Raw genomic sequence first — 224637 nt, 5'->3', positions numbered from 1 at the left:
CCCAGTTCCACGAGTTCGCGGCCCAGACCCTGCAGCACTCATCGCGTGCCGGACTGGCCGTGGTGCCCGTCATGAGAACCCAGCCCGTCGCGGCGCGGGAGGTGGCCGAGCGCCTGGTCGAGCTTGCGCTGGGGGCGCCGCGCGGTCACGTGCCCGATCTTTGTGGCCCGAGGGAGGAGAACCTCCTCGACATGGTGCGCGCCTACGTCAAGGCCAGCCGCGGCCGCACCCGCGTCGTCCAATTCCGGCTGCCAGGCCGGATGGGCGCGGCGATGCGGGACGGTTCCCTGCTGCCGTCGGTCAAGACCGAACGCGGTACCCAGTCCTTCGAACAGTGGCTCGACACGGACGTCCGGGCCACGCCCGCCGGCTGATGCGGCTGGTCCGCGACGGCGGTGCACTCCTTTTATCTGGAGGTCCTCCTGTCTAGAGGTCCTTGCCGAAGCACACGCTGAGCTCCTCGCCGACGTACTGGCCGAACTGCGGGATCTCGACGTAACCGTGCGCCCGGTAGAAGGCGAGGGCGGCCACGTGCAGCGGTCCGGTCTCCAGCACCAGACGACGGATGCCCCCGGCCGAGGCCGCCGACTCCGCCGCGTCGAGCAGCCGGCCTGCGACACCCTCGCCGCGGGCGTCCGGGTGCACGAACATCTGCTTGAGCTCGGCGGTAGCCGGGGCGGCATCGCCTGGGAAAAGCGGAACGACGGCCGCGGTCCCGACGGCTGCGCCGGCAGCCGTGCGTGCCACGAAGAACAGCACGCCGGGCGCCTCGAGCTCGTCAACGCTGAGCAGGAAGTTGCTCTCCGGCGGGTACAGGGCTGCGGCGAACTCGCCGCTTAGTGTGAGCAGGGCGTCGACCTCGCTCTGGCGGGGCGCTTCGAGGGTCACAGTCAGTGGCATGGATCGAGCCTAGGACACAGTGATCCGTGACTTTTGGGGCTCGATCAGGTAGCGTAGACAAGTCGGCTCTTGACACCGCGTGTTTTATTGTGTGCGCGGATGGGTTTGTAAGTCAGGATGGGCCGGTTTCCCAGTAATCCGCTGGTGAAAATCACTGTATGTGAACGGCCCCGGCCATAGACTGCCCGGGTTCTCAGGTTGCGTCGCTGTGCGACGCAGTACTGCCATGTACTCAACACAACCCAGAAATACTTCTATGCCTTCTAGCAAGAAGCCGGCCGTCGGCCGCGCAGCCAAGAACTTCGACCCGAGCTACTCCAAGGGCGGCCCCAAGGGCGCACCCAAGGGTGGCAGCAAGAGCCCCGGACACCGCGGATACCGCGCCGACGAGGGTGCCCCCAAGAAGCAGCGTTGGAACGCCGACGAGCGCGCCGCGCGCTCCGGTGAGCGCTCCTCCTCCTCCGACCGTCCCGCCTACGGCGACCGTCCGGCATACGGCAACCGCACCGAGCGTCCGGCCACCGGGCAGCGTTCAGAGCGTCCCGCCTACAACGACCGCGCCCCGCGCACGGATCGTCCGGCGTACAACAACGACCGTCCCGCCCGTGGCGGCGACCGTCCCTCCTACGGCGACCGTGCCCCGCGCACCGACCGTCCGGCGCACAACAACGACCGCAACGACCGTGGCGGCGACCGTCCCTCTTACGGCGACCGCGGCCAGCGGAACGAGCGTCCCTCCTACGGTGACCGTGCCCCGCGCACCGATCGTCCGGCCTACAACAACGACCGTCCGTCCTACGGTGACCGTGCCCCGCGCACCGATCGTCCGGCCTACAACAACGACCGTCCCGCCCGCGGCGGCGACCGCCCGTCCTACGGTGACCGTGCCCCGCGCACCGATCGTCCGGCGTACAACAACGACCGCCCGTCGTACGGTGACCGTGCCCCGCGCACCGACCGTCCGGCGTACAACAACGACCGTCCCGCCCGCACCGAGCGTCCGTCCTACGGCGACCGCCCGGCCCGCACCGAGCGTCCGTCCTACGGCGACCGCCCGGCCCGCACCGACCGTCCCGCGTACAACAACGACCGTCCGGCCCGCACCGACCGTCCCGCGTACAACAACGACCGTCCGGCCCGCGGCGAGCGTCCCGCGTACAGCAACGACCGAGCGGCCCGCAATGACCGTTCGAACGACGGTGGACACTCCAGCAACTTCTACCCCGACCGCGACTCCAAGCCCAAGTTCGCCGCCGGCGACGACGTGGTCCTCGAGCGCCTCGAGGCCATCGCCACGACCGCAGAGGATGTTGTCGGAGTGACGTTCGGCGACCTCGGCCTCGGTGGCAACATCGTGCGCGAGCTCGCCCTGCTGGGTGCCCCGTCCCCGTTCCCGATCCAGGCCGCGACCATCCCCGATGTACTCGCCGGCCGCGACGTGCTCGGCCGTGGCAAGACCGGTTCCGGCAAGACCATCGCGTTCGCCGCCCCCATGATCGAAAAGCTCATGGAGAACAACGGCGCCAAGGACCGCAAGATGGCCCGCAAGCCCCGCGCGCTGATCCTGGCCCCCACCCGCGAGCTGGCCCTGCAGATCGACCGCACAGTGCAGCCCATCGCCCGCAGCGTCGGCCTCTTCACCACCCAGATCTACGGCGGTGTTCCTCAGTACCGCCAGGTCAGCGCCCTCCAGCGCGGCGTGGACATCATCATCGGCACCGCCGGCCGTATCGAGGACCTCGTCGAGCAGGGTCGTCTCGACCTGTCCGAGGTCGTCATCACCGTCCTCGACGAGGCCGACTACATGTGCGACCTGGGCTTCCTCGAGCCCGTTCAGCGCATCCTGCGTCTCACCAAGAAGGGCGGCCAGCGTCTGCTGTTCTCGGCCACCCTCGACAAGGGTGTCGCCTCGCTGGTCAAGGAGTTCCTGACCAACCCGGCCGTGCACGAGGTCGCCGGTGAAGACCAGGCCTCCAGCACGATCGACCACAAGGTCCTCCTCATCGAGCACCGCGACAAGGCCTCCATCATCGGCCAGCTCGTCGACCGCCAAGGCAAGACGCTCATCTTCAGCCGCACCCGCGCCTACGCCGAGCAGCTCGCCGACCAGCTCGAAGACGCTGGCGTCAAGGCCACCAGCCTGCACGGCGACCTGAACCAGGCCCGTCGTACCCGCAACCTGCAGATGCTCACCAGCGGTCGCGTCAACGTCCTGGTCGCCACGGACGTCGCCGCCCGCGGCATCCACGTGGATGACATCGACCTGGTCATCCAGGCCGACATGCCCGACGAGTACAAGACCTACCTGCACCGCGCCGGCCGCACCGGCCGCGCCGGCAAGTCCGGTACCGTCGTCACGCTGATCCCCAAGCAGCGTCGTCGTCGCATGGAAGACCTGCTCGACCGGGCCGAGATCGAGTCCAGCTTCACCATGGCCACGCCGGGTGACGCGTCGATCAGCGCTCTGGCGAACCTGTAACACCCAGCACACCCAGCACACCCGGCAGGGCATCCGCTTAGGCGGGTGCCCTGCCGTGCGTTGACCAGCCCGCGAACCGTGAGAAAAGCACCTTAGACGGGCGCGTTTTGGGTGCAAAGCTCACAGTTCGCGTGATGCCCGGGCTAGTGGATGCTGCCGACGGCCTCGAGCACCCGGTCGGAGAACTCAGCCGACAGCGGAGCCGAACCGGCGCTCTCGGCGGCGGCCTGTCCGTCGGGACTGGCCAGATAGCCGAGGTAGGTCTCCATGGGTCCCCTTCAGCCCGACCCGGACTCCGTGTTCCCCGGGGCACAGCTGTATGCCTCGTCCTGATAGATTCGATGAACCGTAATAAAGGGAGAACCATGACCACACGCTGGGCGCGCTTTGCCCGTGGGTGGACCGTTGCGGCCTTCTCCACCTTCGTCGCTGCGCTCTCGCACACCGTCGGCGGCGGTGCCGTGCCCGGACTCCTGGCCGTGGTGGTCTCCCTGGCGTTCGCGGGCATCGTGTCGATAGCCCTTGCCGGTTGCAGCCTCTCCACCTGGCGACTCACGATTGCCGTGCTGGCCAGTCAGCTGATCTTCCACGGCCTGTTTTCCTTCGGCGGTTCGGGCGGCCGCCTGGCGGCCACCGATGCGACGATCACTCACGCGCACGCCGCCGGCCAATCCGTGCAGCTGATGCCGGCCGCCGGCTCGGCGGAAGCCATGAGCGCCGGCGACCACGGGCTGATGATGGCTCTCGCCCACATCCTCGCCGCAGTGGTGACCGTCGTCGCGCTGCGGTTCGGCGAGCGGGCGTTCTGGGGCCTGTTCACCACGGCGGCGGTTGCACTGACCGCACTCGTGAAGGTCATCGTTCTAACGCCGATCCCCAACATCCCCCGCAGCATCCCGGCGCTCTCCGCCTCCCTGCCGCCCCGTGATCTTCTCGTCCTGCTCAATCCCATGCGGCATCGTGGCCCGCCGGTGCAGCTCTTCGCCTGAGGTTTCCTCACGCCCGCCAGAAATGCACCCCCTATTTGTCGACCGCAGTGTCGAACCGGTTTCTGACTGCCGCGTTTCTGTGGGCGGCACCCGTTTCGGCCAGCCACGATCCCAAGGACTCACCATGAAGCTCTCCACACCCGTTTTCGCCGCCACCGCCCTTTTCGGTGCCAGCCTGCTCGCCCTGTCCGCACCGCTGGCCGCCAGCGCCCATGTCGACGTCGAACCGTCGTCGACCGCTGCCGGCTCCTACAGTCTGCTCACCTACTCCGTCGGCCACGGCTGCGACGGCTCCTCCACCACCGCCATCACCATCCACATTCCCGACACCATCACGAGCGTCAGCCCCACGGTCAACCCCGGCTGGGAGATCACCCCGTTGACCGACGGCCAGGTGACCTACACGGCCTCTACTCCGCTGCCCGACGGGCTGCGCACCACCTTCGTGCTCAGCCTGCAGATCCCCGCCGATGCCGCGGTCGGCGACACCCTGTCCTTCCCCGTGCTGCAAACCTGTGAGGTCGGCCAGACCGACTGGGCAGAGCCCGTCGTCGAGGGTGAGGCCGAACCGGACCACCCGGCACCGTCGCTCACCGTCACCGAGGCCAGCGCCGAATCCGGCCGCGACCACGGTGCCACGGAAGAGGATCACGTTGCCACGGAAGAGGTCGACGCCGACGCTGTCGCGGCCACTACGACCGCCGCGACCGATGACGTCCTCGCCCGGCTCCTCGGCATCGGCGGCCTCATCGTCGGCGCCGTCGGCCTCGTTGTGGCCGTCGCCGCCCGTCGCAAGAACGCGGCATAGGCATCCCGATGCCACACCTCAGCGACAGCCGCCGGACCGCCACGATACTGAGGCGTTCGGCGCTGGCCGGAGTCGCGCTTGTCGTCGCCACGCTGGGCGGGTCCGCCGTCCCGGCGTTCGCGCACAACTCCGTGGTGAGCACCTCGCCGGAGGCCGGTTCGGTCGTGACCGAACAGCCCGGGGTGGTCACCGTCACCACCAATGACAACCTGCTCGATCTCTCGGGAGAGGGCGCTGGCAGCGCCATGCAGGTCAGCGGGCCGACGGATGCGCCGCGCTATTACGGCGACGGCTGCGCGGCGGTGTCCGGACCGAACCTCCAGTCCGAGGTCGAGCTCGGCCGACCGGGGGAATACACGGTGGTGTGGCAGACGGTATCCACCGACGGGCACTCCATCTCCGACACCTTCACCTTCACCTGGCAGCCCGATGCCGCCCAGGTGCTCGACGAGGGGTCCGCGACGGCGCCGACGTGCGCAACAGCCGGCGCCGGCGACGCCCCGGCGCACACGGATGCGGCGTCCAACGCCGCTGACGCCGCCGGAACTGCCGTTAGTGGAACAGACCTGCTCTGGATCGGCGGCGCCCTCGTGGCGGTCCTCGCCGCGATCGGCGTCACCCTGCTCCTCCTGCGCAAACGCCCCACCGGCTGAAAGCACGCTACGACGGACCCCGTCGACAGTGGTTACTCCGCGAGTGCGGTGAAACGGTCACCTCAGCGCGCTGAGGCGGCCACAGCGCCGCTTTCGCGAGAGTTGCAGCCCGCGAAAGTGGCGCAACGGTTGCCTCGACGTAGCGAGGTGACCACAGAACCGCTTTCGCGGGACGGACGCTGCATCCATCCACAATGTCTGCTCAGCCCGACGGGGTCGGTGGGCGCGGGTAGAGTTGTCGGGTGAGTTGGAACGCCGAGATACCGTGGGATCCTGACGAGTTCGAGCCACCGGACGACTTCGATGCCCCACCGCCCCCGGACCCCTACGGTCAGGGCGGCTCCGCTCTGCCCGCCGCCCGGCAGGGCGCATCCGCCCCAGCCGGTGCCGGCCCGGTCGACTTCGGCGACTACGCCCCGCCCGCAGGCGGCGCCACGCTGCTCGCCCCGCCGCCGCCCAAGCGGGCGAGCGCCAAGTTCGACACCGCCGCCGAGGCCCTGCACACCGTCTTCGGATACGACTCCTTTCGCGGCGAGCAGGCGCAGATCATCGATCAGCTGGTCGGCGGCGGCGATGCCGTCGTGCTGATGCCCACCGGTGGCGGAAAGAGCCTCTGCTACCAGATCCCGTCGCTCGTGCGCGAGGGTACCGGCATCGTCATCTCCCCGCTGATCGCGCTCATGCAAGACCAGGTGGATGCGCTCACCCTCGTCGGCGTGCGCGCCGCGTTCCTCAACTCCAGCCAGGACTCCGCCGCCCGCAGCCAGGTCGAACGCGACTACCTCTCCGGCAACCTCGACCTGCTCTACGTCGCCCCGGAACGGCTGAGCAACGAGGCCACCAAACGGTTCCTCGACCGCGGCACCATCGCGCTGTTCGCCATCGACGAGGCGCACTGTGTGTCCCAGTGGGGGCACGACTTCCGCCCCGACTACCTCGCGCTGTCCGAGCTCGCCGACCGGTGGCCCGACGTGCCGCGCATCGCGCTCACCGCCACGGCCACCGACGCCACCCACAAGGAACTCACCGAGCGCCTGCAGATGGGGCAGGCGCAGCACTTCGTCGCCAGCTTCGACCGGCCCAACATCCAGTACCGCATCGTGGGCAAGAACGAACCGCGCAAGCAACTGCTCAGTTTCATCAAGGCCGAGCACCCCACCGACGCCGGCATCGTCTACGCGCTCAGTCGCAAGACCGTCGAGCAGACCGCGGAGTTCCTCCGCGCCAACGGCCTCAACGCCTACCCGTACCACGCGGGCCTCGACCAGGGTCTGCGCGCCCGCACCCAGTCCAGGTTCCTCCGCGAAGAGGGCGTCATCATCGTCGCCACCATCGCGTTCGGCATGGGCATCGACAAGCCGGATGTGCGCTTCGTCGCGCACATCGACCTGCCCAAGTCCGTCGAGGGCTACTACCAGGAGACCGGCCGCGCCGGCCGTGACGGGCTGCCGTCCACCGGATGGTTGGCCTACGGTCTGCAGGACGTCGTACAGCAGCGCCGCATGATCGACGAGTCTCCGGGCGACCTCGCCCATCGGCGCAAGATGAGCGCCCACCTGGACGCCATGCTCGCCCTCTGCGAGACCGTGCACTGCCGGCGGGTCAACCTGCTGCGCTACTTCGGCCAGCCCAGCGAACCGTGCGGCAACTGCGACACCTGCCTCACCCCGCCCGAGGCCTGGGACGGCACCGTGCCAGCCCAGAAACTGCTCTCCACGATCGTGCGCCTGCTGCGGGAGCGCAATCAGCGCTTCGGCGCCGGCCAGCTCATCGACATCCTGCGCGGCAAGACCACCCCGCGCACCACCCAGCACAACCACGACCAGCTGGCCACCTGGGGCATCGGCGCCGACCTCACCGACCAGCAGTGGCGCGGCGTCGTGCGGCAGCTGCTCGCCCAGGGCTTCATCGCCACCTCCGGGGAATACGGCACCCTGATCCTCACCGAGGCGGCCGCCGAGGTTCTCGCCGGCAACCGTGCCGTTCAGTTGCGCAGCGAACCCGACCGGCCGCTCAAGCGCACCCCGGCCACCCGCGCTGCCACCGCCAAGGCCGGACTCGCCGAGCTCAGCCCCGAGCAGGAGACCCTGTTCCAGGCCCTGCGCGCCTGGCGCAGCACCACCTCCCGAGAGCAAGGCGTTCCCGCCTATGTGGTCTTCGGCGATGCCACCCTGGTGGCCGTCGCGGCGGCGAAGCCGCGCTCGTTGGCCGACCTGGACGGTATCACCGGTGTCGGCGCCAAGAAGCTCGACGCCTACGGTGAGGCACTGCTCGAGGTCGTCGCCGCCAACGCCTGACGCGGCGTGCGTTTACGAGGAGATAGTGAGTTTTCTAGGACGCAATTCGCAAAATCGTCCTTGTAATCTCACTATTTCCTTTCTCGCAGCCTATCGACGTGAGGCCCCCGCGCGGGCTTTGGCCAAGCGGAGCGGTCTTTGTCGCCCCTCGTAGGTTCACGGGCCGCCTTCTTGTAGAAGAGCTACAGTCGCGAGGCACGCCGCCGCACCCGCCTTTGTAGCCCCGTCACGCACTATTTCCGCGCGGGAGCGGCTCGACCTAACGTGGTCGAACACTCCCCAGCCGCGCGTAGACGTAAGGACCAATGATGGTTGACACTGCCCAGCGCCCCACTCCCCGGCCCGCCGCGGTCGACACCGACACCGGGCCCGTCCGGGTCGCCGGCGATCCGGATGCCCCGCGCATCGACCTGCCCGCCCTCACCCGTACCCTGCTCGGCACTTGGGCCGACGTGCGCCTGAAGGCCCGCGAACTCACCGCCCGCCCCGACCTGCAGCGTATCGAGGGCCAGTCCATGGCCGACCACCGTCTGCGGGTCCTGGGGCAACTCAAGATCCTCGCCGACAACGGGCACGTGCACCGCGCCTTCCCGAGTTCGCTGGGCGGCTCCGACGACCACGGCGGCAACATCGCCGGCTTCGAGGAACTCGTCACGGCGGACCCGAGCCTGCAGATCAAGGCCGGTGTGCAGTGGGGCCTCTTCGGTGCCGCGGTGCTGCACCTGGGCACCACCGTGCACCACGAGAAGTGGCTGCCCGGCATCATGACGCTTGACGTGCCCGGTGTCTTCGCGATGACCGAGACCGGTCACGGGTCGGATGTCGCCGCCATCGGCACCACCGCGACCTACGACGTGGAGGCGGGCGACTTCGTCCTGCACACCCCGTTCCGGGCCGCCTGGAAGGACTACCTCGGCAACGCCGCCAACGATGGTATCGCCGCCGTGGTCTTCGCCCAGCTGATCAGCCTCGGCGTCAACCACGGCGTGCACGCCTTCTACGTGCCTCTTCGGGGCGAGACCGGCGCCTTCCTGCCCGGCATCGGCGGCGAGGACGACGGCCTCAAGGGCGGTCTGAACGGCATCGACAACGGTCGGCTGCACTTCGACCAGGTGCGCGTCCCGCGCACCAACCTCCTCAACCGGTACGGCGACGTCGCCGCTGACGGCAGCTACACCAGCCCGATCGGCAGCCCCGGCCGGCGCTTCTTCACCATGCTCGGCACCCTCGTGCAGGGCCGCGTCTCCCTCGACGGCGCCGCCACTCAGGCCTCCGCCCTGGCGCTGACCATCGCCATCCGTTACGGCAGCGAACGCCGCCAGTTCACGGCCGGCAGCGACACCGATGAAGAGGTCATCCTCGACTACCAGCGGCACCAGCGCCGCCTCATTCCCCGTTTGGCCACCGCCTACGCGCAGACCTTCGCGCACGACGAATTCCTGGTCAAGTTCGACCAGGTCTTCAGCGGCGCCGCGGCCACGGATGTCGACCGGCAAGACCTGGAGACCCTCGCAGCCGCCCTCAAACCGCTGTCCACCTGGAACGCCCTGGACACCCTCCAGGAGGCCAGAGAGGCCTGCGGCGGCGCCGGCTTCCTCGCCGAGAACCGGCTGGTCGGCCTCCGCGCCGACCTTGACGTGTACGCCACCTTCGAGGGCGACAACAACGTGCTGCTGCAACTCGTGGCCAAACGCCTGCTCACCGACTACAACCGCAAGTTCGCCGGCGCGGACGCGGGGGCGCTGGCGCGCTACGTCGTGCAGCAGACCGCCGGCCGGGCTTACCACGGCTCGGGCCTGCGACGCCTGGGCCAGTCGGTCGCCGACCTCGGCTCCACGGCGCGCAGCGTCGGAGCTCTGCGGGAGACCGGCACCCAGCGTGCCCTCCTGACCGACAGGGTCGAGACCATGATCGGCGGTATCGCCCAGTCGCTGCGGAACGCCCACAAGCTGCCCAAGAAGGAAGCGGCGGAGCTGTTCAACTCGCACCAGAACGAGTTGATCGAGGCGGCCCGCGCCCACGCCGAGCTGCTGCAGTGGGAGGCGTTCACCCGTGCGGTGGAAACCACCACTCACGTGGGCACCCGGCAGGTGCTCACTTGGCTGCGTGACCTGTTCGGGCTGCGGCTCATCGAGGAACACTCGGCCTGGTACCTGATCAACGGGCGGCTCTCCGGCAAACGGGCACTGGCGGTCACCGCGTACATCGACCGCATCATCGCCCGGCTGCGGCCGCACGCGCTCGACCTCGTCAACGCGTTCGGCTACGCCCCCGAACACCTGCGGGCGGCCATCGCCACCGGCGCCGAGCGCGAACGCCAGGTCGAGGCGCGCCAGTACTACCGCGACCAGCGAGCCGCCGGCACCACCCCCGTTCCCGAGAAGCCGGCCCGCCGCCCCTGACCCGTCCCGCCCCTGAGTGAGTGCACCCGCCCCCTTGGTTTTGGGGGCGGGTCGGGCGAGCGGATGAGGCCGGAAGCGGCAAGACCATCCGCTCGACGGATGCGGCGCCCAGCCGGTGCCCCTACTCTCGTCTGTGGGGGACGGTGCGGCATGCATCTTTTCCCGCAGACGATGGGAAGAGGAACCGGATGATTCAGGCACAGTCCCTGACCAAACGCTACGGAAGCAAGACCGCCGTCGACGCAGTCGACTTCACGGTGCAGCCCGGTCGGGTGACCGGGTTTCTGGGCCCGAACGGTGCAGGCAAGTCCACCACCATGCGCATGATCGTCGGCCTCGACCGGCCCAGCCACGGCTCGGTCACGGTCAATGGCAAGCAGTACCGCGAGCACAAGGCCCCCCTGCGTGAGGTCGGTGTGCTGCTCGACGCCAAGGCCATCCACACCGGCCGCAGCGCCTACAACCACCTGCTCGCCATGGCGGCCACCCACTCGATCCCGGCCAGCCGGGTGAAAGAGGTCATCGAGCTCACCGGGCTCGAATCCGTGGCCCGCAAACGCGTCGGCGGGTTCTCGCTCGGCATGGGCCAGCGCCTCGGCATCGCCGCGGCACTGCTCGGCGACCCGGCCACCCTGATCCTCGACGAACCCGTCAACGGACTCGACCCCGAGGGTGTGCAGTGGGTGCGCCAACTCGTGCGCCACCTGGCCTCGGAGGGCCGAACTGTCCTGCTCTCCTCGCACCTCATGAGCGAGATGGCCGTCACCGCTGACCACCTCATCGTGCTCGGCCGCGGCCGGGTCATCGCGGATGCCCCGGTCGCCGACCTCATCGGCGCCGCCACCCGCAAGGCCGTGCGGGTACGCACCCCGTACGCCCCGGAACTGGCCGCACTGTTCCCCGGCCCCGACGTCAGCGTGACCCGCTCCGAGAACGACCTGCTCGAGATTGTGGGCCTGTCCGCGGCCGAGATCGGCAATCAGGCAGCCCGCGCCGGCATCGCGTTGCACGAACTCACCCCCATCAGCGCTTCCCTCGAGGAGGCCTACATGGCCCTCACCCAGAACGACGTCGAATACCGCACAGGTGGTTCGGCCGATGACCCCGCCGCTGAGCACCGCACGGCCGACCTCCAGGAGAGTGTCCGATGACCACGACAGTGGCTCCAGCTGCACCATCCGCCGCCCCCACCTTCGTGGTGTCCGGCTCGCCCCTCAGCTTCGGCGGGCTGCTGCGCTCCGAATGGATAAAGCTGCGCACCGTGCGTTCGACAATCTGGTCGTACGCAACGGTCGTGGTCATCTCGCTGGGCCTGGCTTTGCTGATGTCGAGCACCCTCAACCTCGACGGCGTGCAGGTCTCCCCGTCCGAAGAGGCCAACTGGATCATCCAGGTGTCCACCTTCGGGATCCTCTTCGGCCAACTCGTGGTCGCCGTACTCGGTGTGCTCTCGATCAGCGGCGAGTACAGCACCGGCATGGTGCGGTCGAGCCTGACCGCTGTTCCCCGCCGGTTGCCCGTGCTGGCGGCCAAGGCCATCGTCCTGTTCGTCTGCACCTACGTCGTCGGACTCATCAGCGTCGTCGGCTCGTACCTGGTGGCGGCGCCGATCATGGCGGGCAAGGAAATTTCGGTCAGTCTGACCGATCCTGACCTGTTCCTGCCCCTGCTCAGCGCCGCGCTGTATCTCGCGCTGGTTGCGGTCTTCGCCCTCGGGCTCGGCACGATCCTGCGTAGCAGCGCGGGCGGTATCGCGGCGGCGCTCGGTGTGATCCTGCTCCTCCCCTCCGTGTTGACGCTCATCCCGGCGACCTGGGCGTTTGACCTGCTGCCCTACCTTCTGTCCAACGCCGGTACGGCGAGCTTCTCCCAGGGCGGCGAGCTGGAGCAGTGGCAGAGCATCCTCATCGTGCTCGGATGGGTGGCCGTCTCGCTGGCGGGTGCGGCGGTGCTCCTGAAGCGTCGGGACGCCTGAGTCCCTGCGGACGCTCGTGGCGTGCCCCGAGGGCGTGCGCCGCGAGCCTCCGACCTGCCTCCGGCCCGGGCCGTAGGCTCGACACATGAGAGAGTTCTACCCCGAGATCGAACCGTACGACACCGGCATGCTCGACGTCGGCGACGGCAACACCGTGTACTACGAGGTCTCCGGCAACCCCGACGGCAAGCCGGCGGTGTACCTGCACGGTGGCCCCGGCGGCGCGTCCAGCCCCACCCAGCGGAGGGTGTTCGACCCGGAGAAGTACCGCATCGTGCTCTTCGACCAGCGCGGCTGCGGCCGAAGCACCCCGCACGCCAGCGAAGTGGATGCCGACCTGTCGAGTAACACCACCTGGCACCTGGTCGCCGACATCGAGCGTCTCCGCGAACACCTCGGCATCGACCGCTGGCTGGTCTGCGGCGGCTCCTGGGGCAGCTCGCTGGGCCTGGCCTACGCCGAGACGCACCCCGAAAAGGTCACCGAACTCGTGCTGCGCGGCATCTTCACGCTGCGCCCCATCGAGCTGGACTGGTTCTACGAGGGCGGCGCCGCGGCGATCTATCCCGACCTCTGGGAGGGCTTCATCGCCCCCGTCCCGATTGACCAGCGAGGTCGCCTGATTGAGGCGTACAGCCGACTGCTGCATGACCCCGACCGGTCCGTGCGGGAACGCGCCGGCGTCGCCTGGTCCACCTGGGAATCCTCCACCGTCACGCTGCTACAACAGCCGGAGACCATTGAGAGGTTCACCGAGCCGTCCTTCGCCGTGGCGTTCGCTCGCATTGAGAACCACTACTTCATGAACAAGGGCTGGTTCGAGCCCGAACAGCTGATCCGGGATGCGTCTAAGCTCAAGGACATCCCCGGGGTCATCGTGCAGGGCCGCTACGACATGTGCACGCCGGCATTCACAGCTTGGGCGCTGCACCAGGCCTGGCCGGAGGCCGATTTCCAGATGGTTCCGGATGCAGGCCACTCGTTCGAGGAGCCCGGCATCCGCGCCGCGTTGCTCGACGCGACGGATCGCTTCGCCGGGTAGCCCGCCCGGACGTGGGCGGCCCGTGTGGGTCTGGCCGCCCTTGGCAGCAGGCCGGGACCGTGCCTAAATGGCAGGAGCAGCGCACCGACCGGTTCGCTGTTCCCGAAATGTCCCGAGCGGTAGGAACCCGTCTATGCCTCCAGCCGACGCCCGCGGGGCTGGCGTGCGCGCGCAGCAGCGGTGGCAGGAGATCGGTGTGCTGGGCGTCAGTGGAGTCGCCATCGTCCTCTTCGTCGCGTCGCTGTCGCTGACGGCAGGCGGCAGGTCCGCCGAGGCCGGTGCCACAGCCGTGACCAGGTTGGGCTCTCCGGCGCTCAGCGAGTCCGTTGCGGCAGACCCACCAGACACGCTCAGACCGGATGAGTCGGCCTCTGTGACGGCCGGTGCCGAGCCGGAGGCACTGGAGGCTTTCGCGGCGGAATCTCCGCTGGTGGAGCTCCCGTCGGTTCCGCTGACCGAGCAGGTCGCTCCCGTGCCCGGGCTGGTCTTCACGATCGGTGCAGTCCAGTCCGTCGACGTCATCAACCCTGCTGAGGGCGAGGGCGAGGGCGAGGGCGAGGGCGATGTCGTGGCGCCCGCGCTGCGTTTGTCCGTGACCCTGCGGAACGACACGAGCGCCAGGGTGTCCCTGGAGTCCACGGCTGTGAGCCTCTACGCGGGGACACCGCTACTGCCGACGACAGCCCTGCCCGAGTCGCAGATGCTGCCCGAGTGGGTCGCAGCAGGGGCCACGGTCACTGGCCTGTACCTGTTCGCCGTGCCGGCCGAGGACCGGTCGTCGGTAAGGGTCGTCGTTGACTACGCGGTCGGAGTGCCACGGGTAGTGTTCGCGGGTGCGGTGACCCGCTAGGCGCAGGCGCCACCCATCGCCTGTACAGATGATTGAGGGACCTGTCGCAGTGCCCCCCCAGGAAAGTGGCGCTATGTATAGGTACGCCGGCCGGCATCCACCGGTTCGGGCTCGTGGATGGGCGGTCCTGCGGGCCCTTTCACCAGGCGCAACGCGGTGGCGTAGGCGGCTCGATGTTTGGCGGCGATGAGCGGCCAGGCCCTGGCGGACAGGTCCGGCCTTTCGGCCCGGTGCGCCAGTTCTGCCCGACACTCGGTGAGAGCGCCGTCAAGTATCCGGGCGGTCAACGCCCCGGTGTAGGTGAACACCCAGCCTCGACCCACTTCGGCACGCAGCCCGCCGGTGGCGACGTTCGCCGGCACCAGGATCGGCCGGGCCAACGACAGAGCGAGCACCGCAGCCTCCGATCCGTAGAGGTCTTGGTAGGGGAGGATGACCAGTTCCGCCTGGGCGATCTCCGCGGCCAGCTCGGTATCACTGAGATGGCCCAGCGAGACGCTGACACGGTCGTCGGCCAGGGCGGCCAGCAGCACCTCCGCGCCGATATCGGTACTGATGGGCGTGCCGACCACGCGCAGGGAGAGTGGCCCGCCGTCGGGACCGACGGGAAGGGCTGTGAAAGCCTGGACCAGGTCCGGAACCCCCTTATTTGGCCGGATGAGCCCGGAGTAGAGCAGCCGGCCCGGCACGGAGGATCCGGTGCCGACACCGTCGAACCAGTGCCGGTAGTCGCCGTGCGCGATGGTGCGGGCCACCGCGCCGGCCGGAACCGGGGTCGCCGGGTTGAGGCGGATCCACAGGGCGGTGCGCCGGTCGAGCCGTGCCAGTAACGCACGGTCGATCCGGCTGCCGGCCCGGTGGCTGTGGACGTCGTGCAGGGTTCGCACCACCGCCGTCCGGTGCCGACGTGCCCAGAGCCTCAGCAGCAGGGCGCGGAACAGCATCCTCTTCAGGGCCGACGACGAACCGGGCAGCAACGACTCCGGCCAGTGCACGTGGAACACGTCGTAGGGAACGCCGAGGGCGCGGCGCCAGGTGAAGCCGAGCACCTCGGTCTCCGGGCCCAGCTGGGCACCGAGCTGCACCAGGTAGGGGTTGGTGGTGCCCTGGCCGGTCCGGAAGGACTGCAGAACGCGCATCAATGAACCGCTGATTTCGCCGCCGTCACGGGGGGACACGATCCGGTCGCGGTCAGCGGGATGGTGAGCGTCCGGATGGCCAACACGGCGCCCGCCCCGGTGCCGCGCACTGCCGCAGCCACGAGCCGCGCGTCGGATCGGGCCGGACCGCGGCCGGTCTCGCTTCGCAGGACCCCCATCGCGTAGACCGGACTGAGCAGAAGCCAACGGATGAGATGCCGACGGCTCAGGTGCCGCGCAGCGAACGCCAGCCGATTTCGGCAGGTGGAATAGACCTGCAACGGTGACCGCAGTGCGGGGGCCTGGCCGCCGCAGTCCTCGCGAATGACCCGGATATCCTCCCGCACGGCCAGGGATCCGCCGGCGGCCACGCACCGCCAAGACAGGTCAACGTCCTCCCACTGCAGGAAGTAGCTCTCGTCGAAGCCATCCAACCAGTCCCACAGGCCCGCGTGGATCATCAGACATGCGCCGCTCAACCAGCCGGCCGGTGCGGCACTGTCGGCCGCGCCGCCGGTCCGGGTCCGGCCCCGACGGATGTCCACGGTGCCGCCGCCGAACCACACCGTGCCGTTGGAGTGCAGAATGCGCGGGCTGACCAGTCGCTGGGGGTTCGCCGCGCAGTCCAAGGCCAGCGCGAGGAGCGCCGGCTCGTCGATGCGCACGGCCGGATCGAGTACCAGCAGGAGGCGGCACCCGCGCGAGCGTAGCAGGCGCACTCCGGCATTGACCGCGGCTGCGAAGCCGAGGTCGAGCCCCGGGGCGAGCAACGTCCAGCCTTCCCGCTCGCAGACCACCGTCGTCGCCTCCCGCTCTGCGAGACCGGAAAAATTGTCGACGATGACGACCCGCCGGGGCGGCACCTGCCGCCCGAGTTCAACGAGGTTGCGCTCGAGCAGTGCGGGGTGACCGTAGGCGACCACCACGATGCCCAGGTCAGGCGGCAGGGGCGTCACGGAGTGCCCCGCGCCGCAGCGCTCCGCCCGCGTGGGCCCTCGGTTTCCTTCCAGGTTGACCGAGCGGCTCGGCCCGGACTCAGCCCCTGGGTGCTGTACCCCGAGACCAGGCGCTGGGCGAGGTCTTCATAGCAGTCGGTGACATGGCCCCAGTTGTATCGGGATGCGGCCCGGCGCTGCAGAGCCTCGCTGACCTCCTGGGTGTGATGGGGGTTCAGCTCGGCATCCTCGATCAGCGCCGCGAGTGTCGCCGCGTCGTGAAAGTACGCTCCATAAACGCCGAGAACGTCGCGGTTGAAACTGACGTCCCAGGCGATCGCGGCGGTCCTGGCCCCCATAGCGCGCAGCAGCGACGGGTTCGTTCCCCCGACTGAGTGACCGTGCAGATAGCTGACCGAGTGTGCATACAGCTGGTCGAGTTGGTCCTGGTCCCACAGCTTGCCGAGCAATCGCACGCGCGGGTCCTGAGCGAGGGCAGCGATCCTCCGTGCGTGCACGCCCGGTTTCGGGGCGGAGCCCACCACCACCAGGGGCAGCGCGGCGCTGCTTCGCCGGTAGCCGTCGATGATGACGTCGACGTGGTTCTCCGGTTCGAAGCGGGCCACGACGAGATGGTACCCGTTGGGCCTCAGTCCAAGCTCGGCCAGGCGAGTCGCCGGTGGGTTCTGCAGGAGGTGGGTTCCATAGCCGATCAGTTCGGTGGGGATCGAGAACTCGGCGCGATAGTACTCGACGATTCCCGGCGCATCGGCGATGAGGGCGTCGGCGCAGCGCGCCGACAGTTGCTCTGCCCACCGGTAGTAGCGCCGTGCCGTGCCACCCCACTTGTCGCGCTTCCACTCCAGCCCGTCCACGTGCACACCGGTCGGGATGCCGCGTCTGCGCAGCAGCGGAACGAACGGTGCGTTCGCTGAGTTGAAGACGAACGCGGTGTCCGGGCGCGCCCCGGTGCTGGCGTGCAGCACCGAGAGCGCCGTGTGGCTGAGCGCTTCGAGGTGCCCCAGCCGCGGCGCCGGCAGGTGCACGAGCCGCATCCCCAGGTGCATAGAGTCCGGCGGAACCGGGCCTGGCGTTGACCGGCGGGAACGGCAGTAGACGGTCACGGCGTGTCCGCGATCAACCAGTCGCCGCCCCACCTCCTCAACAGCGGTCTCGAACCCGCCGAAACCGGCAGGCACACCGCGGGTGCCGATCATCACTATGCGCAACGCCTGCACACTCGAACGAGCATCCGGATCGGAGCTGTCCTGGGATCCCATCTCAGTACGCCCCCTCGGGCCGGATGACGATCTTCACGGTTCGCCAGATGATCATCAGGTCGCCGGCAAGCGACCAGTTCTCCACGTAATAGAGGTCGAGCCGGACGCTCTCCTCCCAGCTGAGGTTCGAGCGTCCGTTGACCTGCCACATACCGGTGAGACCGGGCTTGATGTAGAGCCGGCGGTGCATGTGCGTCTCGTAGTTCTCGACTTCGGCGGGCAACGGTGGGCGCGGCCCGACCAAGCTCATCTGGCCGACGACGATGTTCCACAACTGTGGCAATTCGTCCAGGGAGTACTTGCGCAGGACACGGCCGACCCGGGTGATGCGCGGGTCGCTGCGTATCTTGAAGAGCACCCCGGCGCCTTCGTTCTGATCCAGCAGCCCGGCCAGGTCGTCTTCGGCGGTCCGCACCATCGAGCGCACCTTGAGCATGGGAAAGGTCCGGCCGTTTCGGCCGACCCGTTCCTGCCGGAAGAGCACCGGCCCCGGGCTGTCCAGCTTGACCAGGATGGCGATCACGACGAGGAGCGGGCTGATCACGAGCAGGGCGGCGCCGCCAAGGGCGATATCGAGCGCGCGCTTGAGCACGTGCTTGGCGCCGTCGTACTGGGGGATCTCCACGTGGATGAGAGGTAAGCCCTCGACCGGGCGGAAGTGGATGCGGGGACCGGCGACATCGGTCAACCGGCTGGACAGGACGAGCTCGGCCGACGTCTTCTCGAGGTCCCAGCCCAGGTTGCGAATGAAGGTGCTTCCCAGGCTCGGATGCCCGGCGACGATGACGGCATCGACCCCCAGCGACTGCGCCGCGGCGGCGACATGGGCGAAGTCGGACACCACGGGAACCCGGTGGCCGGCCGAGGTCACACTCGTCGTGTTCTCGCCTTCCAGCGCCGCGCCGACCACCTGGTACGCGGCGCCGGATTTCTCGTTGATCTGCTGCACGACGTACTCGATGTCCTCCCGGCCGCCGACGACGATGGCGCGGGCGAGGTAGTGGCCGAACTTCCGCTGCCGGATCAGCCATTTACGCCAGAGCCAGCGCTCCAGGACCAACGCGGCAACCCCGAACGGCAGGGCGAAGACGAAGTAGGCGCGCGCCGTATCGACCTGCAGAAGCAGGAACGCGATGGCGAGCATGCCGAACGACAGCGCGCTGGCGTTGATCACAAGTTTGTATTCGGTGGCTCCCACCGCGACGACTCGGGGGTCCCTGGTGCGGAAGGTGGAAAGCGTGACGATCCAGATGCCGATGACCAGACCGATGATCGCCCAGGTGGAGAGTGGGATCGGAGTCGTGGTCGCGATCGGTGTCCCCAGGGCGAACCGGGCCAGGAAGGCGCCGGTGACGGCGGCGATGATCACCCCGGCATCCGTGAGCTGGAGCTTGGTGCGATAGCTCCGTGCCCACGCCGCGCCGGACAGTCCGACGGCGGCGTCGCGCACCACGGGGGCATGGGTGACCGGGGCGGTCCTGACCAGGTGCAGCTGGGCGCGGTAGGCCCCCGCAACAGCGCCCGCAGTGGCGGAATGCTGTCCCGGCGTGCTCATCGGAGGCCGGCGCTTCCGGCCGGAGGCCGGGCAGGCCGAGCACGGGTGACACCTGCCGTTGTCGGCATGGGCGTATTTCGGGGTCGACGAATAGGTCGACACGTCACAGACGTATTCACTGAGGGGTCCCCTGCATTTCGGGTTTACAGGTTCTAACGGGTGGTGGAGCTGGTGGAGCGGTGACACGGATGAGGATTGGTGAGCTTCACGTGAGGGATTCTCAGCACCTCACGACGTGACCATACCTGCTCAGCATTGTCCGCGCTGTGACCTGAACAGGGGGCAGGCCAGGGGATCTGCAGGTCACCCCCGGTTGGGGGCAGCGAATCACCGAACGCGGTGGCATTGTGACTGCTTGAGCGACCCTCAGCTTTAGGGCGCTCTTTGCTTGCGACTTCAGCCGTCAAGCCGTGGCCGTCAAGCCATGGCCATCTAGCCATAGGGGTTCACTGTGACCGATACGTTGCGGATCGCCGTCATCGGCGCCGGGTACTGGGGGCCGAATCTGGCCCGGAATTTCCGGGCGAGCCCGCACTGGGAACTCGCCGCGGTCTGTGACCTCGACGCCGACCGCGCGGCGCGCCTGGCGGGGCCCGGGAGCGGGGTGCGGGTGACGTCGTCCGTCGAATCCTTGCTCGCCGATGACAGCCTGGACGCCGTCGCCATCGCGACGCCGGCGGCGACCCATCACGACATCGCCTGCGCGGCGCTCGCCGCCGGGAAACACGTTCTGGTGGAAAAGCCGCTCGCTGACACCAGCGGGCGCGGTGCCGAGATGGCGCGGGTGGCCGCCGAGAATTCGTTGGTCCTGATGACCGACCACACCTACTGCTACACCCCGGCGGTGCTGAAGATCCGTGAGCTGATCGACGAGGGCGCCCTCGGCGACATCCTCTTCATCGACTCCGTCCGGATCAATCTCGGCCTGATCCAGCCGGACGTCGACGTGTTCTGGGACCTCGCCCCGCACGATTTGTCGATCATCGACTTCGTCCTGCCCGGTGGTCTGCGCCCGCTCAGCGTGTCGGCGCAGGGAGCTGACCCGCTCGGCGCCGGAAAAGCCTGTGTCGGATACCTCACCCTGCCGCTCCAACACGGAGCCATCGCGCACGTCCATGTCAACTGGCTGAGCCCCACGAAGATCCGCACCATGATCATCGGCGGAACCAAGCGCACCCTGGTCTGGGACGACCTCAACCCGCAGCAGCGGGTCAGCGTCTACGACCGCGGCGTGGACCTGGAGACCCAATCCCTGGACGGACTCGAACGACGGGCCGCCGCGATCTCCTACCGGCTGGGGGACACCTGGTCGCCCGCCCTGTCGGAGCGGGAGGCACTGGATTCCATGGTCACCGAGTTCGCCACGAGCATCAGGGAGCGGCGCGCCCCGCGCACCGACGCCGGGTCTGGGCTGCGGGTGCTCGAGGTGCTCGAGGCCGCCAGCCGCAGCCTGGCCGAGAACGCCGTGGTCACCTATCCGATCACGCCGCAGGCCACCGTGCTGCACGCCCAACTGGCTGGAGAGCGGGCATGACCGTGCTGCGGGGCGCCCGGGTGCTGGTCACCGGGGGAGCCGGCACCATCGGTTCCACGATCGTCGACCAGTTGCTCGACGCGGGGGTCGAGCACATCGATGTGCTGGACAACTTCGTGCGCGGGCGGATGGCCAACCTCGACCAGGCGATGGCCGACGGGCGGGTGTCGGTGATCGACGGTGACATCCGTGACGCAGCCCTGGTGCACAGGGTGACAGCGGGCAAGCGCCTGGTCTTCCACCAGGCGGCGATTCGCATCACCCAGTGCGCCGAAGAACCCCGCCTCGCCAACGAGGTGTTGGCCGACGGAACGTTCAATGTGCTGGAGGCCGCAGCTGCCCACGGTGTCGACAAGGTCGTCTCCGCGTCCAGCGCCTCGGTCTACGGCCTCGCCGAGGTCTTCCCCACGCCGGAGAGCCATCACGATCACAACAACGACACCTTCTACGGCGCGGCCAAGTCCTTCGGTGAGGGGATGCTGCGCAGCTTCCACGCCATGTACGGGCTGGACTACGTGGCCCTGCGTTACTTCAACGTTTACGGTCCGCGGATGGATGTGCACGGTCTCTACACCGAGGTCCTGGTGCGCTGGATGGAGCGTATCGCCGACGGCAAGCCGCCGCTGATCTACGGTGACGGGCTACAGACCATGGACTTCATCTTCACCACCGATATCGCCAGGGCGAACATCCTGGCCGCCGCCGGCGATCGCACCGAGGGCGTCTACAACGTGGCCAGCGGCACCGAGACCACCCTGCTGGGGCTGGCCGAGGCGCTGCTGGAGGTGATGGGCTCCGACCTGGCGGTGGAGCACGGGCCGGACCGTGCGGTCAATGGCGTGATCCGCCGCCTGGCCGACACCGGCGCGGCACGCCTGGACCTCGGCTTTGAGGCCCAGGTCGGACTGCACGAGGGCCTACGACGGCTCGTCGACTGGTGGCAGCCACAGCGCGAAGAGATCTCGGCCCGTCGAGTGAGCGCTGTCTCATGAGCCGCATCAACGTGATGAAGCCGTGGATGGGCGCCGAGGAGATCCTCGCCCTCAGTGAGGTGATCGAGTCCGGCTGGGTGGCCCAAGGGCCCAGGGTCGCTCAGTTCGAGCACGAGTTCGCAGCTTCGATGCAGGCCGAACACGCCATAGCGACCTCGAACTGCACCACCGCCCTGCACCTGGCGCTGATTGTGGCCGGTGTCGAAGCCGGCGATGAGGTGATCGTGCCGTCATTCTCCTTCGTCGCCACGGCGAACGCGCCCACCTACGTCGGCGCGCGACCGATCTTCATCGACGTCGACCCCGACACCGGATGCGTCACGGCGGACGGCGTCGCCGCCGCCATCACTGATCGCACACGTGCCGTCATCGTGGTCGACCAGGGCGGTGTTCCGGTCGACCTCGACCCGATCCGCGCCCTGTGCGACCCGCTGGGCATCGTGGTGATCGAAGACGCCGCCTGCGGCGCCGGGTCCACCTATAAGGGTCGCCCGGTCGGGGCGGGGGCCGTGCTCGCCGCGTGGTCCTTCCACCCGCGCAAGCTGTTGACCACCGGGGAGGGCGGCATGCTCACGACCTCGAACGCGGACTGGGCCGCCCGCGCCAGACGACTGCGGGAGCACGCCATGAGCGTGTCGGCGAACGACCGGCAGGCGAGCGTTCTCGCACCGGCCGAAGAATACCTGGAGATCGGGTTCAACTATCGGATGACCGACCTGCAGGCTGCCGTGGGCATCGTGCAGCTGGGGCGCCTGTCGCAGATTGTGCGCCGGCGACGTGAGATCGCCGACAGGTACACCGCGGCCCTGGCCGGCGTCGACGGGCTCCGTCCGGTGCGAGACCCCGAGTGGGGCACCTCGAACTACCAGTCCTACTGGGTCGAGGTCGGCGAGGAGTATCCGCTCGATCGGGAGACGTTGCTGCTGCACCTGGCCGAAGCCGGGATCTCGGCTCGCCGGGGCATCATGTCGTCGCACCTGCAGCCGGCCTATTCCGGCAGCCCGTCACAGCGCATCCCGCTGCCGGTGTCTGAGCGCCTCACCGGCACCACCCTGATCCTGCCGCTGTATCACCAGCTTGATGGCGCCCAACAGGCCACCGTCATCGACGCGATGCTCGCCCCGCTCACGGTGGTGGCCCATGGCTGATGTGCTGCTCGTCGCGGCGAGCGGCCTGGCCAGGGAGGCGCTGTCGGTGCTGCGCCGATCGGGTCAGCACACCGCGATCGGCTACCTCGACGACGACAGGGCACTGTGGGGCAAAAGCCTGGACGGGCTGCCGATCCTGGGCGGAACCGGGCAGGCCGCCGAGCACCCGCGGGCCCGGCTGGTCATCTGCGCCGGACGCGGCGCCGCGCGGGCCGCGATCGCGGCCCGCCTGGCCGGAACCGGCCGCAGCAACGACGACTACGTCAGCATCATCGACCCCAGCGTGGTGGTACCGAAGGATTGCACGGTGGGGGTGGGCAGCATCCTGCTCGCCGGCGTCGTCCTGACCACGAACGTGGAGCTCGGCCGGCACGTCGTTGTGATGCCGAACGTGACGCTGACCCATGACGACCTCATCGAGTCTTTCGCCACGCTCTGCGCGGGGGTCGCACTCGGCGGCCATGCCTGGATCGGTGAGGGCGCGTACCTGGGCATGAACGCCAGTGTGCGCGAGGGTCTGCGAGTCGGTAAATACGCGGTGCTGGGAATGGGCGCCGCGCTCACCCAGGACCTGCCATCCGAAGAAACCTGGTTGGGCGTACCGGCCCGCCCCAGAGAGGTAGCTACAGCATGAGGGTTCCCTTTCTCGATCTGGTCGCCCAGCAGGCGGAGATCGCCGACGAGGTGCTGCCCACCTGGCAGGCGCAGTTCATCTCAGCGGCGTTCGTCGGCGGCGCCGAGGTCGCCGCATTCGAGCGGGAGTACGCCGCGTACATCGGCACCAAGCACTGCGTCGGCGTGGCCAACGGTACCGACGCCGTCGAGCTCGCGCTCCGCGCCGTCGGCGTCCGCCCCGGCGACGAGGTCATCATCCCCGTCAACACGTTCATCGCGACCGCCGAGGCCGCGACGCGTCTCGGCGCTATCCCGGTCTTCGTCGACGTCGACGAGCAGTACCTCCTCATCGACCCCGCCGCCGTCGCTGCGGCGGTCACCACGCGCACCCGGGCGATCGTGCCCGTTCACCTGTACGGCCAGACCGCACCGATGGAGGCGCTCATCCCGATCGCGAACCGGCACGGGCTGGCGATGGTGGAGGACGCCGCCCAATCGCAGGGTGCCACCTCGACGCTCGGCCGAGCCGGCTCGCTCGGCCGGGTCGCCGCGACGAGCTTCTACCCCGGCAAGAATCTCGGTGCCGCCGGCGATGCCGGCGCTGTGCTCACCGACGACCCGGCCGTCGCGGAGTTCGTCCGGAACTTCGGCGCGCACGGCAGCTCGGTCAAGTACGTGCACGACCGGGCCGGCGTGAACTCGCGGCTGGACGCCGTGCAGGCCACGGTGCTGCGGGCAAAGCTGCGCCGGCTCGACCGATGGAACACCGCCCGCCGCGCGGCCGCCGTGCGGTACGCCGACCTGCTCGCCGACGTGCCCGGCGTGCGCGTGCCGGCCACCCGCCCCGGCAACGAGGACGTCTGGCATCTCTACGTCGTGCAGGTCAGCGAACGCGACCGGGTGCTCGCCGACCTCGGGGCCGCCGGCATCGGCGCGGCCATCCACTATCCGACGCCGTTGCATCTGACGGCCGCCTACGCGGGCCTCGGCTATCGGGACGGCCAGTTCCCGGTGGCTGAAGCTGCCGCCCGCCGGATCCTCTCCCTGCCGATGTACCCGCACCTCACCGCGATTCAGCAATCCGAGGTCGCCGACGCGCTCCAAGGCAGTGTGACATCGGCAACGACGGTCGAGTCGCGGCCGGTCCTGGCTGACCGGGCCGTCTCATGAGCGCCGAGCCCGACCGGGACCAGCCGGTGAGGACGAACTTCCACCACCTCCTCCAGCAGGCGGCGGTGCGCACACCGGACGCGCCGGCGCTGAGCTACCGGAATGCCACCATCGGTTACGGCGACACTTGGCGGATGGCGCGCGCCGCCGCCGGACAGCTGCAGGCCCTGGGCATGCGGCGTGGCGACCGGGTCGCGATCTACCTGGAGAAACGCGTTGAAACCGTCGCGGCGATCTTCGCCGTCTCCGCGGCCGGTGGCGTCTTCGTTCCGGTCAACCACGTGCTCAAGGCAGCCCAAGTGCAGCACATCCTGCAAGACAGCGGCGCGGCGGTGCTTGTCACCTCCGCCGACCGGCTCGGCCGGCTCGGGCCGGTGCTGCCGGTCACCCAGGTCGTGCACGTGATCGTCGTCGGCGCCGGAACGCCCAACCCGGAAGGATCCTGGGAGGTGCACGGCTGGGACGCCGGGCAGGCCGCGGCGGGCGACCTGTCCCCGTCACCGGCGATCGACCTCGACCCGGCCGCGATCCTGTACACCTCCGGCAGCACCGGAAAGCCCAAGGGGGTCGTGCTCAGCCACCGCAACCTGATCATGGGAGCCGAAAGCGTCAGTTCCTACCTGGGGAACTCCAGCGACGACGTCATCCTCAGCGTGCTGCCGCTGAGCTTCGATGCCGGGCTGAGCCAGGTGACGACGGCCTTCTCCGTCGGCGCGCACTGTGTGCTGATGAACTACCTGCTGCCGCAGGAGGTGCCCAAGCTGTGCGAGCAGTACGGTGTCACCGGCCTCACCTGCGTACCCCCGCTCTGGCTTCAACTGGCCGAGCTGGCCTGGCCGACGGCAGCGGCGGGCCGGCTGCGGTACTGGGCGAACACGGGCGGCCGGATGCCCAGGCTGACCCTTGACCGTCTGCGGGGCATCTTCGCAGCAGCCGACCCGTACCTCATGTACGGGCTCACGGAGGCGTTCCGGTCGACCTACCTCGATCCGGCCGAGATCGATCGACGTCCCGACTCGATCGGCCGCGCCATCCCGAATGCCGAGATCCTCGTCCTTCGCCCCGACGGCACGCCCTGCTCGCCGGGCGAGGAGGGGGAACTTGTGCACCGGGGCGCCCTGGTCGCGCTCGGCTACTGGAACGACCCGATCCGCACGGCAGAACGATACCGGCCGGTGCTCCACCCCCAGCAACCGTGGCGCGCCCCCGAGCGTGCGGTCTGGTCGGGAGACACCGTCGTGGCCGACCAGGAGGGCTTCCTGTATTTCGTCGGCCGTACCGACGACATGATCAAGACGTCGGGGTACCGGGTGAGCCCCAGCGAGATCGAGGAGGCCGCTTACAGCACCGGCCTCGTGCGCGATGCGATCGCCCTCGGTGAGGAGGACCCGGCGCTGGGCCAAAGGATTGTGCTTGTGGTCACGGCGACGTCGCCAGACCTCGACCTTGACATCGGCGCGCTCGCCGCCGCCCTCCGACAGCGCCTGCCGCTCTACATGGTGCCGGCTCGCATCGAGCCTCGCGAGTCGGTGCCCCGCTCGCCCAACGGTAAGTATGATCGGACCCGGCTTGTGGCCGAAGTCCTGGCGGAGGTCTCCGGATGAAGCCGCAGGAGCACGTCGACGTCTTCGGCACAGTGGACGGCGAACTCCGGGTCGGCGGGATGCCGCTGTCCAGGCTCGCCGCTCGTGTCGGTTCGACGCCGTTCTTCGCCTACGACCGGGCGCTGCTGGACCGACGGGTCGACGAGCTGCGTTCGGCGCTGCCCGCACGGGTCGAACTCAGCTTCGCGATGAAGGCGAATCCCATGCCCGCCGTCGTGCAACACCTGGCCGGCCGGCTCGACCGGATCGACGTGGCGTCCGGGCTGGAGCTGCAGACCGCACTGGACACCACCATCCCGGCCGGCCAAGTCAGCTTCGCCGGCCCCGGCAAGACACCCGCGGAGATCCGTCAGGCCGTCGCAGCCGGCATCCTCATCGAGGTGGAGTCCAGCACCGAATTCCGCCGGGTGCTCAGCGCGGCCGACCAACTCGGGATCGAACCGAACGTGGCCGTGCGGGTCAATCCCGACTTCGCAGTCAAAGGATCCGGCATGCGGATGGGCGGTGGGCCGCAGCAATTCGGCATCGACGCCGAACTGGTGCCCGGCGTGCTGCGCGACTACGCGACGGCGGGGGCCAACGTGCTCGGCTTCCACGTCTTCGCCGGTTCGCAGAACCTGAACGCGGTGACGATCGCCGAAGCGCAACGGCACACCGTCGACCTCGTGAGCAGCCTCGCGGAGCACCTGCCCACGCCCCTGCGCTACCTCAATCTGGGTGGCGGCTTCGGCATCCCGTATGTCGAAAAAGACCAGCCGCTCGACCTCGGCGCCGTCGCCGAGAACCTCCACGAGCTGGTGGACGGGCCGATCGCGAGTCGGATGCCCGAGGCCCGTCCCGTCATCGAACTCGGCCGGTACGTGGTGGGGGAGTGTGGGGTCTACGTCACCCGGGTGCTGGACCGCAAGGTGTCGCGGGGTACGACGTTCCTCGTGGTCGACGGCGGCATGCATCACCAGCTCGCCGCGTCGGGCAACTTCGGCCAGGCCATCCGCCGCAACTACCCCGTCACGGTCGGAAACCGGGTCGGGAGAGCCTCCACGGAGACCGTCACGGTCGTGGGGTGCCTGTGCACCCCGCTCGACCTGCTCGCCAAAGAAGTCGAGCTGCCCCAGGCCGACATCGACGACCTCATCGTGATCTTCCAGGCCGGAGCGTACGGCCTGACCGCCAGCCCGACCGCCTTCCTCGGACATCCCGCACCCGCGGAGGTCCTCGTTTGATCACATCTGAGCTGAACACATCTGAGCTGAATACACCCGAGCTGAACACACCCGAGTCCCACGAAGGAAGACCCATGACCGACACTCTGAACGCCGTCCGCACCGTGCTGATCGAAGCCCTCGAACTGCAGCAGCGCCCGGAAGACCTGAGGGAGGAGACCGCGTTGTTCGGGTCGATGCCTGAACTCGATTCGTTCGGGGTCGTGAGCCTCGTGGCATCCCTCGAAGATCGCTTCGACATCACCGTCGACGACGATGAGTTCGGTGCCGACATCTTCGACACCGTTGGCAGCCTCACCGGGTTCGTCGATGCGAAACTCGCCGCGGACTGAGGTCGAACACGAACGGACCCACGATGACCCACACCCCCGATGCTCCGGACGCAGGTCCGTCCGGCACGCCTGCACTCCGGCGAAGACGCTTCGTCGCGCTGACCCTGTTCCTAGTCCTGCTGGCCGTCACGGCGAGCCTGTGGATCGCAGACTCGCTGGGATCGCCGGGCCCCCAGGATTCCACGGGCCCGCTCTCCGGCTCGACAGAGCCGGCGAAGGGGAACGGCACGATTCCCGAGGATTTTCCCTCAGCCGAGACGACAGGGCTGCCGCAAGGCACCACCCTCTCGGACTACACCGGCCAGTGCCGGATCACGACGCCGGACACCGTCATCGACCGGAAGCGGGTGGACTGCTGGCCCCTGCAGATCGACGCACCTGGGGTCGTGATCACTCGTTCGCAGATCAACGGGTTCGTTTACAGCGCCGACGACGGCGCCGGTTCCTTCAGCATCACCGACAGCGAGGTCAACTCGGGTGACAACCCCGTGACCGGAATCGGCGACGTCAGCTTCACGGCGACCCGGGTGCACGTGACCGGCGGCAAACGGTCGGTCATGTGTTATCGGGACTGCACGGTTGAGGGGTCTTACGTGCACGGGCAGTTCACCGACACCACGGGTTATTACCACGAGTCCGGAATCCGGATGGGCTCGAACGCCGTCATCCGCGGCAACACCATCGCGTGCGATGCTCTCGACGTGCCGCCGGACGGTGGCTGCTCCGGAGCACTCACCGGCTATGGTGACTTCGCGGTCATCCAGAACAACATCATCGACGGCAATCTGTTCGTCGCCGGGTCAGGCGGCTACTGCACCTATGGAGGGTCAACGACGGGGAAACCGAATTCGGCCGGAACCCGGGACATCCGGTTCACCAACAATGTCTGGCAGCGCGGCACAACAAGCAAGTGCGGCGAGTGGGGGCCGATCACGTCGTTCGACTCCGACGCGCCCGGCAATGTGTGGAGCAACAACCGCTGGGAGGACGGTGCAGCCGTCGACCCGGCGAACTGAGGTGCCGGCTACCATTCCAGCAGGGCCAGCTCGCTGTAGAGGTAGTCGACAGCACCGGCCGGCACGGACGTGCTTCGGAACATTTTGGCTCGGGGGCTGCCCAGATCGATGCCGAAGGCCGGGACGAAACCAAGCACACGTCGCTCGCCGAGCGTCGCGAGTGCGCCGTGCCGCCGAAGCAGGTGCGAGCCGACCTGTGGCCACGCCGATCGGAGCAGTTCTCTGCTCCCACCGACGTACAACGGGGAGGCGAAGACCGGAAGTCGTTTGCGGCGGTCCTTGCGCACGACGAGATAGGCATACTCGCCTCGGGCGGTCACGACGATGTGTCGGGCGGCCGACGCGTTCCGGTGATCCTGGTACACCCGGGCATCCTGGCCGGTGAGGACGCCGGCGACGAGACGGGGGTCGTCCGAAACCGTGACGCCGCGGTGGGGCGGGTGGGGCAGGTTCGGCACCAACCGGGTTGCGGTGTCCAATGCGGCGAAACCGAGCCTCCTGTTGAGGGCGACAACGTTTCCGCTCGGCGAGAAGTCGGTGAACTCGTAGCCGCGTTGCGCCAGGATCGCGCGGATGAGGCGAATGCTATCTGCTCGGTAATCCTCGAGTACGCAGAACGCCGCGAGGTTGCAGAACCTCCGCTGTTCCCCGTCGACGTCACGTTCGGAGTACACCGCTGCATACGCGCCGACGACACTGCCGCCGGCGAGCAGCTGAAAACCGTGGTTGGGCGCCGTGACACTCCACGGCGGCGCAAGCAGCTTGACCCACGATGCCCGGCTGACCCGCTGGTTCAGCCGATCGTGCAGGAACCCGGCGACTGCCTGGACATCGTCGTCCGTTATGGGGCGTACATCAGCTCTCTCCCGAGTCATGGCGGAACCCACTACGAGGGCAGGAATGTGGAGTTGGCGCGAAGCTGCGGGGGTCGCAGCGGGGGCCGTAGCAGCGCATGCACCGTCGTCCAGGACGCGCGTTGTCCCAGGAGCGCCCGCCGGGTTTCGACCACGACAGTCAGGCCGAGATAGATCCACGCCCGCAGGTCGCCGGTGCGGCGGCGATACAGGCGCACCCGGTTCAGCATCTGCATGGTGTGCGTCGCCGCGCTTTCGCCCGAACCCCCACCGACATGCATCGCACCGGCCCGCGGGGTGTAGACCGTCGCCCATCCTGCGTCCCGGGCCCGAAGACTGAAATCGGTTTCCTCCGAGTAGAGGAAATAGGACTCGTCCAGGCCGTCAAGCGCATCGAAACACCGCCGGTCGACCAGCAGAATCGCGCCGACGGCCCAGTCGACCTCGTGCTCGGTCTCGTAGACGGCCGGGATCTCGATGCGTTCGGCGAACACCGCCAGGCGCGTGAAGCTCAGTCCGCCGACCCGGCCGAGCGTGGGTCCACGTCGCAAAGTGGGGGAAAGGCTGCCGTCTTCTTCGCGTACACGCGGCGCGACGATGCCGGTTTCGGGGCGCCGTCGAAGCACCTCGAGCAGTCGTGGCACTGCATCAGGGTCAAGCGTGGCGTCGGGATTGAGGATGAGGACCGTCGACGCGTCGGGCGAGGCGAGCACCGCCCGATTGATCCCGGCCGCGTAGCCATCGTTCGAGGCCCGCACGACCTCGCAGTCGGGTCGACGAGCCAGCAGGTCCGGTGTGCCGTCGGTCGAACCGTTGTCGACGACCACAACCGAATAGGTCAGGGCGCCGAACGCGGCCGGCAGGCTATCGAGGAGGGCGCCGACGTGGCGGGTGCTGTTATAGGTGACGACGACGGCAGCGACGTCCACCACAGCCTGCCGCCCGCGGCGGGGCGCTAAGTCAATCTCACGATCGGTCAACGGCAGCGTCCCCTTCTCGGATCAGTTTCAGCTTGCCGACCGTATCCGCATTCGTACCCGCCCGCTGTGGCCCCTTCGGGGGCCACCCGAGACCGATGCTTCACCAGCCGGAGAAATGGCACTCGATCGGGGGGTGCACGGGGGCTGGCTCGATCTGAACAATCCTCATATGTTCTGACTATCCGAGTTGCGAGCCGTGCGATCTCTTTCCCCGAGCCGTACGACCTCCTCCCCATGACCCGACATGAGCGGCAGGAATACCGATGGCGTCACTACCGATCACCGCTCCCCAGGGTCCCTTCGCGTGGCGCCGAAGCCGGCTCGCGGTTGCGGTGGCACTCACCGCAGCCCTGGCCGTCACCGGCCTCACCGCGTCGCCGCAAGCGGCGAACGCTGCGAGCGGATGCCGCGCAGCGGCGAACCCCGTTGCCTGCGAGAACGCGAAGCCGGGCACCGACCCGGCAGTCTGGAACATCAGTGGCGCCGGCAACCCGAGCATTCAGGGTTTCGGCACCGACATCTCGGTCGAGAACGGGGCCACGATCGGCTTCAAGATCGACACGAACGCCGCCGCTTACACGATCGATATCTACCGCACCGGCTGGTATCAGGGCCTCGGAGCCCGCAAGGTGGCCTCCGTCACCCCGTCAGCGGCCCTGCCGCAGAGGCAGCCCCAGTGCCTGTCCGACCTGAGCACCGAACTCTATGATTGCGGCAACTGGGGCGTATCCGCCAGTTGGCTGGTTCCGGATGACGCCGTCTCCGGCGTCTACGTCGCACTGCTGGACCGGCCGGACACTGGTGCCCAGAGCCATATCATCTTCATTGTGCGTGACCAGAGTTCCCGCTCTGACGTCCTGTTCCAAACCTCTGATCCCACCTGGCAGGCGTACAACTCGTACGGTGGCTCGGACTTCTACCAGGGCGCCGCCAACGGGCGGGCCTACAAGATCAGCTATAACCGCCCGATCATCACCAGGGAGAGCACGACAAGACGCGACTTCTATTTCAGTAGCGAATATGCCCAGGTGCGTTTCATGGAACGCAACGGGTATGACGTCAGCTACTTCAGCGGGGTCGACACCGACAGGTTCGGCTCGCTCCTGACCAACCATCGGGTGATGCTTTCCGTCGGACACGACGAGTACTGGTCCGGCGCCCAGCGGGCGAATCTCTTCGCCGCGCGCGACGCCGGGGTGAACATTCAGTTCCTGACCGGCAACACGGGGTATTGGCGCACCCGGTATGAGCCGTCGACGGCAAGCGGTACCTCAACCAACTACCGCACCCTGGTCTCGTACAAAGAGACCTGGGGCAATGCCAAGATCGACCCGTCGAGCCAGTGGACCGGGACGTGGCGGGATCCCCGGTTCGCGTCGCAACAAGCAGGCGGGGGTCTGCCCGAAAACGCTCTGACCGGCACCATGTTCCAGGCTAATCGCGCTGACCTTCCGGTCACGGTCTCCGCGCAGGAAGGGAAGCTCAGAACCTGGAAGAACACCGCGCTGACCAACCTGGCGGCCGGCACCTCGACCGAGTTGGCGCCGCACACCGTGGGTTACGAGTCTGATGAGGACATTGACAACGGTTACCGGCCGGCGGGGCTCATCCACCTCTCGACAACGGTCGGTCCGACCCAAGAGTACCTCGCGGACTACGGGAACACGATCGTTCCCGGCACCACCAGGCACAATACAACCCTGTACAGGGCGCCAAGCGGAGCGCTGGTCTTCTCGGCAGGAAGTGTGCAGTGGGCCTGGGGTCTGGACGCGACCCACGACGGCGAGGGAGCCCCGGCCAACGCCGCTATGCAGCAGGCGCAGGTGAATCTCCTCGCGGACATGGGGGCGCAGCCGGCGACGCTCATGTCCGGAGTCGCTGCGGCGCAGAAGAGCACCGACAGCACCCCTCCGGTCGCCACGGTGACGTCGCCGGTCACGAATTCGACCATAGCCGCGGGTGCGGCGGTCACGGTCACCGGAACGGCGTCGGACGTCGGCGGTGTCGTGGCGGGCGTCGAAGTCTCGGTTGACGGCGGCGCGACCTGGCGGTTGGCAACCGGAACGACGTCGTGGTCGTACACCTATTATCAGACCGGCCTGGGTTCGGCCGGTATCCGTGCCCGTGCGATCGATGACAGTGCGAACTACCCTTCGACGCCTGCCTCCGTCAGCCTGGTCGTGACCGGCCCGACTGGAGTGTTCGGCCAAGTAGTACCGGCCATCCAGGACTCCGCCGACGGGTCAGCCATCGAGGCCGGCATGCGATTCCGGCCCGAATCGAACGGGTTCGTCTCGGGCGTGCGCTTCTTCAAGAGCGCGGCGAACACGGGCACGCATAGCGGCTCACTCTGGAACAGCGCCGGCACGAAGCTCGCGTCGGTGACCTTCTCCGCGGAGACCACGACAGGATGGCAGTCCGCGAGCTTCGATACGCCGGTCGCCGTGACAGCCGGGCAGAACTATGTCGTGTCGTACACGGTCCCGCAGGGGCACTACTCGGTTGCACCGTACTACTGGCCGTACTCGGCGAGAAAGAGCTCGCCGGTCGCGGTGCCGAGCGGCTTCGGTGAACCCGATCCTGGCGTCTTCGGCGCTCCGGGGGCGTTCCCCACCCAGACCTATCAGGGCTCCAACTACTTCGTCGACGTCGTGTTCAACACGGTCAACACCACACCGCTCACCGCGACCGCACAGTGGCCGTCTCCCGACGCGACGTCGGTCCCGACGGGCACGACGATCAGCGCGCGCCTGTCGAACGACGTGACGTCATCGTCGGTCGCCTTTTCCGTGCGAACCGCGGCCGGTTCGGCCGTCGCGGGCACGACGAGCTACGACCAGAGCTCCCGCACGGCGCTGTTCACGCCGGCGGCCGCGCTTGCGCCGAACACCTCATACCGTGTGACCCTGGCGGCCACCGGAACGAATGGATCCGCCATCGTTTCCGGGTCGACGTGGGCTTTCACGACGGCAGCCAGCGATGCGGCGTGCCCGTGCTCGCTGTTCGGGCCGACCGTGACACCCGTCATCGCACAGGTGAACGACAGCCCGGTCACCCTCGGTGTGCAGTTCACGGCGCGCGCGACCGGCGCCATCGCCGGAGTCAAGTTCTACAAGGGACCCGGTAACACCGGAACGCACGTCGGCACGCTCTGGAGCAGCACCGGTCAAGCGCTGGCCTCCGCGACATTCCTGGCGGAATCCGCATCCGGGTGGCAGACCGTGTACTTCGCCCAGCCCGTTCCCGTCCAAGCCGGAGTGAGCTACACGGCTTCCTATCAGTCCACCACCGGCAAATACTCGGCGACGGTCGGTGCCTTCAACGCCGGGTTCACGAACGGCCCCCTCTCGGTGGCTGCGACTGCCGGTCGGTACACCTACGGGACCGGATCGCCGACCTCGACGTCGACCACGAACTACTTCGTTGATGTCGTCTTCGTGACCGACGGTGTGATCCCGCCGCAGCCGGTATCCGTCTCCCTGGTCAGCCCGGCGGCGAACCAGACCGCGGTACCACCGTCGAGCCTGGTCACGGCGGTGCTCTCCGCTGACGTGCCCACCGGTACGATCCCGCAACTCGGACTGACCACGTCGGCTGGGACTGTGGCCGGCACGTCGGCCTATGCTCCCGCCACGCGCACGATCACCTTCACGCCGGCCGCCACCCTGGCCTGGTCGACCGCATACTCGGCGACCGTGTCGATATCCGGAACCGTTCCCGCGGGCGGCAGCTGGTCGTTCACCACGGCTGCGAGTGCTCCCGTCGAGGGAACCTTCTCACTGCTGGGAGCGGAGACCCCCACGGTTCCGTCCACCGCAGACAACTCTGCCGTCGAGCTGGGCATGTCCTTCGCCGTCTCGCAGCCGGGGCAAGTCACCGCGATCCGGTTCTACAAGGGAACGGGCAACACGGGTACGCACACGGGTAGCCTCTGGTCCGCCACGGGCGCGAGGCTTGCGACCGTGACGTTCACCGGTGAAACCGCCAGTGGATGGCAGACGGCCACCCTCGCGGCGCCCTACACCCTGACGCCGGGGGAGCGCTATGTCGTTTCCTACCTGGCGCCCAACGGACGCTATTCGCACACTCCCGACTACTTCACGCTGCTTCGCAGTCAGGGCCCGCTGACCGCCGGCACCGGGGCGAACGGGCTGTTCCGATACGGAGCGGCCGGCGGCTTCCCCACGGAAAGCTGGCGGTCGACGAACTACTTCGTCGACGTGCAGTTCCGAACCACAGCCACAACGCCGCCGGCCCCTACCCCGGTGACGGTCACGTCCACAGCGCCCGCTGCGAACGCGACCGGGGTCAGTCCGGCCGGTGCGGTTTCGGCCGTGCTCTCGGCAGGCACCCTCTCCCAGAACCCCACCCTCGCGCTCAGCGGGCCCGCGGGTGATGTCGCGGGTACATCGGCCTTCGACGCGGTGTCTCGCACCGTCACGTTCACGCCGGCCGCCGTGCTCGACTGGGGCACGAAGTACACCGCGACTGTCGGGGTGGCGGGGGCCGTGCCGACCGGCGGAACGTGGTCGTTCACAACCGCCGCCGCGCCGGCGCCCAGCGGCGAGTTCACCCTGCTCGGCACCACAACGCCCACGATCGATTCGGTCAACGACGGCACAACGGGCATCGAGCTGGGCACCGCGTTCACCGTCTCCCAACCGGGTTCCGTGACCGGAATTCGCTTCTACAAGGGCAGCGGAAACACTGGCACCCACACGGGCTCACTGTGGTCGGCGACCGGCACCAGGCTGGCGACCGTGACGTTCACCGGTGAGTCCGCCAGCGGCTGGCAGACAGCATCCCTCACGGCCCCCGTGGCCCTCACTCCCGGCGAACGCTATGTCGTGTCGTACTACGCCCCCGTTGGCCGGTACTCCGCCACCGCAAACTACTTCACCACTCAGAGGACAAACGGCCCGATCACTGCGGACACTGTCACCAACGGGCGCTACCGCTACGGAGCGGGAGCGACGATGCCCGCCTCGAGTTACAACGCGACCAGCTACCTGGTTGATGTGGTCTTCGTGACGGGCAGCACGCCACCGCCCGCCGCGCGCATGATCCCGACGCCGACACCCGACTCGACTCCCACGCCAACGGAGAGCTCGACGCCCACGCCGACTCCCACGCCCACGGAGAGCTCGACGCCCACGCCGACTCCCACGCCTACGGAGACGTCGACTCCCACGCCCACACCCACGGAGACGCCGACGCCCTCCCCCGAACCCAGCTTGTCACCGAAGTCAGAGCCGGCACCCGCTTCGCCGAGCGCGGGCTCACAGGCCCCCGCCGCTGACGCTGACGGCATCAGTCCCACGATCGTTGTGGCCGCGACGATTTCCGGTGCGAAGACGGCGTCGATCGGCGTGACCGGACCGACCGGCGACATCGCTGGTGAGTCGCGGTACGAGCCGGACACGGGCGTCGTCGACTTCACGCCGGCGGAGCCCCTCGAGTGGGCGACGAGCTACACGGCCACGGTGACGGCAGGCGGCGAGAGCATTGCCGACTGGCGATTCACCACGGCCAAGGTGCCCGCCGTCGAGGACTCGGCCACGTTCCTGCCCGATAACCTCAGCCGCACTATCGACGATCCGGCTGTGCAGGTCGGCGCGCGTTTCAGCAGCTCCGTTGACGGCGCTGTGTCCGGCATCCGGGTCTTCGTGGGCGCCGATAATACGGACTCTCACACCGGGTATCTGTGGGGCCCCGACGGAACGCTGATCGCAACGGTGGCATTCTCGGGCGAACCGAAGAACGGCTGGCGGACGGGGGCGCTGAGCCCGCCCATCGATCTCACCGCCGGTGCGGAGTATCGCGTCACAGTCACCGGCTCGGGCGGACGATATGCGCGGGTGCCCGACGGTCTGGCGCTCCCGCTGGTGAATGGTTTCCTGTCGTCGCCGACGTCGGCCGGTGTCTACGGCTATGGGTCTCCCGATCAGGCGTCCAAGGACAGCTACCTGGTCGATGTGATCTTCAGCCGCAAGCGATGAACCGCCCCCGCCGAACGGTCGCAGAGGCCCCCGGTTGGGGGAACGCGAAATGCCCGGCTCGGTGGCATTGTGTGCCAGTGAGCGGCCCTCATCTTTCGGGTGGCCGTGATGACTGCCACCAACCAACCAATCCATAGGGGTTCACTGTGACAGACACGTTGCGGATCGCCGTCACCGGCGGGCGGTGTTCATGAACAGCGCGCCCCGATCGGATCACCGGGTGGAGCACCAGTCTCTCTCCGAGGGGGACGGGTTGCCGATCGTGTCAGTCGTGATCCCGTGTTACAACTACGGGCGATTCCTGACAGCGTGCGTGCGTAGTGTCGTGACTCAGCGCGGTGTGCGGACACGGGTGCTGATCATCGACGACGCCTCTACCGACGATTCAGCGGCCGTTGCCCAGGCGCTCGTCGCAGAGCACCCGGAGGTCGAGGTCATCATTCACGCGGTGAACCAGGGTCACATCAAAACCTACAATGAAGGACTGTTGGAGTGGGCGTCCGGGGACTACGTTACGTTGTTGTCGGCCGACGATGAACTGCCGCCGGGGTCGCTGGAGCGGTCGGTGCGCTTGATGGCACGGCATCCCACCATCGGCATGGTGTACGGCGGGATCGAGGAGTTCGGCGAGAACGCGATCGCACTCACCGCTCCGGCGCGACGAGCGACGGCGACCATGCACAGCGGTGGCAGATGGCTGCGAAAGCGGTGCCGGGAAACCGTCAACGTCGTTCCGACACCTGGCACAGTCCTGCGCACAAGCGTCCAGATGAAGGTCGGCGGGTACGACCCCGTTCTCACCCACGCCGGCGACTTCGACATGTGGCTCCGCGTCGCACTCGTTTCGGACATCGGGTACGTCGGTGGCCCGCCGCAGGGCCGCTACCGTGTGCATGGTTCCAGCATGAGCGACGGCGTCTATCAGGACTCGTTGGGTGACGTCCGGCAGCGCAAGCTGGTGTTCGACAGCCTCTTCTCGAACCACGCCGACGAACTCGACCGAGCCGGGATCTCCCCGGGCGCCACGTATGGGCGCCTCGCCGGCCACCCGTTGTGGTTGGCATGCCGGGCATACGAAAAGGGTGACCCCGACCCGATCCTCGTCGATGAGTGCGTGACGTTCGCCGAAGCGACGTTCCCGCTGGCTGCATCGTTGCGTCCATACCGTGCGCTGCGCCGGCGGCAGCGACTGGGCGCCGCGTACTGCCACCGCACCCAGATCTTCGTGGGCACGGCGATCGTTCGGCGACTGCTGAACAGGTACTGGTGGTTTCGATGGAAGCGATTCGGGGGCTGACCACATGAATTCGGCATCGGTATCAACGCTGAGGCGGCGGGTGCGGCACATCGAGTCCAGGTTTGCCAGGGTTGCCGGCATCCTTCGCCACGGTGGCCCGTACGCGCTTGCGCAGCGATTGGCGCGCATCGCCTACAGCCGGCTCGGTGCGGCGAGCCTGGAGGAACCCCTGCTCGACGATGACGTCGCAGACTCGACCCGACTCGAACTGGCAGTGCCGGAACGTCGCCCACCACAGGGGGAGCGGCTCACGATCGGGTGGGTGATGACGCCTCCCAGCGCGGGTTCGGGCGGCCACACGACCCTGTTCCGAATGGTCAGGGCCACGGAGGAAGCCGGGCACCGCTGTGTCCTGTTCCTGTACGACCGGCACGGAGGAGACATTCGGGCCCATGAGCGCGTGATCCGCGACTGGTGGCCCCACCTTCAGGCCGACGTCCGCGACGCTGCCGACGGGATCGACGGCGTCGATGCGTGCGTCGCGTCATCGTGGGAGAGCGCCCACGTTCTGGCTCGCCGGGGTGGCGCGCCAATGCAACGGCTCTACTTCATCCAAGACTACGAACCGTATTTTTATGCACGGGGCGCCTCCTACGCGTTGGCTGAGGACTCCTACCGCTTCGGGTTCCGATGCATCGCCCTGGGCGAGATGGTCGCCGGACTCCTGCGCAGCGAAGTGGGTGTCGACCCCGACGTGACTGAATTCGGGTGCGACACGACGGTGTACCGACCCATCCCAGTTCGCGCGCGTACCGGTGTGGTGTGCTTCGCCCGCCCTGACTTCCCGCGCCGGGGCTACTGGTTGGCGCGCCTTGCCCTCACGAAGTTCCACGACCTCCACCCGGAGATCGAAATCCACTTGTACGGTGCGATGGTCGAGGGACTCCCGTTTCCGGCGACGCAGCACGGCCGGCTGAGTCCCGTTGAGCTCAACGAGCTCTACAACACCTGCATCGCCGGGCTGGTGCTGTCGTTCACGAATATCTCGCTCGTACCGGAAGAGATGCTCGCGGCGGGCACGATCCCCGTCATGAACGACTCACCGCACTCGCGGATCGTGTTGCAGAACGACCACGCGGTGTGGGCGGCCGCGACGCCCCACGCGCTTGCGGCGGCACTCAGCGAGACGGTTATGCGCGCCCCCGTCGTCGACGGCGCCCGTCGTGCCTCCGAGTCGGTAGTGAGCGACGGCTGGACCAGGGCGCAAACGGACATCGTTCGGATCATTGAACACGAGGTGTACGTCGCCGCGCGACCGGTGCACGAGATCGGCGCGCTATGACCGAGCGACAGCCGCCGGTGAGCACGCAGGCTCCCGTGTCTATCGGACGACAGGCTGCCTCCGGGGTGCTGTGGCTGACCGTCCAAAAGTGGGCGATCCGCGTCACGGGATTTGTGACGATCGCCGTCCTCACCCGATTCCTGAGCCCGGAGGAGTTCGGCACGGTGGCTGCCGCCTCAACGGTGCTTCCGTTCTTCTACCTGCTCGCCGATCTCGGCTTCGCAGCGTACATAGTGCAGGCCGACAAGCCCGACCAGCGGATGCTCAGCACAGGATTCTGGTTCGCGGTGCTCGCCGGACTCCTGTTGACTGGCGCCTTGGTCCTCAGCGCCCCGCTCGTCGGAATGATTTTCCGTTCCGAACAGATCGTCCCCGTCATGCAGGTGCTCTCTCTCGCCGTGCTGTTCACCGCCGGGGCCTCCGTGCCCATGGCGTTGCTGCGGCGGGAGATGCGGTTCCGGGCCATCGCCGCGCAAGGGAGCGTCGCGGCCATCATCGCGCAAGTGGTGGCGATCACCATGACGCTCACGGGTTTCGGCGTGTGGGCCCTGGTCGGACAGACATTGACCTCGTTGTTGCTGGTCGCCGTGCTTGCCTGGTTCGTTGCCAAGTGGCGACCATCGTTTGCCTTTTCGGTCGGCGAGTTCCTCACCATGGCGCGCTTCGGCAGCAAGGTACTCGCCGTCGAGTTCGTCGCAATGGGCAGGGCGTGGGCCGAGGCCGCGATCATCTCGAGCACGCTCGGCCTGGGGGCTCTGGGCTATTTGAACATCGCCCAGCGGCTGGTGCTGATTGTGCAGGACCTCACCGGCGCCGCCCTCGTGCCGGTCTCCACCGTCGCATTCGCTCGAATCCGGGATTCCTCCGACCGTCTCCGGGGTGCCTACGTTCGCGCACTCCGGATGACCTATGCGGCCATGTCGCCGATCCTCACCCTGCTGGCTGTGGCCGCGCCCCTCATCATTCCCGTCGTCTTCGGTGCCGGCTGGGAGCAGAGCGCCAGTGTCGCCCAGATTCTCGCCATCGCCGGCCTTATGGTGGTCGGGGCGACCCTTGACCACGGCCTGTTCTACGGACTGGGCAAGCCCGGTCAGTGGTTTGTCTACGCACTCATCATCGACGTGTGCACCGTCGCCGCGACCGCGATCACCGCGCAATGGGGCCTCCAGGCCGTCGCATGCGGCTTCCTGCTGGTCGCGTTCCTCGCGACTGTGAGCCGATGGTTTCTGGTGTCGAAGGTGCTGCAGGCATCCCCGAAGACAATGGCCGGTCCGTTCGGCTTCCTCACGGCTGCGGCGCTCACCGCGGGTGGCGCCGGGTGGGCGGTACTCCTGGTCTCGACAGGCCTGCCTCCGCTCGTGAGGATAGCGCTCATCGGCCTCACGGTTCTCGTCGTGCATCTCGCGATGGTGCGTCTCTTCGCACGGCAGGTCCTAGACGACCTGGCCGGCTACCTGCCCCGATTCCGGCGTGCGACCCGCGTCCGAATTCCCTCAACACCGAAGGAACGCTCATGAACCGCAGGACGACGTCTATGCATGTGCTCATTGTCGTGGAGAACCTCCCGGTGCCGCTCGACCGGCGGGTGTGGCTGGAGTGCCAGGCCCTGATCCGGAGAGGCTACAGAGTCAGCGTGATCTGCCCGAAGGGGCCAGGCGATCCCTCGCGTCAACACCTCGACGGGGTGGACATCTACAAGTACCGGCCGGCACCTGAGGCGAAGGGTGCCCTGGGGTTCGTGTGGGAGTTCACCTACAGCTGGCTGCGCACCGCGTTGCTGTCCCTGGTGGTACGTGGTGTTCGCCCGTTCGACATCATGCAGGCGTGCAACCCGCCGGACACCTACTGGTTGTTGGCGCTCTTGTGGCGTCCGTTCGGCGTGAAGTTCGTCTTCGACCACCATGATCTGAACCCCGAGCTGTTCATCTCCCGGTTCGGCGCACCCCGCAGCGGGCTGAAATGGCTTGAATACCGCGGACTTCTCGGGCTGGAACGCGCCACCTTTCGGGCGGCGCACCGGGTCATCTCGACCAACGAATCCTACAAAGCGATCGCCGTCCGACGCGGAATGCGCAGCCCGGCCGAGGTGACGGTGGTGCGCAGCGGACCTGACACCGCACGGATGCGCCCGATCTATCCGGAACGACCCTGTGGTGCCGACGAGATCAACCTGGTGTATCTCGGGATCATGGGACCCCAGGACGGGGTCGACCAGGTTCTGCTCGTCGTGGACGAACTGGTGCATCGTCGGGGGCGTGCCAACGTGACCGCCACGCTCCTTGGCTTCGGCGACTGTTTCACCGCTCTCACAGCGCAAGCCCGGGCTCTGGGGCTCGAGGACCACGTGACCTTCACCGGCCGGGTGGACAAGGTCGCCATCGCCGAGCACCTCAGTCGGGCTGACATCGGTCTGTGCCCGGATCTAAAGACGCCGCTCAATGACCTCTCAACGATGAACAAGACCATGGAGTACATGGCCTACGCGCTGCCGGCGGTGTCCTTCGACCTGGTCGAAACCCGCGTCTCGGGAGGAGACACGCTGCTTTACGTCCCTTCGGGCGACATCTCGGCCTTCGCGGACGCCGTCGAGAGGTTGATCGACGACCCCCCGCTGCGGGCGGAGCTGGGCCGGAAGGCCAGGTCGCGAGTAGCCACGCTGATGGACTGGCGTCCCCAGGCTCAGGCTTACCTGTCCGTGTATGACGACCTGGCCGGGTCCGCTCGGCCGGCGGAGCCCCCGGCCGCAGAGGACGAGGCTGCCGCTGACGCCGATCCCCAGGGCAGGCGTTATGTCGATCTCGATGACGCCGAGGAATTCGACCGGTACCTGATGGAGCGCAGTGCCCCCGCCGAACGGAGCACCCGATGACACCTGCCACAACGCTCGAAGATCATTTCGATACCACCGCAGGCGGTGCCGTCGCCCAGGGGGAGTGCGGTGCCGGGAGTCCCGGGACGATGGCCGCACGCGCAGGGACCGTCGATGTCGGACTCGCTGAAGCCTGACCTGGAGGGGCCACTTGGCGCCCTTCCCGGCTTCATCGCGGTCGACCGTCACGACCGCGTGCTCGACGGAATCCTCGGGCGACACGCGGGAGTGACGACGTGCGGGACCGGTCCGGCCAGGCTGTCGTCATGGGGTCTTGACGCCGTCTGCTCAGCGAATGGGACCTTTGCCCTCTCCCGCGTCCTGAGGACAGAGCGTGGCTCGGTGACATCCGAAGAGATCGCCGAAGGTATGCGGCAGAATCCGGGAGGGCTGACGCGACTGCTCCCGCCGTTTGCCGCCGTCCGAGGCGACGAACGGGGAGTGACCATGGTCGCCGACTCGATGGGGTTCCGGCAGCTGTACCACAGCACTCCGGATGCCGTCGGCGCGCCGGTGCTGTCCACCTCCGCCCTCTTCGCGGGGTGGGTCCGCGGCGCTGAACTCGACCACACGGCTGTCGCCGTCCAGTCGCTGCTCGGCTGGCAACTAGGCCAGCGCACGCTGCTGCGCGGCGTCGACAAGCTCGCCCCCGGCGCGGTTGCCCGCCTCGGCGCCGACGGTGTGCACACGACCGCGACGGAACGGCCGAACGAGGCCGGCCTGGGGCTGGAGGAGGCCGTGTCCATCGCGGCCGTGCTGCTGCGCGCGTCGGTGCAGGCGCTCCTGGACGATCACCCCGACGCGGTGCTGCAACTCACCGGCGGACAGGACTCTCGACTGCTGCTCAGCGCCATCCCGGTGGCCAGACGGCGTGGGCTCCAGGCGATGACCCTGGGGGTGCCTGGCAATGGGGACGTCACCGTCGCCACGGCATTGGCGGAGCGTTACGGCATGCGGCACGCAGTACACGGCCTTCGGGCGCTCGACGGCTTGTCCGCCGCAGAAGCGTGGTCCCTCACGCTTGAGGCCGCGATGCGGCTGGACGGGATGTCGGACCCCGTCGCCCTCGCTGCCCTCACCGTCGCAGAAGGTAGTTTTGATCAGGGTGTGCGGATCTCCGGGCTCGGCGGGGAGGTCGCTCGTGGGTTCTATTATGTCGGCACCGTACGGGGTCGGACGTTCACGCCCAAGGACGCCCACCAGCTGGCCGGATGGCGGATGTTCGTGAACGAAGCCGTCGAACCGGGCCTGCTCGACCCGGAGTTCTCCGCATGGGCCCGCCGGACTGCTGACACAGAGGTGGCCTCAGTCCTGTCGGCGGCAGGCGACGAGTGGTTCCGTGCCACCGATGAGCTCTATCTGCGCCACCGGATGCAGAGATGGGCTGGGGTCACCGACACTGCAGTCGGATCTCAGCGGGTGGTCATCAACCCCATGCTCGGCGCGGAGTTCCTCAGCATCGCCACGCGATTGGCGCCGGAGGACAAGGCGCATTCACGGTTCCTCGCGCGGCTGCAGATGGAGCTCGACCCCGAACTGGGCAGGTTGCCCCTGGAAGGACGGGCTGCCCCGATCAGGGCCGCATACCCGAGCCCGTGGCGATCGGCGATCGGTGCGATGAGTACCGGCGCACGGTTGGCCCGGAAGGTGGTCCAACGCGTCCAGCATGGCAATAGGCCTCCGGCCGGGGGATTCGTGCTCGCCGGGAAGGTCGTCGAATACTGGCGTCAGCATCCGGAACTCCTCTCGGCGGGGGAGCTGGGCGCCTTGGTCCGGGCCGACTGGATCGATGACGTGATCGAAGGCCGGGTCCAGCCGCGACCCAGCTCGGTGGCGTTCCTGACGAACGTCATCGTGGCCAGCGGGGCGCACGTCACGACGGCGCGGTGACCCTCGGGAATATATATTGGAATGTGTGGAAAAGTACCAGTGGGCAGACGGCGCTCGGGTCGTCGCCGCTGATTGAACCACGGCAGCCGCGCGGTCCAGCCTGTCGCCACGGAAGGTGCCTCCGACCGGGGGATCCGTGCTCGCGGTTGAGGGCGCCGTCCAGTGTCATCAGTACCCGGAAGCACACCTCGGCGTAGGAACTTTCGGCCCTCGTTTGACCGTGCTGATTCGACGGCCGGGTCCGAAAGCAATTTGACGCATGAGTTTTCGTCAGGTCTAATGGGTTCCGCGTCCCCCAGACGGGGGTTGACACGAATCCAATTAAGGTCAGTCCGCCGGTCTTAATCCTCGCCCGGCGGCTCTTCGTGTTCGAAGACAGATTAGGACGCTCATGCACCACCATGGAAGTTCGGCGAGCCATTTCGCCACCACGATCAGCAATTCCTCACAGCGAAGCCGTATCGCAGTAGCCCTCGCGATATTGCTTGCCCTGCTTGCCACGGCGGGTCCATGGGCGCTGAGCCCCGCTTCCGCCGCAACCGCCAGCACCATCCTCGGGACGTCGACCCCGACTGGCCTCATCCAGCACAAGGACTCCAACGGGGTGGAAGTCGGTACGCGGTTCACCGCGCGCTCAGACGGCGAAGCCACCGGAATGCGCTTCTGGAAGGGTGAGAACGCTCCCGGATCCCACACCGGGACCCTGTGGAGCGCAAGCGGCACGAAGATCGCCGGCGCGACGTTCTCGGACGAATCCGGTTCGGGCTGGCAGGAAGCCGACTTTGACCAGAAGGTCGACCTGGCGGAGGGCACGACGTACGTCGTCTCGTACTACGCCTCGAAGGGGCGGTATGCGGCGACCCAGAACTTCACAGACAAGTCGCACTCGTCCGACCTGGCAACCGCGTCTGGAGCCGGCGTCTTCAAGTACGGCTCGACGACCCGATTCCCGACCGAGACCTACAAGAACAGCATGTACTGGGTGGATGTAGTGTTCACGGCGACAGCACCGGCGCCAACGCCGACTGAACCGCCGGCCGCGCCGGCGCCCACTGAACTGCCGGCCGCGCCGGCGCCCACCGCGCCTCCGGTAACGTCGACGCCCACCGCGCCGCCAGTAGCGCCGACGCCCACCGCGCCGCCGGTAGCGCCGACGCCGACCAGTCCGCCGACAACACCTCCCGCCGCGGGATTCCCGTCGGCTGCCAACACCGGTGTGCCCAGCGGCACCGCTCTCACCGACTACACCGGGCCCTGCCGAATCACAACGCCCGGCACGGTCATCGACGCGAAGCGGGTCAACTGCGGCACCCTTGAGATCGCTGCAAACGGAGTCCAGATCACCCGATCGGTCATCAACGGCGGTGTGTACAACGACGACAGCGGTTCCGGGTCGTTCGCGATCAGCGACAGCCAGATCGACGTGGGGAACAAGGCCGGAACCGGTATCGGCGATGTCAACTTCACGGCGACCCGTGTCCACATCACCGGCGGCAACCGATCCGTGAACTGCTACCGCGACTGCACCCTCGCCGCTTCGTACGTACATGGCCAGTTCCGCGACAGCACCGGGGTCTTCCACGAATCGGGTGTTCGGATGGGATCCGGATCGGTGATCCGTGGCAACACCATCGCCTGTGACGCTCCCGATGTGGCTCCCGACGCCGGCTGTTCAGCAGCGCTCACCGGCTACGGTGACTTCGCCGTCGTGCAGAACAACATCGTCGACGGCAACCTGTTCGCCGCTGGATCCGGCGGCTACTGCACCTACGGTGGATCGACGCCGGGGAAGCCGTACTCCAACGGAACCCGGGACATCCGGTTCACCAACAACGTCTGGGAACGCGGATCGAACGGTAAATGCGGCTCATACGGCCCGATCACCTCGTTCGATACCAATGCGCCCGGCAATGCCTGGAGCAACAACAAGTGGGATGACGGAACTACCGTCGCACCTGCAAACTAAAGGTAGATTGCGCCGCCAGTCGCGCGACTGAGGAACACTACAGCCTCCGGCATCGATATGGGTCAGCAGACTCGTGCCGATGCCGGAGGTCTTCCTGTTATGCGCCGTCGATCGCCCGCCCCGGTCAGTTCGCAGACGCCGTGGCGGTCTGCCGGCGCTCAGCGCAACCGCTTGACCGCGCTGGCCAGGACGTTGCGTGCATCCCGCACCCCCGGGCGCCCCGCCAGGATCGAGCGGATCGAGTCAACGGTGTCACTGGCGCTCACGCTGTACCGAGCCTGAATCCAGGAGTCGGACCGTGCCGGGAATCGATCACTCGTGTACACCGTTCGATACCCGGCCTGCTCGAGCCGCCCGAGGAGTCCCCGGTCGTACCGGCCGAGGGGGAGGGCGGCATCCTGGATGGCTCCGGCGCTGGCCTCGGCGAGAAGGCTGCGAGCATCGATCAGTTCCCGGTGGGCGTCGTCGTCGCCGAGTCCTCGCCACGGGACGTGCGTCCAGCCGTGGCTACCGATCGTCATGCCCGCGGTGCGGAGCTCCCGGAGATCAGGCGGTGAGAGGCTCGCGGCATCGTCCAGGCGCCCGGCGAGGGCGAAGAACGATGCGCACAAGCCCCGTTCCAGGAGCGCCGGAAGAGCAGCCACCACGTCAGACCGATTGCCGTCGTCGAAACTGAGCCGCGCGTGCGGGTGCTCAGTGACCTCGTCAAGGATTCGGAGAAAGTTGTCCTCGGTCACCCAGTAACGCGATTCACCGGGCTCCCGTTCGCGTTCGATGGTGCCGATGCCGTGGAAGCACAGGTTGATGATCATGCCGACGCCCCATTGTCTGCTGACCTGGGTGTGCCCCTTGTGCTCTCATCGCGACCCCATCCCTGTCCCTGCCTCACTCTGCGTCGAGCGAGAACGCCGGCAAGAAGCGTGATCAATAGATAGGGAAGCGCAGCGGGCAGCAATCGGGGGTGGGGCAGTACCACGTCACGCAACCAGCCCCACCGGTCGCCCGAGCGCACCTGCGCATCGACCCGTCCTTCCTCGGCCGCCGCACGCATCTCGGTGTTGCCGCGCCGCACCCGCACCAGGCGTCGAACCAGGGCGCGGGTCGTGAACGGCGCGGCGACCACGACCTCGACGCTGCTCACCTCGGTCTTCTCGGCGTCGGTGAACTGTGAATCGAGGAACAGGTCATCAGCGATCAAGGCAGGGAAGGCGTCGAACCGGGCTCGGCCCTCCTCCGAGAGAGCGATCAACCCCCGCCCGAACAATCCGTTCCGGAACACCGGCAACCTCTCGTTAATGGAAAAATACGCGCGCACAGGCCACGGGCGTCCCGCCGTGTCGATGCGCCGCCGAGGCACCACGGCGAGGGCAAGGGGGGTCTCCGCGAGGCGTGCGACCAGTGCGGCGATGCCGCCGGGAGGCACCATGATGTCGGCATCAAGATAGATCCGGGGAAATGCAGTTGCCACCCGGTCGGCTGCGTTCAGGGCGGCGGTCTTGCCTCGTTCCTGGCGATCAATCACGATGACGCCAGGACGTGTCGACAGTTCGACCGTGTGGTCGGTGCAGCCGTTGGCGCTGACGATGACCTCGCTGGGGTCACTCGCGCGCTCGGCGAGCAGCGCCTCGAGGTTCTGACCGATCACGTTCTCCTCATTGTGCGCGGCGATCACGATGCTCGGCATGGGTTTCCTTTCGCTTATCGGGGACGGCACGTCGTGTCCGTCCAGACGTCACCACCGGTGTCGAGGTCGGATCCGAATCGATGATGGTGCGGACGCTCCCGCAGAGCCCGGCAACGAGGAACAGCACGCCGCCGGCGATTGGGAACGAGAGCCCATCGAAGAAGGCGAAGAGAACGGCGATATTGAACAGCGACGCGGCCAGGGCATGACCGAGCAGCCGCATGTCGCGGGTTGCCGAAAGGCGTGCCCGACGGGCGCTCCAGATTCCGGCGCAGAAGAACGTGGCGAATGCCAGGACACCCAGCGCGCCAACCTCGATCGCGATAAGCACCCACTGGTTGTCGAAGATGTAGTACCTGGGCAGGAAGATGCCGAAGCCGGATCCGATCAGGGGAGAGGTGGACATGAACTCCGGGATGCGCTGCAGCCCCGTCGTCCGGGACTGCGTACTCGGATCCGATGCCATGCCGGAGAACAATGCGAGAGTGGTCGAGAGCAGACCAGGAAGGAACGCGAAGATCGCCGCAGAAAAAACGGCGCCGGCGGCGATGACAATGCCGCGGTACCGAATGGGAACGGCCGGAATCATCGAGATCACCGCCACCGCGAAGCCGATGATGGCCGACCGGGAGACGGCGACCAAGGACGAGACCGTGATAAGCCCGACCGGCAGCCACCACCAGAGCCCGCCATGGGACCGATCGGACCGGAATCCGCGCGTGATCGCCGCGGCGATGACCAGCGGAAGGGCTGTGTTGATTGCGGTCGCGTACTCGAGCGGATGGATCGCGGTTGCCGTCGACCGGATCACGCCGGCACGTTCTTGGATTCCTCCCGCCATGCTCAGGCCGGGAACGGTCCCGAAAAAGTCGACGAATGCTTGGCCAGTCAAGAATTGCAGGAGCCCGAGTGTCGCAAGCAATCCGGCGCCGATTCCAATGCGTCGCACCATGGTGGCCAGATCGGTCATCGTGCGGATGCCGTCGACAGCGACCAGCAGCACGCCCGCCCAGGACAGAACCCGGATCACCGCTACGAGGGCGGGGCTCACCTGGTCTTCCGGCTGGCCGCGCAGCATGGCGGCGGCGTAACTCACCAGGATGAGCATGAACAAAACTACGAAGGTGAATCGCACGGGTTGGGACACCGGCCCGGCGACCACGTTTCGTGCCTGTAGCCGCACGACAGCCCACCAGACCAGTAGGACGAGACCCCAGATCAGGGAGGGGCGGCCGAGTGCACCGAGCGCAGTGATGACGACCCCGGAGGGTATCGCCAGGAGCAACACCAGGTACACCGTGAGCATCGTGACAGCATCGCCACTTCGTCGCATGCCGTCGGCACCAGGTGCCAGCAGGTTTCGTGTCGACGCGTGCGCGCTGGACACGCTCACCGCGCGCTGTGGACGGGAGACGGTACCGAGGCTTCTGCGTCGTCGTCGTTTGCCTCGTCGAATGCCCGGGACGGCACGAAAGGCTTCGGCGCACGGCGCTTCGGCGTCACGGCATCGGCAGCGGGTGGAACCGGCGACAGATCGACAATCTCCTCGGAGTCCTCCGCAAGCTCGCCGCGCCGCTTGCGTTGCTGGCTGAGCCCATCGATGAGGCCGGCAAGGAGCAGTGTGAGCGCCAGGCCGGCGAGGCCTACGGCGCCGCTCACGATGAACCGACTGCGCTGTTGGAGGAAGCTCTGGCTGTCAATCGTGATGGGCAGGACGGAAACCTGATTCTTCACGGCGATGTTCTCGGTTTCCTGGAGATCGGTGAGTACCGTGTCAGTCCGTTCGACGAGGCGACCCAGTACCTCCTCGGCGGCGGCATCGCTAGCCGCAGTCACGACGATGACGATCACCGGGCCTGCCGTGCTCGTGTCACGGGTGATCTCAATCTCAACGCCCTCGTGACCGGCGGTGACTTCGTTCACGACGTTTTCTGCGCCGACCGCACGCACGAGTACGTCAGCCGCAGGCGCCAGCCCGCCGAGGAAGAGATAAGGGTTTGCCCCTTCCGGCATGCTGGCGGCGCCGGGTATGAGGAGTTGCGTCGAGGAGCGTTCGTAACCAGGGGGGATCAGGGTCCACGCACCAAAGGCGAGTGATGCCGCGATCAGGATCCCCGGAAGGACCACGTACCAACGTCTCCAGAGTCCGCGGAGGGTGTCGACGAAATTCATGAGGGCGTTCCTTCCAAGATGCGACGGGACGAAAATTCGACTCGCGTGTGGGGTGCTGCACGGTGGCGCGAAAGTCTGCGATCGAGCGTGACCGAACCCCAGGCGCTGACGATCAGGGCGACGGTGAGCATCGCGGCGACAGCGGCGGCTTGACCGCGTCGAGATGGTGAGACGTATTCGATCCGCATCGTGAGGGGATCGACGATCGCTCTGATCCTGTCTTCGGACGGGATGGCCAGCACGGCCTGCTTGGCGTCTGCGATGGCCAGGACCCTGTCGACCAGGTCTTCCTGCTGTGACTCGACCCACTCGGCCGAGCGCCCCACGATCCGCAACTCCACGTCGGACCTGCTGAAAGTCGACACCCACTGGCTGCCGGAGTTGGCCAACTCGACGAGGACACCTTGGCGGACCCCGGCACCGTAATACGGCGCGTCACTCGTCGAATATCGCGAGGGAGGTCGGCCATCGTTGATCTCCTGGACCACGGCCCCTGCGAAGGCGATGACGCTCGGATCGGTGTTGCCATTGCTCGGTGACAGGCCCGTGGTGGCGGGACGCACAAACGTCACCACGGTCTTGGTGGAGTAGGTGCCGCCATCGCTCGCCAACACCGCTGTGGCCAGGGCTGCGCAGGCGAGGACGACGACCGGGATGTACCAGCGCCGAAGCATTGCGAACAGGATTTCGCGGAAGGTCATTGACCGACATCCGAACCGATAACGCACGACAGTGCCCTGGCGGACGACGAAAGGCCACGCCGGGGGTGGTTACGGGCACGCGAGGACGCAGTCACAATCAATTCCCTGCTGTTCGGGTTACAGGTGCGAAAAGGGCAACACGACGGGAGGTGACGTATTGTCATCTCCTGGTCGCTGACGATATCCCCATTCGGTGACGGCCGCTGTCGCCCCTTAGGGGGGTGATCCGGCAGCGGTGCGGCGAAGGCTTGCCCGAGTCCCGAGTGTTATCGGACCACGGACGGAGACCACGCGTGGGCCAGGAACAGCTCGGGTTCGGCATCACCGTCAGCGGACACCGCCCAGACGTCGCTGTCACCGACCGTGTCGTCCCGGCCGAGCCCGTACAGGATGGTGTCGTCGTCCAGCCAGACCACCTGGTCGTCGACGTTGCGTTTCTCGGACAGCAGCGTCTCGGCGCCTGTCGCGAGGTCCAGTACGGCAATCGTCCACCGCGGCGTGACTGTGGCGGAGACCTCTTTCTTATAGGCGATCCGCCCGCCGTCGGGTGACAGCGACGGGCACTCGGCGCCGTCCCTGATGGCCGTGAGCGTGCGGGCGGTGAGATCACCGCGCACCAGCCAGGTCTGATTGTTGGAGGCGGCCGTCGCGTAGAACGTATTGCCGTCGTCACCGAACGTGATTCCCCAGACATTCCGGTCGGCAGCGGTGATCTGCACGTCGTCGACAAAGAGCGCGAAGTCCTCGAGGTTGCCGTAGTCCTGGCTGCCGTCGGTGTGGGAGATCGTCGTCATTGTGGAGAATTCGACGGTGCCGTACGACTCACCGGTTACGAATGAGGTGGCGGCGACCAGGGTGGAGTCGGCCGAGATACGAGTGCGGCTGGGTACCCCGGCCAGGGGCCAGGAGCGGGTTTCCCGGCCGGCGGCGTCGCTCAGGGTTCCAGTGAACGTTGTGACCACGCCCCGGTCGATGTGCAGGCACGATTGCAGGGCGGCGGTGGCGTAGACCCGGTCGCAGGCCAGATCGGTCACGATGCGGGCCGCTGTGGGGTCGGACAGGGGAACGGAGGCGACGAGGCCGTACCCGGCCCCGAGCGCGGTATTGCGGAAGACCACCCGTGCTCCGGCCGGCCGGGTGTCCGTGATCACGGACTCCACCTCACTCGGGGCGGACGCGCGGGACCGGTGCTCAGCCCACGCCACGACCCCGTACCCGGCGGCACCGGACAGCAGAACGATGCCGATGATGGCCACCAGCCAGACTCGGCGTCGGGTGGTCATAGTGCCGGCCGCCGGGAGACCACGCCGCGCACGAGGAGCGCCGCGACGGACTCCGACGAGATGTCGGTGAGCATGCGCACCACACCGAGGCTGACGACGACGGCCGACACCGTGGTCGCTGATTTCGGCGGCGACGTGACGCCACCGCGACGGGCAGAGAGGGAGAAATACATGGCTTCCTAGTCCGCTGCCGTCAACGTGCACAACGGCGGGTCGGTGGAACTGAGGAGGTTCTGACGAGGGGGATTCGGCTTTTCACGTGTCATCGCCTGCATTTTCGGATTACAGGTGTTGCATCGGACAGGAGCTCCGCAGGACATCCGCGGCGTTTCGTGACTCTAGCGCGGGCGGCCCGGAGTGCCTGACCCCAGATCGGGGGTGGTGTCGAGCGCGTTAACGGGTCAGCTTTCCGCGGAGAAGATGCCGAACACCGTGTACTCGGAGCCTGCGGCGACGGGGGTGGCGGTGAGCGTCACGGTGTTCACTCCGCGCCTGAAGACGAGCGCGGATGAACCCTCGGGCGCCGGGACCGGGGCGCCGACCAAACCGAGCTCCGCGAGAGTGGTGCTGTAGAAGTCCAACACCTCCTGGGCGGCGAGGGGCGTCTGGGCAGCCAGGGCGGCCTGCAGCCGGGAGCCCTCGGCCGCGACCGAGCTGGAGGCGATCGAGGACTGCGGCGCCGCGGGAAGAACTCGATCCGGGAACCCGTTCACCACCGAACCGACCGCGCTGGACGAGTCGGGCAGCGGCAGCGTCACCAGGGCCGGCACCGGCACCGGCGCCGCCGGCGCGGGGCCGGCCGGTGCGTCCGGCTCGGTCGCGCGCGCTTCGGTGGATTCTCCGGGCCGGGCCGTCGATGACGACCCGGGCAGGACGGTCGTCGGGCTGGGCGTGGGGGAGTCCGCGTCGGGGGTAGACGATGCAGGGGTTCCTCCGCCGGCCTCTGACGTGGCCGCAGGAACGGTCGAGGTGCTGGACTGCTGGATGACCAGTGCCCCGGTCATGACCAGGACGACGGCAGCGACCGAGATCGCGACGACGAGTCGGCGGCGCATGGTCAGCGCTCCGTGGGGACGATCGCGAGCGCGCCGTCCACTTCGCGATAGGTGTCCCCGGCTGCCGGGCAGGTGTACAGGTTCTCGCCGGCTGTGACCAGGGGGATTCCCGCGGGGCCGACCCAGCCGACCTGCCGGGCGGGCACGCCCACCACAATGGCGTGATCTGGGACATCCCTGGTCACCACCGCGCCGGCGGCGACCAGGGCCCACCGACCGATCCGAACCGGAGCAACGCAGACGGCGCGGGCGCCGATCGATGCGCCGTCTCCCACGGTCACCCCGACGGCTTCCCAGTCTGCGGCGCTCTTGCGGCTGCCGTCGACGTTCACGGCGCGGGGGAACACGTCGTTGGTGAAGACGACGGCCGGTCCGATGAATACGCCGTCGCCCAGCACGGCCGGCTCGTAGAGCAGCGCGTAGTTCTGCACCTTGCAGTTCGCGCCGAGAATCACACCGGGGCCGATGTAGGCACCACGGCCGAGTATCGACCCTGACCCCAGCTGCGCATCCTCCCGCACCTGAGCAAGGTGCCAGATGGTGACGTCCGTCCCGATGACGGCGCGCGGGTCCACGTCGGCGGTAGCTGCGATCTGGTCGGTCTTCTGGGTCATGAGTGCCGTCCCGAATGGTCTTTCAGACAGGGTCAATGCATCTGGTCGCCCTCAGTATGCCCGGATTGACGTCACTCGGCGAGATCCGCGGGCAAACGGCTAGGCGAGCCGGGCGAGCCGGCTGATGTCGTCGCGCGGAAGCTCATCGGCGACGGCCGTGACCCTGAGTACATGCAGCAGGACGGCGGCCCCCGCAGAGGAGAGGAAGGCGGTGTCGGCCGCGTCCCGGCCGGTGGCAATGCGCATCAGCGATTGCCGCGGAGCGAGGCCGGTCGCGTCCACCACGTGCCAGGCGCCCTCGAGATACGCCTCGGCCACGGCGTGGAAGTCCATCGGCGACAGCCCGGGAGCGTACACCGAGACCAGGCGGGCGGGCACATCGTGCGCCCGCAGGAACGCGATGACAAGGTGCGCGTAGTCACGGCAGACGCCCTGCCTGGACAGCAGCGTGCGCACCGCGCCATCCGTCGGCAGGCTGGCCCCGGGAACGTAGCTGAGGTGCCGGCCCACCCAGGTCGTGATCGCGTGGAGCAGGTCGGTGCCGGTGAGGCCGCGGAACTCCGCCTGGGCGGTGGGCCACAGGTGGTCGGATTCGCAGTAGCGGCTGGGCCTCAGGTACCGCACGATATCGATGTCGGACACCTCGGGCGGTTCGACTTCGCCCGACACCTCGACCGTGTAGTCGATGGTGACCCGGCCTGGCTGCACGGAGATCAGCTGCAGCCTGGTGCCGTGTTGGTCCAGGGTCTGACGGTAGGCCAGCTCGAGGCCGTCCTGAACGACGGAGAGCCGCTCTGTTGCGTTGGCATCCGCGGCGACGGCGACGGACAGAACCAACTCGGCGGACCCGAGGGCTTCAAGCTCGAGATGCGCGGAAGCGGAGCGTTTCATGCCCACATCGTCGCATACCTGCGCGAACTGTGAGAAAAGCACCACATTCGGCGATTTTTAGGTGCTTAGCTCACGGTTCGCGGGCACGGTGGAAGCTGGCGTCGATGCGGTGACCTTTCGAGTGCGTGTACGACACTGTCAGGGGTTTCCGCGGAGTGCCAGCCTGTTCGATCGTCCCTGAATCTGGTCGCTAGGCATTTTTCGGCGGGTCTGGCTTGGCTCCGCTCTGGACTTTCTCGGGGACACGGATCGGTTCTGGCCCGTCAGATGAGTCGCGAGGCTAAACGGCGGCGTCGTGTTGGCTCATTGTGGCCGGCAGTGCGTGGTACCTGTCTTCCTCGTCGGTCTCAGCGCCGATCGTCGCGACCGGTATCGCCGGCGTAGGCGGTGAGAAAAACCCGCGTGGCCTCCGCTGCGTGGGCCTTCATAGCGGCGATAGTCGGGATGGCATCGTCGCCCAGGAGCATGGCTTCATTGATCGGCGCGGCGAGTACCAGCCAATTCAGGGTCGTGGCTGCTGCCGTTGGGCTCGGTGCGGTCAGGAGTCCGCGCTGCACAAGCGTGGAGATGACGATGGCCAATGATTGGATCGATCGTTGGGGACCGTTTTCGAATAGGGCTTGCGCCAGTTCGGGGAAGCGGCTGACCTCTCCGATCACCAGGCGTCGCAGGCGGAGCAGCCTCGGTGTCATGACGATGCGCATCTCGTCCATGGCGTATTGCATGAAGTAGGGCGCGAGCTCGGCGGCGTCGTGCGGAACGCTGTCGAGTTCGCCGAGACTGTTGCTGGCCCCCGCTGTCATCGAGGTGACGAGCTCGACGAAGAGGACCTCTTTGCTTCCGAAGTGTTTGTACACGGTCTGCTTGGACACACCGGATCGCTCTGCAAGCTCATCCATGCTGGTGCCGAGATAGCCATCGCGGAGAAACAGCGCTTCAGCGGCCTCGAGAATGGCACGGTGCTTGCGCGCCGAACTCGATCCGAAAGATTGGCTCATGGCGTCCTCACATTTCGGGGTTTGAGTTTCTGGACTAATGAGTCTAGTTTTGAATGCAACGGAACTGATCAGTCCAGTCTAGTTTGACTCGAAATGAGGATGTCCATGTCCAGCTTTGTGACAACAGCCCTGCATGACCGTGTCGCCTACGATCTTCGCGGATCCGGTCCATCGGTGATCTTTGTCGCCGGCGCCGGTCCGTGGCGCGAGATCGACCCCGTCACCACTTCGACCGCGGAGCTCCTCGCCGACACGGGTTTGACGACCATCGTCTACGACCGACTGGGCCGTGGGGACAGCCGCGCACACGGGCCGATCACCCTCGACCGCGAATTGGCTGCCATCTCTGCCCTGGTAGACGCGGCCGGTGGCAGCGCTCTGCTCTGCGGGCACTCATCCGGATGTTCACTCGCGCTGTTGGCCGCGACGAAGGGAATCTCCGTGACCGGTCTCGCTCTCTGGGAGGCGCCTCTCGCCCCGCCGGACAGCGGTGCCAAGGAGCTGGCGAATGACCTTCGCGAACTGCTCGCCGCAGGAGAGCGGGAACGAGCCCTCGACCTCTACATGCGCGATATGCCGCCCGAGATCCTCGAGATCGTGAAATCGATCCCGGCAATGATTACTCAGGCCGACAGCCTGCAGCCTGACGCCGACTCGCTCGCCTGGGCGGAATCGGCACCGCACTCACAGTTGTTCGCAGGCATCCAGGTGCCGGTGCTGGCGATGGTGGGCACGAAGAGCTACGACGAGGTGATGGTGCCCGCTGCAGAGTCCATTGCCTCCGCCATTCCTGATGCGAAGTGGGGGCGGGTACCCGGCGCCGACCACGAGTGGGAGTCCCACGCCATGGCCGACACACTCGCCGAATTCAGCCGAGGAACAGCTCGATGACCGCCCAGCGACCTGAGCTCCACTTTTCCAGCCCGTTGGCCCATCCAGCGATGCCCGCCTCGTGGACAGTGGTGGCGGTTCCCAGCTCGAAAACCTTCTTCGGCACGGGGCGCGCGATCAAGGTGGACGGAACGATCGATGGTCATCCGTTCGCCGCGACACTGATGCCCGACGGGCAGGGCGGCCACTTCCTTTCCCTCAACGCGGCACTGCGAAATGCTGTCGGAAAGCGGATCGGTGACATTGTCGACGTGCATCTGGCCGAACGAACGAAATAGACAGCAAGAATCTGGGTCAGACCCCCTCGATCGCCTGCAGGCGGCCGGACCGCACCGCCGTGGTGAACGCCTCGTAGTCCCGGTCGTTCTGGTCGGCGTAGCGCCCGGAGAAGTCGGTGACCGCATCGTCGAACTTGTCGCTCTTGCCGAGGTAGGCGTTGATTGCGATGGGGTCACCAGAGCGGGCGTGTGCCCGGGCGAGGGTCCACCCGCAGACCCGGGCGTAGACGGACATCCCGAGCGGATGCATCGCCTCGACCACGGCCGACACAGACGTCGACGAGGTAGCGGCGTCGATGCAGCCTGGAAGTGTGGCCGTAGTGGTGATCTACGAGAATCGGTGGGTCCTGGGTCTGGTGAACACCTGGCGGCGCGACGGCGCGAGACTCGTCGCCAATGGTGGGATACCAGCCGGCGACCTCATCGCTGCCCTTGATGCGACTGACTCCTCCTGACGGACCTCGACATGATGTTGAGTGACCCTGCGACGAAGCCAACGACAAGGAGTGCATTGTGGGCCTGTTGAAGACCGCAGTAACAGTTGCTGTTGCAAGTTCCGTTCACGGCCGAGTGCAGCGGCGGCAGCAAGAAATCCCCGCAAGTAGAAGCCTCACGAGGATTTCAGTGGCCCCGACCGGCGTCGATCCGGTGACCTTTCGATTTTCAGTCGAACGCTCTACCAACTGAGCTACAGGGCCTCGACGGCAGCTGCAAGAGATGCCTTCGAAAGGACGAAAAGCCCCTTCTTCCGAAAGGGCCTGTCGCCTTGGCGACCCTGACCGGACTTGAACCGGCGACCTCCGCCGTGACAGGGCGGCGCGCTAACCAACTGCGCTACAGGGCCAAACTTTGATGCTGTGTTTCTTGATGCTGTGCTGCGATGTGTAGGTCTTGCTTTTCTACTTTTCTTGCCGAGTACAACCTACAGTATGCGTAGCCCCAACGGGATTCGAACCCGTGTTAACGCCGTGAAAGGGCGCCGTCCTAGGCCGCTAAACGATGGGGCCGAACTTCTAGCGGAAGCTGACAACTTCCGACGCATAATCATAAGTGTTTGACGATCGATAGTTCAAATCGACTGCAACCGCCCGTGCACGCGGAATCGCTCCGTGGGCCCATCTACCGCGTGATTCCGGGCCGGAACCCGAATCGGCTGGAATTGGCCGTCGGCGTGTCGCTTTACACCGCGCCCACGAATGGGCCGTGTTCCTGGCACCTGGAGGGCTAGGTTTTAGCCATACCCTGGCCACTCAGCGGGGTTTGTTATTGTGACGAGAGTTACCAAAGTGACGAATGTGACAAGCACCAAGCCCGATCGGGGAGTTATGAAGCACACTGCACGTGCGATCAGCCGCGGAATTCGCGCCGGCCTGCACAGGCTGCGGCCGGACCCAGAGCTTCGCACCCCTAAGCGTGTCAATGCCCGCCGGGTGGCGACGGGCGTGACCGGCTTCACCGCCGCGGTGACCCTCGCGGTGTCCCTCGCCAGCCCGATCAGCCCCGCCCTCGCCGTGGACTATCCCAGCTGGGAAGATGTGCAGGCCGCGAAGTCCAACACCGCCGCCGCCTCCGCCCAGGTCACCGAGATCCAGAACCTCATCGCCGGGCTGCAGACCGAAGTGGAACGCACCCAGGCCGAGGCCGAGGCTCGCGGAGCCGAACTCGAAACCGCCCAGGCAAAGTTCGACGATGCCTCTCGACGCGCAAACGACCTGCAGACCCAAGCCGACACCAGCAAAACAGATGCCGACGCCGCCACCACCCAGGCGGGCCAGCTCGCCGCCCAGCTCTATCGCACCGGCGGCACCGACCTGAGCGTCAACCTCTTCATCGATGGGCAGAAAAGCGGTGAAGGCGCCGACGAACTGCTCTCCAAACTCGGCAGCATGAGCAAGCTCGTCGAGCGCAGCACGGACGTGTACGAGCAGGCCCAGACCGCCAATAACACCGCCCAGGCCCTCGGAGACCAAGCGGCCGTCGCCCAGGCCGAGCGGGAGACCCTGCGTATCGCGGCCGAGGCCGCCATGGCCGCCGCCCAGGATGCCGCCGATGCGGCGGCGGGAGCCCTCGCCGACTCCGAGGCGCAGAGCGTGATCCTCCAACAGCAACTGCAGTTCATGCAGGATGCCCAGGCGACCACCACCGCAGGCTACGAGGCCGGCGTGGCCGAACGGGCCCGGATCGCGGCCGAAGCCGAGAAGGCGCGCCTCGCCGCCGTCGCGGCGGAAGCCGCGCGGGCCGCGGCCGCCAGGCCCAGCCCGGGTTCGTCCGGCGGTGGATCGCCCGGGGCCGGACTCAGCGGCGGCCAGGTCGGCGGCCAGGGCTGGGGTGTTCCGGCCGGTGGACGCATCACCGATGGTTTCGGTCCCCGCTCCGTGCTCTGCGGCAGCGGTGGCTGCAGCGGCGGCTACCACTACGGCACCGACATCGGCACCGGCTGCAGCGCCCCGATCTACGCCGCCGCATCGGGAACCGTCGTCTACGCCGGCCGCTTCGGCACCTACGGGAACTTCGTGAAGATCAGCCACGGCAACGGCATCGAGACCGGCTACGCGCACATCCGCGACGGCGGCATCTTCGTCTCCGTCGGCCAGAACGTCTCGGTCGGCCAGAACATCGCCAGCTCCGGAACCACCGGAGCCTCCACCGGCTGCCACCTGCACTTCGAGGTGTTCAGCGGCGGCAACCGCATCAACGCTGTTCCGTTTATGTCCGACAGGGGAGCCCCACTTGGCTGAGCACACACCTACCCGCCGCTCACGGCGCACCTCGGCCGCGTTGTTGTCGGCCGCCATGATCGGCTCGGTCACCGTCGCGGCCGGCGTCGCCGCACCGGCCTTCGCCGACGAGGACTATCCCAGCTGGGATGAGGTCGCCAAGGCCAAGGAGAGCGAATCGACCAAGGCCAAGGAGATCCAGAACCTCACAGGCCTCCTCGAGGGGTTGCAGACGTCCTCCGCCGACGCCTCGCAGAGCTCACAGATGGCCGCGGAGGCCTACCGGGTCACCCAGGATGACCTCGACGCGGCCACCGCCAGGGAGGAAAGCCTGGACAAGCAGTCCGCTGTGGCGCAGAAAGCCGCGGAAACATCCAAGATGCGGGCCGGCCTGATCGCCGCGCACCTGGCCAAGACCGGCGCCCGGGACCTCTCCCTGAACCTGTTCCTCAACGGCAACACGGCCGACGACCTGCTCAGCCAGCTCGGCACGGCCAGCAAGCTCAGCGAGCAGTCCGAGACCATCTACCGGCAGGCCGTGCAGGACAAGAACACCGCAGAATCGCTCATCGCCCAGGCCGCCGCCGCCACCGCGGAACGCAAGCGTCTCAGCGCCGAGTCCAAGGAGAAGTACGAGTCGGCCAACGACGCCGCGCTGAGCGCCCAGGCAGCCCTGGACGTCGAGCTGAAGAAGTCGGCCGAACTCTACGAACAGCTGGCCCTGCTCAAGGACTCCACCGCCGACGCGGAGCGTGAATATCAGACCGGCCTGAACGCCGCCGCATCCGCCGCCGCGCTGGTCAAGGCCCAGGCTGCCGCTGCCGCCGCCGTGAAGAACAACCCGCCGGCCGAGGCCGCTCCCGCAGCGCCGGCCGCACCGGCCGCCCCTGCACCGGCCGCTCCCGCGGCCCCGGCCGCCCCTGCCACCGGTGGCTCAGGGAGCGCCCCGGCGACCGGTGGCACCGCGCCGGCGCCCATCGTCACAGCCCCGACAGCCCCGACAGCGCCCAACGCGTCAGCCGTCGACACCGCGCTCGGCTTTGCCAGGGCCCAGCTCGGTGACGCGTACCAACTCGGCGGCTCGGGCCCCAACGTCTGGGACTGTTCGGGCCTCACCAAGGCTGCATATGCCGCAGCGGGCATCTACATCGGCACGCACTCGGCCACCAACCAGTACAACACCATGGCCGGCCAGGGCAGGCTCGTCTCGTTCTCGCAGGTGCAGGTCGGCGACCTCGTCTTCTGGGGATCACCGGGCAACTACTACCACGTGGCCATCTACGTCGGCGGCGGCCAGGTCCTTGAGGCGCCGGACGTGGGCAAGCCGGTCCGGGTGCACAGTATCTGGTCGCCCAGCCAGGTCGCGCCGTACGTCGGCCGGCCGTCCTGACTTTCAGCTCCGCAGAACAGCAGAAGCCGCTCCCCGGCAGGGAAGCGGCTTCTGGCGTTTGAGCTGAGTCTTACAGGTCAGTGACCTTCGTCGACAAGCTTCTTGAGTCCGTCGCGCACGATCTGGTCGGCCTCTGCGGCGTCTCCCCAGCCCTCGGTCTTGACCCACTTGTTAGGTTCGAGGTCCTTGTAGTGCTCGAAGAAGTGCTCGATCTCCTTGCGGGTGTACTCCGGGATGTCGGTGACGTCCTGGATGTGCTCCCAGCGCGGGTCGCCCGCCGGAACACCGATGACCTTGGCGTCTGAGCCGCCGTCATCGGTCATGTTGAACACGCCGACGGGGCGCACGGACACGCCAACGCCGGGGAACAACGGGAAGTCGAGCAGCACCAGAACGTCGACGGGGTCGCCGTCCAGGCCCAGGGTGTTCTCGAAGAACCCGTAGTCGGTGGGATACACGAAGCTCGTGTACAGTACCCGGTCGAGGTAGACCCGACCGGTTTCGTGGTCCACCTCGTACTTGTTGCGGCTACCGCGTGGGATTTCAATGACTGCGTCGTATTCGGCCATGGCCTGGTATCTCCCTTATTCGAAGTCTGCGGATAACGTTACTGGATGGAGTCCACCCGCCGCCCGCGTCTGTCGCCGGCCATCGCCGACCTGCGCCGTGCCGTGCAGGCCGCGCTGCCGGAAGCCGGCCTGGTGCTGGTGGGGCTGAGCGGGGGAGCGGATTCCCTGGCTCTGGCCGCTGCGACCGCGTTCGAAGCCCCCAGGGCGGGGCTCCGCGCCGGCGCCGTGATCGTCGACCACGGCCTGCAGGCCGGCTCGGCAGAGACGGCCGCGGCGGCAGCCCGGCAGGCCAGGTCGCTCGGCCTGGATCCGGTGCTGACCGTTCCGGTGACCGTCACGGATACCGGCGATGGACCGGAAGCCGCCGCCCGTACCGCGCGTTACGCCGCGATCGACGCTGCGGTCGCGGCCACAGGCGCCGTCGCGGTGCTGCTCGGCCATACGCTGGACGACCAGGCCGAGACCGTGCTGCTCGGCCTGGCCCGCGGGTCTGGGGCGAGCAGCCTGCAGGGCATGGCCGCGATCAGCGGATGGTACCGGCGGCCGCTGCTGGGCATCCGCCGCGCCCAGACCCGGCAGGCCTGCCTCGACGCCGGCCTGACCGCCTGGTCGGATCCGCAGAACGACGACCCCCGCTACGCGCGGGTGCGGGTGCGGGACCGGGTGCTGCCGGTGCTGGAGACCGAACTCGGGCCCGGGATCGCCCTGGCGCTGGCCCGTACCGCCCAGACCCTGCGTGAAGACGCCCAGGCCCTCGATGATCTGGCGGGAAGGATCGCCCGGGAAATCGGCGAATTGGTTCAGTCCGGTGTCGGCCTGCCGGTCGCCGCGTTGGCCGCCAACCCGGCGGCCCTCCGCCAGCGCATCATCCGGCAGGTGGCCGCCAGCGAGTTCGGGGTGTCCCTCGAACGGAGCCACACGCTGGCCGTTGCACGCCTCGTCACGCACTGGCACGGGCAGAGTGCGCTTGACCTGCCAGGCGTTAGAGTGGAACGGCAGGGGGGGATGCTGCTTTTTTCAGCTCCTCGACACACCCAGAACAAAGGACTCTTCCGCTCCCATGGAACCTCGTGACATTGACGGCGACCTCACCGAAATCCTGATCGAAGAGACCGAGATTCGCGCTCGCCTGGCCGAGATGTCGCGGCAGATCGAAGCGGACTACGCGGGCAAGGACCTGCTCCTGGTCGGCGTGCTCAAGGGCGCCGTCATGGTGATGGCCGACCTGGCCCGCGAACTCGTGCACCCGGTCACCATGGACTGGATGGCCGTCTCGTCGTACGGCTCGGGCACCCAGTCCAGCGGCGTCGTGCGCATCCTCAAGGACCTCGACACCGACCTGCACGGCCGCCACGTGCTCATCGTCGAGGACATCATCGACTCCGGCCTCACGCTGTCCTGGCTGATGGCCAATCTCAAGTCCCGCGGGCCGGCCTCGCTGGAGATCTGCGCCCTGCTGCGGAAGCCGGACGCCGCCCGCGTCGAGATCGACGTCAAGTACCTGGGCTTCGACATCCCCAACCAATTCGTCGTCGGCTACGGCCTGGATTACGCCGAGAAATACCGCAACCTGCGCTCGGTCGGCGTCCTGGCACCACACGTTTACTCCACAGGCGAGTAGGTTCGCTCCACTGCAACTGATCAAGTTCACCTTTGGGCGAACACTCGGTGTTCGCCCAGTACGAGAGCGGTAGCCTGTGACCACCATGAACGTCAAGAAACTTCTGCGCGGTCCGCTCCTCTACATCATTCTCGCGGTTATCGCCGTCTGGGTAGGGTCGAGCCTCCTCACCATGTCTGGCTTCCGCGAGATCTCAACCCAGCAGGGGTTGGACTTCCTCAAAGACGGCAAGGTGGCTGAGGCGAAGATCGTCGATGGCGAACAGCGCGTCGACCTCACCCTCAGCAAGGCCGACTCGACCTACGGCGAACAGGTGCAGTTCTACTATGTCGCTCCGCGCGGTGAAGAGGTCATCACCGCCGTCACGAACGCCGACCCGAAGGACGGCTTCACCGACGAGGTGCCCCAGGCCAGCTGGTTCCTGTCGCTGCTCGGCATCCTCCTGCCGGTGCTGCTGATCGGTGCGTTCTTCTGGCTGATGCTCTCCGGCATGCAAGGTGGCGGCAACAAGGTCATGCAGTTCGGCAAGTCGAAGGCCAAACTGGTCTCCAAGGAGACGCCGCAGGTCTTCTTCAGTGACGTCGCCGGTGCCGACGAAGCCATCGAAGAGCTGCAGGAGATCAAGGACTTCCTCAAGGAACCGGCCAAATTCCAGGCCGTCGGCGCCCGGATCCCGAAGGGCGTGCTGCTGTACGGCCCTCCCGGAACCGGTAAGACCCTGCTGGCCCGCGCCGTCGCCGGCGAGGCCGGGGTGCCGTTCTACTCGATTTCAGGTTCCGACTTCGTCGAAATGTTCGTCGGCGTCGGCGCCAGCCGGGTGCGCGACCTGTTCCAGCAGGCCAAGGAGAACTCCCCGGCCATCATCTTCGTCGACGAGATCGACGCCGTCGGCCGGCACCGCGGCGCCGGCATGGGCGGCGGCCACGACGAGCGCGAGCAGACCCTCAACCAGCTGCTGGTGGAGATGGACGGCTTCGACGTCAAGACCAACGTCATCCTGATCGCGGCCACCAACCGACCGGACATCCTGGACCCGGCACTTCTGCGACCCGGCCGTTTCGACCGGCAGATCGGTGTGGACGCGCCAGACATGCTCGGCCGCAAGCGCATCCTCGAGGTGCACTCAAAGGGCAAGCCGATGGCCGCCGGCGTCGACCTCGAGGTGCTCGCCCGCAAGACGCCCGGGTTCACCGGCGCCGACCTGGCAAACGTGCTCAACGAGGCCGCCCTGCTCACCGCTCGTTCCAACGCCCAGCTGATCGACAACCGGGCGCTCGACGAGGCCGTCGACCGGGTCATGGCCGGACCCCAGCGCCGCACCCGGGTGATGCGCGACCAGGAGAAGCTGATCACCGCGTACCACGAGGGCGGTCACGCCTTGGTGGCCACGGCCATGCGCAACACCGACCCGGTCACCAAGATCACCATCCTGCCCCGCGGCCGTGCCCTCGGGTACACGATGGTGATGCCGCTCGAGGATCGTTACTCGGTGACGCGCAACGAACTGCTCGACCAGCTCGCCTACGCCATGGGCGGCAGGGTCGCCGAGGAGATCATCTTCCACGACCCCACCACCGGAGCATCGAACGACATCGAGAAGGCCACCGCGACGGCCCGCAAGATGGTCACCGAGTTCGGCATGAGCTCCGATGTCGGACCGCTTAAGCTCGGATCGGCCTCCGGCGAGATGATGTTCGGCCGCGACATGGGCCACCAGCGGGACTACTCCGAGCGGCTCGCCGAGCGGGTGGACACCGAGGTGCGTCAGCTGCTCGAGAACGCCCACGACGAGGCGTACACGGTGATCAACGCCAACCGCGCGATCCTCGACGACCTGGCCGCAAAACTGCTCGAGCACGAGACGCTCGACCAGACCGCCCTGGTGGAGATCTTCGCCGGCGTGCAGAAGCTGCCGCCGCGCCCGCAGTGGCTCTCCAGCGACAAGCGGCCGGTCTCCGACCTGCCTCCCATCGCGATGCCCGCGCCGAAGGCACCCATCGACGGGGCCGCCGTCGACAGCGGCATCTCGAGCGGCGAAACCGAGAAGCCCAAGCGCGCGCCCGTCCGCAAACCGCGCCCAGCAACCGCGTAGACCGGCGCTCGTGGGAGTGGACCAGCCACGCATTGAGGCGGCCGTCGCCGAGATCCTCGCCGCCATCGGAGAGGATCCCGGCCGGCCCGGTCTGGCGACGACCCCGCACCGGGTGGCGGCGGCCTACGCCGAGTTCTTCGCCGGTCTCGGCCAGGACCCGCTCGACCACCTGCGTGACACCGTGCCGGTGGGCGACCGCACGGGTGAACTCGTGCTGCTGCGCGACATCGAGTTTCGCTCGGTCTGCGAGCATCACCTGCTGCCGTTCCTGGGAACGGCCCACCTGGCCTACCTGCCGGGTGATCGCATCGTGGGCCTGGGCAAACTGGCCAACGTCGTGGAGACCCTCGCGGCCAGACCCCAGCTGCAGGAACGATTGACCGAAGAGATCGCCGACGCGCTCGAAACCGGACTGGCACCGCGCGGGACCCTGGTGGTCCTGGACGCCAGCCACGGCTGCGTCACCACACGGGGTCCTCGCCAGACCCATAGCTCCACCGTCACCATGGCCAGCCGCGGGGACCTGGCGTTGCCCGTCGCCCGCTCGGAGATCATCGCCCTCATCGGCGGCCCGCAGGCTGCACGGTGACCCTCGTGATGGGTGTGCTCAACGTCACGCCCGACTCGTTCAGCGACGGCGGTCGCTGGGCGAGTACCGAAGCGGCCGTGCAGCACGCCGTCGACCTCTGCGCCGACGGCGCCGACCTCATCGATGTCGGCGGCGAATCCACCCGGCCCGGTGCCGACCGGGTGTCCCCGGGACTCGAGCAGGACCGGGTGCTGCCCGTGATCGCCGAATTGAGCCGCCTGGGCATCAGGACCAGCGTCGACACCCTCAACGCCAGGACCGCCGAACTCGCCGCCGACGCGGGGGTGGACATCATCAACGATGTCTCCGGCGGCCTCGCCGACCCCGACATGGCGGCCGTGGTCGCCCGCACCGGGCTGACCTACATCGCTATGCACTGGCGCGGCCACGCCCGCACCATGGACACGCTCGCCGAATACGACGACGTGGTCGACACCGTGGTCGCCGAGCTCACCCGGCGGGTCACCGTACTCGAGGCCGCCGGGGTTCAGCGGCGCCAGATCGTGCTGGACCCTGGGCTGGGCTTCAGCAAGGACGCCGACCAGAACTGGCGGGTCTTCGCCCGCCTCGACGCCTTCGCTCCGCTCGGCCTGCCCGTGATGGTCGGCGCCTCCCGCAAACGCTTCCTCGCCGGCGTGCTGCCGACGGACGCCGCCATCGTCGACCGGGACCTGCCGACCGCGGTGCTCAGCGTGCTGGCCGCCCAAGCGGGCGCCTGGGCCGTGCGGGTTCATGACGTGGCTGGCACCCGGGCGGCCCTGAACGTGCTGGCCCGAGTCGATTCGGCCAGAATAGGGTCATGAGCACCGACTCGATCACCCTTACCGGGCTGCGGATCACCGCGCACCACGGAGTCTTCGACTTCGAACGCGAGAACGGCCAGGAGTTCGTCATCGACGTGACGGTCTGGCTGGATTTCCGGGCCGCGGCGTCCGGCGACAACCTGGCCAGCACCATCCACTACGGCGAACTCGCGGTGGAGGTCGCCGACGCCGTTCGTCGCGACCCGGTCGACCTGATCGAGACCCTCGCCGAGCGCATCGCCGATGTGGTGCTCGCGCACGACGCCGCCGAACGCGTTCGGGTGACCGTGCACAAACCGCAGGCCCCCATCGAGATACCGTTCGCGGATGTGTCGGTGCAAATTGAACGCGTGCAAATTGAACGCGTGCAGATTGAACGCGTGCAAATTGATCGCGCCTTAATCGAAGACGCGCGCAGCGAACTCCTGGGCACCGAGAGGCGCCCCGCATGACCGCCGCAGCCGCCCTGGCGCGCACGGCCGTGCTCGCCCTTGGCAGCAACCTCGGCGACCGGGAGGCCACCCTGGCCGCCGCAGTGCGTGCCATCGCCGAACTGCCGGGGGCCGAGCTCACCGCCGTCTCGCCGGTCTACGCCTCCGACGCCGTCAAGCCCGACGGGGTGGACCTGGACGCTCCCGGGTACCTCAACCTCGTGGTGAGTCTGCTCTGGTCGGGCGAGCCGCATGCCCTCCTCGAAGCCGTCAACGGAATCGAAAACGACCACGGCCGCACCCGGAAGGAACGCTGGGGCGATCGCACCCTGGACATCGACCTGATCCGCCTGGGTGATCTTCGGCAGGACGACAAGAGGCTCACCCTCCCGCACCCGCGCGCCGCCGAACGTGACTTCGTGCTGGCACCCTGGCTCGACATCGACCCCGACGCCGAACTGCCGGGCCGAGGCCGGGTGCGTGAGCTTCTCGCCGTCGCCGACCGCACCGCGCGGGCGCATCCGGTGACGATGAGCGTCGACCCCGTGCACCAGACCGGCTCGGAGGGCCCCCGCCGATGAAGCGCACCCAACCAACCCCGCTGGTCGCGCTGGGCCTGGCCGGGCTCGTCGTCGGATTCCTGGTCGAGCTCGCGGCAACCGCGTGGAGCGCACCGATCATCGTTCCACCGGTCACGCTTCCCCTGGCGCTGGTCCTGATCGCCGTGATCCTGGTGGTGTTGGCCTGGCCCATCCGCCAGGCCACCAGGGGCCGGGCGACCAAACGCGTCGACCCGTTCCGGGCGATGCGCGTCGCCCTGCTTGCCAAGGCGTCCAGTCTCTCCGGTGCGTTGCTGCTCGGCGTGGGCCTGGGCATCGTGGTCTTCATCCTCACCCGGTCGGTGGTCCCGGCGGTAACATCGTTGTGGCTCGCGATCGGGATGGCGCTCGGCGCCGTGATCCTCCTCGTGGGCGGTCTTGTGGCGGAGCATTTCTGCACACTGCCGCCGGACGACCACGACAACGACAATGGGGGACCAAACGATGGCGGAGCAGCCCGTGCCTGACCTACCCGGCCGTGAGTATCCCGGCAGTGAATATCCAGGTACCGATCTGCCAGGCACGGATCTGCCCGGCACGGATCTGCCAGGCACGGATCTACCGGCCGGCACTCTGCCGGACAACGACAGCAGAGAGACCGTGGCTCCCGTCGGGGCCCGCCTCGACCTGCCGGAGGCCGGTGAATGGAAGCGCGTGTCGCCGAAGTACGTCATGGTCGAAATCGTGGGAACGGTGTTCTTCCTGCTCATCGTCGGCGCCGTCGCCGGCTCGCTCTGGGTGTTGCTTGACCAGGTCTGGGCCGCCTGGGTGGGCTCTCTGATCGCGCTGATCACCCTGATCTCCCTCGCCCTCGAACCCCGTAGGGTCCGTTCGATCGGCTATCAGTTGCGCGCCGACGACCTGCTCTTCCGGCGCGGAATCATGTATCAGCGCTTCGTGTCCGTGCCATACGGCCGCATGCAGCTGGTGGACATCACCCGCGGACCCGTCGCGCGCCTGCTCGGCCTCGCCGACCTCAAGTTCGTCACGGCCGCGGCCACTTCTGGCGTTGCGATCCCCGGCCTTGCCGAGGCCGACGCGGATGCCCTCCGCGATCGCCTGGTCGAACTGGCCGAGAGCCGGCGGGCGGGGTTGTGACCTCACTCGCCGACGGGGACTGGCACCGCCTGCATCGCGCGAGCCCGCTGCTGCGCGGCGGCATCTTCGTGTTCGCGCTGATCGGCTTCGTTATCGCGAACCTGCGTGAGCGTCTCGTCGACGTGGTCTTCGGCATCCCGCGGGAGACCGGCGACCCCCTCGACGAGATTTACGAACGCGGCGCCGTCGGCTGGGCACTGCTTGCGGCCGCCGCGATCCTGATCGTCATCCTGATCGCGTTCACCCTGTCCTGGCGGATGCATACCTTCAGGGTCAGCGATGAATCCGTCGAGGTGCGCAGCGGCATCCTGTTCCGCAGTCACCGGCAGGCCCGCCTCGACCGCATCCAGGGCGTCAACATCGTGCGCCCGCTGATCCCGCGTCTGTTCGGGGCGGCCAAGCTCGAGGTGAGCGTCGCCGGCCAGGATGCCAATGTGCAGCTCGCCTACCTCGGCTCTGCGCTGGCCGACGGGCTGCGCCGAGACATCCTGCAGCTGGCCTCCGGCGCCCGGCAGCCCCGCCCCGCCGCGGCCGAGCCGGCCCCGGAGCAACCGGCCGGCGACCCGGCACTGGTGCCCGCCGGACCGCCGCCCGCCGCCCAGGCAGCCCGTCGGCAGGCGCTGAACGACTACGCCAGCGCCCGGGTGGGCGAGTTCCTCGCCCCCGAACTGGACCCCGACGCCGCCCCGCCGGAGTCAGTCGTGCGCATACCCTTGCTCCGTCTGATCGGCTCCATCGTCTTCAGCGGCTTCACAGTTTTCGTCGCCATCGCGATCGCCGCGCTCGTCGTGAGCGTCATCGTCGGCGGCAGCGAATGGCTGCTGATCGCGATCTTCCCCGGCCTGATCGCCAGCGCCGGCTACTACGTGTCCAGGTTCACCAAGTCGCTGCGCTACAGCATCGCCGGCACCAGGGACGGTGTGCGGGTGGGCTTCGGCCTGCTCACCACCAGCAACGAGACGCTTCCTCCCGGCCGTATCCACGCCATCGGTGTGAGCCAGCCGCTGGCCTGGCGGCCGTTCGGCTGGTGGCAGATCAGCATCAACAAGGCCGGCCACTCCACCAACGACGGAGCGGCAGGCCAGGCGGCGACCACCGTGCTGCCGGTCGGATCGCTGGCAGATGTAGCGAAGGTCCTCGAACTGATCCTGCCCGGGGTCGCGATCGACAAGCCGCGCGCCTTGATCCAGCGCGGCCTCACCTCACGCGGCGGGGACGACGGCTTTGCCAACGCGCCGCGCCGGGCCGCCTGGCTCCGCCCGTTCTCCTGGCGCCGCACCGGTTACGCGGTGTCGGCCGACGCCGTGCTGCTTCGCCGCGGTGTGCTGTCCAGGCAACTCGTGCTCGTACCCCTGGCGCGGCTGCAGAGCGTCGGAATCAGCCAGGGTCCCGTTCGCCGCCGGCTGCGGCTGGCCTCCGCCAGGCTGCACACCGTGGCCGGGCCGGTCAGCGCCACCCTGGGAGTGATCGATGTCGGCGAGGCCGAGCGCCTGCTGGAGACCGTCACCGCCGGCGCCGTCGCCTCCGCGGATTCCGACACCAGCTACCACTGGAGCCGCCAGGACATCGATCCCACCCCCGCCCGGACCGCCGTGACCCCCGCCGTCCCCACCGCCACCGAGGTGACCCCGTGAGCCAGCGACCGGGGCGGCTGGGCATCGGCATTATCGGCGCCGGGCACGTCGGACCCATCCTCGCCGCAGCCCTCGCCGGAGCCGGGCACGCCCTGACCGGCATCTCCGCGATCTCGCAGGCCAGCCGCGACCGCGCGGAGGCGATCCTGCCGGGCGTGCCGGTACTCACCGTGCCCGAAGTGGTCGAGCGCAGCGAGCTGGTGATCATCGCCGTTCCGGACGATCAACTGGAAAGCCTGGTCAACGGCCTCGCCGCCACGGGTACCTGGCAGCCGGGCCAGCTCGTTCTGCACACCTCGGCCCGGTACGGCACAAACGTGCTCCTGCCCGCCCAACGAAACGGCGCGATCCCGCTGGCCATCCACCCGGCGATGTCGTTCACCGGCACCAGCCTGGACATCAGCCGCCTCGCCGACAGCTACTTCGCCGTGACAGCCCCGGGGCCCGTGCTGCCGATCGCGCAGGCCCTGGTAGTGGAGATGGGCGGCGAACCGGTGATCGTTGCCGAAGGCGACCGGGAGGTCTACGCCGAGGCGATCGAGACCGCCACGGCGTTCTCCAGCTCGATCGTCGAACAGTCCACCCGCCTGCTGAACGAGATCGGCATCGAATATTCGGGGGCCGTCATCGCCCCGTTGGTGCGCTCGGCCATCGAGAACGCCCTCACCCGCACCGGTGCCCGGCATCCGCTCGACGACCCGACCGCCCTCCACGAGGCCACCCACCTGCTTGACCCGCCATACCCGCCACACCCGTTCGACCCGGAGGACCAATGACCGTGCTCACCAAGCCAGAAGTCATCGACACGATCGACGAACTGCGTAGCCGGCTCTGCCTCGCCAAGCAGAACGCCGCGGCCAAGGGTGGCGACGCGCATGTCGTGCTCGTCCCCACCATGGGCGCCCTGCACGACGGCCACCGCGCGCTGGTGCGGCGTGCCGTCGCCGTGGGCGACATCGTGGTGGTGTCGATCTTCGTCAACCCGTTGCAGTTCGGCGTCAACGAAGACCTCGACACCTACCCGCGCACCCTCGACACCGACGTGGCTGCCCTGGCCGAGGAAGGCGCCGACTTCGTCTTCGCCCCGCACGCCCGCGAGATGTACCCGGACGGCGCATCGTCGACCCGGCTGACCGCCGGCGCGGTCGGCGGACTCTACGAAGGCGCGGCCCGTCCCGGCCACTTCGACGGCATGCTCACCGTCGTGGCCAAGTTGTTCAACATCGTCGAGCCCGACATCGCGATCTTCGGCCAGAAGGACGCCCAGCAGGTGTTCCTGGTGGAGCGGATGGTCGCCGACCTCAACTCGCGGGAGCAGATCGAGGTCGTGCCCACCGTGCGGGAAGACAACGGCCTGGCCCTGTCCAGCCGCAACCGCAACCTCGACGAGCCCGCCCGTACAGCGGCTAGATCGCTCTCGGTCGGCCTGGCCGCTGCTGCCGCGGCCGCAGACGCCGGGGTCCCGGCCGCGATCGTGGCCGCCCACGCGGTGATCGGTGCCGCGGCTCTGGTTAAACTGGACTATCTCGTTGTCGTGCATCCGCACACCTACCTGCCGGTCGACGACGGCTACCGAGGCCAGGCCAGGATGCTGGTCGCCGCGGTGGTCGGCAGCACCCGGCTGATCGACAACATTTCCCTGGACATCCCCTAACCGCATTTCAACGGGGCACCGGCTTGGCCCGTGTACACCCACCGATGGAGAATCCGCATGAGCACCACCCCCGACGCCGTGCCCGACGACAACGCTGACGCACAGGCCCAGGCCGAACTGACCGAGCAGAAGGCCGTGCGGCTGGCCAAGCGGGACCGCCTGAACGCGGCGGCGACCGGCGCCGGCGGCGGCGCGTACCCGGTGTCGGTGCCCGTCACGCACACCATCCCGGCCGTGCGCGCCCAATACGACGCGCTCGAAGCGGATGCCGCCACCGGGGACACCGTGGGCCTGGCCGGCCGCATCGTGCACCTGCGCAACACCGGCAAGCTCTGCTTCGCCAGCCTGCAGTCCGGCAACGGCAGCCGCATCCAGGCCATGGTCTCGCTCGCCGCCGTCGGCGAAGAGTCGCTCGCGGCCTGGAAAGACCTCGTCGACCTCGGCGACCACGTCTTCGTCGCCGGTGAGGTCATCTCCTCCCGCCGCGGCGAGCTGTCGGTGATGGTCGCCGAGTGGCAGATCGCCGCGAAGGCCCTGCTGCCGCTGCCCAACCTGCACTCCGAGCTCAGCGAGGAGACCAGGGTGCGCAGCCGCTACCTGGACCTCATCGCCCGCGAGCAGGCCCGCCGCACCGTCGTGCAGCGCTCCCAGGCCGTCGCGAGCCTCCGCGCCACGTTCACCGGTCGCGGATTCCTCGAGATCGAGACGCCGATGCTGCAGACCATGCACGGCGGCGCCTCCGCCCGGCCGTTCTCCACACACAGCAACGCGTTCGACACCGAACTGTTCCTGCGCATCGCGCCAGAGCTGTTCCTCAAGCGCGCCGTCGTCGGCGGCATCGACCGGGTCTACGAGATCAACCGCAACTTCCGCAACGAGGGCGCAGACTCCACCCACTCGCCCGAGTTCGCCATGCTCGAGGCCTACGAGGCCTACGGCGACTACACCACCATCGCCGAGCTCACTCAGACCCTGATCCAGGATGCCGCCGCGGCCATCACCGGCGGCTCGCACGTGGTGACCTGGGCCGACGGCACCGAGTTCGACCTGGGCGGCCAGTGGGACCGCATCAGCATGTACGACAGCCTCTCCGCCGCCGTGGGGCGCGCGATCAGCCCCGCCACCCCGCTGGCCGACCTGCAGGCCCTCGCCGTAGCCGAAGGCATCGAGGTCGACCACCCCATCCACGGCAAGTACGTGGAAGAGCTCTGGGAGCACTTCGTCAAGGGGGACCTGGTTCGACCCACGTTCGTGCTGGACTTCCCGGTGGACACCAGCCCGCTGGTGCGCGGTCATCGGTCCATCGACGGTGTCGTGGAGAAGTGGGACCTCTACATCCGCGGCTTCGAACTGGCCACCGGCTACTCGGAGCTCGTCGACCCCGTCGTGCAGCGCGAACGTTTCGTGGAGCAGGCCAGGCTCGCAGCCGGCGGCGACCCCGAGGCGATGCGCCTGGACGAGGAATTCCTGCGAGCCCTCGAGCACGGCATGCCGCCCACCGGCGGCATGGGCATGGGGATCGACCGGCTGCTGATGGCCCTCACCGGCCTCGGCATCCGCGAAACCATCCTCTTCCCGTTGGTAAAGTGACCGCATGATGACTTTTCTGCCCAAGGACGAGCTGAAATCGGACGACGACGGCAAGAAGGGTCCGTCGAACAACCGGATCATGATCTGGGTCGTGGTGGGCGCCGTGGGCCTGTACCTGCTGGGTTCGGGCATCTGGGGCATTCTCGTCAAGTAACCCCCCGGCCACCCTCGCGAACCGTGAGAAAAGCACCCGAAACCCGCGAATCCTGGTGCTTAAGTCACAGCTCGCGGAGGGGGGCGCGGCTTGTTCGCGTAGGCTGGGGTGACTATGGATGACTTCTGGGCCAACGCTTTGTTCTCGCTCGCGCCCACGGTTCTGGTCGGGGTGATCTTCTGGATCATCATGCGCGCCATCATCCGCGCCGACCGGTCCGAACGAAACGCGTACGCGCGCGTCGAAGCGGAGGAACGGGCCAGACTCGGCCTCGACAAACCGGCTAGCTGACCGTGTTCGGCATCGACCTGTCCACCATCTTCCTGGTGGTGGCGTTCCTGGTGGACTTCGCCATCCGCGTGGTGGCCATCATCGTGGTTCCCCGCAACCGCCGGCCCACGTCCGGGATGGCCTGGCTGCTGGCGATCTTCCTGATCCCGTACTTCGGCGCGCTCTTGTTCCTGCTGATCGGCTTCCGCACCCTGCCGAAGCGCCGCGTCGAGATGCAGGCGGAGATCAACCAGTTCATCCTGGACAGCACCGCCGGAATGGAGCGGGTCACCCGCGAACATCCGTGGCCAGGCTGGCTCGAATCCGTTGTGCAGCTCAACCGCAACCTGGGCTCGATGCCCCTGGTGGGCGACAACCGCGCCCGGCTGCACGGCGACTACGAGGAGACCCTCGCCGCGATGGCCGCCGACATCGACAGGGCCACCAAGTACGTGCACGTCGAGTTCTACATCATCTCGCTGGACCACACCACCGCGCCGTTTTTCGATGCTCTGGAGAACGCCGTCAAGCGCGGCGTCACGGTGCGGGTGCTCATGGACCACATCCAGTCAATGCGGAAGCCCGGCTTCAAGGAGACCAAACGCCGGCTGACCGCCTCCGGCGTGCAGTGGCAGCTGATGTTGCCCCTGCAGCCGTTCAAGGGCCAGTGGCAGCGGCCGGACCTGCGCAACCATCGCAAGCTCGTCATCGTCGACGGCCGGGTGGGCTTCATGGGCTCGCAGAACGTGATCGACCGCACCTACAACATGAAGCGCAACATCCGCCGCGGCCTCAAGTGGAAAGACCTGATGGTGCGCCTGGAAGGGCCCATCGTGTCGGGCCTGAACGCGATCTTCATCACCGACTGGTACAGCGAGACCAACGAGCTGCTCACCCGCGACATCGAACCTGTGCATCCGGAGCAGATCTCCGATGCCCTCGACTGCCAGGTCGTGCCCAGCGGACCCGGCTTCAAGGGCGAGAACAACCTGCGCCTGTTCCTGGCGCTGCTCTACTACGCGCAGGAACGCATCGTGATCACCAGCCCGTACTTCGTGCCGGACGAGTCGATCATGTACGCGATCACAACGGCGGTACAACGCGGACTGCACGTGGAACTGTTCGTCTCCGAGATCGGCGACCAGGCTCTGGTCTACCACGCCCAGCGTTCGTACTACGAGGAGCTGCTCCGCGCCGGCGTGAAGATCTACATGTACAAAGCGCCGTACGTTCTGCACGCCAAGCACTTCACCATTGACGACGACGTCGCCGTGATCGGCTCAAGCAACATGGACATGCGCTCATTCAGTCTCAACTTCGAGGTGTCGCTGATGGTGCGCGGAGCTTCGTTCGTAGAGGCGCTGCGGGCCGTGGAGGACGGCTACCGGGCCGACAGCCGTGAACTCACCCTCGAGGAGTGGATGCGGCAGCCGTTGCGCTCCACGATCCTCGACAACCTGGCCAGGCTGACCTCGGCCGTGCAATAGGGGCGACCGGTCGCCGGGTGCAGCGGCGACCGGTCAGCTGCGCGGTTTGAGCCTCACGGTCGGCAGCGTCGGTGCAGGCAGCGCTCTGCCGTGGTACGCCACCTGGCCGAATCGGCCCGCCGGATCCGCCTCGTCGATGACCTCGAGCTGCCACTGGGCCCGCCAGGCGGTGATCTCCTCGTGGCCGCGGCCGATAAAGTTCCACCACATCACGATCTGCTCGCCGAGCGGCTCACCGCCCAGCAGCACCACCCGGGCCGGGCCGTCGCCGCTGTTTTCCAAATGGATGCCTGAGCGGCCCGCCTGCACAAAGCCCAGCTGGTTCTGCTGCACCGTCGTGCCGGCGAACCGCACGGTGCCGGTGTCGACGAGGACGCCGTGCTCGAAGCAACCCTCGACCTCGAGGTCGATCGACGACCCGGCCGGCAGGTCGATCTGTGCGCCCACCAGTGGGGTGTCCCCGGTGGCGGCCGCGGTGAGTCCGGCCAGTTTGCCCAGGAACACGTGCAAGGTGACCCCGTTGCGCACGATCGGTGCGATGACGTGGTTCTCGAAATGCGGTTTCTGATGCCGGGTGAGCTCGGGCAGCGCAATCCACAGCTGCACCCCGTGCAGCGCGGTGGTATTGGGGGTGGACACCTCGGAGTGACTGATGCCGGCGCCGGCGGTCATCAGGTTCAGTTCGCCTGGGCGCACCAGGGCGACGCTGCCGACGCTGTCTCGGTGCTCCACCTCGCCGGCGAACAGCCAACTCGCCGTCTGCAACCCGGTGTGCGGATGCGGCGGCACCACCATCCCGCCGGTCACCGAGACGTCGTCGGGGCCGTAGTGGTCAACGAAGCACCAGGCGCCGATCAGGCTGCGCTCACGCTGGGGGAGTGTGCGGCGCACGCCCATCGCTCGCGGACCGCCCAGGGGCACATCCCGGGGCTGCAGGAGGACGACGGGGTCGACCCCCGCAACGGCCGGTGTATCGCAGACGATCTCGGCCGGTTCGGTTTCCTGGTTGCTCACACTGCGAGCCTAATCCGGACGACCCGTCGTGCGGATCGGTTCGAGGGGTTCTGTGGGGCCGGTCTGGCCGGGCAGGTCGTCCGGGTCTCCGAGCGGCAGCGGCAGGGTGGGCTGATTGCGGGTGTCGCCGGCCGGGCCGGCCGACGGCTCCTGCGGTGCGGGACCGCCGCCGGGAGGGGTGCCGGATGCCGGGCGCGCGCCCGGGCTGACCGGCGGACGCTGCAGCAGTTCGACCAGTAACACGGCCACCAGCGCCAGCACCGCTGTCCAGATGATCACCGGTGGGGTGAGCGGCCGCCAGAAGATGGCGACGGCGGCGGCGGCCAACCCGATCAGCACGTGCGCCAGACGCCGATAGTGGTAGAGGAAGTCGCCGAAGCCGCCCGTCGTGATCCCGGCGTCCGCTGCCGTAGCCCGGATCCGGGCGGCCGTGCCGATGGTGCCCCGCCGCACGATCGCCCCACCGCGGAACGGTCCGGCCAGGTACGCCACCACGGCCACCGTGAAGCCGACCAGCCCCACCGACAGGGCGGTGGCGTTGATGAACGGCACCACGGCGTCATAGAGCGCCTGGGCAACATTGCTGGGCAGGTAGGTCGGCGAGACGGCACTGACGAACAGTATCCGGCCCACCGCGATCCCAGCGGCGAGCAGGGCCATCGACAAGGCCAGGGTGAGCCCGGCCCAGATCATGGTGCGCGAGCGCCGTTTGGCCACCAGCACGCCGAGCACGATCAGCCCCAGGCTCACCAACGGCAGTACGAAGCCGAGCACGTTCAGCAACTGGTAGCCGGTGCGCGCCTGCACGAGGGAGTCGGACTGGGCCACCACGATGGTGCGATTGACCTCGGGGATGTTCTGCGCCAGCGAGAAGCCCCGGTCGACGAGTTCCTTCTTGACCTCCGCGATGATCGGTCCAAGCTGGATGCCGATGTCCCCGGTGTCGCTGATCACCAGCGCCGAGGTGGTGTCGCCCTCCAGCGCCGCGATGACCTGGGTCTGACTGGTCCGCAGCGCCTGTTCCCAGAGCTGGGCGAATGCATCCGAGGCGACGATGTTCGTGGCGGCCGACCGGATCAGGCCCTGCACGCCCTGAACGGCCGGTTGTTCGAGCAACGTCAGGGCATCCTTGGCGGCCGGTGGGAGGTCGAGGTTCGACAGCCCGGCGAAGAGGTCTTTGGTGATGCCGTCGATGTCGATGCTGTCATTGACCACGGTGACGATCTCGTCCACCAGGTAGGCCTGCACGGCCGGGTCGTCCGCGAGCGGGGCGAGCGAAGCAACGAACCTGTCGGTGTCGTTGATGTAACCCTTCGTCCAGTACGCCACCACGCTCACCGGGGCCAGGATCACCCCGATGGTGATCAGCAGCGCCGCGAAGAACGCCCGCCACCTGGCTGCCGCCCGGTGCTCAGCGGCCGGCCCGAGCTGCCCGCGCAGCCGGGCGTTCTCGGCGGAGAGCCGGGCGATTTCATCGGCGGGATCGGGGGTGCTGGATCCGTTCGGGCCCACCCTGCGGGTTCCGGCCGGGTTCGGAGTGCCGTCCATGGTGCCGCCGCCTTTCGCCTGCTGTTCTCAGGTCGCGAAATCGTGGAGCCGAATGCTGACAGTATTTGCGCCATCAGGACCCCCCGCAAGGGGGAGAATCGCTAGTCGGCGCGCACGAGCAGGTCGCCGACCTCGCAGTCCAGGGCGACGCACACCGCGGCAAGGGTCGAATACCGGATGGCCCTGGCCCGGTCGTTCTTGAGCACCGATAGGTTCACCACACTGATCCCGACCAGCTCGCTCAGCCCGATGAGCGTCATTCCCCGTTCGATGAGCAACTCGTCGAGCCTGCAGTGGATGCCTGTGGCCTCGTCATCGGCGGCAACCACTAGACGAGTCCGTCGGTCTCACGCTGCAGGCGCTGGCCGAGGGAGATCGCGGCGGCGGCGACGAGGAGCACGAGTCCGGTCCCAGCGGGTGCGAGGTCCACGAGAGTGGCCAGCGGCCAGAAGCCCTCGGGGGCGTCTCCGTTCAGCTCGGCGGCGGCGATCATCCGGCCGAGCCCGCCAAAGCCCTGCCCAAGCACCGTGCCCAGGAGCAGCGCGTAGCCCACCAGGGCAACGAGCCAGAACACCGGGCGGTTGAAGGGACGGCGTCGCAGCACGCTCCAGCAGAAGTAGGCCACGGTCGCCGAGACCAGCAGGGTCGTGGCGACTGTTGTGGAGCCCTCCAGGGTGAGCAGGAAGCGGGGCAGGGCGCTGAGGCCGGTGACAGTGATCCCGGCCGAATCGAACGTGCCGCCGGTGATCTGCGCGGTGCCGGCGGACGCGGACGGCGGCAGGGGCGCATCCGCGAACAGCGTGACGACGAACCGGTCCTGCAGGAGCTGCCCGATCAGGATGGCGGCTCCGATGCCGGTCCCCAGGAGGCCCCAGATCAGGGCGCCGCCGAGAATCAGCCAGGTGAGAACCCGGCCGAGCCGTCGTTCCAACCGGGCCGTACGGTGCGCCTTGTCGGCGAGGGTGGTCTTCGCCATCAGCTTCTCCTAACGATTATCGATATGTGGACAGGGTCAGAACATATCGATTATCGTTGCGGCACGCAAGGGTGCCCGTCGAGTTGCCCCGGTGCGGTCGAAATGCCCCGCTACGCGGGGGCAACTCGTCCGATTGGGGGCAGGTCGGGGGAAACACCCCGGGCGCCCGGGGCGCGGCGGGCGATGCCGGAGACCTTGCGGGTCACATCCGTCACGCCCACGGCGAACAGAGGCACGCATCCGGGCTTGCGCTGGTTACTCTCTTTGTATCGGTGCCATAACCGCCCTGGCGCCAAGGGAGTGTTCATATGTTTGAGAGATTTACCGACCGAGCTCGTCGTGTCGTCGTCCTGGCCCAGGAAGAGGCCAAGATGCTCAACCACAACTACATCGGAACCGAGCACATTCTGCTCGGGCTCATCCACGAGGGTGAAGGCGTGGCCGCCAAGGCCCTGGAGAGCCTCGGCATCTCGCTGGATGCCGTGCGCGAACAGGTGCAGGACATCATCGGCCAGGGGCAGCAGCAGCCGACCGGGCACATCCCGTTCACGCCGCGCGCCAAGAAGGTCCTCGAACTGAGCCTTCGCGAAGCGTTGCAGTTGGGCCACAATTACATCGGAACCGAGCACATCCTGCTCGGGCTCATCCGCGAGGGCGAGGGCGTTGCCGCCCAGGTGCTGGTCAAGCTCGGCGCCGACCTCAACCGGGTGCGCCAGCAGGTCATCCAGCTCCTTTCCGGCTACCAAGGAAAGGAGCAGGTGCAGGTGGGCGCGAACGAGACCGCAGCCAACCCGGCGGGCAGCCAGATTCTGGACCAGTTCGGGCGCAACCTCACCCAGGCGGCGCGCGACAACAAACTCGACCCGGTGATCGGGCGCGAGAAGGAGATCGAGCGGGTCATGCAGATCCTCTCCCGCCGTTCGAAGAACAACCCCGTGCTGATCGGTGAACCCGGCGTCGGCAAGACGGCCGTCGTCGAGGGCCTCGCCCAGGCGATTGTCAAGGGCGATGTTCCCGAGACGCTGAAGGACAAGCAGCTCTACTCGCTCGACCTCGGCTCGCTGATCGCCGGCAGCCGCTACCGCGGTGACTTCGAGGAACGCCTGAAGAAGGTCACCAAGGAGATCCGCACCCGCGGCGACATCATCGTGTTCATCGACGAGATCCACACCCTCGTCGGAGCCGGTGCCGCCGAGGGCGCCATCGACGCGGCCTCGATCCTGAAGCCCCTGCTCGCCCGCGGCGAACTGCAGACGATCGGTGCGACCACGATCGACGAATACCGCAAGCACTTCGAGAAGGACGCCGCTCTCGAGCGCCGCTTCCAGCCGATCCAGGTCGCCGAGCCGTCGCTGCCCCACACGATCAACATTCTCAAGGGTCTGCGCGACCGGTACGAGGCGCACCACAAGGTGTCCATCACCGATGGCGCCCTCGTGGCCGCGGCCAACCTCGCCGACCGCTACGTCTCCGACCGGTTCCTGCCCGACAAGGCCATCGACCTGATCGACGAGGCCGGCGCACGCCTGCGCCTCTCGATCCTGTCCAGCCCGCCGGAGCTGCGCGAATTCGACGAGAAGATCGCCGTGGTGCGCGCCGCCAAGGAGACGGCGATCGAGGACCAGGACTTCGAGAAGGCAGCCGGCCTCCGCGACGAGGAGAAGAACCTGCTCGGCGAGCGTCTGCGCCTGGAGAAGAAGTGGAAGTCCGGCGACGTCAAGACCACCGCCGTGGTCGACGAGGGCCTGATCGCCGAGGTCCTGGCCCAGGCCACCGGCATCCCCGTGTTCAAGCTCACCGAGGAGGAGTCCTCGCGCCTCGTCTTCATGGAGAAGGCACTGCACCAGCGCGTCATCGGTCAGGAAGAGGCCATCTCGGCGCTCGCCAAGACCATCCGTCGCACCCGTGCGGGGCTGAAGGACCCGAAGCGTCCGAGCGGTTCGTTCATCTTCGCCGGCCCCACCGGTGTCGGCAAGACCGAGCTGGCCAAGGCGCTCGCCGAGTTCCTCTTCGACGACGAGGCCGCCATGATCTCGCTCGACATGAGTGAGTACGGCGAGAAGCACACGGTCTCGCGGCTGTTCGGTGCTCCTCCCGGGTTCGTCGGCTTCGAAGAGGGCGGCCAGCTCACCGAGAAGGTGCGTCGTAAGCCGTTCTCCGTGGTGCTGTTCGACGAGATCGAGAAAGCCCACCCCGACATCTTCAACTCGCTCCTCCAGATTCTGGAAGAGGGCCGGTTGACCGATGGCCAGGGTCGCGTGATCGACTTCAAGAACACCGTCATCATCATGACGACCAACCTCGGTACCAGGGACATCAGCGGCTCGCCCGTCGGGTTCCAGCTCGAGGGCGACACCGCCACCAGCTACGACAGGATGCGCGGAAAGGTGAACGAGGAACTGAAGAAGCACTTCAAGCCCGAGTTCCTCAACCGCGTCGACGAGATTATCGTCTTCCCGCAACTGTCCAAGCCGGAGCTGCTGCAGATCGTTGACCTGTTCATCAAGCGCCTGGGCGACCGGCTGCTCGACCGCGACATGACCATCGACCTGACCCTGGCGGTGAAGGAACACCTCATCGAGGTGGGCTTCGACCCCGCACTCGGCGCCCGGCCGCTGCGTCGTGCGATCCAGCGTGAGGTGGAGGACCGTCTGAGCGAGAAGATCCTGCACGGCGAGCTGAACGCCGGAGACCACGTGCACGTGGACTTCGTCGACGGGGAGTACGTGTTCACCACGACGAACCGCAACGAGTCCGTCTCGGTGGGCATCAACGCCGCCGCCGCGGTGGGAACCGGACCGGGCACGCCCGATCTGGCCATCACCAGCGACTAAGCAAGGGAGCACCACACGAACGGCCCGGCGGACATCCGCCGGGCCGTTCGTCGTCTCGCCCATAGAATTGGGCTTTGGGCAGAACTGAATCGGCCGCAGCGAGCGGCCAGGAGAGCGAGCGGACGTGACACACCAGGAGCTCATCGTGCGCCGGGCTCGGACCCGCGACGTGCCGCTCATCCAGGCCCTCGTCGAGCCCCTCGTGCAACAACGCATCCTGCTCGGTAAGGACCGCGTGGTCTTCTACGAGGCCGTGCAGGAATTCCGGGTGGTCGAGGACCTGGACGGGAACCTCGTCGGCTGCGGCGCCCTGCACGTGATGTGGGAGGATCTCGGCGAGGTGCGCACTCTGGCCGTGTCGGAGGACTGGGTCGGCAAGGGCGTCGGGCATGCGCTCATCGGTCGTCTGGAAGCCGACGCCAGGGAACTGGGCCTCAGCCGCCTGTTCTGTCTGACCTTCGAGGTGGAATTCTTCACCAGGAACGGCTTCGTCGACATGGGCACCGAAACTGTCGACCCGGCCGTGTACGCGGAACTGGTGCGCTCGCCCGACGAGGGTGTCGCGGAGTTCCTGGACCTCGCCCGCGTCAAGCCGAACACCCTCGGCAACACGCGGATGCTCAAGCGCCTGGCCTGATTCGATGCCGGCCCGCTCAGATGTGGGCCCGCTCGGCGTTTTTCTGCTCATCTGAGCATGTTCCCCGTCGCGTAACCAACCGGACATAGACGGTCGCTAGGCTGCCCCCCAAGCACTCTGGCCAACCTGCAACGTTCGTGCACCACGCCCGCCCCGCGCGGTTCGTGGCGTGCCCACTCGCACGTTCAGCGTGCCCACAAACCCGAGCTTCACCCTGCCTCTGCTCTGCCCTGCACCCTGTTTGCCACACCGTTCATCGCACCCATCCAGGAGACTCCATGTCGCTCGCACCACCCCGCCCGCTTCGGCTGGCCCTCGCCTCGCTGATCGGAGCGTGCCTGGCCGTCGCCCCGGTCGTGGCCGTCTCCGCCCAGGCCGTCCCCGCCGGCACCGGCGTCGTCATCAACGAGGCCTACCTCAGCGGCGGCAGCACAGACGCTGCATTCGCGAACAAGTTCATCGAGCTCTACAACCCCACGGATGCCGCGATCGACCTCTCGGCCTGGTCGCTGCAGTACCGCGAGGCCGACGGCACCGTCGCCGACAGCCCGAGTTTCGTCGCCCTGACCGGAACGATCCCGGCCAAGGGCTACTACCTCGTCTCCGGCGGCTCGAACGGCACCACCGGCGCGGCCCTCCCCACCCCGGACCAGACCTCGACCCTGGACCCGAGCGGCACCACCGGCACCCTGATCCTCGCCAAGTCCACCGCAGCACTCACCCTCGAGGCGGGCGACTCCGCCGCCAACCCCGACGTGATCGACCTGCTCGGCTACGGCGCCTCCCTCACCTTCGAGGGCGCCGTCGCCGGTGCTCCCGCCGACAACACCGACGTCAAGTCGTTCAACCGCACGTCGGGCATCGACTCCGACAGCAATGTCGCCGACTTCAGCCTGTCGGCCACGATCACCCCCACCGGTTCCGCCGGTGTCTCCCCGACGCCCTCCCCGACCCCCACCGTGACGCCGACGGCGACCCCGGTGCCCACCCCCGCACCGACGGGCACCCCGGCCCCGGTCGAGACCGTGGCGATCAACCAGATCCAGGGCACGACTGGCGTCAGCCCGCTGGCCGGCAGCACGGTCACCACGACCGGCGTAGTCACCGCAGCCTTCCCTACGGGCGGCTTCAAGGGCTTCTACCTGCAGACCCCCGGGACCGGCGGCGCGGTCGATCTCGCCACACACTCCGCATCCGACGGCATCTTTGTCTACACGAACGCGCTGGCGGCAGCCGTCGTCGCCGGCGACCATGTCTCGGTCACCGGCCTGGTCGGTGACTTCTACAACCTCACCCAACTGACCGTGGGCGCGCTCACCGATATTACCGTGCTGGACGGAACCGGAGTCGAGACCCCCGTGGCCGCGACGGTGGGCCTGCCGGCCACGGATGCCGACCGCGAATCGCTCGAGGGCATGCTGATCGCCCCGACCGGCGACTTCACGGTGACCAACAACTACACCACTAACCAGTACGGCGAGATCGGGCTCGCGTCCGGCACCACCCCGCTGGTCGGTGCCACTGTGACGGCCCGCCCCGGCACCGCGGAGTACACCGCGGCGGTCGCGGCGAACGCCGCCCGTGCCGTCACGCTGGACGACGGCGCGACAACGAACTACCTGAGCTCGGCCAACAAGGCCAAGCCGGTGCCGTACCTGTCAACCACAGCCCCTGTGCGCATCGGCGCCGCGGTGGCGTTCACCCGACCCGTCATCCTGGACTACCGCAACAACGCCTGGAAGTTCCAGCCCACCACCGAGCTGGTTCCTGCGAACGCCGACACCGTGCAGCCGGCCGCCTTCTCGAACACCCGCACCGATGCCCCCCGCGCGGTCGGCGGCGACGTCCGTCTGGCCAGCTTCAACGTGCTCAATTACTTCACCACCACCGGCGACGAGCTCACCGGCTGCACCTTCTACACCGACCGGGCCGGCGCGCCCACCACGGTGAATTCGGGCTGCGACGCCAGAGGGGCCGCCGACCAGGCCAACCTCGACCGCCAGCAGGCCAAAATCGTCGCCGCGATCAATGCCCTCGACGCCCACGTGATCTCGCTCGAGGAGATCGAGAACTCGGCAGCGTTCGGCAAGGACCGCGACACCGCGCTCGGCGACCTGGTCGGCGCGTTGAACGCCGACCTCGGCACCGAGGCGTGGGCCTTCGTCGCCTCCCCGGACGTCGTCCCCGCCGACGAAGACGTGATCCGCACGGCCTTCATCTTCAAGAAGGCCATCGTGGAAACCGTCGGCGCGTCCACCATTCTCACCGACGCCGCCTTCGACAACGCCCGCCAGCCCCTGGCGCAGTCCTTCCAGCTGGTCGGTGACTCTGGCAGCGCCTTCCAGGTGATCGTCAACCACTTCAAGTCCAAGGGCTCCGGCACCGGTGCCGACGCGGATGCCGGCGATGGCCAGGGCGCGTCCAACGCCTCCAGGGTCAAGCAGGCCACCGCTCTCGTGGCCTTCGCCGACGCACTGAGGACCGACACGGGCATCGACCGGGTGTTCCTCACCGGCGACTTCAACGCCTACGACATGGAAGACCCGATCAAGGTCATCACCGACGCCGGCTACCTGAGTCAGGAAGCCAAGAGCGGCGAATACACCTACGCGTTCGGTGGCACCGTCGGCTCGCTCGACCACGTGTTCGCCTCACCCGAAGCAAACGCGACGGTCACCGATGTGGACGTCTGGAACATCAACTCCGTCGAGTCCGTCGCCCTCGAGTACAGCCGGTACAACAACAACGTCACCGACTTCTACGTCGCCGACGCGTACCGCTCGTCCGATCACGACCCGGTTGTCGTGGGCCTCAATGTCGCCACCGCCCCGCCCGTGGACATCAACCTGCTCAATATCAACGACTTCCACGGCCGGATCGACAACAACACCGTGAAGTTCGCCGGAACGGTCGAGCAGCTTCGGGCCGAATACGGCGATGCGGCGACGCTGTTCCTCTCCGACGGTGACAACATCGGCGCCTCGCTCTTCGCGTCGTCATCGCAGCAGGATCAGCCGACCATCGACGTGCTCAACGCGCTCGGCCTCGACGCGTCGGCCGTGGGTAACCACGAATTCGACCAGGGTCTCGCCGACCTCACCGGCCGGGTCTCCGAGGCCGCCGACTTCGATTACCTCGGTGCGAACGTCTACCTCTCAGGGACCGAAACGCCTGCCCTGCAGGAATTCACGCTGCTCGAGATCGGCGACATCACCGTCGGTGTCATCGGCGCCGTCACCGAAGAGACCCCGACCCTGGTCTCACCGGGCGGGATCTCCACCATCGAGTTCGGCGACCCTGTCGCCGCGGTCAACCGCGTTGCCGCTCAACTCACCGATGGCGACCCCGCCAACGGCGAGGCGGATGTGCTGATCGCCGAGTACCACGAGGGCGCCGGCGCCGGCACGCCGGACAACGCCACTCTCGAGGACGAGCTCAAGCTTGAAGCCGCCTTCACCGACATCGTGACGCTGACCGCGGCCTCGGTGGACGCGATCTTCACCGGGCACACCCACAAGCAGTACGCGTGGAACGCCCAGGTGCCCGGAGCGGCTACCGGAGTCACCCGTCCGGTGCTGCAGACCGGCAGCTACGGTGAGAACATCGGTCAGGTCGTGCTCCGCTACGACCCGTCCACCGGTGAGACCACCACCGTGAAGAACCAGAACGTGAAACGCTCCACCATCGCCGACGGCGACCTGGTCTCCGCGTACCCGGCCGTCGCCACGGTCAAGGCCATCGTGGACGCCGCCGTCGCTGAGGCGGCTGTGATCGGCAACAAGCCCGTCGGTAGCGTCAGCGCCGACATCAGCCGGGCCTGCCTGGGCGGAACGAGCCCGTGCGCGGAGAACCGTGCCGCGGCATCCACCCTGGGCACCCTCGTGGCGAACTCTCTGCGCGAGTCGCTGGCTGACCCGCTCGTCGGCGGTGCCGAGATCGGTATCGTCAACCCGGGCGGCCTGCGCGCCGACCTGCTCACTGCACCGGATGGCGTTGTCACCTACGCCGAAGCGAACGCCGTGCTGCCGTTCCTGAACAACCTCTGGACCACGACCCTCACCGGGGCCCAGTTCAAGGTCGCCCTCGAACAGCAGTGGCAGACGGATGCGACCGGAGCGGTGCCCAGCCGGCCGTACCTGCAGTTGGGGCTCTCCGACAACGTGAACTACACGTTCGACGCCAGCCGCGGAGCCGGTGACCGCATCACGGGAATCTGGATCGACGGATCCCCAATCGACCTGGACCGCGCCTACCGGGTCGGCTCGTTCAGTTTCCTGCTCCAGGGCGGCGACAACTTCCGGGAATTCGCCAAGGGAACGAACACCAGGGACTCCGGTCTGGTCGACCGGGACGCCTGGATCTCCTACATCACCGCCAACAGCCCGCTGACCCCGACGTTCGCGGCAGCTCAGGCAGCCGTGACCGGTGTTCCGACCGCCGCAGTGAAGCCCGGCGACTCCGTGACCTTCGGTGTGTCACAGCTGAATATCACCTCGCTGGGAGCTCCGAAGAATAGCCAGCTCGCCATCGCTTGGGGCGACAGCAGCACGGTCTTCGGGCCGACGAGCATCAACGCGACGGGAGCGGCGACGGTGACCGTGACGGTGCCCGACGATGCCGTCGCCTCGAGCGAACTCACCCTGACGGCCAAGGAGTCCGGCACCGTGGTGCGCGTGCCCCTGGCCGTCACCGTGACCGAGCCGACCCCGGAGCCGACCCCGGTCCCGACGACGGAGCCTCCGACGGAGCCGACCCCGGTCCCGACGACGGAGCCTACGACGGAGCCGACCCCGGTCCCGACGACGGAGCCTACGACGGAGCCGACCCCGGTCCCGACGACGGAGCCTACGACGGAGCCGACCCCGGTCCCCACGACGGAGCCGACCCCGGTTCCGACGACCGGTCCGACCGGTCCCGGTGTTCCGACGGCTCTCCCGACGACGGCAGCGGAAACTGCCCTGACGGCGATCCTGAAGAACAAGATCACCAGCAGTGACTCCTCGGTTGCCCCCGGCGGCCGGGTCGCCATCACCGTGGGCGCCGGATACGCCGGCCAGTACGTATCCGTCTGGGTCCGTTCCACGCCGGTCAACCTCGGTGGGTGGCAGCAGGTCAGTGCCGCGGGCACCGTGAGCGTGGTGCTGCCGACCGATCTCGCCGCAGGCAGTCACCGCCTGATCGTCCAGGATGCGGCGGGCGCGGTGATCGGCTGGACCGACCTCACCGTCGCCGCGGCGGGCGGTAGCGCTGCCGGCCTCGCCCAGACCGGGCTGGACGCCAGCCCGTGGCTGGCCGGCGGCGCCGTGCTGCTGCTGCTCGGTGCCGTGCTCATGCGTCGTCGCCGGATTCCTATGGATTCGTAGCCGACACGCAGCGCGATACCGGCGGCGCCGGTGGACCTCGCTAGCCTTGGATCATGTCGACGACCAAACATCCCGTCGGCCCCCAGGCCAGCAGTGTCTACCGGCGCCGCCGTCTCGTGGTGGGGCTCGGCGTTCTCGCTGTCCTGGCCATCATCCTGCTGATCTTCTTTCGGCCCGGCAGCGGGGACGACCCGGCCGCCGGCCCGTCCCCGGCGACGACCGCCGATCCCGCCGCCGACCCCGCGGCCACCGCCGGCGGCGATCCCGCGACCACCGCGTGCGATCCCGCCACTGTGCAGGTCGAGGCGATCACCGACCAGGGCTCCTACGACCCGGACGACGATCCGGAACTCTCGCTGAGCGTGACCAACACCGGCACCACGCCCTGTGACCTGAACGCCGGCTCCTCCACCCAGGTGTTCACGATCACCAGCGGTGCGGATGTGTACTGGACGTCCACCGACTGCCAGAGCGACGCGGCTGACGCCACCGTGACCCTGGAACCGAACGTCGCCGTCAGCACCAAGACCCCGCTCACCTGGGACCGCAGCCGGTCTAGCCCGGAGACCTGCGAGATCACCGAGCGGGAGGCCGTGCCGGCCGAGGGCGCGTCGTATTACCTCACGGTCAGCGTGGGCGGCGTCGAGTCCGCCAGCCCTACCCAGTTCCTGCTGAACTGAGGCCTGGCCGGCCTTCCCAGCGGTGTTCGCTCCGGGCTGAGACTTCGAGTGGCCCCTCTCCGGCGGTGAATGATTGAATGGAGCACGTGACAGACGCGACTGCAGATACCCGATCAGATGCCCTGGCCAGCGCCCTGGCCAAGCAGGATGTAGCGGCGGTGGCCTACGCGCTCCGCAACGATGTGGTGATCGCGCCGTTGCTCGTGGTCAAAGGCTCCGCCGAGCAGGTGCGGGTCTTCGGACGGGAGGGCAGCGACAAGCGCACCCTGCTGCTTTTCTCCTCCGGCGAGAACTACGCCCGCATGATCCCCGACGAGGTCGATCCGCAGGTGATGGTCGCCGACGGCCAGTGGCTGAGGGAGTTCCTCACCGTGCACAGCGAAACCCTGGAGATGGTGTTCTTCGACGTGGCCGGCCCCGCCGTGATGCAGGCGGCCCCGGTCGACCTGCTGCGCGCCCTCGGACCGATCGGGAACGACAGCGCCGACCCGGACGAGCCAGACCCCGGCCCGTAGCCGTCTGAGCCTGACGGGTTACCGGAAGGCGTCATCCAGTTCGGCGTCGCGCCGGGAAATGCCGGTGCCCAGCGCCCGGTTCACCGCGGTCTGCACGGTGCTGCTTGAGGCGTCGATGCGGGTGCTGAACCCCATCCGGGCGGCCTCGGCGGCGCGCTGCTTGGCGGCGGATACCGGACGGATCTCACCGGCCAGGCTGATCTCGCCAAACGCGACCACGTTGTGGGCGATGGGCTCGTCCTTGAGCGCCGATGCGACCGCGATCGCGATGGCCAGGTCAGCGGCCGGTTCCACCAGCCGAACCCCGCCCACCGTGGACACGTACACGTCTTTCTTCGACAGCGGGTAGCCCGCCCGCTTTTCCAGCACGGCCAGCAGCATCGCCACGCGGGAGCCGTCCACCCCGTTGGTCACCCGGCGCGGGTTGGGCATGGCCGTGTCGATCACCAGCGCCTGCACCTCCACCGGCAGGGCGCGGCGGCCCTCCATCGCCACGGTCACACAGGTGCCGGAGACCGCTGCGGTGCCGCGGCTGAGGAACAGCCCGCTCGGGTCGGCGACCTCACTGATGCCGTCTCCGGTCATCTCGAAACATCCCACTTCGTCGGTGGAGCCGAATCGGTTCTTGAGGGCCCGCACGAACCGCAGCGCGGTGTACCGGTCGCCCTCGAACTGGCAGACCACATCCACCAGGTGCTCGAGAAGCCGGGGGCCGGCGATGGTGCCGTCTTTGGTGACGTGGCCCACCAGCAGCACCGGCAGGTTGCGGTCCTTGGCCAGACGGATGAGCGTGGACGCGACCTCGCGCACCTGGCCGGGCTGTCCGGCCTGGCCGTCGTTGAGGGAGCTGGACACCGTCTGCACGGAGTCGATGATGACCAGGTCGGGCTTGACCGCGTCGATCTGGCCGAGGATGGTGGCCAGGTCGGTCTCTGCGGCGATGAAGAGCTCCGGCTGCAGCGCGCCGGTGCGTTCGGCGCGCAAGCGCACCTGCGACACCGACTCCTCGGCGCTCACGTAGAGCACCCGGGACTTGGCCACGGCCGCCTTGGACGCCACCTCGAGCAGCAGGGTGGACTTGCCCACCCCGGGCTCGCCGCTGAGCAGGATCACCGAGCCGGGCACGATGCCGCCGCCGAGAACCCGATCGAACTCGTTGATGCCGGTGGGCCAGTGCGCAACGGCCGTCGTGTCGACGTGGGTGATCGGTCGGGCCACGCCGGTGCCGCTCACGACAGACGGGGTGACGGACCGGCTGATTCCGGTCTTCTCAGCGGCTTCGACCACGGTGCCCCACTGCTGGCACTCGCCGCAGCGGCCCGCCCATTTCAGCGTGGTCCAGCCACATTCGGTGCAGCGGAAGTTCGAGACGGGTTTAGCCATGTCAGCGAGCCTAGCTGCGGCCACCGACACCGATGACTCAGGCCGGGGCGTCCTGGGGAATCCGGTGCGCCACGACGGTGCTGAGCTCGGGTAGGAACGCGTCGGCCCAGATGCGGTAGCCGCGGTCGTTCGGGTGGAACATGTCGTTGGCGACCTGAGTGAACACGCTCCGCCAGCCCTCACGGTGGGTGGTCGCGTGCAACGGCGCCACGGTGAGACCGTGCTCCGCCGCCACCTCGCGCACGATCCGGTTCGCCACGGCAACCTTGCGCTCGTTGTGCGGCAGGTGGAAACACGGCAGGTCGGCCACGAGTGCGTGCGGCGGCAGGGCCGCGAACACCTCCCGGATGCCGGACTCGAAGGTGGCCGCATCCCACTGGGCGATGTCGTTGGCGCCGATGGCAACCGTGACGAAATCGGGCTGCAGCTTGGCGAAGCGCGGCAACTGGTCGCGCACGGCGAGCCCGACGGTGGCGCCGGAAACGCTGAGGTTGATCACCCGCAGGGTGCGGCCGGTGGCCAGACGGATGTGGTCGGCCAGGATGCCGACGTAGCCGCGGTTGGGCGCGCTGGCACCGATGCCCTGCGCGGCGCTGTCGCCGATGGCCACGTAGAGCAGGTCACCCTTCTCCTTGGCGTGCGTGCGCCACCAGAGCGAGTTGATCGGCAGGGTCTCGTTGAGCTCGGCAGCGCTGGCGGCCAGGTTGCGCTGGAATCGCCGGTAGGCGAACGAGGCCGCGGCGCCAAGGCCGGCGGTCGTGGCCACGGCGCCGGCGGCGATGGTGAAGGTGCGGGAGAGGGTGCTGTCATCTGTCACCCCGAGAGAGTACCCCCGGGCTCTGACAATTGCACGGATTAGCGCGAGACCCCGTCTCTCAACTACACTCTCTCTCGGTACCGTGTCCGAGCGGCCGAAGGTGCAACTCTCGAAAAGTTGTGTGGGGGAGACTCCACCGTGGGTTCAAATCCCACCGGTACCGCCACGAAAAACCCCTGGTAAAACAGGGGTTTTTTGCATTTATCGCACGGGCGTGGTGCAGCGCTGGTGCAAGTCTCGAGCGAGACTTCGCAACCTAAGGGAGTGGGGGCTCAGTTCGACCAGGAAACTCTGAAGGAACGAATGCCGCGTCGCTCGGGTGGTGAAAGAGGTGTTTGGTCGCGGTCTCAGTAGTCGCCCGGTTGAACTGCTTCTCGAGGTGGGAGGTTCCCGGACCCGTCTGATCGAGGACACCCAGTTCTGTGAGCCGCCGCTCGTCGAGGTCGGATGGGAGACTTCCCATCTTCAAGCCGAGCTTGCGAGCGACCGGATAGAGGACCTCTTTTGCCACAGCAAACGGGGCGCCGGCCCAAAGTCCCGCGTCGTAATTGAGCGGCCGAATCGAACTTACCGGCGAGTCGGACGTAATGAGCGAGCGATGGGTGAACCGCACCAGATCCCATGGCCGCCCCATCAGCTGAGGCATCCATTCTTCGGCGAGCGTCGCGATCTGATGCGCGTGCATGTCAACTGGTGTCATCGCGGAGCCGTCGGCGTTGATACCGTTGGCCCCCGACGCCTCTGAGGCAATTCGAAACCGGGGCCCTCTGAGCAGCTGTAAAGCGATGAAGAACGACAACTGCCGTCGATCGTCGAACGGCAACGGCCACTCGCCGGCAATGATCCTTTTGAAGATCGCAGCAGCGTCACCCTCGACTGGGCTGAAGGCCGATTCGAGCGCGAGCGGCCCGAAATCATGGTCTGGTGCAAGCCGGTAGAAGTGGGTCTTGCTCGCTGCCTTCCGGACCACGGTGGAAAATCGTCTTCCGTCAGATAGTTGAATGGCGGTGAGCTGCTCGGACATCGCGAATTCTCGTAGATAGAACTGCGGGACAACGTGGTGGCGTTTCGGATGGTCAGGCATTGCAGTCTTCTCCGAAAACCTTCCACGTTGCGAAACTGACGTGTCGACTTGAGCAACACCCCCAGGTCTTAGGAGGCTAGCCCACCGCGCTCGACAGCCGACGCCCAGACCCAGGCGCGGTGCAGGCCGCGATGTTCCCACTCCACGTACACCGCGCGTGGGGTCCACGCCAGCGCATGACCCTGGATGTGTGCAGGTACTGCGGGAAGCCTCACCCAGGCTAGGACGGGGATCGGTTCGGTGGCCAGAGTCGCTGGGAGGCGGCCCAGCTCCTCCGGCGTAAGGCTGAACGGCCGAGGGGTGAACTCGTCCCCGTAGTCGGGTTCGACCTGCTTGAGACTGTCGGCCTGAACTGAGGGCGCCGGGTTGGGGCCGCTCGGGTATCTCTCGTTCGCTCCCATGCTTACATTGGAACATGCGTTCTAATGTGTTGGAAGCGCAAAAAACGCGCCAGGCCATCGGTCTCTCCAGTCAGCGAAGGCGACTGCGTGAAGCGCGGCGTCGTCCTTGGCCGGGAACGATGCGGTCAACGGCTATCTTTCGCCCTTGGGCGCAGGGCCGGCAAGAGACGTGCGGTGGCGGTTCGATCCGGCTGGCTGCCCGATTCGAGCGTATGCGCCCATGTCGGTCGCACAGCGGTCCTTGGGCCACATGCCTCCGGCGGGGAGTAACTCTGCAATAAGGTTTGGGCATGCTGAAACTCGCTGTCGATACATGGCTTGGGCTGACCGCGACTGCGTGGGACGGTATAGCTGCTATCGCGACCGTTGCAGCGTTCGGCGCCGCAATCCTAGGCGCCTTCTTGGTGCTTCGCCAGCTGAATCAAGCGCGAGACCTCGCTGAAGATCAGGCTCGACCGTACCTTGTCGCGCTGATCGAGGAATCAGCGGCAGATTGGACTCTCGCCGATTTCGTGGTGCGAAACATCGGGCAGACCGCTGCCCGAAACCTAACGATCTCAATCGACCCGCCGTATCTGCGGGCGCATGAGCTGGGGGAGGGGAATCGATTCATGGACGCCAAGTTCATCTCGGGGCTAACAAGTGTCTTACCTCCTGGCGGTGAGGTTCGTACGTACTTGGATTCATCACGCAAAATGCACGCGCGGATGACCAGCGATTCGGCACCTACGCGTCCGTTCACCGCGACACTGCGCTATCGAGACCGGCTCAAGAGGGAGATCATTGAGTCGTTTGAGATTGACCCTCAGGAGGGCCTAGCGGGAGTTTCCTAGCTATCTCAGGGACGCCAGACTGCGCCGAATTGAATTCCGGTGTTGGTCTGGCGTTCTTCGGCGTGGTGGCGTGACTTTTGGTCCGTGAGAGCGTATGACCTAAAGTATGGCTAGTTTGTATAAGAAGACCATCAATGGGAAGCCGTACTGGTACTTGAGGGAGATGGCCCGTGTCGACGGCAAGCCCAAGATGGTCTCCGAACGCTATCTGGGGTCAGCGGCCGATATTGCGGCGTTGCATGACGGGCGCGAGGCCAAATCGTTGCCGTCGAAGTCGCAGCACCTGGGCTTTGGAGACACGGCCGCGGTCTGGGAGATTCTGAACCGGCTCGACGTGGCTGGGATCATCGACGATGTCGTCGGCGCGCGCCGCAGTGACGCGGGAGCGTCAGTGGGGACCTATCTGGTGCTGGCTGCGCTGAACAGGGTCGTGGCCCCGACGTCGAAGCTGGGCTTTGCGGAGTGGTGGAAAAGCACCGCCGCGGACCGGTTCACGAAGGTGCCGGCTGGCGTGTTGGATCATCGTCGGTTCTGGGACGCGATGCATAAAGTCACCGGGGACCAGCTCGCTGAGATTGAGCAGCGACTCGCGGTGGCGATGATCACCACGTTCGACCTGGATATTTCGGCGTTGGCGTTGGATATGACCAACTTCGCGACCTACATCGATTCCGCTAACGACAAGGCGCCCATCGCTCAGCGCGGCAAAGCGAAGCAGAAACGCACCGACCTGCGCCTGGTCGGTCTGGGTTTAGTCGTCACCCGTGATGGCGGCGTGCCTCTGGTCGCCCACGCTTACCCCGGAAACCGGCCCGACGTGACCCAGTTCCCACTGATGATCGACCTCCTCAGCGCCCGCCATGCAGCCCTCGCTGCCCAAGCCGGACGAGTGGCGCCAGCAGAGATGACGGTCGTCTTCGACGCCGGCCAAAACTCTCTGAGCAACTTCGCCCACGTCACCGCCACCGGTCTCTCTTTCGTGGGGTCCATCCCACCATCCGTCGTCGCCGATCTGCTTGCCCTGCCCGCGAGCGAGCGCCGCGTCGTCGATAAGGCCCGATTCGGCGGGCTCAGCGCGGTCGAGACCCGCCGAACGGTTTACGGCTCTGAACGGCGTGTGATTCTCACGCACTCCCCGACCCTGCACGACAAACAAGCCGTCGGATTCGTGCAAACCCTCCACAAAGCCCACGGCCTCCTGACTGAACTCGCCGCGACGCTGGCGCGTGGGAAAACCCGGCGCAGCACCGACCAAGTCACCGAGGAAATCCGAAGCATCACCCACGACTCCTGGGTTCGCCGCGTCCTGAACTGGGACCTGACCGGCAGCACGCCAGCCACGCATCAGCTCACGTTCACGGTCGATGATGACGCCCGCCTCGCGTTGGAGACAGAGGTGTTTGGCAAGCGCGTCCTCGTCACCGACCAGGACGAGTGGCCGATCGCTGATGTCGTGGCAGCCTACCGATCACAATCTGACGCGGAGTTCAGTTTCCGCCAGCTCAAAGACCCCCACGTGGTGTCGTTCTCGCCCATGCATCACTGGACCGAGCACAACATCCGCGTGCACACCTTCACCTGTGTCCTGGCACTGCAAATCGCGCACCTCATGCGACGCCAAACAGAGCAGGCAGGCCTGCACCTCTCGGTCCGGGAGCTCCTCGACCAGCTCGAGAAGATCCAAGAGACCCTCATGATCTACTCCTCGACCGGTGGGCGTCCCAAAGCGCGCCGAATGCTCACCACGACGACCCCCACCCAGGACCAACTCGCCGAGATCTTCAACCTCGACCAGTGGGCCCCGAAGAAAAGTTAGGTCATACACAACCCAGCCGCCAAAACCAGAGTTGACCAGCACTTCTGGAACTCTGACCGAGGCTAGCTAGGAAACTCCCGCTAGGTACTATCCGCACCGATGTCCATGGCTTGCATCACATTGCCAAGAGCTTGCGAGCTTGGACGAGTCAGCAGGGCGTCAACAGCTACTGAGGCATCCGTTCATTCGGCGGGTTGATCCTCGCCGACGGTGATGCGCCTACGCTGCCGCCCCCGCGTCGAGATGGCGGTCGTCATGCGTCAGCGGCGATCCTCGAAGGGGTCGATCTGTGAACGCCATGCAGGGGGCAGATGAACGATATTCGGATGCCGTCGCTGGTCGTCCCGAATGGCACGGGTTCGCAGTCGCGGCCGCACTCAGGGCAGGTGCGGTAGTTGCCGTCGGCAGAACCAACATCGATCACGGCGCTATGCCCCCCACTAGCTGGGCATACTTCCCGACGCCGCTGAGCGCCGAATGAAGGGTCTGACGGGACACGCTCAGGTCTCTGGCTACCCGGGACTTCGCGACGCCGCTGTTGACGCATTCCCGGGCTAAGGAGATCTGTTCCGGCGAGAGCTTCGGTGACTTCTCGTACTTACCAGCGGCCTTTGCTAGTGCGATGCCCTCAAGTTGCCGCTCTCGGATGGATTCACGTTCCAGCTCGGCGAACGCTGCGAAGATCGTGATCATCGCCCGGCCCTCCTTCGTCGAGACGCTTAGCTGAGGCGTGTCTACGAAATCGACCGCGACTTCTTTGCCGAGCATCTCGTCGATGATCGCGAGCAGGTCTCGGGTGTTTCTCGCGAGACGATCTATGCTCTTGACGCGTATCGTGTCGCCGGGCTGCGCGAAGGCCATAAGCGTTCGCAGCTTCTCCCGGTCGTCGCGGTTTTTTCCTGACACCTTTTCTTCGACGAGCACGTCAACGCCGTCCAGCGCGTCGCGCTGGCGGTCCAGGTTCTGATCAGTCGAGCTCACGCGTGCGTAGCCGTAGACCCTTCCTGATCTGACGGTCGAACGCTGTTTAGTCACGTCTTAGACCTCCGCGCACTACTGTCAAATGACACCTTGTGAGTACTTCATTTTACGCGGTCTAACGCGGTAGGGGCAAGTGTCCACCAGGTACACCCTGATGGACGTAGGCCAGTGGGTGACGTGGCACCGCCGCACCGCCAGAGAGCAAGGTTCGCTCGCCGACCTTCAGCACGGTGCCAAGACAGGTCGAAAAGGAGTTGGCCGCAGCGTTGGAATCGCACCCTCGGCGCCGGGATCGCACACATTCACGCCCGCCAGCGGCGCTCGAACCTCTTTGCTGGTGAGAGAATCAACGATTCTGGCCCAACTGATTGACCGCGGACTTGCCCGTCCAGCGCGGCCGTGGAGCACCGTGATCGACCGCGGACTTGTCCGTCCAGCGCGGCCGTGGAGCACCGTGATCGACCGCCGGTAGCCTTGGACTCGCACCCACCGCGAATAAGTCGCGCCTGAGCGCGGAGGAGAACACCACAGATGAGCCAGCGACAGACACGAACCACCAACCCCGGCGCGAAAATGGTGGCGTAACAGTGGCACTCAGAAAGTCGGACCTATATAGCTCACTCTGGGCCGGCGCTGACGAGCTCCGCGGCGGCATGGACGCCAGTCAGTACAAGGATTATGTGCTCACGCTCTTATTCGTGAAGTTCGTCTCGGACAAGGCTAAAGCCGATCCGTACGCGGACGTCGAGGTACCGAAGGGTGGCTCGTTTGGCGACCTCGTGGCGCTCAAGGGTAAGCCGGACATCGGAGAACAGGTTAATGTCGCTGTTCGCAAGCTCGCCGATGCCAACGACCTGCAGGGCGTCATCAACAACGCTGACTTCGATGACCCAGACAAGCTCGGCAAGGGTAAGGAACTCGTCGACCGCTTGACCAAGCTGATCGGTATCTTCCAGGATCTCGACTTCACCGGATCTCGCGCCGAGGGGGATGACCTGATGGGCGATGCTTACGAATACCTGATGCGGCACTTCGCCAGCGAGTCGGGCAAAAGCAAGGGCCAGTTCTATACGCCTGCGGAAGTCTCGCGTGTGATGGCCGCGCTCATCGGCATCAAGCCGAACACGCCGAAGGCTGCGACTGTCTACGACCCGACCTGTGGGTCTGGCTCGCTGCTTCTAAAGGTGGCAGACGCTGCGCCGAACGGCCTGACAATCTACGGCCAGGAGAAGGATAACGCCACTCGTGCTCTCGCGGTAATGAACATGGTGCTGCACGGAAACGCGACTGCGGATGTCCGTCAGGGCGACACGATCACCAGCCCACAGTTCCGAAAGGGCAATGAACTCCAGACCTTCGATTACCTCGTCGCCAACCCACCGTTCAGCGTGAAGTCGTGGAATAACGGCCTGGAGAATGAATATGGCCGTTTCGACGGTTACGGCCGCCCACCGGAGAAGAACGGCGACTATGCCTTCCTGCTCCACATGATTAAGAGCCTCAAGAGCACGGGCAAGGGTGCGGTTATCCTGCCACACGGTGTTCTCTTCCGCGGCAATTCTGAGGCGACAATCCGCAAGCAACTGGTCAAGCGCGGATACATCAAGGGGATTATCAGCCTCCCGGCTAACCTCTTCTATGGCACTGGTATCCCCGCCTGCATCATCGTGTTGGACAAGGAGAATGCCCAAGCGCGCACCGGCATCTTCATGCTCGACGCCAGCAAAGGTTTCACCAAGGACGGCAACAAGAACCGTTTGCGCCCGCGCGATATGCACGCGATCATCGACATCTTCAACAGGCAAACCGAGGTTGAGCGCTACTCGCGCATGGTGCCGCTCCGCGAGATTGCTGATCCGAAGAACGACTACAACCTCAACATCCCGCGCTACGTCGATAGTTCGGAGCCCGAAGACATTCAAGACCTGCATGCCCACCTCAAGGGCGGTGTTCCGAACCGCGATCTCGATGACCTTCAGCCGTACTGGGCGGCTTTCCCAGGGCTGCGCTCGGCACTCTTCAAACCGCTCCGGGCTGGGTATAGCGAGTTGGCCGTCAACAAGAGTGAGGTTGAGAGCGCGATTACGGACTCGGCAGATTACGACGTCTTCGTGGGCCGCAGCATCGGCGCCGTGAAACAATGGTGGGATACCCACGCGGCACTGCTTCAAGGCATCTCGAGCACCACGCGCCCATCCGACCTGATCGCCGAACTCGGTAGTACTTTGCTCGACGCCTTCCGCTCTCGCCCGCTCATCGACGAGTACGGCGTGTACGAGCAGCTCATGAGCTATTGGAACGACGTCATGCATGACGACGCCGCTTTAATCATGGGCGAGGGGTGGGACGGCGCGGCCAAGCCGAGGTCGGCACGGATACTCGGATACGACAAGAACAAGAAGCCGAAATACGAGCCAGCGCACATCGCATTCGGCACGGGCGTCGACGCTGACCGCTGGGTCATGGACCTGATTCCGCCGGAGATCATCGTTGCCCGTTACTTCGCCAAGGAATGGGCTGACGTCCAGGTCCTTAACGCGGCATTCGAGGAAGTAGGTCAGGTGCTCGAGGAGTATGTCGAGGAGCATGCGGTCGAAGCAGGAATGCTGTTTGAAGCTACCGACGACGACGGCAAGGTCACGAACAAGACAGCCACAGATCGTTTGAAGGCGGCCAGAGCAGAATCCGCTGACCGCGAGGAGCTAGGAGGCCGCTGAACAACTTTGGGTGCGGGTGTCGCTTATTTAAGGCGCGCCTGCGGCGGGTCGGCTCTTGGTCGTTAAGACTGGGGTGATGCAGGGTTGTGATGATGGTCAGCGTGAGATTTACGATGTCGATGCCGTAGCGGGGCACTTGCTTCCGCCTGGATCGGTGTTCGCTTTCCTTGCAGCGCACCGTCGGGAGCTGTTTCCCGATGATGCGTTTGCGGACTTGTTTTCCTCGCAGAACGGCCGCCCGTCAATACCGGCGGACGTGATCGCGTCGGTGATGGTGTTGCAAACACTGCACAACCTTTCCGACAGGGAAGCGGCCGAGGCGTTGACGTATGACCTGCGGTGGAAAGCCGCCTGCGGGTTCGCGCTGACTGAAACCTCTTTCCACCCGACCGTGCTGGTCTATTGGCGCAAACGCTTGGCTGCCAGTGACCGGCCGCACCGCATTTTTGAGGCCGTGACCGCGGTCATTGCCCAGTCCGGAGCATTGTCGGGGCGCAAACGCCGGGCGTTGGACTCAACAATTTTGGAGGATGCGGTTGCCCGGCAGGACACCGTCACGCAGCTGGTCGGACAGATCCGCCGTGTTGGCCGGGAGATCCCCGGCGCGGACGTGAGCGTCGCCGGCTTGACCGGCCATGATTACTCCCAGCCGGGCAAGCCCGACATTGCGTGGGACGACCGCGACGCCCGCGACGAGCTCGTCTCCCGCCTGGTCACCGATGCTCTCGCTCTGCTGGGCAGCATCAACGTCCATATCCTCAACAAGAAGCAGCAGGAAACCGTCGCGCTGCTTGCCTTGGTCGCCGGCCAAGACGTGGAACCCGCCGACGGGTCCGACGGGACCGACGGGCGGTGGCGGATCGCCCGCCGGGTCGCTCCCGACCGGGTGATTTCCACCGTCGATCCTGATGCCCGCCATGCGCACAAGAGCCGCCAGAAAAAGATCGACGGCTATAAAGCCCACGTCAACGCGGAGCCCGACACCGGGTTGGTGACGGCGGCAATGCTCACGAAAGCCTCTGGTTCGCAAAACAGCGACGCGGCTCGCGGCGGCGAGCTGCTCGCGGCCGACGTCAGCATCGGTGAGCAAAACATTGACGTGCTGGGTGATTCGGCCTATGGCAGCGGCGGGCTCCTGACCGAGATTCATGCCGCTGGGCACCGGCCGATCATCAAGCCGATGCCGCTGGGCCGAGCCGTTCCGGGCGGATTCACCATCGATGACTTCACCGTGGATGAAACCCTGCAGACCGTGACCTGCCCGGCCGGGAACGTCCGGTCGCTCAGCCCGAAACGACGGGCCAGTTTTGGTAGTTCGTGCAAGGCCTGCCCGCTGATGGCGCAGTGCACCACCGCGAAGTCCGGCAAGAAGATGCAGATTCATCCGCTGGATCAGGTTCGCCGGGAGCACCGCGTCACCGCTCAGGACCCGGACTTTCAAGCCCTTTATCGCCAGCACCGTCCAATGATTGAACGGACGCTGGCGTGGATGACGCGCGGGGCCCGGCGGGTCCGCTACCGCGGCGTTGCCAAGAACAATGCGGGGTGGGTGATCCGTGCTGCCGCGATCAATCTCAAACGGCTCCTCAACCTCGGTTTGACCAGCCAGAACGGGGTTTGGGCCCTTGGATAACACCCCGACGCACGAGGACCACCTCGGCGCACGGTCCCAGGCGGCAGAGCCGCCCACTACGGCCCCATCGATCAGCCCCGACGCGAGATCCCACCATCGTGGCCGATCGCTCAGTCGACCGCACAAAGCCCCACAGCGGAGCAAAAAAACACTCGAAGAACTCGCCGAGGCAACTGGACCCCTAATATTCAGCGCCCTCCTAGACGCGCTTGCTCACGTCGTCGGCTTGTTCAAAGCGGAAGCAGCTACGAAAAAGGCAGCCAAAGATGCCAAGATGAAGCTCGATCAATTGACGCTGAAACAGTATGGCAAGCTCAGCACCGCTGACGTTCAGAGTCTCGTCATTGACGACAAGTGGGGCGGTCGCACGCTTGCCGGCGTTAGGGCCGAGCTGGATGGACTTACTCAGAAGTTGGTGAAACGCCTGAACGTGCTGGGCGAGCGCTACGAGAAGACCGTGGGCGATATCGACGTTGAAGTCGAGGCGCTAAGCGCCAAGGTCGCGTCTCATTTGGCGGCGATGGGAGTGACGAAGTGAGCGAGTGGCAGACAGCCCCGCTTGGGAACGTTGCGACGCTCCAACGTGGATTCGATCTTCCGACACGGCTCAGACGACCCGGCAGTGTTCCGATTGTTAGTTCGTCGGGCAGAAGTGGACGGCACGACCGCGCGATGGTCAAAGCGCCAGGAGTCATCACCGGGCGATACGGAACGATCGGGAAAGTCTTTTACGAGGAAGACAACTTCTGGCCTCTAAACACGACTCTTTGGGTTTCCAATTTCCACGGAAACCACGAGCGATTCATCTATTACCTGCTTCAGCGCGTCGACTATGAGACGCACAGCGGCAAGAGTGGTGTTCCTGGCGTCAACAGGAACGATCTGCACGGAGAACTTGTCCGCATCCCCGACACAGTCGATGAACAGCGCCTGATCGCTGCATTTCTGCTTGGGGCCGAGGAGCTTGTTGGCGGACTCGAGAAACTCATCGCCAAGAAGCGCGCCATCAAGCAAGGCATGATGCAGGAGCTCCTGACCGGCCGCACCAGGCTCCAAGGATTCACCGGCACCTGGATGACCAGCCATCTTGCAGCCGTTGCCAACGTTGATCCGGAGTCACTCAGCCCGGCGACCACCTCGCCGACGGAGATGATTGACTATATCTCGCTCGAGGATGTGAGTAGGGGCTCGATCATGAAGAGTGCGGCCTACCGCTTCGAGCAGGCCCCGTCCAGAGCGCGTCGTCAGGTTCGACCTGGTGATGTTCTTTTTGGAACCGTTCGCCCCAACCTGCAATCCCACGCGCACTATACAGGCGGCTTGCGGAATCCAGTGGCATCAACCGGATTCGCCGTTATTCGCAGTCGACCAGGAATTACAGATCCGAACTACCTTGGGCAGTGGGTCTTGAGTTCCGGTGTCATGGCTCAGATAGATCGGATCATCGCCGGCTCGAACTACCCGGCGGTTTCCAGCGGTGATGTGCGTAGGCTGGAACTCTTGCTTCCGTCAGAGGAGGAACAGGCGGCGATCGGCAGTATCCTGCGCGACGCCGACACCGAAATCGAAGTTGCCGGGCATCGCCTCGAAGTCGCCCGAGCTATCAAGCAGGGAATGATGCAGGAGCTTCTGACGGGGCGCACACGTATTCCTGCCGCCAAGGGGGACACGGTATGAGCGCGGTTGGGCAGGTGGAGCGCAAGACGCAGAATCGCGTGGTCAAGTTTTTTCAGGAGACCCTCGGCTATGCCGATGGCGGCGACTGGGCGGACCGCGCAGCCAACTCGAACATCGAGGCCACCTACCTTCGCACCAACCTGCTGGCTCGCGGCTACGACGCGGAGATCGCCGGTAAGGCGATCAGCGAGGTCGTTAGGGTCGCATCGGTGGGCGGAGCCCGCACGCTGTACGATGCCAATCGCGAGGTCTACGGCTTGCTTCGGTACGGGGTTAAGGTCAAGCGTGGTGCGGGCGACCAATTTGAGACAGTATGGCTCATCGATTGGAGTAACCCGGAGGCCAACAACTTCGTCGTGGCCGAGGAGGTCACGATCGCCGGGGAGCACAAGAAGCGCCCTGACGTCGTGATCTACGTCAACGGCCTCGCGCTCGGCATCATCGAGTTCAAGCGCTCGAAGGTCAGCGTCTCGGAGGGCATCCGGCAGAACATTGGCAACCAAAGCGCCCACTTCATCCGTCCGTTCTTCTCGACGGTCCAGTTCGTGTTCGCGGGCAACGATGTTGAGGGTCTGAGGTATGGAGTTATTGGGACCCCCGAGAGGTACTGGCTGCAGTGGAAGGAACCTGAGGACAGCGTGGTCGGCGTGGACGTAGCCGAACCGCTAGACAGGGCCGTTCTGCAAATGTGCTCGAAGGACCGCTTCCTCGAGCTGATCCACGACTTCATGGTGTTCGACGCGGGCTGGAAAAAGACCGCCCGGCACAATCAGTTCTTCGGGGTGAAGGCAGCTCAGACCCGCATCGCCAGCCGCGAGGGCGGGATTATCTGGCACACCCAGGGGTCGGGGAAGAGCTTGGTGATGGTGTGGTTGGCTAAATGGATCCGCGAGCATGAGCCTGAGTCACGCGTCCTCATTGTCACCGACCGCACCGAGCTGGACGAGCAGATCGAGAAGGTCTTTGGGGGGGTCAACGAGAGCATCTACCGTGCGACCTCTGGTATCGATCTGCTAACCCAGATGAACAAGCACGATCCCTGGCTGATCTGCTCCCTCGTTCACAAGTTCCATGGGAGTGACGAAGACAATGACCTCGACCGAGACAGCGAGGCGTTCATCCAACAACTGCGGTCGGGAGTTCCCACCGGGTTCGCTCCGAAGGGCAACCTATTCGTCTTCGTCGACGAGGCACACCGCACGCAGGCGGGCAAGATGCATCGGGCTATGAAGGAACTACTTCCCGGGGCAATGTTTATCGGCTTCACGGGCACGCCGCTGCTTAAAGCGGACAAAGCGACGAGTATCGAGACGTTTGGCTCGATCATTCACGCCTACAAGTTCAACGAGGCCGTTGAGGACGGCGTCGTGCTCGACTTGCGCTACGAGGCGCGCGATATAGAGCAAGATCTGTCTAGCCCGGCGAAGGTGGACAAGTGGTTTGAAGCGAAGACCAAGGGTCTCACCGACCTCAGCAAGGCTCGCCTGAGGAAGAAGTGGGGCACCATGCAGAAGGTTGTGTCCGCGGAGCCCCGAGCCAAGCAGCTGGTCCAGGACATCCTGCTGGACATGGAGACCGAGCCGCGTCTTGTGAGTGGCCGGGGTAACGCAATGCTCGTCGGCGACAGCATCTACCAGGCTTGCAAGTTCTACGAGATGTTCGTCAATGCCGGCTTCAAGGACAAGGTCGCTATCGTAACGAGCTACGTCCCCAGCCCGAGCGACATCTCCAAGGAAGACTCCGGCGCGGGAGCCACAGAGAAGCTACGCCAGCACGACATTTACCGAAAGATGTTGGCCGACTTTTTCGGCGTACCTGCCGACGAGGCCGTGGGCCGGATTGAGGAGTTCGAGAAGGAAGTCAAGCGCCGCTTCATTGAGGAGCCAGGCCAGATGCGCCTTCTCATTGTGGTCGATAAACTCCTGACCGGCTTTGATGCGCCGAGTGCGACGTACCTATACATCGACAAGAAGATGAGTGACCACGGTCTATTTCAGGCCATCTGTCGGGTCAACCGTCTTGACGGTGACGACAAGACTTACGGCTACATCATCGACTACCGGGACCTGTTCAACTCGTTAGAATCCGCCATCACGGACTACACCTCGGGCGCTCTCGAGGGGTACGAGGAGAAGGACGTCGAGGGTCTACTCAAGGATCGCGTCAAGCAGGGGCGCCAGGATCTCGAGGAGGCACTCGAGAAAATCCGTGCGCTGGTCGAGGCAGTCGCGCCGCCCAAGGGGACGCTGGAGTACCAGCACTACTTTGTGGCATCGGTCCCGGGCGACGCTGCGCAGATCAAAGCTAATGAGGTCAAGCGCGTTGAGCTTTACAAGGCCGTCTCTGGCCTGGTCCGCGCGTACACGGCGCTGGCCAATGACATGAATACCGCGAAATACTCGCCGGCGGAGGCAGCAGCGATCAAGAACGAGGTGACGCACTTCGTGGCCGTGCGCGACGAGGTGGAGCTCGGCGCTGGCGAGAACATCGACATGAAACAGTTCGAGGCCGGCATGCGCGCCCTACTCGACACCTACATCCAGGCTGATCCGTCCGAGGTGGTTGCCACCTTCGAGAAGGGCCTGGTCGAACTGATCGTCGAGCGGGGTGAGGATGCGCTTGCTTTTCTGCCGGCAGGTCTCCGCAAGAACCCTCGAGCCGCGGCGGAGACAATCGTCAACAACGTCCGCAAGACGATCGTGGACGAGCGCGCCATGAACCCGCGTTACTACGACAAAATGTCCGACCTGCTCGACGCACTGATCGAACAGCGCCGACAGGACGCCCTCGACTACAAGGGCTACCTGCAGCAGCTGCTCGATCTCGCGGCCAAGGTCGGCAAGCAGGAATCCGACACAGTCTATCCGGAGTGGGCTAAGACCGGTGCCCAGCGAGCACTGGTCGACTTCGGTTTGTCTGACCCCAATCTCGCGGTCATTATCGACTATACGGTGATGCTCCAGAAGGAGCACGGCTGGGTTGGAAATCGAATGAAAGAGCGAGCCCTTGCCCGCGAGCTTCGCCGCACGCTGCCCGAAGGCTTCGAGCGCTTCGAGGACCTGTTCGAACTGGTTAAGGCCCGCGATGAATACAGCTAGCGCCCACCTCACCGTCGCGGGAATTGGGGTAGACGTTGTCTTCAAAGACATCAAGAATCTGCACATTTCCGTGTATCCCCCGCTCGGACGCATACGCGTCGCTGCTCCGCATCGTCTCGGCGAGGACGCGATCCGTCTCGCCATTGTGCAGCGCCTGCAGTGGATCAAGAGGCAGCGCGAGCAACTTCGAGGTGCTGACCGTCAGACAGAGCGTCAGATGCTCTCCGGCGAGACCCATTACGTCTGGGGCCAGCGTCTTCGCCTCGACTCATCCCGTCACGGGCGGTCGAAGGTTAGCGTTGCTGGCACGACGCTGTGGGTGACTACCCCCGCTGACTATAGCGACGACCAACGCAGGACGTTGCTCGACCGTTGGTACCGCGAGCAGCTCAAGGCTGCGGTCCCACCGCTATTAGAGAAATGGCAACCTGTTGTCGGCGAGGAAGTACAGAACTTCGTTGTGCGCCGAATGAAGACTAAGTGGGGTACCTGCCAAGCCAAGTCGCGCGCAATCTGGCTCAACCCCGAGCTCGCGAAGAAAAACCCGCGCTGCCTCGAGTACATCGTGGTTCACGAATTAACCCACCTCGTCGAGCCCACACACAATGAACGCTTCGTCGAACACATGAGCCGGTACATGCCCGACTGGCAGGCACGTCGCGATGAATTGAACGACGCGCCGCTAGCCAGCGAGGAGTGGGATGCGAAATAGCCGGGGTTCCGAGATGCCAACGGCATGACGGACCTCATCGGGTATCAGGAGCGCGTCGAGTGGATGGGCGCTGAGGTGCTCACGCTCGCTGAAGTATGGCCCCTTCGGCCGCGAGCGGTGATTGTAGGAATTAATCCCTCGCTGACGAGCGTTGCGGCCGGGCACTATTTTCAAGGTCAGGGCGCCCGAGGTCGGATCATGATGCTGGTCAAAGCCGGCCTGATGGCGCTCAATGATGGCGAGCATCAATTCGAACGAACTGCCCTTGAATCCGGCGTCGGTTTTGCAGACCTCGTCCGACGGCCGACCCCAAGCGCAGCCGACCTGCCCGACAGTGAGATTGAGTACGGCAGGGCGCGGTTCGAAACGAATATGGCTGCGCACGAGGTCCCGCTCGTCATCGCCATCTATGCCCCGCCAGTCCAGGCGCTATTGGGAATGAAGGCACAGCCTGGCTACCAGAGCGAGTTGACGTCGTGGGGTGCCCGCGTATTCAACCTTCCGCGGCCCTACTTGAAATCCGAGTTGGCAGCAGAGGTCATGACGACGCTTCGTATTGAGTAGCAATCGAGAGTCTTGCTGGGCAGAGGGGCTCCCTGGTCCAGCAGGGTTACTAGCTCGTCGCTGCTCTCCATGAGCTTCTGCGCGGTCGGGCGCAGTGTTGAGCGCGTTCCCGTCGCTGGTACTTGCTCGAGCCCGCTTGAGGTGAGCGGCTCAGGTCACGCTCGTCCAGTACACACCTCATTGACACATATAGTCCTACATGGGACTATCTCTGTATGTATTTGTCTACGTCTCAAGCAGCCAGCGAACTGGGAGTATCCGCGCGCCAAGTGAGGCGTTCTGCGGCATCTGGACGCCTCGTTGCCACCAAGTGCGGCGCCTCCCACGCATTCTCTCAGCGTCAGGTCCAGGCTCTCGAACGCACAGCGCACCGAGGCCGCAACTGGACAGACACGGTGCAAAACGCTGCCCTCGACTTGCTTGCGACTGGCAAAACCTCTGACCTAGCCAACGCAGCGCTGAGCAGCACCGAACGAAGCCGCCTCAAGCAGCGCATCCGAAGCTCTGACGTCGGCGCGCTGGCGGGCCAGATCCTTCGAGGCCGCGTGTCTCTGAGGCGAGCCGTCAGCGACGAGGCCAAGAGCCGTTTCGTAGCCGCACTGGCCAGTGAGCTTGGCCTCTCCGCTGGCGGCGGACTAGGCGTGCTCGTCGCGCAAGACGCCCACCGCGCAGCCAGACGGGCTCGTCTGGGTCTCGACGACGCAGGCGACATCGCGGTCGTTGAAGGCGACGAAGAACACAGCAAAGTCCTCGAGGCGCTGGCCCTGTACACTTACGGCGATGCGCGTGAGTGCTCCGCGGCGACCGAGTGGCTCACTGCTGCGCAGGCGGCGCTATGAGCGACCTCCCGATGGTCAGCCGTCCGCTGGTCCACGTTGATGCTCGCTCCAGCAAATGGGAGGAACCGCCCTGGCCCTCGGCCTTCGACCTCGCGCGGCTACTGCCGCACAGCTCCTGGACGCTGGTCGGAGGTCTCATGGTGAAGCTCCACGCTGAGCTGGCTGAGTTGCCAGCTCCCCGCACGACTGTCGACGTGGACTCTGCCCTCCACCTCGAAACTGAAGCGATCACTTTCCCCCAGGCCGCTGCGCTCCTGCAGGGAGCCGGCTACGTCCTAGATGGGTCTTCGAAGTATGCCTATCGTTTCGAACGTGGACGAGAGCAGGTGGACCTCATGTGCTCGGACCGTCAATCCATCTTTCGACGCCCCCGATACGGTGGACGCCCACTCTTCGGAATCCCCGGGGGCACCCGGGCCCTCCAGCAGACGATCAATGTCGATGTCTTGACGGCAGTGGATACCGTCCGGCTCGTCGTCCCCACCGTTCGCGGTGCCATGGTGCTCAAGGGAGCTGCCTATTAGGAGGACTCCCGTGATCGAGGCCGCCACGCTGAGGACGCAGTGGTGCTTCTGGCGTGCATGGATGATGCCAGCGAATCGCTGCTCGGCCTGAGCCAACGGAGCCGGGGGCGGCTGCGCGCGCTCGTGAAAGTGCTGACCGAGCAGACGGCGCCTTGGGCGAACCACGATGCCGTCGTGCAGGCGCTTGCACGAGAGACGCTCGACGAGCTGGCTGAGCTGCTCGGCACATAGTCACAAGCGGTGGCGCTGGCAACGGCACTCAGCACCAACCACCAGCCAATACGCTGAGCGGGAACCATCACTTTCCTTTGGGGGGAACCATCGTGAACGCAGTCCGTCGCACCATCCTCACTACCGGTGCAGCGCTCCTGCTCACGGCGCTCCTGGCCGGCTGTGGCGTCGCCAGCGGCGACCTGAACGGCCTGATCCCCAGTGCCGCTGAAGCCAAGGATGCACAGGCCTCAACCCAGACGCCCACGCCCACGCCAACGGCCATCCCCGGTGATGCCGACGGCAACGGCAGTCGGTCCGAGTTCGAGAAGCAGCTGTTGGCCAAGAACGCAGTGCGCGACTACACGCTGCCCGACGGTAGCGTCATCAAGATCGACCCGACACAGCCACTACCCGCTGAGGTGACCGCGCTGATCGTCTCAGCTGCGGCGCCGCTCGTCGAGCAGATGACGTCTTCCTACGACAAAGTCTCGCTTCCGCCCCAGGAGCAGATTCAAGCGCTGATCGCCGAGCAGAGCGCTGCGACCGGCCGCGGCATCGTCATCTTCCATCACGCGTGGAGCTCGATCGACTGGGTCGACCAGAAATGGTGGGTGGGTGATTTTCCAGGCGAGACCTGGCCGGTCACGGCCAGCGCCGACAGAGAAGCGAACCTGGCCGCGGTGACGGTGGCCGCTGCAGAACGTAACTACGAACTCATCGTCATCGACTGACGTTGCGCTCAGGGACCTCTATCCGAGAGCTTTCTGAACACCTGAGTTGCTACAAGATCACGTGTCATGTGTAGACATCAGATTCACAGCCCGCTTGGAGAGCGCTTCAGCGCAGGTGCCTCCGAGCTCCTGGACCGCGGCATCCGGATCGAAGCTGCGACAGGACGAGCATTTGATAGTGAAAAATCAACTCGCCGACAACCCGTCGTGAGCCGTCGTGAACCGCCTCCAGCCTTGCAGATATAACTGCAAGGTCGTAGTCTGATGGAACGACGGCGCCATCGCTGGCGTCAATCGAACGCATCTATTGAGAAGGAAGTGCTGTCATGGCGGCCAACGTTCTGGCAAACGGCGCCCTGCTCGTGGACGACGCAGTGCGCCGTGGTGCGGAGTCCTTCATCGCCCAGGCCCACGACCGCAACGTGACCCGGGGATCGCTGACCCTCGTTGACGGCACGACACTTCCGTTGGATCGTGAGCTTGCTGAACTCTTGCAGTTCGTCATCCGAGGGTTGCCCTCAGGCACCGTGAGCGTGCAGTCGGTCCCTTCTGAGATGACGTCGACCACGGCGGCCAGTATCTTGGGCGTGTCCCGTCCGACGCTGATGAAGATGGTGAACGACGGCTTGCTCGCCTCACACAAGGTGGGCTCTCATCACCGCTTCAAGCATGCAGACGTCGCCCAGCTCGCTGCGGTGCGCCGTGCTGGCCGGATGAAAGCATTCGCCAAGCTCCGTGAACTGGATGAGGAGCTCGAAGAGCACGCCACGCCGGAAGAGCATGCAGAGCGCGCTGTGGAGTCAGACACCTTGTAGACCACTAGCGTGTAGACGTGCATCATGTGTTCGTCGACTCCAACGTGTTAGGTAGTCGCACTCTCTACGACTGGCTGTTCCTTCTGCGCGCCCAGTCGGAGATGTTCAGCCTGGCCACGTCGCTTGATGTGCTCGACGAGTCACATCGAGTGTGGCGGCGCAAGCATGCTAGCGCGGGCGGCGACCTGCGCCAGAGACGCGAGAAGACATTCCGCGACAACTTCGATGACATCCTCGAAGATTGGACTGGCGGCGAGGCTGTCAATCTGAAAGACAAGGATGATCAGCACGTCCACAACGCTGCGGCATACTGCCATGCCGACATCCTGCTCACGCAGAACATCACAGACTTCGGCGACCCGGACGTGTTGCCATACGACCTCTATACGCCTGATGAGTTCTTCTGTCTTGCCGAGATCAGCTCGCCATTTGTGGTCCGCGACGTGACCCAAATTCAGAACAAGTATTGGCAAACGCGCCGTGCCAGAGGCGACAGCGTCAAAGGCCTCGCGCAAGCGCTCGCAGATGCAGATTGCCCGCAGTTTGCGGCATTTGTGGATGAGCACCTCAAGGTGTTGGCCGGACCTATCAAGCAGAGGCCGCCTGCGCGCACTCGCTGAACGAGAATTCTGTGCGATCGCATCACCGTACTCAAGTGGCTGGCAAGCCGGCAGCGGACGAGTCTCCCGCAGTGGCGAGGACGTCACCGCAAGGTTTCGTGAGGCCTGGGAAGAGCTGTCGCGGGGCCTCGCGTCCTAGTCGGGCCGCTTTTGTGGCCGCACTAGATCGCCCGAGTCGTTCGCAATAAGGCGCGTGCTTCCTGATATTTGTGGGCGAACGCCTCCTGTCCCGTTACCCAAGGTAAAGATGCGGACCGACTCTCATGTCTTCCTCCGTGAACTGCACGTCTCCTCTGAACACGTTGCCCACGCTGAGTCCGTAGAACTTTTCGCTGAGCACCATGTCATCAATGGTGAACGCGAACTCGCAATAGAATACGCCAGCGACTGCTTCGACAGACCCTTCGTCCAGGTTTCCGATGGCCACGATCTCACCAGACGAATCTGTAGCCGTGATCTGGGCGCCTTCGGCCACATCGGAGAAGCTCGAGGAAGACACGCAATCGTCGGGCCAGCCGAGGGGGTCGGTCAGCTTGGTTGCAATGTATGCAATGGTGGCCGCAGAGTATGCATCGAACTGCTCGCTCGTGAGCGCCACGTCGACGACCCCGTAGATCGTTCGAGCGGCCGGCGCTGTGTTCGTGCTCGTGCTCTCATCCGGGCTCGGCGCGGATGTTGACGCGCAACCCCCCAGAGCGAGCGCACACACAAGCAGTACCGGTAGTGCACGCGACATTTGGGCTCCAGGGTAGGGCTACGGACAAGCTGAGCCTACTGGTGCAACGTAGGTAGGCATTGCCCAGCCAATTCGTCGCTCGGGGGGTCTTGCCGCCGCGGCTGATGCCTAGTTGGCTTGCCGCGTGCGAGTGGCGGCGCGACGACGCCGCAGCAGAGTCGACTCGGCGTCCCTGCGAGCTTCCGCGAGGATCTGTTCCCGGACGCTCGGGTTGCTCAAGTCGCGCAGACGAGGAGAGCTCACCGGTGTGCGCTTGATCTTCCCAGGCGTCGAGATGGTCATAGCGTCACGATACGCCTTCGGGCGGCCTCCGTGGGGTCGTGTTCACTAGCATTGCGGTGATATTTCGGTGGTATTTCGGTGGAGTTATGGTGGACATTGTGTTTGGGCGCACGTAGGCTTGAATTAGAAAACCAGACAGAAACCAGACATTCACCAGAAACGAGGCCCGAAATGGCCAAAAAGACTTCCGGTGCGGTGGTTGCACAGACCGTCGCGACGAACGCCGCCTACCAGCGCGCGATTCGGCTGGACATTCGTGAGACCACCCGGCGCCTCAACGCTGCACTCGGCGGCACTCTCGTCGCTGCGCTGGCAGGTTCGAAGGATGCGAAGGCCTCGCATAAGTGGGCCAAGGAGGGCGGCCCCCAGCCGCGGCCTGAGGCCATCAAGCGACTCGCGTTCGCCTACGAGCAGTGGCAGAAGGTCGCGGAGGTTGAGGGCGAGCATGTCGCTCGAGTGTGGTTCATCGGGGCCAACCCGTGGCTGGACTACGACACCCCCGTGAACGCGATCCGTGAGGACCGGCTCAAAGAGGTCGGCCGCGCCGCTCAGGCCTTGATCGACGACGCATTCAACGGATGAGTCAGCGGATCTGCACGAAGACCGGGTTCGCCCTCACGGCAGGTGCGGCAGGTGCGGCCAAGTCCTTCCGAATCGCGCGTGAGTCCAGAGGCCCGTTCGCACCTCCGCCCCGAGCGCCCGGCGACGACGTCAAGGGCTGGAGCCGGTACGACACCCTGGGGCGCACGATCTACTCCAGCGCCGACAAGCTGACCGCGTACATGGAGCTCCTGGCGCCGTATCGAACAGAGGTCGCGGGGAAGAGGCGCGCACTTCAGCCCGTGGCCGACTTCATGGGCGTCCCGCTTTATGATCTGTGGTACGACATCGTGGCCGAATGGGACGGGCAAGGCACGATGAAAGCAAGCTGGCTTCCCCGCGTGTTTCGCGAGGGCCGCGAACTCTCCACGCTCAGCTTCCCTGCAGGCTGGTGGATCGACATCACGGCGACGGAGACCATCGCCGCCTTGCAGGACCTCTTCGAGGACTTGTGGCCAACGTCTGATGGCATCGTAAACGGCCCGCTGACGCTGGCACACCTGACCGGCGAAGACCGCGTCCTCACCACCGCCATCGCAGAGATGCTGCGCGAGCACGTCGAGCTGGACGACGGCACGCTCCCCCTGGGCATCGAATTCATCTCCAAGCACGGTCGACCCGCCTACGGCAGCGGTCAGTGCTGGGCGCACTGGATGCGCGAAGTGTGGACAACGGCCTCGTCGAGCCCACGCGCATTCTGACTCGCGGACCGATCAGGGATGCGGATCCCGACTTCAAGGCGGCCTTGGCGCACTGCAAGATCAAAGCCCGATAGCCCAACCCCGCCACAGCCGATCCGGCGGTCGCGCGCTGCGCTACCCGCTCGAGACTGGGCACTGGGCACCTGGTCGTTGCGCCTAGATGGTGTTTGTCGTCGCTAAACACGAATTGGAGCGAGGACCGTGGTGAATAGCTCCTTTTTTAGCGTCTAGCCCGCCGTGCGCGGCGCGCCGCAACGACCGTCAGTCGTCCGTCGTAGCGCGAATCTGCTCGAGTTGAACGAGCAGCCGGTCTCGCTCGGCGGTCACAGCCTCAAGCGCGCCCTCGGCACGATCCGCTCGCGAGCGTTCGGCTGCAAGCTGGGATGCCTGCTCATTGGCCTGCTCTGCAGCGAGAGTCTGCACTGCTGCGATCTCCTCGGCGGCAAGCTGGGCGGCGACTCGCGCTTCGGTGTCGATTCGTTCGCACTCCTGCTCGAGGTCCTCGACCGCCGCGGTGAGCTTCGCTACCTCACTTTCAGACTCGCGCAGCTTCAACTCGCCGCCGGCGCGGGCCTCATCGAACTCGGCACGAGATAGCGCACGCGCCTCGTGCCACGCTGCTTCGGCGGCGGCCAGGAAGCGAGCCTGCAGCTGCTCCGGTACCGGCTCGGTGGCCACGGCCACGGCCTTGTTCTCTCGCTCCTTCCAGGCCTTCGCGGCCGCGGCGGCGGTCGCCATGCGGACACCGGAGCGCTCCCTCACGGCTGCCGCGGTCACGCTGACGCCTTCGGCAGCCAACTCGTCGGCGGCACGGGTGGCCTTGTCCTCGGCCGGAACGATCTCGGCGTCCTCGCTCATGTCGACTCCTCAGGATGCGGGTAACGGGTAACGGGTAACGGGTAACGGGTAACGGGTAATGCGGTAATGGCGTTACCTTGCCGCGTTACCCAGGAGCATGAAAGAGCGGAATATGGACAGGGCGCCCCGTCGCAGGGGGGACGGGAGAGTGGCTCAACTGGCCACGTTCGCCGCGGACCAGGACGACGTTTGCCGACGGCTTGCTCTCGTCGCCCGGCAACCGCAGGGACGATCACGCTGAGCCGTGCGGTCTACGCAGTTGGGCTGCTGCAGGCGTTGGCGACACGCGAAGTAGATGCCTATCCGAGAGTTGCCTGGACACCTGATTCAACGTGGCATCACGTGAATCATTGAGGTATCAGGTTCACAGCCCGCTTGGAGTATTCGACCGATGTTGATCCGGTCGAACTGAGGCGCCGGAATCTGACGCCCGCATGTCACCGGCTATCACCGCTGAAACCCATGTGACATGTGCACTGGATTTTCGACAGACAGAATCTCCAAAACTGGCTATTATTGACAGGTACACCTGTCAACCCGTGAGGAGCAATCATGGTCACCAGACGTTCGCCGGCACGCACGAGAATGCTCAAAGAGCTCGGCTCGAACATCACCCGGTGGCGGAAGCTCCAGGGTCTAAGCGCCACGGTGCTGGCCGAGCGTGCCCACGTCACCCGGGACACCCTGCGGGGCATCGAGACCGGCACTGGTGCTCCTCGCATCGACTCGCTGCTCGCGGTGCTCACGTCGCTCGGCATGGTCAACACTGTCATCGCGAGCACCGACCCGTGGAACTCGATCGCCGGTCGGACGCTGATGGACGAGCAGATCGGCCTGCCAACCGAGCAGCGATGGATGACCGAGCCACCCGGTGGGCCGATCCCGATCGCATCGACGCCCAGCTGAAGCCGTGATGCCGACGTCTATCGCGTGCGATAGCTTCCACGACTCCGCACCATCGCCAACCCGCACCATCGCCAACCCGCACGATAGAAGGAGAGAGCCTGTTATGCCGACACTCATTTCCACGAAGAGCATCTCCAGCGAGATCCGTCTGCATCTCCTCGAGGGTGACCAGGCGGCAGCCCTTCGGGACGCAGTCGAAATCGCTGGGCGCATCCGAGCGCTTGGATCCATCCCTGACGGAGGGTTGCCGACCTGGGCCACGGAGCCGCCGCCGAGCACCGGTAGCGCCCGCTGGGATACGATCCTCGCCACTGGGATGGCATATGCGATCGAACAGATCGGTGGCGAGCCGGAACCATGGATGGAAGCGGTGCCACCCCTGGGGGCGCTATCCACGCTCACTGGCTACGAGCCCGACGAAGCATACTCCGGCGATGTATACATAGAGCGCCTTCGCGCTGAGACACCTGCTCGCTTCCTCAGCAAGAAGATCCTCGCTCGAGATCGAGATTGGACGATCGCATGAATGAATACCGTCAGATTGAGGCGTCCGAGATCAGCGACCTCCTCGAAGATCTCCTACGGCGCTGCACTGAACACGACATCAGCGCCGACGTCTATCTCATCGGGGGTGCGGCACTCACAATTCAGCTCGGTCGTCCCCACGCGACGCCGGACTTTGACGTGCTCCTGAACCCGAAAGACGAGATCCTCGCCGTTGCCGGTGAGATGGCGAAAGAAATGGATCTCGACCCGGACTGGGTCAACAGCCGCGCCTTCGCCTTCTTGGGTGGCATGGACACCGATCTCGACGTAGAGGCCAAACAGCTCCCCATCGAAGGTCACCGAGTCCGGGTTGCAAGTCCTCGATACCTGCTCGCGATGAAGCTCGCGGCAGGCCGGGCAAAGGACCTCGACGACGCTGCGGCCTGCGTCCGCGCCTTGGGATACCCCAGCTCGGACCAGATCGTCGACGACGCGATCCGCATCCTCGGCGAAGACAGCATGGCCTGGAGTGCTCCGCACAACGAGGATCTCCACGAGTGGATCCGTCCTGAAGTCGATTACATATTGCGTGCTACACGAAATGGCGCAGGTCGATGGGCACAGCAGCACATCGCAAACGCCGCGCCGTTCGTCGCCGAGCGCGCTGTCATGCCAGCGCAGCCGGTGCCCTCAGCGCAGCCAGCGCCGGCCAACCCGCCGGCCAACCCGCCGGCCAACCCGCACTCCGAGCGTAAGCGGCGATTCCCGGAACTATTCGCCGACGGCGAGAGGCCCGCGGCGACCACGGAACCGTCACCCGAACCGGAGCGGTGAGCCGGAGCGCTGAGCCGGAGCGCTGAGCCGAGTACAGCAGAAGCCCCGCCACTGATCCGGACGCTCGACTACATGCCGCCCCTGGCAGTGTTGCTGGAAACCGAGAATGCCCCCGATTGACGGCCGGTCGCCTTGGTAGCCACCTAGACTTCCGAACACATTCCGAATACCATGGGCGCATGTCCCTGATCAACGAACTTCGCACCACGACCCGGCGCTCATCAGACCTGAGCAAGCACTCGGCCGACGTGTTCGCCGAGGCCGAGAACCAGCCTGTCCAGATCACTCGTCGCGACGGTGAGCCACTGGTGTTGATGTCGCAGCGCGAGGCGGACGCGCGGGACGCTCTTTTGCAATTCGCCGCCGACCTCATCACGGTCACACTCGATGACGAGGGCACCCTCGCATCGAGAATGGCGGAGCGGTTCCAGTGGATGCTGGCCTTGTCGCTGGAGGACCAGACGCAGTGCGCGCGAGATCTCGTCAACGCTGCTCGAGCGTCGTTCGCAACTGGGCAGGCACACCTTGCCATTGCTGAGCTCACCTCGTGGCGCGAGACCGCAACGGCGATCGCTGCTGGACTCTCGGGCCGTCCGAGCCCCCAGGGCTACCCGGTCGACTGGCTCGACGACGCAGAGCCGGTTGAGCGTCCCTGACGGTGGCAAAAGACGACCTGGTCGACAGGCCCACAAAAAAGACCGAGTACACGATTCGATTCGCGTCGGCCGGCGCCCGCAAAGGATGGCGCGACCTAGCTGCGACGATCCGGAACCCGATGGCAGACACGTGGGACTTTCTGACAAAGACGCCCACCGAGCGCACCCCGACGAACTACCCGCTGCGTGGTGAATTGGAGTTCGTCCACCGTGATGGCGTGGACCACGGACGCTGGCAGCACAAACCCACAGCCCAAGGTGACGCTCGAATCTGGTTCTACGTCGAAGGGCACGATGTGTTCCTCGAACAGGTCCACACCCATCATCCGAACGCGACGAAGTGAGCGCACGGGCGTAGGTCAGGATCACGCCTCCGGAGGGTGTTTCGGGCGCCCACGAACATGGGCTGATGGCCCCCGATGGCGATCTGCCGCCAGTGGACGCATTGTCGCCAGCAAGTACGGCGCATCCCATGCATTCGCTCAGCGCCAGGTCCAGGCCCTCGAGCGCACAGCGCACCGAGGCCGCAGCTGGACCGACGCAGTGCAGAAGGCGGCTCTTGACCTGCTCGCAACCGGAAGAACCACAGAGCTGAGCAGTACCGAACGAAGCCGCCTGAAGCAGCGCATACGGACCATCGACGTCGGCGCGCTGGCGGCCAGATCCTTCGAGGCCGCGTGACTCTGAGGCGAGCTGCGAGCGACGAGGCCAGGAGCCGTTTCGTGGCCGCGCTGGCGAGCGAGCTCGGCCTCTCCGCTGGCGGCGGACTAGGTGTGCTCGTCGCACGAGACGCCAGCCGCGCAGCCAGAAAGGCCCGTCTGGGCCTCGATGACTCCGGTGACATCGCTGTCGTCGAAGGCGACGACGTGCACCGCAAAGTCCTCGAGGCGCTGGCCCTGTACGCGTACGGCGACGCGCGTGAGTGCTTCGCGGCGACCGAGTGGCTCACAGCTGCGCAGGCAGCGGTATGAGCGGCGGCTCGATGATCAGCCGCACGCTGGTCAACATCGATGCTCGCTCCAGCAAGTGGGAAGAACCACCGTGACCGTCAGCATTCGACCTTGCGCGGCTTCTTCCACACATGGACGCTGGTTGGCGGCCTCATCGACGAGCTCGCCGAGTTGCTCGGCAAGTAGTCACAAGCGGTGGCGCCAGCCACGGCACCGTGCGTACGCTTTCCTTCGATTGATCTGAGCCGGCCTGTTGACATGATTGTGTCCGCACGAGTCATTGTGGCCTAGTCGGCCACGAGCCAGCTGCACTCCCAGGATCGGCGAGACGTATCGAGTCGAGGAGAACTGGATGCCGTAACTGAATGTCCTTAAACGGCTCGGCGTCCGGGAGTAATTCAAGGATGATGTTGTTTCTGTTGTCATAAATCCAACGTGTGCGGATCCTGCCGGTTGTGGCTCAGCTGTCGCCCGTTTGGCCGGGATCATGCTCAGGGTTAGTCCTGATGACTAATGGAGTCGGAGGCTGAGACCCGGTGGGAGCTGGTGACGATGGCACAGTTCCAGCATGCATTCCGCCGGCGAACGAGCTAAATGGGCGTGCCTCTGCGGCGACGATCCACGACTTGCCGGCGTGCGACGCGAGCGCGATCAGCGAAGCAGGGCTCTCCTTTTCCAGCCAGGTGACGATCATGTACTCTTCGGTCGCCTCCAATACCGCAGCGTCGTCGGCAATGTCTCGACCGCGAGCATGCACACGGATCCGGTAGGTGCCGGGGCCGAAGCCGTCAAGCCGTGGCCAGTCCGGCATCGGCATCTCAGAGAACCCGCAGAGAACGAGCGGGCCGTCGTCGACGATGGCCGAGAATTCCGCGATGTCCTCCCACGACTCATCGACTTCGTCCGGTCGACCTGACCGACTCTCGACTGTGACGCCAACAGGTCCGGACCATACCCCCGTATGAAGTTCTGGGTACTCGAACCCCTCGCGGATGAGGCCTGTGCTATCTAAGTTTGGACTGTGAGGGGGCAGAGGCAGTCTGCAGTTCAGGAATTGCACGATATGCGACTCGGCGTGCACCTCAATTCGTTCACTCACCTCTGCCCCTCATTTTCAGCTTGTAACTGCGACGTAGAAGGCGTCCCGGTCGATGATCCTATAAGGCTTGAATACTTGGCTTTGCAAGAGAGAGCCAGCCAGACTGTTCTCCGCTGCGTTGATCATGCAGATGCTGTACCCCACCGCGCCGGTTGAAGGGACACCCGGTAGCGTCACTTGACACCAGTCCTGTGTTCGCGCGGTGCCCCCACCAGTAGACGCTCCTTCGAAAGTAGAAGCAAACGGGTATTCATCGCACGAAAAACCCTCTGGTCGAGGCAGGCTCGCGTTCTGAGGGCATGCGGTGTCCCGGTTCTGTTGTTGCAGCGCAGAGTTCACCAGCCGGTGTAGCGGATTTGGATACTGCCCTCCTGGAAGTCCGGATGCTTGGGCTGCAGCGACGTGCGCTCCGAATGTCGGAAATTGTGACAGCGAGTAGTAGGCGGAGCCGGTCACCACATCGGGGATTGCGCATCCCGGTACTACGTTCGGGAGTGCGTCGTCGCAGCGCATAACAGGCGCCGGATTGGTGGTCATCAATACGGTCGCCCCAACTAGGGTGGGTGCATCGAAGTAGACGTCCCACTGAGGATTCACCCTTGTGACAGCACCAAGAACACCGGTCCACGTGAAGAAGGATTCGCCGTACGAGCTCGTCGTGAGCGTCGACGTCTGTGGAGGAAAGCTGGACGTGCGAGTCATCTGTGGGCAACTCCAGGTGCAGACGGCGTTCCCCGTGACCGACAGACCCGCTGCCGTCCCTGTGATACTCCAGGGCGAGATCTCAATCTGATTTGCCCAGGTGGTGTTGTCGCCCGCGGCGTAGATGTAGTTGTAGAAATTGAAGTCCATTGTCCCGGTGACAATGGGCTTCTTCCCTCTTAGTTCCACGACACTAACCCGTTTGCTGAAAACTCCGCACGTCTCGAAACGGTTCGCCCAATACTGATTGTCCACACCGTGTTGCTTGCACCAAACCGGGAGTGGAACGTGCGACGAGCCGGCAGCCTGTGCCTCCACCCGAGCCCCAGCTCGCGCCTCCACCTGAGCTTGGGCTCTAGGGTCAGACTTGCCGTCCTCAACACAGACAGAAACCCCGCGACTGTTTACGGGAGAGCAGGTCCTTGTCGATTCTGACCGCTGCAGCTCGCCCAGGTCGGCGGGAACAGCCTCGCCTGACGCCACAACTCCATGGGCCCCCACCATGCCGGCGGTCACACCATCGTTCGGATCAAGGTCCAAGGGCACGGACGGCACCACTGGGTTGTCGGGGCTAGCAGACGCGGCCGCACTTGTCGCGGTGGTGTCATCTGCTGCAACAGGTCCAACGGCGCCAATCGCGGTTAGTGCCAGCGCGGTGATACCAATAATGCTTAGTAGCGTGCGTGGTCCATTACTTGTTTTCAAAGTTTCCCCCAGTCACTTCATGGTGCGAGAACTGAATTTGTCGCACGCCTCGGAGTATGGACTCACTTCCACAGCCACGACTATCCCCCCTTTAGGGTCCGGTGGATGTTCAGCCTGACTACGACCTAGGACGTGCTCGACGAATTCCACCGAGACATGCGGATGCGCCATGCGGCGACGTTCCGCCACAACGTCGACGAGATTCTCGAAGACTGGGCCGGCGGTGCGGCTGGCAACATCATTGACGCCGACGATGAGCACGTCCACAATGCCGCGAAGCACTGCAGCGCGGACATACTGCTCACGATGAACACCAATGACTTTGGCGAAGCAGTCCTGTTGCCGTCTGACCTCTGCACCGCCGACGAGTTCCTCTGCCTGGTAGAGAGCAGCTCTCCGTTCGTGGTCCGCTCAGTGACCAGGATCCAGAACACGCATTGGCAGGGCCGGCGCGACAAGGGTCACACAGTCGAGAGCCTGGTCGAGGCCCTCGAGCACGTGGGCTGCCCGCTATTCGCGGCGCACGTCGCTGAGCACCTTCGCGTACTGGCTGGACCCGTCAAGGCCTCGAAGCCGAGACGTAATCGCTGATCGCTGCGCATGGCCGCTAGGCACTGAAGGAGCTAATCACCACTGTTCTAGCGCTAATTCGTGTTTAGCAATCACAAACACCATTTAGGCGCTGTAGAGTTGTGGCTATGCACGCTGAGATCACCAACACCGCCTGGCCTCCACACGAGGTTGAGACTCTGCCCTGGCGCCAGCAGGTGCGCGGCGGCACGCGTGAAGACCGGATGCTGAGCTCGGTCGACGCGACAATCCCGCCACTGATCCAGACGCTCGACTACATGCCGCCGCTGGCCGTGTTGCTGGAAACCGAGAAAGCCCTTCTCGCCGTCGCGCAGGCTGACACCGACGCGGAAGGCCATTCCGCTGCGCTGAGCCGTTTCATGGTGCGTTCGGAATCAGTGGCCTCCTCCAAGATCGAGCGCATCTCTGCATCGGCGATGGACTATGCCCAGGCGATCGCCGGCAACCGGGGCAACGCCTCTGCCATGAGCATGGTCGCCGCCTCGGCTGCGCTGCATGAACTCATCACCACCGTTGAGCAGCACGGCCGCTTCGAGCTGGAGCACATCATCGACGCGCACCGCGCGCTGATGAAGGATGATCCCGACGAGGCGAGCTACGCGGGTCGTCTGCGGGACATGCAGAACTGGATCGGCGGAAGCGACTACTCACCCCGAGGTGCTCTCCACGTGCCGCCGGCGCCTGGGCGCGTCGCCGAGCTGATGAGCGACCTGGTGGCCTACCTCAACCGCGACGACGTTCCCGTGATGGTGCAGGCCGCGATCGGCCACGCCCAGTTCGAGTCGATCCACGCCTTCACTGATGGCAACGGACGAATAGGCCGTGCGCTGGTATCCGCTGTGCTGCGTCGACGAGGCGTCACCCGTAACGCTGTTGTGCCGCTGGCCAGTGGACTCCTGGCCCGCCGCGACGACTACTTCGCATCGCTGGGCGCATACCGCCTGGGCGGCCCTGCGCTGCTGATCGACTTATTCGCGCGCTCAGCGCGTGCTGCTGCCGAGTGCTCGCGCGGCACCATCGCTCGCCTGAAGGCGATGCCGGACGTTTGGGCGGCAGAGCTGCGCCCTCGCGCCGGATCTGCTGCTGCTGCGTTGATTCAGGCGTTCTATGACCACCCCGTGATGAGTGCAGCGGAGATCGAGGCACGGTCAGGGTCCGTGGCTTCCCAGGCATACCGGGCCATCGACCAGCTCACCCGAGCCGGGTACATCCAGGAAATCACCGGGCGCAAGAAGAACCGCGTGTGGGCGGCGTCCGAGGCGCTGGCCGAGCTGGATGATCTCGACCGCCGCATCCAGGCTGCGATGGCGTGAGAATGAGCCTCGAGAACGCAGGGGCCGACGACGAGGCCCTCGCTCGGCTGAGCAGGTCGCTGCCCGCCGATCAAAGTGGCCGGCCTCGGCCGGCCGGGCCATGGCCGGAAGCGGACGGGCCGACATGAGTATTGCTACGAGGCCTGGCCGGGTGGCCGGGTGGCCGGGTGGCCGGCCGGGAGTTACTAGGGGCTATCTTCGCCTGCGGGCTCCCCGCAGTACCAGAGGCACCGCCGGCGCTCGTGTTCTAAGAGTCAAGCGCCCCGCGTGCAGCTTGCAGATACAGCTTGCGGATACACCTCGCCTACTCTCTGGCGACAAAGCTCTCAGCTGGTTGGGCCGTCCCACTCCACCACAGCGACGATATTCGTGCCTGCCGCTACTGCTGACGTGTAGACAGTGAAGTGCTTCACCCTGAGCGGTGGCCAATCGACGAGTTCATTGAGAAGACCCTTGATCGCTTGCTGATCGCCACCCCCCAGAACTGACGCGGAAACCATAGCCTCATGGACGCTATTCACGACGTCGTGTCGCCCATTGACGTGGGCGTACTGCCCACCCCACCCTGATCCTGTCCACCACCGAAAATAGGGCTCAGCCGACTCGTCAATATCAGTTAGATCATCAGGACCTGAGTACCATCCGCGAGGTGCCGCAGGATTGTTCTGAGGCGGAATCGAGCTGGTCCAGTTCTCACCGTCGAACCAGCGGATCTTGCCTTCGCCAGCGTCGAACCAGCCTGGTGGATAGGTTTGCTTTCGTGCCATACGCGGAGCCTATCTGCGCCGCCGCCTCGCCGCCTTCGATGCGTCGGCGGGCGTTACAGACTTATTGGTCCTTCTCCAACCCTCGCCCCGTTGAGAAGTGGATGCCCCAGCCCACGTCGCGCGCGATCTGGGGATGTCCAGCGCAACCTTCTACCGACGAGAACGAGCCCCGAGCTCTTTGTCCGATCGAGTCGCCGCTGACGACACCCTGCTAACCGATGACGCCATGTAGCGATCACAAAACGCCGCGCCGGCGCGGAACTCATCGCGCTCCTTGACGCGAGCTGGGGGCAAAGCCACCACGATTGGCAGACGGACATAAGGAAGCCCCGGACCAGAACAGGCCCGGGGCTTCCTCGTGGAGCTATTTGCCGAACTTGAACATCGCTTCGTGCGATGTCCCGTCAGCGAGCGTCAACTTGAACCTCCGACACGTCCCCGCCCACGCTTTGTCGGTTTTCCACACGTAAGTGTAGGAGCTGGTCGTCGAGCTGTAGGTCAGACTGCTCGACCCGGCCGTTGAGGTGGCCTCGACTGCGTCAAGATCCGCCTTGGTGTCGCAGCCCACACGGACGGAGGTCGGCGAGCCAGCCGCGATGATGCTGAGGCCGAAGTCGGAACCCAGACCGAACTTGACGGGGATGGCGCGGCCCGCGGCGACGGTGTTCACTGTCGGAAGGGGGTCGACGGGCTGCAGGAACCCGGTGAAGGCGTATTGGCTTGTTACCGGTAGGAGAGCGGTGCCCGGAAACCCGATCAAGCCGGCTTCGGTGAAACCGACGATACCAATCTCCACGTCCTTGTCGCGGTGAACATCTGTGATCGAAGCGTCTGTGGTACCTGCCTCGACCATGCCAGCCGGGATGCCGTCCACGGTCAGGCCCCATTTGTAGACTGAGGGATCCGAGCCCTGCCAGGAGACCTGCACCGTGCTGATGCCCTCCGCGCTGGTCACTGTGGGCGCCACCGTCACATTTGTTGGTGCATCTGGCCGCCCGGCGTCTGGGCTGGTGCCGATGTGGACGAAGGCCGACGCGTTGGAGGCGGTCCCGTTGGCGTCGGTCACCCGAACCTGCATGAGGCCCTCTGCCACCTCCGGGTAGGCATGCTTGCCGATCGGGGTCGCCGTTGTCTCATCGAACGTGCCGTCGCCGTTGTAGTCCCACTCGTAATCGACCAAGGTCGACCCGGGTGAGTAGGAGGCTGACGCGTTGAAGGTGATCTCCGCGCCGGGCGGCGCGTAGTAGTCCGGGTGGGGGAGCAGGACCACGGGCCGAGTCTGCAGCTTGGTCAGCGCGGACATCAGCGCGGCGCCCGTGTCGCCGGTGTTGGCGATGACCTGACCTGTTGTCGCCTCGGCCAAGGCGGTATAGAAGGGCGCGGAGCCGGAGGACACGATCGGGTACACGTTGACTGGGTCGATCTCCAGTGCCCGTTTGGCGATGGTCGCCAAGGTACTCGCGTCCACCAGGTCAGGGTCATGGTAAGGCGCATCGGTGAGGATGACGGCCGCTTTGGTGGCTCCGTCGCGCCACTGTAGACCGTCGAACGCGGTCATCAGCGCGTGCAACGCGGCCTCCGGGTAGTCGCCGCCGCCGGATGCGTAAATGGTGGCGAGCTGGGTGTTGAAGTCGGTGGTGTCCTCTTGGAATCCGGAGAGGATACGGGCGGTGACGGCGTCTCCAGCGTCCTTGTACTCGACGAGTGCGACCCGGCCACGTGCAGCTTTGATTGTGTCCGCCATCTGCGCGGCGAAGGCTTTCGTGTCCTCGATTTGCCAGCCCATGGAGCCGGTCGAGTCGATCAGGAAGGCCACGTCTAGACCGGTGGTCCCGGATCCGGGCTGAACGACCGTGGGGTCGAGACCGCTGTCCGGGAAATGGACGGCGAGACGCTGACGGATTTCCACGGCGGCTTTGTCGATGCTGCCGGCCGGGTCGGCGTAGGTGAAGTGCCCGTCGCCGTCCCAGAATATCTTGGACGAGCCACAGACGAAGTCGCGCTTGGCGCAGGACAGGCCCGTCGTTGAGGTGAAACTCGCGGGCAGGTACGGTGCACGCGCGCCGAGGGAGCCGGTGCTCACGAAGCAGTCGGGGACGTCGAAGCGCCACTCGGAGTCGGAATCGCTGCCAAGGCAAGCTGGAGCGTAAGCAGTCTGACTCCCGCCGGGATTCACACCTTCCGGCAGATTCAGCCTCGGGTCACCGAACAACGCTTGATATAGAACGCGGTTGCGGAGGTCGGGGGCGAGCTTCTCCACGTAGGCCTCGCCGATGACTTGGGCGCCTTGCGAGTAGCCGCCCAAGACGAATGCGGCATCCAAACAGGGTGCGGCGCGAGACGTCAGGTAGCTGGTGAGCTCGTCGACCCCGGTGTCGACGCTGGCCCCGAATGTCCACCCGCCGCCGGCGGAGACTCCCGCTTGGACAGTGTTCCAGAACGTCTCCCAGCTGCCGCCGCCGACGGGCACGGCCGGGTAGGAGTTCCCGTCGATGCTGGCGGTGCCCAGCTCGTAGGGGTTGACGGTCACGTGCGTGCCGACTTCGGCTAGCACTTGGTCACGAAAACGCACGTATTCGGGTGCGAGCAGGGGTTGGCCGGACCCTCTAGCGAAGACAAGTTCGACGTCCGCGCATGGCACTGTCAACGGATCGACAGCGTAGGCCGCCGGCACGCTGACGAGGGGCGCCAGGAGCGCCGCCATCGCGCCTAGGGACAGGAAAAGATTTGCTTTTCGGCTCACAAAATTACCCCCGTGTAGTGGCTGTAGCAGGATGCTTCGGACAAGTGGAAGGCGACGCGGCTCATTGCCGCGACGAATCGGTCTCACGCTACATGTGGGGCGCCTCGCGCATGTACCCCCACTTCGCGCCAGTACACGGCGCGTGGGCGAGCCTTTCGGCTAGGTGCCCCGCGTTCAGGACGGGCGCACGTCTAACGCCACCTGCAGACCAGCAAGCTCGCTGCTCACCGTCAGCTGGTACTGGTAGCCGTCCTTGGTCGCGTACCCGATGCACAAGGTCGTGGGCCCGGTCGCCGTGGCTGGCCGCTGACACGTCCCCTCCACGGAGAAAATGACGTCCGCCGGAGCGCCAATTTGTTCTACATCTTGGACGGTCACCGCCGAGTCTGCTTGCCAGCGCCGGGCGATGCTCGGACACGGGTTCGTGCTCATGCACAGAAATTGTTCGCGGCGGACGATGTCATCCAGCGGCTCCCAGTCCCCGGGGATTGCCAGTCTCGATATCTGTGCCACGAACTCGTCGGTGACCCGGTCCTCGAGGGATCTGACGATAAAGAACGCCGAAAGCGCGATGACCACGATCCCGATGAGTAGTGCACCCAGAATCTTCTTCACGTCATCCCCACTGAACTTGGAGCAACAATGTACGAGTCGTCGCGGTGCGACAGCTTCCTGCACTCTATCGGCCCCAGGCGAAAGCCTCCCGCCCCTGAACGGGTGCGGTATTTAAGGAACGCCCGAGAGTTCGGTGATTCGCAGGACGAAGCCCAGCGATGCTCTATTGCCCGGCAGGACGTGGCTGCCAGGTTGAGTTCGTAGGGAGGCTTGAAATCGGAGGGCTGCTCGGACGCCGAGCCATCGACGGCACCGCGTGCCGTCGCGCCGGCACCCAGAATGGCGCCATCCGGGCGAGAAACGTTGTGGGTCTCTAAGACCACCCCGCTGGTGTGGGGACGTGCACGCACGACCCTGAAACCGATCGGGCGTGAATAGCTCTTCAACATCAAAATCAGATCCTCGCGCCCTAACCAACGAGCTTGAACGGAACAGTCGGCGCGCCACGACCCATTTTTCTGCTCAGCCACATCTCACTTCAAGGGTCTGGTTTTTTACCCCCGATAATCGCCCTTATCCGTACAATGAGGCGTCAGAATCGGCCGGCCCATGATCGTGCCAGTTGAGGTCAGACCAGGCGTACCAGGTTGCATGACGGGCATCGCCAGAACGGGTTGGTCAACGACCCATCAGCCAACAACGGGACGAGGCATCGCTCACAATTCGGGGGAGCTCCCAGGGAGTCCTGTTCCGTAGGGGCACCATAGCCAGACCGTCTGTTGTCTGCCGGGCGAATCCGTCGTTTGACCCCTGTCCACTCTCCGGAGTGAAGGCCAGACGGAAAGCGCTGCTCAGAAATTATTGAGGAGGGCTCCAGGGATGGCAGCCAACATCAGTAGCGATGTGAGCGAGATGGCCACGATTCCGATAGTGACCCCTGCAATGGTGAGTCCTCGCCCCGGCGCTCCGAGGGGAATCCTATTCCGGGCTCGCACAGATTGGGCGAGGCCGGTGATCGAAAGAGGGAGGCAGATGAGGGGCACGGTAACGAAGAAGATGCTGAGGATAGTGAGGACGAAGCCTCCTAACCTGCCGGGCGTACTCGAGAAATCGCGCTGCGAAACAGGGGAGGCCCATGTCGCGTGCGGGGCGGCCGGTGAACTAGTCCGGGGCGATGGTCGAGGTTCCGTTGGTTTGGCTGGCTTGGGGTCTGTCAGCCACTTGACGTAGTAGGCGTGCAGATTCGTCTCAGATGCCAGAAACCAGTTCGCCTCTGCTTGATTCATTGCGTAACCGAGTGCTTCCCGAGAGGTCGTCGAGCCGAAGGAAGCCTTGAATTGTTCGTACGTCGGTACCTTGTCGGGCGCGAGGGTCGTGGGCGATTCAGTAATACTGCCGGGGGCGGACCGGTAGCCCGTCGGACCGTCTCCACTCGGAAACTGGTTGTCCCTTCGATCGTCATTCGCCCATGCATCAAGCCAGCGCATGAATGGGTCAAAGTGTTGACGGACCTCGCCGGCGCCGTACGCCGAGATGCGCGATGCGTAAGGTCCCATCAGCTGTTGGGGGACGGTTGCGGTGATGAACGAGACGCAGGCCTGCACGTAGGCCATCGCTGGCGTCTCTGCAGAGGCTTGGGCCGCCAATTTGAACTGGTCCTGGGCAGTAACCATTATCTCTGCGACGACAGCCACGCCTAGCTGTTGAATCGGATCAGCGGCCTTGACTGTTGTCACGTTCGGAAGCGAGAACCCATCGGATTCACTGGTCGGATAGGACACCCAAAAACGCGATTCTGTGGCCCAATCGCGGGAGTAGCCGATTGCTGGCACGGAAATCCGCAGGGCATTGACTCGTGCGGCATTTCGGTCGACCTTCAGGTCGTCCACGTTTATCGGGAATCCGATTGGCGAGAAGAAACTGTCAAGCTGATGTTTAGCGACGCTCACGGAGAACCCTTCGAGATCATGACTGGATCAAGCCTTCCAGCATTCTCATCGGCGCGGATGCCCCCTTCCGGGGACGTACCGCTTGCGCAGGCGTTAGGTGGCGCAATCAGAGTGCCAGCCCGCCGCGTTCGACGGCTGAAGCCCACACCCAGGCGCGATGCATCCCGCGGTGTTCCCACTCGACGTAGACGGCGCGTTGGGTCCAGGCCAGAGCGCGGGCCTGGACGTGTGTGGGCAATGCGGGAAGCCTCACCCAGGCGAGGACGGGAATGGGCTCACGGGCCATGGTCACTGGTAGCCGGCCGAGCTCATCTGCGGTCAGGCTGAACGGCCGAGCGGTGAACTCGTCCCCATAGTCAGGTTCGACTTGCTTGAGGGTGTCGGCCTGCACCGGCGGTACCGGGTGTGGGTCGCTGAGGTATCTCCTGTTCGCTCCCATGAGTCAATTAGAACATACGTTCGATTGTCATGGAAGCTCCTCTGCCCTGCTGGTGGAGCTCGGGCTAGGTGGCCGGCAACGAGCTCATTACCGGATGAACTCGTACGGCCCGAGCCGACGAAGGAGCGTGGCATCTGCAGTTTCCGCTGGACCGCGACTCCATAGTTCACTGTCTCGCCGTGATAACCCAAGGCCCGGACTTGTATGTATGCCCACGACGCGGTAGCGTCATCCTTTTAACTCAAGACAGCAGTTTATCCCGATTAGGAGAATTTGTGCCCATCAACCTAAAGCTCAGCGATGCCCGCCCACAGGATGTCGACCAGGACCCAATGTCCCGCGACTGGATCGGCTGGAACCCTGCACTCGACGACCAGAAGAACTACGAGCAGAACCGCGGCATCTGGTTCATCGGCCGCCGTGTGCACAAAGAGGCGCTCGCAACGTTCTCTCACAACGGCAGGGTGGTCATCGTCGTGGCCCTTGATAGGGACGATCCCATCAAAGAGATCGCGAGTCTGGATGGCGAGTCGAGCAAGTTCGCGATCAACGGGACGGTGCTTGCCAAAGGCAACTCCGATTATGACGCGCTGTTCGGCAGCCCTGTCGACGGACACCGCAACCCGGTCACTTACGCGCCTGACCCCTCCGCTGGACCAAAGATGTGTGCTTGCGGCTGCGGCGGCAACATCGCCGGCAATCGCCTCTTCCTGCCAGGACACGACCAGCGCGCGATCCACGACCGCATTGCCAGGGAGTGGGGAACCACGCTCCGATTCATCGAGTGGTTTGACGAGACTTTTGGCGCCCGCGACGCCGAGTAGACGACATGCTGCGCGACGTCTAGGACTTACGCACGGCCAAGCCTCGGGTGACTGAGAGTGCGTCAGCCTGGATGAGGTCATTGCAGGGCACAACGGTCAAGTCCCTACAGCGCCTTCGGGCGCACCCACAGCCGCACGTGGTCCCTGATGGGCCCACGTGCGGCGCCCATCGGGAGAACCTGTTTGAGAGAATACCCGTAGATGTGAAATCCAACCCACACTCATATTCGCCCAGACCGAGGTGGGTGCCCTGGTCATCAAATCAATCGACATCGGCCAGGACATGCTCGAGCAGGCCAAGCTGCTGACCGGGACCACTTCGAATCGAGAGGCTGTCGGGCTTGCCCTGCGAACCCTGATAGCCGTTCGCCGGCAGCCCTCTGCCGTCGAACGCATCGCCGGTCGTTGCTTCGACGCAAGCCAGATTGACGCTCCAACTATCACCGTGCCCACTTCTAATCGGTAACCGCTGTATCGGCGGTTCTGAAGACACGGCATAATTTGACGAGTTTCGCGCTACATTGCGACCCAACAGCAACACGTCGTCGATCCGAAGGAGTCTTTGATGAACGGATATGTACGCGGGACCGTCACCAGCATCACTATTGGGGTGGCCTATCCCGACGGAAGCGCGAAGACGCTTGAGCTGCCGGATGCATCGGAGATCGGGTCTATTGCGTTCCATGCGCTCGCTGTCGATGAAGAAGACTTGCCGACATACGATGTTTCAGAAGACGACTGGGAGCAAAATCCTGCCTTGATGGTTTACCCCAAAAGTGTCGTAAGGGGCGCCGCAGCCGGCATACCGTACTGCACCCATAACGGCTGCAAGAAGTAGAATCCGTCAGCGATTTGGGCCGTTGTCTTGCATCGGTAGTCGAATGAGCGGCGCCAGCCGCGACCGCAGCATCCCGATCGATCACTCGGCTTTGGTTCTGGACGGTGGTGTCGGTTCAGTCATCGTTTTCCTCGCACTCGGGTCGTGTCATGAACTGGGTCTCCCAATCTCTCGTCCGTCGAACCCGCGGCGCCTTCGGTGGGCCCTCGAGCCATTGCCAAGCGAGGCTCGATAGCTCAAGGAGGGCAAGATTCCTTGCCTGGCCGTCACGCCCCAGGGAAATGACTTGCTGCCCTGAGGGCAGAGTGATCTCGTCGGCGACGTGCATGTGTCCGTGGAAAAGCAACTCCGGGGAGACCCCCTCCCAGACCCGCGTGACGAGTGCGCGAGACCGACTCGAGTAGTTCAAGGCTTCCAAGCTCCAACGCATCGGATTGCTCCTCAGCACGGTTTCTGACGCAGGAGTTCCCCCGTCGATAGTCTCGTGCGTGAGCAGGACATCCACATGGCCATCAGCAACGGCATGCACAACGTCCTGCTCCGTAGGCATCTCCCCAGAAAACCAATCGATGCCCTCCGATCGCAATTCAAAGTCCACGGAAGCCGCGCCGCCGAACGACGCGAAGCTTCTGCTGCCAACCTCGAATCGATAGCCGCGGGGGAGTACCTCGACAACGGAACTCAGCGCCACCGGCCGGCCAGGATGTCGCTGGAACTCGCCATCGAGCCAGTTCCAGTCTTCGTGGTTACCTGGCGTGACGAGCACGCGGGAGATCCCGGCCCTAGTGGTGCAGTTCGTTAGTTCGTCGGGGGTTGGTTGGCGGGCTCGGCGTTGAGGTAGAGGCTGCTGGCGGTGTTGAAGGCGTCTTCTGGTGTCCCGGTTGGTGTGCCGTCGGGAAAGTAGGCGTCGGCGTAGTCGTTGTGGCTGGCGCGATAGGGGGCGAAGCCCCATTCGCTGGAGTAGCCGATGTAGCGCAGGCGACATAGTGGCAGCGTTTGTTCGTCCTTCGTGATGGCGGTGATGTACGCGAACGAGCCACGGAACTTCACAGTGATCGTGCGCACCTGTGGCCAGTCCTTTCGGATCAGGCCCAGGAGTCTCACCTCGAGGGAGTCTTTCGTGGACTGGGGAATCGTCGCCATGGTTCCCATGCTGGCGGATTTCGCGGCGTGTCATCACCGGTTTTCCACAGCCCGGGTAGAGAACAGAGTTATGACGATGACCAGTCCTTTCTCAGTCATTCTCAGTTCAGCCGATTACCTCACCCTGTCCCGGCGGGTCAGCCGGGTGCGGACCGAAGTCCGCGACGGGCTCCGAGCCCGAATAGTCCTCGCCGCTCACCACGGTCTTCCCAATGCTGTCATCGCCCGGGATCTGGGCGTCACGGTCGATACCGTCCGCAAATGGCGTCATCGTTTCCACGACGGCGGCATCGGCGGGCTCAAAGACCGGCATCGCAGCGGCCGCCCACGCATCTTTCCCGCTGTCGCCGTCGCGGAGGTGAAAGCTCTCGCCTGCGCGTTACCGGCAGAGAAGAACGTGCCGCTGTCTCGGTGGTCACATTTCGAGCTTGCCCAGGAAGCCGTCACCCGGGGCATCGTTGACTCGGTTTCCCCAGCGACGGTGCGCCGCTGGTTACACGCTGACGCGATCAAACCTTGGCAGTTCCGGTCGTGGATCTTCCCCCGCGATCCTGACTTCCAAGCCAAAGCGGGCCGGGTGCTCGACTTGTATTCACGCGTCTGGGACGGCGAACCATTGGGCCGGGATGACTACGTCATCAGCGCCGATGAAAAGTCCCAGCTCCAAGCCCTCAGTCGCCGCCACCCCGATCTTCCGCCCGGCCCGGGACGGCCCCGCCGCCAAGAATTCGAGTACCGCCGAGGCGGGACTCTGGCCTACTTCGCCGGCTACGACGTCCACCACGCCCGCGTTCTGGGCCTCTGCGCCCCGAAGACCGGGATTCAACCCTTTGAATACCTCGTCGAGCACGTCATGACGACCGAACCCTACGCCTCGGCCCGCCGGGTGTTCTGGATCGTTGATAACGGCTCCTCACACAACGGCGTCCGCTCGATCGAGCGCATGAACACCTCCTGGCCGACCGCGAAATTGGTGCACTTGCCCGTGCACGCATCCTGGTTAAATCAAGTCGAGATCTACTTCTCCATCGTTCAACGCAAAGTCGTCAAACCGCAAGACTTCCCAGACCTCGCCACCCTTGAGGACCGGCTCCTCCGATTCCAAGACCGCTACAACGCAACAGTGGTCCCCTTCGACTGGCGCTTCGGCCGAGCCGCCCTCCACGACCTCCTCCACCGCGTCACAGCCCACGAGCAGATCGCAGCATGACCCCCGACGAACTAACGAACTGGGCCACTAGTGCACCAGAAGTCGACGGCGTCGAGATACTTACGACCACGCGCGCCAGCCCAGATCCCGAAGTCGCCGACATGAAGGATCGTGGTTGCCGCTGGAGCATCGCGGGCGATGGAAGGGATGGCTTTGCCAATCCAGTCGATGTTGGCATGCCAGTCTCCGGCGATGACTACGTGCGTCTCAGTTATGGCGAGCGGGGCGTTGGGTAACGAGACCTCGCTCACCAACGACTCACGATCAAAATGGCAAACCCCGTTCAACCAGGTTGTGCAGAGCCTGATCTTGGGCGAGAAAGATGCCAGCGATGTTCTCCGCCAGATTGTTCTGTTGCACGCTGGATAGCTCGGCCCAACGTGGACGCTGCCCGGCAGTGGCAGTCGACTGCTGCTCTGCCAGGCACCGGGCGGTCTCGTCGACGAGAGCCACCCGGAACGGGGGCCAATCATCGCGCCAGCTTGCTTCAGTCATTCTGTACTCCTCCACTTTTCGACCGGATCTGGCGGCTAGCCGTTAGATGATTGCACGAGATGCTCACGACCAGTCCGAAGCCTCGACGATCTCGATCACGTCGTGGACGTTGCCTCCATCACGAAGCCAATCGACGGGCGACTTTTGCCCCTCGGCGACGAGGCTTGACTGGGGTGTCGCCATGAATCCGGCGACGCTTTGCCAGTCCCACCGCGGGCTGACGACCTCGATTACCTCGGTGAGTCCGGGAATGAGTTTGTTGGGATATCCGAAGTTGAACTGCCAGGCCGGGAAACGGAGCCGGCCGGAGATCTCAATCGCGTAGAGGCGTCTTTCGGTAACGGCAGGGCGAACTTCGTCTTCGTTCCAGCCCAAGAAACCGGCGACGTCTTCAAGCGACATACTGGTGAGCTGGTTCGACAACCAAGCCTCGGCTGCGCCCAACTGGAGAGATCCTCGGTCGACTTCACTCGAGGTCGAGTCCAACTCTTCGGCAGTGAAGGTTCCCGATTCGATCAGGAATCGCTCCTGCTGCTTGCTTAGCCCGTTCCTTGAGGCGGGCCTCATCGCAAGCAGCATGTCCGTGAGCGAACGGACTATGTAGTCCGAGTCGCCTGCTATGTGGTCTATCGCTTGTCCGAGTTGCCGCAAGGCGTCATCCAGGGCCGGCGGGCCGACTCGTTCATTGGCGCTGTCGGGGGCGGACGCGGAATTGGTCATGAGCGGCAGACTAGAGGTTCTTCAGCGCCGTTTCGAGCCTGTAGGTTGACCGCCGAGAGGCGAGTATGCCTTGCCGTAGTGCGCATCTTCTCGGATATGAGCAGGAACCGACCAAGCGCACGTCCGAGGCACCTGTGAGCTCCCAGAACTTTCGCAGGTTCGGAAGCGTCAGTTTCCTCTGTCACCAGAGTTGGCCTCGCCCTCCAGCCCGAGCATTGTGGGGCTGCCTAGCGGGTCCCGCTAGGCGAGTTTATCCGGTGCCTCGGACGGCCCTCCGTCGCCCCGCCCGGGGAAACGAATCCCGTAGACACCCAGGCCGGTTCGCGGAGCGCGGGCTATGTACTTTGCGGCGCGGGACGCTCGTCGACTCACCGGTAGACATGTAGTGACCGCGGCTACCTTGCGGGACGAAGTCCGGCGGGCGGATTCTCGAAGTCAATGCGCCCGCCACGCGCGGAAAGTGCTGTGACGTCGTCCGGGACGAGCTGGCCATCATCGGGGTGATGATAGACGCGCTGATGCGCGTGCATCACGGTGTTGTTGTTGAACATTCGCCTGCTGACCTCGTCGCCCGGCATCACCTGGTCAAACCGACCGGCCTCGATATCGTCGGTTAGTCCAGCAAGAGACTCGAGGGTCCCCGCAGACTGCATGATCAGTCCGGCGTGCCGCGTTAGGGGAAACAACATCGCGCGCGCGTTTTCAAGCCCGAGACCGACGCTCTGGTCGCTGTTAGGGTGCGGAACGGGCGTTATGGGCGCATCAGAGGTCAGTAATGATGGCGATTCGAACTTCACGAGCGTCCAAGTGCGTTCCAGAAAGAAGCGCATCAGTTGCGGAAGTAGCGTGACAATCTGCTGAATGTGGGACGCGGACGACGCGAGTGGAGGCAGCTCACTTGTGCTGGTGCTCAGACCCGCTGGCGCCCCCGGTAGTTTTGCGATGCGCTCGAATTCAGTCGGATCCTGTTCAGCAAGGCGTCGGAGGATGGTTGCGAGCACATGATGAAGTTGTAGCCGATGGTCCTGTCCTCTCAGGTGCTGGAGCGTCATGAACTCTGCGAAGACGAGGCGGTCGTCGCTGTTCAGCGGCCATTCCCCACGTCTCGCCGCCGCGAGGATGACTGCAGCCTCAGACTCGACCTGCGCGAGTTCGTCCTCGAAGATGCTGGGGTTCGTCGGATGATTGGGTATCGAGTAAAAGTGGTTCTCGATTGTCGCATCGGAGGTGTTTGTGTCAAATGACTTCGCGGTAGCGATGTCGATTGCCCGCAGCCGCTTGCCCTCGGCGAATCCCGCCAAGTAGAACCTTGGGACCGTGTGGTGCCGCACCGGGTTCTTTTGCACCAATGCCTCCCGGCCTCTTGTCAGTTCCGAGTCGAGGTTGATCCTCTGCAATCCCGGTCGAAGACGATGATCGACGGGCCCGACTGGTCGAGTTTATCGCGCACCTCTATCGTTCCCCTGGTCGAAGAGTGCGCCATTCTGCGGCACATCGGGCCGCTTCCCTTCCGGCCCGAAGTGCCCCGAATCGCGACGAGGTCGCCGCTGCCCTTGGCGACTCTGCATTCACCTGAGTATTTGAAGCCTTGAGCGCCACCAGTTATTGCGGTTGAGCGCCACTGAATATTGGGCTTCAGCGCCACTGAGTATTGCCGGTGAGCGCCAGCGGTTGGCTCGCACTCACCGGCGTGGGTCACGCCGCGTTGTCCGCGGTGTGTTCGCGCATGTTGGTGCCGCCGGTCTCGATCCAGATCGTGCGGTGCACGATGCGGTCCATGATCGCGTCGGCGTGAACGCCGGAGCCCAGTCGTTGATGCCAGTCCTTCTTGGCGTACTGGGTGCAGAACACGGTCGAGGTGGTGTCGTAGCGGCGCTCCAGGAGTTCGAGGAGCATGCTGCGGGTGTTGTCGTCCGGCTGGTCGAGCAGCCATTCATCGATCACGAGAAGGGTGAACGCCGCGTATTTCCGGAGGAACTTCTCTTTTCCTCCGGGCTTGTCGCGGCCGGCAGCCCAGTCCCCGCATCGGTCACGGCGAGGGAGGGTGCGTCGCCGCTCTTGCACCCCGTCGGATACGAGCGCATCGAGCTGAAGTTGAGCATCCTGGCTCGAGGTGCTGATGCGGGTGTAGTGCGACCGCGTTGGAACTCGGTCCACGATCGAGGTGGTTCGATCAGGCATCAGATTCGTCTCTGTTTGTCCCCCATGTAGCCGACTTGTACCGGTTATCCCCAGAGCCTACGCTCTGGAATTGGAACTCCATTTTGTGTCGTTCAACGAGGGGGGATTGAGCCGAAATCGCTCGACAACTGCCTCCGGTGGTTGCTGGTACTGGGCGACGGTCTAACCACAATCCCGAACCGTTCTTGCCGTCCGTGACCATCAAATCAACCAAATTGTTCGAGCGCGCTGGCGTTCGATCCTGCTACTTCTCACCCGCTGGGTCGAAGCCGCGAAACTGTGGCGTCAGACGGCGATTTCCGGTAAGGCTTCGCCCTCGCCGTCCCGCCCAGCTAATCCAAAACGTGTAAGAAAACCGACTTCAGGAGCAGCTTGATGACCACCTTTCGAAAAGCCACTGCAGACCTGCTCGAGAATCACGACATCTCCGTCGAAGAGGCGGCCGACCGACACATTGCCCCAGACTTCCGCCAGCGCATGAACGGGATATGGATAGACCGACGCGAGTTCATCGACCGGATCACGGAACTCCGGAGCAATACTCAGGAAATCAATATCGTGGTGCTGGACGAAATGACCGTCGGGGATCAATATTGTGAACGTCATATCGGCGACCTGCTCAGTTTCGACGGCCGTAGAGAGGTTCTCGAGGTGTACGTCTTTGCGGTTTTGGATTCTGATGGGCGGTTCAAGCGAGTTGAGGAGGTGACGTTGACGCTCAATCCCGACGTGGTGATGCCACCGATGGACGCCGCTGATGATCGGGAGGCGAACTCTTATTCGCCGGCGAGCCCGATGGCCTATCCCCACACGGCGTTGATGTCGTGATCTCGTGTGGTCGTGTGCGTGGAGCTACAACTCACCGTGGAGGAATTCGATCGTTACGTCGGACCGGAATGGGCTCGGTGGTCATGGCGACCGGCGGTCGACCCAGTTCGTCTGCTGTGATGAATATTTGCTTCTATAGGCACCACCTGTGGTGCGGGTGAGCATCGTTGTTCAGGTGCCTGGGCGGCATCGTTCGGCACCACGACCGGCGTGTGTGAGCACCACCTGGAAAGTTCCTTCCACCACGTGAGCGCCACATGGTGCTGCACAGCTGTTGCCCAGTTGACGTGACGCACATCTATCGTGTTTACTTATCACAGAAGGGGAGTAATCCTCGCTTCGCATCGTCAATACGTTCCCGCCGCGGGTTCCGGTGTGCAGGGCCGCAAGGTAGATGAGACCTTCACGAGTATTTCGTGGAGGTCTTTGTCATGGCTGTCCCCCTGTGGGCGTGGTTCGCTGTTCTGGGTGTGATCCTGCTGATGCTCGCCGTCGACCTGGTCGCCCACCGCAAAGCTCACGTGATCGGTGTGCGGGAAGCCGCGGTGTGGTCGATCGTGTGGGTGACTCTCGGTGCGGCGTTCGGCGTGCTGGTGTGGACGCTGTGGGGGGCGGAATTCGGGCAGCAGTACTTCGCTGGCTACCTGATCGAGAAATCCCTCGCGGTCGACAACGTGTTCGTCTGGGCGATTATCTTCGCCGCTTTCGCGGTCCCGCGCGAGTACCAGCACCGAGTGCTGTTTCTGGGCGTCCTGGGCGCCCTGATCTTCCGCGGGATTTTCATCGCGGCCGGCGCCGCGCTGATCGAGAACTTCTCTTGGATCCTGTACGTCTTCGCCGCGTTCCTGATTTACACCGGGTGGCGGATGTTCCGCTCCCGCAACGACCACGTCCACCCCGAGAATTCCCGCATCCTCAAGGTGTTTCGCCGGTTCGTGCCGATGACCGACGCGTACCACGGGCAGAGGTTTCTGGTCCGCAAGGCAGGAATCGTGGTGGCGACCCCGCTGCTGGCCGTGCTGGTGCTGGTGGAGATCACGGACGTCATCTTCGCCGTTGACTCGATCCCGGCTATCTTCGCCGTCACTAGTGAACCGTTCCTGGTCTTCACCGCGAACGCGTTTGCCATCCTGGGGCTTCGGGCGATGTACTTCTTGCTCGCGGACCTGATCCATCGGTTCATTTACCTCAAGATCGGACTCGCGTTCGTCCTGATCTGGGTGGGTATCAAGATGCTGCTCCTGGATGTCTTCTACATCCCGACCACCATCAGCCTGGCCGTGGTCGTGACCATCATCACGGTGTCCATCGTGGCCAGCCTCCGCGCCACCCGCGGTCAAGGCCGACGCGACGTGCAGACCGAGGCTGCAGGGGCGTTCCGGATCGCCACCGACGAGGAACTTGCCGCGGTCGAGCCGGTCTTCGGCCGCCGTGGACGAGTGCCTGCCGGTAGCGGACAGGACCACTCCGATGAGTGACCTGGATCCTTCGGTGGCCCCCGGCCCTGAATCGAGCTGATCACGATGACGCATACTCGTCGCGACTGCCAGCTCCGCGGCCCCGCCCACGAAGCGCCGGTCGGCCGCCTGGTCCTAGACGGGGTGCCATGGCCCGAGGACCTCCTCAGGCTCACCCGCCACGGTGACCTGTGTGTGCACATCATTCTTCCCCGCGACCGGGACCGCTGGGTGGGCCTGTTCGCCGGCGTGCGAGTGCTGGCCGAATTATTCAGCCACAGAAGGGAGCACGTATGAACTGCCCTCAGGACGGAGCCGTGCTGGTGGTCGATCGCCGCACCGGCATCGAGATCGACGTCTGCCCGATCTGCCGGGGGGTGTGGCTGGACCGCGGGGAGCTGGACAAAGTCATTGCCCGTGCCGGCACCCGCAGTCGTCCAGGCCGGCCACCGTCGCTGCCCCCGCTGCGAGCGAAAAGCTCCGCCCGCGAGGATGTGGACACCCAGCCCGTCGGCCAACCGAAAGAGACCGCACCACGGGGAGAAAACTGGTTAGCGGACCTGTTCGAGGAAACCCCGCCACCCATGGATCGAAAGACATGACCGGAAGCACGGCTGACCCGCCGCAACGGTCCGCTAGAACCCGGTATGACCTGCCCATCCCGATTGGAACGCTCAAGAACTTTGTTCGACCGCCACACCGGCCTCCGCAATCGTCCCCGCCCCATACACAAACCTCAGGCAGCGAACCTGGCTTTGAGAGTGGCTGAGCGACTCAATGGCACAAGACCCCTGCACTCGGCTCAACCCCAAATCGAGCTAGGAGTCTCGAATCCTGTGTGCCTCGTATCCCATCCCCAAACGGACAGGCACCCATGCCCCTGCTCGAGGTGGGTAATTTCAGTCGATTCCTACCCGTGCATGTTAAGTTGCAGGTGTGACCAACCCAACGGACTCTCCTCGCCGAAGCAAAAACGCCACCAACCCTGACGCGGCCGCGGCCGCGGCCGCGGCTGAGGCTGAGGGAGGGCAGGAAGGTCCTCGCACCACCGATCCACATGCCCCGAGTGAAAAGAATGAGAAGATCCTGGCGCACGCGGAACGCCGAGATGATCAAGCCGAGCTACGCGATGTCGAGTCCGACAAACGATCCGAAGCCGCCGACCTGCAGGCCTTTCTATATACCGACTCGTCCTATGCCGGTCCTGGCGAACGCCGCGCGGCTGCAGTGGATCGCAGCCACGCTAAGAGCGACCGCGAATCTTCCGCCGCTGATCGAGCCCAGTTGTCCGAGCACGAAGCCAACCCGGACTAGAGTCCACCCCCAAAGATTTCGATTTCGTGCCGCGGCTGTCGGCCGCTTCCCGCGGTGCCTTGTGCGCTGCAAAGGTGCGTCAGAGCTGGAACGGCGACCATTCGGACTCGTTCACCGCACGAATCTCCCCATCCAGATCAAGGCGCCAGACCCCGGCTGAGCGATCGATAACAATGCCCACGATCATCTCCGGCAACGTCACCAAGCTTTCGCCGCACCATGCGGCCATCATCTCAGCGCGCAGAGACCGGAACTGAAACAGCAGCCCCACCACAAAACCCGGCGCCGGTGAGCGGGTGTCCGATGAGAATTCTTCTAGCGCACGGATAGGGCGACTTGTAGGTCTGTGCAGGCGTTGCTCACGCGGTGGCAGGCCTTTGTGCAGGTCACCCAGTTGGGGTAGAGCTGGGCCATTCGCTCGCAGGCGGTCACGGACTCTATGCAGGCTTCCACGCAAGCATCCAAGATTGAAATCGCTGCTGCGTGATTAGCGCTGGTCGTCCAAGACAGCACTCTGGTTGTCACAAGTCCAATCTCAACGCAGTACAAGTCGGCTAAGAAACACGCTGTGATTTCTCCATTACCGGTCGACGCCAGACATTCCTCTGCACAGGACTCGCTCACGCGGATCAGTTCGTCGCACGCTTCTTCACAAATACGTATCCGCTCTTGAATCAGAGCGTCAATTAAGTCGCTGCGGAGCATGAGGATCACGCTACCGTCGCCGTGCTTCGATATCTCCCCCCTTGACCGGCACGAAGAACGTCCGCTACGGGATCACGGCTGCGGGCGAAAGTTCGTCAGCCGATCCCCTTTCAGACCTGCGGGATCGACCGAAGTGATTGATGTCAATTGCTGGGATTGGTGAGGACTATGAGCTGTTGCGTGGCCCTGGTCATGGCGACGTAGCGGTCGACGGCGCCCTCGACGCCTGCGCCGTGCGCTCGGGGATCGAGGAGCACGACAAGGTCGAATTCGAGTCGCTTCGACTGTGCCGGGGTCAGGATTCGCACTCGTGTGGTCTGTTCGACCGGAGCGACGCCATTCGCGCTGATCATGCGGGCAGTTCCGTCGTCATGTTCGGTGAGCCACGTCTCGACGATCCGGCCGAGCTGCGATGGGGATGCGTGCACGACGGGCAGTCCGCTCTTGCGGACTGATATCGTGACGTTCGCGTCTGGAAGTATCGCGCGGATGATCGGCTCCGCTTCGATCATTATTTCCTCTGGAGTGCGGTAGTTGATGCTCAGTGAGGCGAGTGCGATGTGTGTGAGCCCGATCCGGTCGAGCCGCTCGGACCTTGTTTCGGACAAGCCGTGTCGGGCCTGGGCGCGGTCACCGACGAAGCTGCGGGAGGGGCAGCGTCGGATGAGCATCTGCCATTCGGCGTCGGTCAGCTCCTGCGCCTCGTCGACGATGATGTGTGCGTACGGGCCGCCAAGCGTATCGGGGTTGACGGTTGGTAGTGCGGATTCGTCGACGAGGCTGGTTTGGGCATCCTGACCGCGGAGAATCGACATCACCATGAGTTCGGAGTCGTCGGACGCAATGAGGTCATCGAACACCCGGTTCATGTTCTCTCGCTCTGCAGCAAGAGCGGCTTCGCGCCGACGGTGGCGTCGCGGCCCCTCGGGGTCGCCAATACGCTGACGCGCCGCGTCGATGATGGGCAGGTCCGAGACCGTCCATGCCCGCGCGTCGCCTCGCTGCAAGGCGTGCAGATCTCCGCTGCTGAGCCATGGTGCGCACGCTTTCAGGTAGGACGGCACCGACCAGAGGTCCGCGACGATACCCACCGGGTCGAGCAGCGGCCAGGCACGATTGAGCGTGTTGGTGAGCTCGTTGTCTTGCACAAGGTACCGACGCAATAACGCCCCTGAGACGTCCCCATCGCTATCTACACGGTCGAGAAGGATGGTGATCAACACTTCCCAGATGTCGTCGCGTGCCGCGTTGTGTGGGGTGCCGCTTGCTGGAGCGGCGAACGCTTCTGCCCAATCGGTGGCGTCAAAAAGGTTCTTGTCCAGCTTTCCGCGGATCTGCGTGCAGAGTTCCCGACCGCGAAGGGGTCTCCCTGGCCAACCTCAGGAACATGCGCCGGTTCGCCGAGGCGTGGCCCGAACACGACTCAATTCGCGGCCGGACCACGGACACCACGGTGCACGGAGTGCTCGGCGCCGACGGCTTCACCGTCATTGTCACCAACGCTGCGTAGCCCAGCACCCATCCCGCCTCGTGGGCTCGCCGCGCTGGCGACGGCGTGCGCGATACGCATACGCGTGCCACAATAGCTTCGAGAACGAAAGTGAAGTGGCATGACCGAGTTGACCACCGAGGAAGCGCGCCAGCGGCTCGACGTGAGCCCGCAGCACATCCGCGGGCTGCTTCGCGTGGGGAAGCTTGATGGCCGACAGCTCTCGTCGGGAACGTGGCTTATCGACGAAGATTCCCTCGAACGCCGGATCGCGCTCAGCGTCGGCCCCGTACGAAACTGGTCGGCTCTCTCCTCGTGGGCGCTTCTCGGTGAGCTTTCCGGCGAGCCCAACCTGGTCACGATCTCGACCAGGACGCGTGCTCGCGTGCGTGAACGTATCCGACTGACCACGGCCGACGAGATCGCCCGCCGCGTGGCCAGCCGCACCACGGTGACCCGCTACGACGCAGATGACCTACTCGACACGGCCACCGACATGGTCCCCACAGGTGAAGCCGCCCTTGACATGCTCGACACCGACCTCTCGCCTCGGGAACTGGCGATTGAGGGCTACGTCAGCACAGCTTCGATGCAGGAGTTCGTCCGAGAGCACCTGCTCATCCCTGATCGCCGCGGGGCCATCGTTGTGTACGAGGACCCAGGCCTGTTCATCGGCCGTGACTACGCGCCCGTTGCTGTCGTCGCGGCTGATTTGGCGCGGAGTACCGCCACCCGTGAGCGTTCCGCAGGCATCCAGGCCCTCGAGGAGATGAGGCAGCGATGGCTGGCGACACGCACGAAGTAGACATCGGCGACGCAGGCTTCCTGCCGCCGTGGTCGACACTGTTCGAGGTGGTCGCCGCGACCGACATGGATGACTGGATCCTTGTCGGTGGGCTCATGGTCCAGCTGCACGCGTACCGGGCAAACATCCCTCCGTCGCGGATCACCAAAGACGTGGACATGGTCGTCGACGTCGCGAGCGCCAAAGCGAGCATCCAAGCCGTCTCCGGCCAGCTCAGAACTATTGGCTTCGAGGGTGAGGTTCCCCAGACGAAGAGTGCGCCCGCCTACCGGTTCAGCCGCGGCAAAGAGCAGATCGACCTTATGGTCCCTGACGAACTTCCGCCAAGGATCCAGCCGCGGCTGATGATGCGTCCGGCTTTCGGTGTCGTTGCCGGCAAGCAGGCGATCCGGCGCCGGGACACTTTCGTTGTTCGTTCAGGCACCCAGACAGCGACCCTTGCTTCACCGGCCGTGCTCGGCGCAATCATTGTCAAGGGGGCTGCGAACCAGGTCGACCAGCGTGACGCGGGTCGCCACCTCGAAGACGCGGCTCTCCTGCTCGCCTCGATCGAAGCCGTCGGCAAGCTTGACCTTGTCGGCCTGTCGAAGAACGATCGTAAGCACCTCGTCCGGGTCGCACAGATGCTCCCAGGCAGCGCGGCAGCGTGGCGACAGCTGGACGACGTCAGCCGCCTGCGAGGCCAGCGACAGTTGGCTCGACTCGTACTGGCCGCCCAGCTGATCGTTCCGGTCCGTCGGGATTGATTAGTCAGGCACCACCTTCTCCGTGCGCTCGATGATCAAGGCATTGAACCCGCTGGTCTTTGGCGAGTAGCCCTTGCAGGAAGCGGTATTCCGTCGATTAGACACGGGCGGTGCGGTGCGCTGCTCTGCTGTGAAAGGACGACGCATAGGGCGTTGTCGTTTCATTGGTAAGGGCGGGTCATGGCGGACTATCGGAAAATATTGGGGCTGTTGCTGGAGGGGCGGATTTACGCGGGCGCGAACGTCAAGGTTGTCCAGCGGATGCTCGGCCATAAGTCGGCCGAGGTGACTCTCGACACATATGCAGCGATGATCCCAGACGACCTGGACAACGTGACAGACGCACTCAGCCGTCAGCGCGCGGAGCAGCTTTGAAGTGGTGAGGGCATCCTTTGCTCAGTTGGCGGTCGCGAGCTCGTCATCTCGTTCCGGTAGCTCACCTTGACCGTCGATGATTCCCATCATCATCAGGTAATGCCCGTGCTGGCGGTGGTTCTTGAAGATATTCTCAAAGACTATGAGGTTTGCCTCGACCGTCACGGGCGACGGTGAGACGTGCAGGTCATCAAAAATCGAGTGAGACCCGGCGTTCACCCATGAGAATAGGGCGCGGCAAGTGATCTGGTCTTGGCCAGTGAATTTCGCGATAATCTCCTCGGTGTCGATATCTCCCAGGATGGTGAAGTAGGTCTCCAGGATGCGTCGGAGCCCATTCTGCAAGCCGACGCTCGTCGCATACGGGTCGTCCGCCGCTCGTTTGACTTCGTCCCACAGCGTGTTGCGCGTCTCCACGGGTGACGATGAGGCCGGGGTTGTGCGTCGCGTTGGTTGACGATGGGGTTGTCGACATCGGCGGCGTCATCGTGACGAGCAGCGATGGTCGCGGACGAACGCACGGGCCGGGGTCGTCGCGTTGATCCTGGCGAGGCTGGTCGGCAGTGTGACTGCGAGCGCCGCCTCCTCAACACGAGGTGGCCCCTTCCCGGGTCGGGTGTGGTAGTCAAGAGTTGCTGGCATGACCTGGTGGCAGCAGAACGGAGCTGGACGCGATGATCGTGGTCGCCTCGCCGGTGCAGGCCGAGGCCCTGCTCGACGCGGGGCAGCTGAGTTGTCCCGGCTGCGCCGGGACGTTACGCCCGCACGGATATGGCCGCATCCGCAGGGTGCGCAGCCTCGGCGTGGCACCGGTCACGGTGCGACCTCGCCGGGCCCGCTGCTTCTCGTGCGCGGCCACGCACGTGCTGCTGCCCGCCGGACTGGTTCTGCGCCGGGCGGACACGGCCGAGGTGATCGGCACTGCCCTGGCAGCCAAAGCCCGCGGCGAGGGGCACCGCACGATCGCGGCCCAGCTGGGCCGCCCGGTCTCCACGGTGCGCCGCTGGCTGCGGCGGGCACGGGAACCACACGCCGATTGGTTGCATGAACAGGGCGTGCAGCACGCGTACCGCGCCGATCCTGACATCCTGAACCGTGAGCTGGTCTGGCCGACCACGCTCGGGGACGCACTGAACCTCCTGGCCGGCGCAGCGCTGGCCTGTCAGCGGCGTGGGGACTGCCCGTTGCCGGTGTGGACGCTGATTGGCATGTTCACCCGCGGCCGGCTCCTGCCCCCGCCCCTGCGCACCTGAGAATCCACGCCGGAGCGCTCCCGCGTGCCCGAAAATCGCCGTCATCGTGACGACCGCGACAATTCCCACCGTCACCATCGACGATCACCACGTCACCGTGCCGACCACACCCCCAAAACTCATCGTCAAACTGGATGACGCCTCATCGTCATCCAACGTGACGGACAACACACAGCGCTGCAGATGCAGTCTCGATTGGGTTATCGGCGGAGAACTCGATGACGCTCGGATGACGGCCGCGCTTCCGGACGGGGCCGAAGGTGCGCGGCACCCGCGGTTGCTTGCGCGTCCGATACGCGACCTCTTTGTGGAAGTGCGCATTGTGGGTCATCAGGATGAGCTGTCGCACTCGGCCTGTGTCCGCCCCTATGTCAGCGATGATCCGCCGCACCAGCGTGGATACCGCAAATAGAATGTCGCTGTCGAGGCTTGAGATGGGGTTGTCAATAACCGCAAGAAGGTCGTTCGTTTCGTCGCTATTTTGGGGGCGCCCTCGAGCGACTGGGCGGTACCGCCACAGATAAACCCTCTGCTTCCCCTTTGTTTACAGTAGAAGGAGGGGGTTTTTCAGTTCCGGGTGATCAGGGCTCGGTGCGTGCCCTTAGACGCTGGGTGGGCGAGCTAAAGATGCCAAGTCAGTCATTTTCACTCCAGATCTCATCAATACGTTCGTGGATGTCAGTCGAGGTCAATCGCGCATGGCTGGCTGCGCTGTGCACCTAGCGGCGTGCGTCGTCAACACGAGCTCGCAATGCCGCCGCTGCGAGGCCCGGTTCGATTTCTCGGACCACAAAACCGCGTCCTTGCTCACTCCGCACGAGGCCCTCAGTATCAAGGTCGTTGTAGGCGCTGTGAAGGTGATGACGCTCACTCGGAGATCGGCTGTGAGCCCCTCCTACGGCCGCAAATGACCGACGGAAGAATCAGTAGAGCCAAATCTCCTCTGAAATCTGCAACTGGTCACCCGTTGCTCGGCCAGATCTTCGGACGCGCGGATCCGTTACTGTCCTTGAGTGTTGGCGAAGGTGGAAAGAAGCTCCCCGATGCGGTGATCGCGATCCAAGGGGTGCCGAAGTGGCATTGCCGTGTTGAGCCGGTACGTGTTGCGGCGCCCTTCGCGTTCGCGGTCCAGGTAGCCCGCCTCCTCTAGCTCAGTGACGATGCGTTGCGCCGCTCGCTCGGTGATGCCGACCTGAACGGCGACATCGCGTAGCCGCACGTTCGGGTTTTCCGCCACGCACAACAACACGTGGGCGTGATTGGTCAGAAATGTCCAGGCCGCCATCTGTCTATTATCTCCCACCCGACGAGCTTCTCCCCACATTCTATTCCCGACATTCAACATGTGCTATGTTTTTCCTGTTTTGTAGGTCGTGTTTGGAGAGGTGCTGATGTCTGATTGGCTCGTTGTGGGTGGTGTGACCATGGCGCCGTGGATCGCGGGGCTCTGCGCCGCGCTCCTCGGCTGGGCGGGCGTGAGCGGGAACAGGGTGGCCCGTCTGGCGGCGACCGTGGTCGGGGCCGGGTTTGTCGCGACTGTCGCGGTCGCTCTCACATCCGTTGCAGCGCCGCACCAGAGTGAGCAGGTGGTGTTCGGGTCCACCTCGGTGCACCTGGATGCCTTGGCGTTGATCTTGTCGCTGCTGGTGTTGGGACTCAGCGCGCTGATCCAGGTCTTCGCGATTCGATACCTACGGGGTGATCTTCGACAGGTCTGGTTCGTCGTCGCAGCCAACCTGCTCACCGGTTTCACCGTGTTGATGGTATGCGCCGGGTCGGTGGCCCTGTTCACCGTGGCCTGGGTCGGAGCGGGGGCGGCACTCGTTGTGCTCCTGGCAACCTATCGGCCGCTTGCGCAGGCCCGCGACGGGATCCGGCGCACCGGATCCCGGTTCATGATCGCTGACACTGCCTTCCTGGTTCCGGTCGCCATCCTGCTGGTCACCGCCAGAGGAGATATTCCCCTGGATCAGCTTGGTGCGGTCGCGGAGTCGTTGCCGCTGCCGCTTCAACTGACCTGCGCCGTGCTTCTCGTGGTTTCGGCGTTAGCTCGCTCAAGCCAGATCCCCTTCCAGGGTTGGTTGCCGTTCACGTTGGCGGCGCCCACGCCGGTGTCCGCGCTGATGCACGCCGGCGTAGTGAACGCCGGGGCGATCCTGCTGATCCGATTCGCCCCGGCCATCGCGCCACACCAGGCCGTCATGGTCGGGGTCTTCGTGGCCGGTGCCGTGACCCTGGTCTACGCATCGGCGGTCCGCCTGGTGCGGCCGGATGTGAAGGGCCGGTTGGTGTTCTCAACAATGGCGCAGATGGGGTTCATGATCATGGCGTGCGGTTTGGGAGCGTTCGCGGCAGCAATCTTCCATCTGGTCGCCCACTCCCTATTCAAATCCACCCACTTCCTCGGTGCCGGCATGGGAGTGCGCCAGCACGCCGTCGACCGAGACCTTCCACCCCGAAAGATCTACTCGTCGTCCGCACTCGCTGCAGCCGTGACCCTGTCGGTGCTGGTGACATTGGCGGCGCTGGCCGCAGCCGAATGGGTGTTCGCCCCCACCGAGGCAACGGCAAGTACTGCCCTGCTCGTGTTTGTTGCCGTGACCGCCAGCGTTGCTCTGGGCACAGCGCTGAGCACCGATTTCTCGCCCCGAACGGTTCTCACCGGCACGGCATCAATAATGTTGCTGACGTTCGGATATGTGGCCCTCCTGCAGATGTTCACAGCGGTATTGGAACCTGCGACCACCATCAATGCCGCCCCCGCCTGGCTACTGCTCTTGCCCACCGTCGGCCTGATCGCAGTCCAACTGCTCTCCCGTAACCCGCACCAGCTTGCGCACCTGCGTGACCACGTTTACACCAGGACCGTGACGACCACCCTTCCCCGCCCGCCTGCTCTTCCCCGCACGTCAGTGAGCACAGGAGTGCTGTCATGAATTTGATTCTTCGCGCCCAGGTAGCCACCGCCGCCCACGACATCGTGCCGTCCTGGCCAGTGGAGTCCTTCATCGCCGTGAATCCACTCGCGGGCCACGAACGTCGCCCTTTCGAGGCCGCCGCCGCCTCGGGCGTGGTCCTCGCCCGGTCCCGGGACGCCTACCTCGCCGACGCCGGCCGTGGCCGCATCGTCGATGCCGACCTCGAAGCAGCCCTGGCCGAGCGTGTGCCCGAACTCGCCTGGCAGCTCGCCATCGGCGGTAAAAGCGTGTCCGCGTTGAGCGTGGCGGTCCTGGACATGAGGAACGCGCAGTGGAATTCCCCCGCCGCAACTGAGCCATCGGCGCCTTGGCTGGACGAGTACCTGGCCACCTGGGTGTCGTCCTACCTGAACCCGGACCCGCTCTGGGCGATGCCCCACAAGCAGCACGGCTTCTACCAGGCGTGGCGAGCCCTGGCCCGCCGAGACCCGTCACTGCTTCGAACGGTGCGCCGGATGGTGACCGAATTGCCTGTCGAGCCCGACGCCGCACTGGCCTGGGCGCTGGTCAAACTCGGAGTCCCGGCGGAGGCGGTAACGGAGACGCTACGAACCGAGCTCCAACACCTGCCGGGCTGGGTCGGCTACATCAAGTGGCGGGCCGAAAAGATCGGGGACATCGACCTGCTCTCCTACCTGGGCGTGAGATTGACCCTCCAAGCGCTCCTCGGCCTGACCTGCGTCCCTTCGACACGCGGACCCGTCCTGGCCAACGAGACCCCGCAAGCCGTCTGGCACCGGGCCGAGCAGGTTGCCCGTTTGATCGGCGGAAGTCGAACAGACAGAGATGACATCGCGGCAGTGAGCCGGGTTCTGGCCATCAACCCGGTGCCCGACCATGCGTTGACCTGGCAGAAAGCCTACGAACTGCACTACCGCACCGCCCTGGTGAACGCCCTCAGGAACACCGATCCCTACACCCCTCGTCCCCAACTGCAGCTGGTGATGTGCATAGACCCCCGATCCGAAGGAATGCGGCGTCACGTCGAAGTCCTCCCCGAAATGGAAACGTTCGGGTTCGCCGGATTCTTCGGCGTCCCCGTGCGCTTCTCCCGGTACGGGGCCCGCGGCGCCATCAATTCGTTGCCGGCTCTCCTGACCGCCCGACACCACCTCACCGAAGAACCGACCCCCTCAGCGCAGGCTGAAGACCACATCACGAGCGGCCGCACCCGGGACGCGTTCCGGCGATCAACCCATCGTGCCGACTCCGGCACAGTGACACCGTTCGCCTTCGCGGAGGTATCCGGTTGGCTGTACGGCGCCATCAGTGTGCTGCGCACCCTCACCCCGACGCTGGAGGCACGAATCCACCGATTCCTGACCCCGTCCACGGCCGCCCTCGCGAGCACCGTGACGATCGGTGACGCCTTCACGTTGCAGGAGCGGGCAGCGATGGCTGAAACCGCGGTGCGGATGATGGGCATCACCCAGTTCGCCCCCCTGGTCGTGCTCGCAGGCCACGCGTCCGAGTCGATGAACAATCTGTACCAGTCGGCGCTGGATTGCGGCGCCTGCGGCGGCAACCCCGGGGCGGCCAACGCCCGCGCCTCCGCCGCCATCTTCAACGACCCAGACGTGCGCTCCCTCCTGGCGGCCCGTGGAATCGAGATCCCCTCCGACAGTTTCTTCATCGCGGCAGAGCACAACACCGTCACCGACGCGGTCACGCTCCTGGACCGGCACCTCGTCCCGCAGAGCCACGTCGATGCGGCTCGCACCTTCGACCGGGTCCAACGCACAGCCGCCGGACGGTTGGTCAAGGAACGCGCCCAGAACCTGCCGGGAGCATCCCCGCACGACCCGGCCAGGGTGCAGGGGCGCGCCCACGACTGGGCGGAGGTGTATCCAGAGCTGGGGCTTGCCGGCAACGCCGCCATGATCATCGGACCGCGTCAGCTGACCCGCGGTGTCAACTTGGACCGGCGGGTGTTCCTCCATTCCTACGAAACGGAGTTGGACCTGGACGGTGCCGCGCTGGAAACGATCATGACCGCACCCTTGGTGGTCGCGCAGTGGATCAACCACCAGTACTACTTCTCCGCCCTCAACCCCGACACCCTCGGTGCCGGAACCAAAACCATCCACAACGCCATCGGAACCATCGGAGTCATCGCCGGTCACGCCGGCGACCTGCGCCGCGGCCTACCCTGGCAATCCGTCGGCCACGGCGACCAACTGTTCCACGAACCGATGCGCCTGACCGTCGTCATCCAGGCCCCTTTGGACAGCATCGGACGCATCGTCTCCGGCAACCAGATGTTGCGAAACCTGCTCGACAACGACTGGATCACCCTCACCGCACGCAACGACCCCGCAGCTCTCTGGTACCGCTACACCTCGTACGGCTGGACGGTCGTCCCTAACGCACTGAAAGGAACCTGACCATGAACAACCTGACCCAAATGACCCGGCTGGAGGTTGTCGTGCCCGCCCGCGACGCCCCCGCGATCCGCGAACTGATCACCTCCGCCGGAGCCACCGGCTATACGTCCGTGTCAGGGGTATCCGGGATCGGACACCACGGCCAACACTCCGGGGCATTACTCTTCAACGAATACGACACCCTCACCATGCTCATCACCGTCCTCCCACCCGGTAACGCCGGCGAGTTGATCGACGCTATCCAGCAACTTCTCAGCACCTCCAGTGGTGTCATGTTCGTCTCCGACACCTACGTCTCCAGGCCCGACTACTTCCAATGACCCGCCCCCGCACGGCGTACACCGGACGCACGATCACCTTCGCCACGATGCACGGCAAAGAATCGCTCGCACACGACGCATTCCAGAACACACTGGGCGCGACCGTCACTGCGGCGACGGGCCTCGACACCGACCAATTCGGAACATTCGCCGGCGACATCCCCCGACTCCTCAGCCCGCGCGACGCAACCCGAGCGAAAGCCCGACTCGGCATGCAAATCGCCGGCACCACCCTCGGCCTCGCCTCCGAAGGCACCTTCACGTCCGGATTCGGACTTTTCGTGGAGAACACCGAATTTCTCCTCTTCATTGACCACACCCTGGGGCTGGAGATTGTCGAAAGCAGCGTCACCACCTCGCCGGTGCCCGGAGGGCGACGCATCGCCAGTGCCCGCGAAGCCCTCACGTTTGCGTCGGCCATCGGCTTCCCGGGCCAGGGAGTGATCCTGCAGAGCACCCAGAACGACCACACGACCGCCCACAAGAACATCACTCGACTCGAGGTCCTCGGCGACACCACTGAAGCGCTTCTGAAACAGCGCCAATCCATTGTGATCCTTCCGGACTACCGCGCCCACAAGGCGCCGTCCCGCGCCACGGCCATCCGGACGCTCTGCGAAAAAATGGCCCAGCGACTTGCAACTGAGTGTGCGCACTGCCGGGCGCCCGGGTTTGGCCACATCAACGTCGAACACGGCTTGCTCTGCTCTGGCTGCGGATCGGCGACCCAGGCCATCGCAGCCGATATCCATGGCTGCGGCCGGTGCACTTATAAGGCTCGGGTGCCACGAGATCAAGCCCACGCCGACCCGGAATGGTGCGACCACTGCAATCCGTAGCTGGCGACCCAACACTGGAGGCATTCCTTTTGCGGCGGCCCGTCGAAAGGCCCCGTCTGAAACCCGCCACGGATGCTGCACAGCCGTTGCCCAGTTGACGTGACGCACATCTATCGTGTTTACTGATCACAGAAGGGGAGTAATCCTCGCTTCGCATCGTCAATACGTTCCCGCCGCGGGTTCCGGTGTGCAGGGCCGCAAGGTAGATGAGACCTTCACGAGTATTTCGTGGAGGTCTTTGTCATGGCTGTCCCCCTGTGGGCGTGGTTCGCTGTTCTGGGTGTGATCCTGCTGATGCTCGCCGTCGACCTGGTCGCCCACCGCAAAGCTCACGTGATCGGTGTGCGGGAAGCCGCGGTGTGGTCGATCGTGTGGGTGACTCTCGGTGTGGCGTTCGGCGTGCTGGTGTGGACGCTGTGGGGGGCGGAATTCGGGCAGCAGTACTTCGCTGGCTACCTGATCGAGAAATCCCTCGCGGTCGACAACGTGTTCGTCTGGGCGATTATCTTCGCCGCTTTCGCGGTCCCGCGCGAGTACCAGCACCGAGTGCTGTTTCTGGGCGTCCTGGGCGCCCTGATCTTCCGCGGGATTTTCATCGCGGCCGGCGCCGCGCTGATCGAGAACTTCTCTTGGATCCTGTACGTCTTCGCCGCGTTCCTGATTTACACCGGGTGGCGGATGTTCCGCTCCCGCAACGACCACGTCCACCCCGAGAATTCCCGCATCCTCAAGGTGTTTCGCCGGTTCGTGCCGATGACCGACGCGTACCACGGGCAGAGGTTTCTGGTCCGCAAGGCAGGAATCGTGGTGGCGACCCCGCTGCTGGCCGTGCTGGTGCTGGTGGAGATCACGGACGTCATCTTCGCCGTTGACTCGATCCCGGCTATCTTCGCCGTCACTAGTGAACCGTTCCTGGTCTTCACCGCGAACGCGTTTGCCATCCTGGGGCTTCGGGCGATGTACTTCTTGCTCGCGGACCTGATCCATCGGTTCATTTACCTCAAGATCGGACTCGCGTTCGTCCTGATCTGGGTGGGTATCAAGATGCTGCTCCTGGATGTCTTCTACATCCCGACCACCATCAGCCTGGCCGTGGTCGTGACCATCATCACGGTGTCCATCGTGGCCAGCCTCCGCGCCACCCGCGGTCAAGGCCGACGCGACGTGCAGACCGAGGCTGCAGGGGCGTTCCGGATCGCCACCGACGAGGAACTTGCCGCGGTCGAGCCGGTCTTCGGCCGCCGTGGACGAGTGCCTGCCGGTAGCGGGAAGGACCGCTCCGATGAGTGACCTGGACCCCGCTGTGGCCCCCGGCCCTGAACCGAGCTGATCACGATGACGCATACTCGTCGCGACTGCCAGCTCCGCGGCCCCACCCACGAAGCGCCGGTCGGCCGCCTGGTCCTAGACGGGGTGCCATGGCCCGAAGACCTCCTCAGGCTCACCCGCCACGGTGAAAGGGGTGTGCACATCATTCTTCCCCGCGACCGGGACCGCTGGGTGGGCCTGTTCGCCGGCGTGCGAGTGCTGGCCGAATTATTCAGCCACAGAAGGGAGCACGTATGAACTGCCCTCAGGACGCAGCCGTGCTGGTGGTCGATCGCCGCACCGGCATCGAGATCGACGTCTGCCCGATCTGCCGGGGGGTGTGGCTGGATCGCGGGGAGCTGGACAAAGTCATCGCCCTCGCGGGCACCCGAAGTCGTCCGGGCCGGCCACCGTCGCTGCCCCCGCTGCGAACGACAAGCTCCGCCAGCGAGGATGTGGACGCCCCGCCGGTCGGCCAACCGAAAGAGGCCGTACCGCAGGGCGAGGGCTGGTTGGCGGACCTGTTCAAGGAAACCCCGCCACCCCTGGATCGAAAGACATGACCGGAAGCACGGACTTCCACCGTGATGACGACCTGCAATGCTCGTGTCATGCACAGGCACACGACTGAAACGCTGGTTTCCACTCGACTGATCCTCGAGCCGCTCGCGCGCGAGCACGCATCCCCGATGGTTGACGTCCTCGCACACGTGTCGCTGTACACCTTCACCGGTGGCACGCCACCGACCCTCGCCCAACTCGAGGCGCGCTATGCCGTTCAGGTGGCCGGGATTTCACCGGATGGGGCGCAGCATTGGTTGAACTGGATTGTCAGACGTCGTGATTCCGATGCCATCGTGGGCTTCGTGCAGGCGACTGTCGAGGGGGACAACGACGGCCTGATGGCAGAGGTGGCTTGGTTGATCAATCCGGCGCACCAGGGCCAGGGCTTCGCGTCAGAGGCCACCCGGCACATGATTCTGTGGCTGCGATCCAATGGGGTCGACCGTGTCGCCGCGTTCATCCATCCCGAACACGCCGCCTCGATTGCCGTGGCCCGCCACCAAGGATTGCGAATCTCGAACATCGCGCGCGACGGGGAGATCCGATGGGACTCGCAGACCTAACCACGCCGGATCGAGGCGCGGCGAGAGGTCTCCCCGAGCGCAAGCAAAGCCAGCTGAGCCGCTCATTAACGCTCGCGCAGCGCGGGGCTCGCGTCGGCGACCCGACGTTCCAGGCTCTCAAGCAGCAGCTCCAACCCGTAGTCGAACTCGTCCGCGAACGCGTAACCGCCATCGCCGAAAAGCTCGGCGCGCGACCGCGCAATGTGCGGATACAGCTCCGCCGGCGCTGCGACCTTGACGGCGAAAGCCTCCTCGGCGCCGTCCTCCGGTTCGAACGGCAGGCTCGTCTCGGTCAGCGCGAACCCGTATACGTAGGCGTCGATGGCGGAGAACGCGTGTGTCGCGAGCGCGGCGCTGAACCCGTGGGTCATCAGCACGCCGAGTAGCCGGTCGTGGTCCTGCAGCAGCGCTGGGCCGGGGTTGGAGCGCACCATCATCCCGAGCGCCCACGGATGAGCCGTGAGCACCGACCGTGCCGATCGTGCCCGGGCGGTCAGCGCCTCCCGCCAGCTGCCGCCGACCTCGGGCAGCTCGATCCTTTCGAAGACCCAGTCGGCGAGGTCGTCGAGCAGCGCCTCCTTGCTGGGGACGTGATGGTAGAGCGACATCGCCTCTACGCCGAGCACCTTCGCGACACTGCGCATGCTCACGGCGGCAACACCCGCTTGGTCGGCTACCGCGGCGGCCGCGCCAATGATCCTCTTCCTGCTCAAAGGGGTGCGCGGCGTCATCTTCTCATCCTTGCGCACTTACGCTTGTAAGGCTACGCTGTTGTTCAGTCCTTACACCCGTAAGTTCTCTCTGAAAACCTGGGAGGTCCGCCATGTCCAGAACTAGCACAATCCGAACGAACACCCCGAGCCGGCTCGACAACCCGCCCATCCCCGTGCAGGCCAAGCTCGCGGCAGCCTGGACGAGCCTGATGTTCCTCGTCATCTACATCGACTACTTCCACCTCTACCAGCCCGGCGAAATCGACGAAATCCGGGGTGGCGTCATTTTCGAGTTCGACATCAGCGGGACCTTGATGTCCATTTTCTTCGTGGTCATCGCGATCCCGGCCCTGATGGTGGTGCTCTCCATGGCGCTGCCCGCCCGGGTGAACCGTGCCACGAACCTCGTTATTGCATCGCTGTACATCCCCGTCATGGTGTTCAACGCGGCAGGGGCGTCCTGGGACTGGGCCTTCTACTACGGCCTCACCATCGGCGTCGAGGTGCTGATCCTGGCCTTCATCCTGCGCTCCGCCGGGACCTGGCCTCGAACCCCCGCCATCCCAACCGATCCGGCGACGATCACCTGATTTCGCCGTAAACGCGCTCGGAAAGTCCCATCTCCGTTGTTCTCAAGGGAGTCAGGGGGTTTTCTTGCCTCGATGTGCCGAGCGATATCAGCCCGTGAAATGATCACGGTATGACTGACGGCCCTCTTGAACTGCCGACCCTTCACGGCCAGCGATTGATCTTGCGTGAATGGCGTGACTCGGACGCCCCGACAGTTCAAGAAGCGTCCCGGGACTCCCTGATACCCATCCTTACGACTGTCCCGTCAACGGACGGTGAATCCGAGGCTCTGGCTTTCATCGCCCGCCAACGAGATCGTCTAGCGACGCGCGCGGGTTATGTCTTTGCGATCGCTGACGCTTCCGACGTCGCGGTCGGGCACATCGGACTGTACTTCTCAGCTGGCGCGGGCGTGCGAGCCAGTGTCGGATACTGGATCACGCCCTCCCAACGCCGTCAGGGGTATGCCGCCGAGGCGCTCGGCACACTCACGGCCTGGGCGGTGAACCTCGCCGAACTTGATCGGGTCGAGCTGTACGTCGAGCCATGGAACAGCGGCTCCTGGCGAACTGCTGAGAGTGCGGGCTACCAACGCGAGGGCCTGCTCCGCGCTTGGGAGCGGATCGATGGCAAACCGTGCGACATGTTCATGTACGCGCGGCTTACGACCACTGCGCTCGCACGCGAAGCAGAATAGGGCGACCAGCGTCTCACTTGCTCGTGAACCGATTCGCAATCATGGGTACGCTCGATGAGGCGCGTTTGCAGAACTGGTTGACGTGCCGCTCGGCGGGCACTGTCCCGTCGCGCTCAGCTCGAACGTGAAGGAAACACCGTGTCTGATTACGCAAGAATCAAGGGCCACACCGTGACCCGCACCGTGCACATCGAGGCCCCGCGCGCGCGCGTCTGGGAGGCGTTGACCGACCCCGAGGTGATGGTCAAGTGGTTCGGAGACGCTGTGGGGTTCGCCGCGCTCAAGCCCGGTGCGACGGGCAGCATCGACTGGGACGGCTACGGCAGCTTCCCGATCGAAATCACCGAGGTGGTGCCCGACGGATCATTCGGCTTCCGTTGGTCGGGAATCCCCGCCGAAGAGCTCGACGAGTACTCGACGCACGTGCGCTTCACCATCGCAGATGCTGGTACCGGGACGGATGTCACGGTGATCGAATCGGGCTTCGACACACTCCCCGGCGGCACCCGCTACCGCCGCGAACGCCTTGAGCAGAACCGAGAGGGCTGGGACGTCGAACTCGACGAGCTCGTGATGCTACTCGAGGGCGTCGCCCAGTAGTTCACGATTGCCGGGCAGCCGCTCGACGAGTTGGCCACGCTGCTCGTCCGGTGCTTCGGTGGCCGAGGTGTACCTGCACGGTGCGCACGTGACCCGCTGGACACCGACGGACCGGCCGCCGGTGCTGTGGATGAGCGCGCTCAGCGAGTTCGCACCCGACCGGCCGATCTGTGATGGGGATGTGCAGGATGACTCGATCACCCTGGCGCCGGGTGCGGCGCACACGATGAGCGCGGTCATCGCCGCCATCTAAGGGGGCGGAGCTCAGGCGGCGACGCGGAGGGCTTCGCGCAGGTGTGTGAGGCCCTCGCTGAGGCGACTGTCGGCGACGGCTGTGGTGACGCCGAGGAGATCGGCGACCTGGTCATTGTTGAAGCCCGCGTAGTAGGCGAGGTAGATCGCCTGGCGGTGTTCGGGAGCCAGGGTGTCGATGGCTTCCGTGGCGTTGTCGAGGTTGATGGTGGGAGTGAACATGTAAATCGTACTTTTCGTATGGACGTGTGAAGGCGGCGCGCAGCATTGCGTGCGCCGGAATTCGAACAGCGTGGATGATCGACCGAAAGTCCCGGTCGAGTGTGTCCGACCCGGTAGTGACCCGGTCGAGCAGCGGCTCCGGCCATGGATTGGGGCAGCGGAGAGGTCGGATCGTGATAAAGATCGACGCGCAACTACCTACATTAGCACATCGGGTCCTTGATCACCTCCTGGGGGACGCTCACCAGGGTCGCGCCCAGGCGTAGCAACCCCAGCGTTTCTCCGGAGTGGATGAAGGGCTGGAGGCTACGGCAGGCCGAGCAGCCGCAGGCCGGCGGCCGCGGCCGCGCCCACGATGACGACGACGAGGAACGGCGCCTTCAACCACAGCGCGACTGCGGCCGCCACGAGGGCGCCGAGCCTGGCGTCGACGGCGAGCGTTTGACCGGACGCCATGGTGTTCGCGATCGTGAGCGAGGCCAGCAGGCCGATGGTCAGGGTGCCGGCCACGCGGGCCACCCGGGGGTTCGTGAGCCACTTCTTGGGCACCAGGTAGCCGAGCAGCTTGGTGAGGAAACCCACGGCACAGGCCACGAGGATCCATCCCCACAGGGTCACGAGCTTGCCACTCGACCGGGCTCGCCCGGGTACGGATCGATGTCAGGCTCCAGGCCCTCGCCATCTGGCCCGCTGCGATAACCGAACCAGCCGATCAGGCCCGCGACGACCGCGGCAACGAGGATCGGGATGCCGGGCGGCACGAACGGCACGGTGAGCACGGTGGCGAGCGCGCAGGCCACGGCGATCGCGCCGGCCTCCCGCGACCGCAGCCGAGGCCAGAGCAGCGCCAGGAACGCGGCCACGGCGGCGCCGTCCAGGCCCCACCGCTTCGGGTCGCCCAGTGCGTCGCCGGCCACCGACCCGACCAGGGTGAACAGGTTCCACAGCACGAAGATGCCCACCCCGGCGACCCAGAAGCCGCGTTTCTGCTCGACGGGGTCGCTCTGGCCGGTGCTGGTGGCCAACGACTCGTCGATGGTCACGTGGGCGGCGGCGAACCGCCGCCAGCCGCGCGGGTGCAGCAGCACGTTCATCTGCATCCCGTACACCGCATTGCGGATGCCCAGGAGAGCCGCCGCGCTCGCGGCGGCCACCGGTGTGCCGCCGCCGGCGATGACCCCGATGAACGCGAACTGTGACCCGCCGGAGAACAGCAGCAGGCTGAGCGCCTGGGTCTGCCAGACGGTCAAGCCGGACGCGACGGACAGGGCGCCGAACGAGACGCCGTACAACCCGGTCGCCACGGCGATGGACAGGCCGACCCGGGCGCCGGGGGACTGGGCGAGGGACGTGGGCACCGCACGATCCTACCGGCGCGGGTCACTCCCTCGCGGTGGCGGGCGGGCGCAGCGCAAGCCGGGTCTGGGTCTGGCCGGCTCCGGCCTGGCTTTTCAGGCGGTGCAACAACTCGTTCAGGTGGGTGGTGTCGCTGACCCAGACGTGCAGCAGGTAGTCATAGGGACCGGTCACGTGCGCGGCATCGCGCACCTCGGGCTCGGCCAGCGCCGCGAGGAGGAAGGTTTCGGAGTCGGCGTCGGCGCGGAGCCGCACGTCGATGAACGCCTCCAGCCCGAGCGGTCCCAACGGGGAGTCGTCGGCGAGAACGGCCCGGTAGCCCACGATGACACCGGAGGCCTCGAGCTTTCGCACCCTGGCGGCGGCGGCATTCGTGCTGAGCCCCACCGCGGCCCCGAGCGCACTGAAGGAAATGCGCCCGTCGGTGCGCAGAATGCCGATAATTTCGCCGTCGAGATCGTCCATGCCGCGATCGTATCCGTGTCGCCGAGAAATACTAGGGTCGGGCTGCGGCGGCAGGGCAGGATCGTGCGCATGGAGATCACCTGGGGGCCGTTGTTCGTCGGCGGGCTGCTGGCGGGCTGGGGCGTGGCCGTGCCGCTCGGCGCGATCGGCCTGCTCGTGATGCGGGAGGCCCTGGCCGGCGGCTTCCGGGCCGGGGCCGCCGCCGCGCTGGCCGTGGCGATGGTCGACGGGCTTTACTGCGCCGCCGCGGTGCTGCTGGGCAGAGCGGCCGCTCCGGTGATCGTCTCGTGGGGAGCGGCGCCGGCGCTGTGTGCCGGGCTGGTCCTCGTGGCGCTGGGCGTCCACGGGCTGATGCGCCGCACGGCCCAGGCCGTGGTCTCCGACCGGGTGCGCCGCCCGCCGGCATCCGGCCGGGTCTTCGCGACGTTCGCCGGGCTCACCCTTGTGAACCCGGCGACGCTGCTCTACTTCGCGGCGCTGACCGCGGCACTCCCGCCGTCTCTCGGCCTCGAGGCGGCGCCGCTCGTATTCGTGGCCGGCGCCGTGGCCGCCTCCCTCTCCTGGCAACTGGTCCTGGTTGCGCTCGGAACGGTCGGGGGCGGCCGAATCGGGGTGCGCGGCCAGACGATCCTGAGCGCCTGTGGTTACGGCCTGGTCGTCGCTCTCGGAGCGGCCGCGGTGATCGCCGCTCTGGCTGCGCTGGTCTAGACGACCTGCCAGGCCGGCTTGTTCGCGTACGCGTACCGGTAGTAGGCCAGGTTGGCCAGGCGGGAGGCGGCCGCCTCGTCCACGAGCACCGTGACATGCGGGTGCAACTGAATGACGGAACCCGGGCTGCTGGAGGTGACCGGTCCCTCGACCGCCGCGGCGATGGCCTCGGCCTTCTCCTCGCCGAAGGCCAGCAGGATCAGGTGGCGGGCCCGGCGGATGGTGCCCAGCCCCTGAGTGATGCAGTGAATGGGCACGTCGTCGGGGGAGTCGAAGAACCGGGCGTTGTCGGCCCTGGTCTTCTGGGTGAGGGTCTTCACCCGGGTGAGCGACGCGAAGGAGGAACCGGGTTCGTTGAAACCGACGTGGCCGGTACGGCCGATGCCGAGGATCTGCACGTCGACGCCGCCGGCGGCGCGGATGGCGGCCTCGTAGTCGGTGCCCGCGGTTTCGAGGGTGGCCGGGTCGCCGTTGGGCACCCGGATGTTGCCGGGGGTGAGACCGATGGGCAGCACCGCGTCGCGGGTGATCACGGCCCGGTAGCTCTCCGGGTGCCCGCTGGGCAGCCCCACGTATTCGTCGAGGGCGAAACCGCGCACCCGGCTGACATCCAGCGGGTCCTGCCGCAGCGAGTCGGCGAGGGCGCTGTAGAGCGACATCGGGGTGGAGCCGGTGGCGAGACCGAGGACGGCATCCGCTTTCTGGTTGATCAGCGCTCTGATCGATGCGGCGGCGATGATGCCGGCGTTCGTCTCGGATTCGAGGACGACTACTTCAGCCAAGGGATGCTCCAGGTGCGATGGTGATGAGTGGATGGTGCGGGAAACGTGCTGCCGGCCGGTGCCGCGAGCGGGGCCCGCGACACCGGCCGACCGGGCTAAGCGGTGGTCGTCGTCGAGGTGGTCTCGGGGGCCGCCTCCTCCACGACGTCGTCGCCGCGGCCCGGCGTCTTCAGGTTCCAACGGCGGATGACGAACCGGAACAGGAAGTAGTAGAGCACGCCGTAGGCCAGCCCGATCGGGATGAGCAGCAACGGCTTTTCGGCGAGACCGAAGTTGAGGATGTAGTCGAAGGCTCCGGCGCTGAAGCTGAAGCCGTCCCGGATGCCGAGGAAGTTCACCAGGGCGAGCGAGGTGCCGGTCAGCACCGCGTGGATGGCGTAGAGCGGGAAGGCCACGAACATGAACGAGAACTCGAGCGGCTCGGTGACGCCGGTGAGCATCGCCGTGAGAGCGCCGGTGAGCATGATGCCGCCGACGATCTTCTTCTGCGACTTCTTGGCTTCGTGCCAGATGGCCAGGGCGCCGGCCGGGAGGGCGAACATCATGATCGGGAAGAAGCCGGTCATGAACGAACCGGCGGTGGGGTCCCCGGCGAAGAAGCGGTGCAGGTCGCCGGTGGCGCCGTTGTAGTCACCGATCACGAACCACATCATCGAGTTGAGGATGTGGTGCAGGCCCACGGGGATGAGCAGCCGGTTGGCGGTGCCGTACAGGAAGCCGCCCCAGATGTCGTTGGAGCTGACGAACGAGCCGAACGAGGTGAGGCCGCTGCTGAACGCGGGGTAGACGAAGCTGAGCAGCACGCCCAGGACCAGGGCGACAACGGCGGTGACGATCGGCACGAAGCGACGGCCGCCGAAGAAGGCCAGATAGCTGGGCAGCTTGATCCGGTGGTACTTCTGCCACAGCACGGCGGAGACGACGCCCATGAGCACGCCGGCGAGAACGTTGTAGTTCACCAGCACCTGCTCGGCGCCCTCTTCCGGCAGCCCCATCACGAGCGGCGACATGGCCTTGCCGACGTTGCTGAACACCAGGTAGCCGACCACGGCGGCCAGGGCGGTGGACCCGTCGGCCTTCTTGGCAAAGCCGATCGCGACGCCGACGGCGAAGAGCAGCGCGAGGTTGTCGAACAGCGCACCACCGGCGGAGGCGATCACCGCCGCCCCGGTCTCAAAGCCTGGGATGGCGCCCAGAAGGTCGGGCTGGCCCAGGCGCAGGAGGAGTCCGGCGGCGGGGAGGGCAGCGATCGGCAGCATGAGGCTGCGACCGATGCGTTGGAGCTGGGCGAGGCCCGGGATTTTTCGTCCCGTCCCGGCATCTACGGTGGTGCTGGACATGGATTCCTCCTGTGATTGTGCTCGGATTTTCTGTGGGCGGGTGAACGGAACTGGTGCAGGTCGAGGGGGATGCTCCCGCAACACGGCGCGCTGGCGCTGCCGGAGGGTCCGGCGGGCCGCCCCGGTGGGGCTGGGCAGGCTGAATTACAGGTCGTGATTGAGGTCGAGGGTCATGTGGATCTGGTAGCGGTCGCCCCGATACCAGGAGGTGACATGCTCAACTGGGGTGGACCCCGCCGACGAGGTGCGGAGGAAAACGAGAAGGGGAACGCCCTCGGTGATCCCGAGGGGTTCGGCGAGTTCGGAAGTTGCGGTCTCGGCCCACGCGGTCTGTTCGGCGTGATCGATGCGCAGGCCGTACTCGGTGGCGAAGGTGGCGTACAGCGAACGTGTGAGGTCCTGGCCGCCGAGGTCGGGCAGCAGACCCGCGGGGTAATAGCCGCGTTCGAAGGCCATCGGGATGCCGCCCGCGAGCCGCAGGCGCTCGACCCGCTGCACCTGCGCACCGGCCTTGAGGCCCAGCGCCGCCCGCACGTCGAGGGGCGCCTCGATCAACCTGGACCCCATCACGACGGTGGCGGGCACCAGGCCGCGCCGGCGCATGTCCTCGGTGAACGACGCAAGGTGCAGGTCGCTCTGCACGCGCTCACCGGTGACGAAGGTGCCCTTGCCCTGGATGCGGTAGAGCACACCCTCGTCGACCAGCTGACGGATCGCCTCCCGCACCGTCGACCGGCTCACGCCGTACTTGGTCATCAACTTGCGTTCCGGCGGGATCGCGGCGTGGGGCGCCAACGTGGTCTCGACTCGTTCGAGCAGGATGGACCGCAACTGCACGTGCTTGGGCACGGCGCCTGTGGCGAGGACCGGGCTGTCGAGTGTCACGACGGCACTACCTTTCCGGGGTGTTGGCTTTCGGGGGAGTCGGCTTTCTGTGATCCAGCTGACAACCGACCGGACCACTTCCGCTTTGTGGTCCGTACTGGTACGGTCCAATTACTCGATAATGAAGGTGCGGCGGTCTGTTTGTCAAGGCCTGGCCCGCAAAAGCGGCTCGCCGACGAGCGCCTCCTTCCCGACCGTTCCATCCCACCGATCCGTATACATTCCGAGGAGTAACTGATGAGTAGCAAGGCAGAGCAGATCCTGGCCGGCCTCGGCGGCGCCGGCAACGTCGTCGACATCGAGGCGTGCATCACCCGGCTGCGCACCGAAGTGACCGACCCCGCGATGGTCAACGAGCCGGCCCTCAAGGCCGCCGGCGCCCACGGTGTGTTCAGGTCCGGCACCATCGTGCAGGTCATCGTCGGCCCCGAGGCCGAAAACCTCGCCGACGACATCGAGGACCTCAGGTGAGCGTCGCCTCCCTGATCGTGCTCGCGCCCGTTCCCGGCCGGGCCGTCGAACTCGGCCTGGTGCCCGACCCCACTTTCGCCCAGGCGATCGTCGGCCCCGGCGGCGCGATCGATCCTCCCCGGGACGTCGTCGACGCGATCGCCCCGATCAGCGGAAAGCTGCTCAAGGTGTTCCCGCACGCCTATGTGATCGTGGCGCCGGAGGGCGTCGGGGTCTTGGTGCACCTCGGCATCGACACCGTGCAGCTCAAGGGTGAGGGTTTCGTCCTGCGCGCCCAGCAGGGCGACACCGTCATCGCCGGCGACGTGATCGTCAGCTACGACGTTCCCGCCATCGTGGCCAGCGGCCGAGACCCGATCGTGCCGGTGATCATCCTGGAGCGGCAGGCGGAGGACATCACTCTGGCCGACGCCGTGGCCGCCGGCCTGCAGCTCGCCGCCGCCGACACCTTTCTCACCGTGCGCGGCTGACCCGCCGCCCTCTCGAATCCTGGAGACATCGTCATGACACCGCTCAGCACCCGATCCGACACGGAGCCCGGGCACGCACCGGAGCTGCCGGGCGATGCCGGGCCGGGCACCGAGATGCCGCTGCTGCTCGCCGCGGGCACGGTGATCCTGCCCGATCGTGAGTACTCGCCCGGCTGGGTCGAGGTGAGCGGCGCTCTGATCGTCGCCTGCGGGGCCGGCGAACCACCCCGACCCGCGGACCTCAGCCTCCCGGGCGGGATTCTGGCCCCGGGATTCATCGACGCCCACAACCACGGCGGCGGCGGGGTCAGCTTCAACGACGCCGACACCGTCGCCGTTGCTGCGCGCATCACCCAGACGCACCTGGCCCACGGCACCACCACCATGATGGCCAGCCTGGTGACAGCGCCCATCGACGAGATGGAACGGCTGGTGCGGGCGCTCGCCGAACTTGTGCGCGGCGGCCTGCTGGCCGGCATCCACCTGGAGGGCCCGTGGCTGAGCCCCGCGCACCGGGGCGCGCACGACGAGGACCTGCTGCTACTGCCCGACCCGGACTGCGTCGACCGGCTGATGGGGGCCGGTGGTGGCGCCGTTCGTATGGTCACCATCGCGCCGGAGCTGGAGGGTGGCCTGGCCGCCGTGGCACGCATCGCTGAGTACGGCGCCGTGGCCGCCGTCGGCCACACCGATGCAGACTACGACCTCACCCAGGCGGCGATCGCGGCCGGCGCCACCGCGGGCACCCATGTCTTCAACGCCATGCGGCCGCTGCACCACCGGGCGCCGGGTGCCGCCTTGGCGCTGCTGGACGACCCGACGGTGTTCGCCGAACTCGTCGCCGACGGGGTGCACCTGCATCCGGCCGTGGTCCGCCTGATCACCGAGAGCCCCGCCCGCCCGGTGTTCGTGACGGATGCCATGGCCGCGGCCGGCGCCGCCGACGGCGACTACAAACTGGGCGCCCTGGATGTGCGAGTGGTCGACGGTCAGGCGCGACTGGAGGATGGCACGATAGCCGGCAGCGTTCTCACGCTCAGCCACGCGTTACAGTACGCCGTGCTCACCGCCGGGGTGCCGTTGCCGCTCGCGATCCGGGCCGCCACCCAGAATCCCGCCGATCTGCTCGCCATCACCGACCGCGGCCGCATCCAGCCCGGCCTCCGGGCCGACCTGGTCCTCCTCGACGCCGACCTGCACGTGCACGCGACCCTCCTCGAGGGCACCTGGGTCTAGCGCCTCCCTCTCGCGAACCGTGAGAAAAGCACCGAAGATCTCGAGTTTTAGGTGCTTTTCTCACGGTTCGCGGGGCGGATGGGTAGGCTCGCGAACGTGAGTGACACCTTGAGAGCACGGCTCCGCGCCCTGCCCGACTTCCCAGACAACCTGCCACTGTTCGACCCGGCGACCGCCCCGGCCGACCCGGTGGAACTGTTCCTCGACTGGCTCGAGGCGGCGCTCGCCGCCGGGGTGCGGCAGCCGCACGCGTTCAGCCTCGCGACCGTCGGCGCATCCGCCGATAGCGTGCTCGGCGAGACGGGCGGGGCTCCGTCGTCGCGGATGCTCATCCTCAAGGACGTCGACGACGACGGCTGGCAGTTCGCCAGTTCCCGCACCTCGCGCAAGGGCCGTGAGTTGACGGCCAACCCGCAGGCCGCGATGAACTTCTACTGGTCGGAGCTCGGCCGTCAGGTGCGGCTGGTCGGCCCGGTCGTGGAGCTCTCGGCAAAGGGCTCCGCCCGGGACTGGGCCGAACGCCCCGCTGCCGACGGCACCCCCAATCCGGCCTGGCAGCTCTACGCGCTGCGCCCGACCGAACTGGAGTTCTGGCAGGCGCGAGCCGACCGCAACCACACTCGCCACCGCATCCAGGTTCGCGAACCGTGAGTTAAGCCCCACAAACTCGAGTTTTTGGGTGCTTTTCTCACAGTTCGCGGAAGGGGAGAGGGTGGTTAGAGCGTGATCAGGCCCGAGGTGGTGTCGCGCGCCTTCTCGAAGCGAGCGGAGACGTTGGCCCAGTCGGTGACGGTCCAGAACGCCTTGACGTAGTCGGCGCGCACGTTCTGGTAGTCGAGGTAGTAGGCGTGCTCCCAGACGTCGAGCATGAGCAGCGGCACGATGCCGGCGGGGAGGTTGCCCTGCTGGTCGTAGAGCTGCACGATGATGGGCTGCTGGCCCAGGGTGTCCCACGCGAGGATCGACCAGCCGGAGCCCTGGACGCCCATGGCCACGGCCGTGAAGTGCGCCTGGAACTTCTCGAACGAACCGAAGGTGTCGTCGATCGCGGCAGCGAGCTCGCCGGTGGGCATGTCGCCACCGTTCGGGGACATGTTGGTCCAGAAGATGGAGTGGTTCACGTGACCGCCGAGGTTGAAGGAGAGGTCCTTCTGCAGCTTGTTGACGAAGGTGAGGTTGCCGGATTCGCGGGCCTGCGCAAGCTGGTCGAGTGCGGCGTTGGCGCCGGTCACATAGGCCTGGTGGTGCTTGCTGTGGTGGAGCTCCATGATGCGTCCGCTGATGGCGGGCTCGAGGGCGGCGTAGTCATAGGTCAGCTGAGGAAGCGTATATGCGGTCATTCGTTTACGATATCGTCTCAAGTGCACTTGAGATCAAGGAGACGGCCCACTGTCAGAGCACTTGTCCAGCAACGACCTCCTGCCGATCGGGCAGATTGCCGCCCGCGCCGGAGTGCCCGTCTCCACCGTGCGCTACTACGAGACGCAGGGCCTGATCCCGGCGACACGTTCGAACGGCAATGCGCGGCTCTTTCCGCGCCACGTCCTGCGGCGCATCGCCCTCATCCAAGTCTCGGTGCGTTACGGGATCTCGTTGGCCGAGGTTGCCGAGACGCTGAAAGAGCTGCCGGACAGCCGCCCGCCCAGCCGGGCCGAGTGGAGCACCATCTCCGCCAGCTGGGGCGAGCACCTCGCCCGGCAGCAGGCGGTGCTCGAGCGGATGCAGGCCGAGCTGACCGGCTGCATCGGTTGCGGCTGCCTGTCCCAGACCCGGTGCGCCGTGGTGAACTCCGACGACCGGCTGCGCACCGACGGCGCCGGCCCCCGCCGGGTGCTGGACGTGCCGGAGGCAGCCGGCGCGGAATAAATCCGGCCGCCCAGCGTTGCTTTGGGTAACCGACGGAAGGGAGCCAGGATGAAGGTACGAAATTCACTGGGTTCGATGAAGAAGATGCAGGGTTCACAGACGGTGCGGCGCCACGGGCGCACATACGTCATCAACAAGCTGAATCCCCGATTCAAGGCTCGCCAGGGTTGATCCCGTCGAATGCGGCACGCGGGTCCGGCCGATCCGCTGCCGCTCGATAAACGAGTTGGCATTTCCAGCCCATAGAGAATGACCCCGGCGGTTGCCGGGGTCATTCTCTCGTTTCGGGTACGCCCTTTCCGCTTGTCGCGAGCCTCGGTGCGTGACCAAAGCCACGACCGGCCGGGCGGTAGGCTGAGCGGAGATCTGAGGGAGAGTCACGTGAGGGTGAACTGGCGTGACCGGAGGCTTCGCGGCGACGGGGACCGTTGGCTGATCTGGGCCGTTTTTGTGCTGGTGGCGGCGTATACCGTCGGCCTGCTGCTGCACGGTGCGGGGCCGAACCCCCTCGTCGACATCTGGCTGAGCGTACTCACCCAATGGGTGCCCGCCGCGGTCTTCTGGCTGGCCGCCGTGCGCACCCGCTTCGCCCGCGGCGACGTGCTGTTCGCCACACTCGCGGTGACGTTCAACGCCGCCGCAGACACCTACGAGGTGACCGCGATGGATGCCGCGGGCGGGTTGGCGTTCCCGTCCCCGGCCGATGTCGGCTACCTGCTCTTCTACCCGCTGATGCTCGCCGCCCTGGTCGCGCTGGTGCGCAGTCAGATGCGCGGCCTGGCCTGGTCGGTCCTGCTGGACAGCGCCGTCGGCGCCCTGGGTGCCGCCGCGGTCCTCGCCGCCCTCCTCGCCCCGGTACTCACCGAAGCGGTTGACGAGTCGGCGATCCTGGCGACGGCCATCGCGGTGGCCTACCCGGGCTTCGACCTGCTCCTGGTCGCCGTCATCGCCGGTATCGCCGCCGCTCCGGGCTTGCGCATCGGCCCGCGCTGGGCCTTCTTGGTCGGCGGCCTCGTCGTCTTCGCCGCCGCCGACGTGGTCTACGCGCTCGTCGAGGTGAGCGGCACCTACCTCGTCGGCCTGCCGCTCGACGCGGCGTGGGCGCTCGGACTCGCGCTGATGGTCGTGTGGGTCGACGCCGCCGGCCGCCCGCACCGCGGCCCCTCCGCCGGGGACCGCAAGACCCCGGCCCTCTTCGTGCCCGCCGTCGCCGTTGCCGCCGGACTGGGCATACTGATCCTCGGCACGCAGGTGGTGCAACCCGTTGCCGCGGTCATCCTGGCCAGCCTCACCGTGTCCCTGGCCGCGATCCCGCTGGTGTTCCGGCAGCGATTGCTGCGCCGGCAAGCCCGAACGGACGACCTGACCGGCCTGCCTAACCGGAGGGCGCTCTACGCGGATGCGCCGGCGCTGCTCACACTCAGCCGCGACGCAACGCGGCAACGGCACAGCGCGCTGCTGCTGCTCGACCTCGACAGGTTCAAGGAAGTCAACGACAGCCTCGGCCACGACGTCGGCGACAGGCTGCTGGTGCAGGTGAGCGACCGTCTGGCCGCGGCGCTGCCGCCGGACGCCACGCTGGCCCGTCTCGGCGGTGACGAGTTCGCCATCCTGCTGGTGAACGCCGGCGAGGCCGAGGCGACCACCGTGGCGCTGAGTCTGCGCGACGCGCTCGCGCAGACCTTCAGCCTCGAGGGGCTGGCCGTGCAGACCAGCGCCAGCATTGGCATAGCCCTCTTCCCCGAGCAGGGCCACGACCTCGGCGACCTGCTGCGCCGGGCCGACATGGCGATGTACAAGGCCAAGTCCGGCCGGGGCGGTCACCACGTGTACCAGTCCGAAGATGACAGCCACGGCGACACCAGGCTGCGCACCCTGCAGGAACTGCGCCTGGCCGTGTCCGACGACCAGCTCGTGGTGTACTACCAACCCAAGATCAGCCTGCGAACCGGCGAGGTGACCGGGGTCGAGGCTCTGGTGCGTTGGCAGCATCCCACCCGCGGCCTGTTGCTGCCCGTGGACTTCCTCGACCTCGCCGAGGAATCGGGGTTGATGCACGCGCTCACCCGGATCGTGCTGGGTACGGCACTCGATCAGGCCGTGCTCTGGCAGAACGCCGGCCGCTCCCTGACCATCGCGGTCAACATATCGGCCAGCTCGCTGGTGAACGTCGAGTTCCCCGAGGAGATCGTGCGGATGGTCACCGCACGCCGGCTGCCGGCGTCGGCGCTGATGCTGGAGATCACCGAGGACTTCCTGATGAGCGACAGGGGCCGAGCCAGGGACGTGCTCAGCCGGCTCCGGGAGGCCGGGATCCAGATCGCCGTCGACGACTTCGGCACCGGCTACAGCTCGCTCTCCTACCTGAGGGACCTGCCCATCGACGAACTCAAGCTGGACCGCTCCTTCGTGGTGCCGATGGCCGACGACGCCCGCGCCGCGTCCCTGGTGGCGTCCACCATCGACCTGGCCCACAGCCTGGGCCTGCGGATGGTCGCCGAGGGTGTGGAGAGCAGTGTTGCGTACGACGAGCTGGCCCGGTACGGCTGCGATCACGCGCAGGGCTTCTTCATGTCACAGCCGATTCCGGCCCTGGAGCTGGAGCGTTGGTTGGCGGCTCGCCACGATCTGGAACCGGGGTCAGCGGACCGAATCCGGCTTCTGCCGTGACGTTTGGGTCCCGGTTCCCGTCTCAGCACTGAACCCGGCAGGCCGTCAACCGGCCCTCGACCCCTCGTCCCGGCTAGGAGCCACATGACCGACCTCCAGAACCCCACCACCGCCTTCCACACCGGCGGCTTCCCCCTGCAGCAGCAGGAACAGCCCGGCCTGACCGGGGCCACCGTCCCTCGCCCCGACCACGGCGAAGACAGCTATGTCGGCACCGGCAAGCTCCAGGGCAAGCGGGCGCTGGTCACCGGCGGCGATTCCGGGATCGGCCGTGCCGTCGCCATCGCCTTTGCGCGGGAGGGCGCCGACGTGGCCATCTCGTACCTGCCCGAAGAGCATGACGACGCCGAAGACACCGCGGCCCTGGTGCGCGCCGCCGGGCGGAGCGCCGTGCTGTTGGCCGGCGACATCCGCAGCGAACAGCACTGCATCGACATCGTTGAGCACACGACGGCCCAACTGGGCGGCCTCGACATCCTGGTGCTGAACGCGGCCTACCAGGAGAACCGGAACGGTCTGGAGACCCTGGAGACCAAGGAATTCGACAGGGTCTTCAAGACCAACCTCTATGCGACGCTGTGGATCGCCCGCGCCGCGATCCCGCACCTCACGCCGGGCTCCTCGATCATCACCACCACCTCGATCCAGGCGTCCAGCCCGTCACCGGAACTGATCGACTACGCCATGACCAAGGCTGCGCTGGTGGCGTTCACCCAGGCGCTCGCCCAGCAGCTGGGATCCACCGGGGTGCGGGTCAACGCCGTCGCGCCCGGACCGATCTGGACGCCGCTGATCCCCGCGACGTCCTGGCCGGACAAGCTGCCCACCTTCGGCCAGGACACCCCGCTGGGCCGGGCCGGTCAGCCCGCCGAACTGGCGTCTGCCTACGTATACCTGGCGTCGCAGGATTCGTCGTTCACCTCGGGCGCCGTGCTGCCGGTCACGGGCGGGCGCGGCTTCTAGACCGCACCGCAAACGGGCTTAGGGCTACCGACGGAGGCCGTTGAGGAGGAGGTCGGCAGCGGTGTGCAGCGCGGCCGGCGGCACAGCGTCGAGCAGTTGCGTGGAGACCCCCAGCACAAAGGAGTGCACCAGGATCGCCGAGGCCACAGGATCACGGTCGGCAGGGATTGCGCCGGCAGCGACGCCTCGACGGATGCAGGCCTCGATGCCCGCTCGATCCTCCGCCCGACGTGCGGCGACGACACTCCGCGCTGCGACGTCATCGTCGCCGCCCGCCCCAACGGTCGCTGAGAGCGCCACGAGACACCCGCCCGGATGCGCCAGGTCGGACTGCATCTCGATCGTGCCGTGAATCATCCGGCCGAGCGCGTCGAGAGGGCCGAGTCTCAGGTCGCCGACGAGTTCGCTCACCCGTCCCGGACCGGCGATGTAGTGCTCGATCGCACGCTCGAACAGGCCCTCCTTCGACCCGAAGGCGCCGTAGAGGCTCGCCGATGAGAGCCCGGTCGCCGCACGGAGCTGCGCGATGGACGACGCCTCGTACCCGTGCCGCCAGAACACCTGCATCGCGGCGTCGAGCACCTCCTCCTCGACGAAGGTCCGCGGTCGTCCCTGTTGTGCCATCTCTGTCCTTTCGGATCGTTCGTTCCAGTTTGACACACGGAGGCGTGTTCGTCACTATAGGAACGTTCGTTCCATAAATTGAGGAGTCAGTAGTGAACGTACCAGCACCCGAAACCACCGCCGTGAAACTGCCGGAGGCCGAACGTCGCCTGCCCGTTCTCGCCCTCGTTCTGATGGCCCTCAGCGGGTTCATCATCATCATGACCGAGACGCTTCCGGCCGGCCTGCTTCCCCAACTCGCCACCGACTTCCAGATCAGCGACGGCACCGCCGGCCAGCTCATAACCGTCTACGCCCTCGGCACCGTCGTCGCCGCGATTCCCACGATCGCGATGACGCGGGGCGCGTCCCGCAAGCCGTTGCTGGTCATCGGGTTGCTTGGCTTTTTCGTTGCCAACACGCTCACGGCGATCGCGCCGACACTCGTGATCGCCCTCGTCGTGCGCTTCATCGCCGGAGCATTCTCCGGCCTGATCTGGGGCATGCTCGCGGGCTACGCGCGTCGAATCGCCGCCCCCGAGCATGCAGGCCGCGCCCTCGCGATCGCGATGGCCGGCACTCCGGTCGCGCTCTCAATCGGTACGCCGCTCGGCGCGTGGCTCGGCTCGATGGTGGGCTGGCGGTGGTCCTTCGCGGGCGTCTCCGTGCTGACCGTGGTCGTGGTGCTGTTGGTGCTTGGGTGTGTGCCGAACGCCCCAGGGCAGCGATCAGGCACCAGAGTTCCCCTCGGGCGCGTGCTTGTGATCCCGGGTGTCGCCGTGGTCCTCGGTGTGGTGTTCGCGTGGATGCTCGCCCACAATCTGCTCTACTCCTACATCGCGCCGTACCTCGAAGGCGCGGGAGTCGGTCTGCGCCCCGACGTTACCCTGTGCGCCTTCGGCATCGCCGCACTCGTCGGCATCTGGATCACGGGCACCCTCATCGACCGATCGCTCCGACGCCTTACCGTCTTGAGCACGGCGGCCTTTATCGTCGCCGGCGCGCTGTTGCTCGCCCTGCCGGCTTCACTGCCGGTGACGATCGTCGCGGTGGCGCTGTGGGGCGTCGCGTTCGGCGGCGCCGCTACACAGCTGCAGACGGCGATCGGAGATGCGGCCGGCGAGAGCGTCGACGTTGCCAACGCGATGCTCACAACCGTGTTCAACCTCGCCATCTTCGGCGGCGGGGCGATCGGCGCGCTCCTCGTCGATGGCAGCGGACCGGCAGCGCTCCCCATCGCGATGATCGCCCTCTCCGCGGTCGCCCTTGTGATCGTCATCCTCGGCCGAAGGCACGCCTTCCCGTCACGCCGGAAAGTTGCCGTGTAGCGACGAAGGTCACACACGGCAGACAGCAGCGCTGCATTCATCCAGACTGCACGCATCCGGACTGCAGGGTTCCAGACAGGGCACGGCAGCAGCGGGCGGCGGCATCCGGGATGCGCCGCCCGCTGCTGTTCGGGTCAGACCACGTCGGAACGGGCCTGGGTGTTGCCCAGCGCGCGGTCCTTGAGAACCGCGTACTCGCCCTGATTGATCGCTCCGGAATCGAGGAGTTGCTTGGCCTGGGCGATGTCCTGCGCCGGAGTGCTGCCGGCGACCGACCGGATGTACTCGTCGGTGCTCGCCTTCTCCTGCATGCCGGCGTTGACCTGGCGCTCCGCCATGCCCCGGCCGCGTGCGATGACGTAGACCAGCACCGTCAGGATCGGTACGAAGACCATGAAGAGCAGCCACACCGCTTTCGCCCAGCCGTTCATCGTGCGATCCCGGAATACGTCGATGATCACAGCGAAGAGTGCGAACAGGTAGGACACGAACACGAATGTCCAAAAGAAGAATCCAATGAAATCCCAGAAACTTGACCAGAAGCTCATGGTCGGCACCTTTCTCTGTTACGTCTGGCCGAGGCCCTGCCGCCGCAGTGGGGCAGCGTGTCACAGTCCTTGGCTGCTATTCACGGTAATCACCCAGGGCAGTTCTGGATCGCCCGAATCGGGTGAGAAAAGAGTGGGCGGACACTAGGCTGAGCGCAACAGTGCGTCCTCTCTCATGAGAAGGCCTCCGGAAGGAAAGCCAACGCTGGAACCGACCGGGGGAGTGGGGCACAGCGATGGTGGTCGAGCAGCAGACGGTCGATGAGCGCCTGGCCTGGGTCGAGCGTCAGTACTGGATCGACAAGGATGTCGCGCTCGCTGCCGCCCAGGACTGGTTGGCGGAGCTGGGGCCCGGCAAGCACGGCGCACTGAGCCGCCGCCTCGAGGTGCAGGTGGCTTCGATCATGACCCGCAGGGGTGACCCCCGGCAGGGTGCGGCCGAGGTGCAGCACATCCTCCGTTGGGCTGAGCGGCACGGCGAACTCGCCCTGCAGTCCCGCTGCCACGACGTGCTCGGCTCGATCTTCGAACTCGTCGGTGATCGCGCGCTCTCGCTCGAGCACGCCGTCGCCACGAACGACCTGATGGACGAGTCCGAGTTGCCGCTGATGCGATCCGCCGCCCGGCTGACCCTGGCCGACGCCCTCGGCTCGGCGGGGTCGTTCGATGAGGCGCGCCGCCGGTACAACGAGGCGCTGCGGATGGTGATCGACGACCCGGAAACCAGCATCCGGTACCAGATACTGAACAACCTCGCCTACACCGAGTACCTGGCCGGAAACCACGACGAAGCCCTCGCCGCCGTGGAGAGCCTCATCTCGTTGTCCGCGCTCAACGAGCGCCCGATCGGGATGTACGCCCGCGACACCATCGCCAGGGTGTACCTCACCGCTGGGCGACTGAAGGATGCCGCGGCCACCCTGGTGGCGGCGTTGGAAGCCCAGCCCGTCGACTACCACCCGGACAGTATCGCGTGCGCCCTGGTGACGCTGGCCGAGACCTACCGGCGGCAGGGCCGCTTCGATCAAGCCCAGGCCGTGATCGACCGGTGCCGGGAGCTCACCACGGAGCACACCCTGGTGCGCTGGGCGACGGAGGCCACGAGGGAACAGGCCGAGATCCACGCCGAGACGGGCGATTTCAAGGCCGCGTTCGAGGCCTACCGCAGCTACCACGAGCAGTCCATCGCGCTCGGTGCCAGCGAGAACGAGGCGCGGGGGCGCATCCTCGAGGCAATGTTCCAGACCGCGGAATCCCGTCGGGAAAGCGAGCACTACCGCGAAATGGCCGAACGCGACCCGTTGACCGAGCTGCCCAACCGGCGGTTCGTCGACGAGCACCTCAACGTGCTGCTGGCCCTGCTCCGTGAGGGCGGCGCGCCCGTGTCGATCGCGATGCTCGACGTGGACCGCTTCAAGCGCATCAACGACACCCTCTCGCACGAGGTAGGTGACCAGGTGCTCCGGGAGCTCGGCCGGATTCTGGCCGAGGCGATGGCGCCGGTTCCGGGTGCCGTCGCAGCCCGTCTGGGCGGGGAGGAGTTCCTCCTGATCATGCCGGGGCTGGATGCGACCGCCGTGCGGACGCTCTGCGAGACTGTGCGGCGTGCTGTCCTGGAGCACGATTGGTCGCCGATCGCTGCCGGGCTGCGGGTCACCGCCAGCCTGGGTGTGGCCCGGGCCCCCGACGACGCCGACACCAGTTCCGCGCTGCTGCGGGCCGCGGATGTGCGCATGTACGTGGCCAAGCGCGACGGCCGCAACCGCGTCGTGCAGGCCGGCGACTGAGGCCTCATACCGAACTGCCCCCTTCCGGACCAGCTGCCCCGGTGTGCGGGGGCAACTCGTCCGGGCGGGGGCAGGTGGCCGGCTGGCCGGCTCCTGCACACCGGACCAGGCCGCATCCGGACCGCTTGTGGCCCGGCACCGGCCTGCCTAGGCTCAGCACCGTGACGACAATGCGAACGTCCTCCGATACCGCCATCCAGGCATTCCAGCTGGTCAAGAGTTTCGGCAGCACGCTCGCCCTCGACGGGGTGAGTTTCACCGTTCCTCGCGGCAGCGTTTTCGGGGTGATCGGGCCCAACGGCGCCGGCAAGACCACCATCATGCGGGCGCTGCTCGACCTGATCCGGCTCACCTCCGGGCGGGCGACCCTGCTCGGCACCGATTCCCGCAACGCCGGCCCCGAGCTCCGTCTCCGGATCGGCTTCCTGCCCGGTGAGCTGATCCTGGAGGGCCGGGTCACCGGCCGGCGGCTCCTCCGCCACTACGCCAACCTCTCCGGCCCGGTGCGTACCGGCCGGGTCGACGAGCTGGCCGAGAGGCTCGGCCTGGACCTGGACCGCACGGTGCGCACCCTCTCCAAGGGCAACAAACAGAAACTGGGCATCGTGCAGGCGTTCATGCACCAGCCGGACCTCCTGGTGCTCGACGAGCCGACCAGCGGCCTGGACCCGCTCATGCAACAGGAGTTTCTGGCTCTGGTGAGCGAGGCCAGGGATGCCGGCCAGACCGTGTTCCTCTCCTCGCACGTGGTCAGCGAGATCCAGCAGGCCGCCGACGAGGTCGCGATTCTGCGCGACGGTCGCATCATCACGGTGGCGGGGGTCGAAGCCGTGCGGGACACGGCCATCCGCCACCTCCGGCTGAGCGCAACCGGCCTGACCATCGCCGACCTGGAGGGCCGGCTGGTCAACCTGGCCGGCATGGACGAGCTAGACTGCCGCCCGACGGAGACTGGCGCCGAGGCCACTGCCGTCTTCAGCGGCGCGATCACCCCGTTTGTGCAGGCCATCGCCACCCTCAGCCTCACCGACCTGGTGATAGAGGAACCGGATCTCGAGGAAGCGGTGCTGCGCCTGTACTCGGCGCCGGAGGCCCGGCCATGACCGCGACCCGGGCTCGGCTTGCCGGGGACCGGCTCCCCGTGGACCGGCTCCGGCTGGTGCGGCGCACCGCACTACCGATCTTCACCAAGTCCCTCGTCGACGGGTGGCGCTCCCTGCTCGGCTGGTCGGTCGGCTTCACCGCGGCGTTGAGCCTGTACCTGCCGATCTTCCCGAGCATGAGCGGAAACTCTCAGATGCAGGACCTGATCGACAGTCTGCCGACCGAGCTGACCCGCACCCTCAACTACCAACAGATCAACACCGGCGCCGGGTACACCCAGTCCACCTTCTTCGGCCTGATCGGATTCCTGCTCATCAGCATCGCCGCCATCAGCTGGGGCGCGGCCGCGATCGGCGGCGACGAGGAATCGGGCCAGCTGGAGCTCACCCTCGCGCACGCCGTGACCCGGGAGGAGGTGGTCGCCCAACGCTTCGCCGCGCTGACGGTCAAGATCCTGGTACTGGCGCTCGTCGCGTTCGTGGTGATCCAGTTTTGGAACGGCCCGGCCGAACTCGACATCGACGTGGCCAACCTGATCGAGACCTGCCTGCTCTTCGGCGGCCTCGCGCTCGTCTGCGGCAGCACCGCCCTGCTCTGCGGCGCGATCACCGGACGCCGGATCTGGGGCATCGGCGGCGGTGCGGCCGTGGCCGTGACCGGCTACGTGTTCAACGCCATCGCAAACCAGAGCACCGACCTCGAATGGCTGCACGACCTCTCGCCGTACTACGCGGCATTCGGCAACAGCCCGCTGACCAACGGCACGGACGGCTGGACGCTGGCGCTGTTCTACCTCGCCGCTATAGTGCTGGGCGCTGTGGCGGCGCTCACCCTGCGGCAGCGTGACGTGGGCGTCTGAGCGGGAGGCTACGCCGGAGCTGCAACGGGCAGCCCCGACTCGATCACGCTGAGGATCTCCGGCGCATCGGGCGCCGTCGCCGGGCGGAACCTGTGCACGGCGCCGGCGGGGGTGACCACGAACTTCTCGAAGTTCCAGCCGATGTCGCCGGCGACACCGTCGTCATCGGCCGTCTCGGTCAACGCGGCGTAGAGCGGATGCCGGTCGGGGCCGTTGACCTCGATCTTGTCGAACAGCGGGAAGGTGACGCCGTAGGTGGTGGAACAGAAGTCAAGGATCGCCTCCATGCTGCCCGGCTCCTGGCCCTTGAACTGGTTGCAGGGAAAACCGAGCACGGTGAAGCCGCGGTCGCCGTAGGTCTTCTGCAGCTCCTCGAGGGCGGCGTACTGCTCGGTGAGACCGCACTTCGAGGCCACGTTCACGATGAGTACAACGTGGTCGGCGTAGTCGGCTAGGGTGACGATCCGGCCGGCGGCGGTGGTCAGGGGAATGCTGCGAAGGCTCATGCTTCAAGCTTAGGGAGCCGGGTGGGCGCCGGGCGAATGGTCCGGTTGCCGGCCGCTGTGAGTTCGCCTCACCCGAAACGGGTGACGCCGCGGCGGGCTGCGGGGGAGGACACTGTGCCTGACGCTGACCGACGCAGAGCAGGGAGTCCTCATGTGGCGACGCCGATCCAGGACCCGATCACGCGCGGAGGACGCCCCGCAGTCACCCCCCGCCGGCATCGGTGGGGAGTCGGCTCTCATCCCCACCCCGCCGGTGCTGTCGTACCGCAGCACCGCGATCCTGATCGGCCTCGGCGGTGCTACCGTCACGGTGTTCGGGCTGGCCGCCATCGCCGGTATCGCGGCGCCGATCCTCCTGGCCCTGGTCCTCACAATCTGTGCTCACCCGGTGCGCCGCGGCCTCGAGCGGCGCGGCGTGCCTCGGGGCCTGGCCACCGGGTCGGTCGTGGCGACGGTGTTCATCGTGCTCGCCGCGTTCGTGGCTGCGCTGGGGTTGGCCATCGGCCAGTTCGCGGCCCTGCTGCCCCAGTTCTCCAGTCAGCTCAGTGACATCGGCACTTCGGTGGCCGACTGGCTGGCCGGCCTCGGCTTCGGAACCGCGCAGGTGCAGGCCGTTGAAGCGAACTTCAATCCCAGCAATCTGGTGCCGGTGGTCTCCGGGCTGTTCGGGAGCATCACCAACATCACGGTCGCGCTGGTGATCGTGCTCACCATGCTGATCCTGATGGCGGCGGATGCGGGCTACCTGCCCACACTGCTCCGCCAGCTGCGGCCGGCCCGGCCGACCCTGGTCGAGGCCCTGACTGACTTCGCCTCCAGCGTGCGGCGATACATGGTGGCGACCACGCTGCTGGGCATCGCGCAGGGCGCGCTGAACGCGTTGGCGCTGGTGCTGCTCGGGGTGCCGGGCGCGTTCCTCTGGGGGTTGCTCTCGTTCCTGTGCAGCTTCATCCCCAACGTGGGCTACTTCATCGCCATTATCCCGCCCACGGTCTTCGCCTTCCTCACCGGAGGCTGGGAGCTTGCGCTGCCCGTGATCGTGATCTATGCGATCGTCAACGCGGTCGTGCAGTCGATCGTGCAACCGCGGGTGGTCGGCAACGCGGTGGCGCTGAGCCAGTCGCTCACCTTCGCCTCGGTGCTGTTCTGGGCGATCGTGCTCGGCGCCATCGGGGCGATCCTCGCCATCCCGCTCACCCTGCTGGTGCGCACGATCCTGGTGGATGCCGACCCCGCCGCCGCCTGGTGGCGGCCGTTGATCGGCGACCTGGACGACACCCGCACGCTGATGAAAACCGAGGATGCCCGGCAACGGGCACTGCGCAAGGCCGGCCGGGCGGCGAAGTCCGGATCCGGCCGGGCGGCCAAGAGGGCTCAGGAGTAAAACTGGCCGGTGCTGGTCAGGGCCAGTTCCCAGGACCCGCTGGCAAGCTCAGTCATCCGTTCTGCTGCCAGGAGGCTCCCATGACCGCTCGCCCCGACATCTCGACCGAGCCGCGTTCGCACTACGACGTGCTCGTGATCGGCGCCGGCCCGGCCGGCACCGCCGCGGCCCTCCGCGCGGCCGAGCTGGGCGCCAGGGTCGTGGTGGTCGAGGCCGATCGCACCGGCGGCACCTGCGTGAACACCGGCTGCGTGCCCACCCGGGCGCTCGCCAAGGCGGCCCGGCTGATGCGCGAGGTGCGCACGGCCGAGACCTACGGAATCGAGGCCGCCGTGACCCGGTTCGACTGGCGCACCACGGCCGCCCGGGTCACCGAGTCCGTCGACCGGGTGCGGGCGATCAAACGGGAGGCCGAGCGGTTCAGCGACGCCGGAATCGACCTGGTGCTCGAGGGCCGCGCCCGGTTCGTCGACCCGCACACGGTGCTGCTCGAAAGCGGCCGCCGCATCAGCGCCGACAACATCCTGGTCTGCGTCGGCGGTCACTCTCGCCGGCTGCCGATCCCCGGGGCCGACCTGGCCACGGTGCCCGAGCACGTGCTCACCCTGCCCGCCCTGCCCGAGCGCCTCGCCGTGATCGGCGGCGGCAACACCGGCGCGCAGCTGGTGACGATCTTCAGTTCGTTCGGCTCGCGGGTGACCCTGCTCGATGTGGCGCCGAGAATCCTGATGGCCTCGGACGCCGCCGTCTCCGCGGGCGTGACCACCGCCTTCCGCGAGCAGGGTACCCAGGTGCACACCGGCATCAACACCGTCGAGTCCCTGGTGAAGCAGCCGGATGGCTCGATCACCCTCACCTGGCGGGTCGCCGGTGAGCCGGTGGCCGAGCCGTTCGACGCCGTGATCATGGCGACGGGGTGGCCTGCGGATGTCGACGACCTGGGTTTGGCCAGCGCCGGCGTGGCCACCGAGCGCTCCGCGATCCCCGTCGACCAGTACTTCCGTAGCGAGGTGTCGCACATCTTCGCCGTGGGCGACGCGAACGGCCGGGACATGCTCGTGCAGGCCGCGCAGTTCGAGGGCGAGGCCGCGGCCGAGAACGCCGTGCTCGGCACCAACCGCCGCACCCCGCACCACCTGCTGCCGGCCGGCGGGTTCACCGACCCCGACTACGCCGGGGTGGGGCTCACCGAGGAGCAGGCGCGCGCCCGGGACCCGCTCTGCGTCGTCGCCACCGTGCCCTACGCGAGCCTGGACCGGGCCGTGATCGACGACCGGGAACGCGGCTTCCTGATGCTGATCTCCGACCGGCGCCGGGACCTGATCCTGGGTGCGCACGCAGTGGGCGAGAACGCGATCGAGGTGGTGCAATCGGTGACCACGGCCATCGCCGCCGGTGTGGACGTGGCCACCCTCGCCCACGTGCGGTTCGCCTACCCCACCTACAGCGCCATCATCGGCCTCGCCGCCCGCACCCTCCTGGCCGAGGCGGCCCCGGCCCCCGCTGCTGCCGCCGCCCCTGCCGCCCCTGCCGCTGCAGCCCCTGCGGCTGCAGCCCCTGCCGCCCCTGTCGCTGCCGCCTCTGTCGCCGCTGCCCCTGCCGCCCCTGCAGCCGTCGTCGAAGGCTGATCTCGCGGGAGCGGGGCTGTGGTCACCTCAGTGCGCTGAGGCAGCCACACGGCCGCTCTCGCGGGGTTGTCGTGCTCGGCGCGGCCCCGCGCATCCAGCCCTAACCGGGCTGACTGTTACCACTGCGGACAATTGGTCCCGGTGCGCCGGGCCCAATTGTCCGCACGGGCAACAGTTATGCTCCAAAACCTGGTCTGCACCGGATGCCGGCTGCACGTCCGTGCACGATCCGCCGGCGCGTGCCGCCGAAGTTGACCGGGCGCTCCAACGGTCGCAGACTGATCCCGTGGACAACGTCGAACGTCAAGACCATGAAGATCAGGCCGTCTCGAAGGTCGTCGACAGGCTCGCCGAGAAATTTCCCGACCGACCTCGGTCACTGATCGAAGACGTCGTCACCGAGCAACGCCATCTGCTGGACGGCAAACCGATCCGCGACTACGTGCCCGTGCTGATCGAACACGGCGCCAAGGCGCGGTTGCGCCAGTCCGCCACCACCGGCGTCAGCCATTGACCGGCCTCAGCTGCTGACCGGCGTCAGCCACTGGCCGGCCTCACCCGCTGGCCGGCGCCATCTGCTGGCCGGCCTCACCCGCTGGCCGGCCTCACCCGCTGGCCGGCCTCACCCGCTGGCCGGCGTCAGCCACTGACCGGGCCTGCCCGCTGACCGGCGCTGCCCGCTGACCGGCGCTGCCCGCTGACCGGCGCCAGCCGTTGACCGGCGCCCCACCTGGGTCAGCCCTTCTTCTTGCCTTTGGCTTCCGCGGCCAGTGCGGCGATGCGAGCCGCGTGGTCCGGCACCGGCCGGTTGAGTTCGCGCGGCGGCCGTTCGTAGTCCGAGGCCGGCGGCCGGTGCGGGATGCGCACCAGCGGCGGCTCCATCTGCTCATAGGGCACCATCGACAGGAAATGGCTGATCATGTTGAGGCGCGCGGCGCGCTTGTCCTCGCTCTCGACGACCCACCAGGGGGCCTCGGCGATGTCGGTGTGCACGAACATCTCGTCCTTGGCCTTGGAGTAGTCCACCCATTTGGTGATCGAGAGCACGTCGGTTTCGGAGAGCTTCCACTGCCGCATCGGGTCCTTGAGCCGGGACCTGAAGCGCAGCTCCTGCTCGTGATCGGACACCGAGAACCAGTACTTGAGCAGGATGATGCCGTCCTCGACCAGCATCCGTTCGAACAGGGGCGCCTGGTGCAGAAACCGGCGGTACTCGTCGGGCGTGCAATAGCCCATCACCTTCTCGACCCCCGCCCGGTTGTACCAGGACCGGTCCATCAGCACGATCTCACCGGCGGTGGGCAGGTGCTCGATGTAGCGCTGGAAGTACCACTGGCCGCGCTGACGGTCGGTGGGCATCGGCAACGCCACGATCCGCGCGATGCGCGGACTGAGGTACTCGGTGACCCGTTTGATCGCCGAGCCCTTGCCCGCGGCATCGCGGCCCTCGAAGATCACCACGATGCGGGCGCCGGACTCGCGGACCCACTCCTGCATGGTGACCAAGTCCGCCTGCAAACGGCGCAGCTCGACCTCGTAGAGTCTCCTGTTCATGCGGGGAGTGCCGGTTGCAGCCTTCTTCGCCATGCGCGGTCCTTCCTGGTTCACGTGCGCTCAGCGTACTCGGTGGCGCGGCGGGCGCCGTAGAGTTTTGCGCCGCCAGTGCCTAGGCTGGCGCTGACCGAGTCACCGTTTTTTGGCCCGCGCGGATGAGCCCGACCTGCGGATGAGCCCAGGCGGGTCGGCGAACACCGACGAGCAGTTGAACACCGACGAGCGGAGACCCGATGAACGACGGAACGGCCGCAGACCCGTGGCAGCTCACGACAGCGCCGGGCACCTCGACCTACTCGATGTACCGCGAGGGCGACGAACTCGTCTGCCAGGTGGGCGCCACCACGCTGAAGTACCAGGCCAGCGCCATCGACGACCTGCACGCCTGGCTCGTCGAGCAGGGCGACTGGGTGCCGCTCGGCGCCAGCGACGAAAAGAAGCCCGCACCGGAGGGCAGCGTCGAAGCGTGGGGCCGCTCCGCGGACAACCCGGTCGGCGGCTGGTACGGCCTCCGCAACGGCTACCGTGGCCGGTTCGGCATGTATCTGCCGCCGCTGCTCGAGCAGTTGGGCCTGGCCGAGCTCACCCACGAGAAGCGCAACAACTCGATGCGCGCGCTCTGAGCCCGACCCACTTTCGACCGATTCTCGGGCCTGACCGGGCGCAGTCCGGCTAGGCTGGCCGGACCGCCGGACCGCCGGACCGACGGACCGACGGACCGACGGACCGACGGACCGACGGACCGACGGACCGACCGACCGACGGACCGACGGACCGACCGACCGACCGACCGACCGACCGACCGACCGACCGACCGACCGACCGACCGACCGACCGACCGACCGACCGACCGACCGACCGACCGACCGACCGACCGACCGACCGACCGACCGACCGACCGACCGACCGACCGACCGACCGACCGACCGACCGACGAAAGGGGGCCGGATGCGCGCTCGCACGCTGCTGCCGCCGCTAGCCTCCCCGACCGCCCGGCTGTCGGTGGCACTCGGCCTGAGCCTGGGCGCCGGGTTCGGCCTCGGCGCGCTGATCCTCGGCGGTCGTGGCTTCGGCGAGGTACTCGCCTTGGCGGCCCTGTTCACCCTGGCCGCCTCGGCCGTGGCCGTCACCGGCGCGGCCCAGCAGGTGCTCGCCATCCTGGTCATGCTGCTCACCGGCGCCCCGACCCCGATGGCCAGGCCGTACCCCGAGCTGGCCTCCCAGGTCGGCCAAAGCGTTCCGGATGCGCCGGGCAAGCCCCAGCCGCGCGCTCCGGGCCGCGCCCTCCCGGTCGCTTAGGGGCTCTTTCACCGCGCCGCACCTGCTGGGTGCCCGCAACCCTGTCGCGACCATACGGTTCCCTCTTTCCGTATTCCGACCGGGAGTTTCCCTTGAACATCTATGACTTTGGCCCCATCGCGGCCGTGCTTGACGCTGCCTATGCAGTTCTACACAACCTGAGCCTGTTCCTCACGCCGTTCGCCGCGGCGAACGCGGCGGCCCTGGCTGTCATCGTGCTCACCCTGGTCCTGCGCCTGGTGCTCATTCCGGTGGGGGTGTCGCAGGCACGGGCCCAACAGCAACGACAGCGCCTCGCCCCGCGCCTGACGGAGCTCCGCCGGTTGCACGGCGGCAACGCCGAGCGGCTGCAACGTGAGACGGCCGCGCTCTACGCGGCCGAGAACGCCTCACCCCTGGCCGGCTGCCTGCCCCTCATGGTGCAGGCACCGATCCTCTCGATCGTCTACGGCCTGTTCGTGCTGGGCACCATCAACGGGCACGACAACGCCCTGCTGGCCGGCGGTCTGTTCGGCAGCCCGCTGGGCACCAGCATCCTGACCGGGTGGGGCGCCGGGCCCACCCCGACGGTGCTCCTGGTCGGCGGGCTGCTGCTGGTCGTGCTGCTGGCGGCCCAGCTGCTCAGCCGACGACTGATGCTCGCCCAGGCCGCCGCCGCATCCGCCGCCGCGTCGACCCCTTTCGCGGCGTCCGCCGCACCGGCCGTCACCGCCCCCGGTGCGCTCTCGCCCGCCGCGCGGGCCACCATGACCGGCTTGCTCAGCTGGCTACCGCTGATCAGCGTGGTCTTCGCGGCCTTCGTGCCACTGGCCGCGGCGATCTACCTCACCGTGAGCGCGGTGTGGGGCGTCACCGAGCGCGCCCTGCTGTGGCGGATGCTGCGCCCCGCCCGCTGAGTCGTCTGCACTAAGAATCCTGGAAGAAATCGGGAGGACCGTAGGAAGGGTCAGAACAAGCCTCTCCAGCAGAATCGAGCACCGATGTCGCTTCGCACGGCCCCATCACCCGTCGCCCGGGTTGTCGCCGACCCGGGCCGCCGCATCCGTTCACGCCGGCGGCTGCGTGCCGCCGACCTGATGGTGGCCTTGTGCTGGTCGTCGGTGGCGATGGCCGTGGCGCTGTACCTGGCCTACGGCGGCCTGGCCCAGGTCACCGACCTCGGCTCCGGCCTCACCGCCGCGGGCATCGTGACCGGGCTAATCGGCACCGACCTGATCCTGGTGATGCTGGTGCTCGCCGCCCGCCTCCCCGTGATCGACCGGATCGTGGGCCAGGACACGGCGATGGCCTTCCACCGGCGGCTGGGCAAGCCCGCGCTCTACCTGATCCTCGGCCACGGTCTGCTGCTGACCGTCGGCTACGCGCTGGCGGATGGGTCGAACCTGGTCACCGAGACCATCGCCCTCTTCCAGGGCCCCGACATGGCGCTGGCCTACCTGGGCCTCGGCCTGCTCGTGACCGTGGTGGTCTCCTCGGTGGTCGCGGTGCGCCGCCGGTTCCCCTACGAGGTCTGGCACGCCATCCACCTGCTCAGCTACGCGGCCGTGCTCGTGGCCCTGCCGCACCAGCTCAGCGCGGGTGCGGTGCTGGCCGAGGGCACCCTGCAGCGTGTCTACTGGATCGCCCTGTACGTGCTCGCGTTCGGCTCGATCGCCGTGTTCCGCTTCCTCGTGCCGATCGTACGCAGCGCCCGGCACGACATCCGGGTGGACGCCGTCGAACCGATCGCCCCCGGGGCGGTGTCGCTGCACCTGACCGGGCACCAGCTGGACCGGCTGCAGACGCAGGGCGGGCAGTACGCGATCTGGCGGTTCTGGACCGGCGCCACCTGGTGGCACGCCCACCCGATCTCCTTCTCTGCGGTGCCCACCGACCGTTCGGCCCGCATCACCGTGCGCTCCCTGGGCCGAGGCAGCGACGCCCTCGGCCGGGTGCGACCGGGCACCCGGGTCTCGATCGAAGGCCCGTACGGCATCTTCACCGACGAGCACCGCAGCACCTCCAAGATCAGCGTCGCCGCCGCCGGGATCGGCATCACCCCGGTGCGCTCGATGCTGGAACACGCCGCCCTGCGCCCGGGTGAGGCGACGGTGCTGCTGCGCGCCACCGACGCCACCCAAAGCTACCTCTGGAACGAGATCGGCGCCCTGCCGAGCATGCGCGGAAACCCGATCTTCTCCATGATGGGGGCCCGCCCCCGCGGACTGGCCACCTGGATGTCGGCCGAGGCGCTCTCCCGCGGCGTCACCATCACCTCGGTGTTCCCCGACCTGTTGCAGTCCGACCTCTACGTCTGCGGCCCGCAATCCTGGGCCGACCTCGTGATCCGGGACGCTCGGGCGGCCGGGTTGCCGCACAGCCAGATCCACGTGGAAAGGTTCGACTGGTGAGACGCCGCGCGATCCTCCTGAGCATCCTCTCGTCGTCGGCGGTGCTGGCCGCCGGCTGGCAGGTGGGCGTGGTGACCCACCCGCAGTCGGTGTCCCAGTCGTTGGCGCCGTCGACGGATGCCGCCCCGCCGGCCGCCGGGACCACCTCCGGCGGCACGACCACCGGTGGTACCACCAGCGGCGGGGCCACCACGGCAACGCCGGCCCCGTCCAGTGGCGCCGCCGCGACCCCGCAGCAGGCGGCCGGCGTGTCCGGCACCTTCACCGGCACCGCCGCGCAGACCCGGTTCGGTGCCGTGCAGGTGCAGATCACCGTCGCCGACGGCTCCATCGCCGACGTCGCCGCGCTGCACCTCACCGACCACGACCAGAGGTCGGTGCAGATCAGCAACCGCGCCGCCCCGGTGCTGCGGCAGGAGGTGCTGGCCGCCCAATCGGCGAACGTGCAGAACGTCTCCGGGGCCACCTACACCAGCGACGGTTACCTCACCTCGCTGCAGTCCGCCCTCGACCAGGCCGGGCTCTGAGATGACCGTGCACGTCTTCGACACCATGGGCACCACCGTGAGCCTCCGCTTCGCCGGCGCTCTGCCCGGCGCCGCCGTGCTGCACGCCGTCGAGGCCGGCTTCGACGACTACGACCGCAGGTTCAGCCTGTACCGGCCCGATTCGGAACTCTCCCTCGTGGCGCGCGGTGACCTGGCGCTGCAACACGCCTCTGCCGTGCTGCGGGAGCGCTACGCCGACGCGTTGGAGTGGCGCAGCCGCACCGCAGGGGCCTTCACCCCGCACCGCCCCGACGGGGTGATCGACCTCAACGGCATCGTCAAGGCCAGCGCCATGGCGGCCGCGGCCGATCTGCTCGACACGGCGGGCGAAGCCGACTGGCTGCTCAACGTGGGCGGCGACATCCTGGGCCGCGGCACCCTCGCCGGGGCCCCCTGGTCGATCGGCATCGTCGACCCCGCCGACCGGGCGGGGCTGCTCACCACGCTGACGCTGCACGGAGACCGGTGCGCCGTCGCGACCTCCGGCACCGCCGAACGCGGCGAGCACATCTGGCGACGGGGCCCGCAGCCCGCCGGCGGGACATCCGCCTACCGGCAGGTCACCGTGCGCGCCGCCGACATCGTCACCGCCGACGTCCTGGCCACGGCCGTCCTCGCGGGCGGCCACGAGCAACTCGACGACGCGACCGCACGCTTCGCGATCGACGTGCTGACGGTGGCCGCCGACGGCGCCCTGACGGCCACCCCGGGGCTGCAACGCGCTCGTGGGCTCGCACCGGCATGACCGACCCCGACCGGGCGCAAGACAGCGATCCCTATACTTCGAATATGGCCGATCATCCGAGAGTGCTGCTCGTCGAAGACGATGCGCGCCTGGTGCAGATGCTCGACCAGCTGCTGCAGAACGAAGGCTACGACACCGTGATCGCCCGCGACGGCCAGCGTGCCCTGCACGAAGGCCTCACCCAGCCGTTCGACGTGATCGTGCTCGACCGGGGTCTGCCGGTGATGGAGGGCCTCGACGTCCTCACCCGGCTGCGCAGCCGCGGCATCCTCACCCCGGCCCTGGTGCTCTCGGCGCTCGGCAACCCGGCCGACCGGGTGGAGGGGCTGGACCGCGGCGCGGAGGACTACCTGGCCAAACCCTTCGACATCGACGAATTACTCGCCCGCATCCGGGCGCTGCTGCGCCGGCACACCAGCACCGCGCCGGTCCTGGGGGTTCCCGGCGGCTCCCTGGACACCGAGAGCCGCACCGTCACCACGACCGCCGGCGCCGTCGTGACCCTCTCCGACCGCGAGGCCCACCTGCTCGAACGCCTCGCCCGCCGCCCCCAGCAGGTCTTCGAACGCTCCGACCTCCTCGCCAACGTGTTCCCCGACGCCGACGACCTGGGGGTGGTCGACACCTACGTGCACTACCTGCGCAAGAAGCTCGGCCGCGCCGCCATCCACACGGTGCGGGGCATCGGCTACCGGCTGGGGACCCTCTCGTGACCGGCGCCCCCGGCCGCAGACCCGGGCGTACACCCGGCCCGGCCGGCCGCATCGACGACCTGCGCGGCGCTTCGCTCCGGCTGACCCTGCAATTGACGGCGCTGATGCTCGTGGTGCTCGTTCTGGTGGGCGGCGTGGTTTTTGTCATCGTGCGGGCGAGCGCGGCGGAAGCCCTCGCCCAGACACTGAACGCGGCGACCCGCCTCGACTCTCCGCAGGACGCCCCGGAGGGAACCTACCTGTCGATCGTGGACGAGGGACGGGTGATGTCGTCGCCCGAGATGCCCGCCGGTCTGCTCGACACCGACGCGATGACCACGGTCGCCGCGGGCGACGGTGACGTGCGCAGCACCCGCGAGGTCGACGGGCAGGAGTACCGGTTGCTCACCACGACCGTCACGGACGGCCGGGAGGGTGCCAGGGTTGTGCAGGTGGCCCTCGACCTGCACGAGGGCTCCGAAGAACTCAACCGGCTGTCCGTGGCGCTGCTCGCCGCCGGGGTCGTCGCGTTGGCGTTCTCCGGGGTCGCGGCCTACTGGATGGCCAGGCGGGCGATCCGCCCGCTCGCCGAGGCCCTCGCGCTGCAGCGTCGCTTCGTCGCCGACGCCAGCCACGAACTGCGCACCCCGCTCACTCTGCTGAGCACCCGAGCGCAGTTGCTGCGGCGACGCGACCAGACCGGGGTGCCGCCGGATGTCACCGATGCCGTGGACGAGATCGTGACGGATACCCGCGCGCTCACCGGGATCCTCGAGGACCTCCTGATCGCGGCCGACCCCCGAAGCGTCGCCGACCCCGAACCGGTGGATCTCACCGCGACAGCCGAGCACGCGGTCGACATGCTGCGGGGCGACGCGGCGGCCCGCGGGATCACGCTCGGCCGGGCCGGTGCCGCCGGGCCGGTGGTGGTGTCCGGGTCCCCGGCCGCGCTGTTGCGGCTGATCGTGGCCTTGGTGACGAACGCGCTCGACCATGCCAAGACATCCGTCGTGGTGAGCATCGACGTCGACGGCAGATTCGCCACCGTGCGCGTCGCCGACGACGGCGCCGGCTTCGCCCCGGAGATGGTGGGTACCGCCTTCGAACGTTTCAACAGCGGCCGGGCCGCGGCGACCGAGTCGGGCGGCACCCGGCACTACGGTCTGGGCCTGGCGATCGTGGCCGAGATCACCCGGCGCCACGGCGGCACCGTCGCCATCGACGCGTCCGGCCCCGCCGGCGCCGCCGTCGTGGCCCGCCTGCCCGTGGCGCGCTAGCCGCTGGTGCGGGTGAGGTTCCCGCCCGAATGTCGCGAGCGGCGCGTCTCCCGCGAGATGGCAGTTGGGGCCAGTTGGGCTGGCGTGGAGTGGCCTGAAGTGTCCTCTCACGTAACGTGCCTCCCGCGAGAGGGCAGTTGGGGCTAGTTGGGCGGCCTCGGACTGGCCTGAAGTGTCCTCTCACGGCATGTGCCTCCGGCGAGAGGGCAGTTGGGGCCAGTTGGGCTGGCGTGGAGTGGCCTCAAGTGTCCTCTCGCGCAACGTGTCAGCTCTCGTGGATGCCGTCACCGGCGCGATGGACGGCGCAAATAGCGGCAGGCGCCCCCGTGCCGGGGGCGCCTGCCGCAGTCTGCGAGGCTCGGGTCAGGCGACGCTGCTGGCGTGCGCCCGGGTGCCGCTGACGCTGGCGCCGGGCTGGCTCTTCGAGCAGAGGACGACGAGGATCACGGCGACACCGACGGCAATGTGCGGCAGCCAAGCGTTCGGCGCCTCATCGGCAAAGCCGAACAGGAACGGCGACGCGATCAGGAAGACCGACGCCAGGACGTCGAAGACGAGGTGCACCGGCATGCCGATGACCTTGATCAGGCCCAGCTCGTAGCGGGTGAAGAGGCTGTAGAGGATCAGGCCGACGCCGAGGACGCGGGGGATGATGACGGCGGCGCCGCCGACCTCTTCGAACATGAAGATGGTCGGGGCGAGGATGAGGGCGACCGCGACGACGTAGTCGAGAACCGCGTGGACCTTGGTGGGAATGAAACGCATGGCGAACTCCTGGTGTTTGACCGGAGGCCGGATCGCCTCACGACACTAATTCGCCGCCCTCGCCCGGATGGATTGGTCACCCCGCGGGAACCGCCGGCTCAGCAGCGCTCGTACACGTAGCCGGCCGCGCCCACCACTTCGAGGTCACGGTCGCGCAGGATCATCGACCGTGGCCGGTCGGGTACCGCGCAGGCCGCGGCGAAGTCCTCGCGCAGGTCGTCGGCGTACTCGATCGCCAGCACCCGGTCGTCGTAGGCCGCCCGGTAGAGCCCGCACTCCTGCCAGCGGTCACACTCCTCGGCCACGGCGAAGTCGAACAGGTCGGAGAGCGGCCCGGCCAGCTCGGCGGCGTTCTTCTGGCCGATCGCCAGGCCGTCCTCGTGAGCGCCGTCGACCAGGATGCGGGCGAACGCGACATTGTCCTCGGCCGTGAGCAGGCCGGCCGAACGGGTGTACGAGTCGAGGTTGTCGATCTCCACGGCGTCGAAGCCGGCCGTCGCGCAAGCCGTCACCTGGGGGAGCAACAGCGCGGCCAGGGCGGCGCGCGTGCTCGCACTGCCGGTGTCGAACAAGAACTCGTCCGGCCAGTTCTCGTCGATCACAGGCGCGCCGGCGTCGGTGAGGATCAGCTCGGGGGAGTCCGTGAGCAATCGCTCGGAGTCGGCCGGCTGGGTCTGGAAGCCGTTCAGGTAACACACCGAGTAGAGGCCGTAGGCGGGCTCGTCTGTGCTGTCGCGCACCACGATGTCCACCCCGTCGGGCGGGTCGTAGGCGCCGCCGAGCTGGTAGTCGAGGCCGCCGCCGACCGGGGGCGGCATCGGGCCGGATGCGCTCGCCGGGCCGGCCGCGCAGCCGGACAGCGCCAGACCCACCAGCACCCCGCAAACACACAAGCGCCGCCGGACGGCAACCGACAGGCTGCTCATCCGGCGACGTATCACGAGCGGTGAACTAGGCGACTTCGGCGACGCTGGCGTTCAGCACGTCGTCGAGCGTGACGAAGGCCTCTTCCTCGGTGGACTTCTGTGCGAGCGCGAGCTCGGACACGAGAACCTGGCGGGCCTTGATGAGCATCCGCTTCTCGCCGGCGGAGACGCCGGAGATGCGGTCGCGGCGCCACAGGTCGCGAACGACCTCGCTGACACGGTAGACGCTGCCGCTGCCCATCTTCTCGGTGTTGGCCTTGTAACGGCGCGACCAGTTGCTGGGCTCTTCTTCGACATCGCTGCGAAGCACGTCGAAGACGGCCTCGACACCGGCGGCGTCGATGACGTCGCGCACACCGACGAGCTCGGCGTTGTCGATGGGCAGGTTGATGGCCAGGTCACTCTGGTGCACGGTGAGCGTGATGTAACGCTTCTCGACGCCCTTGATCGTGCGGGTCTCGACTGCGGTGATGGTTGCCGCGCCGTGGTGGGGATAGACGACGGTCTCGCCGACTTCGAAAATCATCTGATGCAGCCTCATAATTCGTTGAGCGTGGTTGGCGTATCACCCGGACGACGGCGGGGCGCCGGTCGTGCTCCTCCGCGGTGCTGCGACAGCCGATTCGACGCACCCAGGGCACCTCACTGGGTACAGCACGACTGAAAATGGCACAACGGTTCGTTAGGGGTATTGGGAGAGTGTATCATTCCCGCCTCGCTGGCCCTATTCGGGTCGGTCGCGCCCGCCCGGCTGCTCCTCCGGCTGCTCCTCCGGCTGCTCGCGGTGCTCCTCGAGGGTCGACACACGCTGCACGATCCATGACGAGAGCGTGGCCGTGAGCACACCCAGCACCGCCACACCGCCGAGCATCAGCGCGGTGGCAATGCTGCGGCCGCGCAGGGTGACCGGGGTGAAATCGCCGTAGCCGACGGTGGTGATGGTCACGGCCGCCCACCACAGCGAGTCGCCGAACGAGGTGATATTGGCGGCCGGGGAGTCCCGTTCGGCCTCGAGTACAGCGAGGGCGGCGATGTAGGTGACCAGGATGGCCGCGCCCGCGAGGTAGACCAGCACCCGGGCCCGGAAGGCCGTGCCCGCGGACTGCTGGAAGACCTTGCTGCGCGCGACGACCCGAAGCAGGCGCAGGGGGCGCAGCAGCGGCAGCAACACGAAGATCAGGTTCACCGGATGATGCAGCACCCACTGCCACGGATGCGTGGCGAGGACGATCTCCACGACATAGCTCACCGGGAAGAGCGCCCAGCTGATGACGATGACCAGCCGCAGCACGTCGGCGGTGGCGACATCGACCGAGGCGATCACCGTGACCGAGTAGGAGATCAAGAAGAGGACGGCGGCGATCGTGAGCGGCCAGTCGGCGGCCTGCTGCCACCGGGCCTGGCGCGGCCCGCCCCACCGGTCCGTGCGGATCTCGGTCGCCGTCATGCGGGCATCCTGCCACCGGCCGGGGGCGCCGCCAATGGAGACCGGCTAGGCCGACCGGGCCGCGATCAGGGCCCGGGTGAGCCGTTCGATCAGGTCGTAGGGCACCGGGTGGTTCAGCGGAAACCGCACGGTGTCCTTCTCAGCGCGAAACGGTGCGAGCTCGGCTTCGAGGTCGGCGTCCTTCCCGCCGATGGTGTACAGGGCAACGTGTCGCCTCCAGCCGGCGTAATAGATGAGCCGGCGACCGTCGAGCGCCACGGTGGGCATCCCGTAGCTGATGGTCTCGGTGGCGCCGGGCGCGGCCGCAAGAATGGCGGCGCGGATGCCGGCCAGCACCGGCTGCGCCTCCACCGGACAGGCCGCGATGTACGCCTGCACGCTCGCGGGTTTCTCGGCCATGAGGTCAGTGTGGCAGCCGCGGCGCCGGCCGGGCAAGGGCGCCGACCGGGCTAGGGCGCGGGCCGGGCCGGATCGGCCGGATGGTGTCAGGATGTGCGCACGGATGAGGGGAGTCCCGTGGCACAGGCGCGGCGTGGCGACGACCCGTACGAGCGCGCCCTGGCGGACACGGGCTTTCTGCTCGCCGTGACGGAAGCGCACCGGGGCCGGTGGCCGGTGCTCGACGCGCTCTGGTGGTGGTCGCATCCGACCGAGGCGGCCCCGAGCGGCAGCCCGTCGCCCGCGGCCCGGTTGAGCGCCCTGCAGCGCCGGCTGTTCGGCGCGGATGGCGACGCTGCCGGCGACGGCGCCGTGGCCCAGGCTGCTCGCGAACTGGACAGCGAGATCGCGGCCGAGCGGGCGGCGATCGGCGCGGCCCTCGCCGCAGCCCACGCCGCCGCGGCCCTCGCCGCAGCAGGGCAGGCCGCTGCCGACCCCGGGACGTCGGCGCCGGCGATCGGACCGCCGCCGCTGACTCCCGCCGCAGACCCCGCCGACGTCGGCGGTGCCGAGGCAGACGACCCCGCCGAGGCAGACGACCCCGCCGAGCCCGTCGACCTGTTGTCCGGCAGTCCGACCGGGGATCCCGCCCCACCGCGGTGCCGGGTGCTGCTGGGCGCCGGACTGGTCGGGGCGCTGGTGGTCGGCGGCCTCCTGGGCAGTCAGGTCACGGCCGCGAACCGGCCGGGCACCCAGTCACCGACCTCAGCGAGCAGTCCCGGATCGGCCACCCCGTCGGCCGTGCCGGTGATCGCCGCCCAGGTGTTCGCCCGGGTGCAGGCCGGCCAGGACATACCGCGGGTGCCGCTTCCCGCGGCCTACGACCCAGCCTCCTTCCGCTACCTGGGCGCGGCGGGCTGGCGGGACTCCGACGCCAACGGGGTAACGGACTCGCCGTACTACGCGGCCAGGGGCGCGGATAACATGGTCTGCCTCGTGGTGGTTCCGGAGGGCGCCGGCTACCTGACCACCTGCACCCCCGAGGAGGACTTCCCCTCCAGCGGCCTGCGACTGTCCTGGCAGAGCACCGACTTCCTGCCGAGGGAACAGGACGGCCGGGCGATGGTGATGGACATCACGGTGGCCTGGCTGAGCGACTCGACCATCGAGACGCGGGGCTCGGGCCGGTCGATGATTCCCTGAGCCGGTGGGGCGTGTGACAGGCTGGGCACAACAATGATGGGGGTTTCATTGGCCGAGAACACGTACGACGATCCGTACGACCTGGCGGTGACCGACCCGCTGTTCCTGACCGCGGCGGCCGCTGCGCACACCGGCCGGTGGAGCCTGCTCGATGCGCTCTGGTGGGAGTGGCATCCGGAGGAGCCGGCCCCGAGCGGCAGCCCGTCGCCCATCTTCCGGCTGCGGGCGCTGCAACGCCGGGTCTACGATGCGGATGGCGACGCCGCCGGCGACCTCAGCGTGGCCCAGAAGGTGCGGGAACTCGAGGTCGAGATCGCCGCCGAACGGGCGGCTATCACGGAGACGATCGCGGCCGCGCGCGCGGACCTCGAGCTCCGCACGGCCGCGCGGCCGCATCTCGACCCGGCGCTCGGCGACCCGGTCGGCACCCGGGCCGGCAGCACAACCGCCGCCCCCGCCATCCCCCCGGTCGATGCGGAGGATGCCACCGGGAGAGCGGCAGCCCGGCCCACACGCGGCCGGCTTCTGCTGGCGCTGATCCTCGTTGCGGCCCTGATCGTGGCGGCCGTTCTCGGCGGGGTTCTGGGCAACCGGCTCACCGTCACGGGCCTCGGCGCCGAGTCCCCGACCCCCTCGGCAGGCGGCTACCTGTCCACCCACGCGGTCGAATCCGCCTCCCCGGCGACCGGACCGCGCCTGTACTGGGAGAGCCCTGATTTCCTTACCGAAATGGGGCCGGCCCTCTCCGCGGACGACGGGGCGGACGACCTGATCGGCGACGTCTCCGTGGCCTGGGGCCGCACCGGAGAGGCGACCTCGCCGTGAACACTCCGCTCGCCGACCGAACCCTGATCGCGGGCGCCGGCCCGACAAATCGAGCGGCCGACCCTGCCCGTGTGTCAGGCTGGGCCGAGCGGCGAGGGGGCTTCGATGCATCGACAGCATGACGACCTGTACGAACGGGCGCTGAGAGACCCCGACTTCCTCGAGGACGTGCGCTCCCACCACGCGGGGAGCTGGGACGTTCTCGACGCGCTGTGGTGGGCGTCGCATCCGCTCGACGCGGCACCGAGCGGCGCAGCCGCACCCCTCGCCCAGGTGCGGGCGCTGCAACGCCGGGTGTTCGCCGCCGACGCCGATGTCGTCGGCGATCACGGCGTGCACGGCGAGCTGCAGAGGCTCCAGGCCCAGGTCGCCCGGGAGGCCGGTGCGATCGACGCGGCCGCGCTCGCCGCGCACACCGACGCCGGTGCGGCGCTCGCTGACGCCGGTGCGGCGCGCGCCGTGAAACGCGAAGCCGCCGGCGCAGACGACACGGATGCCGGTGGGCCGGCGGATGCCACCGGGGTCGGCGCCGGGTTCAAGACCGGGCTCGACGCCCCGGCACCGGCTGGCATCGGGCGCCGCCGGATTCTGCTCACCGCCGGCCTCACCGCCGCGGTGCTGCTGGGCGCCCTCGGCGGCAGCCGGCTGTCCGACCCCACCCTGTTCGGCGCTGCACCGGCGCCCTCGGCCGCCAGCACGCCACCTCCGCTTGCCCTGACGGTCTTCCAGCGTGAGCAGATGCCCGAGGACCTCCCGGCGGTGCCCCTCCCCGCCGAGTTCGACACATCGACCGTGCGGGCGCTGGGCTCGATGGGCGCAGTCGATGCGGACCCCGCCTTCACCACCTACTACTACACCGTACGCACGACCTCGTCCTTGGTCTGCCTGATCGTGCTGCCGCCGGCCGCGAGTCTCCTGTCGACCTGCACCCTGGAGCCGGAGTTCCCGTCGACGGGGCTGAGACTGTACTGGCAGGCGCAGGGGATCTTCGCCGACACCGGCGCGGCGACCGGCCCGGTCACCAGCTTCCTCACCTGGCGTCCGGACGGGAGCGTGGAGGTGGGCGCGGTGGGCTGAGCGGGCTACAGCCCCTGCTCCACCATGTCGATCACCCGGCTGATCAGTGTCTGTTTCACCGGGGCCGGCAGGGCTCGCAACGGTCCGTCGATGAACAGTTCCGCCAGCCCGTGCACGGCCGACCAGGCCAGGAACTCCGCTGCCGGCCGGCGCTCGGTCGGCAACAGCCCCTGCGTCACCAGGTCGTCCAGCGCGACGGTGAGCAGCTGGAACGGGGTGAGGCCGTGCTCGCCGGCGCGCGCCGCACTGGTGGCGCTGTCCAGGTCGGACGATGCCGAGAACGCGGTCTGGAACTGGCCGGGCTGCTCCAGGGCGAACCGCAGGTACCCGGTACCCACAGCGCGAAAGCGCAACCGGGCCGCTTCGGCCGCATCCGTCGACCGGATGCCCGCCTGATCGGCCTCGATGGCCCGGGCCACCAGTGCCTGGCACCGTGAACACACGGCATCCAGCAACGCCTGCCGGTCGGCGAAGTGCCGGTAGGCGGCGGAGGGGGCCACGCCGGCGCGTCGGGTGGCCTCCCGCAGCACGACGGCGGCCGGTCCGCCCTCCTGGGCGAGGTCCACGCCGGCGTCGATGAGGGCCCGGCGCAGGTCGCCGTGCCGGTAGGAAGTTCGTGCCGGAGAATCGCCGAGACCCGTTGTCATCTCGCATCCGTTTCGTTACGATAAAAGCTCACATGTGTACGATGTACACATACCAGCATACCCATCCGATTCGGCAAGGGCGTGGCATGACGATCATCGAAGCCTCCGGGCTCACCAAGACCTACAAATCCAAGACCGGTCCGGTACATGCTCTCGCCGGGCTGGACCTCACCGTGCCGCGCGGCACCGTCAAGGCGATCCTGGGGCCCAACGGCGCCGGCAAGACCACGGTGGTCAAGATCCTGACCACCCTCATCCGGCCCGATGCCGGCACCGCGATCGTGGACGGCATCAATGTTCTCGACGACCCCAAGGCGGTGCGCAGCATCATCGGGGTGTCCGGCCAGTACGCGGCCGTCGACGAGAACCTCACCGGCTTCGAGAACCTCGAAATGGTCGGCCGGCTCTACCACCTCGGCGGCGCGGCCTCAAGGCGCCGGGCGCAGGAGCTCATCGACCTGTTCGAACTCACCGCGGCCGGCAACCGGCCGGTGAAGGGGTTCTCCGGCGGCATGCGCCGCCGTATCGACCTGGCCGGCGCGCTGGTGTTCAACCCCAAGATCCTCTTCCTGGACGAACCGACCACGGGGCTCGACCCACGCAGCCGGATCGCGCTGTGGGGCGTGATCAACAAGCTCGTCGCCGACGGCACCACCGTGCTGCTCACCACGCAGTACCTCGAAGAGGCCGACCAGCTGGCCGACAGCATCGCGGTCATCGACGACGGCAAGGTCATCGCCGAGGGCACCTCCGATGAGCTGAAGGCGCAGATCGGCGGCCACCGGGTGGTGATCGCCCTGGTCGACGCGGCCGACGCCACCGCAGCCAGCGAGGTGCTGGCCCGGTACGGTGCGGGTCAGCCGCAGGTGTCCAGCGACGGCCGGGGCATCGATGTGGCCGTCACCGACGGCCCGCCGGCGTTGCAGCATGTGCTCGCCGACCTCCGTACCGCCGGCATCGAACTGCACGACGCCGGCATGCGCCGGCCCACGCTCGATGACGTTTTCCTCAAGCTCACCGGGCACAAGGCCGACAAGGCAGCGACCGACAACGAAGACGAAAAGATGGAGAAGGTGAAATGACCGCAACCGCCACCCGTCCGGCCCCGGCCCAGCCCACCTGGAACCCGCTGTCCCTGTGGTCCTCCGACGGCTGGACGACCACCAAGCGCAACCTCATCAAGATCAAGCGCACCCCGGACATGCTGGTCTTCGCCGTCATCCAGCCGATCATGTTCGTGCTGCTGTTCAGTCAGGTCTACGGTGGCGCCATTGCGGTGCAGGGCACCGATTATGTGCAGTTCCTGATGGCCGGAATCTTCGCCCAGACCGTGGTGTTCGGCTCCACGTTCTCCGGCGCGGCCATGGCCCAAGACCTCAAGGACGGCATCATCGACAGGTTCCGCAGCCTGCCGATGAGCTCGTCGGCGGTGCTGATCGGCCGTACCAACGGTGACCTGGTGCTCAACACCATCTCGATGATCATCATGATGGCCACCGGTTTTTTGGTGGGCTGGCGGGTGAACTCGTCGATGGGTGAGTTCTTCGCCGGTGTCGGCCTGCTGCTGCTGTTCAGCTACGCGTTCAGCTGGGTGATGGCGCTGCTGGGCATGAGCGTGCGTTCGCCAGAGGTGATCAACAATGCCTCGTTCATCATCCTGTTCCCGATCACGTTCATCTCCAACGCGTTCGTGCCGATCGAGACCCTGCCAGACCCTTTGCGCATCTTCGCCGAGTTCAACCCGGTGTCCGCGCTCGTGCAGGCTGCCCGCGAACTGTTCGGCAACGAGGGCAGCGCGCCGGTGCCGGATGTCTGGACGCTTCAGAACCCGGTGGCCACCGTGCTGATCGGGGTGGTTGTGCTGCTCGTGGTGTTCGTGCCATTGTGCATCCGTAAGTTCGCCCAGATCAGCTCCCGCTGACCGGGGAGCCCCCACGCCTGACCAGAAGGAGCGGACATGCCGACCATCGATCTGGAGTACCTGCACGGTTTCAGTGGATTCGCGGTGCCCGACATCGAGGTGGCGCGCGGCTTCTACGGCGACGTGCTCGGCCTCGACGTGGCGGACGGCGGCATGGGCCTGCTGCGGTTGACGCTGCCGGGCGGCGCCGAGGTGATCGTGTACCCCAAGCCCGACCATCAGCCGGCCACCTTCACCATCCTCAACCTTGCCGTGGCGAACATCAATCAGTCCGTCGATGTGCTGGCCGAACGCGGTGTGGAGTTCCTCCGTTACGACGGGTTCGATCAGGACGCGCGTGGCATCGCGAACGGCGACCCGCGGATCGCCTGGTTCACCGACCCGGCCGGCAACATCCTCTCGGTCCTGCAGAACTGAGCCGGTGGTGCTCGACGCGAAAGACGGCGCCGTGACGCGAGGGAGCCTGGAGTGGTGAGGGTGTCCGAGGTTGTCGACGGGCCCGACGTGGTGGCGGTTGCCTACGACGTGAAGCGCGAGTTGCGAGCCCTGTACGCGCCGAAGAACCGGGACTGGGAGACGCTGACGGTGCCGCCGCAGCGGTTCCTCGCGGTCGACGGGCACGGCGACCCGAACACCTCTCCGGCCCATGCCGAGGCCGTGGAGGCGCTCTACGCGGTGGCGTACACCGTGAAATTCGCGAGCAAACGGGCCGGCCGCGACCTGGTGGTGGGGCCGCTGGAGGGGCTTTGGTACGCGGATGACGCATCCGTGTTCAGCGCCCGCAACAAGGCCGCGTGGAGCTGGACCATGTTGATCAGCCAGCCTGACTGGGTGAGTGATGCGGCCATCGGCGAGGCCATCGTGGCGGCGCGTGCCAAGGCTGCCGCCAAGAAGAAACCGTTGCCCGGGCTGGACCTGGTGCGGATCGAGCGGCTCGACGAAGGGCTCTGCGGGCAGCTGCTGCACGTGGGCTCTTACGACGACGAGGCGCCCGCGCTGGCCCGCTTGCACGGCGAGGTGCTGCCCGCGGCGGGCCTGCGCGAGCGCGGCCGACACCACGAGGTCTACCTCGGCGACCCGCGCCGGGTCGCCCCCGCCAAGCTGCGCACCGTCCTCCGCCAGCCGGTCGCTCCCCACCGTCTCCGCGAACTGTGAGAAAAGCCCCCAAAACGCGCCCGGATAGGTGCTTAACTCACAGTTCGTGAGGGGGTTCGTGAGGGGGTGGTCAGCGACCGCCCCGGCGTTTGCCGGCCTGGGGGCTGGGGGAGTTGCGGGTGCGGCCGGCGCTCTGGGTCTTGCGGGCGGTGGCCGGCTTCGCGGCGGCCGCGGCGGCGCGCACGGCCTTGGCGGCGGCCTTGGCCTTCGCGGTCTTCTTTTCCTTCTTCACCGGCTCGTCGGTGGGCAGCGCGGCGTTCTTCCGGGAGCTGTCGGGGGTGCGTCCGCGCACGATGCCGATGAACTCCTCCACGTCGGGAGTGGTGTCCACGGTGCGCCAGGCCAACGCGATGCGGCTCTCGGCGGTGTCCTCCACCGGACGGGAGACGACATCCTTGCGGCTGTGCAAGCGGGCCACCGAGTGCGGCAGGATGACGATGCCCACCCCGGCGGCGACCAGCTCCATGGTCTCGTCCATGTCGCGCATTGGCGGGAGCGGGCGGCGGCTGCCGTCGCGCACCTCGGCGGCGGCGTCGCGCCACTCGGGGACGTCGTCGGGGTCCTGCAGCAGGTGCTCGTCGACCAGGTCGGCCACGACCACGCTGTCGGCGTCGGCCAGGAAATGGTCCTTGGCGACGACCACCACGGGGATCTCGTTGTAGAGGTTGATCAGGCTCAGGCCCTCGACATCGATCGGCAGGCGCACCAGGCTCACGTCGGCGCGGCCGTCGCGCAGCACGGCCTCCTGTTCGGCGATAGCGGTGCGGAAGACCTCGAGCTCGACCTCCGGGCGGCGGTCGGCCCAGATCCGGGTCCATTTAGTGGGGGTGACCCCGGCGACGAAGGCAATGGAAAAGGTCACCGGCATCCTCTCGTTTAACGTGTGTCAGTGCGTGGGTGGCGGCTGCGATGGGCGGGCGAGCGGCCGTTCTGGCGGCGTCCGGGCGCAAGGCACCGAAACCATAGTGCTCTCAGGCTATACGCTGGAACTATGAGCGAGAAGAAGACCCAGACCATGAAGCCGGCCACGGCTGCCCAGAAGCTCGGGATTCTGCTCGAAGCAGCACCCGAGGAGTTCCAGTCCGCCCCGGTGTCGCGCACCGAGTTGGCCGCCCTCGAGGCGAGCCCGCCGGAGTGGCTCACCGAGCTGCGCGCCAACGGCCCGCACCCCAAGCAGGTCGTCGCCGCCAAGCTCGGCGTCTCGATCTCGGGCCTGGCCCGCGGTGAAGTGACCGAGCCCCTCACCAGCGCCGAGATCCTCGCGCTGCTGCAGCAGCCGCCAGCCTGGCTCGTCACCGAGCGCGCCACCCAGTTCGAGGTGCGCGAGGAGCAGATCCGCGTGAAGGACCGCGACGCCGAGAAGGCCCGCAAGAAGGCGCACGCCGAGCGCTTCGCGGCCCAGAACGAGAAGGCCGCCCAGAAGCGCTCCTAGCCCGCCGTTTTCACCGAGTTGCCCCGCCCCGGACGAGTTGCTCCGTTGGGACGGGGCAATTCGTCCGTTCGGGGGCAGCTCGGCGTCGGGGCATCCGTGCCCGGGGGTGCCGGTCAGTCGGGGTGCCGGTCAGTCGGTCTGCGCGGTCGGCGCCGGTGCCGCGTACTGCTCGCGCAAAAACGTGACGATCTCGCCGAGTTCGGCCTGCGAGATTGAGTGGCCGAGCCCCTCGTAGATGCGCTCGGTGAGCGAGGAGCGCCCCGGCAGCCACGCCTGGGTGCGGGCCACCGCCGCCTCGGGGATGACCGGGTCGACGGTGCCGCGGCCCCAGAACACCGGTGGCTTGACTTCGGCGAGCCGTGTGTCGCCCGGATGCGTTCCGCTGGCGATGAACCCCGACAACTGCACCGCGAACGCGAACCGTTCCGGCGCGTGCCGCATCAGCTGCAGGGTCATGGCGCCGCCCTGCGAGAAACCCAGCAGGCCGATCGAGGCGGGTTGCTCGGGCAGGGCGTCGAGCCACTCGATGATGCCGAGGGCCGCCGCGTCGAGGGCGTCGCCCACGGGCTCGCCGGGCACCCCGATGGGAAACCAGGACCAGCCCTGACCGGCCGGCAGCGGTGCGCGCAGCGCCGCGATCGTCGGTTGCAGCGGCAGATGCGGGGCCAGCGAGAACAGGTCGCCCTCGGTGGACCCATAGCCGTGCAACACCAGCAGCAGCGGGCGTCCCACCCGGTCGGCGGCTGCGGCCGACCAGAGCACGGCGGCCGGGTCGATCGACTCGGGGCGGATGCTGTCGGCCATCTATTCGATCCTCACACTCGGTCGGCGCGCTCTGAGCGCCTTCCCATCCTTCCACGCCCCCTCCCACCCGTTCCGCGAACTGTGACTTAAGCACCGAAAACACACCGAAAACTCGCCGGGAGAGGTGCTTTTCTCACAGGTCGCGGGGTGCTCGCGGCCCCTGGAGGTGCATCCGTCGCTCGGGTGGGTGAGAATGAACCTATGAGCGTGCGCACCCCTGACCCCGACCCGGACTGGACGCCTGGCGGGGATGACGCGCCGCCGCCCAGCACCAATCCCGGCTGGCTCACCGATGTCGAGCTCGCCGAGATCCGCCAGCGGCTGCCGCTGCTGTACGTCGAGGCGGTGCCGGTGCGCGTGGATGGCCTGGGCCAGGTCGTCGAGGTCGGGGTGCTGCTGCGCGCCACCCCGGAGGGCAAGATGACCCGCACCCTGGTCTCGGGCCGGGTGCTCTACGGCGAGACCCTGCGCGACGCCCTGTTCCGCCACCTGGAGAAGGACCTTGGCCCGATGGCGTTCCCGCAGCTGCCGCCGAGCCCGGTGCCGTACTCCGTGGCCGAGTACTTCCCGATGCCAGGCATCACCGCGTTCACGGATGACCGCCAGCACGCCGTCTCGCTGGCCTACGTCGTGCCCGTCACCGGCACCTGCGATCCCCGCCAGGATGCCCTCGAACTCACCTGGATGACCCCGGAGGAGGCCGCCACCGACGCGGTCTCGGCCGAGATGGAAGGCGGCCGCGGCGGCCTGCTGCGCATGGCCCTGGCCTCGGTCGGCGCCCTGCGCTGACCCGAGCCGCGCCCCGCGCCCATCCGCGAACTGTGAGTTAAGCACCTTCGCGCGCGGTTTTTCGGTGTTTTTCTCTCAGTTCGCGGGGGCGGAGAGGCCGAGGGTGTCGAGGAACAGGCGTGCGAACCGTGGGGCGTCCACGTCGAGGGCCACCTCCACGACCTCCCAGATGCCGGCTGTGCCGTGCAGGATGTCTTCGCCCACCCGGCGGCGCTGGTCCACGATGGTCTGGCCGCGGCCGTAGCCGGTCAGTTCCACCCGCACGGGCAACAGCCGGGTGGTCAGCCCATCCGGGTCGACGAGGGCGCACAGCGCCCCGGCGTCGCCGATCAGCCCGGTGTATTCGGCCGCGCTGTTCTCGCTGCGGGCCACCCGGTTGGCCAGCAGCGCGCCCACCACCCGGCCGTAGGCGGAGTCACCGGTCTCGAGCCCGGCCGCGAGGTCGCGCTCGACGAGCACCTGGTTGAAGACATCCAGCCCGTACATGAACGTGGGGATGCCCGCATCGAGCACGATCGCCGCCGCCTCGGGGTCGTGCCAGACGTTGAACTCGGCCACGGCGGTGGCGTTGCCCACGCTGGCCGAGCCGCCCATGAACACGATCCGTTCGATTCTCTCGGCCAGATCGGGGTACTGGCGCAGCAGTAGCGCCAGGTTTGTCTGCGGGGCCAGGGCCACCAGGGTCACCGGGCGGGGGCTGTCGGTGATTAGCTGGCGCATCAGCTCGACGGCGTTGACCGGTGCCGGGGTGCGGTCGCCTGGCGGCAGGTGCACGGTGCCCAGGCCGCCCTCGCCGTGCACGTGCGACGCGGTGCGGGCCGGCGAGATCAGCGGGCGGCGCGCACCGGCGGCGACGGGGATGTCGGGGGCTCCGGCGACGTCGAGGATCCGCAGGGTGTTCTCCACGACCCGCTCCAGCGACGCATTGCCGGCCACGCAGCTGATGCCGAGCACCTCGATGTCGGGGTGGGCGACGGCGAACAGGATGGCGAGGGCGTCATCGACGCCGGTGTCGACGTCGAGGATGACGGGAATCGTGGGCATCCCCAAAGTTTATGGGACCGGGTGTGGCGGGCGGGCGGGCGTCACCGGCGGGCGGGCGCGCGTCACCGGCGGGCCGGGCGCGCGTCACCGGCGGGCCGGGACGCAGAAGCCCGACCCGCTGGGCGGCGGGATCGGGCTCTCGGGCGGCCTGAGGCCGAGGGTTTCGGGGGCGTTAACGCTCCAGGCGCACCTCGCGGAACGGTTCGCCGAGCACCTCTTCGGTGCGCTCCTGGCCGTCGGGCAGGTAGCCGTTGCGGGTGTAGAAACGGTGCGCGCGGGGATTGTCCGCGGCGACCCAAAGGTAGGTGGGACCCGGGTCGACGACGGCATCGAACAGAGCCTGGCCGATGCCGCTGCCCTGATGGGACTGCAGCAGGTAGATGAAGTAGAGCTCGTGCTCGGTGGGCTTGCCGGCGTCGCGGCCGGGGCCACTGCCGGCGAAGCCGACGATCTCGCCGTCCAGCTCGGCCACCACGTGGCGGTAGCCGGGGCCCTGCACCGAGAATCGGCGCCACATTTGGGCGAGGCGCTCCGGGTGCAGCTGCGACAGTGCAGCCCGGCTCAGGATGTGGTCATAGGATTCGTGCCAGCAAGCCGCGTGGACGCGGCCCAGGCTGTCGGCATCCGTCTCAGTGACGGGCCGAACAACAACGGTGGTGTTCATACTTCGACCCTAACCCCGGCCACCGACCCCGCCGAACCACCCGCCGGTGCTGCCGGATGTGTGCCGCCGGTAGTGCGGGACGGGTGCCTGTCGGCCGCAGCGCGGGCTGAGGAGCCGGGGTTCGGAGTTGTGCGGGGTACGCGCCGCTCTGCGCATGGCGCGCCACCCGCGTAGCGGCGCCTGACCCGCACCATCCGCCCCATGTCGCTCGCGCTGCCCCGCATGCTGGCGCGTGCCCCGCGTGCTGGCGCGTGCCCCGCGTGCTGGCGCGTGCCCCGCGTGCTGGCGCGTGCCCCGCGTGCTGGCGCGTGCCCCGCATGCTGGCACCCCACAGCGGACGGGGGACCGGAGACTCGAGATATGCGGGGTACGCGCCGCTCTGCGCCTGGCGCGCCACCCGCCTACCGGCGCCTACCCCGCACACCCCGGCCGCGTGCCCGGGCTATCCGTCCCGCCACTCCGCCCCACCCCGCAACCCACCGACCACAAACGGGCCGACCCCCGGAGGAGCCGGCCCGTCGGAGGGTCGTACAAGCGGATGCGGCCGGGCTGACTAGCCCTGCGCGCGGCGCGGAGCCGAACGGCGGGCGCCGCCGCCGGTGGAACCGGAGCCGCGGACAAGGCCGCCGACCTGCAGGCCGCCGGAGCGACCGGAGCCGCCCGGGCCGGAACCCGAACCATTGGTGCGGGGCGCGTGGCCGCGGCCGGACGAGGCCGGACGCTCGGTGCGCTCACGACGAGCGCCACCACCGGCGCCGGCGGCAACGGCGTCGCCGCTGCGGCCGCCACGGCCACCGGAGTCGCGCGAACCGCGGCCGCCGTTGTCGCGGTCGTCACGGTTGACGCGCTTGCGCTGGGCGTTGGCGCCCTGCGAGCGGCCGCCCTGCGACTGGCCATGTGGCTGCTCGACGCGGGGAACGGGCTTGACGTATGCGGCCACGTCACCGGTGAGGGCGATCACGGCGGCAGAGCCGGCGTTCACGCGCTGCGGGGTCACCGTGATGGCGGCCTTGCGCAGCAGCTGGTCGGTGTCGCGCTTCTGCGCGGGCAGCACGATGGTGACCACGTCACCGGCGCTGCCGGCCCGGGCGGTGCGGCCCGAGCGGTGCAGGTACGCCTTGTGCTCTGCGGGCGGGTCCACGTGGATGACGAGCTCGATGTCGTCGACGTGCACGCCACGGGCGGCGACGTCGGTGGCGACGAGCACCTTCACATCGCCGGCGCTGAACGCGGCGAGGTTGCGGTCACGGGCCACCTGGGACAGGTTGCCGTGCAGGTCGACGGAGGGGATGCCGGCATCCGTCAGCGCCTTGGCCAGCTTCTTGGCGTGGTGCTTGGTGCGCATGAACAGGATGCGACGGCCGGTGCCCGAAGCGAGCTTCTCGATGAGCTCCTTCTTGGACTCGGCGGTGTCGACCTCGAACACGTGGTGGGTCATCGCGGAGACGTGGCTGGTGGCCTCGTCGACCGAGTGCAGAACCTCGTTGTGCAGGAACCGGCGCACGATCTTGTCCACGCCGTTGTCGAGCGTGGCGGAGAACAGCAGGCGCTGGCCGCTGGACGGGGTCTTGTCCAGGATGCGCGTCACGACGGGCAGGAAGCCCAGGTCGGCCATGTGGTCGGCCTCGTCGAGCACGGTGATCTCGACGGAGTCGAGGTTCACGAAGCCCTGCTTCATGAGGTCTTCGAGACGGCCGGGGCAGGCCACGACGATGTCGACGCCGGCCTTGAGCGCGGCGACCTGGCGGTTCTGCGAGACGCCGCCGAAGATGGTGGTGGTGTTCAGGCCGTAGGCCTCGGCAAGCGGGGTGAGCGCTGCGGTGATCTGGGTGGCCAGCTCGCGGGTCGGTGCGAGGATCAGGCCGAGCGGGCGGCCCGGGCGGCGCTTGCCGCCGGCGAGCTTGCCGCCGAGGCGGGACACCATCGGGATGGAGAACGCGAGGGTCTTTCCGGAGCCGGTCTTACCGCGGCCCAGGACGTCGCGGCCCTTGAGGGTGTCGGGCAGGGTGTCGACCTGGATCGGGAACGGGCTGTCGATGCCCTGCGAGGTGAGCACGGCAACGAGGGGAGCGGGCACGCCAAGCGCGCCAAAGGAAGTTTCAGACAAAGTGGTGCCTTTCGGGGCATCAGTCTCCTCGCTCGAACCGGTGACGCACGAAGCGACGGCCGGAGCCAGGAGGATTCACATGGCGAAGGTGCCGATGGGCACATCCGTTCGCCGTAAGAAAGTTTCATTCGGAAATCGAGTGGGCCGCCAACAACGAGTCGTACTCGTGCGGGTGCGGCCATCGAAAAGAAGAGGGCGTTCTACGACGCAGTGAGCGCAACTACGCACTCACAAGTAGTCCTACTCTAGCGGATGCTGTCAAGCAGCAGGCCAGAATCGCCCCCAACTGAGGGGTGACCGGGACTTTCGGTTCTAGTCCACTGGCGTGTAGAACTCGCCGACCGGCACCTCGACGGTGACGATGTTGCCGGACTGCGGCAGCGGGCAGGCCCACATCGGGTCGTAGGCGCAGGACGGGTTGTAGGCGAAGTTGAAGTCCAGGATCAGGCTGTCGTCGCCCGCGCCGGGGCCGAGGTCGGCACCCTTGATGGTGTCCAGCAGGTACCGGCCGCCGCCGTAGGTGCCGCCGGACTTACCGGCCAGGGCGTCTTTGAGCGGCAGGAACAGGCCGCCGCCGTAGCTGGCCAGCCGCCAGACGTCGAGCGAGCCGATATAGGGCAGCCGCACGGTGCCCACCAGGTCGAACGGCACAACGCCGTCGGTGCCGGTCTCCACCTTGATGCGCTGAGGCTCCTCAGCGCGGTGCACCTCCACCTCGAACCGCCAGTCGGGGTCGTACGCGGCGACGGTGAGGCCGGTGAACGCGGCCCGGTCATCCGGCAGCAGCGGCGAGGCCGGATGCCCGGCGAAGAGTTCGTCGCGGCCGGAGCGCCACAGTTCGTGGCCGGCGGCCGGGTTGCGCGCGCTCAGCTGGCGCACCCCGCCATAGAGCCCGAACACACGTCGGCGCCAGTCGGCGATCTGTAGGGCTCCGATGCTTGTGCTCATAGTGTCAGGCTAGCCCGTCGCTCCGTTCGGAGCCCTCGGCCGCGCCCGCGGCCACGAATGCGGGATCGTCGGCGCCCAGGTCGTACTGCCAGGTGGGCGCCAGGGCCTTCAGTCGCAGCATCCGCAGTTGCCAGAACGCCCACAGGCCCGGCCACACCGCCAGGGTGGCGGGGCCCGCGGAGAAGATCAGCTGGTCGCGGTACAGGGTCTTGCCGGTGCCGGCCGGGTCGGGCGCGATGGCCATGCTGTGGTCCCAGTGGGTGACCGCTTTCATCGCGCCGGAGACGCCGTTGCCGGTGTCGTGCACGATGCGCACACCGTTCTTGGTGGTGCGCATCTCGAGCCGGATCATCTGTTCGCCCAGCGGAACCAGGCCCAACCCGCTCATGGCCACCGGATGCTCGCCGGGCGACCAGCGTATGGGGAAACCGTCCGCCTCCAGCGACGAGACGCTCATCAGCGGGGCACTCACCTCGCGGAACACCGCTGGGCTGGCCAGGGCCCGCCAGGCGGCATCCGGGGTGCAGTCGAGAATCTCTTTCAGCAGTACGCGCATGCCCTCAGTCTGGGCGTTCGGCGCGATGCAGTACAACTAGTACGTGGCGATTCGGTACTGGCTCGGGGTGGTTCAGCAGGAGTATGTGCTGCGGAGCGTGGCCATGGGCCTGGCCCAGATGAACTTCGCCGCCCGCGACATTCTCGAGAGCATGAACGAGTCTGACGGGTTGGTGTACTACTCGCCCAAGACCGAGTTCGAGGGGGAGCGGCTGCGCCAGTTCACCGCGATCGGCTATGTGAGCGACAACGTGGTGGTGCAGGTGGGCGACTCCGGCAGCGAGTACCGGCCGTGGCGACGGCGGGTGCAGTACGACCCGGATGCCGAGCCCGCGTCGATCCGGCCGCTGCTGAAGGTGCTCGACCTCACCCGCGACGACCCCGACTGGGGCCGGCAGCTGCGCCGCGGTCTCCTGGAGATCAGCCGGCACGACTTCGACCTGATCCGTGCGCAGATGCGCCGGCCCAGCGCCGACGACCGTCGCCGCTAGCTCGTCGCCCGTCCGTCCGTCCGTCCGTCCGTCCGTAGTCGCGTCGGCCGATTATGACTCGCCCGTTTCTGCTGGTTGCGGGTGGCTCGCACTAGCGAAATCGGGCGAGTCTAGGCGGGATGAGGGGCCGGTCAGTGTGAGAGAGAGCGCGGTCGCGGGACCGGCCTGTCATCGGGGGTTTCGCCAGCTTCGGTTTATAGGATGGCCGCATGACCGATGCTTTGTGGTGGCTCCCGTCCGTCGTGGTCCTCGGCGTAGTCGTGGGCGTGATCGCACTGCTGGTCGCCGCGTACCGGCGCAAGGCCCGAAGCATCCGCGCGGCCGAGAACGCCGAGATCGCCGAGCGGGCGCGCACCGCGGCGATCAGCCTGGTGCGGGCGGATGATCTCATCGAGGCCGCCACCGACGAGCTCGGTTTCGCCGTCGCGCAATTCGGCGAGCGGGCCACCGCCGACTTCGCCGCCGCCCTCGACGACTCCAAGCGCCAGCTACGCGAGGCGTTCGCGCTGAAGCAGAAACTCGACGACGGCGTGCCGGACACCGACACGCAGACCCGGCAGTGGACCGAGCAGATCACCCGGCTCGCCGACGAGGCCACCAACCGGCTGAACGCCCAGACCCGCGAGTTCGACACCAAACGGGTCGTCGAGCAGAACGCCCCGCTGCAACTCGAACAGCTGCGCCGCCGCCTCGACCGCGCCACCGACCGGCTCGCCGGCGGTACCGCCACTCTCGCCCGCCTAGCCACCACCTACTCCGCGTCCGCGTTGGCCGCGATCAGCGGGAATGTGGAGCGGGCCCGCGCCGCCATCGCCGAGGGCCGCCGGGCCGCGGATGCCGCCGATGCACGCCTCGCCGCCGGCGCCACCGAGCCCGTCGGCGACCAGGTCAGCGCCGCCGAGCACGGCCTCTTCACTGCGACCACCCTGCTGGACGCCATCGAAACCGGCGAAGACCAGCTGCACGTGGCCTTCGCCAGCCTTGGCACCGCCCTCGTCGGCGCCGAGACCGAACTGGCCGAGGCGCGTGCCCTGCGCGATCGGCACGAGGAGTCCGAGACCAGCACGGAACTCAACCGGGTCATCGCCGACGCCGACGCCGTCGTGGCCGAGCTGCGCCGCCCCGGCCGGGTGAGCGACCCGGCCGCCGACCTCGCCAGGTTGCGCGAGGCCCTCGACGGACTCGACGTCACCCGCTCCGAGGCCCGCAATCGTCAGTTGCGGCTCGACAACGCCCGGGAGGCCTTCGTGGGTGCCCGCCTGGCCGCCCGCAGCCAGATCGGCATCACCCGCGACTTCATCACCGCCAACCGGGGCCGAGTGGGCGCCGACGCCCGCACCCGTTTGGCCGAGGCCGAACGCCAGCTGGCCCTCGCCGAGGCCGAGGCCGACCCGGTCACCGCGCTCGACGCCGCCCGACGGGCCATGACTCACGCCACCGACGCGGACGCCCTCGCCCACTACGACGCCCCCTGACGGGTTCCTCTGGGCGCTGCGTCAGGTGGTAGCGGCCGGCTCCGTGGTCACCGGGATGCCCACGTGGTAGCAGCCGGATCCCTCGTCACCGAGATGCCCAAGTGGCAGCAGTCGGCCTCTTCGTCGCCAGGATGCCCGCGTGGTGGCCGCCGGGTCCCTCGTCGCCGGGATGCCCGCGTGGTGGCCGCCGGCCTCCTCGTCACCGGGACGCCCACGTGGTGGCCGCCGGCCTCCTCGTCACCGGGACGCCCACGTGGTGGCCGCCGGACGCCAGTGCCGCGGTGCATACCGGGTTCCCGCGGGCAGCGCCGGCACCGAGGTGCCCACCTGCCGACGAGTTGCCCGCTGTGGAGGAGTAACTCGACCGCAGGAGGGCATCTCGGAGGGACAGCCCGCTCGGGACCGGGCCCGCTGTGTCCTTTCGTGACGAGAATTCTGACCGGACTCAAGCCGCCGCCGGTATTCTGAACGGGTGAGCGACGCCCAGCCCCAGATCAAGTACCAGGTCCGATTCGACTGGGGCCTCGCCGGTTTCCAGGCCCTCGCCGCGGATGCCGACGTGATAGTGCTCGCCGACGCCCTGCCGCCGGTCGATGCCGCGCGCGGCTTCCCCACCAAGTTGGCCGCCCACACCGTGATCGTCGCCGACCTCGGCACCAGCGCCCTCGTGGCCGAGTGGGCGCTCGCCCGCCAGGCCGAGAAAGGACACAGGTTCTCCGTGGCCGTCGTCGCGGTGGGGGAGAGCCGCGCCGACGGCAGCATCCGTTTTGCCATGGAGGACCAGCTCGTGGCCGGCGCCGTGATCGACGCCCTCGCCGCGCTCGGCATCGACCACTGTTCGCCTGAAGCCGCCGCCGCGGCCGCGAGCTACGTGGGTCTGCGGCGCGCCGTGAAGCACCTGGTCAAGGCCTCCGAGACCGGCCAGGCCCTCGCCGACACCGGCCGGGCCGTCGCTGAGACCGGCCGGGCCGTCGTTGCGACCGGCCGCCCCGTTGTTGAGGCCGGCCAGGCCGTAGCCGAGACCGGCCAGGGCCTCGCTGAGACCGGTCAGGCCCTCGCTGCGACGGACCAGGGCGCTGCGACGGACCAGGGCGCTGCGACGGACCAGAGCACTGACGCCGGGGTCGGCCCCGACGACGTCGACGTGGTGACCGACTTCCTCTTCCCTGCCTGACCGGCGAGGTGCGGGTATCCGGCCACAGGCGGCCGGGAATGCGGGCGCGCCGGTCGGCGTTGCACCCGGCACGCGCGCGACTGCGCGGCCCCGCCCATCCGCACCACCGTAAGGAGAACGCAATGAAGGCAGTACTCAACGGCACGATCGTGGCCGAAGCCGCTCAGGAAGACCTGATCAAGATCGAGGGCAACTGGTACTTCCCGCCGTCCAGCATCACGGCGGGGCTGCTCACTCCCACCGACACCGCCTACACCTGCTCGTGGAAGGGTGCGTGCCAGTACTTCACCGTCAGCGACGGCACCTCCAGCGTCACCGACGGGGCGTTCAGCTACCCCACCCCTACCCCGAGCTCGTTCGATAGGGTCGGCCAGGACTACAGCGGTTACGTCGCGTTCTGGAAAGACCTCAGGGTCGTCGACTAGTCCCACGCTTCGCCGCGGAACTTACGCCCCAACTGTTCGCCGTGCGGACAAATGGTCCCGGTACGCCGGGACCATTTGTCCGCACGCCGGGAAACACTTAGCGGCACGACCCCGCCGCGCCACGCTCGCCGCCGCACCGCCCCCGCACCGCCCCCGCACCGCGCCGCGCACCGACGGCACCGAGCGGATGCGTACCCACGGCGGTGCGGCTAGAGGTGGGTCAGCGGGCGGGCGGGCGGCGGGTCTGCAGCCGGTGGCAGTTCAGCGGGCGGGAGGTGGGTCAGCGGGCGGGCGGCAGGTCAGCGGGCGGCGGCGGCGGCCTGGCGCCGGGCGGCCGCGGTGATCTCGCGCCGGGTCCAGGTGATCACGTGCGCGGCGGTGAAGCCGCGCCCGCAGAGACCGCAGGCCAACGGACGCGTCGGCTGCCGATACCGGTAGTGGGTGTGGCCGGCGGCGCAGATGCCCACCCACGGGGCCAGATCGTCGGCGATCTCGCCGTCGTGGGTGCGCTTGCCGTCATAGCCCAGGCCGACCGCCACGTTCCGCCAGACCGGGCCGTGCCCGGCCCGGGCGCCGGCCAGAGCGTGCGCCACCTCATGCAGCAGGATCTGGTGGATCTCGTCGTCGCCGTACCGCGCGGCGAGGTAGCGCGACACGGTTATCTTCTTCGCGGTGAAGTTGCACAGCCCGGCCCGCTTCTTGGCGTTGTCGAAGTCGAAGCTCCAGCTGGCATCGAGGTGCAGGGTGATGAGCGCGTCAGCCCAGCGGCGCACCCGCAACAGATCGGCCATCAGGGCCTCACCTCCACCTGGTAGAGACGGTCGTCGCCGGGGGCGGGGGTGCCGCGGCCATCCGTATTGTTACTCACGAACCACAGTGTGCCATCGGGGCCGGACACCACATCACGCAGCCGCCCGAAGCTGTTGACAAACCAGCCGTCGACGGTGCCTGTGGAGGGATCGATGCGCCAGAGCCGCTCGCCGCGCAGGGCGGCCATGAACACGGTGTCGTTGACGATGGCCAGGCCGCTCGGGCTCGCCTCGTCGGTGGACCACTGCCGCACCGGGTCGGTGAAGCCGGCGCCACCGTCCGAGCCCTCCGCTAGGGGCCAGCCGTAGTTGCCGCCGGCAGTGATCAGGTTGAGTTCGTCCCAGGTGTTCTGGCCGAATTCGCTCGCCCAAAGCTGCCCGGACGAATCCCACGCGATCCCCTGCGGATTGCGGTGTCCATAGGAGTAGACCAGGCTGCCGAACGGGTTGTCGGCCGGCACCTGGCCGGTGGGGGTCATCCGCAGGATCTTGCCGCCCAGCGAGCCGAGGTCCTGGGCGTTGTCGGTGTCGCCGGCATCGCCGGCCGTGGCGTAGAGCAGGCCGTCCGGCCCGAAGCCGATGCGCCCGCCGTTGTGGTTGCCGGCGGCGGGGATGCCGGTGAGCACCTGCTCCGGCGCGCCCAGGCCGATGCTGCCCGCGGTGCCGGTCAGCGGCATCCGCACGATGCGGTTGTCGGATGCGGCGGTGTAGTACGCGTAGACCCAGCCGCGGTCGAGGGTTGTCGCCGCGTCGGGGGTGCCCTCCGGCATCGGATCCGGGCGCGGCTCGTCGCTGACGGTGCCGTCGGCGCCGGTCAGCGGCAGGTAGGCCAGCCCGAGCAGCCCGCCCTCGCCGTTCGGATCGACGTCGGCGACCGTTGCGGCGTCGCGCAGGCTGCCGTCCGGGAGCAACTCGCGCACGAGGGCCGTGTCGCGTTCGCTTATCAGGGTCGCGCCGCCGGGCAACCGCAGGATCGACCACGGGGCGTCGAGCCCTTCCGCGATCACCACGGGCTCACCGGACGGGCGCACCGGCGCGGCATCCGTCGCCGGGGCGGTGGCCTCGAGGCTCGGCTGCGCCGGCGTGGTGGTGCTGGCGCTCGGCAGGGGAGCGCTGGCCGCGCAGGCGCACAACAGTGTCACCATGCCCGCGGCGACCACGCCGCCCCAAACCCGTCTGTGATGCATATCTCCTGCAGAATGCCACGAAAGCCTTGGAATTTCTCAGATTCGAGCCGGTGGCCCGAGTCTGCGGCCGCGGCGGCTCACCGCCGGGCCCTGTACCGGCCGGGCGGATGCCGTTTCCCCGGCCAGATCCCGATCTGCGGGTCAGGCGCCGCTATGCGCCTGGCGCGCCACCCGCGTACCGGCGCTGCCCCCGCATCCCGCGTAACCGACCCGCACACCGGCGCGTGCCCCACATACCGGCGCGTGCCCCGCATGCCGGCGCGTGCCCCGCATACCGGCGCGTGCCCCGCGTACCGGCGCGTGCCCCGCATACCGGCGCGTGCCCCGCATACCTCGGCCGGATGACGTCATGCGGGTCAGGCGCCGTTATGCCGGTGGCGCGCCACCCGCGTACCGGCGCGTGCCCCGCGCGCCCCGCACGTGCCCCCGCGCGCCCCGCACGTGCCCCGCACGTGCCCCGCACGTGCCCCGAACGTGCCCCGAACGTGCCCCGAACGTGCCCCGAACGTGCCCCGAACGTGCACCGCACCGCACGGCACGGCACCGCACCGCACGGCACGGCACCGCACGGCACGGCACCGCACGGCACGGCACGGCGCAGCTCTTCGTACGGTCGGGTAGCCCGCAGAACATTTTCACAACCGGCCCGGTGCGACACGGCGACGGCTGGCTCAGAGCAGGGCGCGGCGCTCGCCGATGAACGACTCCACCACGGCCACCGCGATGAGGGCGCTCTCCAGCTCATCCGGCGAGGCGCCGGACTTGTCGCGCAGGAACACTGCCGCAGTGAAATCGGCCAGTGCGCCGTCGAGGTCCTCCTGGTCGAAGTGCACCTTGCCGCGGGTCTCCCGGGCGAACGCGGCGGTGAGGTTCCACTCGTGCGTCTCTGATTCGAGCACGCACTGGGTCAGCTCGGACGCGGCCTCCTCGAGCTTGCCCTGAAACTGCATCACCTGGGCGCGACGGATGCGGCACAACACGAAGTCTTGCCGGTCACCGGTGAACCGGGCCTGGCGCAACGCCTGGTTGGCGATCTCGAAGGCGTCGTCCAGGCGGTCGAGCAGGCGCAGCAGCGTGACCTTTTCGTTCAGCGCCGAGAGGCTGCGGAGTTGGCCGAGTTCGTTGAGACGTTCTTCGGCGGCAGGAAGGTCGACTTTTTCCCGGAGGGTGACGGCGTCGTAGCCAGTGATGATGGTCAGGATGATGTCCTTGACAGGGCGGCCGTGGGGTGCCGCGGGGAGGTCGGGTTCCCCTCCAGCGTAACCCGGCGCCTGGGGCTCTGACGCCCGATCGGGGGTGTGGCCCCGACCATTGCGCCCCGGAGCGGCCCCTTCCCCGACCGCCGTGCACGGATGCGCGCTGCGGCCGCCGGGCGTGTTGCCGCCGCATCCGCCCGCCGCCGCCGTCGCGCACCCGCCCGGCATCCCCCCCCGCCGTCGCCGCCGCTGCAGCCGCCTTACTGTTACCCGTGCGGACAATTGGTCCCGGTGCGCCGGATGCACTTGTCCGATTTGGGAACAGTGACCCGTCTGGGCCAACCCGCAGTCGCCGCCGCCGCTGCAGCCGCCGTACTGTTACCCGTGCGGACAATTGGTCCAGGTGCGCCGGATGCACTTGTCCGATTCGGGAACAGTGACCCGTCTGGGCCAACCCGCAGTCGGGCAATCCCGCAGTCTGGGCCATCTCGCAGCCGGGCCATCCCGCAGCCGAAGCTGCGAGCACTAGTTGCCGATCTGGAACACCGTGCGGCCGGGCAGTGGCGACGGCGTGGCCGTGGCATCCGTGGACACCGACGCGGCCGCCAGGAACTGGGCCAGTTCGGCGCCCTCGACCACCTTCGCCGGATGCGGGCCGCCGGCCAGCAGCCGCGGCACCCAGTGCAGGTCGAGCGGGGTGTGCGCGGCGACGAAGACGATGTTGCCGAACCGGCGTCCCTTGAGCACCTGGGTCTCGGCCAGGCCGATCACGTGGCCGAACACCGCCGACAGGGTGGCCGCCTGGCCGCGGGCGAACGCGAGGCCCGGCCCATCCGCCACGTTCACCGCGAGCACGCCGCGCGGTGACAACAGGGGAGCGGCGAGCTCGTAGAACTCCCGGCTGGTCACGTGCGCGGGGGTGCGGGCGCCCGAGAAGATGTCGACCACCAGCAGGTCCACGGAGCCGTGCAGTCCGGCGGGCAGCTTGCCGAGCACCTCGCGGGCATCGCCGTGCCGCACGCGCAGGTTGGCGCGCTTGTCCCAGGGCAGCTCGGCACGCACGAAGTCGATGAGGTCACTCTCGATCTCCACCACCTGCTGCCGTGAGCCGGGCCGGGTCGCCTCCACATAGCGGGGCAGCGTGAGGGCGCCGGCTCCCAGGTGCACGGCCGTGATGGCCTCGCCCGGGTCGCCGATCAGGTCGATGACGTGTCCGATGCGCTGGATGTACTCGAAGAACAGCTCGTCGGGGTTGTCGATGTTCACGTGCGACTGCGGGGTGCCGTCGACCACGAGCTGGTAGCTGCCCGGCGTGAACCGGTCGGGCTCGATCACGGCCTGGTGCCCGCTCAGTTTCAGCGTGATCGTCGGATGTTCGTGCTCGCCCCTGCTCATGCCCCCAGTCTGACAGCCCCATGCCCGCCCTCGCCCCGAAGCGCGCGACGCCCGGCATTCGCATCCGCTCGCATCCTCTCGCCCCGAAGCGCGCGACGCTCGGCATTCGCATCCGCTCGCATCCCCTCGCCCCGAAGCGCGCGACGCTCGGCATCCGCATCCGCTCGCATCCCCTCGCCCCGTAGCGCGCGGCGCCCGGCATTCGCTTCCGCTCGCTTCCGCTCGCCCAACTAGCGCAGGAGGCCCCCTTGGCGGCGCGGAGGGGGCACGTGGCGGCACGTCGCGAGCCGCACGCGGGCGCCGGCATGATCTGGCACGGCACGGCGGCCTGCGCCGACTTGCCAGTTCGAGCCCCCTGGGCAGCCCGCAATGGGCCTCAACGGGCGATTCGCCACCAGGGCGTGGGGTGAGTTGCCACGTGACGCCCCTTCCGCAGCCCGCAAAGGGCGTCAAGTGGCAATTCGCCCGGCAGATCGGGGAGCCCGACCAGCGGATGGGCGAGCTCAACCCGACACACGCGCCGAATGAACGCACGGACCCGCCGGATGGGGCACAATGGAGCAACTCAACACCCCGCCCTGCCGCTCCAGCCGGCCGCGCGAAACCGGGTTATACCTGAGAATTTGGCGAAGGTCAACATTCCGGTAGACACGAGCGCGTCAACGGCATATAGTTGATCTTTGCGCTTCCAGATTTAACTCTGCCTTCATATTGCGGTCGGCTTTGCGTGCTCAAGCCACCTTGCAGCACATTTCTGAGCCGGATGTCCTCACATGGAGGATGGGCATCCCCGCCCAGGATCTGCGGAGTCCATACCAAATTACTAACAGTGATTAGACCTGACGGGGTCCACGGAGGTTACTTCCTTGGCTGCTGCGCGCAACGCAACCACCAATTCACCCAAGAACGGACGAGCTGCTGGCCGTCTTTCGTTCGCAAAGATTTCTGACAACCTCACGGTTCCCGATCTGCTGGCTTTGCAGACCGAGAGCTTTGACTGGCTTGTCGGAAACGACATCTGGAAAGCCCGCCTCGCCGAGGCGCAGGCCGCAGGTCGTAACGACCTGAACGCCCGCACCGGCCTCGACGAGATCTTCGAGGAGATCTCTCCGATCGAGGACCTCAGCGAAACGATGCAGCTGTCCTTCACCAACCCGGAGCTCGAGCCGGAGAAGTACACCATCGACGAGTGCAAGGAAAAGGGTAAGACCTACTCCGCACCGCTGTATGTGAACGCTGAGTTCATGAACCACCTCACCGGTGAGATCAAGACCCAGACCGTGTTCATGGGCGACTTCCCGCTGATGACCCCCAAGGGCACCTTCGTGATCAACGGCACCGAGCGTGTCGTCGTGTCGCAGCTGGTGCGCTCCCCGGGTGTGTACTTCAACCGCGAGCAGGAGAAGACCTCCGACAAGGACATCTACTCCGCCCGCGTCATCCCGAGCCGTGGTGCCTGGCTCGAATTCGAGATCGACAAGCGCGACCAGGTCGGCGTTCGCATCGACCGCAAGCGCAAGCAGTCCGTCACGGTGTTCCTCAAGGCCCTCGGACTCACCTCCGAAGAGATCCTCGAGGAGTTCAAGGGCTTCGCGTCCATCGAGCTCACCCTGGAGAAGGACAACATCCTCACCAAGGAAGAAGCCCTCAAGGACATCTACCGCAAGCTCCGCCCGGGCGAGCAGGTGGCCGCCGAGGCCGCGCGTGCGCTGCTGGACAACTTCTTCTTCAACTCCAAGCGCTACGACCTGGCCAAGGTTGGTCGTTACAAGATCAACCGCAAGCTGGGCCTCGAGGCGCCGCTCACCGACTCCGTTCTCACGCTCCAGGACATCCTGGCCACGATCAAGTACCTGGTTGCGCTGCACGACAACCAGACCACGATCCGCGGCAGCCGTGAGGGTGTCGAGACCGACATCCGCATCGACATCGACGACATCGACCACTTCGGTAACCGTCGTATCCGCGCCGTCGGCGAGCTCATCCAGAACCAGGTGCGCACCGGCCTGTCCCGCATGGAGCGTGTCGTTCGCGAGCGCATGACCACGCAGGACATCGAAGCGATCACCCCGCAGACCCTGATCAACGTGCGCCCCGTCGTCGCGGCGATCAAGGAGTTCTTCGGTACGAGCCAGCTGTCGCAGTTCATGGACCAGAACAACCCGCTCGCCGGCCTCACGCACAAGCGTCGCCTGTCCGCGCTGGGCCCGGGTGGTCTGTCCCGTGACCGCGCCGGCGTCGAGGTGCGAGACGTTCACCCGTCCCACTACGGCCGCATGTGCCCGATTGAAACCCCTGAAGGCCCGAACATCGGCCTGATCGGTTCGCTCGCCTCGTTCGCGCGGATCAACGCCTTCGGTTTCATCGAGACCCCGTACCGTCGTGTCATCGACGGTGTCGTCTCCACGACGATCGACTACCTCACCGCAAGTGAGGAAGACGAGTACATCGTCGCGCAGGCCAACGCCCCGCTGACCAAGGCCGCCCGCTTCGCTGAGGGCCGCGTTCTGGCCCGTAAGAAGGGTGGCGAGGTTGACCTCTTCCCCGCAGAAGACATCGGCTACATGGATGTCTCGCCGCGCCAGATGGTCTCGGTCGCAACGAGCCTCATCCCCTTCCTCGAGCACGACGACGCTAACCGCGCACTCATGGGTGCCAACATGCAGCGTCAGGCTGTGCCGCTGCTGCTCAGCGACAGCCCGCTGGTCGGAACCGGTATGGAGGGCTTCGCGGCCATCGACGCCGGTGACGTGCTCACCGCACAGAAGCCCGGTGTGGTCATGGAGGTGTCGGCTGACGTCGTCACCATCCAGCTCGACGAGGGCGGAACGCAGGACTACTACCTGCGCAAGTTCAGCCGCTCCAACCAGGGCACCAGCTACAACCACCGTGTCATCGTCAACGCCGGCGACCGTATCGAGGCCGGCGAGGTCATCGCCGATGGTCCCGCTACCGACCAGGGTGAGCTCGCTCTCGGAAAGAACCTCCTCGTGGCATTCATGTCATGGGAGGGTCACAACTTCGAGGACGCCATCATCCTGAGCCAGAACCTGGTGAAGGACGACGTTCTCTCCTCGATTCACATCGAAGAGTACGAAGTCGACGCGCGCGACACCAAGCTGGGCAAGGAAGAGATCACCCGCGACCTGCCCAACGTCTCCCCGGATCTGCTTGCAGACCTGGACGAGCGTGGCATCATCCGCATCGGTGCCGAGGTTCGCCCCGGCGACATCCTCGTGGGCAAGGTCACGCCGAAGGGCGAGACCGAGCTTTCCGCCGAGGAGCGCCTGCTGCGCGCGATCTTCAACGAGAAGAGCCGCGAAGTTCGCGACACTTCCCTGAAGGTTCCCCACGGTGAGCGTGGCACCATCATCGGTGTCAAGGTCTTCGACTCGCAGGATGGCGACGACGAGCTGGGCTCGGGCGTCAACCAGCGTGTTGTGGTCTTCATCGCCCAGAAGCGCAAGATCACCGAGGGTGACAAGCTCGCCGGTCGTCACGGTAACAAGGGTGTCATCTCCAAGATCCTGCCGGTCGAGGACATGCCGTTCCTCGCTGACGGAACCCCGGTCGACATCATCCTGAACCCGCTGGGCATCCCCGGTCGCATGAACTTCGGTCAGGTGCTGGAGACCCACCTCGGCTGGATCGCCAAGCAGGGCTGGCAGGTTGAGGGCAAGCCCAAGTGGGCCGGCCGTCTTCCCGAAGCCGCGCACAGCGCCGCCCCGAACACCAAGGTCGCGACCCCGGTGTTCGACGGCGCCCTCGAGGAGGAAATCGCCGGTCTTCTCGACTCGACGACTCTGACTCGCGACGGCGACCGCCTGATCGACTCGACCGGAAAGACGCAGCTGTTCGATGGCCGCTCCGGCGAGCCGTACCCGATGCCCATCGCGGTCGGATACATGTACATCCTGAAGCTGCACCACCTTGTCGACGACAAGATCCACGCACGCTCGACGGGTCCGTACTCCATGATCACGCAGCAACCGCTGGGTGGTAAGGCGCAGTTCGGTGGACAGCGTTTCGGTGAGATGGAGGTGTGGGCGCTCGAAGCATATGGAGCCGCTTACGCCCTGCAGGAACTCCTGACCATCAAGTCGGACGACATCCTCGGCCGCGTCAAGGTGTACGAAGCCATCGTCAAGGGCGAGAACATTCAGGAACCCGGTATCCCCGAGAGCTTCAAGGTTCTGATCAAGGAAATGCAGTCGCTGTGCCTGAACGTCGAGGTGCTCTCGGCCGACGGAACCGCAGTCAGCCTGCGCGACACGGATGACGAGGTCTTCCGCGCAGCGGAGGAGCTGGGCATCAACATTTCCACCCGGTTTGAGTCGTCGTCAATCGACGACATCTAAACCAGGCCACTGACGAATACTCGAAAACTTTCCAAGGAGAGAAATTGCTCGACGTAACAACATTTGACGAGCTTCGCATTGGCCTGGCCACCGCTGACGACATCCGTCGTTGGTCGCACGGTGAGGTCAAGAAGCCCGAAACCATCAACTACCGCACGCTCAAGCCCGAAAAGGATGGCCTCTTCGGAGAGCAGATCTTCGGACCGTCCCGCGACTGGGAGTGCTCGTGCGGCAAGTACAAGCGAGTGCGCTTCAAAGGCATCGTCTGTGAGCGCTGTGGCGTAGAGGTCACGAAGTCGTCGGTGCGCCGTGAGCGCATGGGCCACATCGAACTCGCCGCCCCCGTCACGCACATCTGGTACTTCAAGGGTGTGCCCTCGCGTCTCGGTTACCTGCTGGACATGGCTCCGAAGGACCTCGAAAAGGTCATCTACTTCGCCGCCTACATGGTCATCGAGGTCGACGAAGACGGTCGCCACCAGGACATGCCTGGGCTGGAGAACGAACTGCGCCTCGAGATCAAGACCCTCGAAGGCTCACGCGACTCCCGCATCGCCGACCGCCTGCAGCGCCTGGAAACCGACCTCGCAGCGCTGGAGGCCGAAGGCGCCAAGAGCGACCAGAAGAAGCGCACCAAGGACGCCGCCGAGAAGGAGATGTCCCAGGTCCGCAAGTCGGCCGACGAGCAGATCGCTCACCTCGAGCGTGTGTGGGAAGACTTCCGCACCCTCAAGGTCGGCGACCTGAAGCCGGAGGACTCCGTCTTCCACGAGCTCCAGGACCGCTTTGGCATGTACTTCGAGGCCTACATGGGCGCCGAGGCCATCAAGAAGCGCCTCGAGGCCTTCGACCTGGTCACCGAGAGCGAAAACCTGCACCTGCAGATCGCCGAGGGCAAGGGTCAGAAGAAGATCCGCGCCATCAAGCGTCTGCGCGTCGTCAACGCGTTCATCATGACCGGCAACTCGCCGGCCGCGATGGTGCTCGACGTCGTGCCGGTCATCCCGCCGGAACTGCGCCCGATGGTGCAGCTCGACGGTGGCCGTTTCGCCACGAGCGACCTCAACGACCTCTACCGTCGTGTGATCAACCGCAACAACCGTCTGCGTCGTCTGCTTGACCTCGGTGCTCCAGAGATCATCGTGAACAACGAGAAGCGGATGCTGCAGGAGGCTGTTGACGCGCTGTTCGACAACGGTCGTCGTGGCCGCCCGGTCACGGGTACCGGTAACCGCGCCCTCAAGTCCCTGAGCGACATGCTCAAGGGTAAGCAGGGTCGATTCCGTCAGAACCTGCTCGGTAAGCGTGTTGACTACTCCGGCCGTTCGGTCATCATCGTCGGCCCGCAGCTGAAGCTGCACCAGTGTGGTCTGCCCAAGCAGATGGCGCTGGAGCTCTTCAAGCCGTTCGTGATCAAGCGCCTGATCGACCTGAGCCACGCTCAGAACATCAAGGCCGCCAAACGCATGGTGGAGCGTTCGCGCCCGCAGGTTTGGGACGTGCTCGAGGAGATCATCCGTGAGCGCCCGGTTCTGCTGAACCGTGCACCCACGCTGCACCGCCTCGGTATCCAGGCCTTCGAACCTCAGCTCGTGGAGGGTAAGGCCATCCAGCTGCACCCCCTCGTCTGTGCGGCGTTCAACGCCGACTTCGACGGTGACCAGATGGCTGTGCACCTGCCGCTGTCGATGGAGGCCCAGGCCGAAGCGCGCATCCTGATGCTCGCCTCGAACAACATCCTGAAGCCGTCCGACGGTCGTCCGGTGACCCTGCCCACACAGGACATGATCATCGGTCTGCACCACCTGACCACGCTCAAGGAAGGCGTCACCGGCGAAGGCCGCGCGTTCACCTCTGTCTCGGAGGCCATCCTGGCCCACGACCAGAAGTCGCTCGACCTGAACGCCAAGGTGCGCATCCGCATCACCGACCTGTACTTCACCGAGGGCACCCAGCCCGATGGTGTCGAGCTGGTCGATGGTCAGGCTGTGGGAACCGTGCTGGTGAACACCACGCTGGGCCGCGCCATCTTCAACGAGGCGCTGCCGGCTGACTACCCGTACTTCGAGAAGGTTGCCGACAAGGGCACCCTCTCGGCCATCGTGAACGACCTGGCAGAGCGGTACCCGAAGGTGGAAGTAGCGGCAACGCTCGACCGCATCAAGGACGCCGGCTTCTACTGGGCCACCCGTTCCGGTGTGACCGTCGCGCTCAGCGACATCCTGACGCCTCCGAACAAGAAGGAGATCGTCGGTACGTACGAGAAGATGGCCGCGAAGGTTCAGACGCAGTTCGAGAAGGGTCTCACGACCGACCTCGAGCGTCGTCAGGAGCTCATCCAGATCTGGACCAAGGCGACCGAAGACGTCGCCGCGGCCATGCAGGCGAACTTCCCGGCTGACAACACGATCAACCGGATGGTCACCTCTGGTGCTCGTGGTAACTGGCTGCAGGTGCGAAACATCGCCGGTATGCGTGGTCTGGTCAACAACCCGAAGGGTGAGATCATCCCTCGCCCGATTATCTCGAGCTACCGCGAAGGCCTGTCCGTCGCCGAGTACTTCATTGCTACTCACGGTGCTCGTAAGGGTCTGGCCGACACTGCTCTGCGTACCGCTGACTCGGGGTACCTCACGCGTCGTCTCGTCGACGTCTCGCAGGATGTCATCATCCGTGAAGACGACTGCGGTACGACCAAGGGTCTCGACCTGCCGATCGCCACGTTCGACGCCGCGGGCAACCTGCTGCGCCACCCCAACGTGGAGAACGCGGTTTACGCTCGCAGCCTGGCCGCCCCCGCGGTCAACGCCAAGGGCGAGGTCGTTGCTGACGCCGGTGACGACGTCGGTGACGTGATGATCGAGAAGCTGGTTGCCGCCGGCGTCGAGAACATCAAGGTGCGCTCGGTGCTGACCTGCGAGTCTGCTGTCGGTGTGTGTGCGGTCTGCTACGGCCGTTCGCTTGCTACCGGCCTGCTCGTGGACATCGGAGAGGCCGTCGGCATCATCGCCGCACAGTCGATCGGTGAGCCCGGCACGCAGCTGACCATGCGTACCTTCCACACCGGTGGTTCCGCATCCGCAGACGACATCACCCAGGGTCTGCCCCGGGTGCAGGAGCTCTTCGAGGCGCGTACCCCCAAGGGTGCATCGCCGATCGTCGACGTTGCCGGCCGCATCACCATCGAGGACACGGATCGTAGCCGCAAGGTGATCCTGACCCCCGACAACGGTGACGAAGCCATCGCTTACCCGGTGCTCAAGCGTGCGACCCTCCTCGTTGAGGATGGCCAGCACGTGGAGCTCGGCACGCAGATCATCATCGGCGCCGTCGACCCGAAGGAAGTTCTTCGAGTCAAGGGTGTCCGCGCGGTGCAGAAGCACCTCGTTGGTGGCGTGCAGGATGTCTACCGTTCGCAGGGCGTGCCGATTCACGACAAGCACATCGAGGTCATCGTTCGTCAGATGCTTCGCAAGGTGACTGTTGTGGAGCACGGCGACACCGGCCTGCTGCCGGGCGAGCTCGTTGACCGGTTGAAGTACAACGAACTCAACCGCACCGCGCTCACCGAGGGCAAGAAGACGGCTTCGGCTCGTCAGGAAGTCATGGGTATCACCAAGGCTTCGCTGGCAACCGAGTCGTGGCTGAGCGCCGCTTCCTTCCAGGAGACCACCCGGGTTCTGACCCAGGCGGCCATGGAAGGCAAGAGCGACCCGCTGATGGGCCTGAAGGAGAACGTGATCATCGGTAAGTTGATCCCGGCCGGCACCGGTCTTCCCCGCTACCGCGACGTCAACGTCGAGGCAACGGATGAAGCCAAGGCTGAGCGTTACCCGAACCGCATCTTCACCGATGATGCAGCGTTCACCGAGGGTGACCTGAGCTTCGTCGACTTCGACAGCTTCTCGTCGGACGACTTCACCCCCGGTACGTACAACTAACCGAGTGTGATTCTGAGGATGGCCCCCTGCTTCGGCAGGGGGCCATTCCCCGTTAACCCCCACGTTGATCGAGCCCCACGTTGATCGAGCCCCACGTTGATCGAGCCCCACGTTGATCGAGCTTGTCGAGATCCCGCACGCCGGTAAAAAGGAAAAAGTGACTTTGGAAGGACGGAATTGAAGATTCGATCCTATTTTCCGACCTATTTCCCCATAAACGGCCGTCGCTGGATGCCCCGTGGGCTGATCGCAGATTGCACGCATGTTCACCGATTTCGACAGTCTCAGCCAGCGACCGGCGCCATCCTGCGGCTACGCTGAGCCCCATGAAGACCAACTTCATCTCTAAAAAACGCGGTGGATTGTGAATCGTGAAGACTCCCTCCGGCAGATGTACGCCGGCGGACGCCCCAACCGGTGGGCGCGGTTCCTGAACCGAGTCAGCGCGCGGCTGTGCTCACTCGGTATCGTCGGCCATGGCGCTGTGAGCCTCGAAACGGTCAATCCGAAGTCGCGCACCCTGCTCACCCTGCCGCTGGTGGTCGCCCGCTACGACGGCGGCGAGTACGTGGTGTCGATGCTGGGCCAGGGCTCGCGATGGGTGCGGAACGTGCGGGCCGCGAATGGGAGCGCCGTCATCCGCGCGGGACGCAGGCGACAGGTGCTGCTGGACGAGATTCCCGTGGCTGCTCGCCCACCGATTCTCAAAGCCTTTCTGGCGCAGGCACCGGGAGCCCGACCGCACATTCCGGTCGATCGGTCGGAGCCGGTGGCGGCGTTCGAGAGCATCGCAGCTGACTTCCCCGTGTTCAAGGTGCGGGATGTCGGAGGCAGGGGCCGGCCATGACTGCGCACCTTGCACCTGACGCGGTCGACCAGCACCGGGCGAACGCCGCGGCCAGAACCTGGTTGGGTCTGTCGATCGCCGCTGCCGCCCTGGCCTTCGTCGGCAGCGTGGTCGGGTTCTCGGTCCAGGGGAGCTACATCAGCCTGACCTCGGCCTTTCTGTTCCAGGCGCTGGCACAGGACATCATCAATGCGGTCGTGGTTGCGCCGTTGATCGTGCTCTGCGCCGTTCTGGCTCTGCGCGGGTCGTATCGCGCGGGCCTGCTCTGCCTGGGGGCGGTGGCGTTCACCGTCTACAGCTACGTGATCTACACCTTCTCGATACCGTTCGGTCCGATCTTCCCGGTGTGGGTCGGGGTGCTCGGACTGAGCCTCTTCGCCCTGATCGGCGGGTTGGCATCCATCAACCGGCAGAGCTCGGCAGGGCGTTTTACGCACAATCGTGCCGCTGTCGTGGCGGCGTGGACTCTCTTGGCGGTGGCCGGATTGTTCGGTCTGCTCTGGCTCTCCGAGGACCTGCCCGCCCTGCTCAATGGCGTGAGGCCGCAAAGCGTCATAG

227 protein-coding genes, 4 tRNA genes and 2 pseudogenes (2 of these 233 cut by a window edge) are annotated in these 224637 nt (G+C 66.7%); 149 read left to right on the top strand and 84 right to left on the bottom strand.

Annotated features, from left to right (window positions below):
* On the top strand, positions 1-374 hold the end of the coding sequence (locus tag BJQ95_RS17030; RefSeq protein ID WP_130177243.1) for an SDR family oxidoreductase. Its footprint begins 388 nt before the window's first position; only the last 374 of its 762 coding nucleotides appear in the window; the start codon falls outside the window, past its left edge; the stop codon is at positions 372-374.
* A gap of 52 nt (positions 375-426) precedes the next feature.
* On the opposite strand, the gene BJQ95_RS17025 is transcribed toward BJQ95_RS17030, so the two are convergent.
* Complete coding sequence (locus tag BJQ95_RS17025; RefSeq protein WP_130177242.1) at positions 427-900, bottom strand: GNAT family N-acetyltransferase; 474 nt, start codon at positions 898-900, stop codon at positions 427-429.
* Positions 901-1156: 256 nt separating this feature from the next.
* Here BJQ95_RS17025 and BJQ95_RS17020 point away from each other — a divergent pair, with 256 nt between their 5' ends.
* Positions 1157-3379 (top strand): DEAD/DEAH box helicase, encoded by a 2223-nt coding sequence (locus BJQ95_RS17020; RefSeq protein ID WP_130177241.1) that lies wholly within the window; start codon positions 1157-1159, stop codon positions 3377-3379.
* Between the two features lie 143 nt (positions 3380-3522).
* Here the strand turns inward: BJQ95_RS17020 and BJQ95_RS17015 are convergent, their stop codons facing one another.
* Positions 3523-3648: a hypothetical protein gene (locus BJQ95_RS17015; protein ID WP_256041440.1), complete on the bottom strand. Its 126-nt coding sequence runs from the start codon at positions 3646-3648 to the stop codon at positions 3523-3525.
* A 96-nt stretch (positions 3649-3744) separates the two neighbouring features.
* Between BJQ95_RS17015 and BJQ95_RS17010 the strand changes: the two genes are divergently transcribed.
* The 9 genes from BJQ95_RS17010 to BJQ95_RS16970 all read left to right on the top strand — a co-directional run bounded on the left by BJQ95_RS17010 (position 3745) and on the right by BJQ95_RS16970 (position 14395).
* Complete coding sequence (locus BJQ95_RS17010) at positions 3745-4368, top strand: hypothetical protein (protein ID WP_130177240.1); 624 nt, start codon at positions 3745-3747, stop codon at positions 4366-4368.
* A gap of 124 nt (positions 4369-4492) precedes the next feature.
* A complete protein-coding gene (locus tag BJQ95_RS17005; RefSeq protein ID WP_130177239.1) occupies positions 4493-5176 on the top strand; it encodes a YcnI family protein in 684 nt (227 codons plus the stop codon).
* Between the two features lie 8 nt (positions 5177-5184).
* Positions 5185-5829 (top strand): copper resistance CopC family protein, encoded by a 645-nt coding sequence (locus tag BJQ95_RS17000; protein ID WP_130177238.1) that lies wholly within the window; start codon positions 5185-5187, stop codon positions 5827-5829.
* 242 nt (positions 5830-6071) lie between these two features.
* Positions 6072-8126, top strand: a complete 2055-nt coding sequence (gene recQ / locus BJQ95_RS16995; RefSeq protein WP_256041439.1) for a DNA helicase RecQ — start codon at positions 6072-6074, stop codon at positions 8124-8126.
* A 308-nt stretch (positions 8127-8434) separates the two neighbouring features.
* On the top strand, positions 8435-10528 hold the full coding sequence (locus BJQ95_RS16990; protein WP_130178778.1) for an acyl-CoA dehydrogenase: 2094 nt from the start codon (positions 8435-8437) through the stop codon (positions 10526-10528).
* Positions 10529-10716: 188 nt separating this feature from the next.
* Positions 10717-11679, top strand: coding sequence for an ABC transporter ATP-binding protein (locus BJQ95_RS16985; RefSeq protein ID WP_130177266.1), 963 nt, complete (start codon positions 10717-10719; stop codon positions 11677-11679).
* On the top strand, positions 11676-12503 hold the full coding sequence (locus tag BJQ95_RS16980; protein WP_130177267.1) for an ABC transporter permease subunit: 828 nt from the start codon (positions 11676-11678) through the stop codon (positions 12501-12503). The genes BJQ95_RS16985 and BJQ95_RS16980 overlap by 4 nt, the downstream gene beginning before the upstream one ends.
* 85 nt (positions 12504-12588) lie before the next feature.
* Positions 12589-13545, top strand: coding sequence for a prolyl aminopeptidase (pip, locus tag BJQ95_RS16975; RefSeq protein ID WP_130177268.1), 957 nt, complete (start codon positions 12589-12591; stop codon positions 13543-13545).
* A gap of 133 nt (positions 13546-13678) precedes the next feature.
* The gene (locus tag BJQ95_RS16970; protein WP_130177269.1) at positions 13679-14395 is read left to right on the top strand and encodes a hypothetical protein; all 717 of its coding nucleotides are present in this window, start codon (positions 13679-13681) and stop codon (positions 14393-14395) included.
* A 71-nt stretch (positions 14396-14466) separates the two neighbouring features.
* On the opposite strand, the gene BJQ95_RS16965 is transcribed toward BJQ95_RS16970, so the two are convergent.
* From BJQ95_RS16965 to BJQ95_RS16950, 4 genes are read right to left on the bottom strand one after another with little or no spacing between them, the layout of a single operon-like run.
* Entirely contained in the window at positions 14467-15534 is a 1068-nt protein-coding gene (locus BJQ95_RS16965; protein ID WP_130177270.1) for a hypothetical protein, read from the bottom strand.
* A complete protein-coding gene (locus BJQ95_RS16960) occupies positions 15534-16490 on the bottom strand; it encodes a glycosyltransferase family 2 protein (RefSeq protein WP_256041438.1) in 957 nt (318 codons plus the stop codon). The genes BJQ95_RS16965 and BJQ95_RS16960 overlap by 1 nt, the downstream gene beginning before the upstream one ends.
* Positions 16487-17749, bottom strand: coding sequence for a glycosyltransferase (locus tag BJQ95_RS16955; RefSeq protein WP_256041437.1), 1263 nt, complete (start codon positions 17747-17749; stop codon positions 16487-16489). Before BJQ95_RS16955 ends, BJQ95_RS16960 begins: the two co-directional genes overlap by 4 nt.
* Before the next feature lies 1 nt (position 17750).
* Positions 17751-19304, bottom strand: coding sequence for a sugar transferase (locus BJQ95_RS16950; protein ID WP_256041436.1), 1554 nt, complete (start codon positions 19302-19304; stop codon positions 17751-17753).
* A 451-nt stretch (positions 19305-19755) separates the two neighbouring features.
* Here BJQ95_RS16950 and BJQ95_RS16945 point away from each other — a divergent pair, with 451 nt between their 5' ends.
* From BJQ95_RS16945 to BJQ95_RS16905, 9 genes are all read left to right on the top strand, one after another.
* Positions 19756-20838, top strand: a complete 1083-nt coding sequence (locus BJQ95_RS16945; RefSeq protein ID WP_130177272.1) for a Gfo/Idh/MocA family protein — start codon at positions 19756-19758, stop codon at positions 20836-20838.
* Positions 20835-21830, top strand: coding sequence for an NAD-dependent epimerase/dehydratase family protein (locus tag BJQ95_RS16940; RefSeq protein WP_130177273.1), 996 nt, complete (start codon positions 20835-20837; stop codon positions 21828-21830). The genes BJQ95_RS16945 and BJQ95_RS16940 overlap by 4 nt, the downstream gene beginning before the upstream one ends.
* Entirely contained in the window at positions 21827-22978 is a 1152-nt protein-coding gene (locus BJQ95_RS16935; RefSeq protein ID WP_130177274.1) for a DegT/DnrJ/EryC1/StrS aminotransferase family protein, read from the top strand. Before BJQ95_RS16940 ends, BJQ95_RS16935 begins: the two co-directional genes overlap by 4 nt.
* Positions 22971-23612 (top strand): NeuD/PglB/VioB family sugar acetyltransferase, encoded by a 642-nt coding sequence (locus BJQ95_RS16930; protein ID WP_130177275.1) that lies wholly within the window; start codon positions 22971-22973, stop codon positions 23610-23612. The genes BJQ95_RS16935 and BJQ95_RS16930 overlap by 8 nt, the downstream gene beginning before the upstream one ends.
* Positions 23609-24763: a DegT/DnrJ/EryC1/StrS aminotransferase family protein gene (locus tag BJQ95_RS16925; protein WP_130177276.1), complete on the top strand. Its 1155-nt coding sequence runs from the start codon at positions 23609-23611 to the stop codon at positions 24761-24763. The genes BJQ95_RS16930 and BJQ95_RS16925 overlap by 4 nt, the downstream gene beginning before the upstream one ends.
* Positions 24760-26367, top strand: a complete 1608-nt coding sequence (locus BJQ95_RS16920) for an acyl-CoA ligase (AMP-forming), exosortase A system-associated (protein WP_130177277.1) — start codon at positions 24760-24762, stop codon at positions 26365-26367. Before BJQ95_RS16925 ends, BJQ95_RS16920 begins: the two co-directional genes overlap by 4 nt.
* Positions 26364-27590, top strand: a complete 1227-nt coding sequence (locus tag BJQ95_RS16915) for a pyridoxal-dependent decarboxylase, exosortase A system-associated (RefSeq protein ID WP_130177278.1) — start codon at positions 26364-26366, stop codon at positions 27588-27590. Before BJQ95_RS16920 ends, BJQ95_RS16915 begins: the two co-directional genes overlap by 4 nt.
* A gap of 74 nt (positions 27591-27664) precedes the next feature.
* Positions 27665-27922: an acyl carrier protein gene (locus tag BJQ95_RS16910; RefSeq protein WP_130177279.1), complete on the top strand. Its 258-nt coding sequence runs from the start codon at positions 27665-27667 to the stop codon at positions 27920-27922.
* Between the two features lie 23 nt (positions 27923-27945).
* Positions 27946-28938, top strand: a complete 993-nt coding sequence (locus tag BJQ95_RS16905) for a hypothetical protein (RefSeq protein ID WP_130177280.1) — start codon at positions 27946-27948, stop codon at positions 28936-28938.
* 8 nt (positions 28939-28946) lie between these two features.
* On the opposite strand, the gene BJQ95_RS16900 is transcribed toward BJQ95_RS16905, so the two are convergent.
* Together BJQ95_RS16900 and BJQ95_RS16895 are read right to left on the bottom strand one after the other, a co-directional pair.
* Positions 28947-29813, bottom strand: a complete 867-nt coding sequence (locus tag BJQ95_RS16900) for a hypothetical protein (RefSeq protein ID WP_165384900.1) — start codon at positions 29811-29813, stop codon at positions 28947-28949.
* 11 nt (positions 29814-29824) lie between these two features.
* Positions 29825-30772 (bottom strand): glycosyltransferase family 2 protein, encoded by a 948-nt coding sequence (locus BJQ95_RS16895; RefSeq protein WP_165384901.1) that lies wholly within the window; start codon positions 30770-30772, stop codon positions 29825-29827.
* 263 nt (positions 30773-31035) lie between these two features.
* Here BJQ95_RS16895 and BJQ95_RS16890 point away from each other — a divergent pair, with 263 nt between their 5' ends.
* The 7 genes from BJQ95_RS16890 (at position 31036) to BJQ95_RS16860 (ending at position 46075) form a co-directional block, all read left to right on the top strand.
* Positions 31036-36771 (top strand): DUF4082 domain-containing protein, encoded by a 5736-nt coding sequence (locus BJQ95_RS16890; protein ID WP_165384902.1) that lies wholly within the window; start codon positions 31036-31038, stop codon positions 36769-36771.
* A 190-nt stretch (positions 36772-36961) separates the two neighbouring features.
* The gene (locus tag BJQ95_RS16885) at positions 36962-38068 is read left to right on the top strand and encodes a glycosyltransferase family 2 protein (protein WP_130177282.1); all 1107 of its coding nucleotides are present in this window, start codon (positions 36962-36964) and stop codon (positions 38066-38068) included.
* 118 nt (positions 38069-38186) lie between these two features.
* Entirely contained in the window at positions 38187-39350 is a 1164-nt protein-coding gene (locus BJQ95_RS16880) for a glycosyltransferase family 1 protein (RefSeq protein ID WP_256041435.1), read from the top strand.
* A 35-nt stretch (positions 39351-39385) separates the two neighbouring features.
* Positions 39386-40867, top strand: coding sequence for a lipopolysaccharide biosynthesis protein (locus BJQ95_RS16875; protein WP_205750089.1), 1482 nt, complete (start codon positions 39386-39388; stop codon positions 40865-40867).
* Positions 40864-42219 carry a glycosyltransferase family 4 protein gene (locus BJQ95_RS16870; protein WP_130177285.1) on the top strand — a complete coding sequence of 452 codons (1356 nt, stop codon included), beginning with the start codon at positions 40864-40866 and terminating at the stop codon, positions 42217-42219. The genes BJQ95_RS16875 and BJQ95_RS16870 overlap by 4 nt, the downstream gene beginning before the upstream one ends.
* A gap of 342 nt (positions 42220-42561) precedes the next feature.
* Entirely contained in the window at positions 42562-44109 is a 1548-nt protein-coding gene (locus BJQ95_RS16865) for a hypothetical protein (protein WP_130177286.1), read from the top strand.
* Between the two features lie 391 nt (positions 44110-44500).
* Positions 44501-46075 (top strand): DUF4082 domain-containing protein, encoded by a 1575-nt coding sequence (locus BJQ95_RS16860; RefSeq protein WP_256041434.1) that lies wholly within the window; start codon positions 44501-44503, stop codon positions 46073-46075.
* Positions 46076-46233: 158 nt separating this feature from the next.
* Here the strand turns inward: BJQ95_RS16860 and BJQ95_RS16855 are convergent, their stop codons facing one another.
* From BJQ95_RS16855 to BJQ95_RS16805, 11 genes are all read right to left on the bottom strand, one after another.
* Positions 46234-46887, bottom strand: coding sequence for a polysaccharide deacetylase family protein (locus tag BJQ95_RS16855; protein WP_130177288.1), 654 nt, complete (start codon positions 46885-46887; stop codon positions 46234-46236).
* Positions 46884-47747, bottom strand: coding sequence for a glycosyltransferase (locus tag BJQ95_RS16850; RefSeq protein ID WP_205750090.1), 864 nt, complete (start codon positions 47745-47747; stop codon positions 46884-46886). The genes BJQ95_RS16855 and BJQ95_RS16850 overlap by 4 nt, the downstream gene beginning before the upstream one ends.
* Positions 47728-48867 carry an O-antigen ligase gene (locus BJQ95_RS16845; protein WP_130177290.1) on the bottom strand — a complete coding sequence of 380 codons (1140 nt, stop codon included), beginning with the start codon at positions 48865-48867 and terminating at the stop codon, positions 47728-47730. The genes BJQ95_RS16850 and BJQ95_RS16845 overlap by 20 nt, the downstream gene beginning before the upstream one ends.
* A 281-nt stretch (positions 48868-49148) precedes the next feature.
* Entirely contained in the window at positions 49149-49931 is a 783-nt protein-coding gene (locus BJQ95_RS16840) for a hypothetical protein (protein ID WP_130177291.1), read from the bottom strand.
* Positions 49928-50632: a hypothetical protein gene (locus BJQ95_RS16835; protein WP_130177292.1), complete on the bottom strand. Its 705-nt coding sequence runs from the start codon at positions 50630-50632 to the stop codon at positions 49928-49930. Before BJQ95_RS16835 ends, BJQ95_RS16840 begins: the two co-directional genes overlap by 4 nt.
* Positions 50633-50898: 266 nt before the next feature.
* A complete protein-coding gene (locus tag BJQ95_RS16830; RefSeq protein WP_130177293.1) occupies positions 50899-51915 on the bottom strand; it encodes a hypothetical protein in 1017 nt (338 codons plus the stop codon).
* Positions 51912-52088 (bottom strand): hypothetical protein, encoded by a 177-nt coding sequence (locus tag BJQ95_RS16825; protein ID WP_165384903.1) that lies wholly within the window; start codon positions 52086-52088, stop codon positions 51912-51914. The genes BJQ95_RS16830 and BJQ95_RS16825 overlap by 4 nt, the downstream gene beginning before the upstream one ends.
* A 228-nt stretch (positions 52089-52316) precedes the next feature.
* A complete protein-coding gene (locus BJQ95_RS16820) occupies positions 52317-52970 on the bottom strand; it encodes a hypothetical protein (RefSeq protein WP_130177294.1) in 654 nt (217 codons plus the stop codon).
* 2 nt (positions 52971-52972) lie between these two features.
* The gene (locus tag BJQ95_RS16815; RefSeq protein ID WP_130177295.1) at positions 52973-53584 is read right to left on the bottom strand and encodes an acyltransferase; all 612 of its coding nucleotides are present in this window, start codon (positions 53582-53584) and stop codon (positions 52973-52975) included.
* 99 nt (positions 53585-53683) lie between these two features.
* Positions 53684-54475 (bottom strand): transglutaminase family protein, encoded by a 792-nt coding sequence (locus BJQ95_RS16810; RefSeq protein WP_130177296.1) that lies wholly within the window; start codon positions 54473-54475, stop codon positions 53684-53686.
* A 347-nt stretch (positions 54476-54822) separates the two neighbouring features.
* Positions 54823-55473 carry a TetR/AcrR family transcriptional regulator gene (locus tag BJQ95_RS16805; RefSeq protein ID WP_130177297.1) on the bottom strand — a complete coding sequence of 217 codons (651 nt, stop codon included), beginning with the start codon at positions 55471-55473 and terminating at the stop codon, positions 54823-54825.
* Positions 55474-55578: 105 nt separating this feature from the next.
* Between BJQ95_RS16805 and BJQ95_RS16800 the strand changes: the two genes are divergently transcribed.
* Together BJQ95_RS16800 and BJQ95_RS16795 are read left to right on the top strand one after the other, a co-directional pair.
* Positions 55579-56364, top strand: a complete 786-nt coding sequence (locus tag BJQ95_RS16800) for an alpha/beta fold hydrolase (RefSeq protein WP_130177298.1) — start codon at positions 55579-55581, stop codon at positions 56362-56364.
* Positions 56361-56642 carry a DUF1905 domain-containing protein gene (locus tag BJQ95_RS16795; protein ID WP_130177299.1) on the top strand — a complete coding sequence of 94 codons (282 nt, stop codon included), beginning with the start codon at positions 56361-56363 and terminating at the stop codon, positions 56640-56642. The genes BJQ95_RS16800 and BJQ95_RS16795 overlap by 4 nt, the downstream gene beginning before the upstream one ends.
* Before the next feature lie 16 nt (positions 56643-56658).
* Here BJQ95_RS16795 and BJQ95_RS16790 read toward each other — a convergent pair whose 3' ends face one another.
* The gene (locus tag BJQ95_RS16790; RefSeq protein WP_256041433.1) at positions 56659-56913 is read right to left on the bottom strand and encodes a DUF2252 family protein; all 255 of its coding nucleotides are present in this window, start codon (positions 56911-56913) and stop codon (positions 56659-56661) included.
* Positions 56914-56953: 40 nt separating this feature from the next.
* Here BJQ95_RS16790 and BJQ95_RS16785 point away from each other — a divergent pair, with 40 nt between their 5' ends.
* On the top strand, positions 56954-57097 hold the full coding sequence (locus tag BJQ95_RS16785) for a hypothetical protein (protein ID WP_165384904.1): 144 nt from the start codon (positions 56954-56956) through the stop codon (positions 57095-57097).
* A gap of 170 nt (positions 57098-57267) precedes the next feature.
* On the opposite strand, the gene BJQ95_RS16780 is transcribed toward BJQ95_RS16785, so the two are convergent.
* The 3 genes from BJQ95_RS16780 to BJQ95_RS16770 form a co-directional block, all read right to left on the bottom strand.
* Positions 57268-57340 (bottom strand) — tRNA-Phe (locus tag BJQ95_RS16780).
* A gap of 69 nt (positions 57341-57409) precedes the next feature.
* A tRNA-Asp gene (locus BJQ95_RS16775) sits at positions 57410-57486 on the bottom strand.
* Between the two features lie 90 nt (positions 57487-57576).
* Positions 57577-57649 (bottom strand) — tRNA-Glu (locus BJQ95_RS16770).
* A gap of 318 nt (positions 57650-57967) precedes the next feature.
* On the opposite strand from BJQ95_RS16770, the gene BJQ95_RS16765 reads away from it, so the two are divergent.
* Together BJQ95_RS16765 and BJQ95_RS16760 are read left to right on the top strand one after the other, a co-directional pair.
* Positions 57968-59380, top strand: coding sequence for a peptidoglycan DD-metalloendopeptidase family protein (locus tag BJQ95_RS16765; protein ID WP_130177300.1), 1413 nt, complete (start codon positions 57968-57970; stop codon positions 59378-59380).
* On the top strand, positions 59373-60749 hold the full coding sequence (locus BJQ95_RS16760; protein WP_240694694.1) for an NlpC/P60 family protein: 1377 nt from the start codon (positions 59373-59375) through the stop codon (positions 60747-60749). Before BJQ95_RS16765 ends, BJQ95_RS16760 begins: the two co-directional genes overlap by 8 nt.
* Before the next feature lie 77 nt (positions 60750-60826).
* Here BJQ95_RS16760 and BJQ95_RS16755 read toward each other — a convergent pair whose 3' ends face one another.
* Complete coding sequence (locus BJQ95_RS16755; protein ID WP_130177301.1) at positions 60827-61318, bottom strand: inorganic diphosphatase; 492 nt, start codon at positions 61316-61318, stop codon at positions 60827-60829.
* A gap of 45 nt (positions 61319-61363) precedes the next feature.
* Here BJQ95_RS16755 and tilS point away from each other — a divergent pair, with 45 nt between their 5' ends.
* The 16 genes from tilS to cls all read left to right on the top strand — a co-directional run bounded on the left by tilS (position 61364) and on the right by cls (position 75340).
* Complete coding sequence (gene tilS, locus BJQ95_RS16750) at positions 61364-62392, top strand: tRNA lysidine(34) synthetase TilS (protein WP_130177302.1); 1029 nt, start codon at positions 61364-61366, stop codon at positions 62390-62392.
* Positions 62379-62939, top strand: a complete 561-nt coding sequence (gene hpt / locus BJQ95_RS16745) for a hypoxanthine phosphoribosyltransferase (protein WP_088457319.1) — start codon at positions 62379-62381, stop codon at positions 62937-62939. Before tilS ends, hpt begins: the two co-directional genes overlap by 14 nt.
* A gap of 85 nt (positions 62940-63024) precedes the next feature.
* Positions 63025-65031, top strand: coding sequence for an ATP-dependent zinc metalloprotease FtsH (gene ftsH, locus BJQ95_RS16740; RefSeq protein ID WP_130177303.1), 2007 nt, complete (start codon positions 63025-63027; stop codon positions 65029-65031).
* 10 nt (positions 65032-65041) lie between these two features.
* Entirely contained in the window at positions 65042-65620 is a 579-nt protein-coding gene (gene folE, locus BJQ95_RS16735) for a GTP cyclohydrolase I (protein WP_130177304.1), read from the top strand.
* Complete coding sequence (gene folP, locus BJQ95_RS16730; RefSeq protein ID WP_256041432.1) at positions 65617-66423, top strand: dihydropteroate synthase; 807 nt, start codon at positions 65617-65619, stop codon at positions 66421-66423. The genes folE and folP overlap by 4 nt, the downstream gene beginning before the upstream one ends.
* Positions 66420-66875, top strand: a complete 456-nt coding sequence (folB, locus tag BJQ95_RS16725) for a dihydroneopterin aldolase (RefSeq protein WP_130177305.1) — start codon at positions 66420-66422, stop codon at positions 66873-66875. Before folP ends, folB begins: the two co-directional genes overlap by 4 nt.
* Positions 66872-67435, top strand: a complete 564-nt coding sequence (gene folK / locus BJQ95_RS16720; protein WP_130177306.1) for a 2-amino-4-hydroxy-6-hydroxymethyldihydropteridine diphosphokinase — start codon at positions 66872-66874, stop codon at positions 67433-67435. The genes folB and folK overlap by 4 nt, the downstream gene beginning before the upstream one ends.
* Positions 67432-67920, top strand: coding sequence for a DUF3180 domain-containing protein (locus tag BJQ95_RS16715; protein WP_130177307.1), 489 nt, complete (start codon positions 67432-67434; stop codon positions 67918-67920). Before folK ends, BJQ95_RS16715 begins: the two co-directional genes overlap by 4 nt.
* On the top strand, positions 67913-68551 hold the full coding sequence (locus tag BJQ95_RS16710; RefSeq protein WP_240694696.1) for a PH domain-containing protein: 639 nt from the start codon (positions 67913-67915) through the stop codon (positions 68549-68551). Before BJQ95_RS16715 ends, BJQ95_RS16710 begins: the two co-directional genes overlap by 8 nt.
* Positions 68548-70185 carry a PH domain-containing protein gene (locus tag BJQ95_RS16705; RefSeq protein ID WP_256041431.1) on the top strand — a complete coding sequence of 546 codons (1638 nt, stop codon included), beginning with the start codon at positions 68548-68550 and terminating at the stop codon, positions 70183-70185. The genes BJQ95_RS16710 and BJQ95_RS16705 overlap by 4 nt, the downstream gene beginning before the upstream one ends.
* A complete protein-coding gene (locus tag BJQ95_RS16700; protein ID WP_130177246.1) occupies positions 70182-70961 on the top strand; it encodes a Rossmann-like and DUF2520 domain-containing protein in 780 nt (259 codons plus the stop codon). Before BJQ95_RS16705 ends, BJQ95_RS16700 begins: the two co-directional genes overlap by 4 nt.
* On the top strand, positions 70958-71839 hold the full coding sequence (gene panC, locus BJQ95_RS16695; RefSeq protein ID WP_130177247.1) for a pantoate--beta-alanine ligase: 882 nt from the start codon (positions 70958-70960) through the stop codon (positions 71837-71839). The genes BJQ95_RS16700 and panC overlap by 4 nt, the downstream gene beginning before the upstream one ends.
* Positions 71840-71896: 57 nt before the next feature.
* Positions 71897-73429, top strand: a complete 1533-nt coding sequence (lysS, locus tag BJQ95_RS16690) for a lysine--tRNA ligase (protein WP_130177248.1) — start codon at positions 71897-71899, stop codon at positions 73427-73429.
* Positions 73430-73433: 4 nt separating this feature from the next.
* A complete protein-coding gene (locus BJQ95_RS16685; protein ID WP_165384897.1) occupies positions 73434-73583 on the top strand; it encodes a hypothetical protein in 150 nt (49 codons plus the stop codon).
* Positions 73584-73697: 114 nt separating this feature from the next.
* Positions 73698-73874, top strand: coding sequence for a hypothetical protein (locus BJQ95_RS16680; RefSeq protein ID WP_165384898.1), 177 nt, complete (start codon positions 73698-73700; stop codon positions 73872-73874).
* 11 nt (positions 73875-73885) lie between these two features.
* Complete coding sequence (gene cls, locus BJQ95_RS16675; RefSeq protein WP_370688398.1) at positions 73886-75340, top strand: cardiolipin synthase; 1455 nt, start codon at positions 73886-73888, stop codon at positions 75338-75340.
* Positions 75341-75373: 33 nt separating this feature from the next.
* Here cls and BJQ95_RS16670 read toward each other — a convergent pair whose 3' ends face one another.
* The 4 genes from BJQ95_RS16670 to BJQ95_RS16655 all read right to left on the bottom strand — a co-directional run bounded on the left by BJQ95_RS16670 (position 75374) and on the right by BJQ95_RS16655 (position 78878).
* Entirely contained in the window at positions 75374-76354 is a 981-nt protein-coding gene (locus BJQ95_RS16670) for a pirin family protein (RefSeq protein ID WP_130177249.1), read from the bottom strand.
* Positions 76355-76363: 9 nt separating this feature from the next.
* On the bottom strand, positions 76364-77902 hold the full coding sequence (locus BJQ95_RS16665; protein WP_130177250.1) for a hypothetical protein: 1539 nt from the start codon (positions 77900-77902) through the stop codon (positions 76364-76366).
* Positions 77903-78003: 101 nt separating this feature from the next.
* On the bottom strand, positions 78004-78231 hold the full coding sequence (locus tag BJQ95_RS16660) for a helix-turn-helix transcriptional regulator (protein WP_130177251.1): 228 nt from the start codon (positions 78229-78231) through the stop codon (positions 78004-78006).
* Positions 78231-78878, bottom strand: a complete 648-nt coding sequence (locus BJQ95_RS16655; RefSeq protein ID WP_130177252.1) for a hypothetical protein — start codon at positions 78876-78878, stop codon at positions 78231-78233. The genes BJQ95_RS16660 and BJQ95_RS16655 overlap by 1 nt, the downstream gene beginning before the upstream one ends.
* Before the next feature lie 308 nt (positions 78879-79186).
* On the opposite strand from BJQ95_RS16655, the gene BJQ95_RS16650 reads away from it, so the two are divergent.
* From BJQ95_RS16650 to BJQ95_RS16630, 5 genes are all read left to right on the top strand, one after another.
* A complete protein-coding gene (locus BJQ95_RS16650) occupies positions 79187-81712 on the top strand; it encodes an ATP-dependent Clp protease ATP-binding subunit (protein WP_130177253.1) in 2526 nt (841 codons plus the stop codon).
* Between the two features lie 124 nt (positions 81713-81836).
* The gene (locus BJQ95_RS16645) at positions 81837-82349 is read left to right on the top strand and encodes an amino-acid N-acetyltransferase (protein ID WP_130177254.1); all 513 of its coding nucleotides are present in this window, start codon (positions 81837-81839) and stop codon (positions 82347-82349) included.
* Positions 82350-82627: 278 nt separating this feature from the next.
* Complete coding sequence (locus BJQ95_RS16640; RefSeq protein ID WP_256041430.1) at positions 82628-87712, top strand: ExeM/NucH family extracellular endonuclease; 5085 nt, start codon at positions 82628-82630, stop codon at positions 87710-87712.
* 53 nt (positions 87713-87765) lie between these two features.
* Entirely contained in the window at positions 87766-88392 is a 627-nt protein-coding gene (locus BJQ95_RS16635) for a hypothetical protein (RefSeq protein ID WP_130177815.1), read from the top strand.
* Positions 88393-88478: 86 nt separating this feature from the next.
* A complete protein-coding gene (locus BJQ95_RS16630) occupies positions 88479-88907 on the top strand; it encodes a dehydrogenase (RefSeq protein ID WP_370688345.1) in 429 nt (142 codons plus the stop codon).
* An 18-nt stretch (positions 88908-88925) separates the two neighbouring features.
* Here the strand turns inward: BJQ95_RS16630 and radA are convergent, their stop codons facing one another.
* Positions 88926-90290, bottom strand: a complete 1365-nt coding sequence (gene radA, locus BJQ95_RS16625; RefSeq protein WP_130177813.1) for a DNA repair protein RadA — start codon at positions 90288-90290, stop codon at positions 88926-88928.
* Positions 90291-90327: 37 nt separating this feature from the next.
* Positions 90328-91107: an SGNH/GDSL hydrolase family protein gene (locus tag BJQ95_RS16620; RefSeq protein ID WP_240694750.1), complete on the bottom strand. Its 780-nt coding sequence runs from the start codon at positions 91105-91107 to the stop codon at positions 90328-90330.
* A gap of 76 nt (positions 91108-91183) precedes the next feature.
* Between BJQ95_RS16620 and BJQ95_RS16615 the strand changes: the two genes are divergently transcribed.
* Positions 91184-91273, top strand: a tRNA-Ser gene (locus tag BJQ95_RS16615).
* 90 nt (positions 91274-91363) lie between these two features.
* Here the strand turns inward: BJQ95_RS16615 and BJQ95_RS16610 are convergent.
* Positions 91364-92191, bottom strand: coding sequence for a DUF4238 domain-containing protein (locus BJQ95_RS16610; RefSeq protein WP_130177812.1), 828 nt, complete (start codon positions 92189-92191; stop codon positions 91364-91366).
* 68 nt (positions 92192-92259) lie between these two features.
* The gene (locus BJQ95_RS16605) at positions 92260-92592 is read right to left on the bottom strand and encodes a hypothetical protein (protein WP_205750120.1); all 333 of its coding nucleotides are present in this window, start codon (positions 92590-92592) and stop codon (positions 92260-92262) included.
* A gap of 290 nt (positions 92593-92882) precedes the next feature.
* On the opposite strand from BJQ95_RS16605, the gene BJQ95_RS16600 reads away from it, so the two are divergent.
* The gene (locus tag BJQ95_RS16600) at positions 92883-93425 is read left to right on the top strand and encodes a hypothetical protein (RefSeq protein WP_130177811.1); all 543 of its coding nucleotides are present in this window, start codon (positions 92883-92885) and stop codon (positions 93423-93425) included.
* Positions 93426-93588: 163 nt separating this feature from the next.
* Positions 93589-95241, top strand: a complete 1653-nt coding sequence (locus tag BJQ95_RS16595; protein WP_256041429.1) for an IS1634 family transposase — start codon at positions 93589-93591, stop codon at positions 95239-95241.
* Positions 95242-95661: 420 nt separating this feature from the next.
* On the opposite strand, the gene BJQ95_RS16590 is transcribed toward BJQ95_RS16595, so the two are convergent.
* Positions 95662-96276 (bottom strand): recombinase family protein, encoded by a 615-nt coding sequence (locus tag BJQ95_RS16590; RefSeq protein WP_130178606.1) that lies wholly within the window; start codon positions 96274-96276, stop codon positions 95662-95664.
* A 533-nt stretch (positions 96277-96809) separates the two neighbouring features.
* Here BJQ95_RS16590 and BJQ95_RS16585 point away from each other — a divergent pair.
* From BJQ95_RS16585 to BJQ95_RS16525, 13 genes are all read left to right on the top strand, one after another.
* Positions 96810-98939, top strand: coding sequence for a class I SAM-dependent DNA methyltransferase (locus tag BJQ95_RS16585; protein ID WP_205750193.1), 2130 nt, complete (start codon positions 96810-96812; stop codon positions 98937-98939).
* A gap of 76 nt (positions 98940-99015) precedes the next feature.
* Positions 99016-100572: an IS1182 family transposase gene (locus BJQ95_RS16580; RefSeq protein ID WP_256041428.1), complete on the top strand. Its 1557-nt coding sequence runs from the start codon at positions 99016-99018 to the stop codon at positions 100570-100572.
* Positions 100573-100846: 274 nt separating this feature from the next.
* A complete protein-coding gene (locus BJQ95_RS16575; protein ID WP_256041427.1) occupies positions 100847-101110 on the top strand; it encodes a hypothetical protein in 264 nt (87 codons plus the stop codon).
* Positions 101107-102249 carry a restriction endonuclease subunit S gene (locus BJQ95_RS16570; RefSeq protein WP_130176598.1) on the top strand — a complete coding sequence of 381 codons (1143 nt, stop codon included), beginning with the start codon at positions 101107-101109 and terminating at the stop codon, positions 102247-102249. Before BJQ95_RS16575 ends, BJQ95_RS16570 begins: the two co-directional genes overlap by 4 nt.
* A complete protein-coding gene (locus BJQ95_RS16565) occupies positions 102246-105347 on the top strand; it encodes a type I restriction endonuclease subunit R (protein ID WP_130176597.1) in 3102 nt (1033 codons plus the stop codon). Before BJQ95_RS16570 ends, BJQ95_RS16565 begins: the two co-directional genes overlap by 4 nt.
* A complete protein-coding gene (locus BJQ95_RS16560; RefSeq protein WP_130176596.1) occupies positions 105334-106059 on the top strand; it encodes a M48 family metallopeptidase in 726 nt (241 codons plus the stop codon). The genes BJQ95_RS16565 and BJQ95_RS16560 overlap by 14 nt, the downstream gene beginning before the upstream one ends.
* Positions 106060-106083: 24 nt before the next feature.
* Positions 106084-106623 (top strand): uracil-DNA glycosylase family protein, encoded by a 540-nt coding sequence (locus BJQ95_RS16555; protein WP_130176595.1) that lies wholly within the window; start codon positions 106084-106086, stop codon positions 106621-106623.
* A gap of 545 nt (positions 106624-107168) precedes the next feature.
* Complete coding sequence (locus tag BJQ95_RS16550; RefSeq protein WP_130176594.1) at positions 107169-107462, top strand: hypothetical protein; 294 nt, start codon at positions 107169-107171, stop codon at positions 107460-107462.
* A complete protein-coding gene (locus BJQ95_RS16545; protein ID WP_130176593.1) occupies positions 107459-107986 on the top strand; it encodes a hypothetical protein in 528 nt (175 codons plus the stop codon). The genes BJQ95_RS16550 and BJQ95_RS16545 overlap by 4 nt, the downstream gene beginning before the upstream one ends.
* A gap of 57 nt (positions 107987-108043) precedes the next feature.
* Complete coding sequence (locus tag BJQ95_RS16540) at positions 108044-108217, top strand: hypothetical protein (RefSeq protein WP_165384863.1); 174 nt, start codon at positions 108044-108046, stop codon at positions 108215-108217.
* A gap of 92 nt (positions 108218-108309) precedes the next feature.
* On the top strand, positions 108310-108930 hold the full coding sequence (locus BJQ95_RS16535; protein WP_130176592.1) for a hypothetical protein: 621 nt from the start codon (positions 108310-108312) through the stop codon (positions 108928-108930).
* Between the two features lie 326 nt (positions 108931-109256).
* Positions 109257-109745 (top strand): helix-turn-helix domain-containing protein, encoded by a 489-nt coding sequence (locus BJQ95_RS16530; RefSeq protein ID WP_130176591.1) that lies wholly within the window; start codon positions 109257-109259, stop codon positions 109743-109745.
* Between the two features lie 17 nt (positions 109746-109762).
* Positions 109763-110365 carry a PIN domain-containing protein gene (locus tag BJQ95_RS16525; protein ID WP_130176590.1) on the top strand — a complete coding sequence of 201 codons (603 nt, stop codon included), beginning with the start codon at positions 109763-109765 and terminating at the stop codon, positions 110363-110365.
* A gap of 232 nt (positions 110366-110597) precedes the next feature.
* Here BJQ95_RS16525 and BJQ95_RS16520 read toward each other — a convergent pair whose 3' ends face one another.
* Positions 110598-111101 carry a hypothetical protein gene (locus BJQ95_RS16520; RefSeq protein ID WP_130176589.1) on the bottom strand — a complete coding sequence of 168 codons (504 nt, stop codon included), beginning with the start codon at positions 111099-111101 and terminating at the stop codon, positions 110598-110600.
* A 453-nt stretch (positions 111102-111554) separates the two neighbouring features.
* Here BJQ95_RS16520 and BJQ95_RS16515 point away from each other — a divergent pair, with 453 nt between their 5' ends.
* Together BJQ95_RS16515 and BJQ95_RS16510 are read left to right on the top strand one after the other, a co-directional pair.
* Positions 111555-111965 (top strand): hypothetical protein, encoded by a 411-nt coding sequence (locus BJQ95_RS16515; RefSeq protein WP_240694623.1) that lies wholly within the window; start codon positions 111555-111557, stop codon positions 111963-111965.
* Positions 111962-112684 carry a hypothetical protein gene (locus BJQ95_RS16510; protein ID WP_130176588.1) on the top strand — a complete coding sequence of 241 codons (723 nt, stop codon included), beginning with the start codon at positions 111962-111964 and terminating at the stop codon, positions 112682-112684. The genes BJQ95_RS16515 and BJQ95_RS16510 overlap by 4 nt, the downstream gene beginning before the upstream one ends.
* A gap of 261 nt (positions 112685-112945) precedes the next feature.
* Here BJQ95_RS16510 and BJQ95_RS16505 read toward each other — a convergent pair whose 3' ends face one another.
* Positions 112946-113542, bottom strand: a complete 597-nt coding sequence (locus tag BJQ95_RS16505; RefSeq protein WP_130176587.1) for a DNA-binding protein — start codon at positions 113540-113542, stop codon at positions 112946-112948.
* Between the two features lie 552 nt (positions 113543-114094).
* Between BJQ95_RS16505 and BJQ95_RS16500 the strand changes: the two genes are divergently transcribed.
* The 6 genes from BJQ95_RS16500 (at position 114095) to BJQ95_RS16475 (ending at position 117395) form a co-directional block, all read left to right on the top strand.
* Positions 114095-114448, top strand: a complete 354-nt coding sequence (locus BJQ95_RS16500) for a helix-turn-helix domain-containing protein (protein ID WP_130176586.1) — start codon at positions 114095-114097, stop codon at positions 114446-114448.
* A 103-nt stretch (positions 114449-114551) separates the two neighbouring features.
* Entirely contained in the window at positions 114552-114974 is a 423-nt protein-coding gene (locus BJQ95_RS16495; RefSeq protein WP_130176585.1) for a hypothetical protein, read from the top strand.
* On the top strand, positions 114971-115768 hold the full coding sequence (locus tag BJQ95_RS16490; protein WP_130176584.1) for a hypothetical protein: 798 nt from the start codon (positions 114971-114973) through the stop codon (positions 115766-115768). Before BJQ95_RS16495 ends, BJQ95_RS16490 begins: the two co-directional genes overlap by 4 nt.
* A gap of 179 nt (positions 115769-115947) precedes the next feature.
* Positions 115948-116424, top strand: coding sequence for a prevent-host-death protein (locus tag BJQ95_RS16485; protein ID WP_130176583.1), 477 nt, complete (start codon positions 115948-115950; stop codon positions 116422-116424).
* Positions 116425-116426: 2 nt separating this feature from the next.
* Complete coding sequence (locus BJQ95_RS16480) at positions 116427-116768, top strand: hypothetical protein (RefSeq protein ID WP_130176582.1); 342 nt, start codon at positions 116427-116429, stop codon at positions 116766-116768.
* A gap of 333 nt (positions 116769-117101) precedes the next feature.
* Complete coding sequence (locus BJQ95_RS16475; protein ID WP_130176581.1) at positions 117102-117395, top strand: hypothetical protein; 294 nt, start codon at positions 117102-117104, stop codon at positions 117393-117395.
* Positions 117396-117834: 439 nt separating this feature from the next.
* Here the strand turns inward: BJQ95_RS16475 and BJQ95_RS16470 are convergent, their stop codons facing one another.
* Together BJQ95_RS16470 and BJQ95_RS16465 are read right to left on the bottom strand one after the other, a co-directional pair.
* Complete coding sequence (locus tag BJQ95_RS16470; RefSeq protein ID WP_130176580.1) at positions 117835-118473, bottom strand: hypothetical protein; 639 nt, start codon at positions 118471-118473, stop codon at positions 117835-117837.
* A gap of 15 nt (positions 118474-118488) precedes the next feature.
* Positions 118489-119430, bottom strand: coding sequence for a hypothetical protein (locus BJQ95_RS16465; RefSeq protein ID WP_165384862.1), 942 nt, complete (start codon positions 119428-119430; stop codon positions 118489-118491).
* A gap of 582 nt (positions 119431-120012) precedes the next feature.
* On the opposite strand from BJQ95_RS16465, the gene BJQ95_RS16460 reads away from it, so the two are divergent.
* Positions 120013-120471 (top strand): hypothetical protein, encoded by a 459-nt coding sequence (locus BJQ95_RS16460; RefSeq protein WP_130176578.1) that lies wholly within the window; start codon positions 120013-120015, stop codon positions 120469-120471.
* A gap of 107 nt (positions 120472-120578) precedes the next feature.
* Entirely contained in the window at positions 120579-121784 is a 1206-nt protein-coding gene (locus BJQ95_RS16455; protein WP_240694622.1) for a Fic family protein, read from the top strand.
* Between the two features lie 326 nt (positions 121785-122110).
* Here the strand turns inward: BJQ95_RS16455 and BJQ95_RS16450 are convergent, their stop codons facing one another.
* From BJQ95_RS16450 to BJQ95_RS16425, 6 genes are all read right to left on the bottom strand, one after another.
* On the bottom strand, positions 122111-122551 hold the full coding sequence (locus BJQ95_RS16450; RefSeq protein ID WP_130176577.1) for a DUF2510 domain-containing protein: 441 nt from the start codon (positions 122549-122551) through the stop codon (positions 122111-122113).
* 364 nt (positions 122552-122915) lie between these two features.
* Positions 122916-125255, bottom strand: coding sequence for a PxKF domain-containing protein (locus BJQ95_RS16445; RefSeq protein ID WP_240694624.1), 2340 nt, complete (start codon positions 125253-125255; stop codon positions 122916-122918).
* 213 nt (positions 125256-125468) lie between these two features.
* A complete protein-coding gene (locus BJQ95_RS16440) occupies positions 125469-125909 on the bottom strand; it encodes a hypothetical protein (RefSeq protein ID WP_130176575.1) in 441 nt (146 codons plus the stop codon).
* Complete coding sequence (locus BJQ95_RS16435; RefSeq protein WP_130176574.1) at positions 125906-126379, bottom strand: hypothetical protein; 474 nt, start codon at positions 126377-126379, stop codon at positions 125906-125908. The genes BJQ95_RS16440 and BJQ95_RS16435 overlap by 4 nt, the downstream gene beginning before the upstream one ends.
* A 321-nt stretch (positions 126380-126700) precedes the next feature.
* Positions 126701-127798 (bottom strand): hypothetical protein, encoded by a 1098-nt coding sequence (locus tag BJQ95_RS16430; protein WP_130176573.1) that lies wholly within the window; start codon positions 127796-127798, stop codon positions 126701-126703.
* A 106-nt stretch (positions 127799-127904) separates the two neighbouring features.
* Positions 127905-128237, bottom strand: a complete 333-nt coding sequence (locus BJQ95_RS16425) for a hypothetical protein (RefSeq protein WP_130176572.1) — start codon at positions 128235-128237, stop codon at positions 127905-127907.
* A gap of 275 nt (positions 128238-128512) precedes the next feature.
* Between BJQ95_RS16425 and BJQ95_RS16420 the strand changes: the two genes are divergently transcribed.
* The 3 genes from BJQ95_RS16420 to BJQ95_RS16410 all read left to right on the top strand — a co-directional run bounded on the left by BJQ95_RS16420 (position 128513) and on the right by BJQ95_RS16410 (position 129899).
* Positions 128513-129061 carry a hypothetical protein gene (locus tag BJQ95_RS16420; protein WP_130176571.1) on the top strand — a complete coding sequence of 183 codons (549 nt, stop codon included), beginning with the start codon at positions 128513-128515 and terminating at the stop codon, positions 129059-129061.
* Positions 129062-129344: 283 nt separating this feature from the next.
* Positions 129345-129527 carry a hypothetical protein gene (locus tag BJQ95_RS19595; protein ID WP_370688397.1) on the top strand — a complete coding sequence of 61 codons (183 nt, stop codon included), beginning with the start codon at positions 129345-129347 and terminating at the stop codon, positions 129525-129527.
* 99 nt (positions 129528-129626) lie between these two features.
* Positions 129627-129899, top strand: coding sequence for a hypothetical protein (locus tag BJQ95_RS16410; protein ID WP_130176569.1), 273 nt, complete (start codon positions 129627-129629; stop codon positions 129897-129899).
* A 115-nt stretch (positions 129900-130014) separates the two neighbouring features.
* Here BJQ95_RS16410 and BJQ95_RS16405 read toward each other — a convergent pair whose 3' ends face one another.
* Together BJQ95_RS16405 and BJQ95_RS16400 are read right to left on the bottom strand one after the other, a co-directional pair.
* The gene (locus BJQ95_RS16405) at positions 130015-130665 is read right to left on the bottom strand and encodes a metallophosphoesterase (RefSeq protein ID WP_130176568.1); all 651 of its coding nucleotides are present in this window, start codon (positions 130663-130665) and stop codon (positions 130015-130017) included.
* Positions 130666-130697: 32 nt separating this feature from the next.
* A complete protein-coding gene (locus BJQ95_RS16400; RefSeq protein ID WP_130176567.1) occupies positions 130698-131042 on the bottom strand; it encodes a hypothetical protein in 345 nt (114 codons plus the stop codon).
* On the opposite strand from BJQ95_RS16400, the gene BJQ95_RS16395 reads away from it, so the two are divergent.
* Both BJQ95_RS16395 and BJQ95_RS16390 read left to right on the top strand, forming a co-directional pair.
* A complete protein-coding gene (locus BJQ95_RS16395; protein WP_205750042.1) occupies positions 131020-132252 on the top strand; it encodes an IS630 family transposase in 1233 nt (410 codons plus the stop codon). The genes BJQ95_RS16400 and BJQ95_RS16395 overlap by 23 nt on opposite strands.
* Positions 132249-132488: a hypothetical protein gene (locus BJQ95_RS16390; RefSeq protein WP_130176566.1), complete on the top strand. Its 240-nt coding sequence runs from the start codon at positions 132249-132251 to the stop codon at positions 132486-132488. Before BJQ95_RS16395 ends, BJQ95_RS16390 begins: the two co-directional genes overlap by 4 nt.
* A gap of 28 nt (positions 132489-132516) precedes the next feature.
* Here the strand turns inward: BJQ95_RS16390 and BJQ95_RS16385 are convergent, their stop codons facing one another.
* From BJQ95_RS16385 to BJQ95_RS16370, 4 genes are all read right to left on the bottom strand, one after another.
* Complete coding sequence (locus BJQ95_RS16385; RefSeq protein ID WP_130176565.1) at positions 132517-132747, bottom strand: hypothetical protein; 231 nt, start codon at positions 132745-132747, stop codon at positions 132517-132519.
* 63 nt (positions 132748-132810) lie between these two features.
* Positions 132811-133467 carry a hypothetical protein gene (locus tag BJQ95_RS16380; protein WP_130176564.1) on the bottom strand — a complete coding sequence of 219 codons (657 nt, stop codon included), beginning with the start codon at positions 133465-133467 and terminating at the stop codon, positions 132811-132813.
* Between the two features lie 395 nt (positions 133468-133862).
* Complete coding sequence (locus BJQ95_RS16375; protein WP_165384861.1) at positions 133863-134768, bottom strand: DUF4238 domain-containing protein; 906 nt, start codon at positions 134766-134768, stop codon at positions 133863-133865.
* Positions 134769-135162: 394 nt separating this feature from the next.
* Positions 135163-135648: an ATP-binding protein gene (locus BJQ95_RS16370; RefSeq protein ID WP_205750041.1), complete on the bottom strand. Its 486-nt coding sequence runs from the start codon at positions 135646-135648 to the stop codon at positions 135163-135165.
* A gap of 375 nt (positions 135649-136023) precedes the next feature.
* Here BJQ95_RS16370 and BJQ95_RS16365 point away from each other — a divergent pair, with 375 nt between their 5' ends.
* From BJQ95_RS16365 to BJQ95_RS16345, 5 genes are all read left to right on the top strand, one after another.
* The gene (locus BJQ95_RS16365) at positions 136024-136476 is read left to right on the top strand and encodes a hypothetical protein (protein WP_205750040.1); all 453 of its coding nucleotides are present in this window, start codon (positions 136024-136026) and stop codon (positions 136474-136476) included.
* A 431-nt stretch (positions 136477-136907) separates the two neighbouring features.
* The gene (locus BJQ95_RS16360; RefSeq protein WP_256041426.1) at positions 136908-137954 is read left to right on the top strand and encodes a TerC family protein; all 1047 of its coding nucleotides are present in this window, start codon (positions 136908-136910) and stop codon (positions 137952-137954) included.
* A 45-nt stretch (positions 137955-137999) separates the two neighbouring features.
* The gene (locus BJQ95_RS16355; protein ID WP_130176806.1) at positions 138000-138230 is read left to right on the top strand and encodes a hypothetical protein; all 231 of its coding nucleotides are present in this window, start codon (positions 138000-138002) and stop codon (positions 138228-138230) included.
* A 20-nt stretch (positions 138231-138250) separates the two neighbouring features.
* A complete protein-coding gene (locus BJQ95_RS16350) occupies positions 138251-138535 on the top strand; it encodes a zf-TFIIB domain-containing protein (protein ID WP_370688344.1) in 285 nt (94 codons plus the stop codon).
* 334 nt (positions 138536-138869) lie between these two features.
* Positions 138870-139247 (top strand): hypothetical protein, encoded by a 378-nt coding sequence (locus BJQ95_RS16345; RefSeq protein ID WP_130176804.1) that lies wholly within the window; start codon positions 138870-138872, stop codon positions 139245-139247.
* Between the two features lie 79 nt (positions 139248-139326).
* On the opposite strand, the gene BJQ95_RS16340 is transcribed toward BJQ95_RS16345, so the two are convergent.
* Positions 139327-139518, bottom strand: a complete 192-nt coding sequence (locus tag BJQ95_RS16340; RefSeq protein ID WP_256041424.1) for a hypothetical protein — start codon at positions 139516-139518, stop codon at positions 139327-139329.
* A 577-nt stretch (positions 139519-140095) separates the two neighbouring features.
* Positions 140096-141100 (bottom strand): hypothetical protein, encoded by a 1005-nt coding sequence (locus BJQ95_RS16335; RefSeq protein WP_130176802.1) that lies wholly within the window; start codon positions 141098-141100, stop codon positions 140096-140098.
* A gap of 239 nt (positions 141101-141339) precedes the next feature.
* On the opposite strand from BJQ95_RS16335, the gene BJQ95_RS16330 reads away from it, so the two are divergent.
* From BJQ95_RS16330 to BJQ95_RS16315, 4 genes are all read left to right on the top strand, one after another.
* Complete coding sequence (locus tag BJQ95_RS16330) at positions 141340-141462, top strand: hypothetical protein (RefSeq protein WP_256041423.1); 123 nt, start codon at positions 141340-141342, stop codon at positions 141460-141462.
* A gap of 100 nt (positions 141463-141562) precedes the next feature.
* Positions 141563-142246 carry a helix-turn-helix domain-containing protein gene (locus tag BJQ95_RS16325; protein ID WP_130176801.1) on the top strand — a complete coding sequence of 228 codons (684 nt, stop codon included), beginning with the start codon at positions 141563-141565 and terminating at the stop codon, positions 142244-142246.
* Entirely contained in the window at positions 142222-142992 is a 771-nt protein-coding gene (locus BJQ95_RS16320; RefSeq protein WP_130176800.1) for a hypothetical protein, read from the top strand. The genes BJQ95_RS16325 and BJQ95_RS16320 overlap by 25 nt, the downstream gene beginning before the upstream one ends.
* 180 nt (positions 142993-143172) lie before the next feature.
* Complete coding sequence (locus tag BJQ95_RS16315) at positions 143173-143367, top strand: hypothetical protein (protein ID WP_205750057.1); 195 nt, start codon at positions 143173-143175, stop codon at positions 143365-143367.
* Positions 143368-143388: 21 nt separating this feature from the next.
* Here BJQ95_RS16315 and BJQ95_RS16310 read toward each other — a convergent pair whose 3' ends face one another.
* Complete coding sequence (locus BJQ95_RS16310) at positions 143389-143784, bottom strand: AAA family ATPase (RefSeq protein WP_130176799.1); 396 nt, start codon at positions 143782-143784, stop codon at positions 143389-143391.
* 257 nt (positions 143785-144041) lie between these two features.
* Here BJQ95_RS16310 and BJQ95_RS16305 point away from each other — a divergent pair, with 257 nt between their 5' ends.
* A complete protein-coding gene (locus BJQ95_RS16305) occupies positions 144042-144620 on the top strand; it encodes a DUF6431 domain-containing protein (protein ID WP_256041422.1) in 579 nt (192 codons plus the stop codon).
* A 148-nt stretch (positions 144621-144768) separates the two neighbouring features.
* Here BJQ95_RS16305 and BJQ95_RS19590 read toward each other — a convergent pair whose 3' ends face one another.
* Together BJQ95_RS19590 and BJQ95_RS16295 are read right to left on the bottom strand one after the other, a co-directional pair.
* Complete coding sequence (locus BJQ95_RS19590; RefSeq protein WP_370688396.1) at positions 144769-145035, bottom strand: hypothetical protein; 267 nt, start codon at positions 145033-145035, stop codon at positions 144769-144771.
* A 585-nt stretch (positions 145036-145620) separates the two neighbouring features.
* Positions 145621-145905, bottom strand: coding sequence for a MarR family transcriptional regulator (locus BJQ95_RS16295; RefSeq protein ID WP_130178663.1), 285 nt, complete (start codon positions 145903-145905; stop codon positions 145621-145623).
* Between the two features lie 106 nt (positions 145906-146011).
* On the opposite strand from BJQ95_RS16295, the gene BJQ95_RS16290 reads away from it, so the two are divergent.
* The 8 genes from BJQ95_RS16290 to BJQ95_RS16255 all read left to right on the top strand — a co-directional run bounded on the left by BJQ95_RS16290 (position 146012) and on the right by BJQ95_RS16255 (position 153576).
* The gene (locus BJQ95_RS16290) at positions 146012-147556 is read left to right on the top strand and encodes a proton-conducting transporter membrane subunit (protein WP_130178662.1); all 1545 of its coding nucleotides are present in this window, start codon (positions 146012-146014) and stop codon (positions 147554-147556) included.
* Positions 147553-149982, top strand: a complete 2430-nt coding sequence (locus tag BJQ95_RS16285; RefSeq protein WP_256041421.1) for a DUF2309 domain-containing protein — start codon at positions 147553-147555, stop codon at positions 149980-149982. Before BJQ95_RS16290 ends, BJQ95_RS16285 begins: the two co-directional genes overlap by 4 nt.
* A gap of 2 nt (positions 149983-149984) precedes the next feature.
* Complete coding sequence (locus tag BJQ95_RS16280; RefSeq protein WP_205750197.1) at positions 149985-150302, top strand: transcriptional regulator; 318 nt, start codon at positions 149985-149987, stop codon at positions 150300-150302.
* A complete protein-coding gene (locus BJQ95_RS16275) occupies positions 150299-151141 on the top strand; it encodes a DUF6671 family protein (protein ID WP_130178660.1) in 843 nt (280 codons plus the stop codon). The genes BJQ95_RS16280 and BJQ95_RS16275 overlap by 4 nt, the downstream gene beginning before the upstream one ends.
* 243 nt (positions 151142-151384) lie before the next feature.
* Complete coding sequence (locus tag BJQ95_RS16270) at positions 151385-152431, top strand: TerC family protein (protein ID WP_256041420.1); 1047 nt, start codon at positions 151385-151387, stop codon at positions 152429-152431.
* Between the two features lie 45 nt (positions 152432-152476).
* Positions 152477-152707, top strand: a complete 231-nt coding sequence (locus BJQ95_RS16265; RefSeq protein WP_130176269.1) for a hypothetical protein — start codon at positions 152477-152479, stop codon at positions 152705-152707.
* Positions 152704-153012 (top strand): zf-TFIIB domain-containing protein, encoded by a 309-nt coding sequence (locus BJQ95_RS16260; RefSeq protein WP_130176270.1) that lies wholly within the window; start codon positions 152704-152706, stop codon positions 153010-153012. Before BJQ95_RS16265 ends, BJQ95_RS16260 begins: the two co-directional genes overlap by 4 nt.
* Positions 153013-153036: 24 nt before the next feature.
* Entirely contained in the window at positions 153037-153576 is a 540-nt protein-coding gene (locus tag BJQ95_RS16255) for a GNAT family N-acetyltransferase (protein WP_256041620.1), read from the top strand.
* Positions 153577-153641: 65 nt separating this feature from the next.
* Here BJQ95_RS16255 and BJQ95_RS16250 read toward each other — a convergent pair whose 3' ends face one another.
* Positions 153642-154307: a TetR/AcrR family transcriptional regulator C-terminal domain-containing protein gene (locus BJQ95_RS16250; RefSeq protein WP_130176272.1), complete on the bottom strand. Its 666-nt coding sequence runs from the start codon at positions 154305-154307 to the stop codon at positions 153642-153644.
* A 92-nt stretch (positions 154308-154399) separates the two neighbouring features.
* Between BJQ95_RS16250 and BJQ95_RS16245 the strand changes: the two genes are divergently transcribed.
* The 4 genes from BJQ95_RS16245 to BJQ95_RS16230 all read left to right on the top strand — a co-directional run bounded on the left by BJQ95_RS16245 (position 154400) and on the right by BJQ95_RS16230 (position 156409).
* Positions 154400-154879 (top strand): DUF6326 family protein, encoded by a 480-nt coding sequence (locus BJQ95_RS16245; RefSeq protein ID WP_130176273.1) that lies wholly within the window; start codon positions 154400-154402, stop codon positions 154877-154879.
* A 110-nt stretch (positions 154880-154989) separates the two neighbouring features.
* Positions 154990-155556 carry a GNAT family N-acetyltransferase gene (locus tag BJQ95_RS16240; protein WP_130176274.1) on the top strand — a complete coding sequence of 189 codons (567 nt, stop codon included), beginning with the start codon at positions 154990-154992 and terminating at the stop codon, positions 155554-155556.
* Positions 155557-155694: 138 nt separating this feature from the next.
* Entirely contained in the window at positions 155695-156156 is a 462-nt protein-coding gene (locus tag BJQ95_RS16235; RefSeq protein ID WP_165384841.1) for an SRPBCC domain-containing protein, read from the top strand.
* Between the two features lie 88 nt (positions 156157-156244).
* Positions 156245-156409 carry a hypothetical protein gene (locus BJQ95_RS16230; protein ID WP_165384842.1) on the top strand — a complete coding sequence of 55 codons (165 nt, stop codon included), beginning with the start codon at positions 156245-156247 and terminating at the stop codon, positions 156407-156409.
* Positions 156410-156420: 11 nt separating this feature from the next.
* Here the strand turns inward: BJQ95_RS16230 and BJQ95_RS16225 are convergent, their stop codons facing one another.
* The 4 genes from BJQ95_RS16225 to BJQ95_RS16210 form a co-directional block, all read right to left on the bottom strand.
* Positions 156421-156630, bottom strand: a complete 210-nt coding sequence (locus tag BJQ95_RS16225; RefSeq protein ID WP_130176276.1) for an RNA polymerase sigma factor — start codon at positions 156628-156630, stop codon at positions 156421-156423.
* 306 nt (positions 156631-156936) lie between these two features.
* Positions 156937-157248: an AzlD domain-containing protein gene (locus tag BJQ95_RS16220; RefSeq protein WP_130176277.1), complete on the bottom strand. Its 312-nt coding sequence runs from the start codon at positions 157246-157248 to the stop codon at positions 156937-156939.
* A complete protein-coding gene (locus BJQ95_RS16215; RefSeq protein ID WP_130176278.1) occupies positions 157245-157988 on the bottom strand; it encodes an AzlC family ABC transporter permease in 744 nt (247 codons plus the stop codon). Before BJQ95_RS16215 ends, BJQ95_RS16220 begins: the two co-directional genes overlap by 4 nt.
* Positions 157989-158010: 22 nt before the next feature.
* Complete coding sequence (locus BJQ95_RS16210; RefSeq protein ID WP_130176279.1) at positions 158011-158451, bottom strand: Lrp/AsnC family transcriptional regulator; 441 nt, start codon at positions 158449-158451, stop codon at positions 158011-158013.
* Positions 158452-158520: 69 nt separating this feature from the next.
* Between BJQ95_RS16210 and BJQ95_RS16205 the strand changes: the two genes are divergently transcribed.
* Positions 158521-159159 carry a LysE family transporter gene (locus tag BJQ95_RS16205; RefSeq protein WP_130176280.1) on the top strand — a complete coding sequence of 213 codons (639 nt, stop codon included), beginning with the start codon at positions 158521-158523 and terminating at the stop codon, positions 159157-159159.
* Here BJQ95_RS16205 and BJQ95_RS16200 read toward each other — a convergent pair.
* The 3 genes from BJQ95_RS16200 to BJQ95_RS16190 form a co-directional block, all read right to left on the bottom strand.
* On the bottom strand, positions 159156-159941 hold the full coding sequence (locus BJQ95_RS16200; RefSeq protein WP_130176281.1) for a glucosamine-6-phosphate deaminase: 786 nt from the start codon (positions 159939-159941) through the stop codon (positions 159156-159158). The genes BJQ95_RS16205 and BJQ95_RS16200 overlap by 4 nt on opposite strands.
* Positions 159942-160036: 95 nt before the next feature.
* Positions 160037-161281 carry a PTS transporter subunit EIIC gene (locus BJQ95_RS16195; RefSeq protein WP_130176282.1) on the bottom strand — a complete coding sequence of 415 codons (1245 nt, stop codon included), beginning with the start codon at positions 161279-161281 and terminating at the stop codon, positions 160037-160039.
* Between the two features lie 144 nt (positions 161282-161425).
* A complete protein-coding gene (locus tag BJQ95_RS16190) occupies positions 161426-162166 on the bottom strand; it encodes a GntR family transcriptional regulator (RefSeq protein WP_130176283.1) in 741 nt (246 codons plus the stop codon).
* A 237-nt stretch (positions 162167-162403) separates the two neighbouring features.
* Between BJQ95_RS16190 and BJQ95_RS16185 the strand changes: the two genes are divergently transcribed.
* From BJQ95_RS16185 to BJQ95_RS16170, 4 genes are all read left to right on the top strand, one after another.
* Positions 162404-162637 carry a glucose PTS transporter subunit EIIB gene (locus BJQ95_RS16185; protein WP_130176284.1) on the top strand — a complete coding sequence of 78 codons (234 nt, stop codon included), beginning with the start codon at positions 162404-162406 and terminating at the stop codon, positions 162635-162637.
* Complete coding sequence (locus BJQ95_RS16180) at positions 162634-163107, top strand: PTS glucose transporter subunit IIA (protein WP_130176285.1); 474 nt, start codon at positions 162634-162636, stop codon at positions 163105-163107. Before BJQ95_RS16185 ends, BJQ95_RS16180 begins: the two co-directional genes overlap by 4 nt.
* 33 nt (positions 163108-163140) lie before the next feature.
* On the top strand, positions 163141-164343 hold the full coding sequence (gene nagA / locus BJQ95_RS16175; protein WP_240694582.1) for an N-acetylglucosamine-6-phosphate deacetylase: 1203 nt from the start codon (positions 163141-163143) through the stop codon (positions 164341-164343).
* Between the two features lie 96 nt (positions 164344-164439).
* Positions 164440-164994 carry a pyridoxal 5'-phosphate synthase gene (locus tag BJQ95_RS16170; protein WP_130176286.1) on the top strand — a complete coding sequence of 185 codons (555 nt, stop codon included), beginning with the start codon at positions 164440-164442 and terminating at the stop codon, positions 164992-164994.
* A gap of 65 nt (positions 164995-165059) precedes the next feature.
* Here BJQ95_RS16170 and BJQ95_RS16165 read toward each other — a convergent pair whose 3' ends face one another.
* Positions 165060-165683, bottom strand: coding sequence for a superoxide dismutase (locus BJQ95_RS16165; RefSeq protein ID WP_130176287.1), 624 nt, complete (start codon positions 165681-165683; stop codon positions 165060-165062).
* A 61-nt stretch (positions 165684-165744) separates the two neighbouring features.
* Between BJQ95_RS16165 and soxR the strand changes: the two genes are divergently transcribed.
* The 4 genes from soxR to BJQ95_RS16145 all read left to right on the top strand — a co-directional run bounded on the left by soxR (position 165745) and on the right by BJQ95_RS16145 (position 169842).
* Positions 165745-166209: a redox-sensitive transcriptional activator SoxR gene (gene soxR, locus BJQ95_RS16160; protein WP_130176288.1), complete on the top strand. Its 465-nt coding sequence runs from the start codon at positions 165745-165747 to the stop codon at positions 166207-166209.
* 48 nt (positions 166210-166257) lie between these two features.
* Positions 166258-166380, top strand: coding sequence for a type B 50S ribosomal protein L36 (gene ykgO, locus BJQ95_RS16155; RefSeq protein ID WP_130176289.1), 123 nt, complete (start codon positions 166258-166260; stop codon positions 166378-166380).
* 210 nt (positions 166381-166590) lie between these two features.
* Entirely contained in the window at positions 166591-168879 is a 2289-nt protein-coding gene (locus BJQ95_RS16150; RefSeq protein ID WP_130176290.1) for a bifunctional diguanylate cyclase/phosphodiesterase, read from the top strand.
* A gap of 84 nt (positions 168880-168963) precedes the next feature.
* Positions 168964-169842: an SDR family oxidoreductase gene (locus BJQ95_RS16145; RefSeq protein ID WP_130176291.1), complete on the top strand. Its 879-nt coding sequence runs from the start codon at positions 168964-168966 to the stop codon at positions 169840-169842.
* A gap of 24 nt (positions 169843-169866) precedes the next feature.
* Here the strand turns inward: BJQ95_RS16145 and BJQ95_RS16140 are convergent, their stop codons facing one another.
* The gene (locus tag BJQ95_RS16140; RefSeq protein ID WP_130176292.1) at positions 169867-170466 is read right to left on the bottom strand and encodes a TetR/AcrR family transcriptional regulator; all 600 of its coding nucleotides are present in this window, start codon (positions 170464-170466) and stop codon (positions 169867-169869) included.
* 92 nt (positions 170467-170558) lie between these two features.
* On the opposite strand from BJQ95_RS16140, the gene BJQ95_RS16135 reads away from it, so the two are divergent.
* Positions 170559-171773 carry an MFS transporter gene (locus tag BJQ95_RS16135; RefSeq protein WP_240694583.1) on the top strand — a complete coding sequence of 405 codons (1215 nt, stop codon included), beginning with the start codon at positions 170559-170561 and terminating at the stop codon, positions 171771-171773.
* 134 nt (positions 171774-171907) lie between these two features.
* Here BJQ95_RS16135 and BJQ95_RS16130 read toward each other — a convergent pair whose 3' ends face one another.
* Positions 171908-172321 carry a PLDc N-terminal domain-containing protein gene (locus BJQ95_RS16130; RefSeq protein ID WP_130176293.1) on the bottom strand — a complete coding sequence of 138 codons (414 nt, stop codon included), beginning with the start codon at positions 172319-172321 and terminating at the stop codon, positions 171908-171910.
* Positions 172322-172557: 236 nt separating this feature from the next.
* Between BJQ95_RS16130 and BJQ95_RS16125 the strand changes: the two genes are divergently transcribed.
* From BJQ95_RS16125 to BJQ95_RS16115, 3 genes are all read left to right on the top strand, one after another.
* Entirely contained in the window at positions 172558-174108 is a 1551-nt protein-coding gene (locus BJQ95_RS16125) for a diguanylate cyclase (protein ID WP_130176294.1), read from the top strand.
* A gap of 170 nt (positions 174109-174278) precedes the next feature.
* The gene (locus BJQ95_RS16120; protein ID WP_130176301.1) at positions 174279-175211 is read left to right on the top strand and encodes an ABC transporter ATP-binding protein; all 933 of its coding nucleotides are present in this window, start codon (positions 174279-174281) and stop codon (positions 175209-175211) included.
* Positions 175208-176071, top strand: coding sequence for an ABC transporter permease subunit (locus BJQ95_RS16115; RefSeq protein WP_130176295.1), 864 nt, complete (start codon positions 175208-175210; stop codon positions 176069-176071). The genes BJQ95_RS16120 and BJQ95_RS16115 overlap by 4 nt, the downstream gene beginning before the upstream one ends.
* Positions 176072-176079: 8 nt before the next feature.
* On the opposite strand, the gene BJQ95_RS16110 is transcribed toward BJQ95_RS16115, so the two are convergent.
* Complete coding sequence (locus BJQ95_RS16110; RefSeq protein WP_130176296.1) at positions 176080-176577, bottom strand: glutathione peroxidase; 498 nt, start codon at positions 176575-176577, stop codon at positions 176080-176082.
* A gap of 151 nt (positions 176578-176728) precedes the next feature.
* Between BJQ95_RS16110 and BJQ95_RS16105 the strand changes: the two genes are divergently transcribed.
* The 3 genes from BJQ95_RS16105 to BJQ95_RS16095 all read left to right on the top strand — a co-directional run bounded on the left by BJQ95_RS16105 (position 176729) and on the right by BJQ95_RS16095 (position 180103).
* Positions 176729-177961, top strand: coding sequence for an AI-2E family transporter (locus BJQ95_RS16105; RefSeq protein ID WP_130176297.1), 1233 nt, complete (start codon positions 176729-176731; stop codon positions 177959-177961).
* Between the two features lie 80 nt (positions 177962-178041).
* The gene (locus BJQ95_RS16100; RefSeq protein ID WP_256041419.1) at positions 178042-179589 is read left to right on the top strand and encodes an NAD(P)/FAD-dependent oxidoreductase; all 1548 of its coding nucleotides are present in this window, start codon (positions 178042-178044) and stop codon (positions 179587-179589) included.
* 286 nt (positions 179590-179875) lie between these two features.
* The gene (locus BJQ95_RS16095) at positions 179876-180103 is read left to right on the top strand and encodes a three-helix bundle dimerization domain-containing protein (RefSeq protein ID WP_130177192.1); all 228 of its coding nucleotides are present in this window, start codon (positions 179876-179878) and stop codon (positions 180101-180103) included.
* A gap of 221 nt (positions 180104-180324) precedes the next feature.
* On the opposite strand, the gene ppk2 is transcribed toward BJQ95_RS16095, so the two are convergent.
* A complete protein-coding gene (gene ppk2 / locus BJQ95_RS16090) occupies positions 180325-181176 on the bottom strand; it encodes a polyphosphate kinase 2 (protein WP_130177193.1) in 852 nt (283 codons plus the stop codon).
* Between the two features lie 200 nt (positions 181177-181376).
* Here ppk2 and BJQ95_RS16085 point away from each other — a divergent pair, with 200 nt between their 5' ends.
* From BJQ95_RS16085 to BJQ95_RS16050, 9 genes and pseudogenes are all read left to right on the top strand, one after another.
* Positions 181377-181766: a DUF6855 family protein gene (locus BJQ95_RS16085; RefSeq protein WP_130177194.1), complete on the top strand. Its 390-nt coding sequence runs from the start codon at positions 181377-181379 to the stop codon at positions 181764-181766.
* A 30-nt stretch (positions 181767-181796) separates the two neighbouring features.
* Positions 181797-182030, top strand: a pseudogene (locus BJQ95_RS19585) (PT domain-containing protein); the annotation flags it as partial.
* Positions 181963-182442: pseudogene (locus tag BJQ95_RS16080) on the top strand (PT domain-containing protein); the annotation flags it as partial. The pseudogenes BJQ95_RS19585 and BJQ95_RS16080, both read left to right, overlap by 68 nt.
* A 92-nt stretch (positions 182443-182534) precedes the next feature.
* On the top strand, positions 182535-183338 hold the full coding sequence (yidC, locus tag BJQ95_RS16075) for a membrane protein insertase YidC (protein ID WP_130178388.1): 804 nt from the start codon (positions 182535-182537) through the stop codon (positions 183336-183338).
* Between the two features lie 84 nt (positions 183339-183422).
* Entirely contained in the window at positions 183423-184832 is a 1410-nt protein-coding gene (locus tag BJQ95_RS16070; protein ID WP_130178387.1) for a ferric reductase-like transmembrane domain-containing protein, read from the top strand.
* Positions 184829-185359: an FMN-binding protein gene (locus BJQ95_RS16065; protein ID WP_130178386.1), complete on the top strand. Its 531-nt coding sequence runs from the start codon at positions 184829-184831 to the stop codon at positions 185357-185359. The genes BJQ95_RS16070 and BJQ95_RS16065 overlap by 4 nt, the downstream gene beginning before the upstream one ends.
* A 1-nt stretch (position 185360) precedes the next feature.
* Positions 185361-186125, top strand: a complete 765-nt coding sequence (locus BJQ95_RS16060; protein WP_240694832.1) for an FAD:protein FMN transferase — start codon at positions 185361-185363, stop codon at positions 186123-186125.
* 44 nt (positions 186126-186169) lie between these two features.
* Positions 186170-186838 (top strand): response regulator transcription factor, encoded by a 669-nt coding sequence (locus tag BJQ95_RS16055; protein WP_205750169.1) that lies wholly within the window; start codon positions 186170-186172, stop codon positions 186836-186838.
* Positions 186835-188094, top strand: coding sequence for a HAMP domain-containing sensor histidine kinase (locus BJQ95_RS16050; protein ID WP_130178385.1), 1260 nt, complete (start codon positions 186835-186837; stop codon positions 188092-188094). The genes BJQ95_RS16055 and BJQ95_RS16050 overlap by 4 nt, the downstream gene beginning before the upstream one ends.
* 363 nt (positions 188095-188457) lie before the next feature.
* Here the strand turns inward: BJQ95_RS16050 and BJQ95_RS16045 are convergent, their stop codons facing one another.
* The 5 genes from BJQ95_RS16045 to BJQ95_RS16025 form a co-directional block, all read right to left on the bottom strand.
* A complete protein-coding gene (locus BJQ95_RS16045) occupies positions 188458-188859 on the bottom strand; it encodes an SPW repeat protein (RefSeq protein ID WP_130176642.1) in 402 nt (133 codons plus the stop codon).
* A 98-nt stretch (positions 188860-188957) separates the two neighbouring features.
* Positions 188958-189785 carry an endo alpha-1,4 polygalactosaminidase gene (locus BJQ95_RS16040; protein ID WP_130176643.1) on the bottom strand — a complete coding sequence of 276 codons (828 nt, stop codon included), beginning with the start codon at positions 189783-189785 and terminating at the stop codon, positions 188958-188960.
* A 25-nt stretch (positions 189786-189810) separates the two neighbouring features.
* Positions 189811-190311 carry a CarD family transcriptional regulator gene (locus BJQ95_RS16035; RefSeq protein ID WP_066597804.1) on the bottom strand — a complete coding sequence of 167 codons (501 nt, stop codon included), beginning with the start codon at positions 190309-190311 and terminating at the stop codon, positions 189811-189813.
* A 198-nt stretch (positions 190312-190509) separates the two neighbouring features.
* The gene (locus tag BJQ95_RS16030) at positions 190510-191232 is read right to left on the bottom strand and encodes a potassium channel family protein (protein WP_130176644.1); all 723 of its coding nucleotides are present in this window, start codon (positions 191230-191232) and stop codon (positions 190510-190512) included.
* A 45-nt stretch (positions 191233-191277) separates the two neighbouring features.
* Positions 191278-191631, bottom strand: a complete 354-nt coding sequence (locus BJQ95_RS16025; protein ID WP_130176645.1) for an iron chaperone — start codon at positions 191629-191631, stop codon at positions 191278-191280.
* A 117-nt stretch (positions 191632-191748) separates the two neighbouring features.
* Here BJQ95_RS16025 and BJQ95_RS16020 point away from each other — a divergent pair, with 117 nt between their 5' ends.
* The 3 genes from BJQ95_RS16020 to BJQ95_RS16010 all read left to right on the top strand — a co-directional run bounded on the left by BJQ95_RS16020 (position 191749) and on the right by BJQ95_RS16010 (position 194715).
* Positions 191749-192813, top strand: a complete 1065-nt coding sequence (locus BJQ95_RS16020; protein WP_130176646.1) for a hypothetical protein — start codon at positions 191749-191751, stop codon at positions 192811-192813.
* Positions 192814-192861: 48 nt separating this feature from the next.
* Positions 192862-193638: a hypothetical protein gene (locus BJQ95_RS16015; protein WP_130176647.1), complete on the top strand. Its 777-nt coding sequence runs from the start codon at positions 192862-192864 to the stop codon at positions 193636-193638.
* 105 nt (positions 193639-193743) lie between these two features.
* Entirely contained in the window at positions 193744-194715 is a 972-nt protein-coding gene (locus BJQ95_RS16010) for a hypothetical protein (RefSeq protein ID WP_130176648.1), read from the top strand.
* Between the two features lie 5 nt (positions 194716-194720).
* Here BJQ95_RS16010 and BJQ95_RS16005 read toward each other — a convergent pair whose 3' ends face one another.
* On the bottom strand, positions 194721-195362 hold the full coding sequence (locus tag BJQ95_RS16005) for a TetR/AcrR family transcriptional regulator (protein WP_130176649.1): 642 nt from the start codon (positions 195360-195362) through the stop codon (positions 194721-194723).
* Positions 195363-195448: 86 nt separating this feature from the next.
* On the opposite strand from BJQ95_RS16005, the gene BJQ95_RS16000 reads away from it, so the two are divergent.
* From BJQ95_RS16000 to BJQ95_RS15985, 4 genes are read left to right on the top strand one after another with little or no spacing between them, the layout of a single operon-like run.
* Entirely contained in the window at positions 195449-196444 is a 996-nt protein-coding gene (locus tag BJQ95_RS16000) for an ATP-binding cassette domain-containing protein (protein WP_130176650.1), read from the top strand.
* Positions 196441-197283: an ABC transporter permease gene (locus tag BJQ95_RS15995; protein WP_130176651.1), complete on the top strand. Its 843-nt coding sequence runs from the start codon at positions 196441-196443 to the stop codon at positions 197281-197283. The genes BJQ95_RS16000 and BJQ95_RS15995 overlap by 4 nt, the downstream gene beginning before the upstream one ends.
* Positions 197284-197319: 36 nt before the next feature.
* Positions 197320-197700 (top strand): VOC family protein, encoded by a 381-nt coding sequence (locus BJQ95_RS15990; protein WP_130176652.1) that lies wholly within the window; start codon positions 197320-197322, stop codon positions 197698-197700.
* 54 nt (positions 197701-197754) lie between these two features.
* On the top strand, positions 197755-198438 hold the full coding sequence (locus tag BJQ95_RS15985) for a GyrI-like domain-containing protein (protein WP_256041418.1): 684 nt from the start codon (positions 197755-197757) through the stop codon (positions 198436-198438).
* A gap of 70 nt (positions 198439-198508) precedes the next feature.
* Here BJQ95_RS15985 and BJQ95_RS15980 read toward each other — a convergent pair whose 3' ends face one another.
* Positions 198509-199306 carry a LysR family substrate-binding domain-containing protein gene (locus BJQ95_RS15980; protein ID WP_130176653.1) on the bottom strand — a complete coding sequence of 266 codons (798 nt, stop codon included), beginning with the start codon at positions 199304-199306 and terminating at the stop codon, positions 198509-198511.
* A 123-nt stretch (positions 199307-199429) separates the two neighbouring features.
* Between BJQ95_RS15980 and BJQ95_RS15975 the strand changes: the two genes are divergently transcribed.
* Entirely contained in the window at positions 199430-199870 is a 441-nt protein-coding gene (locus tag BJQ95_RS15975) for a DUF5997 family protein (protein ID WP_130176654.1), read from the top strand.
* Positions 199871-199999: 129 nt separating this feature from the next.
* Here BJQ95_RS15975 and BJQ95_RS15970 read toward each other — a convergent pair whose 3' ends face one another.
* Entirely contained in the window at positions 200000-200674 is a 675-nt protein-coding gene (locus BJQ95_RS15970) for an alpha/beta hydrolase (protein WP_130176655.1), read from the bottom strand.
* 201 nt (positions 200675-200875) lie between these two features.
* Here BJQ95_RS15970 and BJQ95_RS15965 point away from each other — a divergent pair, with 201 nt between their 5' ends.
* A complete protein-coding gene (locus BJQ95_RS15965) occupies positions 200876-201463 on the top strand; it encodes an NUDIX hydrolase family protein (protein WP_130176656.1) in 588 nt (195 codons plus the stop codon).
* Between the two features lie 75 nt (positions 201464-201538).
* Here the strand turns inward: BJQ95_RS15965 and BJQ95_RS15960 are convergent, their stop codons facing one another.
* The 5 genes from BJQ95_RS15960 to BJQ95_RS15940 form a co-directional block, all read right to left on the bottom strand.
* Positions 201539-202507 (bottom strand): nucleoside hydrolase, encoded by a 969-nt coding sequence (locus BJQ95_RS15960; protein WP_130176657.1) that lies wholly within the window; start codon positions 202505-202507, stop codon positions 201539-201541.
* A gap of 172 nt (positions 202508-202679) precedes the next feature.
* A complete protein-coding gene (locus BJQ95_RS15955; protein WP_130179357.1) occupies positions 202680-203171 on the bottom strand; it encodes a GNAT family N-acetyltransferase in 492 nt (163 codons plus the stop codon).
* Between the two features lie 553 nt (positions 203172-203724).
* A complete protein-coding gene (locus tag BJQ95_RS15950; RefSeq protein WP_256041417.1) occupies positions 203725-205278 on the bottom strand; it encodes a DEAD/DEAH box helicase in 1554 nt (517 codons plus the stop codon).
* Between the two features lie 312 nt (positions 205279-205590).
* Positions 205591-206226 (bottom strand): DUF1684 domain-containing protein, encoded by a 636-nt coding sequence (locus tag BJQ95_RS15945; RefSeq protein WP_130178384.1) that lies wholly within the window; start codon positions 206224-206226, stop codon positions 205591-205593.
* A gap of 4 nt (positions 206227-206230) precedes the next feature.
* Positions 206231-206782, bottom strand: a complete 552-nt coding sequence (locus tag BJQ95_RS15940; protein ID WP_130178383.1) for a hypothetical protein — start codon at positions 206780-206782, stop codon at positions 206231-206233.
* A gap of 43 nt (positions 206783-206825) precedes the next feature.
* On the opposite strand from BJQ95_RS15940, the gene BJQ95_RS15935 reads away from it, so the two are divergent.
* The 4 genes from BJQ95_RS15935 (at position 206826) to BJQ95_RS15920 (ending at position 210346) form a co-directional block, all read left to right on the top strand.
* Complete coding sequence (locus BJQ95_RS15935) at positions 206826-207272, top strand: EVE domain-containing protein (RefSeq protein WP_240694830.1); 447 nt, start codon at positions 206826-206828, stop codon at positions 207270-207272.
* Between the two features lie 209 nt (positions 207273-207481).
* Positions 207482-208747 carry a hypothetical protein gene (locus tag BJQ95_RS15930; RefSeq protein ID WP_130178382.1) on the top strand — a complete coding sequence of 422 codons (1266 nt, stop codon included), beginning with the start codon at positions 207482-207484 and terminating at the stop codon, positions 208745-208747.
* 472 nt (positions 208748-209219) lie between these two features.
* A complete protein-coding gene (locus BJQ95_RS15925) occupies positions 209220-209921 on the top strand; it encodes a phosphosulfolactate phosphohydrolase (RefSeq protein WP_130178381.1) in 702 nt (233 codons plus the stop codon).
* Positions 209922-210043: 122 nt separating this feature from the next.
* On the top strand, positions 210044-210346 hold the full coding sequence (locus BJQ95_RS15920) for a DUF427 domain-containing protein (RefSeq protein ID WP_130178380.1): 303 nt from the start codon (positions 210044-210046) through the stop codon (positions 210344-210346).
* Positions 210347-210645: 299 nt separating this feature from the next.
* On the opposite strand, the gene BJQ95_RS15915 is transcribed toward BJQ95_RS15920, so the two are convergent.
* The 4 genes from BJQ95_RS15915 to BJQ95_RS15900 form a co-directional block, all read right to left on the bottom strand.
* Positions 210646-211137 carry a SprT-like domain-containing protein gene (locus BJQ95_RS15915; RefSeq protein ID WP_130178436.1) on the bottom strand — a complete coding sequence of 164 codons (492 nt, stop codon included), beginning with the start codon at positions 211135-211137 and terminating at the stop codon, positions 210646-210648.
* Entirely contained in the window at positions 211137-212342 is a 1206-nt protein-coding gene (locus BJQ95_RS15910) for a sorbosone dehydrogenase family protein (protein ID WP_130178435.1), read from the bottom strand. The genes BJQ95_RS15915 and BJQ95_RS15910 overlap by 1 nt, the downstream gene beginning before the upstream one ends.
* Before the next feature lie 671 nt (positions 212343-213013).
* Entirely contained in the window at positions 213014-213766 is a 753-nt protein-coding gene (locus BJQ95_RS15905; RefSeq protein WP_256041416.1) for a hypothetical protein, read from the bottom strand.
* Positions 213767-214063: 297 nt separating this feature from the next.
* Complete coding sequence (locus tag BJQ95_RS15900) at positions 214064-214933, bottom strand: spermidine synthase (protein WP_130176761.1); 870 nt, start codon at positions 214931-214933, stop codon at positions 214064-214066.
* A 20-nt stretch (positions 214934-214953) separates the two neighbouring features.
* Between BJQ95_RS15900 and BJQ95_RS15895 the strand changes: the two genes are divergently transcribed.
* The 5 genes from BJQ95_RS15895 to BJQ95_RS15875 form a co-directional block, all read left to right on the top strand.
* A complete protein-coding gene (locus BJQ95_RS15895; RefSeq protein ID WP_165384868.1) occupies positions 214954-215118 on the top strand; it encodes a hypothetical protein in 165 nt (54 codons plus the stop codon).
* 681 nt (positions 215119-215799) lie between these two features.
* Positions 215800-219291, top strand: coding sequence for a DNA-directed RNA polymerase subunit beta (rpoB, locus tag BJQ95_RS15890; RefSeq protein WP_130176762.1), 3492 nt, complete (start codon positions 215800-215802; stop codon positions 219289-219291).
* Positions 219292-219335: 44 nt separating this feature from the next.
* A complete protein-coding gene (locus BJQ95_RS15885) occupies positions 219336-223232 on the top strand; it encodes a DNA-directed RNA polymerase subunit beta' (protein WP_130176763.1) in 3897 nt (1298 codons plus the stop codon).
* A gap of 484 nt (positions 223233-223716) precedes the next feature.
* The gene (locus tag BJQ95_RS15880; RefSeq protein WP_240694640.1) at positions 223717-224079 is read left to right on the top strand and encodes a hypothetical protein; all 363 of its coding nucleotides are present in this window, start codon (positions 223717-223719) and stop codon (positions 224077-224079) included.
* A protein-coding gene (locus tag BJQ95_RS15875) for a hypothetical protein (RefSeq protein ID WP_130176765.1) crosses the window boundary here: on the top strand, positions 224076-224637 show its 5' portion. Its footprint extends 296 nt past the window's final position; only the first 562 of its 858 coding nucleotides appear in the window; its start codon is at positions 224076-224078; the stop codon falls past the right edge of the window. Before BJQ95_RS15880 ends, BJQ95_RS15875 begins: the two co-directional genes overlap by 4 nt.

The sequence above is a fragment of the Cryobacterium sp. SO1 genome (assembly GCF_004210215.2).
GTDB lineage: Bacteria > Actinomycetota > Actinomycetes > Actinomycetales > Microbacteriaceae > Cryobacterium.
This window is presented reverse-complemented; position numbering and strand designations above follow the sequence as displayed.

What these genes read in the sequence shown, in the direction of transcription:
- BJQ95_RS16885 (WP_130177282.1), top strand. Translation starts at nt 36,962, where the DNA reads ATGAACAGCGCGCCCCGATCGGATCACCGGGTGGAGCACCAGTCTCTC.
- panC (WP_130177247.1), top strand. Translation starts at nt 70,958, where the DNA reads ATGACCGTGCTCACCAAGCCAGAAGTCATCGACACGATCGACGAACTG.
- BJQ95_RS16835 (WP_130177292.1), bottom strand. Translation starts at nt 50,632, where the DNA reads ATGACCTTCCGCGAAATCCTGTTCGCAATGCTTCGGCGCTGGTACATC.
- BJQ95_RS16105 (WP_130176297.1), top strand. Translation starts at nt 176,729, where the DNA reads ATGTGGCGACGCCGATCCAGGACCCGATCACGCGCGGAGGACGCCCCG.
- BJQ95_RS16245 (WP_130176273.1), top strand. Translation starts at nt 154,400, where the DNA reads ATGTCCAGAACTAGCACAATCCGAACGAACACCCCGAGCCGGCTCGAC.
- lysS (WP_130177248.1), top strand. Translation starts at nt 71,897, where the DNA reads ATGAGCACCACCCCCGACGCCGTGCCCGACGACAACGCTGACGCACAG.
- BJQ95_RS16225 (WP_130176276.1), bottom strand. Translation starts at nt 156,630, where the DNA reads ATGTTCACTCCCACCATCAACCTCGACAACGCCACGGAAGCCATCGAC.
- BJQ95_RS16210 (WP_130176279.1), bottom strand. Translation starts at nt 158,451, where the DNA reads ATGGACGATCTCGACGGCGAAATTATCGGCATTCTGCGCACCGACGGG.
- BJQ95_RS16055 (WP_205750169.1), top strand. Translation starts at nt 186,170, where the DNA reads ATGGCCGATCATCCGAGAGTGCTGCTCGTCGAAGACGATGCGCGCCTG.
- BJQ95_RS16315 (WP_205750057.1), top strand. Translation starts at nt 143,173, where the DNA reads ATGGCGGACTATCGGAAAATATTGGGGCTGTTGCTGGAGGGGCGGATT.
- BJQ95_RS16060 (WP_240694832.1), top strand. Translation starts at nt 185,361, where the DNA reads ATGACCGTGCACGTCTTCGACACCATGGGCACCACCGTGAGCCTCCGC.
- BJQ95_RS16270 (WP_256041420.1), top strand. Translation starts at nt 151,385, where the DNA reads ATGGCTGTCCCCCTGTGGGCGTGGTTCGCTGTTCTGGGTGTGATCCTG.
- BJQ95_RS15900 (WP_130176761.1), bottom strand. Translation starts at nt 214,933, where the DNA reads ATGAGCAGGGGCGAGCACGAACATCCGACGATCACGCTGAAACTGAGC.
- BJQ95_RS16250 (WP_130176272.1), bottom strand. Translation starts at nt 154,307, where the DNA reads ATGACGCCGCGCACCCCTTTGAGCAGGAAGAGGATCATTGGCGCGGCC.
- BJQ95_RS16840 (WP_130177291.1), bottom strand. Translation starts at nt 49,931, where the DNA reads ATGAATTTCGTCGACACCCTCCGCGGACTCTGGAGACGTTGGTACGTG.
- BJQ95_RS16890 (WP_165384902.1), top strand. Translation starts at nt 31,036, where the DNA reads ATGGCGTCACTACCGATCACCGCTCCCCAGGGTCCCTTCGCGTGGCGC.
- BJQ95_RS16290 (WP_130178662.1), top strand. Translation starts at nt 146,012, where the DNA reads ATGTCTGATTGGCTCGTTGTGGGTGGTGTGACCATGGCGCCGTGGATC.
- BJQ95_RS16325 (WP_130176801.1), top strand. Translation starts at nt 141,563, where the DNA reads ATGACCGAGTTGACCACCGAGGAAGCGCGCCAGCGGCTCGACGTGAGC.
- BJQ95_RS16965 (WP_130177270.1), bottom strand. Translation starts at nt 15,534, where the DNA reads ATGCGCGTTCTGCAGTCCTTCCGGACCGGCCAGGGCACCACCAACCCC.
- BJQ95_RS16485 (WP_130176583.1), top strand. Translation starts at nt 115,948, where the DNA reads ATGTCCCTGATCAACGAACTTCGCACCACGACCCGGCGCTCATCAGAC.
- BJQ95_RS16140 (WP_130176292.1), bottom strand. Translation starts at nt 170,466, where the DNA reads ATGGCACAACAGGGACGACCGCGGACCTTCGTCGAGGAGGAGGTGCTC.
- BJQ95_RS16650 (WP_130177253.1), top strand. Translation starts at nt 79,187, where the DNA reads ATGTTTGAGAGATTTACCGACCGAGCTCGTCGTGTCGTCGTCCTGGCC.
- BJQ95_RS15910 (WP_130178435.1), bottom strand. Translation starts at nt 212,342, where the DNA reads ATGCATCACAGACGGGTTTGGGGCGGCGTGGTCGCCGCGGGCATGGTG.
- BJQ95_RS15930 (WP_130178382.1), top strand. Translation starts at nt 207,482, where the DNA reads ATGACCGATGCTTTGTGGTGGCTCCCGTCCGTCGTGGTCCTCGGCGTA.
- BJQ95_RS15940 (WP_130178383.1), bottom strand. Translation starts at nt 206,782, where the DNA reads ATGCGCGTACTGCTGAAAGAGATTCTCGACTGCACCCCGGATGCCGCC.
- tilS (WP_130177302.1), top strand. Translation starts at nt 61,364, where the DNA reads ATGGAGTCCACCCGCCGCCCGCGTCTGTCGCCGGCCATCGCCGACCTG.
- BJQ95_RS15995 (WP_130176651.1), top strand. Translation starts at nt 196,441, where the DNA reads ATGACCGCAACCGCCACCCGTCCGGCCCCGGCCCAGCCCACCTGGAAC.
- BJQ95_RS16640 (WP_256041430.1), top strand. Translation starts at nt 82,628, where the DNA reads ATGTCGCTCGCACCACCCCGCCCGCTTCGGCTGGCCCTCGCCTCGCTG.
- BJQ95_RS16285 (WP_256041421.1), top strand. Translation starts at nt 147,553, where the DNA reads ATGAATTTGATTCTTCGCGCCCAGGTAGCCACCGCCGCCCACGACATC.
- BJQ95_RS16685 (WP_165384897.1), top strand. Translation starts at nt 73,434, where the DNA reads ATGATGACTTTTCTGCCCAAGGACGAGCTGAAATCGGACGACGACGGC.
- pip (WP_130177268.1), top strand. Translation starts at nt 12,589, where the DNA reads ATGAGAGAGTTCTACCCCGAGATCGAACCGTACGACACCGGCATGCTC.
- BJQ95_RS16110 (WP_130176296.1), bottom strand. Translation starts at nt 176,577, where the DNA reads ATGAGCCTTCGCAGCATTCCCCTGACCACCGCCGCCGGCCGGATCGTC.
- BJQ95_RS16370 (WP_205750041.1), bottom strand. Translation starts at nt 135,648, where the DNA reads ATGCCTGATCGAACCACCTCGATCGTGGACCGAGTTCCAACGCGGTCG.
- BJQ95_RS16455 (WP_240694622.1), top strand. Translation starts at nt 120,579, where the DNA reads ATGCACGCTGAGATCACCAACACCGCCTGGCCTCCACACGAGGTTGAG.
- BJQ95_RS16825 (WP_165384903.1), bottom strand. Translation starts at nt 52,088, where the DNA reads ATGTATTTCTCCCTCTCTGCCCGTCGCGGTGGCGTCACGTCGCCGCCG.
- BJQ95_RS16390 (WP_130176566.1), top strand. Translation starts at nt 132,249, where the DNA reads ATGACCCCCGACGAACTAACGAACTGGGCCACTAGTGCACCAGAAGTC.
- BJQ95_RS15945 (WP_130178384.1), bottom strand. Translation starts at nt 206,226, where the DNA reads ATGAGCACAAGCATCGGAGCCCTACAGATCGCCGACTGGCGCCGACGT.
- BJQ95_RS17010 (WP_130177240.1), top strand. Translation starts at nt 3,745, where the DNA reads ATGACCACACGCTGGGCGCGCTTTGCCCGTGGGTGGACCGTTGCGGCC.
- BJQ95_RS16040 (WP_130176643.1), bottom strand. Translation starts at nt 189,785, where the DNA reads ATGAGCAGCCTGTCGGTTGCCGTCCGGCGGCGCTTGTGTGTTTGCGGG.
- BJQ95_RS15915 (WP_130178436.1), bottom strand. Translation starts at nt 211,137, where the DNA reads ATGGCCGATCTGTTGCGGGTGCGCCGCTGGGCTGACGCGCTCATCACC.
- folK (WP_130177306.1), top strand. Translation starts at nt 66,872, where the DNA reads ATGACCGCCGCAGCCGCCCTGGCGCGCACGGCCGTGCTCGCCCTTGGC.
- BJQ95_RS16355 (WP_130176806.1), top strand. Translation starts at nt 138,000, where the DNA reads ATGACGCATACTCGTCGCGACTGCCAGCTCCGCGGCCCCGCCCACGAA.
- BJQ95_RS16540 (WP_165384863.1), top strand. Translation starts at nt 108,044, where the DNA reads ATGGATGATGCCAGCGAATCGCTGCTCGGCCTGAGCCAACGGAGCCGG.
- BJQ95_RS16910 (WP_130177279.1), top strand. Translation starts at nt 27,665, where the DNA reads ATGACCGACACTCTGAACGCCGTCCGCACCGTGCTGATCGAAGCCCTC.
- BJQ95_RS17000 (WP_130177238.1), top strand. Translation starts at nt 5,185, where the DNA reads ATGCCACACCTCAGCGACAGCCGCCGGACCGCCACGATACTGAGGCGT.
- BJQ95_RS16495 (WP_130176585.1), top strand. Translation starts at nt 114,552, where the DNA reads ATGCCGACACTCATTTCCACGAAGAGCATCTCCAGCGAGATCCGTCTG.
- BJQ95_RS16755 (WP_130177301.1), bottom strand. Translation starts at nt 61,318, where the DNA reads ATGGCCGAATACGACGCAGTCATTGAAATCCCACGCGGTAGCCGCAAC.
- BJQ95_RS16715 (WP_130177307.1), top strand. Translation starts at nt 67,432, where the DNA reads ATGAAGCGCACCCAACCAACCCCGCTGGTCGCGCTGGGCCTGGCCGGG.
- BJQ95_RS16410 (WP_130176569.1), top strand. Translation starts at nt 129,627, where the DNA reads ATGAACGGATATGTACGCGGGACCGTCACCAGCATCACTATTGGGGTG.
- BJQ95_RS16000 (WP_130176650.1), top strand. Translation starts at nt 195,449, where the DNA reads ATGACGATCATCGAAGCCTCCGGGCTCACCAAGACCTACAAATCCAAG.
- BJQ95_RS16445 (WP_240694624.1), bottom strand. Translation starts at nt 125,255, where the DNA reads ATGGCGGCGCTCCTGGCGCCCCTCGTCAGCGTGCCGGCGGCCTACGCT.
- BJQ95_RS15970 (WP_130176655.1), bottom strand. Translation starts at nt 200,674, where the DNA reads ATGGCCGACAGCATCCGCCCCGAGTCGATCGACCCGGCCGCCGTGCTC.
- BJQ95_RS16860 (WP_256041434.1), top strand. Translation starts at nt 44,501, where the DNA reads ATGCACCACCATGGAAGTTCGGCGAGCCATTTCGCCACCACGATCAGC.
- BJQ95_RS16900 (WP_165384900.1), bottom strand. Translation starts at nt 29,813, where the DNA reads ATGACTCGGGAGAGAGCTGATGTACGCCCCATAACGGACGACGATGTC.
- BJQ95_RS15895 (WP_165384868.1), top strand. Translation starts at nt 214,954, where the DNA reads ATGCCCGCCCTCGCCCCGAAGCGCGCGACGCCCGGCATTCGCATCCGC.
- BJQ95_RS16680 (WP_165384898.1), top strand. Translation starts at nt 73,698, where the DNA reads ATGGATGACTTCTGGGCCAACGCTTTGTTCTCGCTCGCGCCCACGGTT.
- BJQ95_RS16530 (WP_130176591.1), top strand. Translation starts at nt 109,257, where the DNA reads ATGGCGGCCAACGTTCTGGCAAACGGCGCCCTGCTCGTGGACGACGCA.
- BJQ95_RS16490 (WP_130176584.1), top strand. Translation starts at nt 114,971, where the DNA reads ATGAATGAATACCGTCAGATTGAGGCGTCCGAGATCAGCGACCTCCTC.
- BJQ95_RS16115 (WP_130176295.1), top strand. Translation starts at nt 175,208, where the DNA reads ATGACCGCGACCCGGGCTCGGCTTGCCGGGGACCGGCTCCCCGTGGAC.
- BJQ95_RS16255 (WP_256041620.1), top strand. Translation starts at nt 153,037, where the DNA reads ATGACGACCTGCAATGCTCGTGTCATGCACAGGCACACGACTGAAACG.
- BJQ95_RS16930 (WP_130177275.1), top strand. Translation starts at nt 22,971, where the DNA reads ATGGCTGATGTGCTGCTCGTCGCGGCGAGCGGCCTGGCCAGGGAGGCG.
- BJQ95_RS16925 (WP_130177276.1), top strand. Translation starts at nt 23,609, where the DNA reads ATGAGGGTTCCCTTTCTCGATCTGGTCGCCCAGCAGGCGGAGATCGCC.
- nagA (WP_240694582.1), top strand. Translation starts at nt 163,141, where the DNA reads ATGACACCGCTCAGCACCCGATCCGACACGGAGCCCGGGCACGCACCG.
- BJQ95_RS16940 (WP_130177273.1), top strand. Translation starts at nt 20,835, where the DNA reads ATGACCGTGCTGCGGGGCGCCCGGGTGCTGGTCACCGGGGGAGCCGGC.
- BJQ95_RS16580 (WP_256041428.1), top strand. Translation starts at nt 99,016, where the DNA reads ATGCAGGGTTGTGATGATGGTCAGCGTGAGATTTACGATGTCGATGCC.
- BJQ95_RS16565 (WP_130176597.1), top strand. Translation starts at nt 102,246, where the DNA reads ATGAGCGCGGTTGGGCAGGTGGAGCGCAAGACGCAGAATCGCGTGGTC.
- BJQ95_RS16005 (WP_130176649.1), bottom strand. Translation starts at nt 195,362, where the DNA reads ATGACAACGGGTCTCGGCGATTCTCCGGCACGAACTTCCTACCGGCAC.
- BJQ95_RS16980 (WP_130177267.1), top strand. Translation starts at nt 11,676, where the DNA reads ATGACCACGACAGTGGCTCCAGCTGCACCATCCGCCGCCCCCACCTTC.
- BJQ95_RS16380 (WP_130176564.1), bottom strand. Translation starts at nt 133,467, where the DNA reads ATGACCAATTCCGCGTCCGCCCCCGACAGCGCCAATGAACGAGTCGGC.
- BJQ95_RS15990 (WP_130176652.1), top strand. Translation starts at nt 197,320, where the DNA reads ATGCCGACCATCGATCTGGAGTACCTGCACGGTTTCAGTGGATTCGCG.
- BJQ95_RS15955 (WP_130179357.1), bottom strand. Translation starts at nt 203,171, where the DNA reads ATGAACACCACCGTTGTTGTTCGGCCCGTCACTGAGACGGATGCCGAC.
- BJQ95_RS16845 (WP_130177290.1), bottom strand. Translation starts at nt 48,867, where the DNA reads ATGCTCATCCTGGTGAGTTACGCCGCCGCCATGCTGCGCGGCCAGCCG.
- BJQ95_RS17025 (WP_130177242.1), bottom strand. Translation starts at nt 900, where the DNA reads ATGCCACTGACTGTGACCCTCGAAGCGCCCCGCCAGAGCGAGGTCGAC.
- radA (WP_130177813.1), bottom strand. Translation starts at nt 90,290, where the DNA reads ATGGCTAAACCCGTCTCGAACTTCCGCTGCACCGAATGTGGCTGGACC.
- BJQ95_RS16085 (WP_130177194.1), top strand. Translation starts at nt 181,377, where the DNA reads ATGAACGACGGAACGGCCGCAGACCCGTGGCAGCTCACGACAGCGCCG.
- BJQ95_RS16810 (WP_130177296.1), bottom strand. Translation starts at nt 54,475, where the DNA reads ATGAAACGCTCCGCTTCCGCGCATCTCGAGCTTGAAGCCCTCGGGTCC.
- BJQ95_RS16990 (WP_130178778.1), top strand. Translation starts at nt 8,435, where the DNA reads ATGGTTGACACTGCCCAGCGCCCCACTCCCCGGCCCGCCGCGGTCGAC.
- ppk2 (WP_130177193.1), bottom strand. Translation starts at nt 181,176, where the DNA reads ATGGCGAAGAAGGCTGCAACCGGCACTCCCCGCATGAACAGGAGACTC.
- BJQ95_RS16195 (WP_130176282.1), bottom strand. Translation starts at nt 161,281, where the DNA reads ATGTCCAGCACCACCGTAGATGCCGGGACGGGACGAAAAATCCCGGGC.
- BJQ95_RS15975 (WP_130176654.1), top strand. Translation starts at nt 199,430, where the DNA reads ATGAGCGAGAAGAAGACCCAGACCATGAAGCCGGCCACGGCTGCCCAG.
- BJQ95_RS16295 (WP_130178663.1), bottom strand. Translation starts at nt 145,905, where the DNA reads ATGGCGGCCTGGACATTTCTGACCAATCACGCCCACGTGTTGTTGTGC.
- BJQ95_RS16595 (WP_256041429.1), top strand. Translation starts at nt 93,589, where the DNA reads ATGGCCCGTGTCGACGGCAAGCCCAAGATGGTCTCCGAACGCTATCTG.
- BJQ95_RS17020 (WP_130177241.1), top strand. Translation starts at nt 1,157, where the DNA reads ATGCCTTCTAGCAAGAAGCCGGCCGTCGGCCGCGCAGCCAAGAACTTC.
- BJQ95_RS17005 (WP_130177239.1), top strand. Translation starts at nt 4,493, where the DNA reads ATGAAGCTCTCCACACCCGTTTTCGCCGCCACCGCCCTTTTCGGTGCC.
- BJQ95_RS16800 (WP_130177298.1), top strand. Translation starts at nt 55,579, where the DNA reads ATGTCCAGCTTTGTGACAACAGCCCTGCATGACCGTGTCGCCTACGAT.
- BJQ95_RS16360 (WP_256041426.1), top strand. Translation starts at nt 136,908, where the DNA reads ATGGCTGTCCCCCTGTGGGCGTGGTTCGCTGTTCTGGGTGTGATCCTG.
- BJQ95_RS16655 (WP_130177252.1), bottom strand. Translation starts at nt 78,878, where the DNA reads ATGGCGAAGACCACCCTCGCCGACAAGGCGCACCGTACGGCCCGGTTG.
- BJQ95_RS16610 (WP_130177812.1), bottom strand. Translation starts at nt 92,191, where the DNA reads ATGCCTGACCATCCGAAACGCCACCACGTTGTCCCGCAGTTCTATCTA.
- BJQ95_RS16605 (WP_205750120.1), bottom strand. Translation starts at nt 92,592, where the DNA reads ATGGGAGCGAACGAGAGATACCCGAGCGGCCCCAACCCGGCGCCCTCA.
- BJQ95_RS16100 (WP_256041419.1), top strand. Translation starts at nt 178,042, where the DNA reads ATGACCGCTCGCCCCGACATCTCGACCGAGCCGCGTTCGCACTACGAC.
- BJQ95_RS16515 (WP_240694623.1), top strand. Translation starts at nt 111,555, where the DNA reads ATGGCCAAAAAGACTTCCGGTGCGGTGGTTGCACAGACCGTCGCGACG.
- BJQ95_RS15980 (WP_130176653.1), bottom strand. Translation starts at nt 199,306, where the DNA reads ATGCCGGTGACCTTTTCCATTGCCTTCGTCGCCGGGGTCACCCCCACT.
- BJQ95_RS16905 (WP_130177280.1), top strand. Translation starts at nt 27,946, where the DNA reads ATGACCCACACCCCCGATGCTCCGGACGCAGGTCCGTCCGGCACGCCT.
- BJQ95_RS16240 (WP_130176274.1), top strand. Translation starts at nt 154,990, where the DNA reads ATGACTGACGGCCCTCTTGAACTGCCGACCCTTCACGGCCAGCGATTG.
- BJQ95_RS16970 (WP_130177269.1), top strand. Translation starts at nt 13,679, where the DNA reads ATGCCTCCAGCCGACGCCCGCGGGGCTGGCGTGCGCGCGCAGCAGCGG.
- BJQ95_RS16450 (WP_130176577.1), bottom strand. Translation starts at nt 122,551, where the DNA reads ATGGCACGAAAGCAAACCTATCCACCAGGCTGGTTCGACGCTGGCGAA.
- BJQ95_RS15905 (WP_256041416.1), bottom strand. Translation starts at nt 213,766, where the DNA reads ATGCCGGGCGGGTGCGCGACGGCGGCGGCGGGCGGATGCGGCGGCAAC.
- BJQ95_RS16950 (WP_256041436.1), bottom strand. Translation starts at nt 19,304, where the DNA reads ATGAGCACGCCGGGACAGCATTCCGCCACTGCGGGCGCTGTTGCGGGG.
- BJQ95_RS16010 (WP_130176648.1), top strand. Translation starts at nt 193,744, where the DNA reads ATGCATCGACAGCATGACGACCTGTACGAACGGGCGCTGAGAGACCCC.
- BJQ95_RS19595 (WP_370688397.1), top strand. Translation starts at nt 129,345, where the DNA reads ATGCTCGAGCAGGCCAAGCTGCTGACCGGGACCACTTCGAATCGAGAG.
- ftsH (WP_130177303.1), top strand. Translation starts at nt 63,025, where the DNA reads ATGAACGTCAAGAAACTTCTGCGCGGTCCGCTCCTCTACATCATTCTC.
- BJQ95_RS16815 (WP_130177295.1), bottom strand. Translation starts at nt 53,584, where the DNA reads ATGACCCAGAAGACCGACCAGATCGCAGCTACCGCCGACGTGGACCCG.
- BJQ95_RS16555 (WP_130176595.1), top strand. Translation starts at nt 106,084, where the DNA reads ATGACGGACCTCATCGGGTATCAGGAGCGCGTCGAGTGGATGGGCGCT.
- BJQ95_RS16870 (WP_130177285.1), top strand. Translation starts at nt 40,864, where the DNA reads ATGAACCGCAGGACGACGTCTATGCATGTGCTCATTGTCGTGGAGAAC.
- BJQ95_RS16935 (WP_130177274.1), top strand. Translation starts at nt 21,827, where the DNA reads ATGAGCCGCATCAACGTGATGAAGCCGTGGATGGGCGCCGAGGAGATC.
- ykgO (WP_130176289.1), top strand. Translation starts at nt 166,258, where the DNA reads ATGAAGGTACGAAATTCACTGGGTTCGATGAAGAAGATGCAGGGTTCA.
- BJQ95_RS16765 (WP_130177300.1), top strand. Translation starts at nt 57,968, where the DNA reads ATGAAGCACACTGCACGTGCGATCAGCCGCGGAATTCGCGCCGGCCTG.
- BJQ95_RS16425 (WP_130176572.1), bottom strand. Translation starts at nt 128,237, where the DNA reads ATGGGAGCGAACAGGAGATACCTCAGCGACCCACACCCGGTACCGCCG.
- BJQ95_RS16330 (WP_256041423.1), top strand. Translation starts at nt 141,340, where the DNA reads ATGCGCCGGTTCGCCGAGGCGTGGCCCGAACACGACTCAATTCGCGGC.
- BJQ95_RS15965 (WP_130176656.1), top strand. Translation starts at nt 200,876, where the DNA reads ATGAGCGTGCGCACCCCTGACCCCGACCCGGACTGGACGCCTGGCGGG.
- BJQ95_RS16035 (WP_066597804.1), bottom strand. Translation starts at nt 190,311, where the DNA reads ATGATTTTCGAAGTCGGCGAGACCGTCGTCTATCCCCACCACGGCGCG.
- BJQ95_RS16125 (WP_130176294.1), top strand. Translation starts at nt 172,558, where the DNA reads ATGGTGGTCGAGCAGCAGACGGTCGATGAGCGCCTGGCCTGGGTCGAG.
- BJQ95_RS16385 (WP_130176565.1), bottom strand. Translation starts at nt 132,747, where the DNA reads ATGACTGAAGCAAGCTGGCGCGATGATTGGCCCCCGTTCCGGGTGGCT.
- BJQ95_RS16505 (WP_130176587.1), bottom strand. Translation starts at nt 113,542, where the DNA reads ATGAGCGAGGACGCCGAGATCGTTCCGGCCGAGGACAAGGCCACCCGT.
- BJQ95_RS16600 (WP_130177811.1), top strand. Translation starts at nt 92,883, where the DNA reads ATGCTGAAACTCGCTGTCGATACATGGCTTGGGCTGACCGCGACTGCG.
- BJQ95_RS16805 (WP_130177297.1), bottom strand. Translation starts at nt 55,473, where the DNA reads ATGAGCCAATCTTTCGGATCGAGTTCGGCGCGCAAGCACCGTGCCATT.
- BJQ95_RS16165 (WP_130176287.1), bottom strand. Translation starts at nt 165,683, where the DNA reads ATGACCGCATATACGCTTCCTCAGCTGACCTATGACTACGCCGCCCTC.
- folB (WP_130177305.1), top strand. Translation starts at nt 66,420, where the DNA reads ATGAGCACCGACTCGATCACCCTTACCGGGCTGCGGATCACCGCGCAC.
- BJQ95_RS16280 (WP_205750197.1), top strand. Translation starts at nt 149,985, where the DNA reads ATGAACAACCTGACCCAAATGACCCGGCTGGAGGTTGTCGTGCCCGCC.
- BJQ95_RS16795 (WP_130177299.1), top strand. Translation starts at nt 56,361, where the DNA reads ATGACCGCCCAGCGACCTGAGCTCCACTTTTCCAGCCCGTTGGCCCAT.
- BJQ95_RS16500 (WP_130176586.1), top strand. Translation starts at nt 114,095, where the DNA reads ATGGTCACCAGACGTTCGCCGGCACGCACGAGAATGCTCAAAGAGCTC.
- BJQ95_RS16305 (WP_256041422.1), top strand. Translation starts at nt 144,042, where the DNA reads ATGATCGTGGTCGCCTCGCCGGTGCAGGCCGAGGCCCTGCTCGACGCG.
- BJQ95_RS16820 (WP_130177294.1), bottom strand. Translation starts at nt 52,970, where the DNA reads ATGCGCCGCCGACTCGTCGTCGCGATCTCGGTCGCTGCCGTCGTCCTG.
- BJQ95_RS17015 (WP_256041440.1), bottom strand. Translation starts at nt 3,648, where the DNA reads ATGGAGACCTACCTCGGCTATCTGGCCAGTCCCGACGGACAGGCCGCC.
- BJQ95_RS15960 (WP_130176657.1), bottom strand. Translation starts at nt 202,507, where the DNA reads ATGCCCACGATTCCCGTCATCCTCGACGTCGACACCGGCGTCGATGAC.
- BJQ95_RS16185 (WP_130176284.1), top strand. Translation starts at nt 162,404, where the DNA reads ATGAGTAGCAAGGCAGAGCAGATCCTGGCCGGCCTCGGCGGCGCCGGC.
- BJQ95_RS16510 (WP_130176588.1), top strand. Translation starts at nt 111,962, where the DNA reads ATGAGTCAGCGGATCTGCACGAAGACCGGGTTCGCCCTCACGGCAGGT.
- BJQ95_RS16025 (WP_130176645.1), bottom strand. Translation starts at nt 191,631, where the DNA reads ATGGCCGAGAAACCCGCGAGCGTGCAGGCGTACATCGCGGCCTGTCCG.
- BJQ95_RS16070 (WP_130178387.1), top strand. Translation starts at nt 183,423, where the DNA reads ATGTCGCTTCGCACGGCCCCATCACCCGTCGCCCGGGTTGTCGCCGAC.
- BJQ95_RS16260 (WP_130176270.1), top strand. Translation starts at nt 152,704, where the DNA reads ATGAACTGCCCTCAGGACGCAGCCGTGCTGGTGGTCGATCGCCGCACC.
- BJQ95_RS16665 (WP_130177250.1), bottom strand. Translation starts at nt 77,902, where the DNA reads ATGGACGGCACTCCGAACCCGGCCGGAACCCGCAGGGTGGGCCCGAAC.
- BJQ95_RS16985 (WP_130177266.1), top strand. Translation starts at nt 10,717, where the DNA reads ATGATTCAGGCACAGTCCCTGACCAAACGCTACGGAAGCAAGACCGCC.
- BJQ95_RS16830 (WP_130177293.1), bottom strand. Translation starts at nt 51,915, where the DNA reads ATGACCACCCGACGCCGAGTCTGGCTGGTGGCCATCATCGGCATCGTT.
- BJQ95_RS16030 (WP_130176644.1), bottom strand. Translation starts at nt 191,232, where the DNA reads ATGACGGCGACCGAGATCCGCACGGACCGGTGGGGCGGGCCGCGCCAG.
- BJQ95_RS16145 (WP_130176291.1), top strand. Translation starts at nt 168,964, where the DNA reads ATGACCGACCTCCAGAACCCCACCACCGCCTTCCACACCGGCGGCTTC.
- BJQ95_RS16545 (WP_130176593.1), top strand. Translation starts at nt 107,459, where the DNA reads ATGAGCGACCTCCCGATGGTCAGCCGTCCGCTGGTCCACGTTGATGCT.
- BJQ95_RS16400 (WP_130176567.1), bottom strand. Translation starts at nt 131,042, where the DNA reads ATGGCGACGATTCCCCAGTCCACGAAAGACTCCCTCGAGGTGAGACTC.
- hpt (WP_088457319.1), top strand. Translation starts at nt 62,379, where the DNA reads ATGGAACCTCGTGACATTGACGGCGACCTCACCGAAATCCTGATCGAA.
- BJQ95_RS16955 (WP_256041437.1), bottom strand. Translation starts at nt 17,749, where the DNA reads ATGGGATCCCAGGACAGCTCCGATCCGGATGCTCGTTCGAGTGTGCAG.
- BJQ95_RS16120 (WP_130176301.1), top strand. Translation starts at nt 174,279, where the DNA reads ATGCGAACGTCCTCCGATACCGCCATCCAGGCATTCCAGCTGGTCAAG.
- BJQ95_RS16045 (WP_130176642.1), bottom strand. Translation starts at nt 188,859, where the DNA reads ATGCGTTTCATTCCCACCAAGGTCCACGCGGTTCTCGACTACGTCGTC.
- BJQ95_RS16635 (WP_130177815.1), top strand. Translation starts at nt 87,766, where the DNA reads ATGTCGACGACCAAACATCCCGTCGGCCCCCAGGCCAGCAGTGTCTAC.
- BJQ95_RS16130 (WP_130176293.1), bottom strand. Translation starts at nt 172,321, where the DNA reads ATGAGCTTCTGGTCAAGTTTCTGGGATTTCATTGGATTCTTCTTTTGG.
- BJQ95_RS16575 (WP_256041427.1), top strand. Translation starts at nt 100,847, where the DNA reads ATGAAGCTCGATCAATTGACGCTGAAACAGTATGGCAAGCTCAGCACC.
- BJQ95_RS16320 (WP_130176800.1), top strand. Translation starts at nt 142,222, where the DNA reads ATGGCTGGCGACACGCACGAAGTAGACATCGGCGACGCAGGCTTCCTG.
- BJQ95_RS16920 (WP_130177277.1), top strand. Translation starts at nt 24,760, where the DNA reads ATGAGCGCCGAGCCCGACCGGGACCAGCCGGTGAGGACGAACTTCCAC.
- BJQ95_RS16275 (WP_130178660.1), top strand. Translation starts at nt 150,299, where the DNA reads ATGACCCGCCCCCGCACGGCGTACACCGGACGCACGATCACCTTCGCC.
- BJQ95_RS16915 (WP_130177278.1), top strand. Translation starts at nt 26,364, where the DNA reads ATGAAGCCGCAGGAGCACGTCGACGTCTTCGGCACAGTGGACGGCGAA.
- BJQ95_RS16205 (WP_130176280.1), top strand. Translation starts at nt 158,521, where the DNA reads ATGGAGATCACCTGGGGGCCGTTGTTCGTCGGCGGGCTGCTGGCGGGC.
- BJQ95_RS16520 (WP_130176589.1), bottom strand. Translation starts at nt 111,101, where the DNA reads ATGTCGCGTGCACTACCGGTACTGCTTGTGTGTGCGCTCGCTCTGGGG.
- BJQ95_RS16365 (WP_205750040.1), top strand. Translation starts at nt 136,024, where the DNA reads ATGACCACCTTTCGAAAAGCCACTGCAGACCTGCTCGAGAATCACGAC.
- BJQ95_RS16855 (WP_130177288.1), bottom strand. Translation starts at nt 46,887, where the DNA reads ATGATCATCAACCTGTGCTTCCACGGCATCGGCACCATCGAACGCGAA.
- BJQ95_RS16265 (WP_130176269.1), top strand. Translation starts at nt 152,477, where the DNA reads ATGACGCATACTCGTCGCGACTGCCAGCTCCGCGGCCCCACCCACGAA.
- BJQ95_RS16560 (WP_130176596.1), top strand. Translation starts at nt 105,334, where the DNA reads ATGAATACAGCTAGCGCCCACCTCACCGTCGCGGGAATTGGGGTAGAC.
- BJQ95_RS15920 (WP_130178380.1), top strand. Translation starts at nt 210,044, where the DNA reads ATGAAGGCAGTACTCAACGGCACGATCGTGGCCGAAGCCGCTCAGGAA.